Source organism: Agromyces sp. NPDC004153 (assembly GCF_053603635.1).
Map to the genome: position 1 here is coordinate 54,730 of NZ_JBSGFY010000002.1, position 228,467 is coordinate 283,196.

Annotated in this window: 201 protein-coding genes, 3 tRNA genes, 1 other RNA gene and 2 pseudogenes (2 of these 207 only partly in view); 139 read left to right on the plus strand and 68 right to left on the minus strand. The window is 71.3% G+C overall.

Translation table 11 applies throughout. The features are described 5' to 3' along the window. A protein-coding gene (locus tag ACWEOH_RS14240; RefSeq protein WP_452032073.1) for a LysR family transcriptional regulator crosses the window boundary here: on the minus strand, nt 1-734 show its 5' portion. The gene continues 184 nt to the left of window position 1, outside the view; only the first 734 of its 918 coding nucleotides appear in the window; it begins with the start codon at nt 732-734; the stop codon falls past the left edge of the window. Nucleotides 735-806: 72 nt separating this feature from the next. On the opposite strand from ACWEOH_RS14240, the gene ACWEOH_RS14245 reads away from it, so the two are divergent. From ACWEOH_RS14245 to ligD, 4 genes are all read left to right on the plus strand, one after another. Next, the gene (locus tag ACWEOH_RS14245; protein WP_452032075.1) at nt 807-1,793 is read left to right on the plus strand and encodes an EamA family transporter; all 987 of its coding nucleotides are present in this window, start codon (nt 807-809) and stop codon (nt 1,791-1,793) included. Nucleotides 1,794-1,803: 10 nt separating this feature from the next. After that, nucleotides 1,804-2,571 carry a DUF2306 domain-containing protein gene (locus ACWEOH_RS14250; RefSeq protein ID WP_452032077.1) on the plus strand — a complete coding sequence of 256 codons (768 nt, stop codon included), beginning with the start codon at nt 1,804-1,806 and terminating at the stop codon, nt 2,569-2,571. A 9-nt stretch (nt 2,572-2,580) separates the two neighbouring features. Further along, nucleotides 2,581-2,859 (plus strand): DUF2277 domain-containing protein, encoded by a 279-nt coding sequence (locus ACWEOH_RS14255; protein WP_148735215.1) that lies wholly within the window; start codon nt 2,581-2,583, stop codon nt 2,857-2,859. A gap of 91 nt (nt 2,860-2,950) precedes the next feature. Then, nucleotides 2,951-3,973: a non-homologous end-joining DNA ligase gene (gene ligD / locus ACWEOH_RS14260; protein WP_452032079.1), complete on the plus strand. Its 1,023-nt coding sequence runs from the start codon at nt 2,951-2,953 to the stop codon at nt 3,971-3,973. Between the two features lie 27 nt (nt 3,974-4,000). Here ligD and ACWEOH_RS14265 read toward each other — a convergent pair whose 3' ends face one another. Then, nucleotides 4,001-4,639, minus strand: a complete 639-nt coding sequence (locus ACWEOH_RS14265) for a GTP pyrophosphokinase (RefSeq protein ID WP_452033878.1) — start codon at nt 4,637-4,639, stop codon at nt 4,001-4,003. Nucleotides 4,640-4,870: 231 nt separating this feature from the next. Here ACWEOH_RS14265 and ACWEOH_RS14270 point away from each other — a divergent pair, with 231 nt between their 5' ends. Continuing rightward, on the plus strand, nt 4,871-5,746 hold the full coding sequence (locus ACWEOH_RS14270) for an MBL fold metallo-hydrolase (RefSeq protein WP_452032081.1): 876 nt from the start codon (nt 4,871-4,873) through the stop codon (nt 5,744-5,746). 82 nt (nt 5,747-5,828) lie between these two features. After that, nucleotides 5,829-6,305, plus strand: a complete 477-nt coding sequence (locus ACWEOH_RS14275) for a VOC family protein (RefSeq protein WP_452032083.1) — start codon at nt 5,829-5,831, stop codon at nt 6,303-6,305. Nucleotides 6,306-6,329: 24 nt separating this feature from the next. Here ACWEOH_RS14275 and ACWEOH_RS14280 read toward each other — a convergent pair whose 3' ends face one another. Beyond that, nucleotides 6,330-6,743, minus strand: a complete 414-nt coding sequence (locus tag ACWEOH_RS14280) for a YchJ family protein (RefSeq protein ID WP_452032084.1) — start codon at nt 6,741-6,743, stop codon at nt 6,330-6,332. A 155-nt stretch (nt 6,744-6,898) separates the two neighbouring features. Here ACWEOH_RS14280 and ACWEOH_RS14285 point away from each other — a divergent pair, with 155 nt between their 5' ends. Then, nucleotides 6,899-7,762: an aggregation-promoting factor C-terminal-like domain-containing protein gene (locus ACWEOH_RS14285; protein ID WP_452032086.1), complete on the plus strand. Its 864-nt coding sequence runs from the start codon at nt 6,899-6,901 to the stop codon at nt 7,760-7,762. A 55-nt stretch (nt 7,763-7,817) separates the two neighbouring features. Here the strand turns inward: ACWEOH_RS14285 and ACWEOH_RS14290 are convergent, their stop codons facing one another. Genes ACWEOH_RS14290 through ACWEOH_RS14300 form a run of 3 tightly spaced genes read right to left on the minus strand, consistent with a single transcriptional unit; the run spans nt 7,818 to nt 9,378 of the window. Then, entirely contained in the window at nt 7,818-8,501 is a 684-nt protein-coding gene (locus ACWEOH_RS14290; RefSeq protein ID WP_452032088.1) for an NAD(P)H-hydrate epimerase, read from the minus strand. Nucleotides 8,502-8,503: 2 nt separating this feature from the next. Then, complete coding sequence (locus tag ACWEOH_RS14295; protein WP_452032090.1) at nt 8,504-8,797, minus strand: GNAT family N-acetyltransferase; 294 nt, start codon at nt 8,795-8,797, stop codon at nt 8,504-8,506. Nucleotides 8,798-8,826: 29 nt separating this feature from the next. After that, complete coding sequence (locus tag ACWEOH_RS14300) at nt 8,827-9,378, minus strand: N-acetyltransferase family protein (RefSeq protein WP_452032092.1); 552 nt, start codon at nt 9,376-9,378, stop codon at nt 8,827-8,829. A gap of 102 nt (nt 9,379-9,480) precedes the next feature. Here ACWEOH_RS14300 and ACWEOH_RS14305 point away from each other — a divergent pair, with 102 nt between their 5' ends. Next, complete coding sequence (locus ACWEOH_RS14305) at nt 9,481-10,113, plus strand: PadR family transcriptional regulator (protein ID WP_452032094.1); 633 nt, start codon at nt 9,481-9,483, stop codon at nt 10,111-10,113. Nucleotides 10,114-10,125: 12 nt separating this feature from the next. Here ACWEOH_RS14305 and ACWEOH_RS14310 read toward each other — a convergent pair whose 3' ends face one another. From ACWEOH_RS14310 to idi, 8 genes are read right to left on the minus strand one after another with little or no spacing between them, the layout of a single operon-like run. Further along, the gene (locus tag ACWEOH_RS14310; RefSeq protein WP_452033880.1) at nt 10,126-10,488 is read right to left on the minus strand and encodes an RNA-binding S4 domain-containing protein; all 363 of its coding nucleotides are present in this window, start codon (nt 10,486-10,488) and stop codon (nt 10,126-10,128) included. A gap of 45 nt (nt 10,489-10,533) precedes the next feature. Next, nucleotides 10,534-11,442, minus strand: a complete 909-nt coding sequence (locus ACWEOH_RS14315) for a prenyltransferase (protein WP_452032095.1) — start codon at nt 11,440-11,442, stop codon at nt 10,534-10,536. Then, the gene (locus tag ACWEOH_RS14320; RefSeq protein ID WP_452032097.1) at nt 11,429-11,761 is read right to left on the minus strand and encodes a lycopene cyclase domain-containing protein; all 333 of its coding nucleotides are present in this window, start codon (nt 11,759-11,761) and stop codon (nt 11,429-11,431) included. The genes ACWEOH_RS14315 and ACWEOH_RS14320 overlap by 14 nt, the downstream gene beginning before the upstream one ends. Further along, entirely contained in the window at nt 11,758-12,198 is a 441-nt protein-coding gene (locus ACWEOH_RS14325) for a lycopene cyclase domain-containing protein (protein WP_452032099.1), read from the minus strand. Before ACWEOH_RS14325 ends, ACWEOH_RS14320 begins: the two co-directional genes overlap by 4 nt. Further along, entirely contained in the window at nt 12,195-13,862 is a 1,668-nt protein-coding gene (gene crtI / locus ACWEOH_RS14330) for a phytoene desaturase family protein (RefSeq protein ID WP_452032101.1), read from the minus strand. Before crtI ends, ACWEOH_RS14325 begins: the two co-directional genes overlap by 4 nt. Beyond that, entirely contained in the window at nt 13,859-14,737 is an 879-nt protein-coding gene (locus tag ACWEOH_RS14335) for a phytoene/squalene synthase family protein (RefSeq protein ID WP_452032103.1), read from the minus strand. The genes crtI and ACWEOH_RS14335 overlap by 4 nt, the downstream gene beginning before the upstream one ends. Then, nucleotides 14,734-15,780: a polyprenyl synthetase family protein gene (locus tag ACWEOH_RS14340; RefSeq protein WP_452032105.1), complete on the minus strand. Its 1,047-nt coding sequence runs from the start codon at nt 15,778-15,780 to the stop codon at nt 14,734-14,736. The genes ACWEOH_RS14335 and ACWEOH_RS14340 overlap by 4 nt, the downstream gene beginning before the upstream one ends. Beyond that, entirely contained in the window at nt 15,777-16,316 is a 540-nt protein-coding gene (gene idi / locus ACWEOH_RS14345; RefSeq protein ID WP_452032107.1) for an isopentenyl-diphosphate Delta-isomerase, read from the minus strand. The genes ACWEOH_RS14340 and idi overlap by 4 nt, the downstream gene beginning before the upstream one ends. A 65-nt stretch (nt 16,317-16,381) precedes the next feature. On the opposite strand from idi, the gene ACWEOH_RS14350 reads away from it, so the two are divergent. Both ACWEOH_RS14350 and ACWEOH_RS14355 read left to right on the plus strand, forming a co-directional pair. Next, nucleotides 16,382-16,894, plus strand: a complete 513-nt coding sequence (locus ACWEOH_RS14350) for a MarR family winged helix-turn-helix transcriptional regulator (protein ID WP_452032109.1) — start codon at nt 16,382-16,384, stop codon at nt 16,892-16,894. A 55-nt stretch (nt 16,895-16,949) separates the two neighbouring features. Then, on the plus strand, nt 16,950-17,399 hold the full coding sequence (locus ACWEOH_RS14355; RefSeq protein ID WP_452032111.1) for an NUDIX domain-containing protein: 450 nt from the start codon (nt 16,950-16,952) through the stop codon (nt 17,397-17,399). 6 nt (nt 17,400-17,405) lie between these two features. Here the strand turns inward: ACWEOH_RS14355 and ACWEOH_RS14360 are convergent, their stop codons facing one another. Beyond that, the gene (locus ACWEOH_RS14360; RefSeq protein WP_452032113.1) at nt 17,406-18,233 is read right to left on the minus strand and encodes a DUF1295 domain-containing protein; all 828 of its coding nucleotides are present in this window, start codon (nt 18,231-18,233) and stop codon (nt 17,406-17,408) included. Between the two features lie 32 nt (nt 18,234-18,265). On the opposite strand from ACWEOH_RS14360, the gene ACWEOH_RS14365 reads away from it, so the two are divergent. The 4 genes from ACWEOH_RS14365 to ACWEOH_RS14380 all read left to right on the plus strand — a co-directional run bounded on the left by ACWEOH_RS14365 (nt 18,266) and on the right by ACWEOH_RS14380 (nt 20,766). After that, on the plus strand, nt 18,266-18,889 hold the full coding sequence (locus tag ACWEOH_RS14365) for a CDP-alcohol phosphatidyltransferase family protein (RefSeq protein WP_452032115.1): 624 nt from the start codon (nt 18,266-18,268) through the stop codon (nt 18,887-18,889). Between the two features lie 2 nt (nt 18,890-18,891). After that, complete coding sequence (locus ACWEOH_RS14370; protein WP_452032117.1) at nt 18,892-19,416, plus strand: FHA domain-containing protein; 525 nt, start codon at nt 18,892-18,894, stop codon at nt 19,414-19,416. After that, nucleotides 19,416-20,108 (plus strand): transcriptional regulator FtsR, encoded by a 693-nt coding sequence (ftsR, locus tag ACWEOH_RS14375; protein WP_452032119.1) that lies wholly within the window; start codon nt 19,416-19,418, stop codon nt 20,106-20,108. The genes ACWEOH_RS14370 and ftsR overlap by 1 nt, the downstream gene beginning before the upstream one ends. Before the next feature lie 109 nt (nt 20,109-20,217). Continuing rightward, entirely contained in the window at nt 20,218-20,766 is a 549-nt protein-coding gene (locus ACWEOH_RS14380; RefSeq protein ID WP_452032121.1) for a MerR family transcriptional regulator, read from the plus strand. A 141-nt stretch (nt 20,767-20,907) separates the two neighbouring features. On the opposite strand, the gene ACWEOH_RS14385 is transcribed toward ACWEOH_RS14380, so the two are convergent. After that, a complete protein-coding gene (locus tag ACWEOH_RS14385; RefSeq protein WP_148735195.1) occupies nt 20,908-21,741 on the minus strand; it encodes a ParA family protein in 834 nt (277 codons plus the stop codon). A 74-nt stretch (nt 21,742-21,815) separates the two neighbouring features. On the opposite strand from ACWEOH_RS14385, the gene ACWEOH_RS14390 reads away from it, so the two are divergent. The 3 genes from ACWEOH_RS14390 to def (ACWEOH_RS14400) all read left to right on the plus strand — a co-directional run bounded on the left by ACWEOH_RS14390 (nt 21,816) and on the right by def (ACWEOH_RS14400) (nt 27,193). After that, nucleotides 21,816-25,220 (plus strand): pyruvate carboxylase, encoded by a 3,405-nt coding sequence (locus ACWEOH_RS14390; RefSeq protein WP_452032122.1) that lies wholly within the window; start codon nt 21,816-21,818, stop codon nt 25,218-25,220. Between the two features lie 81 nt (nt 25,221-25,301). Then, nucleotides 25,302-26,690 (plus strand): nucleotide-binding protein, encoded by a 1,389-nt coding sequence (locus ACWEOH_RS14395; protein ID WP_452032124.1) that lies wholly within the window; start codon nt 25,302-25,304, stop codon nt 26,688-26,690. An 11-nt stretch (nt 26,691-26,701) separates the two neighbouring features. Then, nucleotides 26,702-27,193 (plus strand): peptide deformylase, encoded by a 492-nt coding sequence (gene def / locus ACWEOH_RS14400; protein ID WP_148735193.1) that lies wholly within the window; start codon nt 26,702-26,704, stop codon nt 27,191-27,193. Between the two features lie 95 nt (nt 27,194-27,288). Here the strand turns inward: def (ACWEOH_RS14400) and ACWEOH_RS14405 are convergent, their stop codons facing one another. Further along, the gene (locus ACWEOH_RS14405) at nt 27,289-29,121 is read right to left on the minus strand and encodes an AMP-dependent synthetase/ligase (RefSeq protein WP_452032126.1); all 1,833 of its coding nucleotides are present in this window, start codon (nt 29,119-29,121) and stop codon (nt 27,289-27,291) included. Nucleotides 29,122-29,268: 147 nt separating this feature from the next. Here ACWEOH_RS14405 and ACWEOH_RS14410 point away from each other — a divergent pair, with 147 nt between their 5' ends. The 3 genes from ACWEOH_RS14410 to ACWEOH_RS14420 all read left to right on the plus strand — a co-directional run bounded on the left by ACWEOH_RS14410 (nt 29,269) and on the right by ACWEOH_RS14420 (nt 32,411). Next, on the plus strand, nt 29,269-30,219 hold the full coding sequence (locus ACWEOH_RS14410) for an ROK family glucokinase (protein WP_452032128.1): 951 nt from the start codon (nt 29,269-29,271) through the stop codon (nt 30,217-30,219). Between the two features lie 50 nt (nt 30,220-30,269). Beyond that, complete coding sequence (locus ACWEOH_RS14415) at nt 30,270-30,959, plus strand: lysophospholipid acyltransferase family protein (RefSeq protein ID WP_452032130.1); 690 nt, start codon at nt 30,270-30,272, stop codon at nt 30,957-30,959. An 81-nt stretch (nt 30,960-31,040) separates the two neighbouring features. Then, nucleotides 31,041-32,411: a class II 3-deoxy-7-phosphoheptulonate synthase gene (locus ACWEOH_RS14420; protein ID WP_452032132.1), complete on the plus strand. Its 1,371-nt coding sequence runs from the start codon at nt 31,041-31,043 to the stop codon at nt 32,409-32,411. A gap of 131 nt (nt 32,412-32,542) precedes the next feature. Here the strand turns inward: ACWEOH_RS14420 and pknB are convergent, their stop codons facing one another. After that, nucleotides 32,543-34,462 (minus strand): Stk1 family PASTA domain-containing Ser/Thr kinase, encoded by a 1,920-nt coding sequence (pknB, locus tag ACWEOH_RS14425; protein ID WP_452032134.1) that lies wholly within the window; start codon nt 34,460-34,462, stop codon nt 32,543-32,545. A 135-nt stretch (nt 34,463-34,597) separates the two neighbouring features. After that, nucleotides 34,598-35,881: a LysM peptidoglycan-binding domain-containing protein gene (locus ACWEOH_RS14430; RefSeq protein ID WP_452032136.1), complete on the minus strand. Its 1,284-nt coding sequence runs from the start codon at nt 35,879-35,881 to the stop codon at nt 34,598-34,600. 163 nt (nt 35,882-36,044) lie between these two features. On the opposite strand from ACWEOH_RS14430, the gene ACWEOH_RS14435 reads away from it, so the two are divergent. After that, nucleotides 36,045-36,383, plus strand: a complete 339-nt coding sequence (locus ACWEOH_RS14435) for an Rv2175c family DNA-binding protein (protein ID WP_452032138.1) — start codon at nt 36,045-36,047, stop codon at nt 36,381-36,383. Between the two features lie 36 nt (nt 36,384-36,419). On the opposite strand, the gene ACWEOH_RS14440 is transcribed toward ACWEOH_RS14435, so the two are convergent. Then, nucleotides 36,420-37,532 carry a polyprenyl synthetase family protein gene (locus tag ACWEOH_RS14440; protein ID WP_452032140.1) on the minus strand — a complete coding sequence of 371 codons (1,113 nt, stop codon included), beginning with the start codon at nt 37,530-37,532 and terminating at the stop codon, nt 36,420-36,422. A 74-nt stretch (nt 37,533-37,606) separates the two neighbouring features. Between ACWEOH_RS14440 and ACWEOH_RS14445 the strand changes: the two genes are divergently transcribed. The 24 genes from ACWEOH_RS14445 to ACWEOH_RS14560 all read left to right on the plus strand — a co-directional run bounded on the left by ACWEOH_RS14445 (nt 37,607) and on the right by ACWEOH_RS14560 (nt 64,800). Further along, the gene (locus tag ACWEOH_RS14445; protein ID WP_452032142.1) at nt 37,607-37,993 is read left to right on the plus strand and encodes a DUF3040 domain-containing protein; all 387 of its coding nucleotides are present in this window, start codon (nt 37,607-37,609) and stop codon (nt 37,991-37,993) included. Nucleotides 37,994-38,315: 322 nt separating this feature from the next. Beyond that, nucleotides 38,316-38,747 (plus strand): division/cell wall cluster transcriptional repressor MraZ, encoded by a 432-nt coding sequence (gene mraZ, locus ACWEOH_RS14450; protein ID WP_148735185.1) that lies wholly within the window; start codon nt 38,316-38,318, stop codon nt 38,745-38,747. A 99-nt stretch (nt 38,748-38,846) separates the two neighbouring features. Then, nucleotides 38,847-39,800: a 16S rRNA (cytosine(1402)-N(4))-methyltransferase RsmH gene (rsmH, locus tag ACWEOH_RS14455; protein ID WP_452032144.1), complete on the plus strand. Its 954-nt coding sequence runs from the start codon at nt 38,847-38,849 to the stop codon at nt 39,798-39,800. After that, nucleotides 39,797-40,372: a hypothetical protein gene (locus ACWEOH_RS14460; protein ID WP_452032146.1), complete on the plus strand. Its 576-nt coding sequence runs from the start codon at nt 39,797-39,799 to the stop codon at nt 40,370-40,372. Before rsmH ends, ACWEOH_RS14460 begins: the two co-directional genes overlap by 4 nt. Nucleotides 40,373-40,392: 20 nt before the next feature. Then, entirely contained in the window at nt 40,393-42,186 is a 1,794-nt protein-coding gene (locus tag ACWEOH_RS14465) for a peptidoglycan D,D-transpeptidase FtsI family protein (RefSeq protein ID WP_452032148.1), read from the plus strand. Nucleotides 42,187-42,199: 13 nt separating this feature from the next. After that, nucleotides 42,200-43,747, plus strand: coding sequence for a Mur ligase family protein (locus tag ACWEOH_RS14470; protein WP_452032150.1), 1,548 nt, complete (start codon nt 42,200-42,202; stop codon nt 43,745-43,747). Continuing rightward, entirely contained in the window at nt 43,744-45,156 is a 1,413-nt protein-coding gene (locus ACWEOH_RS14475; RefSeq protein ID WP_452032152.1) for a UDP-N-acetylmuramoyl-tripeptide--D-alanyl-D-alanine ligase, read from the plus strand. Before ACWEOH_RS14470 ends, ACWEOH_RS14475 begins: the two co-directional genes overlap by 4 nt. A 58-nt stretch (nt 45,157-45,214) precedes the next feature. After that, complete coding sequence (gene mraY, locus ACWEOH_RS14480; protein WP_452032154.1) at nt 45,215-46,312, plus strand: phospho-N-acetylmuramoyl-pentapeptide-transferase; 1,098 nt, start codon at nt 45,215-45,217, stop codon at nt 46,310-46,312. Then, complete coding sequence (murD, locus tag ACWEOH_RS14485; RefSeq protein ID WP_452032156.1) at nt 46,297-47,853, plus strand: UDP-N-acetylmuramoyl-L-alanine--D-glutamate ligase; 1,557 nt, start codon at nt 46,297-46,299, stop codon at nt 47,851-47,853. The genes mraY and murD overlap by 16 nt, the downstream gene beginning before the upstream one ends. Continuing rightward, nucleotides 47,813-49,066 (plus strand): putative lipid II flippase FtsW, encoded by a 1,254-nt coding sequence (ftsW, locus tag ACWEOH_RS14490; RefSeq protein WP_452032158.1) that lies wholly within the window; start codon nt 47,813-47,815, stop codon nt 49,064-49,066. The genes murD and ftsW overlap by 41 nt, the downstream gene beginning before the upstream one ends. Then, entirely contained in the window at nt 49,063-50,163 is a 1,101-nt protein-coding gene (locus ACWEOH_RS14495; RefSeq protein ID WP_452032160.1) for a UDP-N-acetylglucosamine--N-acetylmuramyl-(pentapeptide) pyrophosphoryl-undecaprenol N-acetylglucosamine transferase, read from the plus strand. The genes ftsW and ACWEOH_RS14495 overlap by 4 nt, the downstream gene beginning before the upstream one ends. 107 nt (nt 50,164-50,270) lie before the next feature. Beyond that, nucleotides 50,271-51,674 carry a UDP-N-acetylmuramate--L-alanine ligase gene (gene murC / locus ACWEOH_RS14500; RefSeq protein ID WP_452032162.1) on the plus strand — a complete coding sequence of 468 codons (1,404 nt, stop codon included), beginning with the start codon at nt 50,271-50,273 and terminating at the stop codon, nt 51,672-51,674. Nucleotides 51,675-51,687: 13 nt separating this feature from the next. Beyond that, nucleotides 51,688-52,851, plus strand: a complete 1,164-nt coding sequence (locus tag ACWEOH_RS14505) for an FtsQ-type POTRA domain-containing protein (RefSeq protein WP_452032163.1) — start codon at nt 51,688-51,690, stop codon at nt 52,849-52,851. Between the two features lie 187 nt (nt 52,852-53,038). Continuing rightward, entirely contained in the window at nt 53,039-54,250 is a 1,212-nt protein-coding gene (gene ftsZ, locus ACWEOH_RS14510; protein WP_452032165.1) for a cell division protein FtsZ, read from the plus strand. Between the two features lie 31 nt (nt 54,251-54,281). Beyond that, nucleotides 54,282-54,953, plus strand: coding sequence for a YggS family pyridoxal phosphate-dependent enzyme (locus tag ACWEOH_RS14515; protein WP_452032167.1), 672 nt, complete (start codon nt 54,282-54,284; stop codon nt 54,951-54,953). A gap of 34 nt (nt 54,954-54,987) precedes the next feature. Continuing rightward, nucleotides 54,988-55,470 carry a cell division protein SepF gene (locus tag ACWEOH_RS14520; protein ID WP_452032169.1) on the plus strand — a complete coding sequence of 161 codons (483 nt, stop codon included), beginning with the start codon at nt 54,988-54,990 and terminating at the stop codon, nt 55,468-55,470. 6 nt (nt 55,471-55,476) lie between these two features. After that, nucleotides 55,477-55,794, plus strand: a complete 318-nt coding sequence (locus ACWEOH_RS14525) for a YggT family protein (protein ID WP_148735172.1) — start codon at nt 55,477-55,479, stop codon at nt 55,792-55,794. Nucleotides 55,795-55,911: 117 nt separating this feature from the next. Then, entirely contained in the window at nt 55,912-56,595 is a 684-nt protein-coding gene (locus ACWEOH_RS14530) for a DivIVA domain-containing protein (protein ID WP_452032171.1), read from the plus strand. Further along, on the plus strand, nt 56,585-57,271 hold the full coding sequence (gene lspA / locus ACWEOH_RS14535) for a signal peptidase II (RefSeq protein ID WP_452032172.1): 687 nt from the start codon (nt 56,585-56,587) through the stop codon (nt 57,269-57,271). Before ACWEOH_RS14530 ends, lspA begins: the two co-directional genes overlap by 11 nt. A 2-nt stretch (nt 57,272-57,273) precedes the next feature. Beyond that, nucleotides 57,274-58,194, plus strand: a complete 921-nt coding sequence (locus tag ACWEOH_RS14540; protein ID WP_452032174.1) for an RluA family pseudouridine synthase — start codon at nt 57,274-57,276, stop codon at nt 58,192-58,194. Nucleotides 58,195-58,360: 166 nt separating this feature from the next. Then, nucleotides 58,361-61,831 carry a DNA polymerase III subunit alpha gene (gene dnaE / locus ACWEOH_RS14545; RefSeq protein ID WP_452033882.1) on the plus strand — a complete coding sequence of 1,157 codons (3,471 nt, stop codon included), beginning with the start codon at nt 58,361-58,363 and terminating at the stop codon, nt 61,829-61,831. Between the two features lie 46 nt (nt 61,832-61,877). Further along, entirely contained in the window at nt 61,878-63,191 is a 1,314-nt protein-coding gene (hisD, locus tag ACWEOH_RS14550; protein WP_452032176.1) for a histidinol dehydrogenase, read from the plus strand. A gap of 24 nt (nt 63,192-63,215) precedes the next feature. Beyond that, the gene (nrdR, locus tag ACWEOH_RS14555) at nt 63,216-63,689 is read left to right on the plus strand and encodes a transcriptional regulator NrdR (RefSeq protein WP_148735167.1); all 474 of its coding nucleotides are present in this window, start codon (nt 63,216-63,218) and stop codon (nt 63,687-63,689) included. A gap of 43 nt (nt 63,690-63,732) precedes the next feature. Continuing rightward, entirely contained in the window at nt 63,733-64,800 is a 1,068-nt protein-coding gene (locus ACWEOH_RS14560) for a quinone-dependent dihydroorotate dehydrogenase (protein WP_452032178.1), read from the plus strand. Between the two features lie 72 nt (nt 64,801-64,872). Here ACWEOH_RS14560 and ACWEOH_RS14565 read toward each other — a convergent pair whose 3' ends face one another. Then, complete coding sequence (locus tag ACWEOH_RS14565) at nt 64,873-65,931, minus strand: App1 family protein (RefSeq protein WP_452032180.1); 1,059 nt, start codon at nt 65,929-65,931, stop codon at nt 64,873-64,875. Between the two features lie 111 nt (nt 65,932-66,042). Here ACWEOH_RS14565 and ACWEOH_RS14570 point away from each other — a divergent pair, with 111 nt between their 5' ends. The 5 genes from ACWEOH_RS14570 (at nt 66,043) to ACWEOH_RS14590 (ending at nt 70,073) form a co-directional block, all read left to right on the plus strand. Next, nucleotides 66,043-66,705 carry a TetR family transcriptional regulator gene (locus tag ACWEOH_RS14570; RefSeq protein WP_452032182.1) on the plus strand — a complete coding sequence of 221 codons (663 nt, stop codon included), beginning with the start codon at nt 66,043-66,045 and terminating at the stop codon, nt 66,703-66,705. A gap of 209 nt (nt 66,706-66,914) precedes the next feature. Next, nucleotides 66,915-67,727: an ABC transporter ATP-binding protein gene (locus tag ACWEOH_RS14575; protein WP_452032183.1), complete on the plus strand. Its 813-nt coding sequence runs from the start codon at nt 66,915-66,917 to the stop codon at nt 67,725-67,727. After that, nucleotides 67,724-68,413, plus strand: a complete 690-nt coding sequence (locus ACWEOH_RS14580; protein WP_452032185.1) for an ABC transporter permease — start codon at nt 67,724-67,726, stop codon at nt 68,411-68,413. Before ACWEOH_RS14575 ends, ACWEOH_RS14580 begins: the two co-directional genes overlap by 4 nt. Continuing rightward, entirely contained in the window at nt 68,410-69,153 is a 744-nt protein-coding gene (locus ACWEOH_RS14585) for an ABC transporter permease (RefSeq protein WP_452032187.1), read from the plus strand. Before ACWEOH_RS14580 ends, ACWEOH_RS14585 begins: the two co-directional genes overlap by 4 nt. Continuing rightward, nucleotides 69,150-70,073: an ABC transporter substrate-binding protein gene (locus ACWEOH_RS14590; RefSeq protein WP_452032189.1), complete on the plus strand. Its 924-nt coding sequence runs from the start codon at nt 69,150-69,152 to the stop codon at nt 70,071-70,073. The genes ACWEOH_RS14585 and ACWEOH_RS14590 overlap by 4 nt, the downstream gene beginning before the upstream one ends. Before the next feature lie 19 nt (nt 70,074-70,092). Here ACWEOH_RS14590 and ACWEOH_RS14595 read toward each other — a convergent pair whose 3' ends face one another. Genes ACWEOH_RS14595 through ACWEOH_RS14605 form a run of 3 tightly spaced genes read right to left on the minus strand, consistent with a single transcriptional unit; the run spans nt 70,093 to nt 72,200 of the window. After that, entirely contained in the window at nt 70,093-70,842 is a 750-nt protein-coding gene (locus ACWEOH_RS14595) for a DedA family protein (protein WP_452032191.1), read from the minus strand. Nucleotides 70,843-70,881: 39 nt separating this feature from the next. Further along, nucleotides 70,882-71,826 carry a M56 family metallopeptidase gene (locus ACWEOH_RS14600; protein WP_452032193.1) on the minus strand — a complete coding sequence of 315 codons (945 nt, stop codon included), beginning with the start codon at nt 71,824-71,826 and terminating at the stop codon, nt 70,882-70,884. Between the two features lie 2 nt (nt 71,827-71,828). Next, on the minus strand, nt 71,829-72,200 hold the full coding sequence (locus ACWEOH_RS14605) for a BlaI/MecI/CopY family transcriptional regulator (protein WP_148735157.1): 372 nt from the start codon (nt 72,198-72,200) through the stop codon (nt 71,829-71,831). Between the two features lie 109 nt (nt 72,201-72,309). Here ACWEOH_RS14605 and ACWEOH_RS14610 point away from each other — a divergent pair, with 109 nt between their 5' ends. From ACWEOH_RS14610 to holA, 10 genes are all read left to right on the plus strand, one after another. Then, nucleotides 72,310-73,722, plus strand: a complete 1,413-nt coding sequence (locus ACWEOH_RS14610; protein WP_452032195.1) for a cytochrome ubiquinol oxidase subunit I — start codon at nt 72,310-72,312, stop codon at nt 73,720-73,722. Between the two features lie 12 nt (nt 73,723-73,734). Then, complete coding sequence (cydB, locus tag ACWEOH_RS14615; protein ID WP_452032197.1) at nt 73,735-74,739, plus strand: cytochrome d ubiquinol oxidase subunit II; 1,005 nt, start codon at nt 73,735-73,737, stop codon at nt 74,737-74,739. Between the two features lie 4 nt (nt 74,740-74,743). Further along, on the plus strand, nt 74,744-76,420 hold the full coding sequence (gene cydD, locus ACWEOH_RS14620) for a thiol reductant ABC exporter subunit CydD (RefSeq protein WP_452032199.1): 1,677 nt from the start codon (nt 74,744-74,746) through the stop codon (nt 76,418-76,420). After that, nucleotides 76,413-78,131, plus strand: coding sequence for a thiol reductant ABC exporter subunit CydC (cydC, locus tag ACWEOH_RS14625; RefSeq protein WP_452032201.1), 1,719 nt, complete (start codon nt 76,413-76,415; stop codon nt 78,129-78,131). Before cydD ends, cydC begins: the two co-directional genes overlap by 8 nt. A gap of 166 nt (nt 78,132-78,297) precedes the next feature. Beyond that, nucleotides 78,298-79,824, plus strand: coding sequence for a M20/M25/M40 family metallo-hydrolase (locus ACWEOH_RS14630; protein ID WP_452032203.1), 1,527 nt, complete (start codon nt 78,298-78,300; stop codon nt 79,822-79,824). 83 nt (nt 79,825-79,907) lie between these two features. After that, nucleotides 79,908-81,329, plus strand: a complete 1,422-nt coding sequence (gene pabB / locus ACWEOH_RS14635) for an aminodeoxychorismate synthase component I (protein ID WP_452032205.1) — start codon at nt 79,908-79,910, stop codon at nt 81,327-81,329. Nucleotides 81,330-81,476: 147 nt separating this feature from the next. After that, nucleotides 81,477-84,050 carry a leucine--tRNA ligase gene (gene leuS / locus ACWEOH_RS14640; RefSeq protein WP_452032207.1) on the plus strand — a complete coding sequence of 858 codons (2,574 nt, stop codon included), beginning with the start codon at nt 81,477-81,479 and terminating at the stop codon, nt 84,048-84,050. A 114-nt stretch (nt 84,051-84,164) separates the two neighbouring features. Continuing rightward, nucleotides 84,165-84,851, plus strand: a complete 687-nt coding sequence (locus tag ACWEOH_RS14645; RefSeq protein ID WP_452032209.1) for a ComEA family DNA-binding protein — start codon at nt 84,165-84,167, stop codon at nt 84,849-84,851. Continuing rightward, nucleotides 84,852-87,182, plus strand: a complete 2,331-nt coding sequence (locus tag ACWEOH_RS14650) for a ComEC/Rec2 family competence protein (protein ID WP_452032211.1) — start codon at nt 84,852-84,854, stop codon at nt 87,180-87,182. Between the two features lie 23 nt (nt 87,183-87,205). Then, nucleotides 87,206-88,264 carry a DNA polymerase III subunit delta gene (gene holA / locus ACWEOH_RS14655; RefSeq protein WP_452032213.1) on the plus strand — a complete coding sequence of 353 codons (1,059 nt, stop codon included), beginning with the start codon at nt 87,206-87,208 and terminating at the stop codon, nt 88,262-88,264. Between the two features lie 98 nt (nt 88,265-88,362). Here holA and rpsT read toward each other — a convergent pair whose 3' ends face one another. The 5 genes from rpsT to ACWEOH_RS14680 form a co-directional block, all read right to left on the minus strand. After that, nucleotides 88,363-88,623, minus strand: a complete 261-nt coding sequence (gene rpsT / locus ACWEOH_RS14660; RefSeq protein ID WP_129191694.1) for a 30S ribosomal protein S20 — start codon at nt 88,621-88,623, stop codon at nt 88,363-88,365. A 166-nt stretch (nt 88,624-88,789) separates the two neighbouring features. Beyond that, nucleotides 88,790-89,626: a VOC family protein gene (locus tag ACWEOH_RS14665; RefSeq protein ID WP_452032215.1), complete on the minus strand. Its 837-nt coding sequence runs from the start codon at nt 89,624-89,626 to the stop codon at nt 88,790-88,792. 70 nt (nt 89,627-89,696) lie between these two features. Then, entirely contained in the window at nt 89,697-90,527 is an 831-nt protein-coding gene (locus ACWEOH_RS14670) for an alpha/beta fold hydrolase (protein WP_452032217.1), read from the minus strand. Nucleotides 90,528-90,530: 3 nt separating this feature from the next. Beyond that, nucleotides 90,531-91,154, minus strand: coding sequence for a response regulator (locus ACWEOH_RS14675; protein WP_452032219.1), 624 nt, complete (start codon nt 91,152-91,154; stop codon nt 90,531-90,533). Beyond that, complete coding sequence (locus ACWEOH_RS14680; RefSeq protein ID WP_452032221.1) at nt 91,151-92,374, minus strand: sensor histidine kinase; 1,224 nt, start codon at nt 92,372-92,374, stop codon at nt 91,151-91,153. Before ACWEOH_RS14680 ends, ACWEOH_RS14675 begins: the two co-directional genes overlap by 4 nt. A gap of 150 nt (nt 92,375-92,524) precedes the next feature. On the opposite strand from ACWEOH_RS14680, the gene lepA reads away from it, so the two are divergent. The 4 genes from lepA to hemW all read left to right on the plus strand — a co-directional run bounded on the left by lepA (nt 92,525) and on the right by hemW (nt 97,122). Then, a complete protein-coding gene (gene lepA / locus ACWEOH_RS14685; protein ID WP_452032223.1) occupies nt 92,525-94,384 on the plus strand; it encodes a translation elongation factor 4 in 1,860 nt (619 codons plus the stop codon). A 193-nt stretch (nt 94,385-94,577) separates the two neighbouring features. Beyond that, a complete protein-coding gene (locus ACWEOH_RS14690; RefSeq protein ID WP_452032224.1) occupies nt 94,578-95,192 on the plus strand; it encodes a hypothetical protein in 615 nt (204 codons plus the stop codon). A 50-nt stretch (nt 95,193-95,242) separates the two neighbouring features. Then, nucleotides 95,243-95,893, plus strand: a complete 651-nt coding sequence (locus ACWEOH_RS14695) for a DUF1990 family protein (protein ID WP_452032226.1) — start codon at nt 95,243-95,245, stop codon at nt 95,891-95,893. Nucleotides 95,894-95,895: 2 nt separating this feature from the next. Then, complete coding sequence (gene hemW / locus ACWEOH_RS14700) at nt 95,896-97,122, plus strand: radical SAM family heme chaperone HemW (protein ID WP_452032227.1); 1,227 nt, start codon at nt 95,896-95,898, stop codon at nt 97,120-97,122. Between the two features lie 96 nt (nt 97,123-97,218). On the opposite strand, the gene ACWEOH_RS14705 is transcribed toward hemW, so the two are convergent. Beyond that, nucleotides 97,219-97,692 (minus strand): DUF4870 domain-containing protein, encoded by a 474-nt coding sequence (locus ACWEOH_RS14705; RefSeq protein WP_452032228.1) that lies wholly within the window; start codon nt 97,690-97,692, stop codon nt 97,219-97,221. Nucleotides 97,693-97,812: 120 nt separating this feature from the next. Continuing rightward, nucleotides 97,813-98,226 carry a DUF4870 domain-containing protein gene (locus tag ACWEOH_RS14710; RefSeq protein ID WP_148735127.1) on the minus strand — a complete coding sequence of 138 codons (414 nt, stop codon included), beginning with the start codon at nt 98,224-98,226 and terminating at the stop codon, nt 97,813-97,815. Between the two features lie 189 nt (nt 98,227-98,415). On the opposite strand from ACWEOH_RS14710, the gene hrcA reads away from it, so the two are divergent. The 8 genes from hrcA (at nt 98,416) to era (ending at nt 105,567) form a co-directional block, all read left to right on the plus strand. After that, nucleotides 98,416-99,438: a heat-inducible transcriptional repressor HrcA gene (hrcA, locus tag ACWEOH_RS14715; RefSeq protein ID WP_452032230.1), complete on the plus strand. Its 1,023-nt coding sequence runs from the start codon at nt 98,416-98,418 to the stop codon at nt 99,436-99,438. Between the two features lie 55 nt (nt 99,439-99,493). Further along, entirely contained in the window at nt 99,494-100,594 is a 1,101-nt protein-coding gene (gene dnaJ, locus ACWEOH_RS14720; RefSeq protein ID WP_148735125.1) for a molecular chaperone DnaJ, read from the plus strand. A 55-nt stretch (nt 100,595-100,649) separates the two neighbouring features. Beyond that, nucleotides 100,650-101,384 (plus strand): 16S rRNA (uracil(1498)-N(3))-methyltransferase, encoded by a 735-nt coding sequence (locus ACWEOH_RS14725; RefSeq protein WP_452032233.1) that lies wholly within the window; start codon nt 100,650-100,652, stop codon nt 101,382-101,384. Nucleotides 101,385-101,408: 24 nt separating this feature from the next. Next, nucleotides 101,409-101,768 carry an HIT domain-containing protein gene (locus ACWEOH_RS14730; protein ID WP_148735123.1) on the plus strand — a complete coding sequence of 120 codons (360 nt, stop codon included), beginning with the start codon at nt 101,409-101,411 and terminating at the stop codon, nt 101,766-101,768. Between the two features lie 76 nt (nt 101,769-101,844). Next, nucleotides 101,845-102,861 carry a PhoH family protein gene (locus tag ACWEOH_RS14735; protein WP_452033884.1) on the plus strand — a complete coding sequence of 339 codons (1,017 nt, stop codon included), beginning with the start codon at nt 101,845-101,847 and terminating at the stop codon, nt 102,859-102,861. A gap of 39 nt (nt 102,862-102,900) precedes the next feature. Next, nucleotides 102,901-103,362, plus strand: a complete 462-nt coding sequence (gene ybeY, locus ACWEOH_RS14740) for an rRNA maturation RNase YbeY (protein ID WP_452032235.1) — start codon at nt 102,901-102,903, stop codon at nt 103,360-103,362. A gap of 2 nt (nt 103,363-103,364) precedes the next feature. Continuing rightward, nucleotides 103,365-104,681, plus strand: a complete 1,317-nt coding sequence (locus tag ACWEOH_RS14745) for a hemolysin family protein (RefSeq protein WP_452032237.1) — start codon at nt 103,365-103,367, stop codon at nt 104,679-104,681. Then, a complete protein-coding gene (era, locus tag ACWEOH_RS14750; protein ID WP_452032239.1) occupies nt 104,674-105,567 on the plus strand; it encodes a GTPase Era in 894 nt (297 codons plus the stop codon). The genes ACWEOH_RS14745 and era overlap by 8 nt, the downstream gene beginning before the upstream one ends. Before the next feature lie 12 nt (nt 105,568-105,579). Here the strand turns inward: era and ACWEOH_RS14755 are convergent, their stop codons facing one another. Beyond that, the gene (locus tag ACWEOH_RS14755; RefSeq protein WP_452032241.1) at nt 105,580-106,215 is read right to left on the minus strand and encodes a hypothetical protein; all 636 of its coding nucleotides are present in this window, start codon (nt 106,213-106,215) and stop codon (nt 105,580-105,582) included. A 160-nt stretch (nt 106,216-106,375) separates the two neighbouring features. On the opposite strand from ACWEOH_RS14755, the gene ACWEOH_RS14760 reads away from it, so the two are divergent. The 5 genes from ACWEOH_RS14760 to leuA all read left to right on the plus strand — a co-directional run bounded on the left by ACWEOH_RS14760 (nt 106,376) and on the right by leuA (nt 112,479). After that, entirely contained in the window at nt 106,376-107,575 is a 1,200-nt protein-coding gene (locus ACWEOH_RS14760) for a sensor histidine kinase (RefSeq protein ID WP_452032243.1), read from the plus strand. Continuing rightward, on the plus strand, nt 107,572-108,267 hold the full coding sequence (locus ACWEOH_RS14765; RefSeq protein WP_452032245.1) for a response regulator: 696 nt from the start codon (nt 107,572-107,574) through the stop codon (nt 108,265-108,267). Before ACWEOH_RS14760 ends, ACWEOH_RS14765 begins: the two co-directional genes overlap by 4 nt. Before the next feature lie 59 nt (nt 108,268-108,326). Further along, nucleotides 108,327-109,088: an ABC transporter ATP-binding protein gene (locus ACWEOH_RS14770; RefSeq protein ID WP_452032247.1), complete on the plus strand. Its 762-nt coding sequence runs from the start codon at nt 108,327-108,329 to the stop codon at nt 109,086-109,088. Beyond that, the gene (locus tag ACWEOH_RS14775; protein WP_452032248.1) at nt 109,088-110,485 is read left to right on the plus strand and encodes an FtsX-like permease family protein; all 1,398 of its coding nucleotides are present in this window, start codon (nt 109,088-109,090) and stop codon (nt 110,483-110,485) included. The genes ACWEOH_RS14770 and ACWEOH_RS14775 overlap by 1 nt, the downstream gene beginning before the upstream one ends. A 218-nt stretch (nt 110,486-110,703) precedes the next feature. Further along, nucleotides 110,704-112,479 carry a 2-isopropylmalate synthase gene (leuA, locus tag ACWEOH_RS14780; RefSeq protein WP_452032250.1) on the plus strand — a complete coding sequence of 592 codons (1,776 nt, stop codon included), beginning with the start codon at nt 110,704-110,706 and terminating at the stop codon, nt 112,477-112,479. Between the two features lie 117 nt (nt 112,480-112,596). Here the strand turns inward: leuA and ACWEOH_RS14785 are convergent, their stop codons facing one another. Beyond that, entirely contained in the window at nt 112,597-113,256 is a 660-nt protein-coding gene (locus ACWEOH_RS14785) for a trimeric intracellular cation channel family protein (RefSeq protein WP_238476446.1), read from the minus strand. Nucleotides 113,257-113,358: 102 nt separating this feature from the next. Here ACWEOH_RS14785 and recO point away from each other — a divergent pair, with 102 nt between their 5' ends. The 4 genes from recO (at nt 113,359) to ACWEOH_RS14805 (ending at nt 115,921) form a co-directional block, all read left to right on the plus strand. Then, complete coding sequence (recO, locus tag ACWEOH_RS14790; RefSeq protein ID WP_452032253.1) at nt 113,359-114,126, plus strand: DNA repair protein RecO; 768 nt, start codon at nt 113,359-113,361, stop codon at nt 114,124-114,126. Beyond that, entirely contained in the window at nt 114,123-114,926 is an 804-nt protein-coding gene (locus tag ACWEOH_RS14795) for an isoprenyl transferase (RefSeq protein WP_452032255.1), read from the plus strand. The genes recO and ACWEOH_RS14795 overlap by 4 nt, the downstream gene beginning before the upstream one ends. A gap of 210 nt (nt 114,927-115,136) precedes the next feature. Then, complete coding sequence (locus ACWEOH_RS14800; protein WP_452032257.1) at nt 115,137-115,802, plus strand: DsbA family oxidoreductase; 666 nt, start codon at nt 115,137-115,139, stop codon at nt 115,800-115,802. Further along, nucleotides 115,799-115,921, plus strand: coding sequence for a hypothetical protein (locus ACWEOH_RS14805; RefSeq protein ID WP_452032259.1), 123 nt, complete (start codon nt 115,799-115,801; stop codon nt 115,919-115,921). Before ACWEOH_RS14800 ends, ACWEOH_RS14805 begins: the two co-directional genes overlap by 4 nt. Before the next feature lie 85 nt (nt 115,922-116,006). On the opposite strand, the gene ACWEOH_RS14810 is transcribed toward ACWEOH_RS14805, so the two are convergent. Next, on the minus strand, nt 116,007-116,507 hold the full coding sequence (locus ACWEOH_RS14810) for an aminoacyl-tRNA deacylase (protein WP_452033886.1): 501 nt from the start codon (nt 116,505-116,507) through the stop codon (nt 116,007-116,009). A gap of 93 nt (nt 116,508-116,600) precedes the next feature. Here ACWEOH_RS14810 and dusB point away from each other — a divergent pair, with 93 nt between their 5' ends. From dusB to ACWEOH_RS14870, 12 genes are all read left to right on the plus strand, one after another. Further along, complete coding sequence (dusB, locus tag ACWEOH_RS14815) at nt 116,601-117,758, plus strand: tRNA dihydrouridine synthase DusB (RefSeq protein WP_452032261.1); 1,158 nt, start codon at nt 116,601-116,603, stop codon at nt 117,756-117,758. Nucleotide 117,759: 1 nt separating this feature from the next. Continuing rightward, nucleotides 117,760-119,013: a deoxyguanosinetriphosphate triphosphohydrolase gene (locus tag ACWEOH_RS14820; protein WP_452032263.1), complete on the plus strand. Its 1,254-nt coding sequence runs from the start codon at nt 117,760-117,762 to the stop codon at nt 119,011-119,013. Between the two features lie 49 nt (nt 119,014-119,062). After that, nucleotides 119,063-121,045, plus strand: a complete 1,983-nt coding sequence (gene dnaG, locus ACWEOH_RS14825; RefSeq protein ID WP_452032265.1) for a DNA primase — start codon at nt 119,063-119,065, stop codon at nt 121,043-121,045. A gap of 224 nt (nt 121,046-121,269) precedes the next feature. Next, a complete protein-coding gene (locus ACWEOH_RS14830) occupies nt 121,270-122,901 on the plus strand; it encodes an ABC transporter substrate-binding protein (protein WP_452032266.1) in 1,632 nt (543 codons plus the stop codon). A gap of 86 nt (nt 122,902-122,987) precedes the next feature. Then, on the plus strand, nt 122,988-124,082 hold the full coding sequence (locus ACWEOH_RS14835) for an ABC transporter permease (RefSeq protein WP_452032268.1): 1,095 nt from the start codon (nt 122,988-122,990) through the stop codon (nt 124,080-124,082). Between the two features lies 1 nt (nt 124,083). Next, nucleotides 124,084-125,160: an ABC transporter permease gene (locus ACWEOH_RS14840; RefSeq protein WP_452032270.1), complete on the plus strand. Its 1,077-nt coding sequence runs from the start codon at nt 124,084-124,086 to the stop codon at nt 125,158-125,160. Next, nucleotides 125,157-126,845, plus strand: a complete 1,689-nt coding sequence (locus tag ACWEOH_RS14845) for a dipeptide ABC transporter ATP-binding protein (protein ID WP_452032272.1) — start codon at nt 125,157-125,159, stop codon at nt 126,843-126,845. The genes ACWEOH_RS14840 and ACWEOH_RS14845 overlap by 4 nt, the downstream gene beginning before the upstream one ends. Then, nucleotides 126,845-127,711: an ATP-binding cassette domain-containing protein gene (locus ACWEOH_RS14850; protein WP_452032273.1), complete on the plus strand. Its 867-nt coding sequence runs from the start codon at nt 126,845-126,847 to the stop codon at nt 127,709-127,711. Before ACWEOH_RS14845 ends, ACWEOH_RS14850 begins: the two co-directional genes overlap by 1 nt. Beyond that, nucleotides 127,708-128,718 carry a D-isomer specific 2-hydroxyacid dehydrogenase family protein gene (locus tag ACWEOH_RS14855; protein ID WP_452032275.1) on the plus strand — a complete coding sequence of 337 codons (1,011 nt, stop codon included), beginning with the start codon at nt 127,708-127,710 and terminating at the stop codon, nt 128,716-128,718. Before ACWEOH_RS14850 ends, ACWEOH_RS14855 begins: the two co-directional genes overlap by 4 nt. A 79-nt stretch (nt 128,719-128,797) precedes the next feature. Then, nucleotides 128,798-128,870 (plus strand) — tRNA-Asn (locus tag ACWEOH_RS14860). Between the two features lie 56 nt (nt 128,871-128,926). Next, on the plus strand, nt 128,927-129,631 hold the full coding sequence (locus ACWEOH_RS14865; RefSeq protein ID WP_452032277.1) for an AzlC family ABC transporter permease: 705 nt from the start codon (nt 128,927-128,929) through the stop codon (nt 129,629-129,631). Then, entirely contained in the window at nt 129,628-129,933 is a 306-nt protein-coding gene (locus tag ACWEOH_RS14870) for an AzlD domain-containing protein (RefSeq protein WP_148735100.1), read from the plus strand. The genes ACWEOH_RS14865 and ACWEOH_RS14870 overlap by 4 nt, the downstream gene beginning before the upstream one ends. 41 nt (nt 129,934-129,974) lie before the next feature. On the opposite strand, the gene def (ACWEOH_RS14875) is transcribed toward ACWEOH_RS14870, so the two are convergent. Then, nucleotides 129,975-130,541 (minus strand): peptide deformylase, encoded by a 567-nt coding sequence (gene def, locus ACWEOH_RS14875; RefSeq protein WP_452032279.1) that lies wholly within the window; start codon nt 130,539-130,541, stop codon nt 129,975-129,977. Nucleotides 130,542-130,582: 41 nt separating this feature from the next. On the opposite strand from def (ACWEOH_RS14875), the gene ACWEOH_RS14880 reads away from it, so the two are divergent. The 5 genes from ACWEOH_RS14880 to ACWEOH_RS14900 all read left to right on the plus strand — a co-directional run bounded on the left by ACWEOH_RS14880 (nt 130,583) and on the right by ACWEOH_RS14900 (nt 137,404). Next, complete coding sequence (locus ACWEOH_RS14880) at nt 130,583-131,500, plus strand: DMT family transporter (RefSeq protein ID WP_452032281.1); 918 nt, start codon at nt 130,583-130,585, stop codon at nt 131,498-131,500. A 168-nt stretch (nt 131,501-131,668) separates the two neighbouring features. Continuing rightward, on the plus strand, nt 131,669-132,925 hold the full coding sequence (locus ACWEOH_RS14885; RefSeq protein ID WP_452032283.1) for a glycosyltransferase: 1,257 nt from the start codon (nt 131,669-131,671) through the stop codon (nt 132,923-132,925). Between the two features lie 10 nt (nt 132,926-132,935). Next, a tRNA-Ile gene (locus ACWEOH_RS14890) sits at nt 132,936-133,009 on the plus strand. A gap of 601 nt (nt 133,010-133,610) precedes the next feature. Then, the gene (locus ACWEOH_RS14895; protein WP_452032285.1) at nt 133,611-136,031 is read left to right on the plus strand and encodes a CHAT domain-containing protein; all 2,421 of its coding nucleotides are present in this window, start codon (nt 133,611-133,613) and stop codon (nt 136,029-136,031) included. Between the two features lie 14 nt (nt 136,032-136,045). Further along, nucleotides 136,046-137,404 carry a hypothetical protein gene (locus ACWEOH_RS14900; protein WP_452032287.1) on the plus strand — a complete coding sequence of 453 codons (1,359 nt, stop codon included), beginning with the start codon at nt 136,046-136,048 and terminating at the stop codon, nt 137,402-137,404. 905 nt (nt 137,405-138,309) lie between these two features. Here ACWEOH_RS14900 and ACWEOH_RS14905 read toward each other — a convergent pair. Continuing rightward, on the minus strand, nt 138,310-139,080 hold the full coding sequence (locus ACWEOH_RS14905) for a M23 family metallopeptidase (protein ID WP_452032289.1): 771 nt from the start codon (nt 139,078-139,080) through the stop codon (nt 138,310-138,312). A 753-nt stretch (nt 139,081-139,833) separates the two neighbouring features. Here ACWEOH_RS14905 and ACWEOH_RS14910 point away from each other — a divergent pair. From ACWEOH_RS14910 to ACWEOH_RS14920, 3 genes and pseudogenes are all read left to right on the plus strand, one after another. Continuing rightward, a complete protein-coding gene (locus tag ACWEOH_RS14910) occupies nt 139,834-140,130 on the plus strand; it encodes a trypco2 family protein (RefSeq protein ID WP_452032291.1) in 297 nt (98 codons plus the stop codon). Next, the gene (locus tag ACWEOH_RS14915) at nt 140,130-143,828 is read left to right on the plus strand and encodes a trypsin-like peptidase domain-containing protein (RefSeq protein ID WP_452032293.1); all 3,699 of its coding nucleotides are present in this window, start codon (nt 140,130-140,132) and stop codon (nt 143,826-143,828) included. The genes ACWEOH_RS14910 and ACWEOH_RS14915 overlap by 1 nt, the downstream gene beginning before the upstream one ends. 289 nt (nt 143,829-144,117) lie before the next feature. Continuing rightward, nucleotides 144,118-145,364, plus strand: a pseudogene (locus tag ACWEOH_RS14920) (DDE-type integrase/transposase/recombinase). 512 nt (nt 145,365-145,876) lie between these two features. On the opposite strand, the gene ACWEOH_RS14925 reads toward ACWEOH_RS14920, so the two are convergent. Next, nucleotides 145,877-146,161, minus strand: a complete 285-nt coding sequence (locus ACWEOH_RS14925; protein WP_452032294.1) for a hypothetical protein — start codon at nt 146,159-146,161, stop codon at nt 145,877-145,879. Nucleotides 146,162-146,313: 152 nt separating this feature from the next. Here ACWEOH_RS14925 and ACWEOH_RS14930 point away from each other — a divergent pair, with 152 nt between their 5' ends. Continuing rightward, the gene (locus ACWEOH_RS14930) at nt 146,314-147,321 is read left to right on the plus strand and encodes a hypothetical protein (protein WP_452032296.1); all 1,008 of its coding nucleotides are present in this window, start codon (nt 146,314-146,316) and stop codon (nt 147,319-147,321) included. Between the two features lie 317 nt (nt 147,322-147,638). On the opposite strand, the gene ACWEOH_RS14935 is transcribed toward ACWEOH_RS14930, so the two are convergent. Continuing rightward, entirely contained in the window at nt 147,639-147,830 is a 192-nt protein-coding gene (locus tag ACWEOH_RS14935) for a dodecin family protein (RefSeq protein ID WP_452032298.1), read from the minus strand. A gap of 289 nt (nt 147,831-148,119) precedes the next feature. On the opposite strand from ACWEOH_RS14935, the gene ACWEOH_RS14940 reads away from it, so the two are divergent. The 4 genes from ACWEOH_RS14940 to ACWEOH_RS14955 all read left to right on the plus strand — a co-directional run bounded on the left by ACWEOH_RS14940 (nt 148,120) and on the right by ACWEOH_RS14955 (nt 151,458). Then, the gene (locus ACWEOH_RS14940) at nt 148,120-149,646 is read left to right on the plus strand and encodes a DUF2252 domain-containing protein (protein WP_452032300.1); all 1,527 of its coding nucleotides are present in this window, start codon (nt 148,120-148,122) and stop codon (nt 149,644-149,646) included. A gap of 197 nt (nt 149,647-149,843) precedes the next feature. Further along, nucleotides 149,844-150,230, plus strand: a complete 387-nt coding sequence (locus ACWEOH_RS14945) for a hypothetical protein (RefSeq protein ID WP_452032302.1) — start codon at nt 149,844-149,846, stop codon at nt 150,228-150,230. Nucleotides 150,231-150,290: 60 nt separating this feature from the next. Continuing rightward, nucleotides 150,291-150,650, plus strand: a complete 360-nt coding sequence (locus ACWEOH_RS14950; RefSeq protein ID WP_452032304.1) for an MmcQ/YjbR family DNA-binding protein — start codon at nt 150,291-150,293, stop codon at nt 150,648-150,650. Nucleotides 150,651-150,756: 106 nt separating this feature from the next. Further along, nucleotides 150,757-151,458: a hypothetical protein gene (locus ACWEOH_RS14955; RefSeq protein ID WP_452032306.1), complete on the plus strand. Its 702-nt coding sequence runs from the start codon at nt 150,757-150,759 to the stop codon at nt 151,456-151,458. Nucleotides 151,459-151,465: 7 nt separating this feature from the next. Here the strand turns inward: ACWEOH_RS14955 and ACWEOH_RS14960 are convergent, their stop codons facing one another. Further along, on the minus strand, nt 151,466-152,464 hold the full coding sequence (locus tag ACWEOH_RS14960) for an ATP-grasp domain-containing protein (protein ID WP_452032308.1): 999 nt from the start codon (nt 152,462-152,464) through the stop codon (nt 151,466-151,468). Beyond that, entirely contained in the window at nt 152,461-153,669 is a 1,209-nt protein-coding gene (locus ACWEOH_RS14965; RefSeq protein ID WP_452032310.1) for a flavohemoglobin expression-modulating QEGLA motif protein, read from the minus strand. Before ACWEOH_RS14965 ends, ACWEOH_RS14960 begins: the two co-directional genes overlap by 4 nt. 161 nt (nt 153,670-153,830) lie before the next feature. On the opposite strand from ACWEOH_RS14965, the gene ACWEOH_RS14970 reads away from it, so the two are divergent. The 5 genes from ACWEOH_RS14970 (at nt 153,831) to ACWEOH_RS14990 (ending at nt 160,038) form a co-directional block, all read left to right on the plus strand. Next, entirely contained in the window at nt 153,831-154,967 is a 1,137-nt protein-coding gene (locus ACWEOH_RS14970) for an aminopeptidase P family protein (protein ID WP_452032312.1), read from the plus strand. A gap of 118 nt (nt 154,968-155,085) precedes the next feature. Further along, on the plus strand, nt 155,086-156,501 hold the full coding sequence (locus ACWEOH_RS14975) for a threonine/serine ThrE exporter family protein (protein WP_452032314.1): 1,416 nt from the start codon (nt 155,086-155,088) through the stop codon (nt 156,499-156,501). 311 nt (nt 156,502-156,812) lie between these two features. Next, nucleotides 156,813-158,249 (plus strand): APC family permease, encoded by a 1,437-nt coding sequence (locus ACWEOH_RS14980; protein ID WP_452032316.1) that lies wholly within the window; start codon nt 156,813-156,815, stop codon nt 158,247-158,249. Between the two features lie 38 nt (nt 158,250-158,287). After that, on the plus strand, nt 158,288-158,689 hold the full coding sequence (locus ACWEOH_RS14985) for a hypothetical protein (protein WP_452032318.1): 402 nt from the start codon (nt 158,288-158,290) through the stop codon (nt 158,687-158,689). Further along, nucleotides 158,686-160,038 (plus strand): M20/M25/M40 family metallo-hydrolase, encoded by a 1,353-nt coding sequence (locus tag ACWEOH_RS14990; protein WP_452032320.1) that lies wholly within the window; start codon nt 158,686-158,688, stop codon nt 160,036-160,038. The genes ACWEOH_RS14985 and ACWEOH_RS14990 overlap by 4 nt, the downstream gene beginning before the upstream one ends. A 58-nt stretch (nt 160,039-160,096) precedes the next feature. Here the strand turns inward: ACWEOH_RS14990 and dinB are convergent, their stop codons facing one another. Then, nucleotides 160,097-161,293: a DNA polymerase IV gene (gene dinB, locus ACWEOH_RS14995; protein WP_452032322.1), complete on the minus strand. Its 1,197-nt coding sequence runs from the start codon at nt 161,291-161,293 to the stop codon at nt 160,097-160,099. Between the two features lie 156 nt (nt 161,294-161,449). On the opposite strand from dinB, the gene ACWEOH_RS15000 reads away from it, so the two are divergent. From ACWEOH_RS15000 to ACWEOH_RS15040, 9 genes and pseudogenes are all read left to right on the plus strand, one after another. Next, nucleotides 161,450-162,250: a universal stress protein gene (locus ACWEOH_RS15000; protein ID WP_452032323.1), complete on the plus strand. Its 801-nt coding sequence runs from the start codon at nt 161,450-161,452 to the stop codon at nt 162,248-162,250. Nucleotides 162,251-162,393: 143 nt separating this feature from the next. Then, nucleotides 162,394-162,678, plus strand: coding sequence for an NHLP leader peptide family RiPP precursor (locus ACWEOH_RS15005; protein WP_452032325.1), 285 nt, complete (start codon nt 162,394-162,396; stop codon nt 162,676-162,678). A gap of 15 nt (nt 162,679-162,693) precedes the next feature. Beyond that, nucleotides 162,694-165,036 (plus strand): TOMM precursor leader peptide-binding protein, encoded by a 2,343-nt coding sequence (locus tag ACWEOH_RS15010; protein WP_452032327.1) that lies wholly within the window; start codon nt 162,694-162,696, stop codon nt 165,034-165,036. Then, a complete protein-coding gene (locus ACWEOH_RS15015) occupies nt 165,033-166,448 on the plus strand; it encodes a SagB family peptide dehydrogenase (RefSeq protein WP_452032329.1) in 1,416 nt (471 codons plus the stop codon). Before ACWEOH_RS15010 ends, ACWEOH_RS15015 begins: the two co-directional genes overlap by 4 nt. Before the next feature lie 65 nt (nt 166,449-166,513). Continuing rightward, the gene (locus ACWEOH_RS15020) at nt 166,514-167,335 is read left to right on the plus strand and encodes an HlyD family efflux transporter periplasmic adaptor subunit (protein WP_452032331.1); all 822 of its coding nucleotides are present in this window, start codon (nt 166,514-166,516) and stop codon (nt 167,333-167,335) included. Further along, a complete protein-coding gene (locus ACWEOH_RS15025) occupies nt 167,332-169,539 on the plus strand; it encodes an NHLP family bacteriocin export ABC transporter peptidase/permease/ATPase subunit (RefSeq protein ID WP_452032333.1) in 2,208 nt (735 codons plus the stop codon). Before ACWEOH_RS15020 ends, ACWEOH_RS15025 begins: the two co-directional genes overlap by 4 nt. Nucleotides 169,540-170,264: 725 nt before the next feature. After that, nucleotides 170,265-172,141 (plus strand): annotated as a pseudogene (locus ACWEOH_RS15030) (NHLP bacteriocin export ABC transporter permease/ATPase subunit). Nucleotides 172,142-172,295: 154 nt separating this feature from the next. After that, entirely contained in the window at nt 172,296-173,663 is a 1,368-nt protein-coding gene (locus tag ACWEOH_RS15035) for a vanadium-dependent haloperoxidase (protein ID WP_452032335.1), read from the plus strand. Nucleotides 173,664-173,805: 142 nt separating this feature from the next. Continuing rightward, the gene (locus ACWEOH_RS15040) at nt 173,806-174,210 is read left to right on the plus strand and encodes an MmcQ/YjbR family DNA-binding protein (protein WP_452032337.1); all 405 of its coding nucleotides are present in this window, start codon (nt 173,806-173,808) and stop codon (nt 174,208-174,210) included. Nucleotides 174,211-174,236: 26 nt separating this feature from the next. On the opposite strand, the gene ACWEOH_RS15045 is transcribed toward ACWEOH_RS15040, so the two are convergent. Continuing rightward, nucleotides 174,237-176,726, minus strand: a complete 2,490-nt coding sequence (locus tag ACWEOH_RS15045) for a DUF4062 domain-containing protein (RefSeq protein ID WP_452032339.1) — start codon at nt 176,724-176,726, stop codon at nt 174,237-174,239. 187 nt (nt 176,727-176,913) lie between these two features. Between ACWEOH_RS15045 and ACWEOH_RS15050 the strand changes: the two genes are divergently transcribed. Then, a complete protein-coding gene (locus ACWEOH_RS15050) occupies nt 176,914-179,553 on the plus strand; it encodes an ATP-binding protein (RefSeq protein WP_452032341.1) in 2,640 nt (879 codons plus the stop codon). A 24-nt stretch (nt 179,554-179,577) separates the two neighbouring features. Here the strand turns inward: ACWEOH_RS15050 and ACWEOH_RS15055 are convergent, their stop codons facing one another. The 3 genes from ACWEOH_RS15055 to ACWEOH_RS15065 form a co-directional block, all read right to left on the minus strand. Next, nucleotides 179,578-181,035 (minus strand): flotillin family protein, encoded by a 1,458-nt coding sequence (locus ACWEOH_RS15055; protein ID WP_452032343.1) that lies wholly within the window; start codon nt 181,033-181,035, stop codon nt 179,578-179,580. 70 nt (nt 181,036-181,105) lie between these two features. Continuing rightward, nucleotides 181,106-181,576, minus strand: a complete 471-nt coding sequence (locus ACWEOH_RS15060; protein WP_452032345.1) for an NfeD family protein — start codon at nt 181,574-181,576, stop codon at nt 181,106-181,108. 116 nt (nt 181,577-181,692) lie between these two features. After that, nucleotides 181,693-182,454, minus strand: a complete 762-nt coding sequence (locus ACWEOH_RS15065) for a hypothetical protein (protein WP_452032347.1) — start codon at nt 182,452-182,454, stop codon at nt 181,693-181,695. 105 nt (nt 182,455-182,559) lie between these two features. Here ACWEOH_RS15065 and ACWEOH_RS15070 point away from each other — a divergent pair, with 105 nt between their 5' ends. After that, nucleotides 182,560-184,392: a bifunctional 3'-5' exonuclease/DNA polymerase gene (locus ACWEOH_RS15070; protein WP_452032349.1), complete on the plus strand. Its 1,833-nt coding sequence runs from the start codon at nt 182,560-182,562 to the stop codon at nt 184,390-184,392. Here the strand turns inward: ACWEOH_RS15070 and ACWEOH_RS15075 are convergent. Next, complete coding sequence (locus ACWEOH_RS15075) at nt 184,374-184,997, minus strand: PadR family transcriptional regulator (protein WP_452032350.1); 624 nt, start codon at nt 184,995-184,997, stop codon at nt 184,374-184,376. The genes ACWEOH_RS15070 and ACWEOH_RS15075 overlap by 19 nt on opposite strands. 236 nt (nt 184,998-185,233) lie before the next feature. On the opposite strand from ACWEOH_RS15075, the gene ACWEOH_RS15080 reads away from it, so the two are divergent. Next, a complete protein-coding gene (locus tag ACWEOH_RS15080) occupies nt 185,234-185,755 on the plus strand; it encodes a DUF3145 domain-containing protein (RefSeq protein WP_452032352.1) in 522 nt (173 codons plus the stop codon). A 136-nt stretch (nt 185,756-185,891) separates the two neighbouring features. Here the strand turns inward: ACWEOH_RS15080 and ACWEOH_RS15085 are convergent, their stop codons facing one another. From ACWEOH_RS15085 to aceE, 6 genes are all read right to left on the minus strand, one after another. Then, on the minus strand, nt 185,892-187,127 hold the full coding sequence (locus tag ACWEOH_RS15085; protein WP_452032354.1) for a beta-ketoacyl-[acyl-carrier-protein] synthase family protein: 1,236 nt from the start codon (nt 187,125-187,127) through the stop codon (nt 185,892-185,894). Between the two features lie 79 nt (nt 187,128-187,206). Beyond that, nucleotides 187,207-187,455: an acyl carrier protein gene (locus tag ACWEOH_RS15090; protein WP_056731598.1), complete on the minus strand. Its 249-nt coding sequence runs from the start codon at nt 187,453-187,455 to the stop codon at nt 187,207-187,209. A gap of 66 nt (nt 187,456-187,521) precedes the next feature. After that, on the minus strand, nt 187,522-188,526 hold the full coding sequence (locus ACWEOH_RS15095; RefSeq protein ID WP_452032356.1) for a beta-ketoacyl-ACP synthase III: 1,005 nt from the start codon (nt 188,524-188,526) through the stop codon (nt 187,522-187,524). Nucleotides 188,527-188,567: 41 nt separating this feature from the next. Beyond that, complete coding sequence (locus tag ACWEOH_RS15100) at nt 188,568-189,488, minus strand: ACP S-malonyltransferase (RefSeq protein WP_452032358.1); 921 nt, start codon at nt 189,486-189,488, stop codon at nt 188,568-188,570. A 124-nt stretch (nt 189,489-189,612) separates the two neighbouring features. Continuing rightward, nucleotides 189,613-190,827: a PucR family transcriptional regulator gene (locus ACWEOH_RS15105; protein ID WP_452032360.1), complete on the minus strand. Its 1,215-nt coding sequence runs from the start codon at nt 190,825-190,827 to the stop codon at nt 189,613-189,615. 11 nt (nt 190,828-190,838) lie between these two features. Further along, nucleotides 190,839-193,565 (minus strand): pyruvate dehydrogenase (acetyl-transferring), homodimeric type, encoded by a 2,727-nt coding sequence (aceE, locus tag ACWEOH_RS15110; RefSeq protein WP_452032362.1) that lies wholly within the window; start codon nt 193,563-193,565, stop codon nt 190,839-190,841. Nucleotides 193,566-193,737: 172 nt separating this feature from the next. Here aceE and ACWEOH_RS15115 point away from each other — a divergent pair, with 172 nt between their 5' ends. Further along, entirely contained in the window at nt 193,738-194,193 is a 456-nt protein-coding gene (locus tag ACWEOH_RS15115; RefSeq protein ID WP_452032364.1) for a peroxiredoxin, read from the plus strand. A 57-nt stretch (nt 194,194-194,250) separates the two neighbouring features. On the opposite strand, the gene ACWEOH_RS15120 is transcribed toward ACWEOH_RS15115, so the two are convergent. Beyond that, complete coding sequence (locus tag ACWEOH_RS15120; protein WP_452032366.1) at nt 194,251-194,949, minus strand: hypothetical protein; 699 nt, start codon at nt 194,947-194,949, stop codon at nt 194,251-194,253. A 76-nt stretch (nt 194,950-195,025) separates the two neighbouring features. Here ACWEOH_RS15120 and ACWEOH_RS15125 point away from each other — a divergent pair. The 4 genes from ACWEOH_RS15125 (at nt 195,026) to rnpB (ending at nt 197,181) form a co-directional block, all read left to right on the plus strand. Then, nucleotides 195,026-195,101, plus strand: a tRNA-Val gene (locus tag ACWEOH_RS15125). Between the two features lie 61 nt (nt 195,102-195,162). Next, entirely contained in the window at nt 195,163-195,981 is an 819-nt protein-coding gene (locus tag ACWEOH_RS15130; RefSeq protein ID WP_452032368.1) for a Nif3-like dinuclear metal center hexameric protein, read from the plus strand. 37 nt (nt 195,982-196,018) lie between these two features. Beyond that, complete coding sequence (locus tag ACWEOH_RS15135; protein WP_452032370.1) at nt 196,019-196,756, plus strand: zinc ribbon domain-containing protein; 738 nt, start codon at nt 196,019-196,021, stop codon at nt 196,754-196,756. A 49-nt stretch (nt 196,757-196,805) separates the two neighbouring features. Continuing rightward, nucleotides 196,806-197,181: RNase P RNA component class A (rnpB, locus tag ACWEOH_RS15140), an RNA gene on the plus strand. A gap of 22 nt (nt 197,182-197,203) precedes the next feature. Here the strand turns inward: rnpB and ppgK are convergent. Both ppgK and map read right to left on the minus strand, forming a co-directional pair. After that, nucleotides 197,204-197,962 (minus strand): polyphosphate--glucose phosphotransferase, encoded by a 759-nt coding sequence (ppgK, locus tag ACWEOH_RS15145; RefSeq protein ID WP_452032372.1) that lies wholly within the window; start codon nt 197,960-197,962, stop codon nt 197,204-197,206. A 55-nt stretch (nt 197,963-198,017) separates the two neighbouring features. Then, nucleotides 198,018-198,881, minus strand: coding sequence for a type I methionyl aminopeptidase (gene map / locus ACWEOH_RS15150; protein ID WP_452032374.1), 864 nt, complete (start codon nt 198,879-198,881; stop codon nt 198,018-198,020). An 11-nt stretch (nt 198,882-198,892) separates the two neighbouring features. Here map and ACWEOH_RS15155 point away from each other — a divergent pair, with 11 nt between their 5' ends. Next, a complete protein-coding gene (locus tag ACWEOH_RS15155; protein ID WP_148735062.1) occupies nt 198,893-199,078 on the plus strand; it encodes an SPOR domain-containing protein in 186 nt (61 codons plus the stop codon). A gap of 66 nt (nt 199,079-199,144) precedes the next feature. Here ACWEOH_RS15155 and panB read toward each other — a convergent pair whose 3' ends face one another. After that, complete coding sequence (gene panB, locus ACWEOH_RS15160) at nt 199,145-200,032, minus strand: 3-methyl-2-oxobutanoate hydroxymethyltransferase (RefSeq protein ID WP_452032377.1); 888 nt, start codon at nt 200,030-200,032, stop codon at nt 199,145-199,147. 87 nt (nt 200,033-200,119) lie between these two features. Between panB and ACWEOH_RS15165 the strand changes: the two genes are divergently transcribed. Beyond that, on the plus strand, nt 200,120-201,457 hold the full coding sequence (locus ACWEOH_RS15165) for a glutamine synthetase family protein (RefSeq protein WP_148735060.1): 1,338 nt from the start codon (nt 200,120-200,122) through the stop codon (nt 201,455-201,457). A gap of 10 nt (nt 201,458-201,467) precedes the next feature. After that, nucleotides 201,468-204,485 carry a bifunctional [glutamine synthetase] adenylyltransferase/[glutamine synthetase]-adenylyl-L-tyrosine phosphorylase gene (locus ACWEOH_RS15170; RefSeq protein WP_452032379.1) on the plus strand — a complete coding sequence of 1,006 codons (3,018 nt, stop codon included), beginning with the start codon at nt 201,468-201,470 and terminating at the stop codon, nt 204,483-204,485. 19 nt (nt 204,486-204,504) lie between these two features. Here ACWEOH_RS15170 and ACWEOH_RS15175 read toward each other — a convergent pair whose 3' ends face one another. Then, entirely contained in the window at nt 204,505-204,723 is a 219-nt protein-coding gene (locus tag ACWEOH_RS15175; protein WP_452032381.1) for a hypothetical protein, read from the minus strand. Nucleotides 204,724-204,906: 183 nt separating this feature from the next. Continuing rightward, the gene (gene glnA / locus ACWEOH_RS15180; protein WP_452032383.1) at nt 204,907-206,331 is read right to left on the minus strand and encodes a type I glutamate--ammonia ligase; all 1,425 of its coding nucleotides are present in this window, start codon (nt 206,329-206,331) and stop codon (nt 204,907-204,909) included. Between the two features lie 140 nt (nt 206,332-206,471). Here glnA and ACWEOH_RS15185 point away from each other — a divergent pair, with 140 nt between their 5' ends. Further along, complete coding sequence (locus ACWEOH_RS15185) at nt 206,472-206,906, plus strand: RDD family protein (protein WP_452032385.1); 435 nt, start codon at nt 206,472-206,474, stop codon at nt 206,904-206,906. 59 nt (nt 206,907-206,965) lie between these two features. On the opposite strand, the gene ACWEOH_RS15190 is transcribed toward ACWEOH_RS15185, so the two are convergent. The 3 genes from ACWEOH_RS15190 to lipB all read right to left on the minus strand — a co-directional run bounded on the left by ACWEOH_RS15190 (nt 206,966) and on the right by lipB (nt 209,380). Beyond that, entirely contained in the window at nt 206,966-207,679 is a 714-nt protein-coding gene (locus ACWEOH_RS15190; RefSeq protein WP_452032387.1) for a DUF4191 domain-containing protein, read from the minus strand. A 73-nt stretch (nt 207,680-207,752) separates the two neighbouring features. Next, nucleotides 207,753-208,742 carry a lipoyl synthase gene (lipA, locus tag ACWEOH_RS15195; RefSeq protein WP_452032389.1) on the minus strand — a complete coding sequence of 330 codons (990 nt, stop codon included), beginning with the start codon at nt 208,740-208,742 and terminating at the stop codon, nt 207,753-207,755. Then, a complete protein-coding gene (gene lipB, locus ACWEOH_RS15200) occupies nt 208,739-209,380 on the minus strand; it encodes a lipoyl(octanoyl) transferase LipB (RefSeq protein WP_452032391.1) in 642 nt (213 codons plus the stop codon). Before lipB ends, lipA begins: the two co-directional genes overlap by 4 nt. A gap of 122 nt (nt 209,381-209,502) precedes the next feature. On the opposite strand from lipB, the gene ACWEOH_RS15205 reads away from it, so the two are divergent. Further along, nucleotides 209,503-211,173 (plus strand): hypothetical protein, encoded by a 1,671-nt coding sequence (locus ACWEOH_RS15205; RefSeq protein WP_452032393.1) that lies wholly within the window; start codon nt 209,503-209,505, stop codon nt 211,171-211,173. Here the strand turns inward: ACWEOH_RS15205 and sucB are convergent. From sucB to ACWEOH_RS15220, 3 genes are all read right to left on the minus strand, one after another. Next, nucleotides 211,170-212,792: a 2-oxoglutarate dehydrogenase, E2 component, dihydrolipoamide succinyltransferase gene (gene sucB / locus ACWEOH_RS15210; protein WP_452032395.1), complete on the minus strand. Its 1,623-nt coding sequence runs from the start codon at nt 212,790-212,792 to the stop codon at nt 211,170-211,172. The genes ACWEOH_RS15205 and sucB overlap by 4 nt on opposite strands. 66 nt (nt 212,793-212,858) lie before the next feature. Beyond that, nucleotides 212,859-214,232: a dihydrolipoyl dehydrogenase gene (gene lpdA, locus ACWEOH_RS15215; protein WP_452032397.1), complete on the minus strand. Its 1,374-nt coding sequence runs from the start codon at nt 214,230-214,232 to the stop codon at nt 212,859-212,861. 97 nt (nt 214,233-214,329) lie between these two features. Then, entirely contained in the window at nt 214,330-215,802 is a 1,473-nt protein-coding gene (locus ACWEOH_RS15220) for a leucyl aminopeptidase (RefSeq protein WP_452032399.1), read from the minus strand. An 88-nt stretch (nt 215,803-215,890) separates the two neighbouring features. Here ACWEOH_RS15220 and ACWEOH_RS15225 point away from each other — a divergent pair, with 88 nt between their 5' ends. The 4 genes from ACWEOH_RS15225 to ACWEOH_RS15240 all read left to right on the plus strand — a co-directional run bounded on the left by ACWEOH_RS15225 (nt 215,891) and on the right by ACWEOH_RS15240 (nt 220,595). Continuing rightward, nucleotides 215,891-216,817 carry a proteasome assembly chaperone family protein gene (locus ACWEOH_RS15225; RefSeq protein WP_148735048.1) on the plus strand — a complete coding sequence of 309 codons (927 nt, stop codon included), beginning with the start codon at nt 215,891-215,893 and terminating at the stop codon, nt 216,815-216,817. Nucleotides 216,818-217,139: 322 nt separating this feature from the next. Further along, a complete protein-coding gene (locus ACWEOH_RS15230; RefSeq protein ID WP_452032402.1) occupies nt 217,140-218,588 on the plus strand; it encodes an RNA polymerase sigma factor in 1,449 nt (482 codons plus the stop codon). A gap of 7 nt (nt 218,589-218,595) precedes the next feature. Next, nucleotides 218,596-219,852 carry a Mur ligase family protein gene (locus tag ACWEOH_RS15235; protein WP_452032404.1) on the plus strand — a complete coding sequence of 419 codons (1,257 nt, stop codon included), beginning with the start codon at nt 218,596-218,598 and terminating at the stop codon, nt 219,850-219,852. After that, complete coding sequence (locus tag ACWEOH_RS15240) at nt 219,849-220,595, plus strand: type 1 glutamine amidotransferase (protein ID WP_452032406.1); 747 nt, start codon at nt 219,849-219,851, stop codon at nt 220,593-220,595. Before ACWEOH_RS15235 ends, ACWEOH_RS15240 begins: the two co-directional genes overlap by 4 nt. 79 nt (nt 220,596-220,674) lie before the next feature. Here the strand turns inward: ACWEOH_RS15240 and ACWEOH_RS15245 are convergent, their stop codons facing one another. After that, entirely contained in the window at nt 220,675-220,911 is a 237-nt protein-coding gene (locus ACWEOH_RS15245; RefSeq protein WP_148735044.1) for a DUF7455 domain-containing protein, read from the minus strand. A 145-nt stretch (nt 220,912-221,056) separates the two neighbouring features. Here ACWEOH_RS15245 and ACWEOH_RS15250 point away from each other — a divergent pair, with 145 nt between their 5' ends. Then, a complete protein-coding gene (locus ACWEOH_RS15250) occupies nt 221,057-223,135 on the plus strand; it encodes a DNA gyrase/topoisomerase IV subunit B (RefSeq protein ID WP_452032409.1) in 2,079 nt (692 codons plus the stop codon). A gap of 29 nt (nt 223,136-223,164) precedes the next feature. Here ACWEOH_RS15250 and ACWEOH_RS15255 read toward each other — a convergent pair whose 3' ends face one another. Beyond that, nucleotides 223,165-224,499, minus strand: coding sequence for an FAD-binding oxidoreductase (locus tag ACWEOH_RS15255; RefSeq protein WP_452032411.1), 1,335 nt, complete (start codon nt 224,497-224,499; stop codon nt 223,165-223,167). Nucleotides 224,500-224,618: 119 nt separating this feature from the next. Continuing rightward, nucleotides 224,619-227,093, minus strand: coding sequence for a DNA gyrase/topoisomerase IV subunit A (locus ACWEOH_RS15260; protein WP_452032413.1), 2,475 nt, complete (start codon nt 227,091-227,093; stop codon nt 224,619-224,621). Nucleotides 227,094-227,168: 75 nt separating this feature from the next. Between ACWEOH_RS15260 and ACWEOH_RS15265 the strand changes: the two genes are divergently transcribed. Continuing rightward, entirely contained in the window at nt 227,169-228,320 is a 1,152-nt protein-coding gene (locus ACWEOH_RS15265) for an alkaline phosphatase family protein (RefSeq protein WP_452032415.1), read from the plus strand. Nucleotides 228,321-228,401: 81 nt separating this feature from the next. Here the strand turns inward: ACWEOH_RS15265 and ACWEOH_RS15270 are convergent, their stop codons facing one another. Further along, nucleotides 228,402-228,467 carry the 3' end of a DUF3043 domain-containing protein gene (locus ACWEOH_RS15270; protein WP_452032417.1) on the minus strand. It continues 522 nt past the right edge of the window, so the window shows 66 of its 588 coding nt (coding positions 523-588); its start codon lies off the right edge, out of view; the stop codon is at nt 228,402-228,404.

Consider the following 228,467-nt stretch of genomic DNA (forward strand, 5'->3'; position numbering starts at 1 on the left):
ACGAGCGCGATCGCGACGCCCTGCCGCGCGAGCTCGATGAGCGAGGCGAAGTCGGGATCCTCGGCGACGACCCGGGGGACCGTGTCGAGGTCGGCGAAGATCCGCATGAGCGCCTCGTGGCAGATGGCACCCTTCGGCGTGCTCGCCCACGCCTCGTCGACGAGGTCGGCGCGCTCGAGTTCGTCGCGGCCGGCGAGCGGATGGTCGACGGACAGCACGACGTCGGCCTCGTCGTGGCACACGTGCTCGGTCGCCACGTGCGACGGCGCGATGAGCGGCACGGAGTTCCAGTTGTGCACGACGGCGAGGTCGGCGGAGCCCGAGGCGACCATGGCCATCGCCTCGACGGGGTCGACGCTCGTCACGGTCGCGAGCACCGCGGCATCCGCATCGCGCAGTTCGCCGAGCACCGGGCCGAGTAGCCCGCGCGTGGCGGTCGAGAACGATGCGATGCGCAAGGGAGCGGTCGGCCGGGTGCCGCTCGCGGCAACGGCCTCGAGCCGCTCGAGGCCGACGAGCAGTTCGCGCCCCTCACTCGCGAGCGTGCGGCCGCGCTCGGTGAGGAGCACGCCGCGGCCGCGGCGCTCGAGGAGGACCGCGTCGAGGTCGCGCTCGAGCTTCTTCACCTGCTGCGAGACCGCCGACGGGGTGTAGCCGAGCTGGTCGGCCGCCGCGACCACCGATCCGGCCCGATCGACGGCGACGAGCGCGCGCAGGCCCTGGAGATCGATCATGTAGTGATCGTACGTGATCAGGCGAAGAATTCGGAACTGGTGCTGAATCCATTTGCCTGCTTGGCTGGAGCCGTGACCCCGCGACACCTCCTGCTCGGCCTCCTCGTCGCCCTCATCTGGGGCGTCAACTTCGTGGCCATCGACCTCGGCCTGCGTGACACGCTCCCGCTCGTGCTGGTGGCGCTGCGCTTCGCCCTCGTCGCCGTGCCGCTCGTCTTCTTCGTGCCGCGACCGGATGCCCCGTGGCGGGTCATCGCGGGCATCGGCCTGTTCATGAGCGCCGGCCAGTTCGGCCTGCTCTTCACCGCGATGCACCTCGGCCTGCCCGCCGGCCTCGCCGCGGTCGTGCTGCAGTGCCAGATGATCTTCACGCTCGTGATCGGCGCCGTCGCGCTGCGCGAGCGCCCGACGCGGATGCAGCTCATCGGTGCGCTCCTCGGCGTCGCCGGCCTCGGGATCGTCGCGCTCGGCCGCCTCGAGGGCGCGCCGGGCCTCGCGGCGATCGTGCCGCTCCTCATCTGCGTCGCAGCCGGGCTCAGCTGGGGCATCGGCAACGTGATCTCCCGGTCGGCCGCCGGAGCCGACGGCTTCGGCATCGTCGTGTGGTCGGCGCTCGTTGTGCCGTTGCCCGTGCTGGCGCTCAGCCTGCTGCTCGACGGACCCGCGGCGGTCGGCGACGCGTTCTCCACCATCGGCTGGGAGACGATCGCGAGCGTCGGGTTCACGGCGGGCATGGCCTCGCTCGTGGGATACACGATCTGGAACATGCTGCTCGGGAAGTACCCGGCCGCGCTCGTGGCGCCGTTCGCGCTGCTCACGCCGCCGATCGGGCTCGCCGCCGCCGCCCTCGCGCTCGGACAGGTGCCGAACGCCCTCGAGCTCGCCGGCAGCGCGCTCCTCGTGGGCGGCGTGGCGGTCGGGCAGGTGCGCCGTCGGAGGCGGCCTCCTCCGGTCGCCGTCGAGGCGGATGCCGCGGCATCAGATGCCTCCGAGGACCGGGGGATCGCGGCATCCGATCGGGGGGTTGACCCGATACCGGCGGTGCAGCGGCGCTCCTAGCGTGAGCCGCATGACCACCGGAACCGCACGTTCGTCACAGCCGGCCGCCGCCGGAAGCCCGCGCGGGGCGTCGCCGCGTCTCGTCGCGACGCGGGCCGGCTGGGCCTGGGTCGTGCTCTCCTCGCTCGCCATCGCCGCCTTCGCGGTCGTGCCGTACCTCACGGCCTCGCTCGCGGAGCTGTCGGCCTCGGGCGCCGGCGTGGCCGACATCTACGCCGACCTCCCGGCGATCGTGCAGGCGGCGTTCTACGCCCACATCGTGGCCGGCGGCCTGGCCCTCGTCGCCGGCCCGTTGCAGTTCTGGCGCGGGTTGCGCGACCGGTACCGCGCGGTGCACCGCTGGATCGGCCGCAGCTACCTCGCCGCCGTGGCGATCGCCGGCGTCTCGGGCCTCGTCATCGCACCCTTCAGCGAAGCGGGCCTCGCCGGATTCGTCGGCTTCGGCACGCTCGCCGTGCTCTGGCTCGTCACGGCATGGCGCGCGTATCGGGCCATCCGGGCGCGTGATGTCGCGAACCACCGGGCCTGGATGATGCGCAACTTCGCGCTCACCTACGCCGCCGTCACGCTGCGGCTCTGGCTCGGCCTGCTCATCGGCCTGCAGGCGATCCCCGGCGGTTTCGAGTTCGACGCCGCGTTCGCGAACGCGTACGGCGTGGTGCCGTTCCTCGCCTGGCTGCCGAACCTCGTCGTCGCGGAATGGCTCATCCGTCGTCGCGGGCTCCCCTCGTACCGCATCGCGACGGGAGCCGAGGCGCCCGCAGGCGCCCGGGGTTAGGCTCGGGGCATGTGCAGGAACATCCACCCCCTCCACAACTTCGAGCCCGCCGCGACCGACGACGAGGTGCACGCGGCCGCACTGCAGTTCGTGCGCAAGGTGAGCGGATCGACGAAGCCGTCCAAGGCGAACGCCGAGGCGTTCGACCGGGCCGTGCACGAGATCGCGCACATCACCCGGCACCTCCTCGACGATCTCGTGACGAACGCGCCGCCAAAGGACCGCGAGGTCGAGGCCGCCAAGGCGCGGGCCCGCGCCGAGAAGCGGTACGCGACGCTCAGCGCGTGAGCGACCGCCGGCCCGGCCCGGGCAGGTGCCTGGCGTCGCCGCCGAACCGGCGCCCTGTCGCGGTGTCACCCCGGCACGATAGCGTCGCACCATGGCCGCCGAAGCTGTCACCCTCACCGTGCCCGGTCCCGACGGCGATCGCGAGGTGCGCATCTCGTCGCCGAACCGGGTGATCTGGCCCGAGCCGGGCATCACGAAGCTCGAGCTCGCCGAGTACCTCGTCGCCGTCGGCGGCCCGTTCATCGAGGCGAACGGCGACCGGCCCGTGTCGCTCCAGCGGTTCCCCGAGGGCATCGACGGCGAGCAGTTCTTCTCGAAGAACCCGCCGAAGGGCGCGCCCGCCTGGGTGCGATCGGTGACCGTGACGTACCCGAGCGGCCGCAAGCATCCGCAGGTCGTGCTCGACGAGCCCGCTGCTGCGGTCTGGGCCGCACAGATGAACACGATCGTGTTCCACCCTTGGGCCTCGAGCACGGCGAACACCGACAATCCCGACCAGCTGCGCATCGACCTCGACCCGCAGCCCGGCACCGGGTTCCGCGAGGCGGTGCCCGCGGCGCTGGCACTGCGCGACCTCATGGGCGAGGTCGGGCTCACGCCGTTCGTGAAGACGTCGGGCAATCGCGGCATCCACGTCTTCGCGCCCATCGAGCCCGAGCACGAGTTCCTCGACGTGCGGCACGCGGTCATCGCCCTCGCGCGCGAGCTCGAGCGGCGCATGCCCGACGAGCTCACCACCGCCTGGTGGAAGGAGGAGCGCGGCGACCGCATCTTCATCGACTTCAACCAGGCGAACCGCGATCGCACGATGGCCGGCGCCTACAGTCCGCGCCCCCTGCCGCACGCGCCCGTGTCCTGCCCCCTCGAATGGGACGAGGTCGAGTCCGCCGACCCGCGCGACTTCACGATCCGCTCGATGCCCGACCGCCTACGCGACGTCGGCGACCCGTGGGCGGGCATGCAGTCGCGGCTCGGGCGCATCGACACGCTGCTCGAGTGGTGGCAGCGCGACCTCGACGCGGGCCTCGGCGAGCTGCCGTTCCCGCCCGACTTCCCGAAGATGCCCGGCGAGCCGATGCGCGTGCAGCCGAGCCGGGCCCGCAACCCCGAGTGAGCGGATGCCGCGCGCCCCGGCGTGCGGTCAGATCGCGATCGTGCCGCGCCGGTGCGACGGCGCCCCATGCACCTCGCGGTGCAGGCGCTCCATGCGCGCGTCGAGCTCCGCGGCGGTGTGCGCGGCATCCGTCAGCCCGTCGACGAGCTCCTGCGGCACCTGGCGGTCGTACTTGTAGTAGATCTTGTGCTCGAGGCTGGCCCAGAAGTCCATCGCGATCGTGCGGATCTGCACCTCGACGGCGACGGGGTGCGCACCGGTCGACAGGAACACCGGCACCTCGACGATGAGGTGCAGGCTCTGGTAGCCGTTCTCCTTCGGCTCGGCGATGTAGTCCTTGACCTTGAGCACGCGGATGTCGGGCTGCTCGGTGAGGAGCTCGGCGAGCCGGTAGGCGTCGGAGACGAAGCTGCACGTCACCCGAACGCCCGCGATGTCGGTGATGGTGTCGCGGATCGTGTCGAACGTCGGCTCGATGCCCTTGCGCTGCATCTTGGCGATGACGCTGTCGAGGCTCTTCAACCGGCTCGAGATGTGCTCGATCGGGTTGTAGTCGTGGTTCTGGCTGAACTCCTCGCGCAGGATCGAGAGCTTCGTGATCACCTCGTCCATGCCGAACTTGTAGCGGAGCATGAAGCGCTCGGTCTCGTCCCGCAGGGCGCGCATCTCGTCGAGCGTGCCGCCGTCGATCGCCTCGAGGGTGCGTTGCGCCCGTGCCGTGAGCAGGTGCGGAGCGTCGGGGTGCCGTTGCGAGGGGATGCCGTCGAGCGGGGTCACCTGCCCGACGCTACGGGGCGAACCTCGGGATTCCCTTTGACCCGGCCATGAGTCGGCGGCCGGGCCGGGCCGTGCACCGCGATCGAGCCGTGGACCGCGCACCCGTCGTAGGCTCGGGGCATGGCCACCTGGACCACGGTCGCGCATGGCGTCCACCAGCGCCGCGGCGGCCCGTTCGACCTCTCTGTGGTCGTCGTGGAGGGCGACGACGGCCTCCTCGTCGTGGACTCGGGCGCCGACCCGGTCGAGGGCGCGGAGATCCTCGCCGACGTCACCGCCCGGTTCGCCCGACCCGTCGTCGCGCTCGTGAACACGCACGCCCACTTCGACCACACGTTCGGCAACCAGGTGTTCGGTCCGGGTTCCGCCACGGATGCCGCGATCCACGGTCATGCGGCGATCGCCCGGCACTTCGAGCACTACGAAGGGCCTCGGGTCGCGGCATGGCACGAGAATCCCGCCCTGGAGCCCGACCGGCCATGGGCTGACCTTCGCCTCGTGCCGCCGACGCATCCGATCGCGGACGCGACGACGCTCGACCTCGGCGGCCGGCTCGTGGAGCTGCGACCGCAGTCGCCGGCCCACACCGACACGGATCTCGTGCTGCTCCTGCCCGAGGAGCGGGTCTGGGTGCTCGGCGACCTGATCGAGGAGTCGGGGCCGCCGATCTACGGCTCGGGCTGCTACCCGCTCGACTGGCCCGGCGTGCTCGATGCGCTCGGCGCCGAGCTGGAGCCCGGCGACCTCGTGGTCCCCGGGCACGGCCGCGTGGTGCGGCGCGAGTTCGTGAGCCGGCAGGCCGATGAGCTCCGCGTGATCGCCGACCGGTTCGTCGACGCGCACGACGCGGGGCTCGGCGCAGCAGAGGCGCTCGCCGCCCATGCCGAGTGGCCCGTGCCGGTGCACGGGCTGGTCGGCGCGATCGAGCGCGCGTACGGCGCCCTCGACGGGCTGCGGCTCGACGACGGCGGCGAAGGCGACACCGCCGCCCCCTGAGCCGTCGCCGCGCCGTCGGGGTCCTGATCGGACCCGCTGATCAGCCCTCGCGGATGTCGGCCGCGGCTGGGAGGATTCGGGCATGACGGATGCCGCAACGCCCTCAGTCCTCCAGCTCCGCGTCGTCGTGGAGGCCGTCGACTACGACCAGGCGGTCGCGTTCTTCCGCGACACGCTCGGGCTGCCCGAGTACCTCGCCTTCGCCGAGGGCGGCGACGAGCGCGTCGTCATCCTCGATGCCGGCCGTGCCACGCTCGAGATCGCGAATCCCGTGCACAAGCAGGCGATCGACCGCATCGAGGCGGGGGGCGCCGAGAGCCCGCACATCCGGCTCGCGTTCGAGGTAACCGACACCGAGGGCGCCACGCGCCGGCTCGAGGCCGCCGGTGGCCGCGTCGTCGCCGAGCCGGTCGTCACGCCGTGGCAGTCGCTGAACTCCCGACTCGACGCGCCCGCCGGGGTCCAGGTCACGCTGTTCCAGGAGCTCCTCGAGTCGGGCGAGCGCGCGGTGCTCGACGGGTTCACGACGGATGACGAGCGGGCGTCCGCGGACGACTGACACGTCTCGCCGGGGCATCCGCCGTCAGCTGACGGGACCGACGTAGCTCCAGCGTCCGCCCTCGCGCACGAAGCCGCTCGCCTCGTGCTGCTCGCCCCGCTGCCCGTCGTGTCGGTAGTACGCCGTGAACTCGACGATCCCGTCGCGGTCGAGCGGCCCGCCGCGCTCGCGCCGCACGACGTCGAGTCGGAACCAGCGCATCGCCGGGTCGAGCTCGAGCTCCGAGGGTCGAGTCGACGGATACCACGTCGCGAGCAGGTAGGCGGAGTCGCCGACCACGAACGCCGAGTAACGCGACCGCATGAGCTGCTCGGCCGTCGGAGCATCCGCCGCGCCACCCAGGAATCGTCCGCAGCACGCGCCGAACACCTCGCCGCTGAGGCAGGGGCAGCGGTCGCTCGGCGACGGCTTCGGGAAGTCGGCTGAGGCATCGGACATGGCCCCAGTATGCCCACGCGCAAACCATGCATGGACATGGATTGCACAGGGAAAAGTGAGGGACTGCCCAGTTTCGTCATGCAGGGTAGGGGACTTGTGCCCACGCTCGGAGGCGCGCCCCCCGATGATTCCCCGTTCCGAGCATCTGTGAATCCATGCGAAACGACACTTCCTCCACGCACGCCCAGACCGACACGAACTCTGTTCCCACCGACACCGCCGCGACCACGCGTCGCGACCTCCGCCGCCGACGCACCGGCCGCAAACGCCTCATCGTCGCGGGCGCCATCGCCGCTGCCGGCCTCCTCGTCGGCACCGGCTTCTCCGTGCAGAGCGCAGTGGCCACGCAGGAGCGGATCAACGCCACCCAGGCGCTCAACGCGACCAGCGGCTTCCGCCACGAACAGCTCGGCGCCTACGCCGGCGTCGCAGCCGCGAAGGCCATCGACACCGCGAAGGACACCATCACGGCCGCGAACGAGACGCTCGCCGCCGCGGACGGCAAGGCCGACGCCTCGGGCCTCGCGGCCTCGGTCGCGTCGCTCAGCGACTACAAGACCATCTCGACCGAGAAGGTCGTCGACCTCACGAAGGTGACCCGCGCCGAGGCGGCCAAGACCGCTGCCGCGATCGCCGCGTACGACCAGGCGCAGGCCGAGTCCGCCGCCGCGGCCGCTGCGGCGGCCGCCCAGGCGCTTGCGAACGCCAACACGCCCGACGGCGCTCGCGCGTACGCCGCCGACCTCGCCGCCTCCCAGTACGGCTGGGGCGGCGACCAGTTCCAGTGCCTCGACAAGCTGTGGCAGAAGGAGTCGGGCTGGAACTACCAGGCCTACAACGCGTCGAGCGGCGCGACCGGCATCCCGCAGTCGCTGCCCGGCAGCAAGATGGCGACGGCCGGCGACAACTGGCAGACCAGCGCCGCCACGCAGATCCGCTGGGGTCTCGGCTACATCCAGAGCGCGTACGGCACGCCGTGCAGCGCGTGGTCGCACTCCCAGTCGGTGAACTGGTACTGATCCGGCGACGGAATCGTGAGCGGGCCGGGGTCGTGGACCCCGGCCCGCTTCGTCGTCAGCCGAGGGTGACGAGGGGCGTCATCGTCGCGAGCTCGGGTCCGAGGCCGAGGTCGACGAGCTCGATCCGCCCGGCGTAACCGGCGGCCGGTTCGCGCAGCAGGCCGGCCTTCACCGCGCCGAAGGTGACGGTGACGTCGGCGCGGAGCACCGTGGGATCTGGCACGGTGCCGTCGTCGGGGTGGATGCCGCTCGGCAGGTCGACCGCGACCACCCGGATGCCGCCCGCCTCGATGGTCGGGATCGCCGCGGCAACGAGGTCCCGGGCACGACCGCGCAGCGCCGGGGACGCGCTCGTGCCCGTGCCGAGGATGCCGTCGACGATCACGGCCGCGCCGCGGAAGGCCGCCTCGGCGGCACGGTCGTCGGATGCCCCGACGAATCGCGCGCCCGCAGCGCGAGCCGCGTCCGCTCCCTCGGCGTGCATCCGCTCGGACGTGGGGACCACCGTCACCACGACGCCGGCCTCGGCGAGCTCGGCACCGGCCCAGAGGGCGTCGCCGCCGTTGTCGCCGGAGCCGACGAGGAGCGCGATCGGCCCGTCCGGCGCCTGCGCCTCGGCCGACTCCCGCCGCAGCGTCGCCGCGAGGGCCGCCGCCGCCCGGCGCATGAGCGGCTCGCCCGCCGCGAGGTGCGGCGCCTCGGCGGCGCGCACCTGCGCGGCGGAGTAGCCGAGGATCATGGTCAGGCCGTCCGGGGATCCAGGAGCGCCCGGCGATCGGGGTGCCGGTCGAACCACTCGCCGACGTACCAGCAGCTCGGCACGATGCGGCGATCGGAGGTCGCCTCGACGTCGTCGACGGCGAACGCGACGAGCTCGCCGGCGAGACCGCTGCCGCGGTACGTCGGGTTGGTGAACGTGCGGGTGAACGCGACCGAGTCGCCGAGCACGCGGTAGTCGAGCACGCTCGCGATGTCGCCGTCGAGGCGCAGCACGTAGCGTCGGGCATCCGGTTCGTGGCTCAGTTCCTTCTGCACCGCTTCAGGCTACGCCCGGGCGGCAGACCTCACGGCGCACGGCGCGTCGGCGCCGACGCGCGGCGACGCATGAGCACCATGTCGACCGGGGGCGCGCCGGCGGGGAACGCCACGCCCATGCGCGCGGTGTAGTACGCGAGCCCGTCGACGACCCTCTCCACCTCGAGCCCGTGCCGCTCGTAGAACCGCACCGCCCCGTCGTTCCCGGCCACGACGAGCAGCATGTACGCGAGGTCGGCGGGCACTCTCGCGTGGAGTTCGCCCATCAGTCGCGCGCCGACTCCCGCGCCCCGATGGTGTCGGTCCACGTACAGGCGGTGCAGTTCCGGCTCGGGCCCGAAGACGTCGAAGTGCAGGAATCCCACGACGCGCCCCGACCGCTCGGCGACGAGGAAGCACGCAACGTCCGCTGAGCGACAGCGCTCGATGCAGTCGGCGACGGCACCGAGGGCGTACGTCTGCTCGACGGCGGCGGAGATGACGGCCGGATCGATGAGATCGACGTACTGCGCCGGCATGGCCTCCGTTCCGATCGCGGCGATGGCGGCCGCGTCCGCCGGGGATGCGTCGCGGAGGAGCACCGCTCGAGTCGATGGCACGACTGGGCCGCCGTCTTCGAGTGCGGAGCTCCTCGTTGGGATTATGCTCCACATAGGAGTAAATTTTCCTCCGTGGAGGAGCATATGTCAAGGACCCTGCCGGAGCTGACGACCACCTCGTACGCGATCCTCGGGCTGCTGGCGATCAAGCCGTGGTCGACCTACGAGCTCGCCAAGCAGATGCGGCGCGATCTCCGATTCATGTGGCCGCGCGCCGAGAGCAACCTCTATGCGGAACCCAAGAAGCTCATCGCGCACGGCTTCGCAACGGCGAGCCCCGAACCACGCGGCCGTCGTCGACGCACGGTCTACACGATCACCACGCTCGGTCGGCACGCCCTTCGCGAGTGGATCGGACAGCCGGCGGCCGGGTCGCGTTGGGAGTCCGAGGCGATCGTGAAGCTGCTCTTCGCCACCAACGGCACCCCCGGCGAGCTCCTCACGCACCTGCGCCGATTCCGCGAGGACGCGGTCGACCGATGGCGGGCGGCCGAAGCGATCTTCCGGCCCTACCTCGCCGGCGCTGAACCGTTCCCCGAACGGACCCACGTGAACGTGCTCGCGGCGACGCTCGTGCTCGAGACGGCTCACGCCGAGGCACAGTGGGCCGATCGCGCCATCGCCGAGGTGCGGACCTGGAGACAGGCAGCGGTCCCCGAACGCCTCGACGCCGCGTACGCCGCGCTGCGCTCCGCGCTCGATGCGGGCGCACCGTGACGCGCGGCGCCGTCAGCGCCCGCGCAGCCGATCGAGGTCGCGGCGCTCGCGCTTGGTGGGGCGTCCGGCTCCGCGGTCGCGCACGGGCACGGTCGGCACGGCCTGGCGGGGCGGTCGAGCCGGCGTGCGATCCTCGACCGCGGTGGCGGCGACGGTCGCCGACACGCGCTTCACGAGGGTCTGGCGCACTACCAGCATCCGGTCGAACCCGTCGACGCGCACCCGCACCTCGTCGCCCGGCCGCACCGGCTGGGCCGCCTTGGCGCGCTCGCCGTTGACGCGCACGTGTCCGGCGCGGCACGCGGCCGTCGCGGCCGAGCGCGTCTTGAACTGGCGCACCGCCCAGAGCCACGCGTCGATGCGCACGGGGTCCATGCGCACGGAATCCGCGCGCGCGGGGGAGTCGGCCATGCAGCCAGCCTACGACCGCGCGAACGACCACCAGATGAGCAGCATGGTCACGAGGAAGCCGACGGCGTAGTTGAGCGCGATGAACCGCCGCCATCCGCGGTTCGCCGTTCCCGACTCCGCATCGCTCACCGATCGGTACGGCCAGGCGGTGACGACGTAGGGCAGCACGAGCAGCGCCGCGAGCGGGCCGGGCCAGGCGGTCGCGAGCATGAGCACGCCGGCCGTGATCCAGAGGCCGAGCGCGATCCGCACGGTCGCGCGGGCCCCGAACGCGGTCGCGATCGACGCGATGCCGGCCTCGCGGTCGGGAACGACGTCCTGCACGGCGCCGAACGCGTGGCTCGCCATGCCCCAGCAGAAGAACGCCGCGACGACGGCGACGAGCTGCGGCGTCGGCACGGCGCCCGCCACCGCAAGGCCGTAGACGGCCGGGCTCACGAAGTGCGTGCTCGACGTGATCGAGTCGAGCACGGGCACCTCCTTGAACCGCAGCCCGGGCACCGAGTAGGCGAACACGGCGAACAGGCTCACCGCGAGCACGGCCCACGACCACGGATGCCCCGTGCCGCCGAACCACAGCATCGCGACGAGGAGCGGGGCCGCCGTGACGACGCCCGTCCAGACCACCGCGCGATGCAGGCGCGGCTCGAGGAGGGCGCCCTCCGAGCCGCCCTTGCGCGGATTGCGCAGGTCGGACTCGTAGTCGAACACGTCGTTCACGCCGTACATGAGCAGGTTGTACGGGACGAGGAAGAACAGCGTGCCCACGACGAGCAGCGCGTCGACCGCCCCGGTCGTGAGGAGGTAGGCGGCCGCGAACGGGAACGCGGTGTTGATCCAGCTGATCGGCCGCGACGAGAGCACGACCTGGCGGATCACGTGGCGGGCGCCCTGCTGCACGACGTCAGTCTTCATCATGGCCGCCCCTCGACCTGCGCAAACGCGCGAGCGTCCAGATCGCCGGCACGAGCAGCACCGTGACGATCGGGTACGCGAAGTCTTCGATCGGCGCGAGCCCGATCGTCGGCCCGAGGCGCGTGCCGTCGGCGTAGCCGAAGAGGCCCGCGGCGATCATGAGCGAGTCGAACACGCCGGTGAGCACGAGCACGAGCGCGCCGGCGAACCCGATCGCGAGCCACCGCCGGCGGCGTGCGGGAGGCGGCAGCCGCCGAGCCGCTGCGAGCGACAGCACGACCGCGACGGCGAGGAACGGCAGGCAGACGAGCGAGTAGGTCACGACGGCCTCCCGCCCGGGTGTGCCGCGGCGTCGGCCGGCCGCGTCGCGGCATCCGTCGCACCCGGTCGCGTCGCGGCATCCGTCGTCGCATCGGATGCCGCGCGCTCGCCGGGAGCAGTCGACCGGCGTTCGAGCATCCGCTCGATCCCGAGCACCGCGACGAGCGAGAGGTAGCAGAGGAACACGAGGAACACGGGCTCCTCGAGCGGGAGCTCGGGCGCCAGGAGCACGCCCGTGGCCCACGGCGAGTCCCCGCGGAAGAAGACGCCGAAACCGATGCCCGCGAGGTCCCAGGCGAGCAGCACGAGCGTGCCCGCGCCGACCGCGAGCGCCGACGCGGCGGGCGCACGCCGGAACGCGAGCCGCCAGCGGACGTCGAGGAGGGCCATCGCGGTGATCGAGAGGACGAGCGCTCCGAGGTAGGTGAATCCGGTCATCCGCGGTTCCGGTCGAATGCTCGGGCATCGAGGTCGAGTGCTGGGGCGTCGAGGAGGTCGGCGACCTCGGAGGGTGGGAACGGGCGCGCGAGGCGGGGTCCGGGCTCGGGCAGCGGCCCACTCGACCGGTCGCCGCGCACGCGCTTCAGCACGTTCTCGGCTCCGATGAGGCACATCGGCAGGCCGATCCCCGGCACGCTCGACCCGCCGGCGTAGTACAGCCCGCGCACGCGACGCGAGCGGTTGGAGCCGCGCAGGAACGCGCTCTGCCGCAGCGTGTGCGCAGGGCCGAGGGCGCCGCCCCGCCAGGAGTGCAGCTGCTCGGCGAAGTCCGCCGGCCCGACGGTGCGGCGCACGACGATGCGGCGCGCGAGATCCGCAGCGCCCGTCGCCGAGGCGATGCGGGCGACGGCGCGGTCGGTCGCGTCCTCGACGAGCCGGTCGCCGGCGCCGTCCTCGCCGCCCCGGCCGATCGACACGTCGGCGGGCACCGGGATGAGCACGAACAGGTTCGTGTCGCCGGCGGGCGCGACGGTCGGATCGGTGGCGCTCGGCATGCACGCATAGAACGACGCGGGCTCGGGGATGCCGGGGTGGTCGCCGAAGATGCGGTCGAAGTTCGCGTCCCAGTCCTCGGTGAAGAAGAGCGTGTGGTGGGCGAGCCCCGGCACCGGCCCGCGCACCCCGAGCATCGCGAGCACCGCGCCCGGGCCCGACGTACGCCGTTCCCACCACGCCTCGGGGTACGTCTGCGCGTGCCGGGGGAGCAGCTCGGTCTCGGTGTGGTGCAGGTCGGCGGCCGAGACGACCCGGTCGGCGGCGGCGCGATGCACCGACCCGGTGGCGTCGACATACCGCACGCCCGTGACCGACGGCGTCGCGTCGCCCGTCACCTCGATCGCCTCGACCCGCGCCTCGGTGACGAGTTCGACGCCCGCGGCCGCGGCGATCCCGGCGATCCTCGCCATGAGGTGCCCGAACCCGCCCTGCGGATAGAACACGCCCTCTTCGAGGTCCATGTGGCTCATGAGGTGGTACATCGCGGGCGTGGCCGAGGGCGACGAGCCGAGGAACACGGCGGGGTACCCGAGCACCTGGCGGAGCCGGCGGTCGCCCACCGCGTGGGCGGCGAACCGGTCGAGCGGCGTGGTGAGGAGTCGCGCCAGGCGGCCCGCCCGGCCGAGCACCTCGGGTGCGAGGAACCCCCGCGGGTCGTCGAAGTTCGTGTAGAGGAACCGTCGCACCGCCACGTCGTAGGTCGACGCGGCCGAGTCGAGGTAGCGCTCGAGCGCCACCCCGCCGCCGGGCTCGACCGACTCGAACAGCTCGACGTTCTCGTCGCGCGTCGCGCGCACGTCGAGCGGCGCGTCGTACCCGTCGGCGTACACGCGGTACCCGGGGTCGAGGCGCACGAGCTCGAGCTGCTCGCCCGCGCTCGTGCCGAACATCCGGAAGAAGTGGTCGAAGACCTCGGGCATCAGGTACCACGACGGGCCCGTGTCGAAGCGGAAGCCCCGCCGCTCCCACGTGCCGGCGCGTCCGCCCAGCTCGGGGCGGGCCTCGAGCAGCGTCACGCGGTGCCCGTCGCGTGCGAGGAGCGCCGCGGACGCGAGCCCGGCGATGCCGCCACCGACGACCACGATGCGCTCGGATGCCGCGGTCATCGCCCGACCCCGGGTGCGATCGCCGACCGCACGGCGATCGCGAGCTTCTCGGAATCGGGCACGCGGATGCGCGTCGCGATGAGGCGCTCGGCCGGCGTCTCCCGGCAGCGCTCGGCCAACCGCGAGAAGAGCCCGTGCGCCGCGGCGACCGCCGCTCGGGCTCGGCGCGGCAGCTCGCGGATGGTGCGACCCGAGATCTCGAGATCGCGGTCGATGTCCGCGAGGATGCCCGCCTTGTCGGACTCGGTGAACGCGTCGGGGTCGACCCACGGGAAGTAATTGCGGCCGAGCTCCTGCCAGTCCACCGCGAGGTCGCGGAGGAAGTTGATCTTCTGGAACGCGGCGCCGAGGTGGGCGGCGCCCTCGTCGAGGCGCGCTCGGCGCGCGGCATCCGCCGGCTCGTCCACGAGGAACACGGCGAGGCACATGAGCCCGACCACCTCGGCCGAGCCGTGGATGTACGGCGCGACCTCCTCGGCGCGGATCGGCGACGGGTCGAGGTCGCGCCGCATCGACGCGAAGAACGGCCGGGTGAGGTGCACGCCGATGCCCGCGTCGCGGGCGGTGACCGCGAACGCGTGCACGACGAGGTTGGCGGAGTAGCCGCGGCGCATCGCCGCCTCGGTCTCGGACTCGAGCTCGTCGAGCACGTCGAGCAGCTCGCCGTCGTCGAGCCCCGCCGCCCGGGCGGTGCCGTCGACGACCTCGTCGGCCACGCGCACGAGGGCGTAGATCGAGCGGATGCGGCGGCGCGAACCGGGATCGAGCAGGCGCGCCGCCGCGCCGAACGACGTGGAGTACCGGCCGATGACCACGGCCGCACTCGCCTCGGCCGCGTGGTCGTAGCGGTCGAGGGGCGTGGGCTCGCGGTTCATCGCGCCCGCTCCGCCGCTCGCTGCGCGAGGTCGCCCAGCTCGGCCCGCAGCGCGGCGGGCAGGTCCTCGGCGTCGAGCTCGTAGCGCGCGAGCGTCACGTACTCGTCGGCCAGCCGTCGCGCCGCCTCGAGCGCCCCGCACGCGCGCAGCGCCTCGCGCAGCACGTCGGCGCCCTGGTCGTCGAGGTCGGCGTCGCCGAGGCGGGACGCGATCGCGGGCCATGCCTCGGTGGTCGCCGCGTGCGCCGTGAGCGCCGTCTGCTTGCCCTCGCGCAGGTCGGATGCCGCGGACTTGCCGGTGATCGCCGGGTCGCCGAACACGCCGAGGATGTCATCGGTGATCTGGAACGCGACGCCCACCAGCCGACCGTAGCGGGCGAGCGCGCCGATCGCACCGTCGCCGGCCCCGGCCAGCACGGCTCCAGCCGTGAGCGGGCACTCGAACGAGTACACCGCGGTCTTCTGCTCGAGGGTGGCCACGACGCGTGCCACCTCGGGCGGATGGTGCGAGCCCGCGTGCACGACGTCGGCGAGCTCGCCGGCCGCCGACACGAACACGGCCCGGTCGAGGATGTCGAGGAGCGCTGTCCTGCGACCGGGATCCACGGGCAGCGTGGCGATCTCGCGGTGCGCGCGGCTCAGCGCGAGGTCGCCCGCCAGCACCGCCGCGGTCTCGCCCCACACCTCGCAGGCGCGGTCGTCGGCGCCGTGCGCACGAGCCCGCCCCGCGAAGCGCGCGGCGATGTTCGGCGCGCCACGGCGCACGGTGTCGCGGTCGATGACGTCGTCGTGGATGAGGAAGGCCGTGTGCAGCAGCTCGAACGCGATCGCGACCCGCGTCGCGACGTGCCGGTCGTCGCCGCCGAACCCCTGGTAGGCGGCGTAGACGAGCTTCGGGCGGATGCGCTTGCCGCCCGAGCTCTGCTGCTCGAGCGACTCCCAGAGCGCCGCGTAGTGCTGCCCGTACTCGCCGGCGCGCTCGCGGGCGTCGGCGAAGAACGCACGCAGCTCCTCGTCGACCGAGGGGGAGAGCAGGTCGGTCACCGGAACAGCTCCAGCTCCCGCGCCTGCAGCACGAGCCACGGGCTGAACGCCCACGGCGCGGACTCGACGGCGCGCACGAGGTCGTGCGGCTGGATCCACGCGAACTCGGCGACCTCGCGCGGGTTCGGATCGGGCTCGTCGTTCGTGGTCGCGACGTACACCGGGCACACCTCGTTCTCGACGATGCCGTTCGCGTCGGTCGCTCGGTACCGGAAGAGCGGGAGCGCGAGCTCGACGTCGCCGAGGTCGATGCCGAGTTCGTGGTCGGCGCGGCGGCGCACCGCGGCGGTGAGCGACTCGGCCGGCTTCGGGTGCCCGCAGAACGAGTTGGTCCAGACGCCGGGCCAGGCCTGCTTGGAGAGCGCGCGGCGCGTCACGAGGACCTCGCCGATCGCGTTCACGACGTGGCACGAGAACGCGAGGTGCAGCGCGGTGTCGGGACCGTGTGCCGCGCTCTTCGGCGCACGGCCGATGGGGGTCCCCGCCTCGTCGAGGAGCACGACCTCGTCCTCGATCGCATCGATGGTCTGGGACATGGCTCCTCCAGCGTGTCGACATTAATTCACTAACTTGGTTAGTGATTTGACGATAGCATCGCCGTATGCCGAAGGGAACAACCGAAAGTCGGAGTGACGACCACTACTGGTACGGTCGCGTCGACGAGTCGGCCCTCGAGGTGCTCGAGGCGGTCCGTCGGCACCGCGCCGCCGAGGCGCTCATGCGCCGGCGGATGCGCGACGACATGGACATGGGCGACACCGACCTGGCCGCGCTGCGCTGGCTCATCCGCGAGGAGCGCGACGGGCGCCCCGCCACGAGCGCCGGCCTCTCCCGGGCTCTCGGCATCACCACGGCCGCGACCGTGAAGGTGGTCGCGCGGTTGAGCGAGGGCGGCTACATCGAGCGCACGCGGCATCCGTCGGACCGCCGGGTGCTGCTGCTCGGCACGCTGCCCGGCGCCCACGAGCGCGTGCGCAAGGCGCTCGGCCCGATGCACGAGCGGATGATGCGACTGGCGTCGTCCTTCGACCGCGCCGAGCGCGAGGTGATCGTCCGCTTCCTCGACGGCCTCGTCGAGGTCGTCGACACCGCCCCCGACACCGACCCGGCATGACCCGGGATTGCGGTCCACGACCGCGCCGGCCGGGGGAGTGCGTCATGCTGGAGCAATGCACAGAGGAAGCGGCGACACCTGGGTCGAGGGCCCCGACGGCGCGAGGTACTGGGGCCGCTTCGGCGCCGCCGGCCTGCTCGTGGTGAGCCCGCGGTCCGAGGTGCTGCTACAGCACCGCGCCGCGTGGAGCCACTTCGGCGGCACGTGGGGCGTGCCAGGCGGGGCGCGCCACGAGGGCGAGAGCGCGGTGGACGCGGCCGTGCGCGAGGCGGGCGAGGAGGCGGGCGTGCCGGCCGACGCCCTGCACGTGCGCTTCACGTCGGTGCTCGACCTCGGCTACTGGTCGTACACGACCGTCGTGGCCGACGCCGCCGACCGCTTCACGCCCGTCGTGAGCGACCCCGAGAGCATCGAGCTGCGCTGGGTGCCGATCGCCGACGTCGGGGACCTCCCGCTGCACCCGCGCTTCGCCGAGGCCTGGCCCGGCCTTCGCGAGCGGCTCTGACGCCGCTCAGGCCGTGCGCTCGCCGGCGGTCGCCTGCGGGCGCGGGAACCACGGCACGATCGCCGAGGTGCGCGCCCGGTAGGCGTCGTAGTCGGGGTACTTCGCGCGCGAGATCGACTCCGTGAAGATCGTCGAGCCGATGAACAGCAGGGTGAGCAGGACCGCGCCCGCGATCGTCCAGTGCAGCCACACGCCCGTGGCGGCCACGGCGAACCCGTAGAAGGCCCACCACTGCGCCTGCTCGAAGAAGAAGTTCGGATGCCGCGAGCTCCGGAACATCCCCGTCTGCAGGAACCCCGGCTCGGGCGTGCGCCCGGCGGCGCGCTCGGCCACCTTCCACCGGTGGAACGCCCACTGCTGCTGGTCGGCGATCGTCTCGCCCGCGAGGAACGCGAGGAACACGACCGCGAGCAGGACGTCCCACGCGCCGAGCGGCGTGCCGGCCACCTCGTACGCGGTGTACGCCGGCAGGCAGAACAGCAGGATGAGCGCGTTCTGGTAGATCGAGATGAAGAACAGGTTGAACAGCTGGTACTGCCACGGCTCCATCCGACCGCGGAGCACCGCCCAGCGGTAGTCCTCGCCGCCGGGCCGGTAGCCGCCCTTGCGCGCGTAGTTGAAGGTCAATCGGATGCCCCAGAGCGTCACCAGCACGGCCATGAGCACGAGCCGCGCGTCGAACCCGCTCCAGCCCGCGAAGACCCAGACGTAGGCCACCGGCACGATCGACCAGATGCGGTCGACCCAGGAGTACTCGCGCGTCGCCACCGAGGCGATCCAGGTCGAGGCGGTGACCGCCGCGCAGATGACGAGACACACGCCGAGGGGACCCATGGCCGCATTCTAGGGCTCGATAGGATCGCAACGTGGCCGGGGACAGCGCGGGGGCGGTGGGGACCAGGATCTGGACGATCCCCAACGTCCTGAGCATGCTGCGGCTCGCGCTCGTGCCGGTCTTCCTCGTGTTCATCGTGATCGGCGACTACGTGTCGGCGCTCGTCGTGCTCGTCGTCGCGAGCCTGACCGACCTCCTCGACGGGTACCTCGCCCGCCGGCTCGGGCAGATCACCAGGCTGGGCCAGCTCCTCGACCCCGCGGCCGACCGCCTGTACATCTTCGCGGCGCTCGTGGGTCTCGCCGCGAACAGCCTCGTGCCGTGGTGGATCGTCGTGGTCATCGTGGCCCGCGACGTGTTCCTCCTCATCCTCGGGATCGTGCTCGCCAACCACGGCTACGGGCCGCTGCCCGTGCACCAGCTCGGCAAGGTCGCGACCTTCGCGCTGTTCTTCGGGCTGCCCGTCATCATGCTCGGCCTCGCCTTCCCGACGGTCCAGCCGGTGAGCGAGCCGGTGGGCTGGGCGATCACGCTCTGGGGCGCGTTCCTCTACTGGTGGGCGGGCATCATCTACGCGATCGAGACGGCCCGAGTCATCCGCCTGCCGCTTGCGGCGGACGAGTCCCGATCGGATACGCTGGAACAGGGAGGTTAGCCGTGGCGGATACCGACAACATTCAGGCTGGCGGGGAAGAAGAGCCCCACGACGACAGGACTCCTCAGACGAGCTCGAACAGCATCATCGGCGACAGCACGGCCGACACGACGATCGGCTTCAGCCGCGAGGCCGCCGCGCAGCTCTCGGCCGTCGACACCGACATCTCCGCCGAGGAGCAGGAGGCGATCGCCGCGCTGCCCTCGGGCTCCGCGCTGCTCATCGTGCGCCGCGGCCCGAACACCGGTGCGCGGTTCCTCCTCGACACCGACGTCACGACCGTCGGTCGTCATCCCGACGCCGACATCTTCCTTGACGACGTCACCGTGTCGCGCCGCCACGCGGAGTTCCTCCGCCACCGCACCGCCTTCGAGGTGAAGGACCTGTCGTCGCTGAACGGCACGTACTTCGACGGCGTGCGCATCGACACCGCGCTCCTCAGCGACGGCGCGGAGGTGCAGATCGGCAAGTACCGACTCACCTTCTACGCCTCCCGACGCGACCTGGCGCCGCTGGCGAGCGGCTAGTGCCGGGCACCGCCGCGTCCGCGAACGCGAGCGGCCAGGGTCGGCTCCACGGCATCGGCCAGGTCCTCGCGCTGCTGCAGCCCGAGTTCCCCGAGCTGACGCCGTCGAAGCTGCGGTTCCTCGAAGAGCAGGGGCTCGTGTCGCCGGCGCGCACGGCGGCCGGGTACCGCAAGTTCTCCGACGCCGACGTCGAGCGCATCACCGTCGTGCTCTCCATGCAGCGCGACCACTACCTGCCCCTCAAGGTCATCCGCGCGCACCTCGAGTCCATCGACGCCGGCGAGACGCCCGCGCTGCCGGGCGCCGCGAACGCCGCCTCCTTCCTGGCCGGCGCACGCCGGTACCGTCGCGCCGAGCTCATCGAGGCCGCGGGCGCGACGCGCGCCCTGCTCGACGAGGCCATCTCGGCATCGCTGCTGCCCGCAGCCGAGCAGTACGGCGACGACGCCCTCGGCGTGCTGACCGCGCTGGTCGCGCTGCGCGGCGTCGGCATCGAGGCGCGCCACCTGCGCGGACTCCGGGCCGCCGCCGAGCGCGAGGCCGCCCTCGTGGAGCGCGCGATCGCCCCCTCCCGTCGGTCGGATCCGGCCGACAAGGCGCGCGCCGCGGAGGCCGCGCTGGAGCTCGCCGGGCACCTCGAGACTGTGCGCACGTCGGTCGTGCGGAGCGCCCTCTCGACGCTCGGCCGTTGATCGCGACACGCCGTGACGTTCGGCCCGATGTGTTTGGCCGACGACCCCCGGATGGGTAGCGTGGGAGACGCGCCGTCGGGGTGCGGGCGTGAGAGTGAGGGGCGATCGGATGAGTGAGCTCGACCGGAGCGAACGCTACGACCTCGGCCTGCTCTTCACCGATGGGATGCCCGAGCACGACGACGGCACCGGCTACCGCGGAGCGGTCGCCGCACGTGCTGCCGGCATCAGCTACCGCCAGCTCGACTACTGGGCTCGCACGCAGCTCGTGGAGCCCACGGTGCGCGGCGCGGCCGGCTCCGGTTCGCAGCGCCTCTACGGCTTCCGCGACATCCTCGTCCTGAAGCTCGTGAAGCGCCTGCTCGACACGGGCATCTCGTTGCAGCAGATCCGCACGGCGGTCACGCAGCTGCGCGAGGCCGGCATCGAGGACCTGGCGCAGACGACCCTCATGAGCGACGGCGCGAGCGTCTACCTGTGCACGTCCGACGACGAGGTCATCGACCTCGTCAACCGCGGCCAGGGCGTCTTCGGCATCGCCGTCGGCAAGGTGCTGCGCGAGGTGGAGTCCACGCTCGTCGAGCTCGACACGCAGCCCGCCGACCCCATGGACGAGCTCGCCGCACGACGCGGCTCGCGGTCGCGCAGGATCTCCTGACGCGGCATCCGCTCGACGCACCCCGGTGCGTCCGTCCGTCTGCGTGTCGCCGGTCGACGGATGCCCCGCGCCCGGGTTCATGACGTCGTGTGACGCCGATCACGACGGCGTCATCGGCGCCGGCGCGCGGTCGGGCGTCGGTCAGATGACGGGCGACTGGAGCTCGAGCGGCGTGCCCGAGAACTCGCCGATGCGCGCCGTGCGCAGCACGCGTTCGAGCAGCTGGTCGAAGTGACGCGACATCTCCTCGGCGCTCTCGCCGGGCCACATGTGCAGCGGCTTCGCCGCGCCCTGCGCCTGCTGCAGCGAGGTGCGCTCGGGCAGCTGCGGCGACAGCACGAGCGGGCCGAACATGTCGCGCAGCTCCTTGATGCGGAACTGGTGCTCGAGCGACTGCACGCGGGCGCGGTTCACGATGATGCCGAGCGGCTGGAGTCGGGGGGAGAGGCCGCGGCGGATCTCCTCGATCGCGCGGAGGGCGCGGTCGGCGGCGGCGACCGAGAACAGGCCGGGCTCGGTGACCACGGCCACGCGGTCGCTGGCGGCCCATGCGGTGCGGGTCAGCGCGTTGAGCGACGGCGCGCAGTCGATGAGCACGAGCTCGTAGTCGGCCTCGACGTTGGCGAGCGCCTCCTCGAGCTTCCAGATGTCGCGGATCGACGGGTGCGGCCCGTCGTAGTTGATCGCCGAGGGGCTGCCGATCATCACGTCGATGGTCGAGCTCGGGTTGGAACGGGCCCACCCGCTCGGGGCGATCGCCGAGCGGACGATCTTCTCCTTCGGGGAGGCGAGCACGTCGGCGACGTTGAGGTGACCGGCCATCTGGATGTCCATGCCGGTGGAGACGTCGGACTGCGGGTCGAGGTCGACGACCAGCGTGCGGACGCCGCGGGCGAAGGCCGCCGATGCCAGTCCGAGGGTCACGGTGGTCTTGCCGACGCCGCCTTTCAGGGAGCTGACGGAGAGAACGTGCACGAACAGATACGTTACCTTTAGACCTCGGGCGATACCTAAATGTTCGCTGTGCGGAAACCCTCGGAAAGGCCTGCATGTTCACGAAGATCCTGGTAGCCAATCGCGGAGAGATCGCCATCCGGGCCTTCCGCGCAGCCGTCGAGCTCGGTGCGAAGACCGTCGCCGTGTACCCGTTCGAGGACCGCAACTCCCTGCACCGCCTGAAGGCGGACGAGGCCTACCAGATTGGCACCCCGGGGCATCCGGTGCGGGCCTACCTCGACGTGTCGGAGATCATCCGCGTCGCGAAGGAGTCGGGCGCCGACGCGATCTACCCGGGATACGGCTTCCTCTCCGAGAACCCCGAGCTGGCCCAGGCCGCCGCCGAGGCGGGCATCACCTTCATCGGCCCGCCCAAGCAGGTGCTCGAGATGGCCGGCAACAAGGTCACGGCGAAGGAGCACGCGATCGCGGCCGGCGTCCCGGTGCTGAAGTCGACGCCCCCGTCGCGCGACATCGAGGAGCTCGTCGCCCAGGCCGACGAGATCGGGTTCCCCATCTTCGCGAAGGCGGTCGCGGGCGGCGGCGGCCGCGGCATGCGTCGCGTGAACTCGAAGGACGACCTCCGCTCGTCGCTCGAGGAGGCCATGCGCGAGGCCGACAGCGCGTTCGGCGACCCCACGATGTTCCTCGAGCAGGCCGTGCTCCGCCCGCGCCACATCGAGGTCCAGGTGCTCGCGGATGCCGCGGGCGAGACGGTGCACCTCTTCGAGCGCGACTGCTCGGTGCAGCGCCGCCACCAGAAGGTCATCGAGATCGCGCCCGCGCCGAACCTCTCCGACGACGTCCGCCGGTCGCTGTACCGCGACGCCATCGCGTTCGCGAAGTCGATCGGCTACGTCAACGCGGGCACTGTCGAGTTCCTGCTCGACACCGCGGGCGAGCGCGCCGGCCAGCACGTGTTCATCGAGATGAACCCGCGCATCCAGGTCGAGCACACCGTGACCGAGGAGGTCACCGACGTCGACCTCGTCGTCTCGCAGATGCGCATCGCGGCGGGGGAGACGCTCGCCCAGCTCGGCCTCGAGCAGGAGCAGATCCGCCTCCGCGGCGCCGCCCTCCAGTGCCGCATCACGACCGAGGACCCGACCGCGGGATTCCGCCCCGACACGGGCAAGATCACGACCTACCGCTCGCCGGGCGGCGCGGGCATCCGCCTCGACGGCGGTACCGTGAACCCGGGCGCCCAGATCAGTCCGCACTTCGACTCGATGCTCGCGAAGCTCACGTGCCGCGGCCGCGATTACCCGGCTGCGGTGGCCCGCGCGAAGCGTGCGCTGGCCGAATTCCGCATCCGCGGCGTGTCCACGAACATCCCCTTCCTCCAGGCGGTGCTCGAGGACCCGGCGTTCATCGCCGGCGACCTCAGCACCTCGTTCATCGACGAGCGCCCGCAACTGCTGCGCGGCCGCGTCTCGAAGGACCGCGGCACGAAGATCCTGAACTGGCTCGCCGACGTCACGGTCAACCAGCCCAACGGCCCGGCGCCCACGACCGTGCACCCCGCCGAGAAGCTGCCCGAGATCGACCTGTCGCAGCCGGCGCCCGATGGCTCCCGCCAGCGGCTGCTCGAGCTCGGCCCGGCCGGGTTCGCGGCGGCGCTGCGCGCGCAGACGCCGCTCGCGGTCACCGAGACCACGTTCCGCGATGCCCACCAGTCGCTGCTCGCAACGCGCGTGCGCACCCGCGACCTCGTCGCCGTCGCGCCCTACGTCGCGCGCATGACCCCGCAGCTCCTCTCCGTCGAGGCCTGGGGCGGCGCCACCTACGACGTCGCGCTCCGCTTCCTCGGCGAGGACCCCTGGGAGCGCCTCGCCACGCTGCGCGAAGCGCTGCCGAACATCAACATCCAGATGCTGCTGCGCGGCCGCAACACGGTCGGCTACACGCCGTACCCGACCGAGGTCACCGACGCGTTCGTGCGCGAGGCCGCAGCGACCGGCGTCGACATCTTCCGCATCTTCGACGCGCTGAACGACGTCGACCAGATGCGCCCGGCGATCGACTCGGTGCTTGCCACGGGCCATGCCGTCGCCGAGGTCGCGCTCTGCTACACGGGCGACCTGCTCGATCCTGCCGAGAACCTCTACACGCTCGACTACTACCTGCGGCTGGCCGACGAGATCGTCGCCGCGGGCGCTCACATCATCGCGATCAAGGACATGGCTGGCCTCGTGCGCCCGGCGGCCGCCGAGAAGCTCGTCTCGGCGCTCCGCGAGCGGTTCGACCTGCCCGTGCACCTGCACACGCACGACACGGCGGGCGGGCAGCTCGCCACCCTCCTCGCGGCGAGCCGCGCGGGCGTCGATGCGGTCGACGTCGCGAGCGCCCCGATGGCGGGCACCACCAGCCAGCCGTCGGCGTCGTCCCTCGTCGCGGCGCTCGCGCACACCGAGCGCGACACGGGCATCTCGCTGCAGGCCGTCGCCGACCTCGAGCCCTACTGGGAGGCCGTGCGCCGCATCTACCGGCCGTTCGAGTCGGGCCTGCCCGGCCCCACCGGGCGCGTGTACCACCACGAGATCCCAGGTGGCCAGCTGTCGAACCTCCGCCAGCAGGCCATCGCGCTCGGCCTGGCCGACGACTTCGAGCTCATCGAGGACATGTACGCGGCCGCCAACGACATCCTCGGCCGCGTGCCGAAGGTCACCCCATCGTCGAAGGTCGTCGGCGACCTCGCCCTGCACCTCGCCGCGGTGAAGGCCGACCCGGCCGACTTCGCCGAGCACCCCGAGAAGTACGACGTGCCCGACTCGGTCATCGGATTCATGGCGGGCGAGCTCGGCGACCTGCCCGGCGGCTGGCCCGAGCCGTTCCGCTCGAAGGTGCTCGCCGGCAAGGACGTGCGCATCGGCGTGACGGAGCTCACCGACGACCAGCGCGGCGCGCTCGAGGCCGACAGCGCGACGCGTCGCTCGACCCTGAACACGCTGCTGTTCCCCGCGCCGACCCGCCAGTTCGAGCAGATCCGCGAGCTGTTCGGCGACCTCTCGGTCGTCGACACGTCCGACTACCTCTACGGCCTGCGCCCCGGCGCCGAGCACGTGATCGAGATCGACAAGGGCGTGCGCCTCTACGCGGGTCTCGAGGCGATCGGCGAGGCCGACGAGAAGGGCATGCGCACGGTCATGACCATCCTCAACGGCCAGCTGCGACCCGTGTTCGTGCGCGACCGCAGCATCGTCGTCGAGACCCGTGCGGCCGAGAAGGCGGATGCCTCGCAGCCCGGCCACGTCGCCGCGCCGTTCTCCGGCGTGGTGACGCTGCAGGTCGAGCCGGGCGCCGAGATCGCCGCCGGACAGGGCGTCGCGTCGATCGAGGCGATGAAGATGGAGGCCGCGATCACGTCCCCCGTCGCGGGTGTGGTGGAGCGCGTGGCGATCCCCAAGACCCAGCAGGTGGAGGCCGGCGATCTGCTCGTGGTGGTGCGCCCGCGGTAGTCGTCGTGCGCCCGCGATAGGCTGTCGGTGAGTTCGCGCTGAACTCCGCACTGCATTCCGCACTGATGAGGAGGGGTATCGGTGTCAGACGACAGGGGCGATGACCACGACACGACACGCCGGGCGTCCGGGGGACACGCCGCAGCCGTCGACCGCGGCCGGCTGGCGCCGACCAGCGGGGCGCACGCCGCGTCGGCATTGCCCGACAGCCTGAACATCCGCGTGGACCTCCCGCCGGCCCCACGCCCCGAGATGCCCGAAGACGAGGTGGCCGTCGCGATCGACGACATCGCGGTGAACCCGGGCGAGGCGGGCGGCGGCCCGGGCACGACCTCGGTCGAGGTCGTGACCCCCGCGCTGTCGGCGGCCGGCTACCGGCAGTCCTACCGCCGCGACACCTCGCCCTACGGCGCCCTGCTGGCCGCCGACGAGTCCCGGCTGCGCCGCGAGCGCGTCACCACCGACACGGGCAGCCACGTCGCGATCGTCGACGTGCCCGACGCCGACGTCGTCCCGGCCGAGCTGCCCGAGCCGTCGGAGTCGCTGACCGCCGACCGGCTCATTGACGTCAACCGCGCGCCGCGGCCGGCGCCGCACGGTGGGTTCAACCGCTTCCTCTACGAGGCGTCGCTGCACCTGGTCAACCTCGGCGACTCCGCGAAGGTGCGCGCCCACAAGGCGCTGAGCGGCCGCATCCAGAAGCGCTTCGAGGGCGGTGCGCGCTTCGTGCCCGTGCTCACGCGCAAGGGCGGCGTCGGCAAGACGACCGTGACGACGCTCCTCGGCATGGCCCTGGCCGACGCGCGCGATGACCGCATCATCGCCATCGACGCGAACCCCGATCGCGGCACGCTCGCGGAGCGCGTCGACCGGCAGACCCGCGAGACGGTGCGCGACGTCGTGAACAAGGCATCGTCGATCGGCGGCTACACCGACTTCTCGGGGTTCGTCTCCCGCGACGGGACGCGGCTCGACATCCTCGCGTCCGACACCGACCCGACGCTCTCCGAGGCGTTCGACGACGACGACTACAACGTCGTGGCCGGCCTCGCGGCGCGCTACTACTCGATCGTGCTGACCGACTGCGGCACCGGCATCGTGCACTCGGTGATGCGCGCGACGCTGCAGCGCGCCGATTCGATCGTGATCGTGTCGGGCGGCAGCGTCGACGAAGCCCGCCTCGCGTCCGAGACGCTGACGTGGCTGGAGGCCAACGGCTACGGCGAGCTCGTGCGCAACGCCGTCGTCGTGATCAACCTGGCGACGCAGGGCACGCATCTCGTCAAGGTCGACGAGATCGAGGCCCACTTCGCCTCGCGCGTGCGCGAGATCGTGCGGATCCCGTACGACCCGCAGCTCGCCGCCGGATCCGTCGTGCACTGGGACGACCTGCGTCCCGTGACGCAGCACGCGGCCCGCGAGCTCGCCGCGCTCGTGGTCGAAGGCCTGCCCGCTGACCGCGGGCACTGATCGGAGCGCAATTGCCGGAACGTCCCATTCGCCTGTTCGGCGACCCCGTCCTGAAGACCGTCTCCGCCCCCGTCGAACAGATCGACGATCGGGTGCGCTCGCTCGTCGCCGACCTCGTCGACAGCGTGCGGCTCCCGGGTCGCGCGGGCGTCGCCGCGTCGCAGATCGGCGTGAACCTCCGCGTGTTCAGCTACAACATCGACGGCGACGTCGGCTACGTCATCAACCCCGAGATCGTCGAGGTGACGGGCGACCGCGAGCTCATCGATGAGGGATGCCTCTCGGTGCCGGGCCTGTGGCACAAGACGCCGCGGCATCCGTTCGCCCGAGTTCGCGGCATCGACCTCGACGGCAACGAGATCGAGGTCTCGGGCACGGGACTCATGGCGCAGGCCCTGCAGCACGAGACCGACCACCTCGACGGCATCCTCTACCTCGACCGGCTGGAGAAGGACGAGCGGCGTGCCGCGATGAAGGAGGTGCGCGAGTCGGACTGGTTCTGACGGCGCACGCGACCCGGGCACCGCGGATGCCGCGGGCCCGACGTGCGAGAGGGCCCCGCGGCATCCGCGGGGCCCTCTCGTGTCGTCGGGACGGCTCAGTGCACGATCGAGTGTCCCTCGGTGGCCGGAGCGCCCGAGTACATCGTCTCGATCTCCACCGAGAAGTCCTCGAGGATCACGTTGCGCTTGATGCTGAGCTTCGGCGTCAGGTGCCCGCTCGCCTCGGTGAGCTCGGTCGAGAGGATCGTGAACTTGCGGATGGACTCGGCGCGCGAGACGTGCTCGTTCGCCGCGTCGATCGCCCGCTGCACCTCGGCGAGGACGGCCGCGTTGGTGGTGGCCTCCTCGAGGCTCATGCCCGCGTCCTCGTCGTTGTTGTTCAGCCAGACCGGGAGCATCTCGGGGTCGAGCGTCACGAGCGCCGAGATGAACGGCTTCTTGTCGCCGACCACGACGACCTGGCCGACGAGCGGGTTGGCGCGGATCGGGTCCTCGAGCGCCGCCGGGGCGACGTTCTTGCCGCCGGCGGTGACGATGATCTCCTTCTTGCGGCCGGTGATCGAGAGGAAGCCGTCGGCGTCGAAGCTGCCGAGGTCGCCCGTCTTGAACCACTCGCCGTCGAACGCCTCGGCGGTCGCCTCGGGGTTCTTCCAGTACTCCTTGAACACGTCGACGCCCTTGACCTGGATCTCGCCGTCGTCGGCGATGCGGACCGAGACACCCGGGAGGGCCGGGCCGACGGTTCCGATCTTCGACTTCGTCGCGAGGTTCACGGTGGCGGGCGCCGTGGTCTCGGTGAGGCCGTAGCCCTCGAGGATCGTGATACCGAGCGCGTGGTAGAAGTGGCCGAGCCGCGGACCGAGCGGGGCCGAACCCGAGACGGCGTACTTCACGTTGCCGCCCATCGCATGACGGAGCTTGCCGTACACGAGCCGGTCGAAGAGCGTGAACTTCAGCTTGAGGCCGAACGGGACCTTGCCCGCCTCCTTGGCCGTCGAGTACGCGACGGCGGTGTCGGCAGCGGCGCGGAAGATCTTGCCCTTGCCGCCGGCCTCGGCCTTCTGCTCCGAGACGTTGTAGACCTTCTCGAAGACCCGCGGCACCGCGAGGAGGAAGGTCGGCTTGAAGCTCCCGAGCGACGGGAGGAGCTGCTTCGTGTCGGGCTGGTGACCGACACGGACGCCGGCGTGCACCGACAGGACCGCGATGAAGCGGGCGAAGATGTGCGCGGTGGTGATGAAGAGCAGCGTCGAGGCGCCGTTGGGGTCGGCCACGACCTCCTTGAGCGCAACCGCGGCGTTGCGGCAGAGCTCGACGAAGTTGGAGTGGGTGAGCACGCAGCCCTTGGGCTTGCCGGTGGAGCCCGACGTGTAGATGAGCGTGGCGATGTCGGAGCCGACCGCGAGGTTGCGGCGACGCTCGATCTCCTCGTCGGACACCCCGGTGCCCGCTGCCGCGAGCTTGTCGAGGTCGCCGAGGTCGATCTGCCAGACGTTGCGGATGGCCGGCAGCTCGGGGTGCACCTCGTCGAAGCGAGCGAAGTGGTCGGGCGTCTCGACGATGACGGCGATGGCACCGGAGTCGCTGACGTTCCACTTGACCTGCGAGGGCGAGCTGGTCTCGTAGATCGGCACGAGCACGGCTCCGGCGAACCACGTCGCGAAGTCGATGAGGGTCCACTCGTAGCGCGTCTTGCACATGAGGCCGATCTTGTCGCCTGGCTGGATGCCGGCGGCGACGAGGCCCTTCGCGAGGGCGACGACCTGTTCGTGGAACTCCCTGGTCGTGACCGGGGACCAGCCACCGTCACCGGTGGGGAGGGAGAACAGCACCGAGTCGGGCGTGGCCGCGACGCGCTGCACGAGGAGGTCCGTGACATTCGCGTCGGGGTCGGCCGGGACGACGGCGGGGGTATCGAATTGGATCACGGTAGCTCCTTCGGCACCGGGGAAGCTCGGGCGGCACGGGGCGCGCGAACCTCGGCATTGGGGTCGACTACACTCTAGCCGTTGCGCGTGCGGCCACGAGGGCTCGGGCGTGCTCGATCCCAACCCCCTTCGAAAGGCGGCTCCCTCGTGCACGCGATCGGCATCGACATCGGCGGGACGAAGATCGCGGGGGCCGTCGTCGACGAGTTCGGCGCCATCGTGCGGTCGGAGCGCGTGCCCACGCCGGCCGGCGATCCGCAGCTCCTCGAGGACGCGGTCGTGGCGATGATCGAGTCGCTGTCCCACGACGGGCCTGCCGCCGCGGTCGGCGTGGCCGCCGCGGGCTTCATCGACGCCGCGCAGTCGACCGTCTACTACGCGCCGAACATCCACTGGCGCAACGAGCCGTTCCGCGAGAAGCTCGAGGCCCGCGTCGGCACGACCGTGGTCGTCGACAACGACGCCAACGCCGCCGGCTGGGCCGAGTTCCGATTCGGCGCCGGACGACTCGTCAGCGACATGGTCATGCTCACCATCGGCACGGGCGTCGGCGGCGCGATCGTCGCCGGCGACCGGCTCTTCCGGGGCGGCTTCGGCGCCGGCGCCGAGCTCGGCCACATGCGCCTCGTCCCCGGCGGCATCGCCTGCGGCTGCGGGCAGCACGGATGCCTCGAGCAGTACGGCTCGGGCCGGGCGCTGCTGCGCATGGCGAACGAGATCGCCGACGCCGGCGGCATCGGGCAGGCGCTCGCGCAGGCCCGCGAGGAGCGCGGTGCGCTGGACGGCACGATCGTGGGCGGCCTCATCGAGCAGGAGGACCCCGGAGCCGTCGCCGCGCTCCGCCAGCTCGGCCACTGGCTCGGCGAGGCGTCGGCGTCGCTGTCGGCCGTCCTCGACCCGCAGCGCTTCGTGTTCGGCGGCGGCGTGGCCGTCGCGGGGGAGCTGCTGCTCGGCCCGATCCGCGAGTCGTACCTCCAGCACCTCCCGGCGCGCGGCTACCACCCCGAGCCCGACTTCGTCATCGCGGAGCTCGTGAACGACGCCGGCGTGGTCGGCGCGGCCGACCTGGCGCGCGTGTGGGTCGAGGAGCACGCCTGAGCAGCTCGGCGCTAGGCTGAAGCGTTCGTTCGGCGACGAGGGGAGGTCCGGTGTTCTACTGGATCATGAAGCACATCGTCATCGGGCCGATCCTGCTGGCGATCTTCCGGCCCTGGGTCGTCGGGCTCCAGAACGTGCCGAAGGACGGCGCCGTCATCCTCGCGTCGAACCACCTCTCGTTCATCGACTCGATCTTCCTGCCGCTCATCGTCGACCGCCGCGTCATCTTCCTCGCGAAGAGCGAGTACTTCACCGGCAAGGGCCTCAAGGGCTGGGCGACGCGCACGTTCTTCCAGGCGGCTGGGCAGCTGCCCATCGACCGCTCGGGCGGCAAGGCGTCCGAGGCCTCGCTCGCGACCGGCCTCCGGGTCCTCGGCGAGGGCGGCATCCTCGGCATCTACCCCGAGGGCACGCGCAGCCCCGACGCCCGCCTCTACCGCGGCCGCACGGGCGTCGCCCGGATGGTGCTCGAGGCGGGCGTGCCCGTCATCCCGGTCGCCATGATCGGCACCGAGAAGGTCATGCCCATCGGCACGCGACTGCCCAAGGTGCGCCGCATCGGCATCATCATCGGCGAGCCGCTCGACTTCTCGCGCTTCGAGGGACTCGAGGGCGACCGGTTCGTGTTGCGCTCCGTGACGGACGAGCTCGTCTACGAGCTGCGCACCCTGAGCGGCCAGGAGTACGTCGACGTGTACGCCAGCTCCGTGCGGGAGCAGCGGGCCGCGCAATCGGGGTAGGCTCGAACGTGCGGCGGCGCGCGTGCGACGCCGCGTTTCCCGTTCCGGCGCGCCCGCGCCCCGACCCCTCAGGACAGTCCCGTGGTACAGCTCGTCGAGCCCGTCGTCAGTGCAGATCCCTCCGTGATCGACGGCCTCGACTATTGGCGCACGCTGCCGATCAAGCAGCAGCCCACCTGGCCCGACGCCGAGGCGGCGCACGCGGCATCCGCTGAGCTCGCGACCCTGCCCCCGCTCGTGTTCGCCGGCGAGGTCGACATGCTGCGCACCCGGCTGGCCGCCGCTTCGCGCGGCGAGTCGTTCCTGCTGCAGGGCGGCGACTGCGCCGAGACGTTCGCCGGGGCGACCGCCGACCAGATCCGCAACCGCGTGAAGACCGTGCTGCAGATGGCCGTCGTCCTCACCTACGGCGCGTCGATGCCGGTCGTGAAGATGGGCCGCATGGCGGGCCAGTTCGCCAAGCCGCGCTCGAGCGACACCGAGACGCGAGGCGGCGTCACGCTGCCCGCCTACCGCGGCGACATCGTGAACGGCTACGACTTCACGCCCGAGTCGCGCCAGGCCGACCCGTCGCGCCTCGTGCGCGGCTACCACATGGCCGCGTCGACGCTGAACCTGATCCGTGCGTTCACGCAGGGCGGCTTCGCCGACCTCCGCCAGGTGCACTCGTGGAACCAGGGCTTCTCGGCCAACCCGGCGAACGCCAGGTACGAGTCGCTCGCCCGCGAGATCGACCGCGCGATCAAGTTCATGGAGGCGTGCGGCGCCGACTTCGAGGCGCTGAAGCACACCGAGTTCTACACGGGCCACGAGGGCCTGCTCATGGACTACGAGCGCCCGATGACCCGCATCGACTCGCGCACGGGCACGCCCTACCTCACGTCGGGCCACTTCATCTGGATCGGGGAGCGCACGCGCGACCTCGACGGCGCGCACGTCGACTTCCTGTCGCGGGTGCGCAACCCGATCGGCGTGAAGCTCGGACCGTCCACCACGCCCGAGACGATGATCGAGCTCGTCGAGAAGCTCGACCCGCACCGCGAGCCGGGCCGCCTCACGTTCATCACGCGCATGGGCGCCGGCAAGATCCGCGACGCGCTGCCGCCGCTGCTCGAGGCCATCAAGCGCAGCGACGCGAACCCGCTGTGGGTCACCGACCCGATGCACGGCAACGGCATCACGACGCCGAACGGCTACAAGACCCGCCGGTTCGACGACGTGGTCGACGAGGTGCGCGGCTTCTTCGAAGCGCACCGGGCCGCGGGCACCTACCCCGGCGGCATCCACGTGGAGCTCACGGGCGACGACGTGACCGAGTGCCTCGGCGGCTCCGAGCACATCGACGAGGAGACCCTCGCGACGCGCTACGAGTCGCTCTGCGACCCGCGCCTCAACCACATGCAGTCGCTCGAGCTGGCCTTCCTCGTGGCCGAGGAGCTCACCGCGCGCTGACGGCCGACGGCGGGGCGTCCGACGGATGCCCCGCCGCGGTCGCGTGCGCGCGCTGGTTCCGTGCACGTCCGACGGATGCCCCGCGGCATCCGATGCCGGGTCGAGGGATGCCCCGCGGCATCCGCCCGGGCTCAGCCGAAGTTGACCGTGACCTCGGAGCCGCGCTTGAGCTTCTCGCCGGCGACGGGGCTCTGCACGGACGCGACGACCGCGCCCTCGAGGAAACCCGGCACGTTCGACGTCACGCTGAAGCCGAGCGCCTCGAGCTGCTCACGGGCCTGCGCGACGGTCTGGCCGTTGATGACGTTGGGCACCTCGACGAGGTCGGGGCCCTTCGACACCGTGATGACGATCGTGTCGCCGGGCCGCACGGGATCGGTCGCGGGGGCCCATGAGATCACGTGGTCGGCGGGCACATCGTCGTCGAACTCGGGCTCGGCGGTGCCCACCACGAGTCGGGCGCCCGTGATCGCGGCCTCGGCATCGGCGACGGGCAGGCCCGTGACGTCGGGGATCGGGCCGACCGAGACGACGATCGACACGTCGCCGAGCTCGGGATAGGGGTCACCCGCGGCGACGGCGTTGCCGTCGGCCCCGAGGACCGCGATGACGGAACCCGCGGCCACGTCGCCCGAGAACTGCTGCGCGGACTGCTCGGCCACCGTGAAGTCGCCGAGGGCGGTGCGCGCATCGGCCTCGGGCTGGCCGACCACGTCGGGCATCGGCAGCATGAGCGGCCCGAGCGAGACGAACATCGTCACGGTGGACCCGCGCCGGGCCTGCTCGCCCGCGGCCGGATCGGTGCCGGAGACCTGACCCGCTGGCACCCGTGGGTCGTTGCGCTCGGCGTCGACGACCTGGAAGCCCTCCTCGGCGAGCACCTGGCGTGCGTTGTCGGGCAGGAGTGTCGCCGTCTCGGGGACGGTCGTCATGGCGCCGGGGCCGGCGCCGAAGTACCACCCGGTGCCCGCGGCGAGCCCGGTGAGGAGCAGCACGAGCGCGAAGATCCAGTAGCCACGGCGGCGACGGCGGTCGGAGCTCGTCGCGAGGGCGGTCGCGGCCTCGTCGTCGGATGCCTCGGGCGGCGCCGGCGGCGCGACCACCGCGCCGCCGCCGATGACGGCGGTCGCGGCAGTGGCGACGCCGACGGGCATCGCCGCGTCGGGCAGCACGACCGTGGCCTGCGTGCGCGGCGCCTGCCGCGGCGCGCGGATCGCGGGCTCGACCTCGCGGAGCCGGTCGAGCATGTCGCGCGCGTCGTGCGGACGCTCCTCGGGGTCGCGCGCCGTGGCCCAGAGCACGAGCTCGTCGAGCTCGACGGGCACCGCCGGGTTCTTCGAGCTCGGCGTGGGCACGGTGTCGTTGGCGTGCTGGTACGCGATCTGCATCGGCGCCTCGCCCACGTAGGGCTGCTCGCCGGTGAGCATCTCGTACATCATGATGCCGACCGCGTAGATGTCGCTGCGCGCGTCGGCGACGCCGCGGGTGACGAGTTCGGGGGACAGGTAGGCGATGGTGCCGAGCAGCGCCTGGCCGGTCGCGGTGTTGGCGCTCGCGGCGCGCGCGAGCCCGAAGTCGCCGAGCTTGATGCGGCCGTCGTCGGCGAGCAGCACGTTCTCGGGCTTGAGGTCGCGGTGCACGATGCCGGCCTTGTGCGCGGCGGCGAGGCCGGCCAGCACGGCGTCCATGATGTCGACGGTCTGCTCGGGCGTGAGCTTCTTGTAGTCCTTCAGCAGCTCGCGCAGCGTGATGCCCGGCAGGTACTCCATGACCAGGTAGGCCATGTCGGAGTCCTGGCCCTGGTCGAACACGTTCACGACGTTCGGGTGCGCGAGCCGGGCGGCCGAACGCGCCTCCTGCACGAACCGGGTCTTGAAGGTGTTGTCGTCGGCGAGGTGACCGTGCATGATCTTGATCGCGACGCGGCGCTCGAGGCGCAGGTCGGTCGCGAGGTAGACCGTGGCCATGCCGCCACGGGCGATCCGCGAGCGCACCTGATAGCGGCCGTCGACGAGACGGCCGATCATCGGGTCGGCGGGCGCGGTGGTCACCGTTCGAGTCTACGAACCCCTGCATGCCCCGACCCGACTACACACCGTGGAACGGCGGAATCGCAACGGCTTCGTGACCCCGGATGACGCGGGCACGTCGGGGCGGCACGGCAGGTCGGGCCGACGCGACCGTCGTCAGCCGAGCTCCGACAGCCAGGCCCGCGCCGACACCTCCCACTTCGCGTAGTGGTCGGGATGCGCCGAGAGCTGCACCGCCTGGGCGGCCTGCGTGACGGACATCGCCTCCCACCCGACGATGTCGAGCAGGCCGCTCGTGCGGCCGCGGTTCGGGTCGGCCGCACCGCCGTAGAACGCCGTCGTCGCGCGCACCGGGTCGAGGACCTCCTCGGGCGTGCCCCAGCCCTCGCTGGGCCGCTGCTGGAAGAGGCCGAGCGAGTCCTGGTCGCCATGGTGCAGGTTCCGCAGGCCCGACTCCTGCGCCGCGGCCGCGAGCGCGATCACGATGCCCTGCTCGGGCACGCCGAGGGCGCGTCCGAGGTCGATGACGATCCGGGCGTTCGCCCGCATCTCGTCGGTGAGGGGCACGCTCACCGATGCGACGGCGACGACTGGCTCGGGCCGACGCACGACGAGCACCTGCCCCGGGACGATCAGCGTCGAGCCGCCGAGGGCGTTGGCCGCGTCGAGGTCGGCGACCGTCACGCCGTACGCCTCCGCCAGGCCGAAGAGCGTGTCGTCGGCCGCCACGACGTGCGTGTCGGGGGACACGGACGCGTCGGGTGGCGGTGCGGGGGCGGCGGGCGCCGGCTCCGCGGATGGAGCGGGCGCAGCCGGCGGCATCGGTTGCGTCGACGACGGATCGGCGAGCGGCAGCACGATGGCCTCGCCGGGGAAGATGAGGCTCGTCGGGCCGAGGCCGTTGGCGCTCAGCACGTCCGCGGCGTCGAGGCCGTACGCCGCGGCGATGCTGCTCACGGTGTCGCCCTCGACGACGACGTGGCGGGCGATCTCGGGCGCGGCCGGCGGAGGGGCGGGCGCCGACCCGTCCACGGTGCCGCCGGGGAGGGCGAGACGCTGGCCGGGGAAGATGAGGCTCGACCAGCCGAGCCCGTTCGCGGCGAGCACCTCGGCGGTGGCGAGCCCGAACCGCTCGGCGATGCCGCTGACGGTGTCGCCCTCGGCCACCACGTACTCGGGCGGCGCGGGCGCGGACGGCGGCGCGGCGATCGCTGTCGCACGGGGCGCCGAACCCAGCGCCTTCGGCTTCGCGTGCCGCTTCAGCGGCGGCGCGGGGGCCGCATCCGCGGGCTGGGCGATGCCGAGGGTCACGGCGAGGGTGCTCGCGATGGCGATCGGCACGGTGAGCACCGCACGGATGCCGCGACGGCCGCCCCGCTCGGCGGCGGCGCCGGTTCGGCGCAGTCGCCCCCAGCGAACCGCCTCCGTTCCGTCCGACATGATCCCCCCTCGGGCCGGACCCCCTCGTCCGTCGCCAACGTCCCACAGGGGATGGGGCGAGTCAACGACCTCGCCGCGAGTCCCCGGACTCCGGGTCGAACGGCTCCGCGCGTCGCGGCGGGGATGCTTCCGATGCGCTGCATCCGTCTGGCAGGCTGGTGACGTGACCGACGACGACCAGACCGAGTGGCTGACCGTTCCCGACCTCGTCGAGCGGCTCGGGCTGACCCCGAGCCGCATCCGCAAGCTCATCGACGACCGCCACCTGCTCGCGATGCGCGTCGACGGCGTGTTGAAGGTGCCCGCGTCGTTCCTGCGCGACGACGCGCCGCTGCCCGAGCTGCACGGCACGGCCGTCGTGCTCGCCGATGCCGGGTTCAGCGACGCCGAGGCGCTCGAGTGGCTGCTCGGCGAGGAGGATAGCCTCGGCACCAGTCCCATCGCCGCGCTCCGCGCGGGCCGCAAGTCCGAGGTGCGCCGGGTGGCGCAGGCCCTCGCCTGATCCTCGCCCGCCGAAGCACCGGGTGGGGCGGCCGCCTCAGCTCGCCCGGCGCGTCACGGCCTTCGCGAGCGAGCCGAGCTCGGCGCGTGCGTCGCGGCTGAGCGGAGCGTCCTCGAGGACCGCGGTGGCGCGGGCCAGGTTGTCGGCGATCATCGCCTCGACCTCCTCGACGGCACCGCAGTCGGCGATCGTGCGCTGCAGCATCCGCACCTGGTCGGCGCCGAGGTCGGGGTCGCCGAGGAGCTCGTCGAGGAGCCGGCGCTGCCCGGTCGAGAGCCGCTCCCGGGCGATCGCGACGAGCATGGTGCGCTTTCCCTCGCGCAGGTCGTCGCCGCTCGGCTTGCCGGTGACCTCGGGGTCGCCGAAGACGCCCAGCAGGTCGTCGCGCAGCTGGTAGGCGATGCCGAGCGGCAGCCCGAACCCGCGCAGCGCCGCGAGCTGCGCGGCGGACGCCCCCGCCAGCGCACCGCCGATGACGAGGGGCGACTCGATCGAGTACTTCGCCGACTTGTAGACGATCACGCGCTCGGCCCGGGTGCGTTGCTCGGCCTCGGGCTGCACGAGCCAGGCACGCTCCTCGAGGATGTCGAGGTACTGCCCCGACGTCACCTCCGTGCGCATGCGCATGAACTCGGCGCGGGCGACGCGGGCCGCCCGGCGGTCGGCCACGGCGTCGAGGCCCTCGTCGAGCAGCTCGTCGCTCCAGCCCAGGAGGAGGTCGCCGAGGAGGATCGCGGAGGCGCGCCCGAACTCGGCCGAACCGCCTGCCCACCCCGAGTCGGCGTGCAGCGACTCGAAGAGGCGGTGCGCAGAGGGCGCTCCGCGGCGGGTGTCGGAGTTGTCGATGATGTCGTCGTGCACGAGCGCCGCCGCGTGGAACAGCTCGAGCGCCGAGGCGGCGGAGACGACGGGGTAGTGGTCGCGCCCGCCGTCGGACTCGAACGGGTCGAACCCGCGCCCCGCGACCGACTCCCAGCCCCAGTAGCAGAACAGGGCCCGGAAGCGCTTGCCGCCGCTGAGAAAGCGCCTTGAGAACGCGTCGAGCGGGTCGAGGTCGGGGCTGATGGAGCGGAGAATGGAAGAGCGTTCAGCGAGGAAGTCCTCGATGCGCGCATGCACCAGATCGACCAGCCGGGAACCACGAGCCACCCGCCTAGCCTAGCGAGGCGGCGCGGCGCTAGAATGAGCTCGGATGCGTCGATCCCGAGCCTGAGGGGAATGAGATGCCGCTTTCAGAGCAGGAGCAACGTCTTCTCGAGGAGATGGAGCGCAACCTCTACCGCAACGACGCGGATTTCGTGCACGCGGTGGGTGGCGTTCGGGGTCGTCGGCCCAACTATCGTTCGATCGTGCTCGGCGTCCTGCTCGCGGTCGCGGGCATCGGCGCCCTCATCGCCGGCGTCGCGCTCCAGCTGCTGATCGTCGGCGTCATCGGCTTCGCGCTCATGTTCGGCGGCGTGCTCCTGGCCATCACCCCCGGCAAGCGCGGCGCGACCGCGCCGGCTCCGGCCGAGCCCGCGGCGGGCTCGCCGAAGGGCAAGCGCTCGGGCGGCGGTTTCATGGACCGGCTGAACGACCGCTGGGACCGTCGGCAGGACGGCCGCGACTAGCCGCCCTCCACTTCCCACCACCACGACGGGTCGATCCTCGGATCGGCCCGTTTTTCGTGCCCTGAGCAACGTCAGGATGCCCCGCTCAGCCCTGTCGGGCCCCTGAACGCCGTCCTGAACGGCCCGATTCCTCCCGAGGGGCGCCATTTCGCCTTGGATGGAGCGAAATCCCTCCACTCCGCTCCACGGGTCGATTCCCTTGGATTCACAGGGATCTCACACCGTAGCGAGCCCGGAAACGAGCGAATGTCGTTGATCCGTGGATGGGAGTGGAGTAAAGTGGGGCCACCTGGATCCTGGCCGGAGGAAAGGGGGTGGCGTGATGTTCCTCGGGACCTACGAACCGAAGCTCGATGAGAAGGGTCGCGTCATTCTTCCGGCGAAGTTCCGGGAGGAGCTCTCGACCGGCCTCGTGCTCACACGCGGGCAGGAGCGCTGCATCTACGTGTTCAGCGCACGCGAGTTCGAGCAGATGAGCGACAAGATCCGCCAGGCCCCCGTGACGAGCAAGCAGGCGCGCGACTACATGCGCGTCTTCCTCTCGGGGGCATCCGCGGAGACCCCCGACAAGCAGCATCGGGTCACCATCCCCGCCACGCTCCGCAGCTATGCGGGGCTCGACCGAGACCTCGCGGTCATCGGCGCCGGCAGCCGGGTGGAGATCTGGGATGCCGAGGCATGGCAGACATACCTCGCCGAGCAGGAGGCGGCCTTCGCGGAGACGGCGGAGGAGGTGATCCCCGGGCTGTTCTAGTCCCGGATTGCGACTCCCAGCCGTGCGCGCCTGGTGCACTTCCCCGCATCAGGACGAACGGATGGGGATCGGAGTCCGGGAACCCGTCCCGAAGGAATCATGGACATCGAACGCATCCACACCCCCGTCATGCTCGAGCGCACCGTCGAGCTGCTCGCACCCGCGATCCAGCAGGAGGGCGCGGTGCTCGTCGATGCCACGCTCGGCATGGGCGGCCACAGCCGCGCGTTCCTCGAGCGCTTCCCGAAGCTCACGGTCATCGGCCTCGACCGCGACACCGACGCCCTCGGCATCGCACGCGAGCGGCTCGCCGCGTTCGGCGACCGCGCCCGGTTCGTGCACACGGTCTACGACGGCATCGCGGAGGCGATCCGGTCGGAGGGCTTCGACGAGGTGCATGGCGTGCTCTTCGACCTCGGCGTCTCGTCGCTGCAGCTCGATCGCGCCGAGCGCGGGTTCGCCTACGCGAAGGATGCCCCGCTCGACATGCGCATGGACTCAACACGCGGCCGCACTGCCGCCGACGTGATCGCCGAGTCGAGCGAGCAGGAGCTGCGCCGGATCTTCCAGGAGTACGGCGAGGAGCGGCTCGCGCAGCGGTACGCCCGCGCGATCGTCCGGGCGCGGGCCGAGGAGCCCATCACCCGCTCGGGGCAGCTCGTCGCGATCCTGACGGATGCCACGCCCGTCGCCGTGCAGCGGCAGGGCCACCCGGCCAAGCGCGTCTTCCAGGCGCTGCGCATCGAGGTGAACGAGGAGCTGTCGGTGCTCCAGCGTGCGATGCCGGCGGCGCTCGACTCGATCGCCGTCGGCGGCCGGATCGTCGTGCTGGCGTACCAGTCGCTCGAGGACCGCATCGTGAAGCGCGTGCTCCAGGCGGCGTCGACCTCCTCGGCTCCTCCCGGGCTGCCCATGGAGCTGCCCGAGCACAAGCCGCAGTTCCGCCTCCTCGTCCGGGGCGCGGAGCTGGCGAGCGAATCCGAGCAGGCGGAGAACCCGCGTGCGAAGCCGGTGCGCCTGCGCGCCGCGGAACGAGTGAGGAGGCCGTCGTGACCGCACTGCCGGCCCAGTCCGCCCCCGCACCCCGGAGGAACCCCACCCCGAAGCCCGAGCGACGCCTGCGCCCGGCGCCCGAACCTGGTCGCCGCGCGAAGCCGCGGCTCGCCTACGCCGTGATCGCGCTCGGCGGGGTCGCGGTCATCGTCGTCGCCCAGCTCCTGCTCTCGATCGCCGTCGCACAGGGCGCCTACGAGATCGACGCCTACCAGGTACAGCAGGCGGAGCTCGCGCGCGAGCAGCAGAAGCTCACCGAGGACCTCGACCGCGTGGAGTCGCCCCAGTACCTCGCGAGCAACGCCGAGGCGCTCGGCATGGTGCCCAACGCCGACCCGGTGTACCTGCGGCTGTCGGACGGTGCGGTGCTCGGCCAGCCGACGCCCGCGACCGGCGGCGCCGCGGCATCCGCCCCGCTCGTGCCCAATGCGCTCATCGACGGCGTGCCGCTCGTGACCGAGCAGCAGCAGGGGCAGACTCCGAACGGGGGAGCCTCGGGGGAGGCGCCGGCGACCGCCGCCGACGCCCCGCCGCCGCCCGCCGAAGGCCTCCCGACGCCCGCCACGCACTGATCGCCCGAGGAAAGGCTCGAATGAACGGCACCAGCCGCCACCCGATGCGCCGGATCCTCCTCGCCGCGGTCGTGCTGGTCGCGCTCGTCGGCGTGTTCGTCGTGCGGCTCGTCGACCTCCAGGTCGTGCGCGCGGCCGAGCTCAGCGAGGAGGCCGAGGGCCGGCGCTCGACGTCGGTCACGGTGTACGGCTCGCGCGGCGACATCGTCGACCGGAACGGCATCGTGCTGGCCGACACCGTGATGCGGTACGACATCGCGGTGTCGCCCAAGAACGCGAACGCCGGCCCCATCACGCGTGAGGAGCCCGATCCGCAGGATCCGTCGAAGACCGTGCCGGTCGAGGTGCCGCTCGAGCAGTCCGCTGCCGAGCTCGGGGCGGTCATCGGCCTCACCGGCGAGCAGGTGCAGCAGGTCATCGCCGACTCGCTCGCCGAGAACGCGAACTCGGACTTCGCCTACGTGGCCAAGCTCGTCGACACCGAGACGTACGAGCGCGTGAAGGAGCTCGACATCCCCTGGGTCGTGCCGTGGGAGCACCCGAGCCGCTATTACCCGAACGGCGCGGTCGGAGGCAACCTGCTCGGCTTCGTCGACCCCGACGGCAACGCCGTGGCTGGCCTCGAGTACTCGGAGGACGAGTGCCTCGCCGGGCAGGACGGGGAATACAGCTACCTGCACAGCCTCGAGGACTGGGTGCAGATCCCGGGCACCGAGGTCGTGGACGAGCAGGCCCACGACGGCGGAACGCTGAAGCTGACCATCGACTCCGACCTGCAGTGGATGGTGCAGCGGATCGCGGAGGCGCAGGTGCAGGCCGTCGGTGCCGACTGGGCCACGGTGACCGTCATGGAGGCGAAGACCGGCCGGCTGCTCGCCGTCGCCGACGTCCCGACGGTCGACCCGAACGCGCCGTCGGCCACGGACTCCGGGAACCGCGGCTCTCGTGCGTTCACCGCGCCGTTCGAGCCCGGATCGACGTTCAAGGCGCTCACCGCGGCATCCGTCATCGACGCCGGCAAGGCCGACCCGGTCAGCCAGATCATCGCGCCCTACCGCTACCTCCCGCCGAACGGCGCGAACGTCAACGACAGCGGATTCCACGGCGACGAGCGACTCACGCTCACGGGCGTGCTCATCGAGTCGTCGAACACCGGCATGTCGCAGTTCGGCGAGCGGCTGAGCGACCAGGAGCGCTACGACGACATGCTCGCGTTCGGCCTGGGGGAGCGCACGGAGGTCGGGTTCCCCGGCGAGGAGCCCGGCGACCTGCACGGCGGGCCCGAGGGCTGGGACAACCAGACCAAGTACGCGACCATGTTCGGGCAGGGGCTCACGACCACGGCCGTGCAGATCGCGAGCGTCTACCAGACCATCGCCAACGGCGGCGTGCGGATGCCGGTGCGGCTCGTCGACGGATGCGGCGACGAGACCCCGGAGCAGTCGTCGGGCACGCCCGTGATCTCGGCGTCGGCGGCGCAGCAGACGAGCGCGATCCTCGAGCGCGTGTACCTCGAGGGCTGGCTCGCCGACAAGTGGGAGATCCCGGGCTACCGGGTCGCCGCGAAGACCGGCACGGCGCAGGTCCCCGACGGGAACGGCGGCTACCTGAGCGGCTACCTCGTGTCGGTCTCGGGGTTCGCGCCGGCCGACGATCCGCAGTTCGTCGTTTCGGTGAGCATCATGAATCCCGTTAAGATGAACTCGTCCGCCGCATCCGCTCCCGTCTTCCAACAGGTGATGAGCCAGGTGCTGAAGAAGTATCGGACCGTTCCATCCGGCGCCGCGGCGCCCGAGCTGCCAGCCACCTGGTGAGAAAGTTGGGTTCGTGACCGGATCGCCTCCAACGGCCCTCCGGCCGCAGCATCCGAGCCCTCGATCGCTGCACGGCCTCGCCGAGACGTTCGACCTCGACGTGCGCGGCGACATCGACGACCTCGAGGTCACCGGCGTGGTGCTCAACTCCGCGGCCGTCCGCCCCGGCGACCTGTACGTCGGGGTGCCCGGCCGCAACGCCCACGGCGCCTCGTTCGCCGCTGCCGCCCGCGACGGCGGCGCCGTCGCCGTGCTCACCGACCCGGCGGGCGCCGAGCTCGCGGTCGAGTCGGGACTGCCGATCCTCGTCACCCCCGACGCCCGCGCCGCGCTCGGCGAGGTGGCCGCGTGGATCCACCGCACCGCCGACAACCCGGCCACGCTCTTCGCCGTGACCGGCACGAACGGCAAGACCAGCGTCGTGTACCTGCTCTACGGCATCCTGCGCCAGCTCGGCGTGGTGGCCGGGCTCACGTCCACGGCCGAGCGCCGCATCGGCGACGAGGCGGTCACGAGCTCGCTGACGACCCCCGAGGCGAGCGAGCTGCACGCCCTGCTCGCGCGCATGCAGGAGGTCGACGTGCGCGCCGTCGGCATCGAGGTCTCCGCGCAGGCGCTGTCGCGCCACCGCGTCGACGGGCTCGTGTTCGACGTCGTCGGCTTCACGAACCTCAGCCACGACCACCTCGACGACTACGCGTCGATGGACCTGTACTTCGAGGCGAAGCGCGAGCTATTCCAGCCCGAGCGCTCGCGCCGGGGCGTCGTCACGATCGACTCCGAGTGGGGTCGCCGCCTCGTCGCCGAGTCGCGCATCCCGGTCACGACGCTCTCGACGAACCCCGAGGTCGACGCCGACTGGCGCCTCACGGTGCTCGAGGAGACCGCGACGCACACGTCGTTCGTGCTCGAGGGGCAGGGCGGTCGGCGACTCGAAACCCGCGTGCCGCTGCTCGGCTGGTACATGGCGGCGAACGCCGCCCTCGCGATCGTGATGCTCGTCGAGGCCGGGTGGGACCTCGAGCAGGTCGCGCACGTGCTCGAGCGCGACGGCGGCATCGACGCGTACATCCCCGGGCGCGCCGAGCGCATCTCGGGGGAGCGCGGTCCGATCGTCTACATCGACTACGGGCACAGCCCCGACGCGTTCCTGCAGACGCTCGGCGCCATCCGCCGGTTCACGACCGGCCGCGTCATCATGGTGTTCGGCGCCGACGGCGACCGCGACACCACGAAGCGCGCCGAGATGGGCGCCATCGCCGCGCGCGGCGCCGACGTGGTGGTCGTCACCGACTTCCATCCGCGATGGGAGGATCCGGCCGCCATCCGCGCCACGCTCATCGCCGGCGCCCGCGAGGCCGTGCCCGACCGCGAGATCCACGAGATCGCCGACCCGCGGGCGGCCTTCCGGGCCGCGGTCGCACTGGCCGGCGAGGGCGACGCGATCCTCTACGCCGGACCGGGCCATGAGGACTACCACGAGGTGAAGGGCGTGAAGATCCCGTACTCAGCCAGAGACGACGCGAAGCAGGCACTGCGCGAGGCGGGCTGGGACGCATGATCGCCCTGACCCTGGCCGAGATCGCCTCGGCGGTCGACGGCACGCTGCACCTCGAGGGCACGGATGCCACGGCCGACACGGTCGTCGACGGCGCCGTGACCACCGACTCCCGCGAGGTCGGCGCCGGCGACGTGTTCTTCGCCAAGCGCGGCGAGTTCGACGACGGACACCGGTTCGCGCCGGCCGCCGTCGAGCAGGGTGCGGCGCTGCTCGTCGTCGAGCGCGCCCTCGAGCTCCCGGTGCCGCAGGTCATCGTGGCCGACTCGGTCGACGCGCTCGGCGCGCTCGCGACCGAGGTCGTGCGACGGGTGCGGGCGCGCGGACGACTGCGGATCGTCGGCGTCACCGGCTCGAACGGCAAGACCACGACGAAGAACCTGCTCCGCGAGATCCTCACGGCGCAGGGCGACACCGTCGCCTCGCGCAAGTCGTTCAACAACGAGGTGGGCGGCCCGATCACCGCGCTCGAGCTCACCGACGACACCGAGTTCCTCGTCGCCGAGATGGGCGCGTCGGCCGTCGGCGAGATCGCGCGGCTCGTGCGGATGGCGCACCCCGACATCGGCATCGTGCTGAAGGTCGGCCTCGCGCACGCCGGTGAGTTCGGCGGCATCGAGCAGACCGTGCGGGCGAAGTCCGAGATGGTGACTGAGCTCACGGCCGACGAGGTCGCGGTGCTCAACGCCGACGACCCCCGGGTCGCCTCGATGGCCGGCGTCACCGCCGCGCGCGTCGTGTGGTTCGGGCTGGGTGAGCGCGCCGACGTGCGGGCGACCGAGCTCGTCGTGCACGCGCGCGGCACCGAGTTCACGGTCACGGCGCCCGGCGGGGCATCCGCTCGCGTGCGCTTCGGCGTGCTCGGCGAGCACCACGTGATGAACGCGCTCGCGGCCACCGCCGCCGCGCTCGAGCTCGGCGTGCCGCTGCCGGCGATCGTCGAGGCGCTCGAGTCGGTCACGCTGGCCGAGCGCTGGCGCATGGAGGTCATGGGCGGCCGCGACGACGTCACGATCATCAACGACGCCTACAACGCGAGCCCCGACTCGATGGCGGCCGCGCTCAAGACGCTGGCGCAGGTGCAGGAGCCGGGCACGCGCACCATCGCGGTGCTCGGCGAGATGAGCGAGCTCGGCGAGTTCTCGGGCGAGGAGCACGACCGCATCGGCCTGCTCGCCGTGCGGCTCGGCATCTCGCAGCTCGTCGTGGTGGGCGCGGGCGCGCGGCGCCTGCACATCACGGCCATCAACGAGGGATCGTGGGACGGCGAGTCCGCCTACGTCGAGAGCGCCGACGAGGCGTTCGACCTCGTGACCTCGATCGCCCGGCCGGGCGACACCGTGCTGGTGAAATCGTCGAACGCGGCGGGTCTCCGCCTCCTCGGCGACCGACTGGGAGAATGGTTCGCATGAGCGGCGGGGCAGCACTGATGATCCGCCAGCTCGGCGACCGAACGGGAGATTCGTTCGCATGAGAGCACTGCTGACCGCCGGGGCGTTGTCGCTCGCCTTCACGCTGTTCCTCACGCCGCTGTTCATCCGGCTGTTCACGCGCATCGGGTGGGGCCAGTTCATCCGCGACGACGGGCCGAAGAGCCACCACGTCAAGCGCGGCACGCCCACGATGGGCGGCATCATCTTCATCCTGGGCAGCCTGTTCGGGTACTTCGGCGCGACGTTCCTCGTGAGCGGCGAGCCGCCGACCGCGTCGGCGATGCTCATCCTGTTCATGATGGTCGGACTCGGCATCGTCGGGTTCATCGACGACTTCCTGAAGACGCGCAAGAAGCAGAGCCTCGGCCTGGGCGGCTGGGCGAAGATCCTCGGCCAGGTCGTGGTGGCCACGGCGTTCGCGCTGCTCGCGCTGCAGTTCCCGAACGAGCACGCGGTCACGCCGGCGAACACGAGCATCTCGTTCATCCGCGACCTGCCGCTCGACTTCATGGTGTTCGGCACGATCGTCGGCGTGATCCTCTACGTCATCTGGATCTGCCTCCTCACGGTCGCCGCGTCGAACGGCGTGAACGTCACCGACGGCCTCGACGGCCTGGCGGGCGGCGCGTCGATCCTCGCCATCGGCTCGTTCGTCATCATCGGCTTCTGGCAGTTCAACCAGTCGTGCTTCAGCGAGAACCTCAACCCGAGCGACGCGTACCGCTGCTACGAGGTGCGCGATCCGCTCGACATCGCGATCGTGGCCACCGCGATCGTCGGCGGCCTCATCGGCTTCCTCTGGTGGAACACCAACCCGGCGCACATCTACATGGGCGATACCGGCTCGCTCGCGCTCGGCGGCGCCCTGGCGGCGCTCGCGATCGTCAGCCACACCGAGCTGCTCCTGCTCCTCATCGGCGGCCTGTTCGTCATCGAGACCGGTTCGGTCATCGTGCAGCGCGCGTACTTCAAGCTCTCGGGCGGCAAGCGCGTGTTCCTCATGAGTCCCATCCACCATCACTTCGAGCTCAAGGGCTGGGCCGAGGTCACGATCGTCGTGCGGTTCTGGATCATCGCCGGCCTGTTCGTGGCGGCCGGCGTCGGCAGCTTCTATTTCGAATGGCTGCAGAGTTGACCGACTCGGATGCCGCGGGCGTCGCCGCCCGGCTCGAGACGCTCACGAGCTGGAACGCCGACTGGCGGGGCCTGCGCGTCGCCGTACTCGGGCTCGGCGTCACCGGGTTCGCGGTCGCGGACACGCTGACCGAGCTCGGCGCCGAGGTGCTGGTGCTCGCGCCCGCCGTCGACGACGACCGCGCCCGGATCCTCGAGGTCATCGGGGCGCGGCTGGTGCGGCATCCGCTCGACGCGGTGCCCGAGGAGCTCGTCGCGTTCGCGCCCGAGCTCGTCGTCGCATCGCCCGGCTTCCACCCCGACCACCCCGTGCTCGAGTGGGCGTCGGCGAACGGCCTCGCGGTGTGGGGCGACATCGAGCTCGCCTGGCGCGTGCGCGACAAGGTGAACGCCGCCGAGTGGATCCTCGTGACCGGCACGAACGGCAAGACCACGACCGTGCAGCTCACCGCGACCTTCCTCGCGGCCAACGGCCTCCGCGCGGCGCCGTGCGGCAACATCGGCGTTCCCGTGCTCGACGCCGTCCGCGACCCGGGCGGATTCGACGTGCTCGTGGTCGAGCTGTCGAGCTACCAGCTGCACCATCTCCAGAAGACCGGGCCCGGGGCGCTGCATCCGTGGGCGAGCGTCTGCCTCAACATCGCCGACGACCACCTCGACTGGCATGGGTCGGCCGAGGCGTACCGGGCGGCGAAGGCCATGGTCTACGAGAACACGAAGGTCGCGTGCGTGTACAACCGCGCCGACGAGGCGACCATGCACATGGTCGAGGAGGCCGACGTCGAGGAGGGAGCCCGCGCCATCGGGTTCGGCCTCGACGTGCCGGGGCCGAGCGACTTCGGCGTCGTCGAGGGCATCCTCTGCGACCGCGCGTTCCTCGATGAGCGGCGCACCGCCGCGCTCGAGATCGTCACCGTCGGCGAGCTCGAGCCGCGGGGGCTCTCGGCGCCGCACGTCGTGCAGAACATCCTCGCCGCGTCCGCGCTGGCGCGTTCCTACGGCGTGCCCGTGGGCGTCATCCACGACGCGCTCGGCGAGTTCCGGCTCGACGCGCACCGCATCGAGACGGTCGCGGTGGCCGGCGGCATCCGCTGGATCGACGACTCGAAGGCCACCAACCCGCACGCGGCAGAGGCGTCGCTGCGCGCGTTCGGCCGCGTCGTCTGGATCGTGGGCGGCCTGCTGAAGGGCGTCGACGCGGACGCGCTCGTCGCCGCGCACGCGAGCCGCCTTCGCGCCGCGATCGTGATCGGCGTCGACCGGGCCGCGCTCGTCGCGGCGTTCCGGCGACACGCGCCCGAGCTGCCCCTCTTCGAGGTGGTCACCGACGACACTGAGACGGTGATGCCCGAGGCGGTCGCACTGGCCGCCGCCGTGGCGGAGGACGGGGACACGGTGCTCCTCGCTCCCGCTGCGGCGTCCATGGATCAGTTCGCCGACTACGCCGACCGAGGCCGGCGCTTCCACGAGGCGGTCAGGGCGAGGCTGGGAGGTGAGGCGGATGGCGACTCCGCCCCGCACGGCCCGACCTCCGAAGGCTGAGGCCGCGGGCGTCTCCGCCGCCCGCATCCGGCTCGGACGCGTCTTCCGGGTCGAGTCGAAGGACTACTTCCTGCTGCTCGGCACGACGATCTTCCTCGTGGTGTTCGGCCTCGTGATGGTGCTGTCCTCGTCGTCGGTCGAGTCGAACCTCGAGGACGGCGGGTTCTTCGTGCAGGCCCAGCGGCAGGGCCTGTATGCGCTGTTCGGCGTGCCGATCATGCTCATCGCGAGCCGGATGCCCGAACGCGCGTGGATGGTGGCCGCCTGGCCGCTGCTGCTCGTGTCGTGCGCGCTGCAGCTGCTCGTCGTCGCGACGCCGCTCGGCATCACGGTCGGCGGCAACACGAACTGGCTCGCCATCGGCGGGGTGCAGTTCCAGCCGTCCGAGCTCATCAAGGTCGCGCTCGTGATCTGGCTGGGCCTCATCGTCACGAAGAAGCAGGGGCTGCTCGACGACTTCGGCCGGGGCATCCTGCCGATCCTCCTCGTCGGCGGCACCGCGATCGGGCTCGTGCTCATCGGCGGCGACCTCGGCACCGTCATGATCATGGGCGCGATGCTCATCGGGGCGCTCTTCCTCATCGGCGTGCGCCTGCGGCTCCTGCTGCCCGTCGTGCTCCTCGGCGCCACGGTCTTCGTGATCGTGGCCGTGTCGAGCGACAGCCGGATGCGTCGGATCACCGCGTTCCTGCAGGAGAACTGCACGCAGTTCGACAACGACGACTGCTGGCAGATCCAGCACGGCCGGTTCGCGCTCGCGAACGGCGGCGTGTTCGGCGTCGGGCTCGGCAATTCGACGGCGAAGTGGTCGTGGCTGCCCGCGGCCGACAACGACTTCATCTTCGCGATCATCGGCGAGGAGCTCGGGCTCATCGGCGCGGTCGTGGTGATCGGCCTGTTCGTGCTGCTCGCGATCGCGTTCGCACGCGTGCTGCGTGCGGCCCGCACTCCGTTCGCCAAGGCGGTCACCGCGGCCGTCCTCGTGTGGGTGGTCGGCCAGGCCTGTGTCAATATCGGTGTCGTGCTCGGAGTCTTCCCCGTCCTCGGCGTCCCCCTTCCACTCGTCTCGGCAGGCGGCACCGCCCTGCTCACGACGCTCTTCGCGATCGGCGTGGTGCTCTCGGTCGCGCGCGACCCCGAGGCATCCGTGCGTGCCGCCGCTCGTGCGCAGGCCCGCGCCGGGGCCCGATCGGCCGGACGGCCGGCGCGATGACCACGTACCTGCTGGCCGGCGGAGGGACCGCCGGCCACGTGAACCCGCTGCTCGCCGTCGCCGACCGGCTCCGCGAGCGGAACCCCGACGACGAGGTGCTCGTGCTCGGCACCGCCGAGGGCCTCGAGTCCCGGCTCGTGCCCCAGCGCGGCTACGAGCTGCTCACGATCGCGAAGGTCCCGTTCCCGCGTCGCCCGAACCGCGCGGCCGTCGCGTTCCCGTCGCGGTTCCGCCGGTCGATCGACGACGTTCGGTCGATCATCGAGGAGCGCGGCGTCGACGTCGTCGTCGGCTTCGGCGGCTACGTCGCGACGCCCGCCTACCTCGCCGCGCGCAACGCGCACGTGCCCGTCGCGATCCACGAGGCGAATGCGAAGCCCGGGCTCGCGAACCGGCTCGGGTCGCGCTGGGCCGCGGGCGTCGGGGTGGCGTTCGGCGGCACGCCACTGAAGCACGCCGAGGTCGTCGGCATGCCGCTCCGCCGCGAGATCGAGGTGCTCGACCGCGCCGGACTCCGCGAGGAGGCCGCACGGCTCTACCGGCTCGACCCGGCTCGCCCGGTCCTGCTCGCCACGGGCGGTTCGCTCGGAGCGCGGCGCATCAACCGCACCATGGTGGCGAGCGCGGCGGCGCTGGTCGCCACCGGATGGCAGGTGCTGCACATCACGGGCGCCTCGTCCGACGTCGAGGACCCCGGCCTGCCCGGCTACCGCATGGTCGAGTACGCCGACCGCATGGACCTCGCCCTCGCCCTGGCCGGCTTCGCCGTTTCGCGCGCGGGCGCCGCGACCGTGAGCGAGCTCGCCGCGCTCGGCATCCCGGCGGTGTACGTGCCGTACCCGGTCGGCAACGGCGAGCAGCGGTTCAACGCCGCCGATGTCGTCGGCGCGGGCGGCGGCATCCTCGTCGACGACGCCGACTTCACGTCCGAGTGGGTCGCGGCCGAGCTCGTGCCCCTGCTCGGCGATCGGACGCGCGTCGACGCCATGGCCGCCGCCGCGGCATCCGTCGGCCACCTCGACGGCACCGACCGCATGGTGGCGCTCGTCGACGCGGCGCTCGGCGGGGGTGCCGGCGACTCGGCCGGCAGCGCGTAACGTGGAGTGAGCGGATGCCGCGGCATCCGCCGCCCGCCGACCGGCACGCATCGAACGCACCGCACGCATCGCTTCGCATCCATCGCCCCGAGGAAGAACCGCCGCACGTGACCATCAAGCCCGACCTCACCGCCCAGATCCCCGCCGACCTCGGCGCCGTGCACTTCGTCGGCATCGGCGGCTCGGGCATGAGCGGCATCGCCCGACTCGTGCTCGGCGACGGGCACCGGGTCACCGGGTCCGACGTGCGCGACTCCGCGAACATCGCGGCGCTGCGCGAGCTCGGCGCCGTCGTCGCCATCGGGCACGACTCCGCGAACCTTCCCGAGGACGTCGACACCGTCGTCGTCACGGGCGCCCTCTGGCAGGACAATCCCGAGTACCAGCTCGCGCTGCAGCGCGGGCTGCCCGTGCTGCACCGGTCGCAGGCGCTCGCGGCGCTCATCGCCGGCCGGCGGCTCGTGTCCGTCGCGGGCGCGCACGGCAAGACCACCTCGACGGGCATGATCGTCACCGGCCTGCTCGAACTCGGCGAGGACCCCAGCTTCGTGAACGGCGGCGTCATCGCCGACCTCGGCGTGAGCTCGGCGGCGGGCGACGCCGAGCTGTTCGTGGTCGAGGCCGACGAGTCCGACGGCTCGTTCCTGCTCTACGACACCTCCATCGCGCTCATCACGAACGTCGACCCCGACCACCTCGACCACTACGGCTCGCGTGACGCCTTCGAGCAGGCGTTCGTCGACTTCGCCGACCGCGCGCGCGAGCTCGTGGTCATCTCCTCCGACGACCCCGGGGCGACGCGCGTCCACGAGCGGCTCTCGCACGGCAACGTCGTCACGTTCGGCGAGGCGGCGGATGCCACGGTGCGCGTGCACTCCGTCGAGACCGACGGCCCCGTGGCGTTCGCGATCGACTACGCCGGGGCGACCTACACCGCACGCCTGCGCGTCCCCGGACACCACAACGCGATCAACGCGGCGGGCGCGTTCGCCGTGCTCGTCGGCCTCGGCCACGACCCGGCCGCAGCGCTCGCGGGCATCGCGACGTTCGGTGGCACGGGCCGGCGCTTCGAGCTGCACGGCACGGTCGGCGGCGTGAGCGTCTACGATGACTACGCGCACCACCCGACCGAGGTCGCCGCCGCTCTCGCCGCGGCGCGCACGGTCGTCGGCGACGGCCGCATCATCGCAGTGCACCAGCCGCACACCTACAGCCGCACGCAGGCCTTCGCGAAGGAGTTCGCCGAGGTGCTCGAGCAGTACGCCGACGAGACCGTCGTGCTCGACGTCTACGGCGCACGCGAGGACCCGGTGCCCGGCGTGACCGGCGCGCTCGTGAGCGAGCGCTTCGCCGACCCGTCGAAGGTCGCGTTCATCGTCGACTGGCAGGAGGCCGCCGACCACACCGCGAAGATCGCGCACGACGGCGACTTCGTGATCACGCTCGGCTGCGGCGACGTCTACCGCATCGTGCCGCAGCTGCTCGGCTCCCTCGAGCGGGAGCGCGAGTGAGGACGCGCCGCGCGTGAAGCGCCCCCAGGGCTTCGACCGGCCTCCCGCGCCGCGGGCGGGCGACCGCGGGGCGGTGCGGGGCCCGGGTGCGTCGCCCCCTGATGCTCCGGCGTCGGCGGTCGTGTCGCCGGCCGGCCGCGCGCCCGTCGCACCCGACGCCGACCGGACGTCGACCGAGCCGATCGCGGTCGTCGTCGGGGCGCCGACGACGGCTGCGGGCCCTGGCGCGCCACGCGTGACGAGTGCCGAGCGCGCGGTGCCCCCGACGTCGGCGACGAACGCGACCGAGGTGCTGCCCGACCTGCGTGACCCCGCCGGTGCGCGCGACCCCGCCGACCCACGCGACCCGGCGGTCGACGGCACCGCCGCCTTCGCCGACGGCGCCGGGGGCGTCGCCGACGCGCCACGCACCCCCCGCGCCGCGAAGCGCGCCCTCGCCGCCGCGGCACGGGAGCGCCGCCGCTACGAACGCCAGGAGGTGCGCCGCTTCACCAAGCGCTCACGACGCCGCCGGATCACGTGGGCGGTCGGCGTCGGCGCGGTGCTCGCCGTCGTGGCCGTCGTCGGCGTCGGCGCGTACTCGCCGCTCATGGCGCTCCGGGAGGTGCGCGTCGAAGGCGCGCAGCGCATCCCCGCCGACGAGGTGCAGGGCGCGTTCGCGACGCTGCTCGGCACTCCGCTCCCGCTCATCGAGGGCGCAGAGGTGCACGCCGCCCTCGCGCGCTTCCCGCTGATCGAGACGTACGCGACCGAGACCATCCCACCCGGCACGCTCGTGGTGCGCATCGTCGAGCGCACGCCCGTCGGCGTGATCGACACCGGCTCGGGCCTCGAACTCGTCGACGGTGCGGGCGTCGTGATCGAGCGCCCCGACGAGCGGCCGCCCGGCCAGCCGCTCATCGAGGTCGAGGGCGGCGTCGCCGACGAGGGTTTCCGCGCCGTTGCCGGCGTGGTGCGGAGCCTCCCGAACGACGTGCGGTCGCAGCTCGTCCGCGCGACGGCGGACACCGCGGACGACGTGCGGCTCGAGCTCGAGGGCGGCGCGAGCGTGGTGTGGGGGAGCGCCGAGGACTCCTCGTTCAAGGCCGACGTTCTCGCGACGCTCATGCGCGCGGCCCCGCCCGACACCGTCTCGCAGTACGACGTCTCGGCGCCGACGAGCCCCGTGACCTCCTGACCGGGTCGGATCGGGGTCGCGCCGGCGACGATCGAGGCGTCCTGCGCCCGCGGTTCGCGACACGCGGGGCGTCATTGCCGAGCGGCGTGCGAGCGGCACCTACCTTCGAATCAGGAATTGCATACTCAGCAAAACTTTAACCTTCGACTAGAGGTTCAAGGTTCAGAGTTCGCACGGAGGGCCGGACATGTCGTCTAACCAGAACTACCTCGCCGTCATCAAGGTCGTCGGCATCGGCGGCGGCGGTGTCAACGCCGTCAACCGCATGATCGAGCTCGGCCTGCGCGGGGTCGAGTTCATCGCGATCAACACCGACGCGCAGGCCCTGCTCATGTCGGACGCGGACGTCAAGCTCGACGTCGGCCGGGACCTCACCCGGGGCCTCGGCGCCGGCGCCGATCCCGAGGTCGGACGACGCGCCGCCGAGGACCACGCGGAGGAGATCGAGGAGGCGCTCGCGGGCGCCGACATGGTCTTCGTCACCGCGGGCGAAGGCGGTGGCACCGGCACGGGCGGCGCGCCCGTGGTCGCGCGCATCGCGAAGTCGATCGGCGCCCTCACCATCGGCGTCGTGACGAAGCCGTTCGGCTTCGAGGGCAAGCGCCGCCAGACGCAGGCCGAGCAGGGCGTCGCCCGGCTGAAGGAGGAGGTCGACACCCTCATCGTCGTGCCGAACGACCGCCTGCTCGAGATCAGCGACCGCGGGATCTCGATGCTCGAGGCGTTCGCCACGGCCGACCAGGTGCTCCTCGCCGGTGTTCAGGGCATCACCGACCTCATCACCACCCCCGGCCTCATCAACCTCGACTTCGCCGACGTGAAGTCCGTCATGCAGGGCGCCGGCTCCGCCCTCATGGGCATCGGATCGTCGCGCGGCGCAGACCGGGCGATCAAGGCCGCGGAGCTCGCCGTCGCGAGTCCACTCCTCGAGGCATCGATCGACGGCGCCCACGGCGTGCTCCTCTCGATCCAGGGCGGGTCGAACCTCGGCATCTTCGAGATCAACGACGCCGCGCGCCTCGTCCAGGAGGCCGTGCACCCCGAGGCGAACATCATCTTCGGCGCCGTCATCGACGACACGCTCGGCGACGAGGTGCGCGTGACCGTCATCGCCGCCGGCTTCGACGGCGGCGAGCCGAACGCGAAGCAGCCGGTCGAGGCCAGGCGGACGAACTTCGTGCCCGCCGCGGTGGGCGCGGCGGTCGGCGGGTCGTCGCTCGGCGCGTCGTCGCTCGGCGGCGAGGCCGCCGACGTGATCGGCGAGATCGACATCGACGAGCTCGTCGAGACCGCCAATTGGGGCGAGGCGCCGACCGCGGCGGCCGACCAGATCGTCTCGGACCCCGTGTTCGAGGACGACGGCGACGACGAGCTCGACATCCCCGACTTCCTCAAGTGATGCCCGAGGGACCGGTCGTGCGGAGGCGTCGATGAGCGACCTCGCCGACCGGCTCGCCTCGGTGCAGGGCAGCATCGCGGATGCCGCGAGGGACGCCGGCCGGAACCCGCACGAGGTGACGACCATCGTCGTGACGAAGTTCCAGCCGGTGTCGTTGATCCGCGACCTCGTGCGCCTCGGCGTGCACGACATCGGGGAGAACCGGCACCAGGAGGCGCAGCGGAAGGCGGCGGAACTCGCCGACCTCGACGTGCGCTGGCACTTCGTCGGGCAGCTGCAGGGCAAGAAGGCGCGCCAGGTCCGCGCGTACGCGGCCGCGATCCACTCGGTCGACCGGGCATCGCTCGTGGACGCGCTGCGCTCGGACGAGGCATCCGTCGACTGCTTCGTGCAGGTCAACCTGACCGACGACCCGAAGCGGGGCGGCGTGCAGCCCGACGACCTCGACCCGCTGGTCGAGCATGTCCTCGCGACGCCGGGACTCCGGCTGCGCGGGCTCATGGCGGTCGCGCCGCTCGGCGACCCGCCTCGCCCGGCGTTCGCCCGCGTGCGCCTCCTGTCGGAGCGCGTGCAGCGGATCGCACCCGACGCGGGCGACCTGTCCATCGGGATGTCCCACGATTTCCGCGACGCCGTGCTGGAGGGTGCGACACACCTGAGGATCGGCACTGCAATCACCGGCAATCGGCCGGAAGCCGGTTAGCCTCGGAAGAGACGGATCGAAGACGGAGGCAGCGATGTCGAACCCGCTCAAGAAGACCATGGTCTACCTCGGACTCGCCGATGAGGAGCTCGAGCACGAGGCAGCCCAGGCCGCGCCGGCGCCCGCTGCCCCGATCGTGCACGCGGCGGCACCAGCCCCCGCCCCCAAGACCGGAGCGGCCGTCACGCCGCTTCGCAAGCACCACGTACCCCAGAGCACACCGCAGGCGGAGATGAACGAGATCCTCACCGTGCACCCGCGTCAGTACCGTGACGCGCAGGTCATCGCCGAGTCCTTCCGAGAGGGAGTCCCGGTCATCATCAACCTCTCGCAGATGTCCGACGGCGACGCGCGTCGCCTCATCGACTTCGCGAGTGGACTTTCGCAGGGCCTCTACGGCAAGATCGAGCGCGTGACGAGCAAGGTGTTCCTGCTGTCGCCCGCCCACGTCGTGGTGTCGGGCGAGGCGGGCGAGGCCGACGGCGACGTCGACGCGTCCTTCTTCACCCACGCGTAGGCGCCCGTGGGCGTACTGGCAGTCGTCTGGAACATCCTCTACACGCTGCTCCTCATCTACTTCTTCGTGATGTGGGCGCGGTTCGTCCTCGATCTCGTGCGCACGTTCAACCGCACCTGGCGTCCGCGCGGGTTCTGGCTCGTCGTCGTGGAGGCGATCTACAGCGTCACGGATCCGCCCGTGCGCTTCTTCCGGCGGCTCGTGCCGCCGATACGCATCGGCCAGGTCGCACTCGACCTCGGGTGGAGCCTGGCCATGCTGCTCGTCATCGTCGCCATGACCGTGGTGTCGTGGCTGGCGGCCGGAGCCGCGGCATCCGGCTGACGATCTCCTGCGAGGGTGGCACGCCGTGACGTTCGGCACTGCGGCCCTCCTGAGACCTTTGCTACCGTTAGCAGAACGTGATCGAAACGGTCCGACAGATTCGAGGGATGGGAAGCCATGGCGCTAACTCCGGAAGATGTGGTCAACAAGCGCTTCCAGGCGACGAAGTTCCGGGAGGGCTACGACCAGGACGAAGTCGATGACTTCCTCGACGAGGTGGTCGTCGAGCTCCGACGCCTGAACGGCGAGAACGAGGAGCTGCGCCAGCGCCTGGCCGCGGCCGAGGCCCGTGCCGCGGACGCGTCGAAGGGCGCCGCCGCCGCTGCGCCGGCCCCCGCCGCGGTCTACACCGAGCCGGCCGCCCCGCCGCCGACCGTCGCGGTTCCGACGCAGGCGCCCGCCGCGCCGCAGTCCGAGCTCGACGAGCAGACCTCGACCACGAACCTCCTGCAGCTCGCCCGCCGCCTCCACGAGGAGCACGTGCGCGAGGGCATCGAGAAGCGCGACGCGCTGATCGCCGAGGGCCACGCCACCGCCGCGCGCGTCGTCGCCGAGGCCGAGGCCAAGCAGCGTCAGCAGATGGGCATCCTCGACCAGGAGCGCCTGGCGCTCGAGAAGCGGGTCGACGAGCTCCGCGTGTTCGAGCGCGACTACCGCGCCAAGCTGAAGAGCTACATCGAGGGCCAGCTGCGCGAGCTCGACACTGCCGCGCCGGTGCAGGTCTCGGGCAACCAGGGCTTCTCCTCGGGCATCGCCGCCGAGCAGACCCCCGCTCCGACCTTCCAGGGCTTTGGCGGCTGAGCGGGCCGCGAAGGTCGGCACCACCGCAGCACTCCTCATCCTGGTCGGGGCCGCCCTCGCGGTGTACGGCCTCGACCAGTTGAGCAAGTACCTTGTCGTCACGAACCTCACCGAGGGCGAGGTCGTCCAGGTCCTGGGCCCGGTGCTGCAATGGCAGTTCGTGCGCAACCCCGGTGCGGCCTTCTCGCTCGCGAGCGGCATGACGTGGATCTTCACGATCCTCGCGGCCGGCGTCATCACGTTCATCGTGTGGTTCGCCCGCCGCATCCACTCCATCGCGTGGGCGCTCGTCTTCGGGCTCCTGCTCGGCGGCGTGCTGGGCAACCTCACCGATCGGCTCCTGCGTGAGCCGAGCTTCGGCCTGGGCCACGTGATCGACTTCATCTCGACCCCGTGGATGCTGCCGGCGATCTACAACGTCGCCGACATCGCCATCGTGTCGAGCATGGTGCTCTTCATGATCCTCACGATCCGCGGCGTCGGCCTCGACGGCATCCGCGAGTCGAAGCGATCGGATGCCGCGCGCGACGCCGAGGCCACGGGCGATGCCGAGGCGACCGGTGGTTCCGCCACCCCCGCGCCCGGAGCGGTGACGGCGGACGGCACCGACGGCGCGCCCGCCGCCGGCGAGGGGAAGACCCCGCTCGCCGGCACGCAGCTGGCCGCCGAGTCCTGAGCATGGAGCACCGCTCGTTCCCCGTGCCCGACGGGCTCGACGGCGTGCGCGTCGACCAGGGGCTCGCGAAGCTCCTCGGCTTCTCGCGCACGCAGGCCGCCGACATCGCGGCCGCCGGGGGAGCCGCGCTCGACGGCGCGGCGGTCGACAAGTCCGATCGCCTGCGCGCCGGCGCGTGGCTCGAGGTGAGCTGGGAGCCGCCGCGCACGCTCGAGGTCGTGCCGGTGGCGGTTCCCGACCTCGGCATCGTGCACGACGACGACGACCTCGTCGTGGTGGACAAGCCCGCGGGCGTCGCGGCGCATCCGTCGCTCGGCTGGGACGGGCCGACCGTCGTCGGCGCTCTCGCGGCGGCCGGCTTCCGCATCTCGACGTCGGGCGCGCCCGAGCGACAGGGCGTGGTGCACCGGCTCGACGCCGGCACGAGCGGGCTCATGGTCGTCGCGAAGTCCGAGCGCGCGTACACCGAGCTGAAGCGCCAGTTCCACGACCGCGAGGTCGAGAAGATCTACCACACGGTCGTGCAGGGGCATCCCGACCCGCTCGCGGGCACGATCGACGCGCCGGTCGGGCGGCATCCGAGGTCGGAGTGGAAGTTCGCCGTCACGTCCGACGGCAAGCACGCGGTGACGCATTACGAGACGATCGAGGCGTTCCCGTTCGCGTCGCTGCTCGAGGTGCATCTCGAGACGGGGCGCACGCACCAGATCCGCGTGCACATGGCGGCCCAGCGGCATCCGTGCGCCGGCGACGCCATGTACGGCGCCGACCCGACGCTCTCGGCCAGGCTCGGCCTGACCCGGCAGTGGCTGCACGCGAAGGAGCTGTCGCTCACGCATCCGGGCACCGGGCACTGGACGACGTTCGAGTCGGAGTACCCGGCCGACCTCGCGCACGCGCTCGACGTGCTGCGCGGCGACTGAGCCCATCCGTCGTCGCCGCCGGCGCGACTCGCGAGCCGCGCCGGCGGCGACGTGGGCGGGTCGCCGTAGACTCGGAGCACCCCCGAGATCCACCAGCAGTACTTCGATGAGGAGCCCCGTGGCCGCCGATTCCTTCGTCCACCTGCACGTCCACTCCGAGTACTCGATGCTCGACGGCGCCGCTCGGGTCGGGGAGCTCATCAAGGCGACGCAGGAGCAGGAGATGCCCGCCGTCGCGGTCACCGACCACGGCAACGTGTTCGGCGCCTACGACTTCTGGAGGCAGGCGACCGACGCCGGCATCAAGCCCATCATCGGTACCGAGGCGTACATCACGCCCGGCACGGCGCGCGGCGACCGCACCCGTGTGCGATGGGGCAACGGCGGCGAAGACGACGTCTCGGGCTCCGGTGCCTATACGCATATGACCCTCCTGTCCGAGACGACCGAGGGCATGCACAACCTGTTCCGCCTCTCGAGCCTCGCCTCGATCGAGGGCTACTACTTCAAGCCCCGCATGGACCGCGAGCTGCTCCAGCAGTACTCGTCGGGACTCATCGCCACGACCGGCTGCGCCAGCGGCGAGGTGCAGACGCGCCTCCGGCTCGGCCAGTACGACGAGGCCGTGAGGGCGGCATCCGAGTACCGCGACATCTTCGGCCCCGACAACTACTACGCCGAGATCATGGACCACGGGCTCGGCATCGAGCGGCGCGTCATGGACGACCTGCTGCGCCTCGCGAAGCAGCTCGACTTGCCGCTCGTCGCCACCAACGACCTGCACTACACGCACGCGCACGACGCGAAGAGCCACGCGGCGCTGCTCTGCGTGCAGTCGGGCTCGACGCTCGACGACCCGAACCGCTTCAAGTTCGACGCCGACGAGTTCTACCTCAAGACCGCGGCCGAGATGCGGCACCTGTTCCGCGACCATCCGGAGGCCTGCGACAACACGCTCCTCATCGCCGAGCGCGCGAACGTGCAGTTCAACACCAGCGCGAACTACATGCCCAGGTTCCCCGTGCCCGAGGGCGAGAGCGAAGAGAGCTGGTTCGTGAAGGAGGTCGAGCGCGGCCTGCACGTGCGCTACCCCAACGGCATCCCCGACGAGGTGCGCAAGCAGGCCGACTACGAGGTCGGCGTCATCTCGCAGATGGGCTTCCCGGGCTACTTCCTCGTCGTCGCCGACTTCATCAACTGGTCGAAGAACAACGGCATCCGAGTGGGCCCCGGCCGCGGCTCGGGCGCAGGCTCCATGGCCGCGTACGCGATGCGGATCACCGACCTCGACCCGCTGCGGCACGGGCTCATCTTCGAGCGGTTCCTCAACCCCGACCGCGTGTCCATGCCCGACTTCGACGTGGACTTCGACGAGCGCCGGCGCGGCGAGGTCATCCGCTACGTCACCGAGAAGTACGGCGACGAGCGCGTCGCGCAGATCGTCACCTACGGCACCATCAAGGCGAAGCAGGCCCTCAAGGACTCGAGCCGGGTGCTCGGCTTCCCGTTCGGCATGGGGGAGAAGCTCACCAAGGCGATGCCGCCCGCCATCATGGGCAAGGACATCCCGCTCTCGGGCATCGTCGACTCCGCCCACCCCCGCTACAAGGAGGCGGGCGACATCCGCGCGCTCATCGAGACGGACGCCGAGGCGAAGACGGTCTTCGACACGGCGCTCGGCCTCGAGAACCTCAAGCGCCAGTGGGGCGTGCACGCCGCGGGCGTCATCATGTCGAGCGACCCGCTCATCGACATCATCCCGATCATGAAGCGGGAGCAGGACGGCCAGATCGTCACCCAGTTCGACTACCCGGCGTGCGAGTCCCTCGGGCTCATCAAGATGGACTTCCTGGGGCTGCGCAACCTCACGATCATCGACGACGCCCTCGACAACATCGAGGCGAACCGCGGCTTCCGCCCGGTGCTCGAAGACCTCGCGCTCGACGATCCCGAGGCGTACGCGCTCCTCTCGCGGGGCGACACGCTCGGCGTGTTCCAGCTCGACGGCGGCCCCATGCGCTCGCTCCTGCGCCAGATGAAGCCCGACAACTTCGAGGACATCTCCGCCGTCATCGCGCTGTACCGCCCCGGCCCGATGGGCGCGAACTCGCACATCAACTACGCGCTCCGCAAGAACGGACTGCAGCCCATCACGCCCATCCACGCGCAGCTCGAGGAGCCGCTGAAGGACATCCTCGACACGAGCTACGGCCTCATCATCTACCAGGAGCAGGTCATGGCGATCGCCCAGCGCGTCGCCGGGTTCTCGCTCGGCCAGGCCGACATCCTCCGTCGCGCGATGGGCAAGAAGAAGAAGTCCGAGCTCGACAAGCAGTACGAGGGCTTCTCGAAGGGCATGCACGACAACGGCTACTCGGATGCCGCGGTGAAGACCCTGTGGGACATCCTGCTGCCGTTCTCCGACTACGCGTTCAACAAGGCCCACTCGGCCGCCTACGGCGTGCTCAGCTACTGGACCGCGTACCTCAAGGCGCACTACCCGGCGGAGTACATGGCGGCCCTGCTCACCAGCGTCGGCGACGCGCGCGACAAGCTCGCGCTCTACCTCAACGAGTGCCGCCGCATGGGCATCAAGGTGCTGCCGCCCGACGTGAACGAGTCCATCGGGTTCTTCGCGGCCGTCGGCGACGACATCCGGTTCGGGCTCGGTGCGGTGCGCAACGTCGGCTTCAACGTGGTCGACGCGATCCGGGCCGCCCGCGAGGAGAAGGGCCGGTTCGAGGCGTTCCACGACTTCCTGAAGAAGGTTCCGATCCAGGTCGCCAACAAGCGCACGGTCGAGTCGCTCGTGAAGGCGGGCGCGTTCGACTCGCTCGGGCACACGCGCCGCGCGCTCGTCGAGATCCACGAGGGCGCCGTCGAGTCGGCCGTGAAGGAGAAGCGCGCCGAGGAGGTCGGCGACGTCGGGTTCGACTTCGACAGCCTGTTCGAGGAGCACGAGCGCGAGGCCGCGCCCTCGCTCGTGCCCGACCGACCCGAGTGGGCCAAGCGCGACAAGCTCGCGTTCGAGCGCGAGATGCTCGGGCTCTACGTCTCCGACCACCCGCTCGCGGGGCTCGAGGCGCCGCTCGCGAAGCACGCGTCGACCACCATCACCGAGCTGGTGTCGTCGGATGCCACGCAGGACGGCGACACGGTCACGATCGCCGGCCTCGTCACGAGCGTGCAGCACCGGGTCGCCCGCCAGAGCGGCAACCAGTACGGCATGATCCAGGTCGAGGACTTCTCGGGCGAGATCACCGTGATGTTCATGGGCAAGGCGTACCAGGAGTTCGCGCCCGGGTTGCGCGGCGACTCGATCGTGGTCGTGCGGGGCCGCGTGAGCCTGCGCGACGACGGCATGAACCTGCACGCCTACAGCGTGTTCTCGCCCGAGCTCGGCCAGGGCGACGAGTCCGGCCCGGTGGTGATCTCGCTGCCCGACGTGCGGGCCACGACCGACACGATCACGGCCCTCGGCGATGTGCTCATCCGGCACGCCGGCGACACCGAGGTGCGGCTGAAGCTCGTGAAGGGCCGCACCGCGCGGGTCTTCGAGCTGCCGTACCCGGTGAAGGTCACCGCCGACTTCTACGGGGAGCTGAAGAGCCTGCTCGGCCCGAACTGCCTGGTGTGACGTCGGCCGCAAGCCGACGCCGCACACGTCGGTACGCTGGATGATCATGCTGCGCACGATCGACCTCCGCGGAACCCGCCCGTCCGTCTCCGAGCTCCTCGCGCTCGTGCCCCGCGCCGCGATGGACGTCTCGGCCGCGTACGACATCGCCCGGGGGCTCATCGAGGACGTGCGTCGCGACGGGTCCGTCGCCCTCCTCGACCAGGCCGACCGGTTCGACGGCGGGCGCCCGCCGACGGTGCGCGTCCCGGCCGACGAGCTCGCGGCCGCCCGCGACGAACTCGCGCCCGATGTGCGGCATGCGGTCGAGTCGACGATCGAGCGCGTCCGAGCCGCGAGCGCCGCGCAGGTGCCCGCGCCCGTCGTGACCCGGCTCGGCGACGGCGCCGTGGTCGAGCAGCGCTGGCAGCCCGTCGAGCGGGTCGGGCTCTACGTCCCGGGCGGCAAGCTCGTCTACCCGTCGAGCGTCATCATGAACGTCGTGCCGGCCCAGATCGCCGGCGTGCGCTCGATCGCGCTCGCATCGCCGCCGCAGGCCGCATTCGGCGGTCGCATCCACCCGACGATAGCGGGCGTGGCCGCCCTGCTCGGCATCGACGAGGTGTACGCCATGGGCGGCGCCGGCGCGATCGGCGCCTTCGCCTACGGCGTGCCCGACCTCGGGCTCGAGCCCGTGCAGCGCGTGACCGGCCCGGGCAACGTGTTCGTCGCCGCCGCCAAGCGCGCCGTCGCGGGCGTCACCGGCATCGACGCCGAGGCGGGGCCCACCGACATCCTCGTCATCGCCGACGACTCGGCGGATGCCGACTTCGTGGCATCCGACCTCGTGAGCCAGGCCGAGCACGACGAGCTCGCGGCCGCCGTGCTCGTGACCGACGACGCCGCGTTCGCCGAGCGCGTGCAGCAGCGCGTGGCGGCGCGCGCCGACGCGACCCGGCACGCCGAGCGCGTGCGCACGGCGCTCACGGGCCGGCAGTCGGCCGTCGTCCTCGTCGACGACCTCGAGCAGGCCGCGGCGTTCGCGAACGCGTTCGGTGCCGAGCACCTCGAGATCCAGGTCCGGGACGCCGACGCCACGCTCGCGCGCATCGAGAACGCCGGCGCGATCTTCGTCGGGCCGTACTCGCCCGTGAGCCTCGGCGATTACGCGGCCGGCTCGAACCATGTGCTGCCGACGGGCGGCATGGCGCGCTACGCGTCCGGGTTGTCGGCCGCCACCTTCCTGCGCCCGCAGCAGGTCGTGCGGTACGACGAGGCCGCCCTGCGCGAGGTGGCCCCAGTGATCGCCACCCTGTCCGACGAGGAGGGCCTCCCGGCGCACGGCGAGGCCGTGACCGCCCGGTTCGGCGAGCGCCCCTGACGGCGCCGCTAGGCTGGGAGCACCATGTACTGTCCGTTCTGCCGTCACCCGGATTCCCGCGTCATCGACTCGCGCACGAGCGACGACGGACTCTCCATCCGGCGCCGTCGGCAGTGCCCCGAGTGCGGCCGTCGCTTCTCCACCACCGAGACCGCGAGCCTCTCCGTGATCAAGCGCAGCGGCGTCATCGAGCCGTTCAGCCGCGAGAAGGTCGTGCTCGGCGTGAAGAAGGCGTGCCAGGGGCGTCCGGTCACCGACTCCGACCTCGCGGTGCTCGCGCAGAAGGTCGAGGAGACCATCCGGTCTACGGGCGCGTCGCAGATCGAGGCGAACGACATCGGCCTCGCCATCCTGCCGCCGCTCCGCGAGCTCGACGAGGTCGCCTACCTGCGCTTCGCGAGCGTGTACCAGGCGTTCGAGTCGCTCGACGACTTCGAGGCGGCCATCGGCCTGCTGCGCGAGGAGCACGGCCGCCTGCCCGCCCGTCCCGTCGAGTGACGCGCGTCGGCTACGTCGGCTCTCCGATAGCCTGAGTCCCGGCATGTACCGACTCCTCTTCTCCCTCGTCTTCTCCCGCATGGACCCCGAGGACGCCCACCACCTCGCATTCCGCGTCATTCGGGCACTGCCGACCCTCGGCTTCGGCCGGCTGGTCGAGCTGTTCACGCGGCCCGACCGCTCGCTCGAGGTGCGGGCGCTGGGTCGCACGTTCTCGTCGCCGTTCGGCATCGCGGCGGGCTTCGACAAGGATGGGCTCGCCGTGCGCGGCCTCGGCCAGCTCGGCTTCGGCCACGTCGAGATCGGCACGATCACCGCGGTCGCGCAGCCGGGCAACGACCGGCCGCGCCTGTTCCGGCTCATCGAGGACCGCGCGCTCGTGAATCGCATGGGCTTCAACAACGGCGGGGCGGATGCCGCGGTGGGCCGCGTCTCGCGGCTCGCACGCCGCACGCACCGACCGGTGCTCGGCGTCAACATCGGCAAGAGCCGGGTGACGCCCGTCGAGGACGCGATCGGCGACTACGAGCGCAGCGCGCGCGTGCTCGCCCCCTACGCCGACTACCTCGTCGTGAACGTGAGCTCGCCGAACACGCCGGGCCTCCGCGGGTTGCAGGAGCTCGACGCGCTCGCGCCGCTGCTCGAGGCCGTGCGGGGGACGGCGGGCGACACCCCGCTGCTCGTCAAGATCGCGCCCGACCTCGACGATGCCGAGGTGGTGCGCATCTGCGAGCTCGTGACCCGGCTCGGCCTCGACGGGATCATCGCCACGAACACCACGATCTCGCGCGAGGGACTGCGCGCCGCGGCATCCGTCGTCGAGGCCATCGGCGCCGGCGGCCTGTCGGGGGCGCCGCTCGCCGCCCGGTCGCTCGAGGTGCTGCGGCTCGTGCGCGCGAACGTGCCCGCCGGGCTCTGCGTCGTGTCGGTCGGCGGCGTCGACACGGCCGCCGACGTGCAAGACAGGCTGGACGCCGGCGCGACGCTCGTGCAGGGCTACTCGGCGTTCATCTACCGCGGGCCGCTGTGGGCGCGGCAGGTCAATCGCGGGCTCGCCCGCATCCGCCGGTCGCGGGCCGGCCGCGCCGCCGCCGTCGCCGCGCCGGCGTGAGCTGACGCGGCCGGACCGCCGCCTCAGCTGCGGGATCCAGCCCGGGCGGGATCGGCGGGTCGAACCGGCGGATCAGAGCAGGCCGATGTCGGCCAGCTGATCGGCCAGGGTCGCGCCGTCGCTCGCCGACACCCACGGCACGTCGGCGCCGTGCTGCTCGGCCTTCGTGCGGCCACCGGCGAGCACGGCCTCACCCGTCGAGAGGCGACGGATCGCGACCGCGGCGACGCGCTCGGGGTGCTCGGCGGCGAAGCGCGCGTAGAGCTCCTCGTCGTGCTGCCCGTCGTCCCCGATGAGCAGCCACCTGACGTGGGGGAACTCCTCGGCGAGCCGCCGGAGGTTCTCCTCCTTGTGGGCGCGCCCGCTGCGGAACAGCCGGTCGTGCGTCGGACCCCAGTCGGTGAGGAGGAGCGGCCCGGCGGGGTAGAGGTTGCGCGAGAGGAAGCGGGTGAGCGTGGGCGCGACGTTCCACGCCCCGGTCGAGAGGTAGATGACGGGCGACCCGGGGTGCGCGCGCACGAGGCGCTCGTACAGCACGGCCATGCCCGGCGTCGGGATGCGGGCGTGCTCGTCGAGCACGAACGTGTTCCACGCCGCGACGAGCGGGCGGGGGAGCGCCGTGACCATCACCGTGTCGTCGACGTCGGAGATGAGGCCGAAGTCCACGTCGGTGCCGACGATCCAGATCGGCGCCTCGACCGCCTCCGCACCCTCGGTGCGGAGCGTCGCCTGGTGCCACCCGGGTGAGAGCGCGACGGGGACGCGCGTGTCGACGACGCCGCCGCGGTCGGCGAGCACCTCGATCCGCTCACCGCCGACCTCGATGACCACGGGCACGTCGCCCACCGGCACGCTCGTGAAGCTGCGCCAGCCGCGGATGCCCTGCTCGCGCCGCCGCCGGCGCCGCTTCGACGGCTCGTCGGCCGCGATGGGCTTCGAGAGCAGCACGCGGCAGAACACGCGGACCCACTCGGTGGACCCGTAGCCCGTGTAGGGGACCACCGTCGGCACGTGGCCGCGACGGCGCGCCCATCGCTCGCGAACGTCGTGGATCCAGTCCTCGACGCGCGCGGCGCGATGCCGGACCTGGCGCTCCATGGATCCGGCCGGGGTCGGGGGGCTCGCCGGCATCCACTCAGTCTGTCATGCGCCCCCGGCGGGCCGGAAAACGGGCTCCCGCCCGTCGTGTCGGGGATCGGGTGGTGCGACAGGTAGAGTGGAGCCGCACAAGAGGGAGGATCCGTGCCGAATATCGACCTGCTCCTCGGGGCCGATCCGAGCCGGAAGCGCGTGGTTCGCACCGAGCCGACGCAGCGACGCAGCACGCAGCGGTTGGATGCGCTGCTCGACGCCGCGGCCGAGATCGTCGACGAGATCGGCTTCGAACGACTCACGACGCAGATGGTCGCCGAGCGCGCCGGCGCGTCGATCGGGACGGTCTACCGCTACTTCCCCGACCGCGTCGCCGTGCTGCACGCGCTCCGCGAGCGCTCGGTGCGACGGTTCCGCGAGCGAGTGGCCCTGGACATGGCGAACACCGAGCTGCGCACCTGGTGGGACGTCGTCGGCGTCGCCCTCGACGCCTCGATCGCCCTCTACGGCGACGAGCCGGGGTTCAGCGTGGTGCACGCCGCACAGCGGGAGCTCGCCGACGACGGCACCGAGCCCGAGTTCGCGCACCGCATGGCGAAGCTCATCGAAGCGGAGTTCGACTACCAGTCGTCCGATCCCGAGCTCCGGTTCCGCCTCGGCGTCGCCCTCGAGCTCGGCGACGCGCTCATCAACCGGGCCTACGAGCGCGAGGCCGGTGGCGACCGGCGCTACCTCGCCGAGGCGAAGCGCGTCGTGCACGACTACCTCGCCGAGCACCTCGGCGCGGTGCGCATGGCCGGCTCGGCCGCCTGACGCCGCACCGCACGTCCCGCTCGGACGGGCGTGATCCGTCGCGCCGTCGGACGGTCGGTTCGTCGTGCCGTCCGACGTGCGACGTCTCGGAACGACGCGGATCGCAGCGGGAAGATCCGCCGTGTCACCCGCGTTGCCTAGAGACATGAATGATGTTTGGCTTGAACCCCGATTCGGGGGCGTCCGCCCCGCGCGGGAGTGAGGCAGCCATGATCGAGTTCCGCCGTGTCACGAAGCAGTACCCCGACGGCACCCTCGCGGTGGAGGACGTCGACATCGTCATCCCGCCGCACACGACGACGGTGCTCGTCGGCTCATCCGGGTCGGGCAAGACGACCCTGCTGCGCATGATCAACCGCATGGTCGACCCCACCTCGGGCCAGGTGCTCATCGACGGCCGGGATGTCGCGACGGTCGACCCGGTGCAACTTCGGCGCGGCATCGGCTACGTCATGCAGAACTCGGGCCTCCTGCCGCACCGGAAGGTGATCGACAACGTCGCCACCGTTCCGCTGCTGCGGGGGACCCGCAAGAAGGAGGCGTACGAGCGGGCCCTCGAGCTGCTCGACACGGTCGGGCTCGACCGTTCGCTCGCCGACCGCTACCCGAGCCAACTCTCGGGCGGCCAGCAGCAGCGCGTCGGCGTGGCGCGCGGGCTCGCGGTCGATCCCAACATCCTCCTCATGGACGAGCCGTTCGGGGCCGTCGACCCCATCGTGCGCGCCGAGCTCCAGCAGGAGCTCCTGCGCCTGCAGGGCGAGCTCGGCAAGACCGTCGTGTTCGTGACCCACGACATCGACGAGGCGTTCCTCCTCGGCGACCAGGTCGTCATCATGCAGCAGGGCGGCCGGATCTCGCAGGCCGCCTCGCCCGCCGAGATCCTCGCGCACCCCGCCGACGCGTTCGTCGCCGACTTCGTGGGCGCGGACCGCGGCAAGCGGGCGCTGCATGTGACGGACGTGGACGGCCGGAGCGTGGTCGTGGACGCCGACGGCCGGCCGGCCGGGGTCCTGGCCTCGTGAACTGGCTCTGGTCGAACCTCGACCTCGTCGCCGAGCTCACGCTCGTGCACCTGGCATTGTCGGTGCCGGCGATCATACTGAGCTTCGTGATCTCCGTCCCGATCGGGTGGCTCGCGCACCGCTACCAGTGGTCGAGGGGCGTGCTGCTCTCGCTCTGCGCCCTGCTCTACGCCATCCCGTCGCTCGCGCTGTTCATCGCACTGCCGCCGATCACCGGCCTGAGCCTGCGATCGCCGCTGAACCTCGTGATCGCCCTCACGCTCTACGGCATCGCCGTGATCGTGCGCACCGCCGCCGACGCGTTCGACGCGGTCGCGCCCGACGTGCGCCAGTCGGCCACCGCCGTCGGGTACTCCGAGCGCGGCCGGTTCTGGGGCGTCGAACTGCCGCTGGCCGGACCGGTGCTCCTGTCGGGACTCCGCGTCGTGATCGTGAGCACGGTGAGCCTCGTCACCGTCGGCGCGGTCATCGGCGTGCCGAGCCTCGGCAGCCTCTTCACCGACGGCTTCCAGCGCGGCATCCAGGTCGAGATCGCCACCGGCATCGTGATGACCATCGTGCTCGCGCTCGCGCTCGACGGAGCCGCCGTGCTCCTCGGGCGCCTGCTCATGCCATGGACCAGGGCGGGCGAGGTGGTGCGTCGCTCGTCGGCGTCCGTGCCCATGGCGAGACAGGTCGACGCATGAACCTGTTCCTCGAGGGCATCGCCTGGATCCTCGATCCCGCGAACTGGACGGGGCCGGGCAGCATCCCCGTCCGCATCGGCCAGCACCTCGCGATCTCCGCGGTCGTGCTCGTCATCGCCGCCGCCATCGCCCTTCCGCTCGGCGGGGTGATCGGCCACACCGGCCGGGGCAAGAACCTGGCCGTGAGCGTCTCGGGCGGCCTGCGGGCGCTGCCCACGCTCGGCGCGCTGACCCTCTTCGGGCTCTGGCTGGGCATCGGCCTCGCCGCGCCGATCATCGCGCTCGTCATCCTCGCGATCCCGCCGCTCCTCGCGGGCGCCTACGCCGGGTTCGAGTCCGTCGACCGGCGCACGATCGACGCGGCGCGGGCGATGGGCATGCGCGAGGACCAGATCGTGGGCAAGGTCGAGCTGCCCCTCGGCATGCCGATCGTCGTGGGCGGCATCCGCTCGGCCACGCTGCAGATCATCGCGACCGCGACGCTGGCGGCCTACATCGCCGACGAGGGCCTCGGCCGCTTCATCTTCGAGGGGCTGAAGACCCGCGACTACGCCGAGATGCTCGGCGGCTCCATCCTCGTGATCATCCTCGCGCTCGTCGTCGACGGATGCTTCGCGATCACCCAGCGACTCGTGGTGCCCGCCGGGGTGCGGGCCGCGAGGTCCACCGAGCTCCGTTCGCGACCGACCCGGTCCCGAGCGGCACTGGGGCAACCCATCAATGAAGGGAATCGAACATGATCACCGCAGGAAAAGGCCGGCTCGTTGCGCTCGCAGCGGTCGCGGTCGGGGCGACAGTGGCCCTGGCAGGGTGTGCGTCGGGCGATCCGCTCGACGGCGGATCCACGGGCGAGGCGTCGTCCGAGACGCTCGTCGTCGGCTCGCAGGACTACTACTCCAACGAGATCATCGCCGAGATCTACGCGCAGGCGCTCGAGGAGAACGGCTACACGGTCGACCGGCAGTTCCGCATCGGCCAGCGCGAGGTGTACATCCCCGAGATCGAGGGCGGCTCGATCGACGTCTTCCCCGAGTACACGGGCAACCTGCTGCAGTACTACGTGCCCGACACCGAGGCGACCACGAGCGACGACGTCTACGCCGAGCTCGAGACGTCGCTGCCCGAGGGGCTGCGCGTGCTCGACCAGTCGCCGGCGACCGACCAGGACTCGTACAACGTGACGAAGACGTTCTCCGAGGAGAACGACGTCACGAGCCTCGCCGACCTGAAGAACGTCACCACGCCGATCACCCTCGGCGGCAACTCCGAGCTCGCGACGCGTCCCTACGGACCCGACGGGCTGAAGTCGGTCTACGGCGTCGAGGTCGGCTTCACGCCGATCGAGGACAGCGGCGGCCCGTTGACCCTGAAGGCGCTCGTCGACGACCAGGTGCAGATGGTGAACATCTACAGCGCCGACCCGAACATCGCCGCGAACGACCTCGTGACGCTCGAAGACCCCGAGGGCCTCTTCCTCGCGTCGCACGTCGTGCCCGTCGTGAGCGAGAAGGTCACCGACGAGATCGCCGACGTCATCAACACGGTGAGCGCGGCGCTGACCGCCGAGGACCTGGTGCAGCTGAACGCGCTGAGCGTCAACGAGCAGGAGTCCGCCGAGCAGATCGCGAGCGACTGGCTCTCGGAGCAGTCGCTGTTCTAGGGCGGTCGTCCGAGCGGTCCTATCCGCGAGGCGAGGGGTCGGATGCTTCGGCGTCCGGCCCTTCGTCGTCGCGGTCGGCACCGACGGGTACCGTCCCCTCGGCGGCGGCGGCGGCGGCGCGGTCGGCCGCGGGCGCCTCCATGTGCCGTGACTCCACGCGCATGATGAGCTTCTTCGCCGCCCAGACCGCGAGGAGGAACACCGCGATGACCGCGACGAAGATGTAGCCCGCCCAGTGCAGTTCCCGGCTCAGCTCGCGGTAGCTGCCTGCGGCGAGCCACCCGACCGTGACGTACGCGAACGCCCAGATGACGCACGCAGGCACCGTCCACGCCATGAATCGGCGGTAGCTCATGGTGCTCATGCCGACCGTGAGCGGCACGAGCGAGTGCAGCACAGGCAGGAAGCGCGAGAGGAAGACCGCGGGGCCGCCGCGGCGGTCGAGGTAGCGCTGCGCGCGCGCCCAGTTCTCGTCGCCGATGCGCCGTCCGAGTCGGGAGCGGTGGATGTGCGGCCCGAACCAGCGGCCGAGGGCGAACCCGATGCTCTCGCCGACGAGCGCGCCCACGATGACGGCGAACGCGAGGGCGAGGTACTCGCCGACGCCGTCGACCGCGGTCGACGCGACGAGCACGATGGTGTCGCCCGGCACCACGAGGCCGATGAGCACCGACGTCTCGAGCATGATGCCGAGCCCCGCGAGCAGCGTGCGCACGACCGGGTCCACGGCCTGCACCGTCTCGAGGATCCAGTCGAGGAGCTCGTTCACCGTTCGAGCGTATCCACGGCGGGCGTCCGGCGCGTCACCCTATGGGACGATTCCGAGGATCGCGGCATACCCCAGCAGGGGGACGGCGACGAGCACGACGGATGCCGCGAGGGCGGCGACACGCGCTCCGCGCGCGTCGCGCGACCCACCGGGCGCCGAGCCGAGCCGACCGAGGCGGGCGGCGAGCATCGCCGCGTCGGGATCGGCTCCCGTCGCGGCATCCGGGAACGACGCGGACTCGCCCGCGTTGCCGACGCGCTCGAGGGCGCGTCGCAGCGGCTCGTCGCCCTTGACTCGGCGCGCCCCGTCGTCGGCGAGCATCTCGGTGAGCGTCACGACGGAGCGCTCGGCGCGGTTCGCGATGGGGAACCACGGGATGGCGCTGTGCCAGGCGCGGAACGCGAGCCGCACGAGATGGTGCAGCTGCTCGAGGTGCGTGCGCTCGTGCACGATCACTGCGCCGAGCTCGTCGGGGGAGAGCGCGTCGATGAGGCCGTCGGTGAGCACGGTCGCGGTGCGGATGCCCGGCACGCAGTAGGCGAGGGGCACCGGTGTCGCGAGGACGCGCGTGCGAGGCTCGCCGGGCAGCGGGTCGCTGAGGAGGTCGATGAGCTGGTGCTGCCTCCGGCGCTCGCGCTCGGCGCGCACGGCGACGAGCCCGAGGTTGAGCAGGAGCAGCAGCGTGACAGCACCCGCGAGGGTGAGCGCCGCGATCTCGGCGACGCCGAATCCGGCCGGGAGCGGGCCGTCGAGGAGGTGGGGCGCGAGCGCGGCCACCGTGGCGGGCAGCGAGCCCTCGGGTGCCGAGCCGTACGCGAGGAGGCATCCGATCATCGAGAGGCCGCCGGCGAGTGCGATGGCCTGCCAGAGGGCCAGAGCCGCGGCGGGCGTTCGGGCGGGCCACTCGGCGCGCGAGAGCGCCACGGGCACGGGCCACGCGAGTGCGAGGGCGAGGATCCCGAGCACCGCCGAGACGGCGAGCATGGTCAGCGGCGGGCGAGCTCGTCGAGCAGGCGGCGCAGCGTGTCGGCCTCGCCCACGGTTGCGGTGCTCACGAACCGGGCGAGGGCCGCGTCGCGGTCGGAGGCCTTGTCGAGCACCTCGTGCATGAGCTCGGCGGTGTGCTCTTCACGGCTGAGCAGCGCGTGGTAGCGGTGCGGCCGCACGTCGCGCGTGCGGGCGACGAATCCCTTGCGCTCGAGGCGCGAGAGCACCGTGAGCACGGTCGTGGTGGCCACCGTGCGACCCGGCTCGTCGCGCACGGCGAGCGCGTCGCGCAGCTCGTTCGCGGTGAGCGCGCCGTCGGTGGTCCAGAGCACCTCCATCACGGAGCGCTCCAACTCGCCAAGACTCGCCATGCCACCAGACTACCGCCGACGGCCCGAATGTTCTACGCTTCGTAGAAGAAAGATCTACGACATGTAGAAATCACGTCCTGGGACCTCGGCGCTTCCGAAAGGGGCATCCGTGAACGAACTGCTCGACCCGTTGCTGCTCGCCAGGTGGCAGTTCGGCCTCACCACCGTCTACCACTTCCTCTTCGTCCCGATCACGATCGGACTCGCCACCACCACCGCGGTGTTCCAGACCGCGTGGTATCGCACCGGCAAGGCCGAGTACCTGCGCATCACGCGTTTCTTCGGCTCGATCTTCCTCATCAACTTCGCGATGGGCGTGGTCACGGGCATCGTGCAGGAGTTCCAGTTCGGCATGAACTGGTCGGAGTACTCGCGGTTCGTCGGCGACGTCTTCGGCGCCCCGCTCGCGCTCGAGGGGCTGCTCGCGTTCTTCTTCGAGGCGACGTTCATCGGCCTCTGGATCTTCGGGTGGGACAAGCTGCCACGCGGCCTCCACCTCGCCACGATCTGGGCGACCGCGATCGGGAGCATCATCTCGGCGTACTTCATCATCGCGGCGAACGCGTTCATGCAGAACCCGGTCGGCTACGAGATGAACGCCGAGAAGGGGCGCGCCGAGCTCGTCGACATCGGGGCGCTGCTCACCAATCCGGTCGCGCTGGCCGCGTTCCCGCACACCATCGCGGCGTCGTTCATGGTGTCGGCGGGCCTCGTGATCAGCGCGGCGGCGTGGCACCTCGCCCGCAACCAGCACCTCGACACCATGCGGCCCGCGCTGAAGTTCGGCCTCTGGACGATGGTGGGCGCCGGCATCCTCACGACGTTCTTCGGCGACCAGCTGAGCCTCGCGATGGTGGCGACGCAGCCGATGAAGATGGCCGCGGCCGAGGCCACGTACGACACGGTCTGCGGTGCGGATGCCTCGTTCTCGCTGTTCACCCTGGGCACGCCCGACGGCACGTCGGAGTTGTTCTCGATCCGGGTGCCGTACCTGCTCTCACTGCTGTCGACGCACAGCTTCGACGGATGCGTGGAGGGAATCAACGACCTGCAGGCCCAGTACACGGCGCTCTACGGTCCCGGCGACTACGCCCCGATCATCTGGGTCACCTACTGGTCGTTCCGCTGGATGATCGGCCTCGGCCTGCTGCACGTGCTCATCGCGCTCGTCGGACTGTGGGTGACCCGCAAGGGGCGCATGCCGAAGCAGGCGTGGGTCTGGAAGGTCGCGATCTGGAGCTTCCCGCTGTCGCTCGCTGCGATGATCGTCGGCTGGATCTTCACGGAGATGGGCCGGCAGCCGTGGATCGTGTTCAGCCTGCTCTGGACGGAATCGGCGGTGTCGCCCAACGTCACCGGGCTCGACGTGCTCATCTCGCTCGTCGCGTTCACGCTGATCTACGGCGCCCTCGCGGTGGTCGAGGTGCGCCTCGTGATCCGCGCCATCAAGAAGGGTCCGCCCGAGGTGGGCGAGCCCCACCCCGAGACCGGCCGGGTCGAGCCCGCGACCACGGTGTACTAGGAGAGGGCCGACATGGATCTCGCACAGCTCTGGTTCTGGATCGTCGCGTTCCTCTTCGTGGGCTACTTCGTGCTCGACGGGTTCGACTTCGGCGTCGGCATGTCGCTGCCGTTCCTCGGCAGGGACGACACCGATCGCCGCGTGCTCATCAACACGATCGGCCCCGTGTGGGACCTCAACGAGACCTGGGTCATCGTGGCGGGCGCGTCGCTGTTCGCGGCGTTCCCCGAGTGGTACGCGACGCTCTTCTCGGGGTTCTACCTCGCGCTCCTGCTCATCCTGCTCGCGCTCATCGCCCGCGGCGTGTCGTTCGAGTACCGGCACCAGCGGCCCGAGTCGAAGTGGAAGCGCTGGTTCGACGGCATGATCGTCGTCGGCTCCGCCGTGCCCGCGCTGCTCTGGGGCGTCGCGTTCGCGAACATCGTGCAGGGGGTGCCGCTCGACGCGGACCACAACTACACGGGCACGCTGCTCGACCTGCTCAACCCCTATGCCCTCCTCGGCGGGCTCACGACGCTCCTGCTGTTCTTCACCCACGGGGTCGTGTTCGTCTCCCTGAAGACGGAGGGCGAGATCCGCGAGCGGGCGCGCCGGCTCGCGACCCGCGCGGGCATCGTCACGATCGTCGTCGCCGCGTCCTTCCTGCTCTGGACCGGGCTCGCCTTCGGCACGACGTGGTTCTGGATCCTCGCGGGGGTCGCTGCGGTCGCGCTCATCGGCGGCTGGCTCGCCAACCTGCGCGGGGCCGAGGGCGTCGCGTTCACGCTGCTCGCCGTCACCGTCGCGACGGCCGTGTTCGCGCTCTTCGCCGCGCTGTTCCCCGACGTGATGCCCGCCTCGAACGACCCGGCGAACAGCCTCACCATCGAGAACGCCTCGAGCTCGGCGTACACGCTCACGGTCATGAGCTGGGTGGCGGTCGTGTTCCTGCCGCTCGTGCTCGCCTACCAGGGCTGGACGTACTGGGTGTTCCGCAAGCGCGTCACGCGCGCCTCGATCGAGGCCGCAGCGCACTGATCCCGTGAAGCCGCTCGATCCCCGACTCGTCCGCCGCTCGCACGCGGCGCGATGGTTCCTCGTCGCCGGCGCGGCCCTCGCGGTCGTGCAGGCCGGGGCGGTCATCGCGTTCGCGTGGTCCCTCGCGTCGCTCGTCGCCGGCCTCATCGACGGCATGCGGATGCCGCAGGCATGGCCGCTCATCGCCGTGCTGCTCGTCGCGGCATCCGCCCGTGCCGGTGCGGCATGGCTCTGGGACGTGGTGGGCTCGGCCGGCGCGACGCGCGTCAAGGCGGAGCTGCGGAGCGAACTGCTGCGCGCGGTCGAGGGTCGCCCCGGCGGCGTGCCGGGATTCCCGACCGCGCGCATCGCGACGCTGCTCGGCCCGGGGCTCGACGCGCTCGACGAGTACTTCGGGCGGTACCTGCCGCAGCTCGTGCTCACCGTGATCGCGACGCCGGCCTTCATCGTGGCGGCGTGGCTCGCCGACCCGCTCTCCGGGCTCATCCTCGTGATCGTGCTGCCACTCATCCCGCTCTTCATGGCGCTCATCGGCATGGCGACGGCCGCGGTGCAGCGGCGGCAGTGGGACAGCCTCGCGGCGCTCTCCCGCGGCTTCCTCGAGGTGGTCGGCGGACTGTCGACGCTCGTCGTGTTCGGGCGCGCCGAGCGCCAGACGACCCGCATCCGCCGCATCACCGACGAGTACCGCCGCGGCACCATGAAGGTGCTCCGGATCACGTTCCTCTCCGGCTTCACCCTCGAGCTCGCGGCGAGCCTCTCGGTCGCGCTCGTCGCCGTCTCGATCGGGCTGCGGCTCGTCGGGGGCGACATGACGCTGCTGCCCGGGCTCTTCGTGCTCGTGCTCGCGCCCGAGGTGTTCCTGCCGCTGCGGAACGTCGGCGCGGCCTTCCACTCGTCGGCGGCGGGCGTGACGGCGTCGGCCGACGCGTTCGACCTGCTCGCCGCGGCGGAGGGGCCGCGCGGGTCAGGCGCCGGTGCCGGTGCCGGTGCCGGTGCCCGATCGGTCTCGGCGGGTTCGGCGGCCGAGCGGGCGGGCGCGGGAACGGATGCCACGGGCGGCCTCGTCATCCGCGACCTGCGTGTACGGCGAGGCGACCGTGTCGTGCTCGACGGGTTCGACCTCCAGGCGCGGCCGGGCGACGTCGTCGCGATCACGGGGGAGAGCGGCTCGGGCAAGTCGAGCCTCTTCGCCGCGCTGCTCGGGTTCGCCGAGGCGGACGGCGCGGTGCGGCTCGACGGGCGGACGCTCGCACCAGGCGACCGGGCCTCGATCGCGTGGGCGGGCCAGGCCCCGGCGCTCGTGGCGGGCACGGTGGCCGACAACGTGCGGCTCGGCGACGAGCACGCCGATCCGGCGCTGCTCGCCCGCGCCCTCGACCTCGCCGGCGTCGACCTCCCGCCGGAGCTGCGCCTCGGCCCGAGCGGCGGCGGCCTGTCGGGCGGGCAGGCCCAGCGCGTCGCCACCGCGCGCGCCATCCACCGACTGCTCGCGCGGGACGCGCACCTCTTGCTCCTCGACGAGCCGGGCTCGGCGCAGGACCCCGAGCGCGAGGCGCGCCTCGCCGTCCGGCTGCGCGAGCTGGCGGCCGACGGACGCGTGGTGCTCGTCACCACCCACCGGTCGGCGCTCGCCGAGGCCGCGGACCGCACGATCGACCTGGCGGTGGTGCATGCCTGATCCCACCCGCTTCGTGCTCCGCAGCGCCGTGCCGCCCCCGCGGCGACTCGCCCTCGCCGTGCTCCTCGGCCTCGCCTCGGCCGCGTCGAGCGTCGCGCTCCTCGCGTGCTCCGCGTGGCTGATCGCCCGCGCCGCCGAGCAGCCACCCGTGCTCTACCTCTCGCTCGCCGTGGTGGGCGTGCGCGCGTTCGCCCTCGGCCGCGCCGTGTTCCGGTACCTCGAGCGGCTCGTCGGGCACGATGCATCCTTCAGACAGCTCGCCGCGATCCGCGCCGGCGTCTACGAGCGGATGCTGCCGCTCGCCCCTGACGGACTGGCCTCGAGTCGGCGCGGGGACCTGCTCGCCCGGTTCGTCGACGACGTCGACGAGCTGCAGAACGTCGCGCTCCGTGCGGTGCAGCCGCTCGTCAGCGCCGTGCTCGTGCTGGTGCTCGCCATCACGGGCGTCGCGCTGCTCGCCCCCCAGTCCGCCGTCGCCGTGCTCGCGTGCCTCGTGGCCGGCATCGGCCTGACGCTCCTCGTGCAGCGCCGCGCAGCCGTGCGCGCCGAGCGCACGCTCGCCCCACTGCGCGGCGAGCTCCAGGCGGCGATCGTCGAGCACGTGCAGGCGCTCGACGTGCTCGTCGCCTTCGACGCCGCCGAGGCCGGACGGCGCCGGATCGACGCGATCGGCGCCCGCCTCGCCCGGGCGACGAGGTCCCGCGCCGCCGCGACGGGCGCGGCAGCCGCCCTCACGTCGGCGATCGGCGGGTTCGCCGTGGCTGCGAGCCTGGCCGCGGCGGCGCCGCTGCTCGAGGGCGGCCGCATCGACGGACCCACGTTCGCGGTGCTCTGCCTGGTGCCGCTCGCGATCGCCGAGGTCGCCGGGGCGATCCCGCTGGCCACGAGCGCCCTCCGGCTCGCACGCACGAGCGCCGCACGCGTCGCGCACGCGGTGCCGGCCACGGTGCCCGTGGAGATCCCGGTGCCGCAAGAGGTGCCCGCCTCGCCGCCCGCGGTCGAGCCGGCGCCGGCGATCGAGCTCCGCGACATCCGCGCGCGGTGGCCCGAGGCGACCGACGGCGCCGCGGCATCCGTCGAACGCCCGGCGGCGCTCGATGGACTCGACCTCGCGATCGCACCCGGCGAACGCGTCCTCGTGCGCGGCGGGTCGGGGGCGGGCAAGACGACGCTGGCGCACGTGCTCGTGCGGTTCCTCGCCTACGAGGGTTCCTACCGGCTCGGCGGCGTCGAGGCATCCGAGCTCGAGCCCGCCGCGGTGCGACGCCTCGTCGGCCTCGTCGAGCAGCGGCCGTGGCTGTTCGACGAGGACGTGCGGCAGAACCTGCTGTTCGCCCGCGACACCGCGACCGACGCCGACCTCCTCGACGTGCTCGACCGCGTCGGCCTGCGTGAGTGGGTCGAGCGGCGCGGCGGCCTCGATGCGCGGGTGGGGGAGCGCGGGGCGCTCGTCTCGGGCGGCCAGGCCCAGCGCATCGCGCTCGCGCGGGCGATGCTCGCCGACTTCCCGGTGCTCGTGCTCGACGAGCCCACCGCGAGCGTCGACCCGGCGCGCGCCGACGCGTTGCTTCGTGACCTCACGGATGCCGCGGGCCGCACGGGTCGGACCGTCGTGCTCATCTCCCACACGGGTGCGCCCGAAGGGCTCGTCGACCGTACGATCACGCTCGCGGCCGGGGCGGCGATCGGCGCCATGCGAAGCGGAACCTGAGCTCCGGATCGCTCGGTACGCGCGGAATCGCGCGTCACGCGCACGCGTCGTGCGCGGTGGGCGGGAAAGCCTTCCCGTGCCCGAGGGCGGTGCGCTACGGTCGCCGTCAACGGCACGCGCCATTCGACGTGTGCCGTCTCACCGCCCTCCACCCGAAGGAGCACCAGTGAACCACCGAACCAAGACCGGAATCAGCGTCGGAGCCGTCGCGGCGACCGCCGTCTGCGGAGCCCTCATCGTCGCCGGCTCCGCGCAGGCGGCGCCCGTCGTCGACACCTCGGACCTGCGCGACGCGGTGACCGTGGACGGGATCATGGCACACCTCGATGAGTTCCAGGCGATCGCCGACGCCAACGGCGGTACCCGCGCTGCCGGCACCGGCGGACACGTCGCGTCGCTCGAATACATCGAGGAGCTGCTCGACGACGCCGGATACACGACGTGGCGGCAGCCGTTCTCGTACGAGAGCGTCACCGTGCTCAGCTCGTCGCTCGAGCAGACCGCCCCGACGCCGACGACGTACGTCGTGAACGAGGACTACATCCCGATGGACTTCACGGGTCCCGGCGACATCACCAAGCCCGTGACCGCGGTCGACATCAACCTCGTGGGTGATCGCGCCTCGACGAGCGGCTGCGAGGACGCCGACTTCGCCGGCTTCCCCGCAGGCAACATCGCGCTCATCCAGCGCGGCACGTGCACGTTCGGCGAGAAGGCCGACAACGCGGCCCAAGCGGGCGCGAGCGGCGTCGTGATCTTCAACCAGGGCAACGGCGGCGCCGATCGCACCGACCTGTTCGGCGGCACGCTCGGCGACTTCGCGCGCGACATCCCGGTTGTGAGCGCGTCGTTCCCGCAGGGCGAGGAGTGGGCGAACACGCCGGGTCTCGTGCTGCATCTCGTGATGGAGACCGAAGTCCACGAGGTGCAGACCGAGAACCTGCTGGCCGACACGAAGGCCGGCCGCGTCGACCGCACCGTGGTCGTCGGCGGTCACCTGGACTCGGTCCGAGAGGGCCCGGGCATCAACGACAACGGGTCGGGGACGGCGACGATCCTCGAGGTCGCGCTGCAGATGCACGAGCTCGGCATCCAGCCCGAGAACCGCGTGCGGTTCGCGTTCTGGAGCGGTGAGGAGGACGGCCTCATCGGCTCGAGCTACTACGTGTCCCAGCTCAGCGCCCGAGACGTCAAGAACCACGCGCTGAACCTGAACTTCGACATGGTCGGCTCGCCGAACTACGCCAACTTCGTCTACGACGGCGACGGCGACGCGTTCGGCACCGCCGGCCCGAACGGGTCGAACATCATCGAGGGCGTCTTCACCGAGTTCTTCGCGTCGCAGGGCCAGTTCACCGAGCCCACGGAGTTCGACGGCCGGAGCGACTACTTCGGCTTCATCGAGGCGGGAATCCCGGCGGGCGGCCTGTTCACCGGTGCGGAAGGCATCAAGACCGCCGAGGAGGCGGACCGCTACGGCGGCACCGCGGGGGTCGCGTACGACCCGTGCTACCACCAGGCCTGCGACGACATCGACAACCTGAGCGAGGACGCGCTCGACATCATGTCGGACGCGGTGGCGCACTCGACGCTCACGTTCGCCGAGACCGAGTCGGCGGTGAACGGCACGAGCAAGGGCAAGGCGAAGGGCAAGCTCGAGCTCGAGTTCAAGGGCGACAAGGCACTCCGCTAGAACCGATCGATCCAACGGCCGGAGGGGTGGTGCGGGCGACCGCACCGCCCCTTCCGCGTGCCGGCGCGCCGTAGGCTGGGAGGATGCCGCGTCGCATCCGCACCCGCCCGGTCGAGGCGTGGCGAGACCCCGAGCTCGTGTTCCGGGCCCGGTTCGCCGACGCGACGCACGCGGTGTGGCTCGACGGGGGCACGGATGCCGTAACGGGCATGAGCGTCCTCGCCGCCGCGCATCCGGGCAGCCGTTTCGTCACGGCCGACATCGTGCACGGCACCGTCACGACGAGCACGCCGGCCGGTCCAGCCGACGCACATGAGACGCTCGCGGCATCCGTGTTCGAGGTGCTCGCGGAGGGGTTGGCCGACCGTGTCGACGCACCCGGCGACGTCGACCCGCTCGGCTGGTTCGGGTGGTTCGGCTACGAGCTCGGCGCGAGCCTCGACGACGTGCCGATCGCGCCGGCCGAGACGCCGGACGCCGCCTTCCTGTTCGTCGACCGCGCGGTGGTGTTCGACCACGCCGCCCGCGAGGTGCGGCTCGCGTGGCTCGAGGACGACGCGGACGACCTCCGCGCCGACGGCGAGGCGTGGGCGGAGGGGTTCGCGGCCGCGCTGGCGGAGCTGGACGAGGAGCCCATGACGTCGGCCCCCCTCCTGTCGGGGCGACCGCCGGTCGTGCGCTGGCGACACGAGCCCGAGCACTACGCGCACCTCATCGCCGAGTGTCAGGCTGCGATCGTGCGCGGCGACGCCTACCAGCTCTGCCTCACGAACCGCGTCGACGTCGACGTGCGGCCCGACCCCGCGGCCGCGTACCTCGCACTGCGCGCCTCGAGCCCGACCCACCACGGCGGCTACGTCCGCTTCGGCGAGGTCGCGCTGCTGAGCGCATCGCCCGAGCAGTTCCTGCACGTCGACCGCGACGGCGTCGTGTCGACCAAGCCCATGAAGGGCACGCGCCCCCGGGGGACCGACCCCGACCTCGACGAGCGGTTGCGCCGGGAGCTCCTCGAGAGCGACAAGGAGCGCGCCGAGAACCTGATGATCGTGGATCTCATGCGCAACGACCTCGGGCGCATCGCGGAGCTCGGCACCGTCACCGTCCCGAGCCTGCTCGAGGTCGAGGAGTACGCCCACGTGCACCAGCTCGTGTCGACCGTGCGCGCTCGCATCCGGCATCCGCTCACCGTGCTCGACGTCGTGCAGTCGGCGTTCCCGGCCGGGTCGATGACCGGTGCGCCGAAGCGGAGTGCCATGACGATCCTGCACGAGCTCGAGGAGGGGCCTCGCGGCGTGTACTCGGGGGCGTTCGGCTACCTCGGCGTCGATGGCAGCGCCGACCTCGCGATGGTCATCCGGTCGATCGTGCTCACGCCGGCGGGCGCGAGCATCGGCACGGGCGGCGGCATCACCGCCCTGTCGGTGGCCGAGGAGGAGATCGAGGAGACGCGGGTCAAGGCGCGCGCCCTCCTCGCGGTGCTCGGCGCGGCATCCGTCACCGACTGAGCGGCTCGACCGCCGGTCGGCCCGTGGCGAACGCGGGCGGCGGCGCCCTCCGAGTGAGTAGGCTGGATTCCCGAGTGCGTGCCGGGTTCCGGCGCGCCCGGAGATGTGCGGATCCCCCCACCGCAGCGACACACGATTGAGAGTCACGTGGCACACGATCAGGACCAGGCCAACGCCGACGCCGGCGCGTACGACTTCGCAGCCCTGCAGGCGAAGTGGCTTCCCGTGTGGGACGAGCTCGCACCGTTCGTCGCCGGCCGTCCGGGTGAGACGAAGCCGCGCAAGTACATCCTCGACATGTTCCCGTACCCGTCGGGCGACCTGCACATGGGGCATGCCGAGGCGTTCGGCTACGGCGACACCGTGGCCCGCTACTGGCGCCACCAGGGCTTCGACGTGCTGCACCCCGTCGGCTGGGACTCGTTCGGCCTGCCCGCCGAGAACGCCGCCATCAAGCGCGGCATCGACCCGCGCGGCTGGACGTACGACAACATCGAGCAGCAGAAGCGCTCGTTCCGCCTCTATGCGCCGTCGTTCGACTGGACCCGCGAGCTGCACACGAGCGACCCCGAGTACTACCGCTGGAACCAGTGGCTGTTCCTGAAGCTCTACGAGAAGGGCATCGCCTACCGCAAGGCCGGCCTCGTGAACTGGTGCCCGGTCGACCAGACCGTCCTCGCGAACGAGCAGGTCGTCGACGGCCACTGCGAGCGCTGCGGCGCCGTGGTCACGAAGAAGTCCCTGACCCAGTGGTACTTCCGCGTCACCGATTACGCCGACCGCCTGCTCGACGACCTGAACCAGCTCGAGGGATCCTGGCCCTCGAAGGTCGTCACGATGCAGCGCAACTGGATCGGACGCTCCGCCGGCGCGGACGTCGAGTTCCGCATCGAGGGCCGCGAAGAGCCGGTCTCGGTGTTCACCACGCGTCCTGACACCCTCTACGGAGCGACCTTCATGGTCGTGGCGCCCGACTCCGAGATCGCGGCCGAGCTCGCGGCCGGGGCATCCGCCGAGGTGCAGACCCGATTCCAGGACTACCTCGACTCGGTGCGCGCCGAGAGCGACATCGACCGCCTCTCGACCGAGCGGCCGAAGACCGGCGTGTTCCTCGAGCGCTACGCCGAGAACCCCGTGAACGGCGAGCGGCTGCCGATCTGGGCCGCCGACTACGTGCTGGCCGACTACGGCCATGGCGCGATCATGGCCGTGCCCGCGCACGACCAGCGCGACCTCGATTTCGCGCGCGCGTTCGACCTGCCCGTCCGCGTCGTCGTCGACACGAACGCGCCCGTCACGGGCGTGATCCCGGTGATCCAGCTCGACGACGAGGGCGAGCCGATCCTGCCCGAGGACCTCCCCGAGCTCGACCCCGCCGCGACCGGCGTCGCGCTCCCGGGCGAGGGCCGCCTCATCAATTCGGGCCCGCTCGACGGACTCTCCAAGTCGAACGCGATCCGCCGCATCATCGAGGTGCTCGAGCAGCGCGGCACCGGGCGCGCCGCGAAGAACTTCCGCCTGCGCGACTGGCTCATCTCGCGGCAGCGCTACTGGGGCACGCCCATCCCGATCATCCACTGCGACGAGTGCGGCGAGGTGCCCGTGCCCGAGCAGGACCTGCCCGTGCGGCTGCCCGATGCCGCGGGGCTCGACCTGAAGCCGAAGGGCGCGAGCCCGCTCGGTGCGGCCGACGAATGGGCGAACGTCGCGTGCCCGAACTGCGGCGGCGCGGCGCGGCGCGACTCCGACACGATGGACACGTTCGTCGACAGCTCCTGGTACTACCTGCGCTACCTCAGCCCGAACGACGACGCCCAGGCGTTCGATGTCGCCCAGGCCGAGAAGTGGCTGCCCGTCGACCAGTACGTCGGCGGCGTCGAGCACGCCATCCTGCACCTGCTGTACTCGCGCTTCATCACCAAGGTGCTCTTCGACCTCGGCTACCTGAGCTTCACCGAGCCGTTCACCTCCCTGCTCAACCAGGGCATGGTGATCATGGACGGCGCGAAGATGTCGAAGTCGAAGGGCAACCTGGTCGAGTTCGCGAGCGAGCTGGGCAGGCACGGCGCCGACGCGCTGCGCGTGACGCTCGCGTTCGCCGGACCGCCTGAAGACGACATCGACTGGGCGGACGTCTCGCCCGTCGGCGCGGCGAAGTTCCTCGCGCGCGCCTGGCGCATCTCGGGCGAGGTCACCTCGAGCCCCGACATCGAGTGGAAGACGGGCGACCTCACGCTGCGTCGCATGACGCACCGGCTGCTGGCGGATGCCCCCGCGCTCGTCGAGGCGTTCAAGTTCAACGTCGTCGTGGCGCGCCTCATGGAGCTCGTCAACGCGACGCGCAAGGCGATCGACTCAGGCCCCGGAGCGGGCGACGCCGCCGTGCGAGAGGCCGCGGAGGTCACGGCGATGATCCTCGACCTCTTCGCCCCGTACACGGCGGAGGACATGTGGGAGCGGCTCGGGTACCAGCCGAGCGTCGCGCTCGTGCCGTGGCGCAAGGCCGACCCCGCGCTGCTCGTCGAGGAGTCGGTCACCGCGATCGTGCAGGTCGACGGCAAGGTGCGCGACCGCCTCGAGGTCTCGCCGAAGATCTCGGGCGAGGAGCTCGAGGCGCTCGCCCGCGGATCCGTGGGCGTGGCGCGTGCGATCGGCGAGAAGGAGATCGCGAACGTGATCGTGCGCGCCCCGCGTCTGGTGAACATCGCCACGCGTCGCTGAGACGTCCCTGACTCGTCGCTGACCCGTCCTCGACAGGCCGTGTGAGCCGCTGAGCTGTTCGCGTCGCCCGTTTCATCGACTCGCCGGTGCGTCGTCGCGGCCTAGCCTGCGGGCATGCCCGCGACTCCTGACGACGATCCGCTCGGCGCGCTCGATCCGCGGGCACGCCGAGCGGCGCCGCGCGTACGCGTCGCGGTGGGCGCGGCGGTGGTGCTGTTCGTGGCCGCCGTCGCGATCGCCGCGCTGCTGTCGGTCGCGTCGAGCGGCGGCGGCGCGCAGGGCTCGATCCTCCCGGAGTCGGAGGAACGTGGTGCTTCAGCCGGCGGCGCCGTGGTCGCGACCGGCGCCGACGCCGCGCCGCTGCTCGTGCACGTGCTGGGCGCCGTCGCCGCGCCGGGCCTCGTCGAGTTGGCGCCCGGCGCGCGCGTCGTCGACGCTGTGGCTGCGGCCGGCGGCTTCACGGCCGACGCGGATCCCGCGGGCGTGAACCTCGCGCGACCCGTGGTCGACGGCGAGCAGCTCGTCGTGCTCGCCGTGGGGCAGGCGCCGCCTCCGGGGTCGGGTGCCGCCGGCGTCGCCGCCGCCGGCGGCGTGCAGGGTGCCGGCGACGGCAAGGTGCACCTCAACACGGCCGACCTGGCCGCGCTCGACACGTTGCCGCGCATCGGCCCGGCGCTCGCGCAGCGCATCATCGACTGGCGCGAGGCGAACGGCCCATTCACGAGCGTCGACCAGCTGCTCGAGGTGGCCGGCATCGGCGACGCGGTCTACTCGGGGCTCGCCGACAAGGTCGCGCTCTGAGTGGGCGACCTCCGCCTGCTCCTGCCCGCGGTCGGGACGTGGGTCACCGCCTGGTGCGCCGTCGCGGCATCCGATGCCGGTCTCGACCCGGTGCTCGTCGCGGGATCGATCTGGGCCGCCGCCGCCGCGCTGCTCGCCATGGTCTTCGTCGGACGGTGGCGTCAGCCCATCACGCCGGTCGCGGCGATCGGGTTGGTCGTGCTCGCCGCAGCAGGGCTCACTGCCTCATCGGCAGCCGCCCAGCTCGATCGGCGGGCGGACTCCCCGCTCACGGCGATCGCCGCGGCGCACACGAGCGCGAACGTCGTGATCGAGGTGGTCGCGGCGCCTCGGCCGATGCGCGCGATGTGGGCGCAGGCCGGCCGAGCACCGTCGCTGCGGGTCGACGCGCAGGTGGTCGCGGTCGACGGACGGGCGGTGACGCCGGTCCCCGTCACGACCACGCTCGACCTGCCGGCGCGTGAGCTCTCCCTGGGGGTCCGCATCGCCATGACCGCTCGCGTCGCCGTACTCCCCGGCGCCGAGCAGAGCGCCTTCCGCCTCCGGCCCGAGGGCGAAGCCGTGATCCAGGGCGCGCCGCCGGCCTGGCTCGCGTGGGCAGTGGTCCCACGCGCCGATCTCGCGGATGCCGCGACTCGCCTCGACGGCGACGGCGCCGCCCTCGTCCCGGGCCTCGCCATCGGCGACACGACCTCCGTCGGCGCCGAGCTCGACGAGGCGATGCGCGCGAGCTCGTTGAGCCACCTGACGGCCGTGTCGGGCGCGAACTGCGCGGTCGTCACGGCAGCCGCGTTCGGGCTCGCGGCGCTCTGCGGTGCCTCGCGATCCGTCCGCGTGCTGGCGGCACTGTTCGCGCTGGCGGGGTTCATCGTGCTCGTCACGCCCCAGCCGAGCGTCGTCCGCGCGGGCGCGATGGCCGTGGCAGTGCTCGTCGCCATCGCATCCGGACGCCCGGGCGGGGGAGTCGCCGCCCTCTCCGTCGCCGTCATCGGCCTGCTCGCCTTCGATCCGTGGCTCGCCCGCGACTACGGGTTCGCCCTCTCGGCTGCGGCCACCGCCGGGCTGATCCTGCTGGCCGGCCCGCTCGCGGCTCGCCTCGCACGTGTGATGCCCGTGCCGCTCGCCGTCGGGCTCGCCGTGCCACTCGCCGCCCAGCTGGCCTGCCAGCCGATCCTCGTGCTGCTCGACCCGGCGATCGCACTCTACGGAGTGCCGGCGAACCTGCTCGCCGCGCCGGCCGCCCCCATCGGGACGGTGGTGGGCCTCATCGCCTGCCTCGTCCTCCCGGTGCTGCCCGCCGTGGGCACCGCCCTCGTGCAGGTGGCGTGGTTTCCGGCCACGTGGATCGCGCTCGTCGCCCACGGCACGTCCTCGCTCCCGGGCGGACGACTGTCGTGGCTCCCCGACGCGCCGGGCGCCGTGCTGCTCGCGGCGTGCACAGCCCTCGCCCTCGTCGTCGTCTTCGCGGCCCGACGACGCACCAGGGCCTGGGCCGGCGCGGTGCTCGCGGTCGGCCTCGCCGTGCCGGTCGGGATCTCCGTCGGCGGACCGCTCGTGGTCGGCGCGACGCGGCCCGGCGACTGGGACCTCGCGGCCTGCGACGTGGGGCAGGGCGATGCGATGCTCGTGCGCGTCGAGGAGGCGACCGCCCTCATCGACACGGGGCCTGATCCCGCCGCCCTCGACCGTTGCCTCGCCGTGCTCGGCGTCGGCCGGATCGACCTCCTCGTCATCACCCACTGGGACGCCGACCACGCCGGCGGTGCCCGGGCAGTGGTCGGCCGCGTCGACACCGTGCTGCACGGGCCGCTCGACGGCGACCGCTCCGACCGCGTCATCGGGCCGCTCGGCGACGCCGGTGCCGAATCCGTGGAGGTCGTCGCCGGCGATCGCGGCACGCTCGGCGACGCGTCGTGGCGGATCGCGTGGCCGAGACCCGGTGCCGCGCCGGGCAACGATGCCAGCGTCGTGCTGGACCTCGAGGCATCCGGCTACCGCGCCGTCTTCCTCGGCGACCTCGGCGAGGAAGCGCAGGCGGGCCTGCTGCGGTCGACCGAGTTGGGGCGCGCCGACGTCGTGAAGGTCGCGCATCACGGCTCCGCAGACCAGAGCGACCGCATCTACGAGGAGCTCGCCGCGACGGTCGGGCTCATCGGCGTCGGTGCCGACAACGGGTACGGGCATCCGACGGCGCAGGTGCTCGAGCTGCTCGCGGCGTCGCGGACGACCGTCGTGCGCACCGATCGCTCGGGGACCTGCACGCTCACCGCCGACGGCGACGGCGGGTTCGGCCTCTGGTGCGAGCGCGGGGACGTCGGTGCCCGCTCGTAGACTTGAGCGGAACGGGAGGTGCGGTGGCGGCACGATCAGGCACGGCGAGGTCGAGCTCGGCGCGATCCGGCGCGGCACCGCGCACCAGGGTCGCGATTCCGCAGCTCGCATGGAACGAGGTGCGTCCCGCTCCGGTGGTGCTCATCTCCGGGCCCGAGGGGGTGCTCGCCGAGCGCGCCAGCGGGATGCTCCGCGACTTCCTGCGCTCCGAGGACCCGTCGCTCGAGGTCAGCGACCTCGAGGCCGACGGCTACCGCCGCGGCGAACTCCTCACCCTCGCGAGCCCGTCGCTCTTCGGCGAGCCGCGCCTCATCCGCGTCGGCGCCGTCGAGCGCGCGAGCGACGACTTCCTCCTCGACGCGCTCGACTACCTCGAGCAGACCGCGGAGTCCACGACCCTCGTGCTCCGTCACGCGGGCGGGCAGCGCGGCAAGAAGCTCCTCGACGCCATCCGGGCGGGCACCGGCGGCGGCATCGAGATCGTGTGCGCCGAGCTGAAGCGCGAGACCGAGAAGCAGGACTTCGTCGTGGCCGAGTTCCGAGCGGCCGGGCGCAGCATCAACGCGCGGGCGCTCCGGTCGCTCGTCGCCGCCTTCAGCGACGACCTCGGCGAGCTCTCCGCGGCCTGCCGGCAGCTGATCGCGGATGCCCCCGGCGAGATCACCGAGCAGGTCGTCGCGCGCTACTACGGCGGGCGCGTCGAGACGAACGCGTTCGCCGTCGCCGACGCCGCCATCGCCGGCCGTCACGGCGAGGCGCTCACCGCCCTCCGACACGCGCTCGACAGCGGCGCCGACCCCGTGCCGATCGTGGCCGCGTTCGCGATGAAGGTGCGCACGATGGCGCGCGTCTCGGGCGTGCGCGGCGGCGGACCCCAGGTCGCATCGTCGCTCGGGCTGGCGCCGTGGCAGGTCGACCGTGCCCGTCGCGACCTCGCCGGCTGGACCGACGAGGGCCTCCAGCGCGCCATCAGCTCATTGGCGGCAGCGGATGCCGCGGTGAAGGGCGCCGAACGCGACCCCGTGTTCGCGCTCGAACGTCTCATCGGCGTCATCTCCGCGCGCGGTCGGGACCTCGCCTGAGCCGCCCCACCCCTCCGGCGATTGCGGTCCTGCGGCAACGCCCCGCGGAACGACGAAGGCCCCGCACGACGTGCGGGGCCTTCGTCAGTGCCTGTGCGTCAGAGCGCGGCGGCCTGCTTCGCGATCGCCGACTTGCGGTTCGCGGCCTGGTTCTGGTGGATCACGCCCTTGGAGACGGCCTTGTCGAGCTTGCGCGACGCGACGCGCACGGCGGCGGTCGCCTTCTCCTTGTCGCCGGCGGCGATCGCCTCGCGGGCGGCGCGGACGACGGTCTTCAGCTCGCTCTTGACGGCCTTGTTGCGCTCCTCGGCCTTGCGGTTGGTGCGGATGCGCTTGATCTGCGACTTGATGTTTGCCACGTGGTTCGTTCTTTCGTTCGTGTGCGGGTACCGGATGTGCCGCGCGCGGTAGAGGGGCCGACGCGGCGTCTCGTGCGGGGTGGGACCCACACGCAAGCCAACAGACAATGATACCAGTTCGCCCACGACGGCACCAAAGCGAGCGCTGCCGGATGCCTCGCGGCCGTCAGCGCTCGGGCGGGACGAACTGGCTGGCCGTGAACAGGCCGCCCTGCGGGTCGCGGATGACGGCGTCGTGCGTCCACTCGGTGTCGATCGACGACACCACCTGTCCGCCCAGGCGCTCGGCGATGGCGGCGGTGCCGTCGCGGTCGGCCACGGTGAAGCTCATGTGCCAGCGCGACGGCTCGTCGCCGGGCGGCGTGTCGAGCCACGCGATCGCGTCCTCGAACCCCTGCGGCGTCGCGACGCTCGCCTGTCGCTCGCGGATGCCGGGATCGACCGTCGCGGCGAGGTGGTCGCCGTATCCCGGCATCCGGATGAGCGTCGCGAAGCCCTGGGCGGCGAACTCCCAGCCGAACACGCGCGTGTAGAACGCGGGCTCCGCGGCATCCGTCGTCTGCAGGTAGGCGAAGTTCCACGCCCCGGGCTCGTTCACGGCCTGCACGCCGGCCCGGGTGCCGGCCTGCCAGAGCCGGAACGCGGCGCCGGCAGAATCAGTCGCCAGGGCCGCTCGGCCGGCCTTCCCCGCCTCGACCGGCCCCGTCGTGATCGCGCCGCCGGCCTCGACGATCCGCTGAGCGGCGGCCTCGACGTCGGCCACGGCGACGTACATGTTCCAGGCCGGCGGGGCTTCGGGCGACACGACGTGCGCCGCCAGCCCGGCGGCTTCCCGGCCGTCGTGCCGGGCCACCACGTAGGCCGTGTCGCCGTGCGGCCCTTCGGCGGACTCGAAGCTCCAGCCGAACAGCCCGCCGTAGAACGCCATGGCCGCCGGGAGGTCGGGCTGCTCGATATCGATCCACGAGGGCACGCCCTCGGGATACGTCCTCGTCTCGTGCATGGGATCACCTCGTCGTGCACGACCCTCGTCCAACCGCCCGCTCGCCGCAAGGGGTGGTGGCGTCCGCGCGTCATCCGGCCGTCGCCGCGGGACGCTCCCCGGCCGCCGCCGTCCGCCGGCGCGCCACCGACGCGCGCCGTTCGAGCTCGGCGACCGCGCCGAGCACCGCCGCGGTGAACTCCTCGGGCCGGGCGAGGCTCACCAGGTGGGTCGCGCCGGGCACGACGACGAGGCGGCCGTCGCGGGTGGCCCGCAGCATCCGCCGCTCCTCGATGCGGAAATGGTCGAAACGGCCGTTCACGAGCCACACGGGCACGTCGATGCGGGCGAGCGCGTCCTCGGGGTCGAGCGCGGCGACGGCGCCGAGCACGGGGGCCATGACGTCGAGCGCGACGCCGCCGGCGAGCACGTCGGCGACGCTCTCGCGCGGGAGGAAGACGCGCACCATGAGGTCGTTGAGGGCCCGCCCGCGGTCGGGCAGCCGGCCGATGGCGTCCGCGAGCCGCCGGTAGCCGGCGAGCCCGGCGCCGCGCGGCCGGGTGCCGCACGACGCGGCGACGAGGCCGTCGATCCGGCCCGGATGCGTCGCCGCGTACTCGATGCCGAGGTAGCCGCCGAGGCTGAGCCCCACGAGCAGCCGCGGCGTGCGGCCGGACCCAGGCGCGACGACGTCGGCGTCCGCGTCGGAGCTGGAGTCGGCCGCGGAATCCGCCGGGAACGCCTCGTCGATCACCCGCATCGCCGCCTCGACCGAGAACGGCTCGCGCATGCGCGTGCCGTGGCCGGGCAGGTCCACCGCGACCGCGTCGATGCCGTGGTGCGCGAGGGCCGCGACCTGGCGGCGCCACATCGTCGCCGAGGTGCGGAGTCCGTGCACGAGCACGACGTGGGCGCGCGGCATCCGTCACCCCGCCCTGATCGCTCCGAGCTCGCGAGCCCGCGCGACCGCGGCCGTGCGCGAGCCGACGCCCAGCTTCGTGAAGATGTGCACGAGGTGCGACTTCACGGTCGCCTCGCTGAGGAACAGTGTGCGGCCGATGTCGCGGTTGGAGCGGCCCTCCGCGACGAGCGTGAGCACCTCGGCCTCGCGTGCGGTCAGGCTGTCGGCCGCCTCGCGCGACGCACGGAGGCGCGACGAGACGGCGGGAGCGAGCGCCGACTCGCCGGTCGCCGCGGCGCGCACGGCGGCGACGAGCTCGCCGGGCGGGGCGTCCTTGAGCAGGTAACCGCTCGCCCCTGCCTCGATGGCGCCGAGGATGTCGGCGTCGGTGTCGTAGTTCGTGAGCACGAGCACGCGCGGGGCGCCCTCGTGCGAGCGGATGCGCCGGGTCGCCTCTGCGCCCTGCATCGCTCCCGGGAACTGCAGGTCCATGAGCACGAGGTCGACGTCGGATGCCGCGGCGAGCCGCACCGCGTCCTCGGCCGTCGACGCCTCGCCGACCACCTCGAGGTCGGCCTCCGACTCGAGCATCGCGCGGATGCCCGCCCGGACCACCGGATGGTCGTCGCCGAGCAGCAGCCGGATCATGCCGCCTCCACCGGGATGCGCACCGACACCGCGGTGCCCTCGCCGGGCGCCGACTCGAGCTCGATCGTTCCGCCCTGCCGTTCGGCCCGCTGGCGCATCGCGCGGAGGCCGAACGCGACGCCGTCGACCTCCTCGCGTTGCGCGGCCGCCGGGTCGAAGCCGACGCCGTCGTCGACGACGTCGAGCGCGACCTCGTCGCCGAGGTAGCTCAGCGTGAGCTCGGCGCGGCCCGCGTCCGCGTGGCGGAGCACGTTGGCGAGCGCGCCCTGCGCGATGCGCAGCAGCGTCGCGTCGACCGCCATGGGCAGTACGGTTGGCTCCCCGCTCGTGCGGAAGCTCACGCGCGTCGACGACCCCGACTGCTCGGCCTGCTCGTTCACCGCCTCCGTGAGGCGGCGGAGCGATGCCGGCAGGGTCTGCTCGTCGAGCGAGGGCGGCGTGAGCTCGCGGATGAACCGCCGCGTCTCGCCGAGGTTCTCGGCCGCGGTCTCGCGCGCGAGCCGCAGCTTCTCGCGCGTGGGCTCGTCGTCGACGTCGCGCTCGGCGGCGTGCAGCAGCATCTGGATGCTCGAGAGGCCCTGCGCGACGGTGTCGTGGATCTCGCGGGCGATGCGCTCGCGCTCGGCGAGCGTGCCGGCCTCGCGGCTCGCGGCAGCCAGCTCCTCGCGGGTGGCGAGCAGGTCGAGGATGAGGGCCTGCCGGTCGCGGGTCTCCTGCGACATGGCGCGGTAGCCGAGGCCGATCACGATCGCGACGCCCGCGCTGATGAGCGGGCCGAGGATCGTGCCGACCGCGAGTCCGAGGTGGGTCGCCGCGCCCCAGACGGAGATCCCGAACGTGACGACCACGAGCGGCACGGCGACGGCGGCGGGCAGCACGTGCAGCTCGATGAAGAAGAGGGGGAACGCGAGGAACGCGGCATCCGGCGTCAGGGCCGACATCGCGACCCACAGCGCGAGCAGGGCGACGAGCCAGGCGACCCGCGCCCACGTCGGGAAGTGCCGGTGTGCGGCGGCGACGCCCGCGGCGTACCACGCGAGGAAGGCGATCGCGAGGACGGTGACGGGGACTTCGGCGGGCGCGTCGTCGAGCAGCGCCCGGACGACCACGAACAGCGTGAGGCCCGCGACGAGCAGGTGGAGTCCGAGCCGGAGCGTCAGGAACACCGGGCGCAGGGCGGACGGCGCCACGCGCGCGTCGGGCACGTCGATCACGGTCATGGTGCTTCGAGCGTAATCCCGGCGCCTGCGGGCGGCATCCGCCGAAAGTGGGACCATGGCGTCGGGACTCGGCGTGCTCGCTCGACCGTGGGGAGCGCGAGCCGGGGAGCGCGGGAGATCGGCGCTCCGAGTCATGGGAGAATCGTCGGGATGTCTCCGAGAGCCTCCGACCCGCCGGTGCCCGCCGCCACCGATCCCGCGCTGATCCGCAACTTCTGCATCATCGCGCACATCGACCACGGCAAGTCAACGCTCGCCGACCGCATGCTGCAGATCACGGGCATCGTGTCCGACCGCGACATGCGCGCGCAGTACCTCGACCGCATGGACATCGAGCGCGAGCGCGGCATCACCATCAAGAGCCAGGCCGTGCGCATGCCCTGGCAGCTCGGCGACACGTCGTACGCGCTGAACATGATCGACACGCCCGGGCACGTCGACTTCAGCTACGAGGTGTCGCGGTCGCTCGCGGCGTGCGAGGGCGCCATCCTGCTCGTCGATGCCGCGCAGGGCATCGAGGCGCAGACGCTCGCGAACCTGTACCTCGCGCTCGAGAACGACCTCGAGATCATCCCCGTGCTGAACAAGATCGACCTCCCCGCGGCCGAGCCCGAGAAGTACGCGAAGGAGCTCGCCGACCTCATCGGCGGGTCGCCCGACGACGTGCTGCGCGTCTCGGGCAAGACCGGCATGGGCGTCGAGGACCTGCTCGACCGCGTCGTCGAGCGCATCCCGGCCCCGGTCGGCGATGCGGACGCACCCGCCCGCGCGATGATCTTCGACTCCGTCTACGACAGCTACCGCGGCGTCGTCACCTACGTGCGCATGGTCGACGGCAAGCTCAACCCGCGCGAGCGCATCCAGATGATGTCGACGAAGGCGACCCACGAGATCCTCGAGATCGGCGTGAGCGCGCCCGAGCCGACCCCCACGAAGGGCCTCGGCGTCGGCGAGGTCGGCTACCTCATCACGGGCGTGAAGGACGTGCGCCAGTCGAAGGTCGGCGACACGGTGACGACGGCGGTCAAGTCCGCCACCGAGCCGCTGTCGGGCTACACCGAGCCGCTGCCGATGGTGTTCTCGGGGCTCTACCCGATCGACGGCAGCGACTACCCCGAGCTCCGCGAGGCGCTCGACAAGCTCAAGCTGTCGGATGCCGCGCTCGTCTACGAGCCCGAGACGTCGGTGGCCCTCGGCTTCGGCTTCCGCGCCGGGTTCCTCGGACTCCTGCACCTCGAGATCGTGACGGAGCGCCTGCGTCGCGAGTTCGGGCTCGACATCATCAACACGGCGCCGTCGGTGGTCTACGAGGTGACCACTGAAGACAGGAAGACCGTCACCGTCACGAACCCGAGCGAGTTCCCGACCGGCGGCAAGATCGCCGAGGTCCGCGAGCCCATGGTGAAGGCGGCCATCCTCGCACCGAAGGACTACGTCGGCACCATCATGGAGCTCTGCCAGTCGCGTCGCGGCAGCCTCCTCGGCATGGAGTACCTCGGCGAGGACCGCGTCGAGATCCGCTACAACATCCCGCTCGGCGAGATCGTGTTCGACTTCTTCGACCAACTGAAGTCCAAGACGGCCGGCTACGCGAGCCTCGACTACGAGCCCTCTGGCGAGCAGGCCGCCGACCTCGTGAAGGTCGACATCCTGCTCCAGGGCGAGCAGGTCGACGCGTTCAGCGCCATCGTGCACCGCGACAAGGCCTACGCCTACGGCGTGCTCATGACCGGCCGCCTGCGCGAGCTCATCCCGCGCCAGCAGTTCGAGGTGCCGATCCAGGCCGCGATCGGCGCGCGGATCATCGCCCGCGAGTCGATCCGCGCGATGCGCAAGGACGTGCTCGCCAAGTGCTACGGCGGCGACATCACCCGCAAGCGCAAGCTGCTCGAGAAGCAGAAGGAGGGCAAGAAGCGCATGAAGATGGTCGGCCGCGTGGAGGTGCCCCAGGAGGCGTTCATCGCCGCGCTCTCGGGCGAGACCGAGTCCAAGGACGCCAAGAAGAAGTAGCGTTCAGAGCCGACTGTTCGGACGACCGTCGGCGCGGTTCGGGTTCGTCGAGCGGGCACGGCAACGGAGGTTTCCTCGGTGAATTGACACCGCGCCCGAACGCCCGCCATCCTGCTCTCCGCGTGCAGTCACCTGCAGGTGCGACGGTGCACGTTCGCCTCGTCGCGCCGGCCCCGAGAACGAGGAGTTCGCAGTGAGCAGTCCGGTCGACATCGCCCCCGAGCGCGACGACGAGGCGGCGACGCGTCCGGCGAGGCGCCGGGCCCGGCTCGTGTGGCTCGCCATCGTCGGCATCATCGCGTTCGTGGCGGCGTGGTGGGGGAGCCAGGCGCTCCTCGGCCTCCTCAGCCCGGGTGCGGGCGGATCCGGGCAGGCGGGCGGCGTCAGACACACGAGCGAAGCGGGGTACGAAGTCGTGTTTCCCGGCGAGCCGGAGGAGAGTCGGTCGACGAAGTCCTACCCCGGGTTCGAGTCCCAGGTGACGGTGGCGACGTGGTCCGACGACTCGGCGACCTATACCGTCCGGACACGCGAATTCCCCGCCGAGCTCGTGGAAGGTGCCGGCGACCGCATCCTCGAGGACCTGGTCTACGAGCTGCGCGAAAGCACTCCCGGCGAGCACCTCCGCGAGAAGCACGAGACGTCGCTCGACGGCGAGCCGGCGCTGAGCGGCACGATCTCCTCCGGCGACCGCGACATCCACTTCACGGTGGCGATGCACGGCACCGCCGACGTGCTCCTCACCCAGTCCGTTCCGGCCGGCGATCCTGCCTCACCCTTCGCCGAGACCCTTCGCTTCGTCGACTGACGCGACCGGGTGCGGCGCTCGGGCGCGGGCGCGTTCCGTAGAATCGACGGATGACCCGACGCAGCACCTTCACCGACCAGTCGGTCACGTACGGCGCGATCGGCGCGACCCTGGCGCCCGATCTCCTGCGCTACCCGCCGGCCGGCTATCGCCCCGCGGAGGACGCCGTGCGGCTCGGCAGCGGAGCCGAGCGCTTCGCGCGCGCCGCCGAGGCGCTCATGACCTGGGGCATCCAGCGCGGCGCCGGCTTCGAGGTCGTCGACATCTCCGAGGGCACGGGTGCGCAGTATCCGGGCATCGTCTACGACGCCGAGGGCGCCCCCCTCGCCGAACAGCCCGCCCCGCGCACCGAGGACCGGTTCGGCGCCGACGGCACTCCGTACATCACGGCCGGCATGACCGCCACGCTCCGGCGTCGCCGACGCATCGGGCACCGCGACACCCCCGTGCTCGTCGTCTACGTGATCGACGAGCCCCAGCGCATCGGCTTCGCCTACGGCACGACGGCCGCCGGCCCAGAGAGCGGAGAGGAGTCGTTCATCCTCGAGCACCGCGACGACGACGGCGTGTGGCTCACGATCCGGTCGCTCCTCGGCGGGCGCGGCGGCATGCGACGCCTGGGCTCCGGCCGGCGGCGTCGCAAGCGCCGGGAGCTCACCACGCGCGAGCTGCGCGCGCTGCATCCCGCCTTCCCGAGCTGATCGTGGGGTCGGCGCTTCCGCTCGGCGAGCCGGCCCCGCTCGACGGCCTGCTGCCCGCATCGGCCGCCGCGGGCGCCGCCGACCGGGCGTTCGGCGTGTACCTGCATGTGCCGTTCTGCCGGGTCCGTTGCGGGTACTGCGACTTCAACACCTACACGTCCGACGAGCTCCGCGGTGCGCGCCAGGCGGACTACGCCGACCACGCGATCGGCGAGGTCCGGATGTCGCGGCGCGTGCTCGAGGCATCCGGCGTGCCCGCTCGCGTCGCCTCGACGGTGTTCTTCGGCGGCGGCACCCCCACGCTGCTGCCCGCCGACGACCTCGTGCGCATGCTGGGCGAGGTGCGCGAGGAGTTCGGCTTCGTCGAGGACGCGGAGGTCACGACCGAGGCGAACCCCGACTCGGTGGGGCCCGACGACCTCCGCCGGCTCGCCGACGGCGGATTCACACGCGTGTCGTTCGGCATGCAGTCCGCGGTGCCGCACGTGCTCGCCGCGCTCGATCGCACGCACGATCCGGATCGCATCCCGCTCGTCGTGGGCTGGGCCCGCGACGCCGGGCTCGACGTGAGCCTCGACCTCATCTACGGCACGCCGGGGGAGTCGCTCGCCGACTGGCGGCGCAGTGTCGAGGCGGTCGTGGCCCAGCGTCCCGACCACGTCAGCGCCTACGCGCTCATCGTGGAACAGGGCACGAAGCTCGCGCGGCAGATCCGTCGCGGCGAGCTCGCCCAGCCCGACGACGACCTCGAGGCCGACATGTACGAGCTGGTCGACGACGTGCTCGGCGCCGCCGGGTACGAGTGGTACGAGGTGAGCAACTGGGCGACCACGCCCGAGCACCGCTCGCGCCACAACCTCGGGTACTGGCGCGGCGACGACTGGTGGGGCGTCGGCCCCGGCGCGCACAGCCACGTCGGCGGCGTGCGCTGGTGGAACGCGAAGCATCCGGCCGCCTACGCGGAGCGCGTCACGGCCGGGCTCTCGCCGGCGGTGGGGCGTGAGGTGCTGGACGAGCCGACGCGGGAGACCGAGCGCGTCCTGCTGCTCACGCGGATCCGGGAGGGCATCGACCTCCCGTCGCTGCACGCGGGCGGGCGCCACGCGGTCGCCGGGCTCATCGCCGACGACCTCGTGGACGCGAGAGCCGCCCTCGGCGGGCGGCTGACGCTCACCCGGCGAGGACGGCTGCTGGCGGACGCGGTGGTCCGGCGGCTGCTGGACGCCTGAGGAGGACCCCGGAAACGCGCAAGCCCGCCCGACGGTGCTGTGCGCACCGCGGGCGGGCTTCCGCGCGACGGGTCCGGCGGCCGGCGCCGGCTGCCGTCAGCTCACGAACTTGATCGAGAGCGGGTAGGTGTAGAGCTGGCCCTGGTTGGCCTTGATGGCCGCGATGATGCTGAAGACGATCTTCACGATCTCGATGGCGATCACGAGCAGGATGCCGATGAAGAGGAAGATCAGGATGTAGCTCACCACGAGGGCGATCGCGATCGTGATCTGGAAGTTCAGCGCGGTCGCGGTGTGGTGGCGCACGAACGGGCCCTTGTCCTTGAGGACGAGGTAGCCGATGAGCGCGGGAACGAAGTAGAAGAAGATGCCGCCCACGTTGATGAGCGTCGCCCACAGCTTCTCGTCGGCGGGGCTGAGCTGCTGCGGGGCCTGACCCCCGTACGGCTCCTGCGGCGGCGGCGGACCCTGCGGCGGCTGGCCCGGAGGCGGCGGCGGGGGCCCCTGCGAGGGCGGCGGCGGCGGCGGAGGGCTCTGGGGCGGCGGGGGAGGCTGGGGCGTGTCGGACATGCGCGGACTCCTTGTTCGGGGCCTCTGAGCGAGACTCGGTCGATTCTCATGCTGGCACAGCGACGCCCGCCGCGGGAGTAGGCACTCCTGCGGCGGGCGTAACGGTGCGACGCCTGCGCGCTACTTGATGAGGCGGATGGCGAAGGGGTAGCGGTAGTGCTTGCCGTCCTTCGCCTGCAGGAAGGCGATGATCGAGAACACCACGCCGAGGATCCACACCGCCCAGACGAGGATGGCGCCGATGAAGACGACGACGAGGATCCACGAGATCACGTAGCCGAAGAGCAGCGTGATCTGGAAGTTCAGCGCCTCCTTCGCCTCGGTGTTCGTGAACGAGCCGCGGTCCTTGAAGACCAGCCAGATGATGAGCGAGGGCAGGACGCCGAGGACGCCGCCCAGGTGGGCGAACGAGCCCCACTGCACGTCCTGCTCGGGCGTGAGCGGCACGACGCCGGTGGGGGACGACGAGGCCGGCTGCTGCGGCGGGGGCGGCGGGACGTTCGGGTCGGGGGTCTGCGAGTTGGGGTCGGTCATTGCGTGCCTTTCGGGGGTTCTGGGGTGAACCGCGGGCTGCGAGCAGGGTGGATCGCAGCCGGGGTGACTCGCGGGGTACGGCTACGGTATCGCCGCGGTCGTCGGGTGGCAACGGCCGGGTCGCGGCATGTCGCGATAGGATTGGCACTCAGGAAGAACGAGTGCTAAGCGGTGAGGGAAGCGAGGAACATGGTCTCCGAACGCGGTCTCGAGGTGCTCCGCGCCATCGTGCAGGACTACGTCGCTTCGCGCGAGCCGGTGGGCTCGAAGACCATCGTCGAGCGCCATGCGTTCGGCGTGTCCGCGGCGACGATCCGCAACGACATGGCCCTCCTCGAGGAGGAGGAGCTCATCGCGGCGCCGCACACGTCGTCGGGTCGCATCCCGACCGACAAGGGCTACCGCGTCTTCGTCGACCAGCTCACCGACGTCCGGCCGCTCACGCGGGCCCAGCGACAGGCGATCGAGACCTTCCTCGGCGAGTCGAGCGACCTCGACGAGCTCCTCGCGCGCACCGTGCGGCTCATCGCGTCGCTGACCAAGCAGCTCGCCGTCGTGCAGTACCCGAGCTTCGGCAGCGCCCGCGTGCGCCACGTCGAGCTCGTCTCGCTGGCGCCCGCGCGCGTGCTGTGCATCCTCATCGCGGACTCGGGCCAGGTCGAACAGCGGCTCGTCGAGCTCGAGCAGCCCGTCGACGAGGAGACGCTCGCCGGGCTGCGCGTGCGACTCAACGAGATCGCCGGCGGTCGCACGATGGCGGATGCCGCGGTGGCGCTGTCGGGCGAGATCCCCGGCACCGACCGCCGTCATGCGCTCGTCCTGCACACCCTCGCCCTGACCCTCGCCGAGCAGGCGCGGGCGCAGCGCAGCGACCGGCTCGTCGTGGCCGGCGCCGCGAACCTCGTGCGCACCGAGCAGGACTTCGCCGGGTCGATCCTCGAGGTGATCGAGGCGATCGAGGAGCAGGTCGTGCTGCTGAAGCTCTTCGGCGAGATGTCGGGCGACGAGCACGCCGTGGCCGTGCGCATCGGTCGCGAGAACGCCTCGTTCGGCCTCGGCGAGACCTCCATCGTCTCGAGCGCGTTCGAGATCCCCGGCCGCGACGTGTCGCGCCTCGGCGTCGTGGGCCCCACGCGCATGGACTACACCACCAGCATGGCGGCCGTGCGAGCCGTCGCCCGCTACCTCTCCCGCACCCTCGGCGAGAGCTGACTCCCGCTGCCGACCCACCCGCTCGGCATCCGGCAATCGAAAGGACACGCCCTCCGTGGCAGACCACTACGAGGTCCTCGGCGTCGCTCGCGACGCCACCCCCGACGAGATCAAGAAGGCCTATCGACGCCTCGCACGCGAACTCCACCCCGACGTCAACCCGGGCGCCGAGGCATCCGAGCGCTTCAAGCAGGTCACGCACGCGTACGACGTGCTCTCCGACCCGAAGCAGCGCCAGCAGTACGACCTGGGCGGCCGCGGCGGCGGGTTCGGCGACCAGGGGTTCGGCGGGTTCGGCGACATCTTCGAGACGTTCTTCGGGGCCGGGCAGCAGACCCGCGGACCCCGCTCCCGGCGCGAGCGCGGCCAGGACGCGCTCATCCGCGTCGAGGTCGGCCTCGACGAGGTGATCTTCGGCACGCACCGCGACATCGAGGTGGACACGGCCGTCACCTGCGAGACGTGCCACGGCTCGTGCTGCCAGCCCGGCACGGCGCCGGTCACCTGCGACATCTGCCACGGCACCGGCTCGATCCAGCGCTCGGTTCGCTCGCTGCTCGGCAACGTCATGACCTCGAGCCCCTGCGGCACGTGCCGCGGCTACGGCACGATCATCGCGACGCCGTGCGTCACCTGCCAGGGCCAGGGGCGCGTGCGCGCACGTCGCACGGTGCCGGTCGACATCCCCGCGGGCGTCGACACGGGCGTGCGGCTGCAGATGCCGGGCTCGGGCGAGGCCGGGCCGGCGGGCGGCCCGAACGGCGACCTCTACCTCGAGATCAAGGTGAAGAACCACGACGTGTTCAGCCGCAACGGCGACGACCTGCTGTGCACGCTCGAGGTGGCGATGACCGACGCGATCCTCGGCACGACGACCACGATTCCCGCGCTCGACGGCGACGTGCACGTCGAACTGCGGTCGGGCCTCCAGAGCGGCGAGGTGATCACCGTCAAGGATCGCGGCGTCACGAAGCTCCGCGGCACGGGCCGCGGCGACCTCCGCATCGGCGTGCAGGTGCTCACGCCGTCGAAGCTCTCGTCGAAGGAGCGCGACCTCATCCAGCAGTTCGCTGCGTCGAAGAAGGCGCCGAAGCCCGAGCTCACGCACTTCCAGCAGGGCCTGTTCGCGCGACTGCGCGACCGGTTCCTGGGTTGATCCCTCGACGAACCTTCGACGAGCTCAGGAACCGAGAAGAAGGCCGGATGCCGCGATGAGCCACCTCTACCTCGACGAGTCGCTCGACCTCGCCGCCGTCGCGCCCGGCGCGGTGGTCGAGCTCGCGGGCGACGAGGCGCGCCACGCGGTGACGGTGTCGCGGGTGCGCCCGGGCGAGCGCATCGCGATCGGCGACGGCCGCGGCACGCTCGTGCACGGCGTGGTCGCGTCGACCGGCCCGCGCGAGCTCGCCCTCGAGGTCGACGAGGTCGTCGTCGAGCCCGCCGCGTCGCCGCGCCTCATCCTCGTGCAGGCCCTCGCGAAGGGCGACCGCGACGAGCTGGCCGTGCAGGCCGCGACGGAGCTCGGCGTGGATGCGGTCGTGCCGTGGCAGGCGGGCCGGTCGGTGTCCCGCTGGGAGGGCCCGAAGGCCGAGAAGGGGCGTCAGCGCTGGGCGTCGATCGTGCGCGAGGCCGTGAAGCAGTCCATCCGCGCGTGGCTGCCCCCCGTGGCATCCGTGACCGCGACCGCCGGCCTGCCGGCCGCGCTCGTCGGCAGCCGGATGCTGCTGCTCGAGCCGACCGCGACGACCGCGCTCACCGAGCTCCGGCCCGACGACCGCGACCTCGCGCTGGTCGTCGGCCCCGAGGGCGGATTCGCGCCGGCCGAGCTGGAGCGCCTCGTGGCGGCCGGGGCGGAACCCGTGCGGCTCGGGGCATCCGTGCTGCGCACCTCGACCGCGGGGCCCGCCGCGATCGCCGTGCTGAACGCAACCCTCGGGCGGTGGTGAGTCATCCGTCGCTACGATGGTGAGATGACCGAACACGCTGAGCCGACCCTCTTCGAGCGGATCGCCGCGCGTGAGATCCCCGCGCAGATCGTGGCCGAGACCGACCGCGTGATCGCGTTCCACGACATCGCGCCCAAGGCGCCCGTGCACGTCGTCGTGACCACGAAGGAGCAGGGCGGCTACCGCGACGTCGTCGAGCTCGCCGCGGGCGACCCGGCGCTGCTCGCCGAGCTCGTGGCCGTGGCGCGCGGCGTCGCCGACGAGCTCGCCGACGGCGACTTCCGGCTCGTCTTCAACACGGGCGGCAACGCCGGGCAGACCGTCTTCCACGTGCACGCCCACGTCCTCGCGGGCGGCCTCGAGGAGGGATCGCTTGCCGGCTGACCTTGAGGGTCCCGACGGTGCTGCCCCGCGGCCCGCTCGCGACGACGAGGAACGTCTCCGCATCGATGGCATCGCCATGGTGCGGCTGCTCGGCCCGCAGGATCGGCTGCTCACGTCGATCCAGCGCGAGTACCCCGGCGTCGAGGTGCACGTGCGCGGCAACGAGATCGCCATCCGCGGCGATGCCGACGAGCGCACCCGCGTGCGCCGCCTGATCGAGGAACTCCTGGAGCTCGTGCGAGCCGGCCAGGATCCGACACCCACCGAAGTGAGGAGCTCGGCCCGAATGCTCGATGCCGATCCCAACTCCCGGCCGTCCGAGCTGCTCGGACAGGTCATCGTGTCCGCGCGCGGACGCACCATCCGGCCCAAGACCGAGGGCCAGCGCGAGTACGTCGACGCGATCGACGAGAACACCATCGTGTTCGGCATCGGCCCCGCCGGCACCGGCAAGACCTACCTCGCCATGGCGAAGGCCGTGCAGGCGCTGCAGCGCAAGGAGGTCAGCCGCATCATCCTGACCCGGCCCGCCGTCGAAGCGGGGGAGCGGCTCGGCTTCCTGCCCGGCACGCTCACCGACAAGATCGACCCCTACCTGCGCCCGCTCTACGACGCGCTCAACGAGATGATGGACCCCGAGGTCGTGCCGAAGCTGCTCGCCTCGGGCACCGTCGAGGTCGCCCCGCTCGCGTACATGCGCGGCCGCACGCTGAACGACTCGTTCGTCGTGCTCGATGAGGCGCAGAACACGACGCCCGAGCAGATGAAGATGTTCCTCACGCGACTCGGGTTCGGCTCGAAGATGGTCGTCACCGGCGACGTCACGCAGATCGACCTGCCGGGCGGCGCCAGCGGCCTGCGGCTCGTGACCCGCATCCTCGACCACGTCGACGACATCCACTTCTCCCGGCTGACGAGCGACGACGTCGTGCGGCACAGCCTCGTCGGGCGCATCGTCGACGCGTACACCGAGTTCGACCAGCGCCAACAGGCGCAGCGGTTCGAGCGCGAGCAGGCCCGCGAGTTCGCGAACCGGGCGGAGCGCCGCGGCCACACGCCGCGCGACCACCTGCCGCGGAAGGGCAAGGCGTGAGCCGGTGGGACGAGGCGTGAGCGAGCGGAGGGGAAGCCGGTGAGCATCGAGGTCAACAACGAGTCGGCGATCGAGGTCGACGAGGCCGCGCTGCAGCGGCTCGCGGTCTACGCGCTCGACGCCATGCACGTGCACCCCGACGCCGAGCTCGCGATCGTGCTCGTCGACGAGGGCGCGATGGAGCAGCTCCACGTCCAATGGATGGACGAGCCCGGGCCCACCGACGTGCTGAGCTTCCCCATGGACGAGCTCCGCCCGGGCACCGAGGACCAGCCCGCGCCGCCCGGCCTCCTCGGCGACGTCGTGCTGTGCCCGCAGGTCGCCGAGACCCAGGCGAAGTCGGCGGGGCATCCGCTCATCGACGAGCTGCTGCTGCTCACGACGCACGGCATCCTGCACCTGCTCGGCTTCGACCACGCCGAGCCTGCAGAGGAGAAGGAGATGTTCGGCATCCAGCGCGACATCCTCGTGGGCTTCGCGATGCAGGAGCGACGCCGCTGACCATGCAGCCCTGGCTCTTCCTCGGCGCCGCCTTCGTGCTCGTCGCCTTCGGCGGCCTCATGGCCGCGGTCGACTCCGCCCTCGGCGTCTCGAGCCGAGCGGATGTCACGGACCTCGCCTTGGGCTCCCGTGTCCGTCGCTCGCTCCTCGCGATCGCCGACGACCCGGGCGCGCACGTCAACGCCGTCAACTTCGTGCGCATCATCTCGGAGACGACGGCCGCAGTGCTCGTGACGCTCGCGTTCACGTCGTTCCTCGACAACGTCTGGCTCGTGCTGCTCTACTCGGCGCTCATCATGACTGCCGTCTCGTTCGTGCTCGTGGGCGCGAGCCCTCGCAGCGTCGGACGCGCGCACGCCGTGACCGTGCTGCGACTCACCGCGCCCGTCGTGCACTTCCTGCGCGTGCTGCTGGGTCCCCTGGCGAACGCGCTCGTGTCGCTCGGCAACCGGGTGACGCCCGGGCGCCTGCGGTTCGCGGGCGTCTCGAGCGAGGAGCAGCTGCTCAGCATGGTCGACGAGGCCGCCGAGCTCGAGGTGCTCGAGCCGGGCGACCGAGAGCTCATCCACTCGATCTTCGAGTTCAACGACACCGTTGTGCGCGAGGTCATGGTGCCACGCACCGACATGGTCACGATCGACTCGACCGCGCACCTGCCGCAGGCGATGGCGCTGTTCCTGCGGGCCGGCTACTCGCGCATCCCGGTGATCGCGCGCGACGCCGACGACGTCACGGGCATCCTGTACCTCCGCGATCTCGCACGGCTCGGGTTCGAGCGGCCCCTCGACGCCGAGGGCCTCACCGTCGGCGAGCTGGTGCGACCCGCGGTGTTCGTGCCCGACTCGATGAAGGCCGACGCGCTGCTGCGCAAGATGCAGCTCGAGTCCAACCACCTCGCGATGGTGGTCGACGAGTACGGCGGCATCGCCGGCCTGGTGACCCTCGAAGACCTGATCGAGGAGCTCGTCGGCGACATCTCCGACGAGTACGACCGGGAGGCGGCGCAGGTCGAGGACCTCGGCGACGGCCGGTACCGCGTGAACGCGCGCCTGCCGATCGACGAGCTCGGTGAGCTGTTCGGCCTCGACCTCGAGGACGAGGACGTCGACAGCGCGGGCGGCCTGCTCGCGAAGGAGCTCGGCCGGCTCCCGCAGACTGGCGAACGGGTGACCGTCTCGGGGCTCGTGCTCGAGGCCGAGCGCACCGAAGGCCGGCGCAAGCGCATCGCGACGATCCTCGTCGAGCGCGACCAGGCGCTCATCGACGCGCAGGCCGCGTTCGAGACCGGAGAGTTCGAAGGAAGGAATCACCGTGGCTGAGTACCGGGCCGGATTCGTCTCGATCGTCGGGCGCCCCAACGTGGGCAAGTCGACGCTCACCAACGCGCTCGTCGGCGAGAAGGTGGCGATCACGAGCTCGAAGCCGCAGACCACCCGGCGGGCCATCCGCGGCATCGTGCACCGTCCGCACGGCCAGCTCATCCTCGTCGACACCCCGGGACTGCACCGTCCGCGCACCCTGCTCGGCGAACGCCTCAACTCGCTCGTGCAGTCGACGCTCGGCGACGTCGACGTCATCGCGTTCTGCGTGCCCGCGAACGAGCCGATCGGCCCCGGCGACCGCTTCATCAACGAGCAGCTCGACCAGTACCCGAACGCGAAGAAGGTGGCGATCGTCACGAAGACGGATGCCACGTCGAAGGCCAAGGTGGCCGAGCAGTTGCTCGCCGTGTCCGACCTGCGCGACTGGGCGGCCATCGTGCCGGTCTCGGCGCCCAAGGGGGAGCAGCTCGAGGTGCTCGTCGACGAGCTGCTCGCGCTGATGCCCGAGGCGGAGCATCCGCTGTACCCGGCCGAGACCCTCACCGACGAGGACGTCACCGAACGCATCGCGGAGTACGTGCGCGAGGCCGCGCTCGAGGGCGTGTCCGACGAGCTGCCGCACTCGATCGCGGTGACGGTCGACGACCTCATCGAGCGCGAGGACAAGGACCTCGTCGAGGTGTACGCGAACCTCTACGTCGAGCGCGACAGCCAGAAGGGCATCATCATCGGCAAGGGCGGTGCCCGCCTGAAGGAGGTCGGCGCGACTGCGCGCGCCCAGATCGAGCGGCTCCTGGGACGCAAGGTGTTCCTCGCGCTGCACGTGAAGGTCGCCAAGGACTGGCAGCGCGACCCCAAGCAGCTCGGCCGCCTGGGGTTCTGAGACGGTTCGCGCCTATTCGTCCGCGCGCGCGAACGTCGACGTGATCTTCAGCGAGCCCCTGCCGAAGCGTTCGTCGACGGCTGCCTGCAACGTGCCGTCGTCGTAGAGGACCTGGACGGTCACGCACTCGTCGGCGAGGTCGAACATGACGGAGACGATGTCGGGCACGGCGTCGCGCAGGTGCGGTACCGTCGCCTCGGATGCGCACGCCGGATCGGGCGACCGTGTCGGCACGGGCGCGTTCGGTTCGTAGGTCGCCTGCGCGACGGACTGCTGCACCGGCGGCCGGTCGAGGGTGAACGCGTCGCCGTCCCACGTCCCCTGCATCCGGTACTCGCCCCAGGTCGTATCCGCGGCAGCGTTCTCGCCCTCGACGGCGTCCCAGTCCCAGCCGACGATCGCCGGACCCGTGCACTGCGGCGGGAGCGAGTCCGCGATCATGCCGGCGCACAATCGAGGACCGTCCGCATCCTCCAGCACCATCCCGGAGGCGGTCACCGCCGCGGGCACGCTCGCGCGTGCCGGCGTCCACCCGTCCTTCGCATCGGTGCTCGTGACGCCGCTGCCGGCGTCGGCCGCCCCGGCGCAGGCCGCGAGCAGGAGCAAGACGGAGACCGCGAGCACCGTGCCGACCGTCCGAGGTCCCATGTGTCCCCCCAACGACATCATGTCGACCGAACGCGCGATTCCGCGACCCAACGTTTCGGGCGCGTCGTTCGTCGGGACGCCTCGGGTCGCGCGTACGACTCGAGGATGATTCCGCACTCGGGCGCCGGTGGGGCTCCGGGCGAGCGCGTACGGTGGTTCGGTGCACACCTCCCTGAGCCGCGGCAGGCTGACGACCGACATCGTCCTCGCCGTCGTGTTCGGGCTGCTCTGCCTGCCGTTCGCGCTGCTCGGCAACACCGTCGACCTCATCGTCCTCGTCGGATTCGTCGGGGCGCTCGCGGTGCGCCGACTCTCGCCGGCCTGGTCGCTCGGCGTCGCCTGGGCGGCGGCCATCGTGCAGATGGTCGCGCTGCGCGACCTGCAGCTCTACGACGCGGCCGTGCTCGGCGTGCTCTACTCGACGGCCGCGCACGGCGGCCGCGTCGTGAAGTGGGCGGGGCTCGCGAGCGCCGGCGCCGGCGCGGTCATCGCGACGGTCTACCTCGGTGTCCTGAAGCCGCTGTTCGGTGGTGCCGCGGTCCTCGGCACGCCGGGCGACGCGTTCGGTGCGACCTTCATGCTCGGCTTCCTCTTCGTCGCCTCGATCGCCGTGCTCGTCCTGGCATGGACGGCCGGCCTCCTCGCGCGATCGGTGCGCGACTCCCGCGAGGTGCGACGCCGCGAGGACCTCGCGAACCGCGAGCGGGCGCTCGTCGAGTACCGCTACGCGGTCGAGCAGGAGCGGAACCGCATCGCACGCGACATGCACGACGTCGTCGCCCACTCGCTCGCGGTTGTCATCGCCCAGGCCGACGGGGCGCGCTTCGCCGCGCGCACCCGGCCCGAGGCGGCGGTCGGCGCGCTCGACACCATCGCCGGCGTCGCGCGGGGCGCCCTCGGCGACGTGCGCGTGCTGCTCGCCGAGCTCCGCCACGACGAGGCGGACACCCCGCAGCCCGTGCTCGACGACCTCGACGGCCTGCTCGAACGCGTCCGCGACGCCGGGCTCGACGTGCGCTTCACCGAGACGGGCGACCGCCTCCCGCTCGGCACCGGACACCAGATCGCCGTCTACCGCATCGTCCAGGAGGGGCTCACGAACGCCCTGCGGCACGGCGACGTCACGGCTCCGGTCGACCTCGGCCTGCGCTGGGACGAGGGGGGCGTCGACCTCGAGGTCGTCAACGCGATGCGGGCGGATGCCGCGACCGCCGTCGAGTCGCACGGCATCCGCCACGGCATCCCGGGCATGCGCGAGCGCGCACAGCTCGCCGGCGGCTCCCTCACCGCCGATGCCGGTGCGGACGGGATGTTCCGCGTGCGCGCGCGCATCCCCGCCGTGACGGGGAGGGTGGCGTGAGCGGCATCCGGGTGGCCCTCGTCGACGACCAGGCGCTGTTCCGCGCCGGCGTGCGCATGCTCGTCGAATCGCAGCCCGACCTCGCCGTCGCGGGGGAGGCCGGCGACGGGGCCGCGGCGGTCGAGCTCGCCGCACGTGCACAGCCCGACGTCATCCTCATGGACGTGCGGATGCCGCTGCTCGACGGCATCGCGGCCACCGAGCGGATCCTCGCCGATGCCGACCGCGACGGGCGCACGCCGCCGCGCATCCTCGTGCTCACGACGTTCGACCTCGACGAGAACGCCGCACGGGCGATCCGCGCCGGCGCGAGCGGGTTCGTGCTGAAGGACGCCGATCCCGAGTTCCTGCTCGCCGCGATCCGCACGGTGCATCGGGGCAACCAGGTGATCGCGGCGAGTGCCACGCGCGAGCTGTTCGCCCACGTCGGCCGGGGGAACGGACGGCGTCCGGCGCCCGCCGCATGGGCGGAGCTCACCCCCCGGGAGCGGGAGATCTTCGCGCTCGCAGCCCGCGGGCTGTCGAACTCCGAGATCGCGGCATCCGAGTACCTGTCGGAGGCGACGGTCAAGACGCACGTGAGCCGCATCCTCGCGAAGCTCGGCCTGCGCGACCGCGTGCAGCTCGTGGTGTTCGCCTACGAGCACGACCTCCCGGTGGTCGAGGAGCGCCGGGGTCATCCTGGAGGATGACCCCGGACCATCCGGCCGCCCGATGACCCACCGGCACCTCGGTCCGTAGCGTCGGAGGCATGCAGATCCAACCCTCCGACCTCGGTCTCATCGCCCGCGTGACGGGCCTCGGCAAGCGCTACGGACACGGCGCCGGAACCGTCACCGCCCTCGACGACGTCTCGCTCGGACTCCGCCGCGGCGAGTTCACCGCGATCATGGGCCCGTCGGGCTCGGGCAAGTCCACGCTCATGCACATCATGGCGGGCCTGGACTCGCCGACCGCCGGACGCGTCTGGCTCGGCGACACCGACATCACCGAGCTCTCGGACTCGGCGCTCACCGTGCTGCGCCGGCGGCGCATCGGCTTCGTGTTCCAGTCGTTCAACCTCGTGCCGACGCTCGACGTGCGGGGCAACGTGCTGCTGCCGTTCGAGCTCGACGGTCGCCGCCCGAGCCGCGACGAGCAGGCGTGGATCGACGAGCTCATCGGCACCCTCGGGCTCGGCGCCCGCCTGCGCCATCGTCCGCACGAGCTCTCGGGCGGACAGCAGCAGCGCGTCGCCATCGCGCGCGCCCTCGCGACGCGTCCCGACCTCGTCTTCGCCGACGAGCCGACGGGCAACCTCGACTCGCGCACGGGGCGCGAGGTGCTCGGCCTGCTCGCGACGGCGAGCGCGAAGTACGGACAGTCGATCGCCATGGTCACGCACGACCCGGTCGCCGCCAGCCACGCCGATCGCATCCTGTTCCTCGCCGACGGTCGCATCGTGCGCGATGCCACGCGATCGTCGGCCGAGGAGATCTCGGCGTTCATGCTGTCGATGGAGGTCGCGGCCTGATGCGCACGCGGATCAGGGACCAATGGCCGACGCTGCTCGTCGCGGCGCTCGCGGGCACGTTCGGCGTGATGCTCCTGCACGTGACGGGACTGCTCGGCGCGGCGATCGCGGCCGACGACGTGACCGGCGAGAGCGGCACGGTCCGGATCATCCTGGGCATCGTCGCGACCGTGTTCATCGTCATCGCGGTCTACGTGAGCGCGATCGTGACGGCGAACACCGTCGCCACGGTCGTGGCGGGACGCACGCGGCTCATCGCGCTGCTCCGGCTCATCGGGTCGAGCGCCCGCGCCCAGCGCGCGCAGATCGCGAAGGAGGGCCTGCTCGTCGGGCTCGTCGGCGCCGTCATCGGCGTCGGCGCGGGCACCGGAGCAGCGATGCTGCTCGAGCAGGTCGCGGTGGCGACCGACCTCATGCCCGCGACCGACTACGACGTCCTCAATCCGGTCGTCGTGCTCCCCGCCGTCGCCGTCGTGATCACGACGTGGCTCTCGGCATGGGTGGGTTCGCGACGCGTGCTGCGCGTGCGGCCGATCCAGGCGATCGGGGACTCCCACGAGCAGGACCGCGAGGAGCTCGCCCGGCATCGGGTCCGCAACATCGCCGCGATCGTGCTCGTCGTGCTCGGCCTCGGGCTCCTCGTGGCGGGCATCCTGTGGGGCCTCACCGAGCCCTACGGCGTGCTCGTGGCGATGGCCGGCGGCATCCTCTCGTTCACCGGCATCGTGCTCGGCGCGCATGTGGTCATGCCGCCCGTGCTGCGGCTCGTCGGCCGCGCGTTCGGCAGCTCGCCCGCGGCGCGGCTCGCAGCCGAGAACGCCGTGCGACACCCCGAGCGCAGCTCGCGCATGACGATCGGCCTCGTCATCGGCGTGACCCTCGTCACGACGTTCGCCGTGACCATGGAGTCGTACCGCGAGCTCATCCGCGCCGCGCAGCGCGCCCAGCCCGAGGTGTACGAGGGCGTCGACCAGATGCTCGACGTGACGGTGGCGGTCTTCACGGTGCTCATCGGCTTCAGTGCGCTCATCGCCGCGATCGGCATGGTGAACACGCTGTCGCTGAGCGTCATGCAGCGCACGCGAGAGCTCGGCCTGCTCCGAGCGCTCGGCTTCGAGCGCCGTCAGCTGCGCTGGATGATCGTCGCCGAGAGCGCGGCGCTCACCCTCGCGGCCACGGTCACCGGCATCGTGCTCGGATTCGGCTACGGCTGGGCCGGCGCTCAGTCGCTGCTCGGCGGCGCGCAGGGGGAGGGGACCATCGTGCTCCCGGGCATCCCGTGGGCGATGTTCGGCGTGCTCCTCGTCGCAGCGGGACTCCTCACGCTGGCCGCCTCGATCGCACCCGCCCGCCGCGCGATGCGCGTCGCGCCGGTCGTCGCGCTCGCGGTCGAGTAGGGCCCGAACCGACGACGTGAACGGGCGGATGCCGCTGCCACGCGGCATCCGCCCGTTTTCGTCATGGTTGCGCACGTGCATGACGCAGGTGTTAGCCTGAGGTCGTGCTTCGCGGCCTGCTTCTCCTTAGCTGCCGCAGCGAGTCCTAGTTCACAGGCCTCCCTCGCTGCGGAGTTCGTCGTCGGCTGAAACCCCCGAGTAGCGAGAAGAGCACCCCAATGCAGAACCACCAGAAGCCGTCGCCGATGCCCGTGCATCGGTATCGTCCGTTCCACGAGCAGATCCGCGTCGAGTTGCCCGACCGCACGTGGCCGTCACAGCGCATCGCGAAGGCGCCGCGCTGGTGCGCCGTCGACCTGCGCGACGGCAACCAGGCCCTCATCGACCCGATGAGCCCCGAGCGCAAGCGCATCATGTTCGACCTGCTCGTGCGCATGGGCTACAAGGAGATCGAGGTCGGGTTCCCGAGTGCGAGCCAGACCGACTTCGACTTCGTGCGCAGCCTCATCGAGGAGGGCGCGATCCCCGAGGACGTCACGATCCAGGTCCTCACGCAGGCCCGCGACCACCTCATCGAGCGCACGTACGAGTCGATCCACGGTGCCAAGCAGGCGATCGTGCACCTCTACAACTCGACGAGCGTGCTGCAGCGCGAGGTCGTCTTCCGCACCGACAAGCAGGGCATCATCGACATCGCCCTGCACGGTGCCCGCACCTGTCGCGAGATGGAGTCGACCGTGCCCGGCACCACGGTGTACTACGAGTACTCGCCCGAGAGCTACACGGGCACCGAGCTCGAGTTCGCCGTCGACGTCTGCAACCAGGTGTTGGAGGTCTTCGAGCCGACGCCCGAGCGGAAGGTCATCATCAACCTGCCCGCGACGGTCGAGATGGCGACGCCCAACGTCTACGCCGACTCGATCGAGTGGATGAGCCGGCACCTCGCGTACCGCGAGAACGTCATCCTGTCGCTGCACCCGCACAACGACCGGGGCACCGCGATCGCGGCCGCCGAGCTCGGGTACATGGCCGGCGCCGACCGCATCGAGGGATGCCTCTTCGGCAACGGCGAGCGCACCGGCAACGTCGACCTGGTCGCGCTCGGCATCAACCTGTTCACGCAGGGCATCGACCCGCAGATCGACTTCTCCGACGTCGACGACGTCAAGCGCACCGCCGAGTACTGCAACCAGCTGGCGGTGCACGAGCGCAGCCCGTGGGCGGGCGACCTGGTCTACACGGCGTTCAGCGGCTCGCACCAGGACGCCATCAAGAAGGGCTTCGAGGCCATGGACGCCGAGGCCGAGCGCCGCGGCATCCCGGTCGACCAGATGCACTGGGCGGTGCCGTACCTGCCGGTCGACCCGAAGGACCTGGGCCGCAGCTACGAGGCGGTCATCCGCGTCAACTCGCAGTCGGGCAAGGGCGGCGTGGCCTACCTGCTGAAGACCGACCACGCGCTCGACCTGCCGCGCCGGCTGCAGATCGAGTTCTCGGGCGTCGTCCAGGCGAAGACCGACGCCGAGGGCGGCGAGGTCACCAGCGAGGAGATCTGGCGCGTATTCAACGACGAATACCTGCCCGCTCCGGCCGAACGGCCCGAGGAGAAATGGGGCCGGTTCGAGCTGCTGTCGCTGCGCACCGAGAGCGACCTCGATGGCGTCGTCAACGTGCGGGTCGGCCTGCGCGACGGCGACGAGCGCGTCGAGGCCGACGCGAGCGGCAACGGCCCGATCTCCGCGTTCCTCGCGGTGCTCGGCGCCGAGGGCGTCGAGGTGAAGCTGCGCGACTACGTCGAGCACACGCTCGCGGCGAGCGGCGACTCGCTGGCGGCCGCCTACGTCGAGCTCGAGGTCGAGGGCCGCGTGCTCTGGGGCGTGGGCATCGACGCCGACATCTCGACCGCGTCGCTGAAGGCCGTGGTCTCCGCGGTGAACCGCGCGCTGCGCGTCACGGCGCACGCCGAGGCCGAGCGCGAGGTCGTCGGGGTCTGACCATCCGGCCGATCCGGTGGTCGAGTAGCTCGCGAAGCGTGGTATCGAGACCCTCCCACGGGTCTCGATACGCGTCGCGCTCCGCGCGGCGCTACTCGACCACCGGGACCTGCGTCGTCACGCCCGACGCCACACCCGCCAGCTGCCGAGTGCGCGCTGCTCGGGGAGGCTCCAGCCGAAGCGCACCGAGCCGAGCCGGATGAGCGTCGTCACGATCACGCACGCCGTGCCGGCGATCACGATGTTCACGCCGAACGCGACGAGCACGACGAGCAGGACCGTGCCGGCCGTCGCCGCGATCGCGTAAAGCGAGCCCACGTGCATGAGCGCGATGGGGAGGTTCAGCGTCACATCGCGCAGGATCGAGCCGCCGACCGCCGAGAGCACGCCGACGAACACGGCGGGCACGACGGGGACGCCGTAGGCGAGCGCCTTCGAGGTGCCGATCGCGCCGAACAGGCCGATCGTCACGGCGTCGAGGGCGATGATGAGCCCGTTCAGCCGCGTGAAGAGGCGCAGCAGCAGCATCCCGAGCAGGGCCGCCGCGGTCGCGACGGGCAGGTACCAGTTGTCGGAGATCGCGGCCGGCAGCTGGTTCAGCAGGATGTCGCGCATGAGGCCGCCGCCGAGGCCCACGATGACGCCGATCAGCGCGATGCCGAGCAGGTCGATGCGGCGCTCGGTGAGCCGGGCCGAGAACATGGCGCCCTGGATGGCGCCGATCGCGACGGCGGTGAGGTCGAGCCACAGGGGGATGGTGAAGAGCGCGGAGGACACGGCACCAGTGAACCATCTGCGGCGCGTCCGTGACGCCGAGCGGGGCGTCGCGGCATCCGCGGGGCTCGGCCGTCGGGTCTGCAGGCCGTGGGATGATGAAGGGTGCCCGTCTACCGAGATGAAGCCGTCGTGCTGCGCACCCACAAGCTGGGCGAGGCCGACCGCATCCTCACGCTGCTGACGAGGCGCCACGGCAAGGTGCGCGCGGTCGCCAAGGGCGTCCGGCGCACGGGCTCGAAGTTCGGCGCGAGGCTCGAGCCGTTCATGGTCGCCGACCTGCAGCTCTACGAGGGCCGCACGCTCGACGTGGTGACGCAGGCCGAGTCGCTCGGCTCCTACGGCGCCGAGATCACGCAGGACTACGCGGCGTACACGGCCGCGAACGCCATGGTCGAAGCGGCCGACAAGCTCACGGAGGCCGAGGGCTCGCTGCAGCAGTACCTGCTGCTCGTGGGCGCGCTGCGCTCGCTCGCACGTGCCGAGCACGGCCCCAGCCTCACGCTCGACTCCTACCTGCTGCGGGCGCTCGCCCTCGCAGGGTGGGCGCCGAGCTTCCAGGACTGCGCGCGCTGCGGTCGCACCGGCGAGCACACGGCCGTCGTCGTGCAGCTCGGCGGCGTGGTCTGCGACGACTGCGCGCCCCCGGGCACGCCCCGCATCGCGCGGTCGACGGTCGCGCTCCTCGGCTCGCTGCTGGCGGGCGATTGGGAGCACGCCGAGTCGGCCGCGGCATCCGATCGCAACCAGGCGAGCGGCATCGTCGCCGCCTACACCCAGTGGCACCTCGAGCGCGGCCTGCGTTCGCTGCCGCACGTCTCACGGGAGACGACCCCCACCGCAACGATCCCCAGGGAAGCGACCCCCACGTGACGCCCAAGCCCTACACCCACAAGGACGCCGTTCCCTACCGGCCGCTCGACTGGACGGGCCTGTACCCGCCCGCCCTGCCGAAGGGCGCCGTGCCGAACCACGTCGCCATCGTGATGGACGGCAACGGACGCTGGGCGAACAAGCAGGGGCTCACCCGCATCGAGGGGCACAAGGCCGGCGAGGAGGTGCTGCTCGACGTCGTCGCGGGCGCCGTCCAGATCGGCGTGAAGCACCTCTCGGTCTACGCCTTCTCGACCGAGAACTGGAAGCGGTCGCCCGACGAGGTGCGCTTCCTCATGGGCTACAACCGCGACGTGCTGCATCGGCGCCGCGACCAGCTCAACGAGTGGAACGTGCGGATCCGCTGGGCGGGGCGCAAGCCGCGGCTCTGGAAGTCGGTCATCGACGAGCTGCAGTACGCCGAGCGGCTCACCGCCGGCAACACGGGACTGCAGTTCACGATGTGCGTGAACTACGGCGGGCGCAACGAGCTCGTCGACGCGGTGCAGTCGATCGCCGACGACGTCGCCGCGGGCCGCCTCCGCGCCTCGGCCGTCTCCGAGAAGCTCATCGCCAAGCGCCTCTACGTGCCCGGAATGCCCGACGTCGACCTGTTCGTGCGCAGCTCGGGGGAGCAGCGCACCTCGAACTTCCTGCTCTGGCAGTCGGCGTATGCCGAGATGGTCTTCCTCGACACGCTCTGGCCCGACTTCTCGCGCGTCGACCTGTGGCAGGCGATCGAGCTCTATGCGGGCCGCAACCGCCGCTTCGGCGGCGCGATCGACGCGCCGACGGCGTAACGGCGGGCGCGACGGTCGAGCGGATGTCGCGACGGCGTCTGCTTCGTCGCGGACTCCTGAGTCGAAGGACAACCTGACGCGACACGCCGAGCCAAGCCGGCGTGTCGATGCATTCGTCCTTCGACTCGCGGATCGGGGACGAACGTGGACTCGACTCCGCGAGTTGCATGCGCGGGAATACGGATGCCGCGGCATCCGTTCGCATTGGACGTGACGTCCCCCATCAAGATCGACATCTGGTCCGACATCGCCTGCCCGTGGTGCTACATCGGCAAGCGACACCTCGAGGGCGGCCTGGCCGCGCTCGGCGACGACGCGCCGGAGGTGGAGATCGAGTACCACTCGTTCGAGCTCGCCCCCGACACGCCCGTCGACTTCGAGGGGTCGGAGGTGGACTTCCTCGCGGGGCACAAGGGCATCCCGATGGAGCAGGCCCGCATGATGATCGACCGCGTCACCGGCGTCGCCGCCCAGGCCGGCCTCGACTACGACTACGACGCGCTGCAGCACACCAAGACTCTGAAGGCGCATGAGCTACTGCACTTCGCGAAGGAGCAGGGGAAGCAGCTCGAGCTGTCGGAGCGACTGTTCCGCGCCTACTTCACGGAGGGTCGACACGTCGGCCGCACCGACGAGCTCGTCGAACTCGCCGCCGAGGTCGGGCTCGACGCGGATGCCACGCGCGAGGCGCTCGAGTCGGGCCGCTACGGTGCCGCGGTGCAGGCCGACATCGCACAGGCGGGCGCCTACGGGATCCGCGGCGTGCCGTTCTTCGTGTTCGAGGGCAAGTACGGCGTGTCGGGTGCTCAGCCCGCCGAGGTGTTCTCGCAGGTGCTCACGCAGGTGGCCGGCGAGCGCGATGGGGCTGCAGCGTGAGCGAGCAGCCGACGACGGATGCCGCAGGCCCGGTGCCGTTCACGATGGTCGCTGGAGAGGCGTCAGCGATGGTCTGCGAGGGCGACGTCTGCTACATCCCCGCGCCGGTGATCGAGTAGCGCCGGGCGCAGCTCGACGCGTATCGAGATCAGGCATCTCGATACGCGTCCGCCTTCGGCGCGCGCTACCCGATCACCGGGATGGCTATTCCGGCTCGCTGATGTCGGCGACGGTCGCGTCGAGGGCCTCGACGAGCCGATCGGCGTCGACGAACAGGCTGCGGCCGTGCTCGCCGGCGCCCATCGACACGCGTCGTCCGGGGATCGTCTCGTCGACGACGACGGGCCAGGCGATGGTCGAGCCGAGCGGCGTGATGGTGCCGCGCTCGTAGCCGGTCGCCGCGAGTGCGAGCGAGGCATCCGGCAGCTGGAGCTTGTTCACGCCGAGGAGCGCTCGCAGCTTCGGCCACGAGATCTTGCGACCGCCGGGCACGAGCGCGAACACGTAGGTGTCGTCGCTGCGCTTCACGACGAGCGACTTCACGATGTCGGCGGGCGTGATGCCCATGAGCTCCGCGGCCTCCTCGAGGCTGCGTGCCGCGGGCCGCTCGATGATCTCGACGTCGAGGCCGCGCGCCGCGGCATCCGCTCGCACGCGATCTGCGCCCGTCGGCCCGTCGCCCGTCGCCTGCCCGCCGTCGCCCATCTCGTCCTCCACACGTGGTCCTGCAGGTGCATCCTAGGCGCGCTGCCGGGGCACCGGGCGACTGGCCCCTGTTCTCTGGGAGAATCGAGGGTGATGTCCGCTTCCACCACGCTCCCGGCCGGTCCGCTCGCGATCGGCGACCTCGCCCTCGACGTGCCCGTCGTGCTCGCCCCCATGGCGGGCATCACGAACACCGCCTTCCGGCGACTCTGCCGCGAGTTCGGCGCGGGGCTCTACGTCAGCGAGATGATCACGTCGCGCGCGCTCGTCGAGCGCACGCCCGAATCGATGCGGCTCATCACGCACCACGAGTCCGAGACCCCGCGCTCGATCCAGCTCTACGGCGTCGACCCCGAGACCGTGTCCGAGGCGGTCACCATGCTCGTCGCCGAAGACCGGGCCGACCACATCGACCTGAACTTCGGATGCCCCGTGCCGAAGGTCACCCGCAAGGGCGGGGGAGCCGCCCTGCCGTGGAAGAGCGGGCTCTTCCGCGACATCGTCGAGGGTGCCGTGCGCGCCGCGGGCGACGTCCCGCTCACCGTCAAGATGCGCAAGGGCATCGACGCCGACCACCTCACCTTCCTCGAGGCCGGCCGCATCGCCGAGGGCGCGGGCGTGGCGTCGATCGCGCTGCACGCGCGCACCGCGGCCGAGTTCTACTCCGGCCAGGCCGACTGGTCCGCCATCGCCGAGCTCAAGCAGGCCGTCACGAGCGTTCCGGTGCTCGGCAACGGCGACATCTGGTCGGCCGAAGATGCACTGCGCATGGTCGCCGAGACCGGATGCGACGGCGTCGTGGTCGGGCGCGGCTGCCTGGGGCGTCCATGGCTGTTCGGTGACCTCGCGGCGGCGTTCCGCGGTGAAGACCGCAAGGCGGAGCCGAGCCTCGGTGACGTCGCGCGCACGTTCCGCCGTCACGCCGAGCTGCTCACCGAGTTCTTCGACAGCGAGGAGCGCGGCTGCCGCGACATCCGCAAGCACGTCGCCTGGTACTTCAAGGGGTACCCGGTGGGCGGCGAGCTGCGCGCGAAGCTCGCCACGGTCGAGTCGCTCGCCCAGCTCGACGACCTGCTCGGCACCCTCGACTGGACGATGCCGTACCCGGGCGAGGGCGCCGAAGGCCCGCGTGGCCGCGCCGGTACGCCGAAGAACCCGTCGCTGCCCGACGGCTGGCTCACGTCGCAGGAGCTCGCCGGGCACGACCGGGTCACGCTCGTCGGCGCCGAGCTCGACACGAGCGGCGGCTGACATGCGCGAGCGACTCTTCGGCGGCTACGACGACGCCGACACCGAGCGCTGGCTGCCCGAGGAGCACACGAGCCGCCGCAGCGACTTCGCGCGTGACCGAGCCCGCCTGCTTCACTCGAGCTCGCTGCGCCGCCTCGCGGCGAAGACGCAGGTCTTGAGCCCCACCGCCGGCCTCGACTTCGCCCGCAACCGCCTCACGCACTCGCTCGAGGTCGCCCAGGTCGGGCGCGAGCTGGCCGCGAGCCTCGGGCTCGACCCCGATGTCGTCGACACCGCGTGCCTCGCCCACGACCTCGGCCACCCGCCGTTCGGGCACAACGGCGAGCGCGCCCTCAACACCTGGGCGGCCGACGTCGGCGGGTTCGAGGGCAACGCGCAGACCCTGCGCATCCTGACCCGCCTCGAGCCCAAGGTCTTCGGCGACGACGGCCGCAGCTACGGACTCAACCTCACTCGTGCGAGCCTCGACGCGAGCTGCAAGTACCCGTGGCCCGAGGCGACCTCGGTGGCCGATCCGAGCGGGCGCGCGAAGTTCGGGTTCTACCGCGACGACCTCGAGGTGTTCCAGTGGATGCGCGCCGGCGCCCCCGAGCGCCGGCTCTGCATCGAGGCGCAGGTCATGGACCTCTCCGACGACATCGCGTACTCGGTGCACGACTTCGAGGACGCGATCGTGAACGGCTACGTCGACGTCGAAGCGCTCGGCGCCCGAGTCGACCACGACGCACTCGTGTCCTCGATGCACGACTGGATCGGCGGCGCCATCCCGCACGACGAGCTGATCGCCGCGTTCGACCGGCTCGACTCGCTCGACGGCTGGCTCGAGTCGTGGAGCGGCAGCCGGCACGAGCAAGGCCGCCTGAAGAACCTCACGAGCCAGCTCATCGGCCGCTTCGCGCACGCCGCCACCGAAGCGACGCGGTCGGCGTTCCCGCTCGCGAGCCTGATCCGGTTCGACGCCGACGTGGTCGTGCCGCGCGAGATCCAGGCCGAGATCGCGGTGCTGAAGGGCATCGTCGCCGCCTTCGTCATGTCGAAGAACACGCGGCAGCCCATCTACACGCAGCAGCGACAGGTGCTCACGTCGCTCGCCGACGTGCTCTTCGTCTCGGGCGACGAGCACTTGGATCCGGGCTTCGCCGCCGACTGGAACGCCGCGTCCGACGATGTCGCGCGCAAACGGGCTGTCGTCGACCAGGTCGCGAGCCTCACCGACCAGTCCGCACTCGCGTGGTACGAGCGGCTGTGCCAGTAGCCATCGGCGACCGGCCGCGGCATCCGTTGCGCGGAATAGGATGAGAGCCATGGCGGGCCGCATTCGACAGAGCGATGTCGATGAGGTGAAGGCCCGCACGAACATCGCCGACATCGTCGGCGAGCACGTGAGCCTCAAGTCGGCGGGTGTCGGCTCGCTGAAGGGCCTCTGCCCGTTCCACGACGAGCGCAGCCCGAGCTTCCACGTGCGGCCGCAACTCGGCTACTACCACTGCTTCGGATGCGGCGAATCGGGCGACGTGTACACGTTCCTGCAGCGCATGGACCACGTCACGTTCGCCGAGGCCGTCGAACGGCTCGCCGGACGGATCGGCTACGAGCTCCACTACGAAGACGGCGGACCCGCGACCGACCACGGCAACCGGGCGCGACTGCTCGCCGCGAACCAGGCGGCGTGGGAGTTCTTCGTCGAGCGCCTCTCGTCGCCCGAGGCCGAGCCCGGACGCCGCTTCCTCGGCGAGCGCGGCTTCGACGCCGAGGCGGCCCGCCACTTCGGTGTCGGCTTCGCGCCGAAGAGCTGGGACGCGCTCACGAACCACCTGAGGGGCCGCGGATTCAGCACCGAGGAGCTCGCCGCCGCCGGGCTCGTCTCCCAGGGCGACCGGGGCGTGTACGACCGGTTCCGCGGACGCCTGGTCTGGCCGATCCGAGACGTGACGGGCCAGACGGTCGGCTTCGGCGCGCGACGCCTGCTCGACGACGACCAGGGCCCGAAGTACCTGAACACCCCCGAGACCGCGATCTACCACAAGGCGCAGGTGCTCTACGGACTCGACCTCGCGAAGCGCGACATCGCGAAGACCCGACGCGTGGTGCTCGTCGAGGGCTACACCGACGTCATGGCGTGCCACCTCGCGGGCGTCACCACGGCCATCGCCACCTCGGGCACGTCGTTCGGCGTCGACCACATCAAGGTGCTGCGCCGCGTGCTCGGCGACGACTCGGGCGTCGGCGAGGTCGTGTTCACGTTCGACGGCGATGCCGCAGGTCAGCAGGCCGCCATGCGTGCGTTCGCCGAGGAGCAGCGGTTCGCCGCCCAGACCTACGTGGCCGTCGCGCCCGACGGGCTCGACCCGTGTGACCTGCGTCTCGCGCGCGGCGACGCGGCGGTCCGCGCGCTCGTCGAGACGAAGACGCCCATGTTCGAGTTCGTGCTCCGGCACACGCTCTCGCGCTACGACCTCGAGACCGTCGAGGGCCGAGTTTCGGCGCTGCGAGCGGCCGCGCCGGTCGTCGCGGAGATCCGCGACCCGGCGCTCCGTCCGGGGTACACGCGCGAGCTCGCGCGCATGCTCGGCATGGAGCTCGCCGAGGTCACGCGGGCGGTCCGCGCGGCACCCAGCGGCGGCCGGGCCGGCGGTGGCGACCGGAACAGGGGAGCGTCCGGCAGCACCGGCGGCGAGCGCTCGACCTCGGGTGCCTCCGGGCGGCCGGGCGGACCCGGCAGCCAGCGCGGAGAGCCCGGCGCCTCGAGCCCATCCGGCGCTCCGGGCGTCCCGGGCACCGGCGAGGGCGTCCCTCCGGATGCCGCGACGCGCCCCTTCTCGATCGCCGACCTGCCGAACGACCCGTCCACACGCCTCGAGCGCGACGCGCTGCAGGCGATGCTCCAGTACCCCGACTCGGTCGGCGACGACCTGCTCCGGCACGCCGTCGACAGCCGGTTCGGCAACGCCAACCTCGCCGTCGTCCGCGACGGCATCGCCTCGGTGCTGGCCTCACCCGACGCCGCCGTGCGGGTCGACCGGGTCGTCGACGAGGTGCCGGCCCCGTTCGCGGGCATCGTGCGCCAGCTCGCCGTCGCACCCGTGCCACAGCGCAGCGAGGCCGAGCTCGCGGCCTACGTCAGCGGCGTCGTGAGCGCGCTCGTCGACCGCGAACTCCTCCGCCAGAAGTCCGAGCTGCTGGGCCGGCTCCAGCGCACGGACCGGAACGACACGGCGACCTACGCCAGCCTGCAGCGGGCCCTGGTCGAGCTCGAGGCCGAGCGTCGAGCACTCAGGGGCGACTGAGCCGAGCGTCCCGTGCTGAAGCGCCTGAGCGGGACATCCGGCGCGGGAACCCCGTGTCGACGCGCATCGGTTGCGTCCAAGGTTGCACTTCCATAAACATTCCGCCGTCCGCCCCGGCCACCATGCAACATCCCCGGGCTCGTGTGCTACCTGTGGGGGATACGACAACGTGCCGCGAGGCTTCGCTGCGCGTTTCAGTTCCTGACAGGAAGAGGTAGACGGATATGACATCCGCATCCACGAACCGGCGCGTGCTCGTCGCGGCAGCCGGTGTCTCGGTGGCAGCCCTCGCCCTCGCCGGTTGCACGGCGGGCGGCGGCGACAGCACCGAGGCGGCCGGCGGCACCCTGACGATCGGCACGACCGAGCAGATCACCGCGCTCGACCCGGCCGGCTCGTACGACAACGGCTCGTTCGCCGTCATGAATCAGGTGTACCCGTTCCTGATGAACACCCCCTACGGCAGCCCCGACGTCGAGCCCGACATCGCGGAGTCCGCGGAGTTCACGAGCCCGAGCCAGTACACGGTCACGCTGAAGCCCGGCCTGAAGTTCGCGAACGGCAACGACCTCACGTCGTCCGACGTGAAGTTCACGTTCGACCGCCAGCTCGCGATCGCCGATGAGAACGGCCCCTCGTCGCTGCTCTACAACCTCGACTCGGTCGACGCGACAGACGACACCACGGTGGTCTTCAACCTGAAGTCGGAGAACGACCAGATCTTCCCGCAGATCCTGTCGAGCCCGGCCGGTCCGATCGTCGACGAGGACGTGTTCTCGGCCGACTCGCTCACCTCCGATGACGACATCGTCGCGGGCAACGCGTTCGCCGGTCAGTACGTCATCACGGCCTACGACTTCAACAACCTGGTCTCGTACGAGGCGAACCCCGACTACCAGGGCCTCCTCGGCGAAGCGAAGACCGAAACGGTCAACGTGCAGTACTACACGGATGCCTCGAACCTGAAGCTCGACGTGCAGGAGGGCAACATCGACGTGGCCCACCGCACGCTCAGCGCGACGGACATCGAGGACCTCCGCGGCAACGACAACGTCAAGGTCGTCGACGGCCCCGGCGGTGAGATCCGGTACCTCGTGTTCAACTTCAACACGATGCCGTTCGGCGCCACGACGCCCGAGGCCGACCCGGCCAAGGCGCTCGCGGTGCGGCAGGCGATCGCCAACCTCATCGACCGCGACGCGATCTCCGAGGACGTCTACAAGGGCACCTTCACTCCGCTGTACTCGTACGTGCCCGAGGGCCTCACGGGTGCGAACGAGTCCCTGAAGGAGCTCTACGGCGACGGCAACGGCGCACCCGACGCCGACAAGGCGGCCGAGGTGCTCTCTGCGGCCGGCGTCGAGACGCCGCTCGACATCTCGATCCAGTACGTGGCCGAGCGCTACGGACCGTCGTCGAGCGACGAGTACGCGATCATCAAGGACAACCTCGAGGCGAGCGGCCTGTTCACCGTGAACCTGCAGTCGACCGAGTGGGTCCAGTACTCCGAGGACCGCGTCGCGGACCTGTACCCGGCCTACCAGCTGGGCTGGTTCCCCGACTATTCGGACGCCGACAACTACCTCACGCCGTTCTTCCTCGCGGAGAACTTCCTGGCGAACCACTACGACAACCCCGAGGTGAACGACCTGATCCTCGAGCAGGCTGTCACGGCGGACCCCGACGCCCGCGCCGCCCTCATCGGCGAGATCCAGGACAAGGTCGCCGCCGACCTGTCCACGATCCCGTACATGCAGGGTGCGCAGGTGGCGGTCGTCGGTTCCGACGTCGAGGGTGCGGAGGACACGCTCGACGCGTCGTTCAAGTTCCGCTACGCGGCACTCTCGAAGGGCTGACGACGGACTAGAGTCGTTGAAGCTCGACGACGGGGGCGACCTGCTACCGCGGGTCGCCCCCGTTCCCCTGTACCCCTGAGGAATCCATGAGCACACTAGACACCACGGCCCCGACGGAGGATCTTCCCGCCGCCGCACGGCCGAAGCCGAAGTCGCAAGGAGGCGGGTTCGGGCGATACCTGCTCGTCCGCTTCCTGCTGATCTTCCCGACCATCTTCATCCTCGTCACCCTGGTCTTCTTCCTGATGCGCACCACGGGCGACCCGATCACCGCCCAGCAGGGCGGACGGCTCGGACCCGAGGCGCTCGCGGAGCTGCGAGCCGCCGCCGGCTTCGACCGGCCGCTGTTCATCCAGTACGTCGAGTACCTCGGCCAGATCGCGACCTTCAACTTCGGCGAGACGCTGACCACGAACCGCCCGGTCCTCGAGGTGCTCGCCACCTACGGCCCGGCCACGTTCGAGCTCGTGTTCTACTCGCTCATCGTCGCCTTCGCGGTCGGCATCCCGCTCGGCCTGCTCACCGCCTACTACCGCGACAAGCCGCAGGACGCCGTGTTCCGCGTGCTCGCGATCTACTGGTACGCCGTGCCGGTCTTCTTCGCCGGCCTCATCCTGAAGCTGATCTTCTCGGTCTGGCTGGGGTGGTTCCCGGTCGCCGGGCGGGCGAGCGTGAGCGCCCAGCTGCAATTGCAGACGCTGCCGAACAAGACCGGCTTCTACACGATCGACGCGCTCATGACCGGCAACCCCGAGGTGCTCGGCGACGTCCTCTCGCACGCGGTCCTGCCCGCCATCGCGCTCGGCCTGCTCACGGCGGGCATCTTCCTGCGGCTGGTCCGCACGAACGTGATCGGCACGCTCGCGACCGACTACGTCGACGCGGCCCGTTCCCGCGGCGTCGGCGAGCTCCGGCTGCTCCGGAAGCACGCCTACCGGCCGGCCCTGATCCCGATCATCACCGTCATCGGCCTGCAGATCGCGCTCCTGCTCTCGGGAGCCGTGCTCACCGAGACGACCTTCGAGTGGAAGGGGCTCGGGTTCATCCTCGTCGAGTTCATCGAATCCCGGGACTACGTGGCCGTGCAGGGCATCGTCGTGATGCTCGCGATCATCGTGGCGATCACGAACTTCGTCGTCGACATCATCGCGGCGTTCATCGACCCGAGGGTGAGGTACTGACATGACCGCGGCATCCGTCACCCCCGCCGCTCCGAAGCGGCGGCTCCGCGACCGCCTTCCGGTCGTGCACCACCTGCGGCAGAGCGTCGGCCTCCAGCGGGGCATGCTCGTCGCCGGTCTCGTCCTGCTGGCACTCTTCCTCGTCTGCGCGATCTTCGCGCCGCTGCTCGCGCCCTACGGCTTCGCGCAGCGGGCCGATGCCGAGGGGAGCTTCGGCACGCAGCAGCCGCCGTCGGCCGAGCACTGGTTCGGCACGACGGTCGGCGGCTACGACGTGCTCTCCCGCGTCATCTTCGGTGCGCAGACCGCGATCCTCGTGGTCATCGTCGCGGTCGTGCTGTCGCTGTTCATCGGCGTCGCCCTCGGCCTGTATGCGGGGTACTTCGGCGGCTGGCTCGACAAGACGATGGTCGTCGTGTTCGACGCCATCTACGCGTTCCCGTCGCTGCTGCTCGCCATCGTGCTGTCGATCGTCATCTCGGGCGGGCAGTCGAGCCTGCTGGGCGGCGTCCTCGCGGCCGGCGGCTCGATCATCGTGGTGTTCATCCCGCAGTACTTCCGCGTGATCCGCGCCGAGACCGTGCGCATCAAGGCGGAGCCGTTCGTCGAGTCGGCGAAGGTGCTCGGCGCATCCAACTCGCGCATCGTCTTCAAGCACGTGTTCCGCAACGCGACGCGCACCCTGCCGCTGATCATCACGCTGAACTCGGCCGAGGCGATCCTCACCCTGGCGGCGCTCGGGTTCATCGGGTTCGGCATCGAGCCGACGGCCGCGGCCGACTGGGGTTACGACCTCAACAAGGCGCAGTCGGATGTCACGAGCGGCATCTGGTGGACGGCGACGTTCCCCGGCGTGGCCATCGTGCTGGCGGTGCTCGGCATCATGCTCGTGGGCGAGAGCCTCAACGACCTCGCCGACCCGCGCCTGCGCAGCCGCCGACGCGTCGCGCAGTCGGCCGGGCAGGTCGCCGAGACCTCGGTGGTCCCCGGCGGCACGCTGTCCGCCGGCCCCGGCGGACTGACCGGCCTCGAAGACGGGGAGACATTCGACGAGCACGGAATCGAGGTCAAGCGATGAGCACGGTGGTCGACATCAAGAACCTCGGCGTCTCGTTCTCCACCGACGCTGGAGCCGTGAAGGCGGTCGACGACGTCTCGCTCTCGGTCGAGCGCGGCGAGGTGCTCGCCATCGTCGGCGAGTCCGGCAGCGGCAAGACCGTGACGGCCAAGACGATCCTCGGGCTCCTGCCCGAGACGGCCACGACGCGCGGCGCCGTGCTGCTCTCCGACCGCGACGGCGGCCGAGCGCAGGACGTCATCAGCCTGTCGAAGCAGAAGCTGCGCGAGGTGCGCGGCGAGGACGTGGCGATGGTCTTCCAGGAGCCGTCGACGGCGCTGAACCCCGTCTACACGGTCGGCTGGCAGATCATGGAGGGCCTACGCGCCCACGGCGAGATCTCGAAGAAGGACGCACGCGCGAAGGCGATCGACATCCTCCGTCGCGTCGGCATCCCCGACCCCGAGCACCGCGTCGACCACTACCCGCACCAGTTCTCGGGCGGGCAGAAGCAGCGCGTCGTCATCGCGATGGCGCTCGTGCTCGACCCGGGACTCATCGTCGCCGACGAGCCCACGACCGCGCTCGACGTGACCGTGCAGGCCGAGATCCTCGACCTGCTGCGGCGCTGCCGCGACGAGTTCGGCACCGCGATCGTGCTCATCACCCACAACATGGGCGTCGTCGCCGACCTCGCCGACCGGGTGGCGGTCATGTACCAGGGCCGGGTCGTCGAGGAGGCCGACGTCAAGACGCTGTTCGCGGCGCCGAGGGCCGACTACACGAAGGCGCTGCTCGCCGCTGTGCCGTACGTCGGTCACGGCACCGTGCGTGCGGCCGAGCGGGCTGCGGAGCGTCCGGCAGGCTGGGCCGAGCAGACGCCGGTCGTCGAGGCGCGCGGGCTCGAGATCGTCTACCCGGGCCGCTTCGGCCGTGAGGGCTTCCGTGCGGTCGACGGCGTCGACCTCGTCATCCGGCCCGGCGAGGTGCTCGGGCTGGTCGGCGAGTCGGGCTCGGGCAAGACGACCATCGGCCGCGCGATCGCGGGACTCACGAAGGTCACCGGCGGCTCGCTGAAGGTGCTCGGCGCCGAGATGAACGGCATCCGCGAACGGCAGTTCCGTCCGCTCCGGAGCCGTATCGGGTTCGTGTTCCAGGACCCGGCGTCGAGCTTCAACCCGCTGCTCACGATCGCCGAGTGCGTGGCCGAGCCGCTCGTCATCCACGGCCGGGCGAAGGATCCCGGTTCCGCTCGCAAGCGGGTCGACGAGCTCCTCGAGGCGGTGCAGCTGCCGAAGGCGTACGGCGACCGGTACCCGCACGAGCTCAGCGGCGGCCAGCGCCAGCGCGCGAGCCTTGCGCGGGCCCTCGCCCTCGGGCCCGAGCTGCTCATCGCCGACGAGCCCACCTCGGCGCTCGACGTGTCGGTGCAGGCGCGCGTGCTCGAGCTGTTCGGCGAGCTGCAGCTCGAATTCGGCTTCGCCTCGCTGTTCATCAGCCACGACCTGGCCGTCGTCGACCTGCTCGCCGACCGCATCGCGGTGCTCTACCGCGGTCGGCTCGTCGAGGAGGGCACCGGCGTCGAGGTCCTCGGCGCACCCGAGGACGAGTACACCCAGCGGCTCCTCGCGTCGCTGCCCGTGCCCGACCCGATCGCCCAGGCCGAACGACGAGAGGAACTCCGCCGGCTCCGGGAGGCGATGTGATGCGCGGAGCGGCACACGGCTTCCCGATCGTGCTGAGCGACCTCACGCTCGAGTACCCCGCCCATGGCGCGAGCCCGGCCCACGTGGCCCTGCACGGGCTCACGCTGACGGTGGAGCCGGGGGAGGTGCTCGGTCTCCTCGGCAGCGCCGGCAGCGGAAAGTCGACGCTCGCGAAGGTGCTCTCGGGCGCCGCGCTCGAGCAGGTGCGCGGCGGGGACGTGCGGCCGGTGATCACCGGCGGCGAGGCGAACGTGCTCGGCCATCGCCTGCGCACGCTGCCGAAGCGGAAGCTCCACGAGTTCCGGTTCCACGTCGGCTACCTGCCGCAGGATGCCGCGGCGACGCTCCCGCCCGACCGCACGGTGGCGGAGATCGTGGGCGAGCCCATCCTCGAGCGGGACCGGCGCTACAACCGGCGCGCGCTGGCGACCCGGGTCGCGACGATGATCGACGCAGTGCGGCTTCCGCTCAGCATGCTCGAGAAGTTCCCCTACGAGCTGAGCGGCGGGCAGCGCCAGCGGGTCGCCCTGGCTCGCTCGCTTGTGCTCGGGCCGGCGCTGCTCGTGGCCGATGAGCCCACGGCGGGCATCGACCTCACGGTGCGCGACGCGGTGGCCCAGCTCATCAGCGAGCTGCGCGACCGCGAGCACGGCACGTTCTCGGCGCTCATCATCAGCCACGACCTCCCGGTGCTGCGGCGCACGGCAGACCGCATCGCGGTGCTCGATCGCGGCGAGCTCGCGGCGATCGGCACGATCGACGAGGTGTTCCACGACCCGGGCCACCCGTACGTCATGGCCCTCGCGGGTGCGCTCGACGGCGGGCACGCGGTGATCGACGAGCTCGACGAGGGTCCCGCGGTATGACGGATGCCGCGGCGGCGCGTCCTCGGCATCGAGCCGTCGCGGGATCCGAGCCGCCACCCTCGGCGAACGCCGTCGCGGCGCCCGAGTCGGGTCCGATCGCGGTGCTGCCCGCGGACGACGTGGTCGAGGCGGCGGTGCGCGGTGGCGGTGGCACGGTCGCGCCGCCCGACGACGCCACGCGCGGGCTCGTGTGGACCGCGGCATCCGGTGCCGGCGACCTCGACGCCGTGCTCGCGGCGCACCCCGGCATCGCCTGGGTGCAACTGCCGTGGGCGGGGGTCGACGCCTTCGCCGACGTGCTGCGGCGCCACCGCGACGACGGCCGCGCCTGGACGAGCGCGAAGGGCGCGTACGCGCAGCCCGTCGCGGAGCACGCGCTCATGCTCGCCCTCGCCGTGCTCCGCGAGGTGCCGCACCGCGTGCGGGCGAACCGCTGGGAGGTCGACGAGCGGGGCCGGACGCTGTTCGGCGCCGAGGTCGTCATCGTGGGCGCCGGCGGGATCGCGACGGAGCTGCTGCGGCTGCTCGCCCCGTTCGGCGTCCGCACGACCGTCGTGCGCCGCCGCGACGAGCCCGTCGCCGGCGCGACGCGCACCGTGACCGAGGCGGGCCTCGGCGAGGCGCTCGCACGGGCCGACGTCGTGTTCGTCGCCGCGGCCCTCACCGACGCCTCGCGCGGCCTGATCGGCGCCGAGGCACTCGAGCGGATGCCGCGTGGCGCCGTGCTCGTCAACGTCGCGCGCGGCGCCGTGGTCGACACCGACACGCTCGTCGCCGCGCTCGCGTCCGGACGGCTCGGCGGTGCGGGCCTCGACGTGACGGATCCCGAGCCGCTCCCGGCGGGGCATCCGCTCTGGTCGGCGCCGAACTGCGTCATCACGCCGCACGTCGCGGACACGGAGGAGATGGTCGTGCCGCTCTTCGCGGAGCGGGTGGCGCAGAACGTGCGCGCATTCCTCGACGGGGCGCCGCTCGAGGGCCGGATCGACCTCCACGCGGGGTACTGACCGGACGTCGGAGGCGAGGGGCGCTCGGATTGGGAGTCCGCGCCTCCCTTTGCTAGAGTGACTCTGCTGAAACACGCGATCCTCCATAGCTCAATTGGCAGAGCAATCGGCTGTTAACCGATAGGTTCTTGGTTCGAGTCCAAGTGGGGGAGCAGCAAGGGCCGTCCGGGTGCACCGGGCGGCCCTTTCGTCGATTCGGGAGGGGTGCGTGGACGAGCACGAGACGTCGACCGGGCGCACCGCGGTCGTGCGCGACAGCGTCGGCGTGGGCCTCGCAACGGCCGCCTACGGCATCTCGTTCGGAGCGCTGTCGGTGGCCGCGGGCCTCGACGTGTGGCAGACCTGCTTCCTCAGCCTCGTGATGTTCACGGGCGGGTCGCAGTTCGCGCTCGTGGGCGTGCTCGCGTCGGGCGGCGTGGCGGCCGGCGGCTCGGCGATCGCCACGGCGGCGCTCCTCGGCATCCGCAACGTCGTCTACGGCATGCGCATGAAGCCGCTCGTCGACCGCGGCGGGCTCGCGCAGCGCATCGCGGCGGCGTGGATCACGATCGACGAGTCGACCGCAGTGGCGCTCGCGCAGTCGGATGATCGAGCGGCCCGCCGGGGCTTCTGGCTCACCGGGGTCGTCATCTTCGTCGGCTGGAACCTGACGACGCTCGCGGGGGCGCTCATCGGCGATGCGCTGGGCGACACGCGGGCGTGGGGGCTGGATGCCGCGGCCGCCGCCGCGTTCCTCGGGCTCCTCTGGCCGCGGCTGAAGCGCTTCCAGGCGGGCGCGGTGGCGGTCGCCGCCGCGCTCGTGGCGACCCTGACGACGCCCGTGCTCATGCCCGGACTTCCCGTGCTCGTCGCGGCGCTCGTCGCCGTCGTGGTCGGCTGGTTCGACCTGTTCTCGCGGCGGAGCGCGTCGTGACCACGTGGCACGTCATCCTCATCGCCTCGGCGGCGACGCTCGCCCTGAAGCTCGGCGGCTACTTCGTGCCCGCCGGCCTCCTCGAACGGGAGCGTCCAGCGCGGATCGCCGACCTGCTCACCGTGGCGCTGCTCGCGGCGCTCATCGCCGTGCAGACGCTCGGCGCGGGGCAGGCGATCGTGTTCGATGCCCGGGTCCCGGCGGTCATCGTCGCCGCCGCGCTGTTCGCATTGCGGGTGCCGTTCCTCGTCGTCGTGATCGTCGCGGCGCTCGTCGCCGCCGGGATCCGCGCGTTCGTCTGAGGCGGCCGGCCGTTCAGCCTGCCGGGAGTGCGCCGCCCCGCTCAGTCCTCGAGGTGGTCGACGCCCGGCAGCCACGAGACGCCGGGCTTGCCCCAGCCGAGCTTGCGGGAGATCTTCGCGACGATGCGCTGGTCCTTCTCGCCGAGGCGGTCGACGTACAGCGTGCCGTCGAGGTGGTCGTACTCGTGCTGGAAGATGCGCGCGAGCCAGCCCTCGGCGTCGATCTCGAACGGCTGCCCCTCGAGGTCGGTCGCCCGGAGGATCGCCCGTTCGGCGCGACGAAGGCCGAACCGCTCGCCCGGGAACGACAGGCAGCCCTCGGACTCCACGTCGAGGTCGGGATCACCGGCGGGCGGGGGTGAGATCCACAGCTCGGGGTTGATGGCGACGCCGCGCCACTTCGTGCCCGCCTCGTCGACCCAGCCGTACGTGAACAACCGCAGCGGCACCCCGACCTGCGGTCCTGCGAGCCCGACCCCCGGCGCGGCATCCATCGTCTCGAACATGTCCCGGACGAGCGCCCGCAGCTCGTCGTCGATCGTCTCGACCGGAAGGGCGGGGGAGTGCAGCACCGGATCGCCGGTGATGCGTATGGGGAGCACGGCCATTCGCCAAGGATATCGGCGGCGCAACGGGTAGGGTCGTCACCGTGGATCCGGACCTGAGCGACCTCTCCGAGCAGATCGCGCTCGACCCGACTTCGTTCATCGGCATCCCGCTCGCGCTGATCGGAGCGGTCTTCCTGTCGCTCGGCGCGCAGTTCCAGCACCGCGGCGTCGTGAAGGTCGAGGCGCGCACGGTCGACACGCTCGGCAAGGGACTCAACGGCAAGCAGCTCGCCCTGCTGCTGGCCCGGCCGTCGTGGGTGATCGGCACGCTCATGCTCGGCCTCGCCATCGTCTTCCAGCTCGGCAGCCTCTACTTCGCGCCCATCATCGTGGTGCAGCCGCTCGGCGCGATCGCGCTCGTGATCACGTCCGTCATCAACTCCCGCGTCAATCACGTGAAGCTGAACCGCAAGTCGATCATCGCCATCGTGATGTGCGTCGGCGGCGTGTTCCTGTTCGTCGGCGTCGCGGCGTTCACGGCCGTCGACAAGCCGGTGACCGACCGGCAGCTGATCACGATCCTGATCATCCTGGCGGTGGTCCTCGCCGTCGCCGGCGTCACGTTCGCCCTGTTCCGTCGACGCATCCGCGCGGTCTTCTACGTGGTCATGGCCGGCGTGCTCTACGGCTTCGTCGTCACCCTCGCGAAGGTCGTCATCGGCCGGCTGCAGCAGGGTGAGTTCGAGTGGCTCACCTTCACGTGCGTCATCGGACTGCTGCTCGCCATGGCGCTCGGGGCGTACTTCGTGCAGAACGCCTACGCGACCGGGCCGCCCGACCTCGTCATCGCGGGCCTCACCGTCGTCGACCCGCTCGTCGCGGTGGTCATCGGCATCGTGGTGCTCGGCGAGGCATCGCAGGCGCCGCTGTGGGCGAACCTCGTGTTCGTCGTGGCGGGCGCGATCGCGGTGTGGGGCGTGTTCATGCTCGCGCGGAACCACCCGCAGACGCGCCTCTGATCGGCGCGCGAGCGCGCATCCGAGCGCACCTCACGACATGCGACCCGGGCAACGCGCAGGCGGCGATGCGTAGACTATGGTCGGATCCAAACCCCGCGCCTGACCCCTGCGCCGTGATCCCCGAGGCCGATCGCCTCCATCCCGACGAACTGTGAGGAACAACACCACGTGTCTGACACACCCGGTGCGACTACCCCCGCCGGCACCGACGGCGCAGAGACGGAACGCCCGCTCAAGATCCTGATCGGCGCCGACACGTTCGCCCCCGACGTGAACGGCGCCGCCCGCTTCGCCGAGCGCCTCGCGGCCGGGCTCGTCGAGCGCGGCCACGACGTGCACATCATGGCGCCGGCCGCCAGCCGCAAGCACGGCACGTGGAAGGAGGTGCACGAGGGCCAGGAGGTCACCGCGCACCGTCTGCGCAGCTGGCGCTGGTACCCGCACGACTGGCTGCGATTCGCGCTGCCCTGGCGCATCAAGCAGAACAGCGCGCGGGTCATCGACGCGGTCAAGCCCGACGTCGTGCACTTCCAGTCGCACATCGTGGTCGGCCGCGGCCTCTCCGTCGAAGCGCAGAAGCGCGGCATCCGGATCATCGGCACCAACCACTTCATGCCCGAGAACATGCTCGAGTTCACGCTGCTGCCGAAGTCGGTGCAGGACTTCGCCGTCGGGCTGGCCTGGAAGGCCGCGGGCCGCACGTTCGGCCGCGCCGAGGCCGTCACCACGCCGACCCGAAAGGCAGCGCAGTTCCTCGAGAAGCACACCGGCCTCGAGAACGTGCACGCCATCTCGTGCGGCATCGACGCGCACAAGTACTCGCCCGACTGGGAGCCGCGCACCGAGAACCGCATCCTCTTCGTGGGCCGGGTCACCGGCGAGAAGCACATCGACGTCCTGCTGCGCGCGCTCACGCTGCTGCCGGCCGAGCTCGACGCCAAGGTCGAGATCGTCGGCGGGGGCGACCAGCTGCGCAACCTGCAGCACCTCGCATCCGAGCTCGGCATCGCCGACCGGGTCACGTTCACGGGCTACGTGACCGACGACGAGTTGCGCGAGGCCTACCACCGGGCATCCGTGCTCGCGATGCCGTCGATCGCCGAGCTGCAGTCGATCGTGACCATGGAGGCCATGGCCTCGGCGCTGCCGGTCGTTGCCGCGAACGCGATGGCGCTGCCGCACCTCGTGCACGACGGCGAGAACGGCTACCTCTTCGAGCCCGGCAGCCACGCGGACCTCGCGGCGAAGCTCCGCACGGTGCTCGAGGCGTCACCCGACGAGTACCGTGCGATGAAGGAGGAGTCGATCCGACTCATCGCGGCGCACGACATCCAGCGCACGCTGTCGACGTTCGAGAGCCTGTATCGTGGGAAGCCGGTGACCGATCCGGTCACCGATGTCGCGCCGGTCGCCCTTCCCGAGTGACGCGCCGCGAGGGGCGGTAGCTCAGCCGGTCAGAGCAGTGGACTCATAATCCATCGGTCACGGGTTCAAGTCCCGTCCGCCCTACCTCAAAATCCCTGATCAGGGCGATTTACTCACCCGCCGAATGCGCGAATGACTTGATCTCCGGTCTCGGGTTCGAGTGCGGCGACCCGCTGCGCGATTCGCCCACTGGTCAGGCAATTTCGGTGCATGGCGACGGCAACGAGCTGAGGACGAGAATCGTCCGCGACGAACGTTTCTCGCTGTCGTTGAGTCCATGCGCGGGTTGGGTCGTCGACGCGGCACCGACTTCGGATCGCATTGGCGACGAGCCAGACGCGACAGAAGACTGCGTCGCAGAGGCGGCGGCATCTGGAGTGTCCGGCCGTTCGTCAACCCACTGGAGGAACGTCCAGCCGGGCGGGGGGGGCGGCCAAGATGGGTCCGGCGTCCAGCCCGTTTCCGGCAGCCAACCTGCTGGGGCGTAGGCCACCCAGGAGGCGCACTGATATAGCCCCGGCGTTACCCACCTAACGCTTGTGACCATTGGATTGTCCCACTTCGAATACCTGAGCGCCACATGGTGGGCGTGGCCCGACACCTCCCCCGTATGGGGGCTAGACGGCGCGTCCCGCGTCGGGCGAGTGTCATCCCTGAACCATGGTTCCGGGGGATGGGGGATGCCATGGATGCCTCGAAGCTTCCGTGGATCACGCTGGTGCTGGCTCGGACGTTCGATCGGCCCAATGCCCGCGCCTTCTTGATCGAGTTCGAGTTTCCGGACTCGGTGCTGCGAGTCTACGACCAGGCCACCATGGACCCCGGTTGGGCTTCCGCTCCGGGCGCGGCCGATCGGGCGTACATCGTGCTCAGGGTGCTCGAGACGGACGCAGCGATCCGTGCCGCGTTCGAAGCCGATCACGACGCCGGTCGACTTGGCCTCGGAGCAGGCGACGATGAGGAGTTCGACCGCGAGCTCGACCGGCTCAGCGAGATCGTGCATTCGGAGCAGGGCGGCGCCTGGATCGAGCCGCCGCTTCGCAGGACCGACCCGCCTCTTCTCGATACGGAGCCGCCGCTTCTTGAGGTCGGGGTGCCGCCCACCGATGCGGAAGGGCCCTACGAGCCTGAGTCGGAGATGCCGACGCGTGGCCGCGATATCGGCCTCCCCATCCCTGAGTCGGAGATGGGCTCGAACGGCGCCAGCCCCGGCGGTGGGGTGATCAGCGGAGAAGGGCTCGGCCCCGATGTTCGCGTGGTGGTCGGTGGTGGGAGGTGGCCCGACGACGGCCTGCTCGGCGGTACCGAAGTCGGCGGCGACAGCGGTAACGGCCTGCTCGGCGGCGACGAACTCCTCGACGGTGACGGAGTGCGCGACGGGGACAATGACGGACTCGTTGGCGATGACGACCTTCTCGGCGGCGAGGAATGGCCGCCGACGAACGGTCATGCGACTAACGGAGAGGCCGGAACAACCGGGACTTCATTACCATCCTCGCCAGAACCAGAGGCAGAGCGGGCCAGCCCGGAGGTCGTTGAGACCTGGCTCAAAGCCGAGCTCGACGACGTCGACACCTCCAAGCCGCTCCAGGTCGGAGAGGAATACGTGCTCGCGCTTTCCTTCGGAGCGAAGGTAAGCGGCGCGGTCGGGTCCGCTGTTGCCACGCTGACATTCCCTGTCGAGGCCGACCATCTCGACCTGACGATACGGCTGCTCAGCGCCGAGTTCGACACACCCCCGCTTCCGCAGTCCATCCGAGTCCGTCGGAACGGGACCTCCGTGGGCCGATCGCTCTTCGCGATCACGCCGAAGAAGGCCGGGCCCGCCGTCCTGACCGCGATGGTGGACTTCGAGGGAAATTTCGTGCAGCAGCTCGTGTTGCGCTTCGACGTGGGGGGCGCTCCGGCCGCTGACGTGGAGGTGACGAACCTCGGCCGCCCCGCCGCCGCGGCGACGGTGCTCGAGCCGCGCGAAGCATCCCTGCGCTTCACCCCCGAGGTCGGCGGCTACAAGCTCTTCGTGCCGGGGGTCACCGAGAACGAGGTGTTCGTGCAGATCACCGCCGACCAGCTCGCTGCGGCGATCGAGCAGGTACGGTCCGCGCTGCTGACAATGGTCAAGAACGAGATGTTCGCGCTCGGCATGGACATTCCGCCCGACCTCGGTGCACGGGCGCTCAATCAGCTCGCGTTCGCCGGATTCCGCCTCTACCAGCAGATCTTCGAGGGCCCGTTCGCGTCTTCCGATCTCCGTGCCGTCGGCACCTGGCTGCGAGACACACTGTCGAACGACGTCACGACCCTGCAAGTCGTCTCGAGCGGATTCCCAGTGCCGTGGGCGCTCATCTACCTCGCCGAGCGGTGGGACGAGACGCAGCTCGACTGGGAGAACTTCATCGGCATGCGCCACGTCGTCGAGCAGGTACCGATGCGCGAGATCACCGTCGCGCCGCCGTCCGCCACGATCGACTCGACCCCGGCGCTGGCGGTGCGCGTGCTCTACAACGACGGCATCGACGCGCAGATGCCGTCGCATCCGGTCGCGGCGCAGCGCGCCTTCTGGGAAGGCCACGGCGGGCTCGAGCTCGCCGAGGGCACCTCCGCGGCGGACTTGCTCGGCGCCGCCCTCGCCCCGGCCAGCGTCGACAAGGTGCTGTACCTCTACTGCCACGCGGTGGCGTCGAACACGAACCCCGATGATTCGCACCTCGTGCTTTCCGGCGACGAGAAGGTCACCCTCGGCCGCCTATCGGCCAAGGCCCCGACCAAGGACCTCCTCGCGAGTCATCCGCTCGTCTTCATCAACGCGTGCGAATCGGGTGACCTGTCGCCTAACTTCTACGACGGCTTCGTGCCCTACTTCCTCGGGAAGGGCGCACGCGGAGTGATCGGCACGGAGTGCAAGACTCCCGGCTTCTTCGCGAGCGAGTGGGCGAAGGCGTTCTTCGACCGCTTCTTTGCCGGCGAAAGGCTCGGCGACACCGTGCTCGCCCTGCGGCGACAGTTCCTCGCCGACCACGGCAACCCGCTCGGGCTGCTCTACGGCGTGTATTGCGACCCCGACACCCGCGTCGACCCCGCCCTCATTCCGGGCGCCGTCGGCTAACGAAAGGATGACCCATGGCGCTCCGACACATCCCGGGCGGGGATCGGTCGTACCACCTCATCGCGTTCGACAAGCGCGGCGTCGAACAGCGGGATCCCGACGGCACACTCGGCAGCGAGACCGCCATCGAGGCGCTCACCTCACCGCCGAGCGACGTGACCGACGTGTTTATCCTGAGCCATGGATGGCTCGGCGACTACCAGGACGCGATCAGCCAGTACGACTGGTGGCTCAGCGCGACCAACCCCGACCGGCCCGACGACGACATCCGTCCGTTCGTCATCGGACTGCACTGGCCAAGCAAGGCATGGAGCGACCGCGCGCTCAAGGGCCGGCCGAGCGGGCTGCTCGGCGACGTGACGTCCGGCGGCGATCACGCGATCACCGTCGGGGAGGCGGTTGACGAGTTCGCCGCGCACCTCGCAGGGACCGATGCGGCGCGGGCAGCGCTCGCGACGATCCTCGACTACGCGGCATCCATCGACCCCGACGCCGACGCGACGAGTGCGGACGCGCTCCCGGCCGAGGTCGCCGAAGCGTACCGCGTGCTCGCTGCCGAGGCCGCCGCCCGCTCCGACGACGATCCGCTACTCGGGGGCGGGTGGGATCCCGACCTCGCGTTCGCCGAAGCCGCCGAGCACGGGGCGGACGGCGAAGACGGCCTGCTCGGCGAGGGCTTCTGGGGCAAGCTTCGCGAGGCGGTGCTCACGCCGCTGCGGCAACTGACCTTCTGGAGTATGAAGGATCGCGCCCGGGTCATCGGTGAGAGCGGCGGATCACAGTTGCTGCGGAAGATCCAGGAGGCGGCCCCGCACGCCCGGGTGCACCTCATGGGGCACAGCTTCGGCACGATCGTCGTCTCCGCGACGGTGCGCGGCCCCGGCAAGACGCCGACACCGCCGCTCAGGCCGGTCGAGTCGATGTTCCTCGTGCAGGGCGCGGTGTCGCTCTGGGCATTCTCCGCGGACGTCCCCGAGTCGGTCGGCGGCGGACGCGGGTACTTCGCGGATGTCGCGCGGCCCGAGTTCGTCGCGGGGCCGATCATCGCGACCCGCTCGAAATGGGACTACGCCGTCGGCAAGTTCTATCCCCTCGCTGTCCGGGTCACGAGGCAATACCTCCTTGGCGAGCCGCCGAAGTTTGGCGGGATCGGCGCATTCGGCATCCAGGGCGCCGGGGCGAAGGAACTCACCGCGCTCGCGACCGGGGCGCGTCCGGAGCCCGCATTCGCGGCGAGCGAGATCTACAACCTCGACGCGAGCGACGTGATTGCCAAGCTCGACGGTCCCGCCGGCGCGCACAGCGACATCGCGCACAGTGAGCTCACCTGGCTCGCGTGGAACGCAGCGCGGTCGCGCATCCCCGCCGGCTGAGCCGCGCGGGACGGGTACCAGCATTCGAGGTGACGACGCCGTTTCGGCGTTGCTTGCGTTGTCCGGCGACGGCTCGTGATGGTGGTCGAGCCTGCGCGCCGTGCTGGTTGCCTCGATCGGAGGGCTTTGGTAGGGCAACTTAGGCAGGCCTTGCCGCGTCGCGCCGGCCCGATCCACGCCTGGCAGCGACCAGCTGCTCACCGCGCTGTACCCGAGGCCCACATAGACGCCGACCACGATCGCACCCGCAAGTGCCACTCCACCGGCGGTGTTCAGCGCAAGGAACATGAGGCCTTGGCCGAACGCCCGAGTCCGACGCCCTGAGAAGGCAAGCCATGCCCACCGCAGCCGCCACTCAGTGCCCTCTCAGATTGAGCTTTGAGCAGTCCATACTTTGACGGACATTTGGTTCGGAACTCGAACGAGTAGACGCTATTGGGTGTTGAACCTGGAGCCTCCGCTCGCTCACGGAGCGCGGGATCGATCTTCTTCGGCAAAGCTGCCATCCTTCCAACTCGAAAAGATGCGGTATCAAGCCTGTGGCGGTTCAAGGCGAGGCGCCATTCAACCTCGCGTCGCGATCGAGCACTCCATCTTCACCGCTGCTTGGCACATGCTCGCCACCGGCAGCGCCTACGCCGATCCCTGCCCCGAGCCAGCCGCCAGCACCGAACGCGCGAAGAACCGAGCCATCAGACAGCTACACGAACTCGGCTACGACGTCGCTATCACACCAGCAGCCGCGTAGGTCACCACGAATCTCGTGTCAGATGTCACCCGTCCGTGCAGCAGACCCACGTCTAGCGCAAAGCGTGGCTCCTTGGCAGGTCACCCGGGTCGTCTCTGTGGGACGCGCGCGTACGCCGGCCGGCGGGCCTCGGTGCGCTCCACGCCAAAGTTGCGGCTCACCGCCACTGGGCCGGCCAAACCTGCCGCGCGATCACGCGACCGTCACGGAGGAGGGTCTCGCCGGGCTTGAGCCCCGCGACCGCGTTGTAGTCCCACCCGGAAGCCTGCACCAGGATGCGGAAGTCGTCTCTTCCATACCACTCGTTGCGACCGGAAACCTTGTCCGCTCCGATCGAGTAGCGGAGTGCTACGAACTCGCTGCCATGCGAGAAGTGGTGCACGGATTGGGGGGTGAGGTAGTACCCGTTTCCATTGTCCTCACGGCGTGCGATGAGCGCCATTTCGTCATCTCCCTGATCTTGTCGGCCTTGGCCGCTGAGTGGATCGCCCCCGAAGAACGGAGCGGGGTCGATGACGCCGACGGAGCCGGGATCGCCGTTCTGACGGGAGGCGGTGAGGTGCAGATGCGCGGCGGTGGACGATGATCCGGAGTTTCCGAGCAGCGCTACGGCTTCGCCGGGGTTAACCGTCGATCCGACCGGGAGGCCGGGGTCCTGGAGGAGATGACAATAACCGAGGTAGACATCGTCCGAGGGGTAGAACACGACGATGCGATGGCCGAGCCCGGTATCCTCGGCAGCCCCGTCAGACATGTGGGTGCGCCAAGCGACCTGCCCCTCGCCCGATGAGCGGATCGAGGTCCCCGCCAACAACCCGTTCGTATCGAGGCCGCGATGGGGTCCGAGGCCCATGTCCTTGCGCCACGGAGGCCAGTCCCCGAACGGGTCGCTCCAGTTCGTCGACGGAAACGGCGGAGCGAGCGTCATGACGACTCCTTTCCGATCGATCGGCACGCGTGGCGCCGGCAGCGCACCTGTGCGACTCGGCAGGAACGGGCGGAGCGGTCTCCGCCTCCAGGTCAACTCCGCATGAACATTGCTCACGTAGGTACGTGATGCCAGATGCCGAGACGAGGTGCACATCAGGCGGGTGACCCCATTTCGCGGGTAGGCGCCATGTCGTATGAGTGGCAGCGACGACACCCTGCGCGACAGCGGTCGCCGTCGCCGTCGCCGTCGCCGTCGCCGAGACATTCACGCCTCGAAGTACAAGCTTCCAGTCAAGTCGGCAGCGCGGGTTGAACGCGGATGAGCAGCTCGGGCAGGCGATCGAGGCGCGTAACTCCTCAATCATCGACTCACGCCCGCACGCGCCGCGGAGGATCGCCTCCTCGCGCCACTCGCCCAGCGGCCACACCCGTGCCGGGTGTGCCTCCGCCTCGGCGTCGCAGCGGGGCGTCTGGTCGTCAACCGTCCGGCTGTGCACGCGAGGCCTGGGGTCACTCATTCGGAGCAGATTACGGAGTTTGGTTCCAGCACATCGTGAACGGGTGTCCCCGGGGACATCGTGAACGCCGGGATGGCACTTCGCCCTTCAGCAGATCAGGGCCGTGTCCCCGAAGCAACGTCCATGGACACCACACCTAGCTAGTGCGACGCTCGCGTCTATTCGCGCGGTCTGGTGCGTTGACGCGGCAAATCCCCGTCGGCCATACTGACCCCGACGGGGAGGGGTGCCCGATGGGGGACGACCAGATCGGGGTAGGCGTCGCGGAGGCCATCCGCGTGCTCCGCGCCGAACTCGACGAAGCGTTGGACGCGGGAGAGGGCGAGCGGGTTCGGTTCAGATCCGACGCGATCGAATTGACGCTCGACGTGGCGGTCACGAAGGACGTGAACGGGAAGATCGGCTGGCAGATCGTCGGCGTCGGAGGCTCGTACGAGCAAAGGCGGTCGCAGACGCTGAAGCTCACCCTCATGCCCCTCGTGCGCGGTCAGGAAGGCGTCTTCGGCGAAGCGCTGCTCGGCGGGGAATGATGTCGAGCGAGACGCCGATGCTCCCCGATCCGGACGACGTGCTCGCCGGGATTCCGCGGCGACGCGTGGTGAAGATCCGCCGGACCGCGCCGAATGACGATACCCTGATCGGAACCGGCTACCTGGTGGATGCGACCACCGTGATCACCGCCGCGCACTGCACCCACGTCAAAGGCACCGGTGAGGCGGCGAAGCGGCTCGAGGCATTCTCCGCGTCGGACGGGTCCGGCATCGAGGTGGTCGACCTCGTGGAGGACCGGGAACTCGACGTCGCCGTCATCACCGTCGCCACCGCCTCGGACGACGACCCGCCGTTTCGCTCCACGGTCTTCGCGCGCGTCGACCGCGACCACGTCGGCACACTCGAGAACTGCTCGTGTGTCGGGTACCCGAACTTCGCGAAGGACCCGCGCGCCGGTGTTCGAGACCTCGCGGAGGTCCACGCGACCATCAACCAAACGGACGGCGCGGAGGCCGGCTACCTCACGGCGGTCGATCTCCGGCTGCCGTCAGGGAAGCCGGCGGACGGCGGCGCCCTTCCGTACGGTGGGTTCTCCGGGGCGCTGGTCTTCCACCAGCACCGTGCAGTCGGGTTGGTCGTCGACTACCGGCCCGCCCTCGGGGAGAACGCCATGCGGCTGGTTCCCTTCGACCGCATCGCCCGATCCGCGGTCGCGGAACGCCTCGGCATCGCTGGGCCGGACGAACTGCCGACCGCGAGTCAATCCGACACCGAAGAAGCTGCGCGGCAGGCGATCCGGGACGCGTTGTCACCGGCCGATATCGCGAGGATCTGCCGATTGCAGGTCGAGGACGCGATCACGGCGTTGAGCCGCCGACGGGGTGTCGACCTCGAGCACCGGATCGATCGGCCGAGCCTCGACGCCGTCCGCGAGTCCGTCGTCGACCCTCGGCACCGAATGTCCGTCGTCATCGGTCAGGCTGGATTTGGCAAGTCCACCGAGCTCGCTAAATGGGCTCAGGACTCGGCGAGTCCCGCGCTCTTGGTCCGCGCGAGCGAGGTCGGGCCCGAGGCGGGCGACCTGTCGACCGCTGCGGAGGCGGTGCTCCGACGGTTCACAGCGGCAGCCGCGGAATTGGATGCCTCGGACGAGGAAGCGCGCCGCGCCGGCGCCATCCTCGCCCGGTTCGATCGGCGACTCGACATGCTCGTCCGGCTCGGCGGACCGCTCACGATCCTGCTCGACGGCTTCAACGAGTTCCGTTGGCGGGACATGACGCGAACACCGTCCGATTGGGTGTCGGATTCGCTCCGGTGGCTCGAGTCCCGCGGCGCCCGCGCGATTATCACCACTCGACCCGAGCGCTGGTCGCAGGTCGGGTCCGCTGCCGACCCGAAGGACGTGAACGAACAGCGGATCGATGTGTTCACCGCCGATGAGGGCGAGACGGCGCGCGAGCGCCTCGGCATCCAAGTTCCGTCGCCGCTTTTCCGCCTTCCGCTTGCCGCGGGACTGCTCAGCGGCCTCGGAGCCGACCTCACTGTGTCCTCCCTCGACGACGTCGTTCGCGTCTTCGTCCACAACAAATGCGAGAAGATCGCGGTCTCCCTCGACGTCGACCGCTCCGAGTTCTGGCAGCGGCTCCGGCGGATGGCTCACACGATGTACCAGAACGAGCAGGACACCGTGACGCACGACGAGGCCATGGCATCCTTCTCGGATGTCGAACGCAGACGACTCCTCGAGGAGCAACTGCTCATCCGAGTCGAGAGCGGCGACCTGCACGGTGCCGACCGCTATCGCTTCGTCTATGACGACGTCGGCGAATGGGTGCAAGGCACGACGATCGACCTCGAGTCGGTGTTCGGCACCGCAGAGTTGCCGCCGGGTACCAGAGCGGGCCCGTTGGCCGCCGCCCTGCGGACCCTGGCCGCTCGACCCGACACGGGGGTGGACGCGGTCGTTCCGTACCTTGACTCGCTCGTGCAACGGGCGCTGTCGCATGACCGGATGGCGCCACTCGTGCTCCGCGCGGTATTCAGCAAGGTGCCGGATACCCGCCCTTATCTCGACCTCCTGCCGAGTGTCGACGACGTCGAGGCGGAAGAGAGCATCTGGCGCTACTCGCTGAGCGCCGACTTCTGGGCGACCCTCGCGATGCCGTACGAGCATCGGCTGGAGTACCTTCGCGCGATGGCCGGCGGCGAGGGCGGAGGCGAGTGGTCCGCCTTGGTCTTCCCGTTCGATCCCGCCTCGTGGCTGATGGCCGAGCGACTCGATCAGGATCCAACCGCACGCGCCATCATCGGATGGATCGAGGACGACCACCAGTCGGCACGTCGCGCACTGGTCCGCTTCCTGGACGATGAGAAGCCGCTCGGCCGGACGCCCTGGATCGTCGGACCTGCTCGGTTCGGTGAGCTCATCACGGCATGTCTCTGGCGGACACGGATGGACCACCCCGACGATCTGCTCGACCGGCTCGCAGAACGCGGTGAGACGGGCCCGGATTGGCTCGACCTGTGCCGACGCCTCTTCGCGGCGGCCCCGATCGAGACGCTCGAGGACGCCGTGGACCGTTGGCTGGCCGACGAGCCGATGGCGCAGGCCGCAGTCATGGTCGCCATCGACGTCCGGGGCCTGTCCGCGTTCGGACCCCGTGTGCGTTCCCGGCTGGTCGAGTTCCTCGAGGCCGCGTGTCAGGGGCGGAACGACATCCGTCCGAGCGTGGCCCTCTCAGCCCTGCTCGCGGATGCGGACACCGCGGACGACTGGGCAGGCGCGTTTGTCGAATCCGTTCGCGCCCAGGCGGATGCGCCCTTGGACCCGCTCGCCGGACTCCTCGCGGGCTCGCCGCACGCCGAGTCGATCGAGATCGTTCATCTCGCGATGCGGAGCCCCGACCACGACCGCCTCTCCACGCTGATCTGGACGCTCGCGCGCGCTCCGTTGAGCCTGCCCGATGCCGTGTACGCCGAAGTCGCGAATGCGGCGACGGATCGTGTTGCGGCGGACGTGGACGCGCTCGAACCCAAGACCGTCCTGACGAGGAAGGTCGCTTCGACGAACGGCGAATCGACCCAGGAGAGATATGTGCGCGCACCGATCGGGGTGGACGGCACATCGGCCGTGCAGACGACCTTCGCCACCGGTGAATCGGAGTCGTCGAGGGTCACCGCTGACACGATCCGAGTCGAACCGCTCGCTTGGGCACTCGGCGTGCTCGTCTCCGAGCTGCTCCGGGACCGTGCCTCGCTCGAAGCAGAACTCCTGGACGCGGTCGAGCGTGTCCTCCGTGCAGGCGGGTTCGATGAGGCCGGGCTCGTCGATGCGCTCACCCAACCCGAAGCGCTGCGCGACGAACCGGCGTCGGGCCGACGGCTGCTGCTTGCCCTGACGGCGAGGGGAACCGGCGCCGAGGTCGTCCTCCGGCACCTCGTCGCGAACGGGGCGACGCATCGGCTCGACGCCGAGTTGGCAGCGGCGATCGCCGGACGCCTCCGGCCGTCCGCTATGGACATCGTGATCGTGCAGTCGGCCGCTGCGACGGCGGAGTCCGAGGCGACGATCCGGCAATTCGTCGACCTGACGCGCGCGCCGGGCCGGCGGACGAAGGAACTCCTCGCCGCACCGCCGGCCGAGTGGAGCGCGGCGGTCGAACGCGTCGGGAAGAAGTACGAAAACGACGAACCTGAGGCGAACGCGCTGGCCAATTGGTTCAATCGCCGCTTCTAAATAATCAGCTCGACTGGAACCTTGGGTGGGGTGCTCCACCATGCAAACGGATTGATCCAACTAATCGTGCGTTCGAGGTGCACGGCGGCAATGCTGGCACTTGAGTCCTCCCGGCGTGCTCGGAGCCGCGATCCCATGGAGGGCCCCGCCGCCGAGAACGGCCATAGTGTCGAGCGGGCGGGCCCGGTCGATGACTGTCATGTCGCAGGACATCGGTGACGGTTATGCATCTTTGCATCGGTGATGGTTCGGAGCGGTTTGGTGGTGACAGTTCCTCGACGTTTGGGGGATGAGCCGCAACTCGCCTGTCGATCCTCGTGTCCGTCTCGCGATCGCGCAGTGGCGGCCGGATGCGCCACGCGGGGCGGTGTCGACGTTCTGTTTCGAGCACGGGATCTCGCGGAAGACGTTCTACGAGATCCGTCGCCGCGTCGCGGCTGATGGGCCGGCTGCGGCGCGCAAGCAGCGCAGCCGGCGACCTAAGACGAGCCCGAACACGATCGGTGACGACATCAAGCAGCAGGCGATCGGGGTGCGGGCCGCGTTGGAGCGCTCGGGTTTGGATCACGGGCCGATCAGCGTGCACGAGATGCGCTCGCTCAGGATGACCGCGCCGTCACCGGCGTCGCTGGCGCGGATCTTCCGCGACGCCGGGGTCGCCAAGTTCGAACCGCTGAAGAAGCCGCGGGCCGCGTTTCGCCGGTTCGTGTACCCGGCGCCGAACGCGTGCTGGCAGCTGGACGCGACCGAGTACGTCCTCGCCGATGGGCGCAAGTGCGTGATCTTCCAGCTCATCGACGACCACTCCCGGTACGCGGTCGCGTCCCTGGTCGCGGACGCGGAAACCTTGGACGCGGCGATCGCGGTCGTGGACAAGGGCATCGCCGCGCACGGGTGCCGCAGCGGCTGCTCACCGACAACGGGTCGGCGTTGAACCCGTCCCGGCGCGGCTACGACGGTCAGCTCGTCGCGCACGTGAAAGCGCTCGGCGTGCAGCCGATCACCGGGAAGCCGTACCGGCCCACGACGCAGAGGAAGAACGAGCGGTTCCACCAGACCCTGTTCCGGTTCCTCGACAAGCAGCCCATCGCCGAGACCATCGTCGAACTACAGGAGCCGGTCGACCGATTCGACGCGATCTACAACACCGAGCGCCCGCACCAGGCGCTGCCCGGCCGGATCACCCCGCAACAAGCCTGGGACGCGACTCCGAAGGCCGACCCACCGAAGCCTGGCCCGCCGCCGCCGCGCACGCTGATCGCGTTCCGGACAGATGGCCGCGACGACCAGGTGCGGGTCGTGAAGGTCGCGGGCAACGGCACCACGTACGCCCGCGGGATCAGCTTCCAGACCGGCCGCGACACCATCGGCCCGCATGTATTCGTGGTCTACGAGCCCGAGGGCGTCATGATCTTCGATGACCGCGGCACCCTCATCGTCGAGCTCCCCTGGCCGGCACCCGGAACCCGATACGTCGGCAACGGCAAACCCCGCGGCCGACGGCCCAAGACCCTCCCACCGTCACCGATGTCCTGAGACATCAACTGTCACCGATGTCCTGAGGCAGAACTGTCACCGATGTCCTGAGACATCACAGCTCGGTCGATGACTTGATCCGCGCACGTTTATCCAACACTCGTGACCCGAGACGGCTCGAGAACGGTCGAGGTCAACGGGTAGCATCGACACTCGACAGATTCGATCTGTGGCAAGGAATTCCTGATCATGTCGAGATTCTTCGAGGTATTCCATCGCACGCCGAGACGGCGGGTCCAGACCGGGTAGTTCCATCGGTCACGGGTTCAAGTCCCGTCCGCCCTACGGTGAAATCGATCTGATCAGCGGTTCTTGCCTTCACTGAAAGGCAGAGACGTGTTGGGCTCTCCGCCTGTTCACCGTCTATCGCGGCGATGCCGCGCTGTGCCGTCCGTCTCCGCGAAGGTGCGCGCTCGTGTTCGGCGAACCTCGGCTGGTCTCGGCTTCGTGGTTCGCAGATCTCGATTCGTCTGAGCGGGCCTGGCGCTGACCGAACCCAACGCGCCCATCAGCTAATGGCAGCTGGTGGCCGGGTCCCCGTCGATGTCGCCGAGGAAGCTGCCGAACTCGCCGACGTGGGCGTCTTCGCCCAGGATTTCTCGGGTGACGTTCCCGAGTCCGAGGCGTGGCTCCTCCTGGGACGATGCGTGCTCGCCGATGTCGTGGTGGGCTATCGCTCGCTGCTGGGTCACCACGCCCAGGCAGTTGGCGGAGTCGGGCGTGTCTGCCGCGACCGGTCCGGCGGCTCCGAGTACGAGGAGCGACGCCGCCACCGCTATCGCCAGTGTCCTGTTCATGCTGTCTCCTGATCGGGGTCTGGGCTCGAAGGAGTGTCCTCGAACCGGCGCCAATCTAATTCAGCGCTGCCGAGCGCCGCAATCGTTTCGGGCCCAGCCGAAACGTGGCGGCCGTCGTTGGCATGATCCGGCCTCGGGCCGACAATGAATTCATGCTGCGTCTTCACTTCGGGGTCGACGACCTTGCCCGGACGACGTTCGAGATGCCGTCGGTGATCGATGACATCGCCGGCAGCGCGCAGTCCGTGCAGCAACCTCACAGCCGGGTGCGAATGCAATTCCAGGGCGCCAGGATGCCGCTGCCCCCCGCGGCCCGGCCGCTGCTTGAGCTGGCCCCTGCCCACGGTGATGTGCCCGGCTTCCTCATCCCCGAGGCCACCGGCACGGTCGAGGAGCTGTTGGACCTGGTGATGGCCACCCCTCCAGCGCAGGTTCGGGCCGACTTGGAAGCTGCGACGGCCAGGTCGCCGCGAGCAGCCTGGACGAGCGAACTCGCCACCGGGAGAGGGCGCGCGATGGATCTGCTCGGCGCGGCGTTGGACGCCTTCCACCGGGAAGTAGTGGCACCGATGCGGCCCGGGTTCCGCAGGATCGTGACCGCCGAGCTCGGCCGCCTGGCCTGGCATTCCGCCACACTCGGGATGGAGTCGGTCCTGAACAGCATGCATCCCGCGATCAAGTGGCGCGAAGGGCGGCTCGATGTCGATCTCCCGGTCGACGCCGACGTTCATCTGGAAGGGCGTGGCCTGATCATCAGCCCGTCCGCCGCCTGGTCCCGTCCGGGATTCACGTTCCACTGGCGCGACCAGCTGGGCCTGATCTACCCGGTCCAGACCGACTGGGCAGCACCGGCTGCGGTCGCCGACGACCCGAATGTCCGACTGGGCACCGTGCTCGGGGCGACCCGGGCGAGGGTGCTCATTGCTCTCGCCGAAGGGCCGGCCGAGGGGCACACCACGAGCAGCCTGGCGACCGACCTCGGCATCGCCCTGGCATCGGCCTCCTCCCATGCGGCGGCACTGCGCGGCGTGGGCCTCGTCACGACCAGGCGCGCCGGGCGGGCCGTGCGACACACCCTCTCAGACCTGGGCCGCAGGATGGTCACCGCCGAGCCGAGCGCCGAACCCGGCAATGCCGACCTGCGCCTGCTCGGCTCGTGACAGCCACGTCTCGACAGTGGGGGGCCCTGCCCCGCACGCCCTGTGCTGTGGGGAGGCTCCACCGACCCGTTCGACCACGGGGTCGAGCGCTTCTGGCGCCAACTGGGTCGCGCGCGTCGTCGTCGTAGCGCGCCGCATCGTCGGCGGTCCACTGGGTGCCGCTCGCCATGGGTGCACGCCACAGCCCGGTGCCGCGCACGCGGAAACGTCGCGACCACTCGAAGGCTCAGACAGCCGCTGGAAGGTCCAGACGACAGCCGATCCGTGTATCAGCCCCTGGGCGATGTGGACCGCGTGGCCGCGTTGCGGAGATCGGCCTACTCTGGCGCGTACTTGAACGAAAGCTGGATCCGGGATCGGAACAACAGCGTCCCGTCGTCGTGGACGACGACGTCCTGCTTCGTCACCTCGGCGATGCGGAGATCGTGCAGCGATCCTGCGGCGGTGCTGATGGCTTCTCGGGCAGCGTCCTCCCAGGACGAAGCACTCGTGCCGACGACGTCGATCACTCGGTAAACGCTCATCATTGCCCCTCTTCGCTCGATGCCGGTAGGTCCATACTGATCGCGCTCGCGCTCGAAGGGAAGGGCTGCTTCCGAGCGCCGCGAGGCGTGATTCCCCGTCTCGGCTCCGGGTGCTGTGCCCCGCGGTGCGATTTGGCCACTGGTCAGGCAGTTCCCGTGCTGCGACCGGGTGAGCCACGGCAGGTCGCCCTCAGCGCCGACCACAAGGGGCCAAAGACCCATCCATCGGCCCTCCTCTGGGTGATGCTGGGAGCGCGAACAGGAGAAGGCTGAGATGGCTGACACGTCGATCACAACGCCGCGGGCTGGCGACCAGGCACCCCGGGACGAACGTCCGGGCGCCGATGCGACGCCTGGACGGATGTCCGATCGGGATCGTGCCGCCCGCGGCAAGGCCGCCCGGGCCACGACACCGCTGGGAGCACACGCCGATTTCCGGCGGTCCGATGAGGTGGACCCGATCGCACTTCTCCTCGGGCAGGCTGAGACACGGGTGCAAGAACTGGTGCCGATCCGGCATGGCCGGATGCTGGTGTCTCCGTTCACCTTCTACCGCGGCGCCGCGCTGGTGATGGCCGCGGATCTGGCCGGCACGTCGACCTCCGGGCTCGAGACCCAACTCTGCGGGGATGCGCACCTGTCGAACTTCGGCGGGTACGCGTCCCCCGAGCGGAGACTGGTGTTCGACATCAACGACTTCGACGAAACCTTCCCGGGACCGTTCGAGTGGGACGTCAAGCGGTTGGCCGCCAGCTTCGTCGTGGCCGGCCGCGACAACGGATTCACCGCCAAGCAGTCGCGCACCGTGACGAGGGCTGCGGTCGAGAGCTACCGGATCGCGATCCGCACCTTCGCCACCCAACCCATACTCACCGTCTGGTACGCCCACCTCGAGATCGAGGACGCGATCGACCGGTTCGCCGCTTCCCTGTCCGACCGGGAACGAAAGGGGCACAAGGCGGCCGTGAAAGACGCCCAGAAGGCGCTGGCCAAGGCGCACACCCGCGACAGCCTGCAAGCGCTCGACAAGCTGACCACCGTCATCGACGGTCAGCCGCGGATCGTCAGCACCCCACCGCTGATCACCCGGCTGGACGACATGACCGGCCTCGACACCGATGACCTGCTCCAGCGGCTCACCACGCTCATCGCCGACTATCGCGACACCCTGACCGCGGACCGCCGACGGCTGTTCGACCACTTCGAGCTGGTCGACGTCGCGCACAAGGTCGTCGGGGTCGGCAGCGTCGGCACCCGCGCCTGGGTGCTGCTCTTCCAGGGCGGCGTCGAAGGCGAAGTCCTCCTCCTGCAGGCCAAACAGGCGCAACGCTCGGTCCTGGCTGACTTCGTGCCCGACCTCGGCGCGGCATCCCCAGCACCAATGGACCCCGCCGACCCGCGCGGCCACGCGCACGAAGGACGGCGAGTGGTGATCGGGCAGCGGTTGATGCAGGCGAGCAGCGACATCTTTCTCGGCTGGCTACGCGCCACGCCGACCGGTCAAGGCGAGCAGGACTACTACCTACGGCAACTGCGGGACTGGAAGGTCTCGGCCGAGATCGAACAGCTCACACCGAGCAGCATGGAAACGTATGCCCGGCTGTGCGGGTGGACGCTCGCCCGGGCACACGCCCGGGCGGGGGACCGGGTCGCCATCGCGGCCTACCTCGGCAAGTCGGACAGGTTCGACCGGGCCATCGGTGACTTCGCCGAGACCTACGCCGACCAGAACGAACGCGACCACGCATCCCTGGTCGCGGCCGTCGATTCCGGACGAGTCCAAGCGCAGTCCGGGTTGTGACCGGAGCGGAGGATCCCTGATCCGGGCGCGAAACCTGGAGGCTCTCTGACCGCGTGCTGGTCGTCGAGGCCGACTCGCCCGCAGACGTGTCGTGGGATCGACGACTTCACGACCCGGATCCGATGTCACAGCATGGTCGCCCGAGGGGTCGTATGTACAGGGTCCTCGATATTGGGCCGAGGCTCGAAGGGAAGACCATGAGCATGCTCGACTGGTTGCACCGCCCGCTGCACCACAGGGCGGTGCATGTATTTCGCCGCGCGGCCGAACGCGGTGACGGCGAACGACTGGCCGCGCTGTTGGATCCCAGCGTCGCCGTGGTCGTCGATGCCGGTGATCAAAATCACCCCAGGGTCAGAGTCGTATACGGCGTCTACGAGGCGATCGCGCTGCTCATGCACGGCATGGCGGCCAAGCCGGGCCTCATCATCGACGAGCGCTCGGTCAACGCCCAGGCCGGGCTCTTGCTCAGCCGAGGCGGGGAGACGATCGCTGCGATGACGGTCGACTTCACGCGAGGGCTCATCAGCATGGTGTGGATCCGATTGCGTCCGGAGAAGCTGCGGCACTGGAACGAGGTCTGATGAATGTCCACTCCGGCACGAGTTCGTCGCCGAGCGAGTTCCGGGAAGTAGGGTTCACACATGGCGCGACTCGAAGACGTACGTCGTCTGGGCACCGAGCTCGAGCGGTCGTACGAGGTGTATGTGCGCGGCAGGTTGAAGTTCCGCGTCGGACAGCTGGTCTACGTCGCGTTCTCCCTCGATGAGACGGTGATGGGCTTCGCGTTTCCACGGGAAGAGCGGGGAGCACTCGTCGGGGGCCAGCCACACAAGTTCCAGATGCCGAGCCCGGCCGACATGCGCTTCAACTGGGTTCACGCCGACCTCGCGGCGCTGGAGCCGAGCGAGGCGCGCGAGTTCGTCGTCGACGCCTGGCGCATGGTCGTCCCCCAGAAGGTCTCCCGCGCCTACGATCTCGCGAATCCCAACGGCCCGGGATGAGTCCGGGGCATGCGACAGCCGGAGGAAGCGTTCCGCGAGATGCTCGTACATCGGCGGCCGCGGCCGATGCCGTCCTGGGGGAGCCGGCCGTGGCATACTCGCCATCGTGACCCGGAACGCACTCACCGTCGTTCTCGTCGGCGTGCTGACCTTCGGCGGACTCATGGTCATGGTCGAGCTCACCACACCCGGGGGGCTCATCATCGATCGGCCCGACGCGGAGATCGCGGCGCTCGCCGATGAGGCGTTCCTCACGGTGGAGGGGCGCGAGATCTTCTTCGATGCCCGGCCGCGATTGCGCGACGAAGACGAGTTGTTGCGGGCTTGCGACCGGCGTGCGTTCGAGCCCGATGACTCCGGCGGCAGCACGACGGTCGGGTGCTACAGCGGGTACGACGTCATTTCGATCTTCAAACCCGACGATGCGCGACTGCGGCCGATGATGGTGACGACGGCCGCGCACGAGCTGCTGCACGCCGTGTACGCCCGACTGGATCCCGCAGAGCGCGATGAGGTCGACGCGCTCGTCGAGGCGGAGCTCGTGCGGGTGCCCGCCGACGACGTGGTGCACGAGCAGATCGCGGCGTCGGTCGGCGACCGGTCCGAGAACCGCGCCAGCGAGCTGTTCGCCTATCTCGGTTCCCAGGTCGCGCTCGACGGCGGGTTCGACCCCGAGCTGGAGGCCTACTACGCGCGGTACTTCACCGACCGGGATGCACTCGTCGACGTGTTCCTCGCGTTCGAGTCGACGCTCGACGGAAGCGGCGTGGAGCTCGAGAACGACTGGGCGGATACGGGTCGCTGGTGACGTCGGCTCAGAACCCCGGGCTCACGCGGCGCTCCAGGGCTTCGATGACGGTCTCGGCGATGTCGATGCCGTAGAGCCGCTCGACGCTCTGGAACCCGCCGGGACTCTCCGCGTTGATCTCCACCACCTGGTTGCCGATCACGTCGATGCCCACGAGGAACATGCCATCGGCGACGAGCTTGTCGCCGATCGCCTCGACGATGCCGAGCTCGGCGTCGCCGATCTCGAGGGGCACGGACCGGCCACCCTTGCTGATGTTGGCGCGCAGGTCGTTGCCGTTGGGCACGCGGCGGAAGGCGGCCGGTCTGCCGTCGCGCTCGAGGATGCGGCCCTCCAGCAGGAAGATCCGGGCATCGCCGTCTTCGGCTCCGTCGATGAACTCCTGGATGATGGCGTAGCCGTCCTGCAGGACCGCCTCCGTCATCTGGGCGAGGTTGGTGGCTCCCGGGCCCTCGATCATGAAGACGTTCCGACCCTTCGCCCCGTACAGCGGTTTGACGACGCAGCGGCCGACTTCGTCGACGAACCGCTCGATCGCCTCCGGATTCCGTGTCACCAGCGACCGTGGTCGGACCTTCTCGGGGAACTCCTCCAGGTAGAGCTTGCTGGTCGCTCGATGGAGGGTGTTCGGGTCGTTCACCACCGCCACGCCTCGGTCCGCCAGCATCTGTCCGAACACCACGCCCATCGGGCTGGCCCACGGGCGCGCCTGCAGGTCGTCGATCGACTCGTTGCGCAGGACGAGCGCATCCAGGTCGTCCATGACGATCCGCTCGGCGTCGCGCGCCTTGATGCCCTCCATGAAGCTCGCGAGGGTGTCGTCGCTCTTCCACCTCGCGGCGCGAGCCATGGCCGCGAACAGCCCGTCGCTGCTCCCGAACTCGAGGTCCCCGACGCCGACGTACCAGGTCTCGTGCCCGCCCCTGGCTGCGGCCCTGGCCAGTCGGGTGGTCGCGTACTCGTCCACTTCGGTGTCGACGTCGTTGACGAGGAATGCGAGCCTCATGCCGCCACGTCTCCCTCGTAGAGGTCGGTGACCGTCGCGCCCGCGCGCAGTCGCTCCAGACGCTCTGGTGCACCTGGCACGTCCAGCCAGCGTGGCCGAACCCACGGCGCGTGGAGCACCTCGCGGTCGAGCAGGTCCTGCACCAGGGGGATGTGGTCCAACGCGAGCTTGCCGACGAGCAGGACGTCGAGGCGGCTGCCCTCGGCGAGGGCGTCGAGGATGCGCGTGATTCCACGCAGGTAGATCGCGTCCTTCACCGAACCGCCCCCGACGACGACCCGGATGGCGATGGACCACGCGGTCCGTGCCGGTATGCGGTGGTCGGCCCGCAGCGACTCGAAGATGTCCAGGAAGCCGGCGCCGTCGAGCATCCTGCCGACTGCGACCACTCGCGCCGCGAGTACGCGCAGCCGCCGCGGATCCAACCCGCCGGTCAGGTACTCGGCGAGCACGGCGAGGCCCTCCTGCGTCTCGTCGTAGCCGGGCAGGCCGATGGTCAGCAGCGTCAGTGGCTGCCGGGCACCGTTCTGGTAGGTGACCACGTGGGTGCCGACCTCGTGGTGCAGCAACGGCTCGACCCGGTCGGCCCGGAAGGCGGCCGACTCCGGGATGAGCAGGCGCCCGAACGACACCATCAGCTCGGAGATGTCGTCCCGTACCTCGACGCGGACCGGGAAGTCCGGGTACGCGGCGCGGTACCGCTCGAACTCCGCACGAGCCGCGTCGGCGAACGCCCCGGCCGTGACGGTCTGGGTGCTGGGCGCCTGCGGGGGAATGGTCTCGAGCAGCTCCTCCGCCGTCGCCGCCAGCGGCGGAGCCACCGTTCCGTAGAGCTGGAGCGACCCGTAGAGGAACCGTGACGTGTCGCGGTCCTCCAACGCGGTGATCTGCCGGGCGATCTCGTCCCGTTTCGCACGGAAGAGCGTGTGCAGCGCCGGGTCGTCCACGTTCTCGACCGCGAGGTCGTACAGGTCGCGCTGCACCAGGTCGGGGTCGAAGTCCAACGGCCGCAGCCGCAGCGTGGGGGCCGTGCTGAAGTCACTGCGTTCGAAGTCCGCCCACGCCTCCGCCGCGTTGAGTGGCGTGACGTTGACGAGCAGGTTCACGCGGCGCTCGATCGCGGTGAGCCGGGCGTCGATGTCGAGTGCGGGCGCCAGCCGCTCGGTCGGTGATGACACGTCCCGGTCGTTGTCGTTGCCGGCCATCGGAGACCCCCTTCTCGTGCTCACACGGTACTTCTCGAGCGAAACGGCAAGGAACCCCTTGCGGATCGACGTGATCCGCGCATCGCATTCCTCGACCGGAGTAGATTCCAGATCACCCGCGCCGTTCCGGAACGGAAGCGGCCTCAGGCGAGGAGGCTTCGATGACCGATCCAACGACGCAGGACGGACCTGCCCCGTTCACCGCCGCGGACTTCGCCGCGAGGCTGGAGCGCGCGGCGCGTTCCGCGGACTCGGCTGGACTGTCCGGGCTGCTGCTCACCCCGGGACCCGATCTGCTCTACCTCACCGGGTACGCGCCGGTGGCGATCACCGAACGCATCACCATGCTGGTCGTCCCGGTCGACGCCGAGCCGACGATGATCGTCCCGAGACTCGAACGGCCCGACGCGGAGGAGGCGGTCGGGGCATCCGTCTTCCGGCTCGCCGACTGGTCCGACGGCAGCGACCCGTACGAGGCCACCGCGCGACTCCTCGGGCCGGGGCGCTACGCGCTGTCCGACTCGGCATGGGCGATGCACCTGCTCGGGCTGCAGGGCCGGCTCCCCGACACGTCGTACGTGTCGATGACGACGGCACTCCCGATGCTGCGGGCGATCAAGGACGACGACGAGCTCGAGCGGCTGGCCGCGGCCGGCGCTGCGGCCGACGCCGCATACGGGGAGATCCTCGAGGTCCGCTTCGCAGGTCGGAGTGAAACCGACGTCGGCACCGAGCTGGCGGCGCTCCTGCGTCGGTTCGGACACTCGCAGGTCGACTTCACCGTGGTCGGCTCGGGTCCGAACGGGGCGAATCCGCATCACGAGATGGGCGACCGCGTGATCGAGCACGGCGACATGGTGGTGCTCGACTTCGGCGGCCTCAAGCACGGCTACGGATCGGACACCACGCGCACGGTCCACGTCGGCGAGCCCACCGAGGAGGAGCGCGAGGTGCACGAGATCGTGCGCCGAGCCCAGCAGGCGGGGTTCGAGGCAGTCCGGCCGGGCGTCGAGTGCCAGGAGGTCGACCGAGCCGCGCGCGCCGTGATCACCGAGGCCGGCTACGCGGAGTACTTCATCCACCGCGTCGGGCACGGGATCGGGCTCACCACGCACGAACCGCCGTACATGGTCGAGGGGGAACGTCAGCCCATGCAGCCGGGCATGTGCTTCTCGATCGAACCGGGCATCTACCTTCCGGGGCGGTTCGGCGTGCGCATCGAGGACATCGTCACGGTCACGGAGGAGGGCGGGCGCCGGCTCAACCGCACGCCCCACGACATGGCGATCGTGGAGTAGCGCCGCGTCGCGGCATCCGCCCGGGAAATGACGAACGCCACGTCCGTGGCATTCGCGCGGTCCCTGCTGCGCTCGACACCCATGGACCGTGGGGATAGCGTGTGCCTCGGGGGGTGAGATGGCCGACGCCAGTGACCGCGCGATCCTCCGCCGATTCCTCCTGGGACTCGCCGAGGGGATGAACGCGGCCGCCGAGACGGTCGACGGGATCCGCGACACGATGCTGGCCGTGTCGCGCGCCTATGGGCGTGACGACACCGACATCCTGGTGCTGCCCACGGCGATCATCGTGCAGACCGGGACGGCGGAGGAGGGCCGGGTCGCGCTGCGGTCGACGCTGACCCCGTCGTTCCGATTCGACCAGATCGCCGCGCTGTACGCACTCTTGGAACAGGCGAAGCGGGCGGCGATCGAACCGCTCGAGGGCATCAGGCGCCTGAACGAGATCGGCGCCATGCGGCCGAAGTACGGGTGGTTCGTGCGCACCATCGGGCACGCGCTCCTCGTGACGGGCCTGGCGCTCCTGTTGACGCCGACCTGGCAGGGAGCGGTCGTGGCCTTCGTGCTCGGCGCCTTCATCGGTCTGGCGAAGCTGGTGCGATCGCAGACGCTGCAGCTGGTGTTCCCGGTCTTCGCCGCGTTCGCATGCGCGCTCGCCGTGTTCCTGATCGCGCCCTATGTCGAGATCGGTGATCCGATCCGGCTGCTCATCGCCCCGCTCGCGACGTTCCTCCCCGGTGGGGTGCTCACGACGGGCACCGTCGAGCTCGCTGCGGGAGAGATGGTCGCCGGCGCGTCGCGTCTCGTGTTCGGGCTCGTCCAGCTCGCGTTGCTCTCGTTCGGCATCATCGCTGCGGGCACGGTGGTGGGCGTCGAGAGCTCGAGGTACCTGTCACTTGCAGCATCCGACCCATTCCCCTGGTGGGCCGCGATCGGCGGCGTGCTCCTCTTCGCCGTGGGAAACTTCCTGCACTTCTCGGCGCCGTCGTCGACGTTCGGGTGGGTGCTGCTCGTGCTGTTCGTCGCCTATGCGGGACAGCAGGTCGGCCAGGTGCTGGTCGGCTCGACCGTGAGCGGGTTCATCGGCGCCCTCGCGATGACCCCCGTCGTGTTGTGGATCGCGAGCCTCCGCCACGGCGTCCCCTCGCAGCTGACCTTCCTCCCGGGCTTCTGGCTGCTGGTGCCCGGAGCCGCGGGGCTGGTCGGGCTCACCGAGGCCGTCGGCACGAGCGAGGGCCTCCAGGACTTCGCCACCGCGCTCACGTCGGTGATGTCGATCGCGCTCGGCGTGCTCATCGGCACGGCGCTCTATCGCGTGGTGCACCGCGGCGCCGAGGAGATCGCGGCGTTCCACATCGACGTCCCCGCGGCGCTGGCGGAAGAGGAGGAGCCGCCGTTCTGGGCCCGGATGGTCCCGGGCACCCCGAGGTCGATCTGGGGGGCGCGTCGGCGTGCACCGCAGGCGTCCGCTTCGGATGGCGGGACCGGGGGAAGCGCGGCATCCGACCCTCGTTCCCAGTCGCCGAACGCGTGACTCGAGCTCGACGGCCGACGCCGAGCAGGAGCCGGCCCGGCGGCTTCGACAGTCGCTCGGCGCGTATTGACGAGAAATGAAGTTGGGAGCATCCTGAGTACCAGATCCGCATTCGATGCGTACGGCGATCTTGGGCCGGTCCCCATGTGGGCAGCGCGGAGATGCGCCGTATTGGGGGAGGCGGTCGTCATGGTCGAGCGATCGAGGTCGAATGTCGAGGGGCGCCGTCGCCTGCACCCGGTGACGCACCGATCGGGGTGGGCACGATGAGCGCCGCAGATGCCTCCGCCGGTCGCGACGATGCGTCGGGCATGACGCGCCCGAAAGCGCCTGCCGTGGCGTACATCTCGTGGGTCGCGCTCGCACTCATGACCACGGCGTCGGTCGCGAGCCTGCGGCCGGCGCCGACGATGGCGGTGTACGGACTTGCGTGCATCTTCCTGTACGTCGTGCCCGCGATCGTCTTCCTCATCCCGACGTCTCTGGTGTCGGCGGAACTCGCCTCGGGGTGGAAGGGCGGCGTCTACAACTGGGTGGCCCTCGGCATCTCGAAGCCGATGGGCTTCCTCGCGGTGTGGTGCCAATTCGCGATGACGATCTTCTACTACCCGACCCTGCTCGGGTTCGTGGCATCGACGCTCGCCTACGTGATCAATCCCGAGCTCGCGAGCAACGGCGTCTGGACGGCGCTCGTGATCGTGGTCTGCTATTGGTCGGGCGTGTTCATCTCGTCACGCGGCACCAAGGGTGTCGCGGGCCTGGCGAGCGCCGGACTCATCATCGGCACGCTGATCCCCGGCGCCCTGCTGATCGTGCTCGGCGCCGTCTACCTCGGCCAGGGCAACCCGTCGGCTGCACCGATGACCGCGGAGAACCTCCTTCCTCAGTGGGCGGGCCTCGCGAGCCTGGTCCTCATCGTGAACAACTTCCTGTCGTACAGCGGCATGGAGATGAACGCGGTGCACGTCTCGTCGCTGCGGGACCCCGCCAAGCAGTTCCCGCGTGCGATCTTCCTCGCGATGGGCCTGGTGCTGCTGATCTTCATCCTGCCGGCGCTCGCGATCAGCTGGATCGTTCCCGCGGATCAGCTCTCGCTCACCGCCGGCGTGATGCAGGCGTTCGACGCGGTGCTCGCGGTGTTCGACTGGCAGTGGCTCACCCCGATCATCGGCCTCGCGCTCGTGGCGGCCTCCCTCGGTGGCATGCTGACCTGGCTCGCCGGGCCGTCGAAGGGCCTGCTGCTGATCTCGCGCCAGGAGGGCTACCTGCCGCCGTTCCTGCAGAAGCTGAACAAGCACGGCGTGCAGCAGAACCTGCTCGTGACGCAGGGGATCATCACCACGGTGATCGCCCTCGGCTACGCGCTCATCCCGGATGTCTCGAGCGCGTACTGGATCTTCTCGGTGATCACGACGCAGGTGTACCTGATCATGTACCTGCTGATGTTCGTCGCGGCAGTGCGCCTGAGGCGGAACCACCCCGACCACCCACGCGGATACCGCGCGCCGATGCTCATCGGCCTGTGCGGCGTGGGCTTCGCCGCCTCGCTCGCGGCGCTCCTCGTCGGGTTCATCCCGCCGTCGCAGTTCGGCGGCGGAAACCCGTGGGTCTACTTCCTGATCGTCGCCGGCGGAGCCCTCGGGCTCGGCCTGCTCGTGCCGTGGCTGTTCTACCGGTTCCGGAAGCCGTCGTGGAAGCTGCCGGACGCCGCTGCGACAGCCGGTGAGTCGGAGGAGGTGGCGAAATGAGCACCGGGAACGAGCAGTCGACTCCGCGCCAGCGCTCCGTGCTCTACGTCGTCGTGTCGGTCGTCCTCGTGATCGTCGGCGTGTGGGCGGTGATCGCGTTCAGTTCCGCACGAGGCGCGCAGCGTGCCGAGGAGATGGCCGATGAGCTCGTCCAGCAGCTCGAAGCCGCCGGCGCGACTGCGCCGCCGCCCGAAGTCATCGCCCGGGTCCTCGGCGACGACGGCGGTGCGGTGTGCGCCGATCCGAACGCGGCGCTGAGCCGGGCGACGCTGTACGGAATGCTGACGACCGGCTCCGGCGGCCCGGGTGAGCGCCCGGTCATCACCGACAACAGGGTCCTCCAGGGTCAATTGGCGATCATCGAGGTGTACTGCCCCGACGAGTTGGAGGATTTCCAGCAGTTCGTCGACAGCCTCCAGACCACCTCGGCGAACGGATGACGGTGGACCTGCGCGCTCGCATCGGCGAGCTGATGGGTGGCGTGCGACCCGAGCTCGCCGAGCTCGTGGCGATGCGGTCCGTGGCCGACCCGCACCAGTTCCCGCCCGAAGAGTGCACGAAGGCCGCGGAATGGGTCCGCGACCGGTTCGCCGAGTTGGGCTTCGCCGACGTTCGACTCGAGCCCACCCCCGACGGCAGCCGAGCGGTCGTCGGGTCTCGTCCCGCGAGCGATCCGGACGCCCCGACGGTACTGCTCTACGCGCACTACGACGTGCAGCCGCCGCTCGACGAGGCGGCGTGGCGCACTCCACCGTTCGAGCTCACCGAGGTCGACGGGCGCTGGTACGGACGGGGAGCCGCGGACTGCAAGGGCAACATCGTCATGCACCTCCTCGCGCTGCGCGCGCTCGGCGACGACATCCCGGTGCACCTGAAGCTCGTCGTCGAGGGCTCCGAGGAGCAGGGCACGGGTGGGCTCGAGGCCTACGTCGCCGCCAACCCCGACGTGCTGCGAGCGAACACGATCCTGGTGTGCGACACCGGGAACGCCGCGGTCGGACGACCCGCTGCCACCGTCAGCCTGCGGGGCTTGGCCAACGTGGTCGTGACCGTGGAAGCGCTCGCCTCCGAGGTGCACTCGGGCATGTTCGGAGGCCCGGCGCCCGACGCCCTCGCCGCCCTCATCGAGATGCTCGCGAACCTCCGCGACGAGCGCGGCAACACGACGATAGAGGGGATCGATGCGACTCGGACCTGGCACGGCGAGCCGTACCCCGCCGAGCAGTTCAGGGTGGACGCGGGTGTGCCAGACGGCGTCGAACTCCTCGGCGACGGTGCCGTCTCCGACATGCTCTGGGCGCGACCGGCGGTGACCGTGCTCGGCATCGACTGCCCACCGGTGACGGGCTCGTCGGCGGCGATCGTGCCACGCGCCGCGGCACGACTCAATCTCCGGATACCGCCGGGCACCGACGCGGCGGCCGCTCACGACGCGTTGGTCGCCCAGCTGCGAGACGACGCCCCGTGGGGCGTGAAGGTCGACGTGCGCACGGAAGCGGTCGGCTCGCCGTTCGAGGCCTCCGTCGACGGTTCGGGATTCCGGGCGATGGGCGTGGCGATGCAGGAGGCGTACGGCACGCCGATGACGACGCTCGGGCAGGGCGGATCGATCCCCCTCTGCAACGTGCTCGCCGACACGTTTCCCGACGCGGAGATCATCCTCATGGGCGTGGAGGAACCCCTCGCGCTCATCCACGCGCCGAACGAGAGCGTCGACCCGTCCGAGATCGAGCGCCTCGCGCTGAGCCTGGCCCTGTTCCTGCGCAGTTACGGCACCGCACGCGACTGAGGAGGGGGAAGCTGCGACGGATGCCGAAACCGACCTGATCGCGATGGCGGTCGGTGCCCTATTCGTGTTCGGGCAGCATCGGCGGCGACCAGCCCGGGTCCCGCCCGAGTTGCGCTGCGCGTGAGACGGATGCTGCGCCGAAGCGATCGCGTACGGCGTCGAGCATCGTATCGAGGCGCTCCCCGTCGTCCCAGTCGATCGGCAGCTCGGGCTGGACGCTGTCGGCGCGCGCCAGCTGCGAGAACGAGACGCCGATCAGGGTGATGCCGCGCTCGGCGATCCGGGGCTGCGCGGCGGCGAGCAACCCCTCCGCGATGGCGAGCAGCACCGAGGTGCGGTCGGTCGGGGAGCGGAGGGTGCGCGATCGGGTCGCCTTCGCGAAGTCGCCGTAGCGCAGGCGCAGGACGACCGTGCGGCAGACCCGGTCCCGATCGCGGAGGCGACGGGCGAGCCGATCAATGAGCTGGGTGAGGATGACGTCGAGTTCGTCGGGCGAGCGCGGGCGGGTGCCGAGCGCGCGTTGAGATCCGATCGAGCCGCGGCGGTGCGTGCTGTCGACCGGGCGCGGATCGCGCAGCCGGGCCAGCGCGTGCAGGTGGGCGCCGGTCGCCGTGCCGAGCAGCCGTTCCGCGGCCGCCGCTTCGAGCTCGGCCAGTTGCCCCACCGTGCGGATGCCAAGCCGGTGCAGCTTCTCGGCGGTCACGGCACCGACGCCCCACAACCGTTCGACCGGCAGCGGGAGCAGGAACTCCTGTTCCCGCTCGGGCTCGACCAGCAGCAGCCCGTCGGGCTTGCTGACCGCGCTGGCGACCTTGGCGAGGAACTTGGTGCGCGCGATCCCGACCGAGATGGGCAGCCCGACCTCCGCACGAACCCGTTCACGCAATCGCATCGCGATCTGCTCGGGCGTGCCCGCGATGCGACGCAGACCCCCGACCTCCAGGAACGCCTCGTCGATGGAGAGCCCCTCCACGAGCGGCGTCGTGTCGCGGAAGATCGCGAACACGGCTTTGCTGGCCTCCGAATACGCGTCCATCCGAGGAGAGACGACGACGGCATCGGGGCACAGGTCGCGCGCCTGCCGGCCGCCCATCGCGGTGCGCACCCCACGGGCCTTCGCCTCGTAACTCGCCGCCAGCACGACGCCGCCGCCGACGATGACGGGCCGGCCGCGCAGCTCGGGCGCGTCACGCTGCTCGACCGAGGCGTAGAACGCGTCGAGATCCGCGTGCAACACGGTCGCCTCGCCCCGCATCCCGCCCTCCCGTCGAACATCTGTTGTACGGATCGTCGCACGCACCGGGGACACCGGGTGGAAGGCCCGAGGGACCTTCTACCCGTCGTCCGAGCATCCGTTGCGGCAGACTCGGCCCGACGGAGCGGAGGTGCGGTCATGCACGAGGCGACGGTAGTGGGATGGGATGGAGGCAGGACCGCCGAGGCGGCCCTGGCATGGGCGATCGCGCGAGCCGAGCGGCAGCCCGCCGAAGCACGGAAGCTCAGGATCGTGCGCGTGTTCGACGAGGCCGCGATCACCGGGGAGGACCGCGCGATCGAGGACCTCGTGCGCGTCGCCGAGTCCGCCGCCGATGCGGCGGGCGACCGGGTCCGAACGGAGCATCCGACGTTGGAGGTCGAGGTCGAATTCGTGCGCGACGAGCCGGGCGAGGCGTTGCGGGACCGGACGGGCGATGACGTCGTCGTCGTCGTCGGTGCGGAGAACGGGCGCACGGACGAGTACTGGCACAGCTCGAGGCTCGGCGCGAGGCTCTGCGGCATGGCCGATGGGCCGGTGGCGGTGATCCCCGAAGGCGATCTGGCGACGCGGACGGGTGTGCTCGTCGCCGTCGATCACGGGCTCGCGGCTCAGGGCCTGTGCCGGTTCGCCGCAGCCTTCGCGGCATCCGCCGGCGAGCCTCTGCACGCCATGCACATCGGTTCGCGATCGCACACGGTCGGCGCCGACGTGGAGGAGCTCGAGGACGCGCTCGGTCCGGCCCGGCGAGAGTTCCCCGATCTCGAGATCGTGACGCACGTCGAGTCGGGCCCGACGGCGACGACGCTGCTGCGACGCGCGGAGGATCACGACACGGTCGTGGTCGGTTCGCGCGGGCTGGGCGCAGTCGGGAGGATGTTCCTCGGATCCGTGAGCCATGCGATGGTCACGAACGCCCGCTGCCCGACGATCGTCGTGCCGCCGGCGCGCCGTTGACGAGGTTCAGGGATCGGAGCAGCGTCGGAGTCGATCCTCAGCACGAAAAGTCACCTTCAACCCATGGCGTCGCGCGCTGATTTGCGGAATCGTGTGTGGCACAGAGGGGGAGCTGCCCCTCCGCTATCGACAGGGGGAATGCAATGTCCGACGCATCGAACGCTTTCGCCAGGGTGATCGCACGTGCTTGGGGCGACGACGCCTTCCGCGCCCAGCTGCTCGCCGACCCGAACGCGGTGCTGGCAGGCGAGGGCATCAACGCACCCGAGGGCAAGCGGTTCGCCATCGTCGAAGACACCGACGATGTGGTGCACGTCGTGCTGCCGGCTCGTCCGACCGAGCTGTCAGACGACGAGCTCGACTCGGTCGCCGGCGGCATGAGCTACATCCCGCCGTGCGGCACCCGGGACGGCGGCTTCTCGCTGTAGCCCGAAGAACCGAGCGTGCGCCCCGTCGCCGACACCACGACGCGGCCCGACGTCTCCGCCGCGGCATCCGTCGCCGCAGGCGCCGAGCCGCGCTGGGCCGTCGACCCTCGCGTCGTGCTGCGTGCGCTCGACGGGAATGGACTCGTGGTGCTCCGTGGGGACGAATCCACCCTGCTGCGCGGGGAGGTCTTCGCGGCGATCGTCGAACTAATCGACGGTGCCCGCACCTCCGATCAGATCGTGGACGAGATCGGCGATCGAGTGCCGGCCGCCCATGTCTACTACGCCATCCAGCAGATGCAACGGCGCGGCCTCATCGTGCCGACCGCGGAGCCCGGCGCGATCGAGGAGCGCGCCCTGTGGTCCGCCATCGGCGCTGACGCCGAGGATGCCGAGATCGGTCGCAAGGCCGTCGCGGTGTTCGCCACGGCCGGCGTACCCGGTGACGTGCTGGCCGCCACCCTCGATGGCCTGCAGGCGGATGCCACGACCGCGCGGCTCTCGCCGGGCGCGCCGACGTTCGACGACGACCCGCCCGACCTGCTCCTCGTGCTCTCGAGCGACTACACCGATCCGGTCCTGGAGGGGATCAACCACGCCTGCCTCGCCGCCGGCGTGCCCTGGCTCCTCGTGCGGCCCGACGGGAGCGAGCCGTGGATCGGCCCGCTCATCCAGCCCGGGACGACCGCCTGCTGGGAATGCCTGATGAACCGCCGCCGCATGCATCGGCGCATCCACGCCGTGCTCGGTCACCCCGACGGGTACTCCGTACAGGTGCCGATCGTCTCGACCGCGCAGTCGGCGGCGCTCATCGGGCGAATGGCCGCCCTCGAGGCGTCGAAGGCGCTGCGCGGCATCCGTCCCACGGTCGTCGAGGGGGCGCCCGACGGGTCTGCGATCATCACGGAGCTGTCCGTGGCCGACTGGACGACGCAGCAGCACGTCGTCGTGCGCCGACCGCAGTGCCCGGCGTGCGGCGACCCGACGCCGCCCGAGAGCGCACGGGTGGAGCCGCGCGCCGAGCGGGCTCACGGACACGACGACGGCGGCCTGCGCACGGTGCGCGCCGAAGAGACCCACCGGCGTTACCGCCACCACGTCAGCCGCATCTCGGGTGCGGTCGTCGAGCTCGCCGAGCAGCCCACCCCGTACGAGGGCGTGCACGTGTGGTACTCCGGATCCAATCTCGGCCTTGCGCCGAAGGACCTGCTGACGATCGGGCGAAGCCTCAGGGCCGTCACCGCGGGCAAGGGCACCACGGCCGAGCAGGCGCGCACGGGCGCCCTCGCCGAGGCCCTGGAGCGCTACTCGTCGACCCGCCACGGCGAGGAGCGCACCGTCCGCGGGTCATTGCGGGAACTGCGGCCCCGAGCGCTCCACCCGAACGTCGCCATGCTGTTCAGCGAGGAGCAGCTCGACGACGCAGCATCCCTGGGGTCCACGCGTACCTCGTGGTTCAACTCCGTTCCGGCGCGGTTCGACGAGGATGCCGTCATCGACTGGACTCCGGTCTGGTCGCTGACCGACGAGCGTGAGGTGCTGCTGCCGACCGCGTACTGCTTCTACGGCACCCCCGGCGACCGCGAGCTGGGCATCGTCGCCGACTCGAACGGCTGCGCGGCCGGCAACACCGTGACGGAGGCGCTGCTGCAGGCGTTCTTCGAGCTCGTCGAGCGCGACGCGGTCGCGGTGTGGTGGTACAACCGCCTGCGCCGACCGGCCGTCGACCTCGCCGGCCTCGGCGACCCGTGGATCGACGACATGATCGAGGAGTACCGGTCGAAGGGCCGGGAGGTGTGGGCGCTCGACGTCACGACCGACCTCGAGATCCCGGCCTTCGCGGCGATCTCGCGGCGCACGGATGCCCCGTTCGAAGCCCCGCTGCTCGGCTTCGGCGCTCATCTCGATCCGCGGATCGCAGTGCTGCGCGCGCTGGGCGAGATCAACCAGATGTCGCCGGTCGACGTGGACCTCGACGACGCGAATCCGCGGGACGCCGACCACGAGCTGATGACGTGGCTGCGCACCGCGACCACCGAGAACCAGCCGTACCTCGTCCCCGACCCCGACGCGCCCGCGTGGCGATGGGCCGACCACCCCGCCGAGACCGGGGCAGACCTCGCCGAGGACGTGCGCATCTGCCGCGAACGGGTCGAGCGGTCGGGAATGTCGATGTACGTGCTGGACCAGACCCGACCCGATATCGGGCTGCCGGTCGTGCGGGTCGTCGTCCCCGGATTGCGTCCCTTCTGGTCGCGCTACGCACCCGGCCGCTTGTACGACGTGCCAGTGCAACTCGGATGGCTGGGGAAGCCGAACACCCGCGCCGACCTCAACCCGATCCCGTTCTTCCTGTGAATGCACCACTGCTCCTCGCCGTGCGCGGCGAAGTCCACGACGCGACGATCGACGGAGTGGCGGCATCCGTGCTCGCGTGGACGGGAACGACGATCGCGGTGCCCCTCGTCGACTCGCCCGAGGGGCGAGCATTCGAGCGGCTGCGCGAGGCGCCGGCGACCGCCGAAGAGCTCGACGACATCGCCGCCCGTGCGGGTGCCACCGGGCTCGCCAGATGGTTGCTGTGGAGCGGGCGCGCCCTGGCGCGCGGACTGCTCGTGTACCGGGTGGTGGATTCTGATGGCGCAACCTTCGCCGAGGTCGTCCTCGTGCACGATGACGTGCCGGATGTCGCGCGCGGCCTGCCGTCCTCGATGACGACGACCGCTCGCCTGCAGCTGTCCCGGTTCGCCATGCTGCACCGGCGCGACGGCGCGCTCGTGCTCGAGTCGCCACTCGCCCCCGTGCGCGTCGAGCTCTCCCCGCCCGCGGCCGCCCTGGTCGCGACCTTCGCCGCTGCGCGAACGCTCGACGACCTCGCCCCGGGGGAGACCGACCGCGAAGCCGCGCGGAGCCTGATCGCCGTGCTCGTCACCACCGGCATCCTCGTCGCGCTCGGCGACGACGGTCGGGCCGACGAGGACCGCGACCCCGTGCTGTCGCAGTGGGAACCTCACGACCTCGTCCTGCACACCCGTACGCGCACGTCCGGGGTCGACGCGCCTCGGGGCGGCACGTTCCGGTTCGCCGACCAGCGGCCCGCGCCGCCGGCGCTGCGGCATCCGGTCGGCGCTCCCGCCATCATGCTCCATCGCCCCGACCTCGACCGCCTCATCGCCGAGGACGTACCGTTCGCACGGGTCATGGAGGAGCGGGCGTCCCGCCGACGACTCGGGACGCTGGACGCCGCCCGGCTCGGCGAGTTCCTCTACCGCACGGTGCGGGTGCGGCGGCAGATCCCGGCGGGCGATGACCCGACGGCGTATCCGCGCACCGATCGACCGCACCCCGCCGCCGGCGGGATGCACGAACTGATCACCTACCTCGCGATCGCGGACTGCGACGGCATCCCGGCCGGGCTGCACCGCTACGATCCCGTCGGTCACGGGCTCGACCCCGTCGCGGCATCCTCGCCCTCGATCGACCGCCTCCTCGATGACGCGCGGGCCGCCGCGGCGGCGGAGCGCACGCCACCCGTGCTCGTGATCCTCGCCGCCGACTTCGCGCGACTGTCCTGGAAGTACGAGGGGATCGCGTACGAGCTGCTACTCAAGGACGTCGGGGTCGTCCTCTTCAGCATGCAACTCGTTGCGACGGCGATGGGGCTGGGCAGCTGTCCGCTCGGCGGCGGCGACTCCCGGGTGTTCTCGATCGCCTCCGGACTCCCGTTCCTCGATGAGACCTCGGTCGGCGAGCTGATGCTGGGATCATGAGGATAGTCTGCAGACAGGGGGAGTCATGCCGTCGATGACGATGAGCGAGCGACCGGGGAGCTGACGTGAGTTCGCCGATGTACCGAGCCGGTGCCCTGAAGCACCTGTCGAGCCCCGAGCAGCTCGACACGGAGGTGCGGCTGGTGCGCCCGGCCGGATGGATCGCACTCGGAGCCGTGGGACTCGCGCTCATCACCTTCATCGTGTGGTGCTTCGTCGGCACGGTGAAGACCACGTTCCCGGCCGCGGGGGTCCTTGCCACGCAGTACGGCACGGTGAACAGCGTGACACCGGATGCCGGACAGCTCTCCGAGGTGTTCGTCGCAGCAGGCGACGAGGTGTCCGCCGGGGACCGCGTGGCGACGGTCGAGACCGCCGAGGGCAGCGTCACGGTCGAGGCGGCGGCCGGCGGAACGATCGTCGAGCTGCTCGCGCACCCGAGCGACGCCGTCGAGGCCGGTGCCACGATCGTCAGCATCCAACCCGATGACGAGGACCTGCGCGTGTACGCGTTCATCGCCGTCGCCGCGAACCAACCGATCAAGCCGGGCATGCCGGTGCAGATCTCGGTGACGACCGTCCCCTCGGAGGAGTACGGCCTGCTCCTCGGCACGGTGACCCGTGTGGGGACGCACCCTGTCACCCGAGCCGGCGTCGGGGCGCTCCTGAACAACGACGAGATCACGAACATCGTGGTCTCGGGCCCACCCGTGATCCAGATCGAGGTGGCCCTCACCCCTGCCGACACGCCCACGCGGTACGCCTGGACGTCCGGAGACGGTCCGCCTGAGCCGCTGGCGGCGGGAACCCTGGTGAACTCCACCGTCATCACTGCCGTGCAGGCACCGATCACGCTGCTGTTCCCGGCGAATCGGACGGAAGGATGACGCGGACTGCGGAACGGACGGCCGCGACCGGGGTGGGGAGGTCCGATCCGCCCCGATCCCGTCGAGAGCACACGCCGACCGTCATCCAGATGGAGGCGGCCGAGTGCGGCGTCGCGTCGCTGCGCATGGTGCTCGCGCACTACGGACGGTGGGTGCCGCTGGACGAACTGCGGGAGGCCAGCGGCGTCTCGCGCGACGGTGTCAAGGCCAGCAGCATCCTCAAGACGGCCCGCGCCTACGGCATGACCGCCAAGGGACTCCGCCAGGATCCCGACGAGATCCGCGGCGGGCTCCTCCCGACGATCGTGTTCTGGAACTTCAACCACTTCGTCGTCGTCGAGGGCTACGCGCCCGGGCGTTGGTTCCTGAAGGACCCCGGCGTGGGTTCCCGCATGGTGACCGACGACGAGTTCGACGCGTCGTTCACGGGCGTCGTGCTGCGACTGGAGCCCGGCCCCGAGTTCGAGCGCGGGGGCTCGCCGCCACGCGTGCTGACCGGCCTGGCACAGCGACTCCGTCATTCGATCGCGGGACTGCTGTACGTCGTGCTCGCGGGGCTCGCGCTCGTCATTCCCGGGCTCGCCGCCGCCGTCCTGACCAAGGCGTTCATCGACCAGGTGCTCGTGGCGGATCAACCCGAGGCGATCGGGCCGATCCTGGCGCTGCTATTCGGCGCGGCCCTCGCGATCGGCGTGCTCACCGCCCTTCGGCAGCGATACCTGATGGCTCTCGAGACCAAACTCTCGATGCACAGCTCGGGTGTGTTCCTCTGGCACGTGCTGCGACTTCCGATCTCGTTCTACGCCGGCCGATCGGCAGGCGAGATCTCGGGACGCGTACCGAGCAACGACCGCGTGGCCGTGCTGCTGTCGAGCGAGGTCGCGGCGGCCCTCATCGACTCGGTCGTGGTGGTCTTCTACTTCGTCGTCATGTTCGGGTACAGCCCCGCGCTGGCGCTCGTCGGGGTCGCCGGCGTGGTGATCAACGTGCTCGTGCTGCGCGCGGTGGGCCGTCGGCGCCGTGACGAGAACCTGCGCATGCTGCAGGACACCGGGCTCCTGCTCGGCAGCTCGATGAGCGGCATCAAGTCGATCGAGTCCATCAAGGCGTCGGGTCGCGAGTCCGACCTGTTCACGCGGATCACGGGCTTGCACGCACGCACGGTGTCGGCGGCGCAGCGCCTGGGGCGGGTGTCGCTGCCGCTGCTCGTCGTGCCCCCGTTCCTCGCGGCGCTCACGACGGCCGCCGTCCTCGGCTGGGGCGGTCTCAACGTCATCACGGGAGCGATGAGCCTCGGCACCCTCATCGCCTTCCAGGTGCTGATGAACCGCGCGATCGAGCCGGTCGGGCGCTTCGTGCAGCTGGGCGGGACGCTCCAGGAGATCGGCGGCGACCTGGAGCGGCTCGACGACGTGCTCGCCAATCCCGTCGACGTGGACGATGACGGCTCCCATGCTCCGGTGACGCGGCTGGCGGGAATGCTGGAGCTGCGCGACGTGACGTTCGGCTACAGCATCCTGGATCCGCCCCTCCTCGACGGCGTGAACCTGACCCTGCGGCCGGGCAGCCGAGTGGCCCTGGTCGGCGGATCCGGGAGCGGCAAGTCGACCATCAGTCGGCTCGTCGCAGGACTCTACGAGCCGTGGAGCGGCGAGATCCTCTTCGACGGCCGCCCGCGCAGGGACTGGCCGCGCGACACCATCACCTCCTCGCTCGCGCTCGTGGACCAGGACATCCGCCTGTTCAGCGGCACGGTGCGCGACAATCTCACGATGTGGGACGGCACGATCCCGACCGCCCGGGTCGTGCAGGCCGCGCACGACGCGGCCATCCACGACCAGATCGCCCGGCGCCCCGACGGCTACGGCACCGAGGTGCGGGAGGGTGGTGCCAACTTCAGCGGTGGCGAGGCGCAGCGGCTCGAGATCGCCCGGGCGCTCGTCGCCGAGCCCCGCATCCTCGTGCTGGACGAGGCCACCAGCGCCCTCGATCCCAGCACCGAGCAGCTCATCGACGGGAACATCCGGCGCCGCGGTTGCACCGCGCTGATCGTCGCACATCGACTCTCGACGATCCGCGACTGCGACGAGATCATCGTGCTCGACCGGGGCAGGATCGTGGAGCGCGGCACGCACGATGAGATGATCGGCAGCGGGGGTCCGTACAGCGCGCTCTTCGCCGCAGACGGGGGCGCCGCCGAATGACCGACGACGAGACGGATGTCGCGGGCGACCTCGCGCTCGGCGCAAACCGACCGCTCCTGCTGACGGATGCCGCGCGCTCCTGGCTCGTCGTCCGCGGTGTCGTCGAGGTCTTCGCGATCGGCGTCGACTCCGGTTCGCCCATCGCGCGGCTGCACCTCGGCACGACGGTCCCAGGAGGACGGCTCTTCGGCATCGAGGACGACGCAGGCCGCGGCATCCGGCTGCTCGCGGTGGGCGGCGTCGACACCGTCGTGCGTCCCGCCCCGGCGGAGGGGTCGGACGGAGGCGACCGACTCGCCTGGATCGGCTCGCTCGCGGATGCCGCGTCGGGGGACGAGCAGCCGGATCCGGCCGCTCCGGCCGCCGACACGGATCCCGTCGAGCGCCTGCGGACGGCCGTAGAGCGCCGACGCGCGGAGATCGAATCCGACGGCCTGGCACGCGTGCGCGCGCAGCGCGGCGGTCGCACGAGCGCGATGGCGAACGGACTCGAGCGACTGCGTGCCCTGGTGGACCGTCAGGCGCCCCTTCCGGTCGCAGCCGAGGGCGACGACCCCATCGACGCGGCGTTCGCCGTCGTCGCCAAGGTGCACGGCGTGACCGTGGCAGCGCTTCCGCCCGGGCGGGGATCCGCCGACCGGATCACACTGCTCGCGCGATCGGCGCGCGTGCGGACGCGCCGTGTGCGCCTGACGGACGGCTGGTGGCGGCAGGACTCGGGCCCCATGATCGGCTACCTCGCCGAGGACCACCGCCCGGTCGCGCTCGTGCCGCGCGGTGCCACCCGCTACGAGCTGATCGATCCGCAGCAGCGCTCTCGCGTCGTCCTCGACGCGAAGACCGCGGCCGCCGTCGAGCCCGACGCCGTCGTGGTCTACCGCCCGCTTCCGGACGGTCCGCTCACCGTCGGCGCCCTGCTGCGCTCGGCACTCGTGCACGCGCGGTCGGACATCTTCTGGCTGGTCGCGTTCGCGATCGGGTCTGCGCTGGTCGCCCTTGCCGTGCCGATCGTGACGGGTCGCATCGTCGGGATCGTCATCCCCGAGGCGGACGTCCCGCAACTGGTGCAGCTGATCCTGGCCCTAGTGGTCGCGGCGATCGCGGGCGCCCTGTTCCAGCTGGCCACGGCGATCGCGGTCCTGCGCATCCAGGGTCGGCTGGGCGGCTACCTGGTTCCCGCGATCTGGGGTCGCCTGCTCTCGCTCCCGGCCGCGTTCTTCCGGCGCTATGCGGCCGGCGACCTCGCGGTGCGGGTGCAGTCCGTCGAGACGATGGTGCGAGTGGTCGGAAGCGGGGCGGTCGTGGCGCTCCTGGGTGTGGCGACGGCCGTCGTGAGCCTTGGGCTCATCTGGTTCTACAGCATCGCCTTCGGCATCGTCGCCACGCTCCTGCTGTTGGCCCTCGTGGCCGTCGTCGTGTTCTCCAGCCGGGTGCAGTATCGCCGGGCCCGGGCCGTCGAGCAGACGGCCGGGCAGCTGAGCGGACTGGTGCTCGAGTTCGTCTCCGGCATCAGCAAGCTGCGGGTGGCGGGCGCCCACGAGAAGGCGTTCGGGCGCTGGGCGGAGCGCTTCAGCACGCGGCGTGCGGCGCAGAACGACGTGCGCCGCGCGCAGAACGTCGTCACGACCGCCATCGCCGTCTTCCCGGTGCTCTCATCGCTCGTCCTGTTCGCCGTGGTCGGGGTGAGCGACCCGCAGGCGATCCCAGCGGGAACCTTCCTCGCGATCAACGCTGCCTTCGGTCAGGTCGTGGCCGCGGTCGTGTCGATCACCCTCGTCGCGACGCAACTCGTGCAGGCTGCTCCCGCCATGCGACGCGTGCTCCCGGTGATCGCCGAGGTCCCGGAGGATGACGCGTCGAAGTCGGACCCGGGCGTGCTCCGCGGCGATGTCCAGTTCAGCGGCATCACCTTCCGCTACCAGGAGGACGGACCGCTCGTGCTCGACGACGTCTCCCTCCGGATCCCTGCGGGCAGCTCGGTCGCCCTGGTGGGGCCGTCGGGCTCGGGCAAGTCCACGCTCGGGCGGCTGCTGCTCGGCTTCGAGGTGCCCGAGGAGGGCGGCGTCTACCTCGACGACCAGGACCTCGCGGGACTCACCTGCGCGCGGTGCGCCGCCAGCTGGGGGTGGTGCTCCAGTCGGTCGAGCCGCTGCCGGGCTCGATCATGTCGAACATCCTCGGCGACGCCGTGGACCTGACGATCGATGACGCGTGGCGTGCCGCCGAGCACGCGGGACTCGCCGACGACGTCCGAGCGATGCCGATGGGCATGCACACCGCGATCACGGAGGGTGGCTCGACCCTGTCCGGCGGACAGCGCCAACGACTCCTCATCGCACGTGCCCTCGCCGGCGACCCGCGCGTCCTGCTGTTCGACGAAGCCACGAGCGCCCTCGACAACGTGACGCAGGCCATCGTGGCTGAGAGCCTCGACCAGCTCTCGGTGACGCGCATCGTCATCGCGCACCGGCTCAGCACGGTGAGGAACGCCGACCGCATCTATTACCTCGAGCGCGGACGCATTCTCGAGTCGGGCACGTTCGACGAGCTCATGGCGCTGCGCGGCCGCTTCGCCGCTCAGGCGAGTCGCCAGTTGGCGTGATCCCCGCGCCGTGCCCCAGAACTGCCGTGCCCCAGAACTGGGGTCAAAGTCGAGGATCTCTCGAGCCCTGAAGCTGTGGACACGCTCTCGGATTGGTGGGACAGTCGGAGGTATTCGGGGGGCCCTGTTTGCTCGCACCCACTTGGGGGGCATCATGACCCATCAACGATTCGTCAGTCTGGTTGCCGGCACGATCGTCGCATCGGCCGCGTTCGGCGCGTACGGCGTATCGGTCGTACCGCTCGTCGCATCCGCCGCACCGCCTGTTGCAGCGGACGCCACCGCCGTCCTCCACTGGAACCAGGTCGCAGCGACCACGCTCGCCGCCGTTCCGGGACCGAACGGCGGCGCGCCACCCGCGTTCCAGATCAACATGGGCATGACCCAGGGCGCCGTGTACGACGCGGTCAATGCGATCGGGCCCAAGCAGCATCAGCCCTATCTCCTCGACAAGCGTTTCGGGGCGAAGGCGTCAGTGGAAGCCGCCGTGGCGACCGCCGCCTACGACGTGCTCGCGGAGCTCGTCTCGAGCGCACCGGAGCGCGCGCCGTTCCCGGGCCGGGCGGGCCTCCTGGCGACGCTCGCCACCGAGTACGCGACCTCGCTCGATGCGGTCGCCGATGGCCCCTTCGAGAAGCAGGGCGTCGCCGCCGGACACGCAGCGGCCGCCGCCATGCTCGAGGCACGAATGGACGACGGACGGTTCGGCGAGTCCCAGTGGGTTCCCGACACCTCGCCCGGGCACTGGTGGCCGCTCCTGAACGCGCAGGGGCAGCCGATCCTCGACCCGACCCCATGGGCGGGCGGCGTCGAGCCGTTCCTGATCGAGAGCCCCTCGCAGTTCCGCACCGAACCGCCGCCCCCGCTCGACAGCGAAGCCTACGCGGCGGAGGTCAACGAGGTCCAGGCGCTCGGACGAGCCACGGGGTCCACTCGGACGGAGCACCAGACGTACGTCGCCAAGTGGTGGCAGAGCGCGCCCATCCTCAGCTGGAACGAGGTTTCCCGACAGCTCATCGATCGGAACGAGCTCACCGCCGCCGACAGCGCGAGGCTCCTGGCGCTGCAGAACCTGAGCGGGGCGGATGCCGCGATCAACTGCTGGAACGACAAGTACTTCTACGACCTCTGGCGACCGTGGAACGCGATCCCTCGGGCCGACGAGGACGACAACCCCGCGACCATCGCCGAGCCCGGATGGGCGGCCCTGATCACCGCGCCGTACCCCGACACGCCGTCGGGACACAACTGCCTCGACGCCGCCCACGTGACCATCATGCGGATGTTCTTCGGCGACGTGATCGAAGGCGGCTTCCAGATCACGAGTTTCTCCGCCCTCCTCACGGCCGCCGAGCCGAAGGTGCGTAGCTTCGACTCGTTCTCGCAGCCGCTCGCCGAGCTGATCGAGGCGCGGATCTGGGCGGGCCTGCACTACCGCTTCGCAGACGTCCAAGGCCAGCTGCTCGGCGCGAACGTGGCGAACTACGGAGCCGCGAACTACTTCCAGGCGGTGGGCCGCTGAGCGCTTCCGGATGGAAGGATCCCACCTCACGTTCGGGTCGGAGGCCGCCGACACGGCCCCGGCCCCGGCGTACGTGATGACCTGGCTGCGCGACGGCGGCTGACCGGCGTTCCGTGTCGGGGGTGCGGCATACGCTCGGTCCGTGGCCACCCTCGACGACGTCCGCCGCACCGCCATTGGGCTGCCCGGCAGCGAGGAGCGCGCGACCACCGGGGGCGCAGCGTGGTTCGTGCGCGGCAGGCTCTACGCGTGGGAGTGCCACCCGTGGCCGAGCATCCCCGAGGACATGCGCGCGATCATCGCGGGCGAGCTCGTCGTCGGGGTCAAGGTCGCCGACCGCATCGACGCGTTCGCCCTCGTCAAGATGGCACCCGACGTGTTCCTGCGCACGACGACGAGGTGGGGCGAGCCGAAGGTCGCGTTCCGCATGGCCGCCATCGACGACGACCACCTCGTCGAGCTCGTGACCGAGGCGTGGCGCATCCAGGCACCGAAGTACCTCCGGCGCGAGTTCGACGACGCGGGCGGCAGCTCGGGCGCCGGGTGAGGTGCAGCGCTGCGTGCCCCACCCGCTCAGTCGCCGAGCGCGTACGCCGCGGCGGCCGCCGTCCCGAGGTCCGCACCCGCCGCCACCCATGCGGCGAACCCGGGTTCGTGCCCGTGCTCGGCCTCGAGCCGGCGCGCCGTCTGCGCGAAGGCGGCGAGCGGTGGGCTGTTGTAGACGCCGCTGATGGCGCGTGCCGCGCGCGCCGCACCGAGCAGCGTCGCCGCACGCTCGACGTCGCCGCGATCGGCCGCGACGGCGCACAGTGCCTCGAGCGCGTGCGCGATGCCCTCGACGTAGAAGAGCCGGAGCGAACGCCGGAGGCTGTTCTTGAACCGCGGCTCGGCGGTGACCGGGTCACCCGCGAGCACCTCGGCGACGCCGACGTGATGCTCGCTCATCGCTCGGCTGAACTCGTCGCGGCCGGCCGCGGCGATCTCGTCGCCGCGCAGGAACGCGCGATGCGCGCCCGCGACGTCGTCGGCCGCCAGCCGCAGCAGGCCGTGTATGACGTGCGCCAGGCTCTCCCCGAGCGGATGGCGCCGCTGCGCGAAGAGGGCGAATCCGCGCGCGATCTCGCGGTCCGCGCCCGGCAGGTCACCAACGCTCCGGTCGGCGAGCGCCAGGGCGAGCGAGTTGCGCGCGAACGCCTCGCCGAGCACGTCGCCGACGGCCGCGAAGCCGTCGGCGCTCTCGCGCAGGTCGCGCACCGCGTCGGTGCGATCCGCGTCGCCGAAGGTGATCGAGCCGGTGAAGTAGAGCGCCGACGCACGTGCTCGTCCTTCGAGCGGATGCCGCGCGAGGAGCTCGCGCATCCAGGCCGTCACCTCGCCCTGGCGGCCGCTCGCCCACCAGAACGGGAAGAGGCGCCACGCGAGCACCTCGAGCTCCTCGGCGCGACCCTGCTCGAGGAGCGTCCGCCCGGCCGCGCGGAGGTTCTCGTGGTCGGCGCGCAGGGCCCAGAGCGTGTCCACCCCGCCGGGTCCGTACAGCTTCGGGCCCTCCTGCCGGGCGACCGCGATGAAGTGCGCCGCGTGGCGGTCGGCGAGCTGCGCCGCCGCGCCGCGCTCCGCCGCGCGCTCGAGGGACGCGGTCCGCACGGTCGTCAGCATCGTGAACCGGCTCGACCGGCCCGTCGTCTCGTGCACGACGAGGCTCGCGTCGACGAGCCGGGCCAAGGGTTCGAGGGCGTCGTGACCGATGACTGCGGATGCCGCGTCGAGGTCGAATCCCCCCGAGAACACGCCGACCGCGTCGAACGCGTCCCGTGCCTCGTCATCGAGGAGCTCGACGCTCCAGTCGATCGTGCGAGCGAGGGTGCGCTGCCGTTCGGGCCGGTCGGGGCCCGCTTCGGGGAGTACGTCCATGCCGCGGTCGAGTCGTTCACGGAGTTCCGCGGGCGTCAGGAGCCTGGTGCGTGCGGCGGCCAGCTCGATGGCGAGCGGCAGCCCGTCCAACGCCCGGCACACGGCGCGGATGTCGTCGAGGTCGCCGTCGCCGAGGCCGACCGCGCCAGCGGCCTTCGCGCGGTCGAGGAACAGCTGCTCCGCCGGGCCGGGCGACGCGGCATCCGCCCGGTCGTCGCGGATCGCGAGTGGGCGCACCTCGTAGCGGTGCTCGCCCGCGATGCCCAGCGCGACGCGACTCGTCGCCAGCACCACGGCGCCGGGCGCGGCCGCGAGCAGTCGCGCGAGCTGCGGTGCCGCCTCGAGCAGGTGCTCGAGGTTGTCGACGACGAGGAGCGTCGGGCGATCGCCGATCGCCGTGGCCACCCGCTCCTCGAGGCGGCCGTCGCCGACGTCGATGACCCCGAGGGCCGACGCCATCGCCGGGGTCACGAGCGCGGCGTTGCGCACCGGGGTGAGGTCGACGAAGTGCACGCCGGCGGCGAACGCCCCCGAGGCATCCGCCGCCGAGGCGATCGCGAGCCGGGTCTTGCCGACTCCGCCCGGTCCGATCAGCGTCACGAGACGATCGTGCTGCGACCGGAGCAGGTCGCCGACGGCCGCCACATCGACCTGCCGTCCGACGAAGGAGTCGACCGGGGCGGGGAGGGCCTCGCCCTGCCGCGACGGATCCATCGCGTGCGCCCGGTCGAACCGCTCGCCGATGAGCAGCGCCAGGTCGCGGGCCACGAGCTCCTCGAGCTCCGCGGCGTCGCGGAACGTGGAGTACGACACGTCGTCGCGGTTTCGGATCCGGTCCACGAGCGCCTCGAGTCGTTCGTCGCGGGGACCGTGCCCGTTCGTCAGGTAGACGAGTCGCGGCATCCCTTCGGCGAGGGCGTACTCGTCCTCGAGGCCCGAGATGTCCTCGCCGGGCGCGATCCACCCGGAGCTCGCACCGAAGATGCCGACGAAGATGTCGCTCTGCGCGAGGTAGGCGCGGTAGAGGTCGCGGGGCGGGTGCGGACGCGAGCCGAGCTCGAACATGACCGGCGTCAGCATCAGTCGCTCGATGGCGGCGCGTGCGGCGGTGCGCTCGGCCGCGAGCTCCCGGAGCGTGGAGCTGACGAACACGCGGAGTCGCTGGTCAGGTGTCCGGATCGCCGTCGAGTCCACCGCCATGACCTCCCCAGGGCGCCGACTGGCAGCAGTCTAGCCCTCGGGCCCGCCGGCCCGGCTCGGGTCCGGCGTCACGGCCATCGGCGCGTCGCGATCCCCACGCGCTGGACGCGTCGCCGCCGTGGGGTGAGAATGACCACATGTGGCGCCGGTCCTGGTGCGCGCAGCGGTCGAGGGCCTCGTCGTGAACGACGCGACCGACGAGCCGAGCATCCGGACGCCAGACCGGCTCCTGCGGATCTTCGTCAGCTCGACCCTTCGGGAGCTCGGACCCGAGAGGAAGGTCGCTCGGCGCGCGATCGAGCGCCTGCACCTCGCCCCGGTGATGTTCGAGCTCGGGGCGCGCCCGCATCCTCCGCGGGAGCTCTACCGTTCCTACCTCGCGCAGAGCGACGTGTTCGTCGGCGTCTACTGGCAGGAGTACGGCTGGATCGCGCCGGGGGAGGACATCTCAGGCCTCGAGGACGAGTATCGGCTCGCACCGCGTGCGATGCCGAAGCTCATCTACGTGAAGCAGCCCGCCGAGCGGCAGGCGCGGCTCGCGGCGCTCATCGAGCGGATCCGCGAGGACGACACCGCCTCCTACGTCTCGTTCGGCACCCCGGGCGACCTCGAGCGGCTCATCGAAGCCGACCTGGCGGGCCTCCTGGCCGAGCGCTTCGACGCATCGCGGATCCCAGGGGCGGGCGACGTCGAGGCGATCCCGGCAGGGCCGCTGCCGGTCTCGTCCACCGACGTCGTCGGGCGCGACGCGGACGTCGCGTCGCTGCGCGCGTGGATCGGCGCCGCCGACGGTCCACGCCTCGTCACGCTCGTGGGAGCCGGCGGCATCGGCAAGACCCGGCTGGCGATCGAGGTCGCGCGAGGACTCGACGACCGATTCGACCGGATCACGTTCGTCGCCCTCGAGCACGTGCGCGAGGATCGCGACATCCTGCCCGCGGTGGCGCGGGCGTTCGGGGTCCGCGACGTGGGGGAGCAACCCCTGCTCGACCGGCTCGCTGCGGCGCGCTCGGATCGGCGCGACCTCATCGTGCTCGACAACTTCGAGCAGATCGTGTCGTCGGCACCGCTGGTGGCGAGGCTGCTGACCGCGTTGCCGGACGCGACCGTGCTGGTGACGAGCCGCATGCGGCTCCGGCTGCGCGATGAGCAGGTCTTTGACGTCGACCCACTGGGCCTGCCGGCAGAAGCCGATGGCACGGCGCTGCAGGAGATCGTGGCTGCGCCGGCCGTCCGACTGTTCCGGGACCGCGCACGAGCCGCGGATCCCCGGTTCGACGTCACCGAGCAGAACGCCGCGGCCGTGACCCGCATCTGCCGGGTGCTCGGCGGCGTGCCGCTCGCGATCGAGCTCGCGGCGACCCGCATCCGCGTCCTCACGCCCGAGGCGCTGGTGGCGCGCCTCGACCGGGTGCTCCCGGTCCTGGCGACGGGTGCCCGCGACGTGCCCGAGCGCCAGCAGACCATCCGAGCGACGGTGGAGTGGAGCATCGACCTGTTGAGCGCGGATGCGCAGGCATTGTTCACCCGCCTCGGCGTGTTCTCCGGCGACTTCAGCCTCGACGCGATCGAGGCGGTCGTGGGCGGCACGGCGCTGGCCGACGGGGCGTTCGACGCGGTGGTGGAGCTCGTCGACTGCAGCCTGCTCCGCCAGCACGACCACGCCGGGATCCCGTTCTTCTCGATGCTCGTGCCGGTGCGCGAGATCGCGACCGCGAGGCTCGAGCACGAACCGGATGCCGCGGCGGCGCGACAGGCGCACGCCGACCATTACGTGCGCCTCGCCGCCGAGATCGAGCCGAAGCTGCGGGGAGGCACGCAGCTCGCGGCGCTCGACCGGCTCGAGGCCGAGCGGGACAACATCCGATCGGGCTATCGCCATCTCATCGACCTCGGGGAGACGGAGGCCGTGGTCGATGCCGTGTGGCGCCTGCTGCTGTACTGGTGGATCCGGAACCTGCTGCCCGAGGCGAAGGCATGGATGGGAGACGTGCTCAGGGCTGGCGTGCCGCTCGCCGACCGCACCCGCGCGATCGCGAACGCGATCTCGGCCTGGGTCTCGCTGCTGCAGCCGACTGCGGAGATCGACCTCGCCCCCATCGAGGAGAGCGTCGAGCTGTTCCACGACCTCGACGACGCATTCGGGGAGGGGTGCTCGCTGACGGTGCTGAGCATCGCGTGCACCTATCGTTGGCCGCCCGACCTGGACCGTGCGGAGGCGTTGCAGCGACGAGCGGTCGAGCTGGTCGGACCGGAGCTGGATCCCACGTTCAACGCCTTCTTCAGGTCCAGCCTCGGCACGATCGAGCTCTACCGGGGGAATGCCCGCGGCTCGCTCGAGGTCGCGGAGACCGTGATCGCGGAGGCCGCCGCGTTCGGCGATCGCTTCGTGGAGTCGATCGCGCTCACGAACGCCGGGTGGGGACGGCTCGGCCTGGGCGAGGCGCGCCCTGAGCTCTTCATGCGAGGGCTGGAGCTCTCACTGCAGCTCGGTTTCGAGGACGGCAACGGCTATGCGCTGGAGGGACTGGCGGCGTGCGCCGCGCTGCGCGGGGACATCGCGCGCAGTGGCTTGCTGCTGGGAGCGGCCGAGGCCTCGCGTACCCGCACGGGGATGGCTGACCAGCGGGCACGGATGACCCACGCACCGTTCGTGCAGCAGATCCTCGCTTCCGAGGCGGCCGAGCCGTTCGAGGCCGCGCGGGCCGACGGACGCGTCCTTTCACGAGCCGAGGCGCTCGACCTGGCGTTGGACGAGCGGGCCGAAGCGGATCGATGAGTCCGGCCGGCCCGCCCGAGCGCGTCAGTCCTTCGCGAGGTCGGCCTTCACGAGCTGACCGCCGGCGAGACCGGCGAGGATCGCGCCCACGTCGAGCCCGGTCAGCGACTTGACGACCTCGGTGCCCTCGCCGAGCACCTGGCCGACCGTCTTCGTAATGGCGCTCGCACCGTCGGTCGAGACGACCGTGAGCGAGTCGATGTTGCCGATCGGTTCCGCGGCGGCGCGCACGATCTCGGGCAGACGGGAGATGATCTCCTGCGCCAGGGCGGCCTCGCCGTACTTCTTCAGCGCGATCGCCTTCGCGTCGGTCGCGGCGGCATCCGCGATGCCCTCGGCCTGGATCGCCGCGGCGCGCGCCTCGCCCTCGGCGCGGACACCGGCGGCGAGGGCCACCTGGCGGTCGCGCTCGGCCTCGCCCGACACGCGGACCGACGTCGCGGCCGCCTCGGCGTCCTGCACCGCGGCGACCTTGTTCGCCTCGGCGATCTTGGTGCGCTTGTACGCGTCGGCCTCGGTTGCGGCGTTCGCGGCATCGCGCTGCGCGTTCGCGCGCTGGACCTCGGCGTATGCGTGCGCCTCGGCGGGCTTGCGCACGTCGATGTCGAGCTTCTCCTGCGTCACGAGCGCCTGCTCGGCGAGGGCCTCGCGCTCCTGCGTGGCGACGAGCTTGTCCTGCTCGGCCTTCGCGAGCATGCCGGATGCCTCGGCCTCGGCGTTGGCGCGATCGGTCTCGGCCTTGATCACCGCCTGCTTGAGGCTCAGCGCCTTCTGCCGCTCGGCGATCTGCTCGGCGGCCTCGATGCGGGCGAACTCGCTGGCGCGGGCCGCCTCGGCCTCGCTGACCTCGGCGACCTGGCGGGCCCGAGCCGCCTCGGCGCGGCCGAGGTTGGCGAGGTAGTCGCTGCCGGGCGTCGAGATGTCGGAGATGTTGAGCAGGTCGACCTGCAGGCCCTGCTCGACGAGGTCGGCCTTCGTCTCGGCGACGACGCGGTCGGAGAGGCTCTTGCGGTCGGAGATGATCTGCTCGATGGTCATGTCGCCGACGATCGAGCGCAGCGAGCCCTCGAGCGACTCCTTGATGATCTCGGTGAGCAGCTCCTGCTGCGAGAGGAAGCGCTGGGCGGCGCGCCGCACGCCCTCTTCCGTGCCGCTCACCTTGAAGTTGATGGAGGCCTTGATGGCGATCTTGATGCGGTTCTTGTCGACGCCCTCGACGGTGATCCCGATCTGGCGCTGCTCGAGCGAGATCGCGAAGCCCTGCTGGAGGACCGGCCAGACGAACGTGCGGCCGCCGATGACGACCCGCTGACCGACCGGCGCCTCGCCGGGAGCGGGGCGCCCGGCGCCGCGACCGACGATGACGAGGGCCTCGTTCGGCGGGACGCGCCGGATGCGGCGGCCGATGAAGACGAGCAGTGCGATGAGCGCGATCGCGATGGCGATGATCGAGATCACCTGCACGAGGAAGGGGTCGAGCACGGGCGGTCCTTTCGGGAACGGGAGCGATCAGGAGGGGATGAGCAGGTCGTTCGTGGAATCCGAGGAGCGGTCAGTCGGCGACGACCTTGACGCGCGTGCCGGCGTGCTCGATCACGCGGATCCGCACGCCCTCGGCGATCGGGGCATCCGACCAGGCGAGCCGTCGTTCGATCTCGCCGGGGCCGTCGAGGCTCACCTCGCCGCCCGCCGAGGACACGTCGGACTTCGCGACGCCGGTGAGCCCGAGCGCCGAGGCGGGCACCCCGTCGGAGCTGCGGGTCAGGCTGCGGACGGCGACGGCGCTGAGCAGGTAGGCGATCACCGCGAGGACGGCCGCCAGCACGTACGCCCAGAGGAGGTCGAGGCCCCAGGTCACGGTCAATGCGCCGGCCGCGCCGAAGACCACGAGCCCTACGGCGAGTGCCGTGCCCGAGATGGCGCCGTCGCCGATGTCGAAGTGGTCGAAGATGTCGCCGAGCACGAGCGAGATGACGAGCAGGACGAGGCCGAGGCCTCCGACGATCAGGAAGGGCAGGAGCAACGTCGGAAAGCCTCTCTCGCGCACGAATCCCGCGGGCGACCACCCGCGGGTGGACTCACCCTATCGGCGGCGGGGCCCTCCGCGCATCAATCGTGCGAACCTTGCTCGGCGAGGCGTCACGGCAGCGCCGGATGCACGATCGAGATGGCATCGACGGCTGCGTCGCCGCGGATCCGGCGCATGCAGGCGACGACCTCGTCGGCCACCGCCGGGGAGAGCGCCGTGCAGACGATGCTGTTCCGCCCCAGGGCATCGAGACCGCCCGCACGGATGCGCACGACCTCCCAGCCCACCTCGCGCAGCGCCTCGTCCTTCTCGAGGTCGGAGCCTTCCTTGAGCCCACGGTGGGCTCGCCGGGACCGACCCGGATCGTCGTACTCGATCGCGATGCGCAGCTGCGGCACGAGGATGTCGGGCCAGACCTCTTGACGGCCGTAGAACGTGCGGGCGATGCGCACCGCGTTGACGCCGTGGTGCAGCCGGATGCGCTCGCCCAGCAGGATCTTCAGCCGCTGCTCGGTCTGCGACGTGCGGGTGCGCAGGCCGGGGTTCATGTACGCGACTCCCGCCTCGCGCGCCGCCGTCGGACCAGCCGCGTTGACCCGGCACTTGGGGCAGCCGGGGCCGGTGAGCACGTCGCTGATCGTGGCGGCGTATCGATCGTGTCCGCGCTCGCAGCGCCAGTCGTAAGTCGCGCCGATCCGCGTCTCTCGGGCCAGCGCCGATCGTTGGGCGGGCGCGACCCGACCGAGGAGCTCGCCACGGCTGCGGTGCGTCTCGTCGATGAGCATGCACAGCGGGCAGACCCGACGGAGCGCGACGACCCCGTCTGCACCCGCGGCGGCGCCGTGACCGCACCGGAAGCTCACGGCGACCACGATCGGACCCTTCGCTGCACCATGCGATCCATGGTGCGGCATCCCGCCGACACTCGCGCAGCCGGAGTCCGCCGCGGTGTCACCGGCGACCACGAGAATGGAGCCATGCACGTGGTGGTCGGCGCAGGAGCGCAGGGTCGGATCGTCCTCGTCGACCCCGACGACCCGGCCCGACCCCTCGCCGAGGTCTCGCTCGACGGGTTCGCCGAGGCCGTGCGCACGCTGGAGGCGCGCGATCACCCCCGCTGGGTGTGGACCGAGACGCGACGCTGGTATCCGCGCCTCCTCGACGCGGGCGTCCGCGTCGAGCGGTGCCACGACCTCCGGCTCTGCGGCGCGATCCTCGACCGCTCGACGTTCACCGAAGCGGCCCGGGCCGGCGGGCGGAACCTCCGACCCGCCTGGCTGCCGCCCGGACCGGCGGAGGCCGGCGGCGCGGCCGCCGAGGGCACGACGCAGTCGCCGGTCGCGCACAGCGCGCTCTTCGACCTCGACGACTTCGGCGACGACCGGGCGACCGACCCCGAGCGCACCGCGCCGCCGGGCTCCGAGGTCCTCGCACCATCGACGGATGCCGCGGCACGCACCTCCGGGGCATCCGTCGCCGTCGACGCGGTCGCGGCCGAGCTCGCGCGCCAGCTCGCCCTCGTCGCCGAGGGCGCCGACCCCGGCCGGCTGCGGCTCCTGCTCGCCGCGGAATCCGCGGGCGCGCTCATCGGCGCGGAGCTGCACGCCGCGGGCCTCCCGTGGGACCGCGCCGTGCATGAGGCCGTCCTCGAGTCCGAGCTCGGCCCCCGCCCATCGCCGGGATGGAAGCCGGCGCGGATGGAGGCGCTCGCGACGCAGGTGCGCGAGGAGCTCGGCGCGGCATCCGTGAACCTCGACTCGCAGGCCGACCTGCTGCGGGCGTTGCGCGGGTCGGGCATCCCGGTCGAGTCCACCGCCAGATGGGAGCTTCGCGAACACGACCACCCCGCGATCGAGCCGCTCATCGCCTACAAGAAGCTCTCGCGGCTCCTCAGCGCCAACGGCTGGACCTGGCTCGACGAGTGGATCGTCGACGGACGCTTCCGGCCCGAATACGTGCCGGGGGGCACGGCGACGGGCCGATGGGCGACCTCGGGCGGGGGAGCGCTGCAGCTGCCCAAGAACGTCCGCAGCGCCGTCGTCGCGGATCCGGGATGGACGCTCGTCGTGGCCGACGCCGCGCAGCTCGAGCCGCGCGTGCTCGCCGCGATCGCCCGCGACGAGGCCATGGCCGAGGCGGCACGCGGCCGCGACATCTACCGCGGACTCGTCGACGGCGGCGTCGTGGGCACGCGCGACGAGGCGAAGGTCGCGATCCTCGGCGCGATGTACGGGGCGACCACGGGCGACAGCGGCCGCCTCGTCCCGCGACTGGCCCGGGCGTTCCCCCGGGCCATGGCCCTCGTCGACCGGGCCGCGACCGACGGCGAGCGCGGGCTTCCGGTCACGACGCTCCTCGGCCGCTCCTCACCCCTCCCGTCGGCGGAGTGGCGTGCGGTGCAGGCCCGCGCGAGCGAGCCCGACGCGACGGCGACCGATGAACGGCGCGCACGGTCGCGCGCCCGCGACTGGGGCCGGTTCACCCGCAACTTCGTCGTCCAGGGGAGCGCGGCCGAGTGGTCGCTGTGCTGGATGGCCGCGCTGCGCGGCCGGCTCGCCGAGATCGGGTCGACGGTGACGGATGCCGCGCCGGCCGCGTCCAAGTCGGGACCGGTGTTCGGCCGAGCGCCCCACCTCGTGTACTTCCTGCACGACGAGCTCATCGTGCACGCGCCGCGCGAGACCGCCGACGCGGTCGCCGTCGCCGTCGTGGAGACCGCCGCTGCCGCGGGGCGCCTGCTCTTCGGCGACTTCCCGGTCGACTTCCCGCTCGACCTCGCGATCGTCGAGAGCTACGCGTCGGCCGGCTGAGCCGCCGCGGCCGGGCGTCGCCCGCGCTTGGGGCGCTCCGCGCGGGGCGCGAAGGGGATCCGCTCCTGCGACGACACTGCGTCGAGCCAGCCGAGCACCGCCTCCGCGCGCAAGCGCTCGGCGGCCGTGACGAGCGCGGCGAGCCGCCGTTCACCTTCGCGCGCGGCGTCCTCCTCATCGAGCGAGCCGGCCGCCGCCGGGCTCTCCACGGCGCCGGCAGCGGATGCCGCGTCCCGCCGCCGCTCCCACCGATTCCGCTCGGCGGCGAGCACCGCCTCGGCGTCGACCCCGGGCAGCGATCGGGCGATGAGCACGCGATCGACGGTCTCGTCCCACGGGTCGGCGCCCGCGGCATCCGTGCCCTCGAGCCACGACCGCGCCGCGGCGTCACCTGCGGTCGTGAGGCCGTAGAGGGGGAGCCCGTCGTCGGTGGTGCCCGCGGGCTCGACGAGCCCCTGCTTCCGGAGTCGCTCGAGCGTGGCGTACGTCTGGCCGACGTTGATGCTGCGACGGCCGCCGGTTCGCGCCGCGAGACCGCCGTGCAGCTGGAACCCGTACGCCGGACCGACGGTGAGCAGCGCGAGCAGCGCGTCGCGCACGGCCATGTGCACCTCCGGAGGGGGATCGGGAACGCTTCACCGAGCATACTGTTCCGCGCAAGTGGTCGTCATCGGGCAGCGTCGGCGGTCCCGGAATGCGTCGCCGACCCGCGCGGATCCTTGTCAGGGCCCGGATTCCGCGGCATACTCGTCCCTGACGGCTCGCCGTCCACAATCGAACACCCGCTGTCCGGCGGTTCCGAGGTCGTAGGGGAAGACGCACCTCGAGAACGGAGACGGAGATGGCGGAGAAGGTCACGCGGGCCGTGCGCGCCGCGCGAGGCGTGCTGTTCGTGCACTCCTCGCCGCGGGCGCTGTGCCCGCATGTGGAGTGGGCTGCCGGGCGTGCGCTCGGCACGGCCGTGAACTTCGACTGGTCCGAGCAGCCGGTCTCTCGCGGCCTGCTGCGCGCCGAGTTCTACTGGGAGGGCGAGGCCGGCACCGGTGCGAAGCTCGCTTCTGCGCTGCGCGGCTGGGACCAGCTGCGCTTCGAGGTGAGCGAGGACCCGACGCCCGGGTCCGACGGCGCGCGATGGATGCACACGCCCGACCTCGGCGTGTACTTCGCGCAGACCGACACGGCAGGCAACACCGTCATCCCCGAGGACCGCATCCGTTACGCGATGGAGATCGCCGGCCACGACGCGGTCGAGCTGCATCGCGAGCTGCGCCTCGCGCTCGGGCAGGCGTGGGACGACGAGCTCGAGCCGTTCCGCCACGCGAGCGACTTCGCCCCGGTCGTCTGGTTGCACCAGGTGGGTTGAGCGGCGACGCCGCCCGAGCGGCGCGACGCGGACGTCGGATGACCCTTCCCGGCGACCGCACGAGCGAAGCAGCAGGCGGCGACGAAACGGGCCCCGCGCCGTGAGGCGTCGGGGCCCGTTCCATGAGCCGTACGGATCAGACGGTGCGGAAGCCGACCACCGCGTTGTGCCCGCCGAAGCCGAACGAGTTCGAGATCGCCACGAGCTCGCCGTCGCCGAGCGCGCGCGGCTCGCGCACGACGTCGAGGTCGATCTCGGGGTCGAGCTCGGTGACGTTGATCGTCGGGGGAGCCGTGCGGTGATGCAGCGCGAGCACCGTGAAGATCGCCTCGATCGCGCCGGCGCCGCCGAGCAGGTGCCCGGTCGAGGCCTTGGTCGCGCTCACGGCGATGTTCGGGAGGTGCTCGCCGAACACGGCCGCCAGGGCGGTGTACTCGGCGATGTCGCCGACGGGCGTGCTCGTGGCGTGTACGTTGATGTGGGCGACCTCGTCGATGCCGACGCCGGCCTGCTCGAGGGTCGCCACCATCGCACGGGCGGCGCCGGTGCCCTCGGGGTCGGGCGCCGTGATGTGGTAGGCGTCGCTCGTGACCGCGCCGCCGATGAGCTCGGCGTAGATGCGCGCACCGCGGGCCTTCGCGTGCTCCTCGGTCTCGACGACGAGCGCCGCTGCGCCCTCGCCCATGACGAAGCCGTCGCGTGCGACGTCGTACGGCCGCGACGCGTGCGCCGGGTCGTCGTTGTTGCGGGAGAGCGCCTGCATCGAGTTGAAGGAGGCGATGGTGATCGGGTGGATGGCGGACTCCGAGCCGCCCGCGATGACCACGTCCGCGAGCCCCGCCTGGAGGTGGTCGTACGCGTTCACGAGCGCCTCGGTGCTCGAGGCGCACGCGGAGACGACGGTGCGGATGCCGGCACGCGCGTGCAGGTCCATGCCCACCGCCGCGCCCGGGCCGTTCGGCATGAGCATCGGCACGGTCATCGGCAGGACGCGTCGGGGGCCGCGCTCGCGCAGCGTGTCCCACGCGTCGAGCAGCGTCCATACGCCGCCGATGCCGGTCGCCCAGTCGATCGCGAGGCGATCGGAGGGCACGTCGGGTGCGCCGGCGTCGGCCCAGGCCTCGCGGCCCGCGATGAGCGCGAACTGGCTCGACGGGTCGAGGCGCTTGATCTCGTGGCGCTCGAGCACGTCGGCCGGCGACACCTTGGCGTTGGCGGCGAAGGTCACGGGCAGCTCGTACTTCGCCACCCAGTCCTGCTCGATGGTGCGGGCGCCGGACTCGCCGGCGAGCAGGTTCGTCCAGCTGTCACGGGCGGTACCCCCGAGCGGGGAGGTCGCACCGATGCCCGTGATGACGATCTTCTTGGTCATTCGAGAATCACTCCAGGAGGGAAGAGGGCAACGTGATCGAGCGGGCCGGACCGATCGGCCGGCCCGCTCGGGTCAGCGACTAGGCCTGGGCCTTGACGATGAAGTCGACGGCGTCGCCGACGGTCTTGAGGTTCTTGACCTCCTCGTCGGGGATCTTGACGTCGAACTTCTCCTCGGCGTTGACGACGATCGTCATCATCGAGATGGAGTCGATGTCGAGGTCATCCGTGAACGACTTGTCCAGCTCAACCGTGTCGGTCGCGATGCCGGTCTCGTCGTTGATGAGCTCGGCCAGGCCGGCAAGCACTTCTTCGGTGGACAATGCCATGGTTCTTCTCCTTGGGGGGTGTCTCGTTTGACCGAGACTCAGTCTAGATGGACGATGAACGGCGGTTCAGGGAAGAACCACCACTTGGGCGCCGAACACGAGGCCTGCGCCGAAGCCGATCTGGAGGGCGAGCCCTCCGGAGAGTTCCGGGTGCTCCTCGAGCAGCCGGTGGGTCGCGAGCGGGATCGACGCCGCCGACGTGTTGCCGGTGGTCGCGATGTCGCGGGCGATGACGACGGACTCGGGCAGCTTCAGCTGCTTCGCGAACTCGTCGATGATGCGCATGTTGGCCTGATGCGGGATGAAGGCCGACAGGTCGGCGCTCGTCACGCCTGCGGCATCCAGCGCCTGCTTCGCGACCTTGGCCATGTCCCACACGGCCCAGCGGAAGACGGTCTGCCCCTCCTGGCGGAGGGTTGGCCACTCGGATGCCCCGTCGCGGAACTCCACGAGCGTGTGGTTCATGCCCACCGCGGCGGCCTTCGAGCCGTCGGAGCCCCACACCGTGCGCGCGATGCCGGGGAAGTCGCTCGGGCCGATGACGATGGCGCCCGCGCCGTCGCCGAGCAGGAACGAGATCGACCGGTCGGTCGGGTCGACGACGTCGGAGAGCTTCTCGGCGCCGATCACGAGGGCGTAGTGCGCGACGCCGGTGCGGATGAGCGCGTCGGCCTGGGCGACGGCGTAGGCGTAGCCGGCGCACGCGGCGTTGGCGTCGTACGCGGCGGCGGGGTTCGCACCGACCCGGTCGGCGACGACGGCCGCCATCGACGGGGTCTGCTGCACGTTGGAGATGGTGGCGACGATGACGAGGTCGATGAGCTCGGGGGCGACGCCCGACTTCGCGATGGCCTCCTTCGCGGCTTCCGTCGCGAGGTCGAGCGCGGACACGTCGGCGCCGGCGCGGGCGCGCGTCACGATGCCGGTGCGCTGCTGGATCCACTCGTCGGACGAGTTGATGGGGCCGATGAGGTCGTCGTTCGGCACCGCGTTCTCGCCGCGGGCGGCCCCGATCGCGTAGATGCGCGTGTAGGCGGGTCCGTGCGACTGCTGCAGGGTGGGTTTCGTCATGCTCGGCTTTCTCTGTGCGCCCGTTGGCGGTTCGTGCCCGGTCAGGCGGCCTGCTCGATGAGCTCGATGGCCGCGGGCAGGTCGTCGGGGGTCTTCACGGCCACGGTCGGCACGCCCTTCAGGGCACGCTTCGCGAGGCCGACGAGCGCGCCGGCGGGGGCCACCTCGATGAGGCCCGTGATTCCGGCGGCGGCGAACGATTCCATGTCCTTGTCCCAGCGCACCGGCGACGAGACCTGTCCGACGAGCAGGTCGACGAACGCCGTGCCCGAGGTCACGACGCTGCCGTCGCGGTTGGTCCAGAGGGTGACGCCGGGGTCCGACACGTCGAGGCCGGAGGCGACGGCGCCGAGGCGGTCGACCGCGGGGCGCATGTAGCGCGTGTGGAAGGCGCCGGCGACCTGCAGCGGGATGACCCGCGCGCCGGCCGGCGGCTCGGCCCGGAGGCGCTCGAGCGCGTCGAGGGCACCGGCGACCACGATCTGGCCGCCGCCGTTGAAGTTCGCGGGCTCGAGTCCGAGTTCGTCGAGGCGGGTGGTGAGCTCGGCCTCGTCGGCGCCGATGACGGCGCTCATGCCGGTGGCCTCGAGCGCCGCGGCATCCGCCATCGCTCGGCCGCGCTCGGCGACGAAGCGCATCGCGTCGGCCTCGGCGAGCACGGCGGCGCCGGCCGCGGCGGTGATCTCGCCGACCGAGTGGCCGGCGATACCGCCGATGCGGTCGCGGCGGCCGTCGGCGAGGAGCCGGGACAGCGCGAGCAGGCCCGCGGCGACGATGAGCGGCTGGGCGATCGCGGTGTCGCGGATGGTGTCGGCGTCGCTCTCGGTGCCGTGCGCCGCGAGGTCGACGTCAGCGGCCGCCGAGTACGCGGCGAGCTGCTCCGCTGCGGCGGGGTCGGCCAGCCAGGGGGCGAGGAATCCGGGGGTCTGCGAGCCCTGTCCAGGGCAGACGACGACGATCACCCTCCCTATCCTGCCAATGACCGCCACCTCGGGTGTGTGTCATTGCGACAAGCTCTCGCGAGAACCCTTGTGCGCGCCCGACATGCGGGGCCTCGCGGATGCCGCGGAGCCGCTCGGATCGGCGTCAGCTCGGGCGTCGGCGCGGCTGGTGCTCGTGGTCGCTCATCGAGCCGATGATGAGCGCGGACTGCAGGATGAGCGCCTCACGGGCACCCGTGGCATCCCACCCGATGACGTCGGAGACGCGCTTCAGGCGGTAGCGCACGGTGTTCGGGTGCACGAACAGCTCGCGGGCGGTGGCCTCGAGGGAGCGACCGTTGTCGAGGTAGCTCCACAGCGTGGTGAGGAGCTCGGTGGAGTGCGCCTGCAGTGGCCGGTAGATGCGGTGCACGAGCGTCGCGCGGGCGAGCGGATCGCCCGCGAGCGCGCGCTCGGGCAGCAGGTCGTCGGCGTGCACGGGTCGCGGCGCGTGCCGCCACGACCGGGCGACCGCGAAGCCCGCGAGCGCGGCCTTCGCGCTCTTCGACGCGTCGACGAGGTTGGGGACCTCGTGCCCGAGCACCAGGTGCCCCTGGCCGAAGTGCGGTTCGAGTTGGGTCGCGATCTCCATGAACGTGAGCGCGGGGGACGTGCCGATGGCGTCCTCGGGCTCGCGTCCGAGCGGGTCGGATCGACCGATCACGAGCACGAGCCGGTTGCCCTGCACGCCGATCAGCACGTCGGCGTGCATGTGCCGCGCCGCCCGACGCACGTGGTCGACGTCGAGCTGCTTCGGCGCGGTGCCCACGAGCACCGCGACCTCGCCGTGACCGTGCCAGCCCAGTGCCGCGATGCGACTCGGGAGCTCGTCGTCGTACTCGCCCGAGAGGATCGAGTCCACGACGAGCGCCTCGAGGCGGGCGTCCCAGAGGCCCCGCGCCTCGGCGGCGCGTGCGTACACGTCGGCCGCGGCGAAGGCGATCTCGCGGGAGTAGAGCAGGATCGCCTCGCGCAGCTCCTCGCCGCCGCCGTTCTTGACGCGCTCCTCGACGACCTCCACCGTGACCCGGATGAGCTGCAGCGTCTGCTGCAGGCTCACCGAGCGGAGAAGCTCACGCGGCGCAGCGCCGAAGACGTCGGCCGCGATCCACGGCGTCGACCGCGGATCGTCGTACCAGGCGATGAACGAGGAGATGCCGGCCTGGGCGACGAGGCCCACGGCCGAGCGGCGGCTCGGCGGCATGTCGCCGTACCACGGCAGCGTGTCCTCCAGACGCTTCAACGTCTGGGTCGACAGCTCGCCCGCGATGGTGCGCAACCATGCGAGCGTCTCCGCCTTCGTCCTGGGCTTCGTCGCCACCGGGTCGCCTGCTAGCTCTCGCCGCCGGCCGTTCCGGTGGTGCCGGCGTTCACGTCGCGGAGTCGGTACTTCTCGATGGCCTGCGCCGGAAGCGACCGGTCGACCTCGCCGCGCTGGGCGAGGAGCTCGAGCGTGCGCACCACCACCGACGGACCGTCGATCTTGAAGAAGCGACGTGCGGCCGGACGCGTGTCCGAGAAGCCGAAGTTGTCGGCGCCGAGCGTGGCGTAGTCGCCGGGCACGTAGGCGCGGATCTGGTCGGGCACGGCATGCATGTAGTCCGACACGGCGACGAACGGCCCGCCGGAGCCCGAGAGCTTCTGCGTCACGTAGGCGGTGCGGCGCTCCGCGTCGGGGTTCAGGAAGTTGTGCTCGTCGGCGGCGACGCCGTCGCGACGCAGCTCGGTCCAGCTCGTCACCGACCAGACATCCGCCGACACGCCCCAGTCGTTCGCCAGGAGCTCCTGCGCCTCGATGATCCACGGCACGGCGACGCCCGAGGCGAGCAGCTGGGCCTTCGGGCCCTGCGCGGTCGACTCCGAGAGGCGGTGGATGCCGCGGACGATGCCCTCGACGTCGACGCCCTCGGGCTCGGCCGGCTGCACGAGCGGCTCGTTGTAGACCGTGAGGTAGTACATGACGTTCGGGTCGGGGTGGGTGCCGCCGTACATGCGGTCGAGGCCCGAGCGCACGATGTGCCCGATCTCGTAGCCGTAGGCGGGGTCGTACGATACGACCGCCGGGTTCGTCGAGGCGAGGAGGATCGAGTGGCCGTCGGCGTGCTGCAGGCCCTCGCCCGTCAGCGTCGTGCGGCCCGCCGTGGCGCCGATCATGAACCCGCGCGCCATCTGGTCGCCGGCCGCCCAGATCGCGTCGCCCGTGCGCTGGAACCCGAACATCGAGTAGAACACGTAGATCGGGATGAGCGGCTCGCCCTCGGTGGAGTACGAGGTGCCGACGGCGGTGAACGCGGCGAGCGCGCCCGCCTCGTTGATGCCGACGTGCACGATCTGGCCCTGCGGGCTCTCCTTGTAGGCCAGGAGCAGCTCGCGGTCGACCGACGTGTAGTGCTGGCCGTTCGGGTTGTAGATCTTCGCGTTCGGGAAGAACGCGTCCATGCCGAACGTGCGCGCCTCGTCGGGGATGATCGGCACGATGCGGTTGCCGAAGTCCTTCGCCCGCATCAGGTCCTTCAGGAGCCGGACGAACGCCATGGTGGTGGCGATCTCCTGCGTGCCCGAGCCCTTCTTCGCGATCGCGTACGCCGAGTCGTCGGGCAGCGAGATCGCGGTGTGGTTCGTGCGGCGCTCGGGCAGGTACCCGCCGAGCTCCTTGCGGCGCTCGTGCAGGTAGCGGATCGCCTCGTCGTCGTTGCCCGGGTGGTAGTACGGGGGCAGGTAGGGGTTCTCCTCGAGCTGCGCGTCGCTGATCGGGATGCGCATCGCGTCGCGGAAGGTCTTGAGGTTGTCGAGCGTCATCTTCTTCATCTGGTGGGTCGCGTTGCGACCCTCGAAGGACGGACCGAGGCCGTAGCCCTTGATCGTCTTCGCCAGGATGACCGTCGGCTGGCCCTTGTGCTCCGTCGCCGCCTTGAACGCGGCGTACACCTTGCGGTAGTCGTGACCGCCGCGCTTGAGGTTCCAGATCTGCTCGTCGCTGAGGTCCTTGACGAGCTCGAGCGCGCGCGGGTCGCGGCCGAAGAAGTTCTCGCGCACGTACGCGCCCGACTCCGCCTTGTAGGTCTGGTAGTCGCCGTCGGGGGTGACGTTCATGAGGTTGCGCAGCGCGCCGTCGTGGTCGCGGGCGAGCAGGTCGTCCCACTCGCGGCCCCACACGACCTTGATGACGTTCCAGCCGGCGCCGCGGAAGAAGCTCTCGAGCTCCTGGATGATCTTGCCGTTTCCGCGCACGGGGCCGTCGAGGCGCTGGAGGTTGCAGTTGATCACGAACGTGAGGTTGTCGAGGCCCTCGTTCGCGGCGACCTGCAGCTGGCCGCGGCTCTCGACCTCGTCCATCTCGCCGTCGCCGAGGAACGCCCAGACGTGCTGGTCGGACGCGTCCTTGATGCCGCGATTGGTGAGGTACTTGTTGAGCTGCGCCTGGTAGATCGCGTTGATCGGGCCGAGGCCCATCGAGACGGTCGGGAACTGCCAGAAGTCGGGCATGAGCCGCGGGTGCGGGTACGACGACAGGCCGTTCGGCGCGTGCGACTTCTCCTGGCGGAAGCCGTCGAGCTGGTCGGCGCTGAGCCGGCCCTCGAGGAAGGCGCGGGCGTACGTGCCGGGGGAGGCGTGGCCCTGGACGAAGATCTGGTCACCGCCGCCGGGGTGGTCCTGGCCGCGGAAGAAGTGGTTGAAGCCGACCTCGTAGAGTGCGGCGCTCGAGGCGTAGGTCGAGATGTGGCCGCCCACGGCGATGCCGGGGCGCTGCGCCCGGTGCACGAGCATGGCGGCGTTCCAGCGGATCCACGCGCGGTAGCGGCGCTCGATCTCCTCGTCGCCGGGGAACTCGGGCTCGTTCTCAGGAGCGATGGTGTTGAGGTAGTCCGTCGTGGGGACCATCGGCACGCCGAGGTGCAGCTCCTTCGAGCGCTTCAGCAGGCTGAGCATGATCTCCCGGCCGCGCTGATGCCCCTTCTCGGTGACGAGCGCATCGAGCGACTCGGCCCATTCCGACGTCTCCTCGGGATCGGAGTCCATCGCCTCGACCGAGTAGGGATCCTGGTCGTTGACAGTCACACTCGACCTCTCTCTTCAGCAGGTCTTGCCTGCGGCTGGGGGCGTGCGCACGACGAAGCGACCGGTTCACGGTCGGGTGGGCACCACGCCATCCTAGTGATTCTATGCCCGGTGCGTCGGGGCTAGGCTGGGCGCCGTCCCCGCCCCGAGTCCACTGGGAGGAACGGCCCCGATGATCCTCGGCCCCGGCGCGATCGCCCCCGATTTCACGCTCGCCAACCAGTTCGGCCAGCCCGTGTCGCTCGCGGACTTCCGCGGCGTGAAGCCGGTGACGCTCGTGTTCTTCCCGCTCGCGTTCTCGCGCACGTGCCAGGGCGAGCTGTGCGAGCTCCGCGACCACCTCGCGATGTTCGAGGCGTCGGGAACCGAGCTCCTCGGCGTCTCGGTCGACTCGAAGCACGCGCTGCGGGCGTGGGCGGAGGAGCAGGGCTACGGCTTCCCGCTGCTGGCGGACTTCTGGCCGCACGGCGAGGTCGCCCGCGCCTACGGCGCATTCCTCGAAGAGCGCGGCTACGCCAACCGGGCGACCTTCGTGATCGGCATCGACGGCGTCATCCGATCGAGCTTCGCGACCGCGCCCGGCGAGGCGCGCACGCTCGAGCAGTACCGGGCGGCCCTCGCGGGCTGACGGATGCCGCGGCATCCGCTCGCGACGATGCGCGGATGCCGCGGCATCCGCTCGCCCTCAGTCGAGGATGCCGACCGACCGGGCGATCACGAGCGCGAGGATCACGAACCCGCCGAACGCCTGCAGCCCCATGAGGAGCTTCGTGCGCTGCCGCAGCGGCATCGAGTCGCTCGCGCTGAACGCCATCGAGTTCGACAGCGACGTGTAGAGGTAGTCGACGAACCGCGGCGTCCAGTCGACGCGTGCCGACGAGCCCTTGGCCACCTCCTCGATGGTCTGCTCGTCCTCGTCCTGCGAGAAGCGGAAGTCGGCGGGCGGGATCTCGGTGCGGGCCCAGGCGGTGCGCACGACCGGGCCGCCGCGGTCGAGCTCCCAGTACAGCAGCGCGAACCCGATCACGTTCGCGACCCAGACCTGCAGCGCGGCGAGCAGCAGCCCGGGAGCGTTGTGGTGGCCGGCGACGAGCTTGTACACGAGGATCACGAGCGCGATCTGGTTGATCAGCACCAGCAGGGCCACGAAGGCGACCGAGACCATGCGGTACCACCGCGTCTGCCGGCGCAGCCGGTGGGGGTTCAGAAAGCTCAGCGTCACGAGGAAGGCGACGCCCGCCCCGACGAGCACGAACCGCTGGCCGCCGAAGATCTCGTTCGGCAGGAACGCGTAGAGCGCCATCGCCACGAGCAGCGCCACGACCGCGGGCCAGCGATACTCGGGCTGAGCCGTGCGACTCGGATGCTGCTCGACCACCTCCATGGGCGTGAGTCTATGGACGCTCCGATAACATGGGCGTGCGCCGCGCGGCGCGGGCGCGAGCCCGTCGTGCAGCGATGGGCCTTTAGCTCAGTTGGTAGAGCGCCACGTTTACACCGTGGATGTCGTCGGTTCGAGCCCGGCAGGGCCCACCATCGGATGCCGCGCGGCTCCGCTCCGGCCGTGCCGCCGAACCGCGCCGCTAGGCTGGGGCGCGTGCCAGTCGTTCTCGCCGAGGTCTTGACCACGATCGATCGGCTGTGGCCGCTCGAGGGCGCGGAGCCGTGGGATGCCCCGGGGCTCGTGACGGGCGATCCCGACGCCGCGATCGAGCGCGTGCTCTTCACCGTGGATGCCGTCGGCAGCACCGTCGACGAGGCCGTCGGGCTCGGCGCCGACCTGCTCATCGCGCACCACCCGCTGCTCCTGCGCGGCGTCACGTCCATCGCCGAGGACCGCTACAAGGGCGCGCTGCTCGCGCGGCTCATCCGCGCCGGGTGCGCGCTCGTCGCCGCACACACCAACGCCGACGTCGTCGACCAGGGGACCTCCGCCGTGCTCGCCGCGCGGCTCGGGCTCGTCGAGGTGCGGCCCATCGTGCCCGGCGCCGACCCCGCGCTCGGGCTCGGCCGGGTCGGACGGCTTCCCGAGCCCACGACGCTCGGCCGCCTCGCACGCGTCCTCGCCGAGGTGCTGCCGCCCACGGCCACGGGCGTGCGCGCCGCAGGCGGGTTCGACGACCCGGTCGAGACCGTTGCGCTCTGCGGCGGCGCCGGCGACTCGCTCCTCGGCGACCCGCTCGTGCGCGGCGCCGACGTCTACATCACGGCCGACCTCCGGCACCACCCGGCCTCCGAGGCACGCGAGCAGGCACTCGTCGGGGGTGGGCCGGCCCTCATCGACGTCTCCCACTGGGCGAGCGAATGGCTCTGGCTCGACGCCGCCGCCGCGGAGCTGCGCGCCGCCCACCCCGAGCTCGACGTCCGCGTGAGCGAGCTCCGCACCGACCCCTGGGACTTCCAGGTCGTGCAATGATGACCACTCCCGCACCGTCCCCCACGAGGAGCACCACGTGAAGGCCAGCCCCGCCGACCAGCAGGAACTGCTCAGGCTGCAGTCCCTCGACACCCGACTCCAGCAGCTCGCGCACCGCCTCGGCTCGCTGCCGCAGGCCGCCCCGCTCGCCGAGCTCGCCACGCGCGACACCGCCGTGCGCGGCACCCGCGCGGAGGCGGTCGGCGGACTCGAGGACGCCCGCGCCGAGCTGAAGCGGCTGGAGTCCGACGTCGCCATGGTCGAGGCGCGCATCGCCCGCGACGGCGACCGGCTGCAGCACACGTCGTCGACGAAGGACGTCGCCGCGCTCGAGTCCGAGCTCGCCTCGCTCGCCCGACGGCTCTCCGACCTCGAGGACCAGGAGCTCGCCGTCATGGAGAAGGTCGAGGCGGCCGAGGCGGCCGTCGCCGGTATCGACGCCGAGCGCGCGACCATCGCCGCCGAGGCCGCCGCCCTCGAGGCCGAGCGCGACGAGGCGGCATCCGGACTCGGCACCGAGCGCGACGCGGCCGAGCGCGACCGGGCCGTCGTCGCCGGCGGCGTGCCCGCGGAGCTCCTCACGTTCTACGAGCAGCGTCGCCTCCGCGGCGGGGGAGTCGGCGCGGCGCTCCTGCGCCAGCGCACCTGCGGCGGCTGCACGATCACGCTCACCGGCTCCGACCTCGAGCAGGTGCGCCGTGCGGCGCCCGACGACGTCCTGCAGTGCCCCGAGTGCGATCGCATCCTCGTGCGGACCGACGAATCCGGGCTGTGACAGGCGTCGAGCCGGAGCCCAGCTGCGACCTGTAGCCTTGGAGGGCGAGCGGGTCGGCAAGACGGTCGCGTCATCCGAGTGATCGGATGCCGAGGAACGTCCGGGCTCCGCAGGGCAGGACGGTGGGTAACACCCACCCGGGGCAACCCGCGAGACAGTGCCACAGAAAGCAGACCGCCACGGACGCGAGTCCGGGGTAAGGGTGAAACGGTGGGGTAAGAGCCCACCAGCGGCCGCGGTGACGCGGTCGGCTCGGCAAACCTCGTCCGGAGCAAGGCCAGACAGGGAACCATGGGGCGGCCCGTCCCGTTCCCGGGTAGGCCGCTGGAGGGCTGCGGCGACGCAGCTCCGAGAGAGATGGCCGTCCAGCCGGTGTCGCGCAAGCGCCCGGTGAACAGAACCCGGCGTATCAGCCGGCCCGCTCGCCCCGAGTCGGCGCGGCGCCCGTCAGCGGTTGGCGAGGGCCGCGGCGCCCAGGATGCCGGCGTTGTTGCGGTGCACGGCGGGCACGATCTTCGTCTTCAGGTCGAGCAGCGGCAGAAACTCCTCGCTGTGCTTCGACACCCCGCCGCCGACGATGAACAGGTCGGGCGTGAACAGGAACTCCACGAACGAGTAGTAGCGCTGCAGCCGCTTCGCCCACTTCTCCCAGCTCAGCGACTCGCGCTCCATCGCGGCGTACGCGGCCTTCTTCTCGGCGTCGTGCCCGTCGATCTCGAGGTGCCCGAGCTCGGTGTTCGGCACGAGCACGCCGTCGTAGATGAGCGCCGAGCCGATGCCGGTGCCGAGCGTGGTGAGGATCACGAGCCCGTCGACCCCGGCGGCCGCGCCGTAGCGGAGCTCCGCGAAGCCCGCGGCATCCGCGTCGTTGATGAAGTGGATCTCGCGCCCGAGCGCCTGCTCGAAGAGCTCCTCGGCCTGGAGGCCGATCCATTCGTCGGAGATGTTCGCGGCCGACAGCGTGTAGCCGCGCTTCACGATCGCGGGGAAGCACACGCCGAGCGGGAGCTTGTCGCCGGCGGGGAGCTGCGCGTCGATCTGGTCGACGAGCTCCTCGGTGGCCCGCAGCATGTCCTTCGGGCGGCCGCCCTCGGGGGTCTTCACCTTGAACCGCTCGGTGACGAGCTCGCCGGTGCCGAGGTCGACGACCGCCCCCTTGATGCCCGTGCCGCCGATGTCGATGCCGATCGCGTGGTCAGTCGCCATGGCGCCACACTATCGCGCGGCAGCTGGGCGATTCCGTCGCCTGCCCGGCGGTGCCTCAGGGCAGGGTGAGGATCTCCGCGCCGCGTTCGGTCACCACGAGCGTGTGCTCGAACTGCGCGGTGAGCGCCCGATCGCGCGTGACGACCGTCCAGTCGTCGTCCCACACGTCCCACTCGATGGTGCCGAGCGTGAGCATGGGCTCGATCGTGAACACCATCCCGGGTTCCATGACCGTGTCGAACTCGGGGGCGTCGTAGTGGGGGATGACGAGGCCCGTGTGGAACGCGCGCCCGACGCCGTGTCCGGTGTAGTCGCGCACGACCCCGTACCCGAACCGCTTCGCGTACGTCTCGATCGCGCGGCCGATCACGTTCACCTGCCGTCCGGGGGCCACCGCACGGATGCCGCGGGCGAGCGCCTGCTCGGTCCGTTCCACGAGCAGCGCCGCCTCCTCACTCGCCTCGCCGACGAGGAAGGTGCGGTTGAGGTCGCCGTGGTAGCCGTCGAGGTACGCCGTGACGTCGAGGTTCACAAGGTCGCCGTCCTCGAGCACGGTGTCGTCGGGGATGCCGTGGCAGATCACCTCGTTGACCGACGTGCACGACGACTTCGGGTACCCGCGGTAGCCGAGGGTCGACGGGTAGGCGCCGTGCCCGACGACGACCTCGTGCGCGATGCGGTCGAGCTCGTCGGTCGTGACACCGGGTGCGATGGCGGATGCCGCGGCGTCGATCGCCTGCGCCGCGATCCGCCCCGCGGCGCGGATGCGCTCCACCTCGTCGGGCGTGTAGCGGTCGCCGGCCGTGTTGGCGGCGGGCGCACGGCGCCCCACGTACTCGGGACGGCGGATGCCGGCGGGGACCTGGCGCGTCGGCGACAGGCGTCCGGGGATGAGGTGGCCGGCGGCATCCTTGGGCATAGGATCACCCTATGGCGCAGGATGTCGAGCACCAGTTCTGGTACAACATGAAGACCGGCGAGGTGGAGCAGGGCTACGTGTCGCCGGCTCCCGATCGTGTCGGACCGTTCGAGACGCGCGCCGAGGCCGAGCGGGCCCTCGAGATCCTGCGCGCGAACAGCGCGAAGTGGGCCGAGGAGGAGGCCGCCGAGGACTAGGAGGCGTCATCGTCCCCGCGCACCTCGCCGGCGACGCGCACTGCGCCCGCCGGGCGAGCCGACCCGTCACTCGTAACTGTGCTCGGCGTTCGGGTAGCTTCCCGCCTCGACGTCGGCGCGCCACTCGCGGGCGGCCTTGGCGAGGATGCCCGACAGGTCGGCGTACTGCTTCACGAACTTCGGCACGCGCCCGACCGTGAGCCCGGCCCAGTCGGTCCAGACGAGCAGCTGCCCGTCGGTGTACGGTCCGGCGCCGACGCTGATGGTGGGGATCTCGAGGATCTCGGTCACCTGGCGCGCCGCATCGGCCGGCACCATCTCGAGCACGACCGCGAACGCCCCGGCGTCCTGCACCGCCTTCGCATCGGCGAGCAGCTGCTGCACGCCCTCGCCGCGGCCCTGGATGACATGGCCGCCGAGGCCGTGCTCGCTCTGCGGCGTGTAGCCGATGTGCGCCATGACCGGGATGCCCGCCTGCACGATGCGGCGGATCTGCTTGTGGCTGCGTTCGCCGCCCTCGAGCTTCACCGCGTGCGCGCCGGTCTCCTTCATGAACCGCACCGCGGTGTGCAGCGCGTCCTCTGGGCCGTTCTCGTAGGAGCCGAAGGGCATGTCGGCGATGACGAACGCGCGCTTCACGGCGCCGGCGACCGCGCGCGTGAGCGGGATGAGGTCGTCGATCGTGACGCGCAGCGTCGTGTCGTAGCCGAGCACGTTGTTGCCGGCCGAGTCGCCGACGAGCAGGAAGTCGATGCCCGCCTCGTCGAAGATGCGCGCCGTGAGCATGTCGTAGCTCGTGAGGCCGGTGATCTTGATGCCCTCGCGCTTCGCGTTCTGGAAGTGGCGGGTGCGCACCCGCTTCGGTCCTCCGGATGCCGCGGCGCCCCCGTACGGGTTCGTCTCCGCCACGGGCTGGGTCGCGGATGCTGCGTCGTCGACGGGCTGCTCTGACATGTCGCCAGTCTGGCACACGCGGCATCCGTGCCCGGCGTCTCGCCCGGCCCCGAGCCGCTACCCTGAGAGGTGCGAGAGAGGGTGTGGATGGATAAGCAGCGCGACTTCGTTCTCCGGACCATCGAGGAACGAGGAGTCAAGTTCGTACGACTCTGGTTCACCGACGTGGTCGGCACCCTGAAATCGGTGGCGATCGCACCCGCGGAGGTCGAAGGGGCGTTCACCGAGGGCATCGGGTTCGACGGCTCCGCGATCGAGGGCCTCAGCCGCACCTTCGAGTCCGACCTGCTGGCCTTCCCCGACCCGACGACGTTCCAGACGCTCCCGTGGCGCGGCGACATCGACCCCACCGCGCGCATGTTCTGCGACATCACGACGCCCGACGGCGAGCCCGCCGTGGCCGATCCCCGCAACGTGCTCAAGCGCACCCTCGCACGCGCCGCCGACCGCGGGTTCACCTTCTACACGCACCCCGAGATCGAGTTCTACCTGCTGCGCTCGTCGAAGTACGGCGAGGAGGGCCCCGTGCCCGTCGACTCGGCCGGCTACTTCGACAACGTCCCGGGCGGCACCGCGCACGACTTCCGTCGTCGCAGCGTGCGGATGCTCGAGGACCTCGGCATCTCGGTCGAGTTCAGCCACCACGAGGCCGGCCCCGGCCAGAACGAGATCGACCTGCGCTACGCCGACGCGCTCACCACGGCCGACAACATCATGACCTTCCGCACGGTCGTGAAGGAGGTCGCCATCGAGCAGGGCGTGTACGCCACCTTCATGCCGAAGCCGTTCTCGCAGTATCCCGGCAGCGGCATGCACACCCACCTCTCGCTGTTCGAGGGCGACACCAACGCCTTCTACGAGCCCGGCGCCCAGTACCAGCTCTCGAAGATCGGCCGCCAGTTCATCGCCGGTCTCCTTCGCCACGCCAACGAGATCTCGGCGGTCACCAACCAGTTCGTGAACTCGTACAAGCGCCTCTGGGGCGGCGACGAGGCGCCGAGCTTCATCTGCTGGGGCCACAACAACCGCTCCGCGCTCGTGCGGGTGCCGCTGTACAAGCCCAACAAGGGCCAGAGCGCGCGCGTCGAGTACCGCGCGATCGACTCCGCGGCCAACCCGTACCTCGCGTTCTCGCTGCTGCTCGCGGCGGGCATGAAGGGCATCGAGGAGGGCTACGACCTGCCGCAGGAGGCGGAGGACGACGTGTGGGCCCTCACCGACAGCGAGCGCCGCGCGCTGGGCTACCACCCGCTGCCCGCGAGCCTCGACCACGCGATCGAGTACATGGAGGAGTCGGAGCTCGTCGCCGAGACCCTCGGCGAGCAGGTCTTCAATTACGTGCTCGCGAACAAGCGCTCCGAGTGGCGCGACTACCGTTCGCAGGTCACGACGTTCGAGCTGCAGCGCAACCTCGAGATCCTCTGACCAGCACCCGATGTCCCGCCAGGCGCAGACCCTCGGCCGGCTCGCACGCGCGGGCTTCGACGACCTCGACCGTGCCGCGACCGGCCTCGAGGCGCTCGCCTCGGCGACGGGCCTCGACGATACGGCGCTGCTCGAGGCGTTCGCGCACGCGGGCGACCCCGACGAGGCGCTGAGCGCGACCCTGCGCCTGCAGGAGCGTGCGCCGCATGACGTCGCCGCCGTGCTCGTGCACGACGCCTCAGCCGAGCGCATGGCGCGGCTCCTCGGCGCATCGCGGGGCTTCGCCGACGTGCTGGCGCGGCATCCGCGCGAGCTCGCCGTGCTGCAGCAGGTGCCCATGGCGCCGTTCGGCACCGACGAGGCCCGCGCCGTGCTGCTGCAGGCCCTCGACGAGGTCGACGTGCCCGCCGCCCGGTACCTCGAGGCGGCCGCGGCCGCGATCCGCGTGCGGTACCGGCGGCTCCTCGCGGCCATCGCCGTGTACGACCTGACCCGCCCCGACGCGATCGAGGCCGTCGACACCGTCGCGTCGGGCCTCGCCGACCTGGCCGGCGCCGCGCTCGACGTCGCGATCGTCGCAGCCCGGCGCGCGACCGCGCGGGCGGAGGGCGAGGCGGCCGGGCCCGGCAGGTATCCGGCCACCGAGGTGGAGGCGACCCGGCTCGCGGTCATCGGCATGGGCAAGGCGGGGGCGCGCGAGCTCAACTACGTGAGCGACGTCGACGTGATCTTCGTCGCGGAATCCGCCGACGAGGACGTCGTCGCGACGCCCCGCGCCCTCGACATCGCCACGCGACTCGCCATGATCGCGATGCGCGTCATCTCGGAGCCGGGCATCGAGCCGCCGCTCTGGGAGGTCGACCCGAACCTCCGTCCTGAGGGCAAGGACGGCGCGCTCGTGCGCACCCTCGAGTCGCACCTGCAGTACTACGATCGCTGGGCGAAGAGCTGGGAGTTCCAGGCGCTCCTGAAGGCCCGCCCACTCGCCGGCGACCATGAGCTGGGGGAGCGGTACGCCGCGGGTGTGGCCCCCAAGGTCTGGGCGAGCTCGGGCCGCGAGGGCTTCGTCGAGTCGGTGCAGCGCATGCGCGAGCGCGTCACCGAGCACATCCCGGCCGACGAGGTCGACGTGCAGCTGAAGCTCGGTCCGGGCGGACTGCGCGACATCGAGTTCACCGTGCAGCTGCTCCAGCTCGTGCACGGGGCGACGGATGCCGCGATCCGCCAACCCGGCACGCTGCCCGCCCTGGCGGCCCTCGCCGAGCACGGCTACGTCGGACGCGAGGAGGCGGCAGAGTTCGCGCGCGACTACCGGATCCTTCGCGTGCTCGAGCACCGCCTGCAGCTCGCACGCCTGCGGCGCACGCACCTCATGCCGCGCGGTGCGGCGGAGCTTCGCACGCTCGCCCGGTCGTCGGGCCTCGGGCGGAGCGCCGACGACCTCACGTCCAAATGGCAGGCGACCCGCCAGCGCGTGCGCGGCCTGCACGAACGGCTCTTCTACCGCCCGCTGCTCTCGGCGGTGGCCGCGCTGCCGGCCGCGGGCCTCGAGCTCACGAGCGAGCAGGCGGAGGCGCGCCTGCGCGCCATCGGGTTCCGCGACCCGCGCGGCGCGCTCGCGCACATCGGTGCGCTCACCGCCGGCGTCTCGCGCCGCGCGACCATCCAGCGGCACCTCATGCCCGTGCTCATCTCGTGGTTCGCCGACGGCGCCGACCCCGACTACGGCCTGCTCGCGTTCCGGCGCCTGAGCGACACGCTCGGCACCACGCACTGGTACCTGCGGTTGCTGCGCGACTCGTCGGATGCCGCGCTGCGCCTCACGCGAGTGCTCTCGGGGTCTCGGTTCGCGGGCGAGCTGCTCGAGCGCATCCCCGAGGCGGTGGCGTGGCTCGAGGACGTCGACGAGCTGCGCCCGCGCCCGCTCGCCGCGCTCGACGACGAGAAGCGCGCGGTGCTCGGCCGCCACGGCGACGCGGATGCCGCGGTGAAGGTGTTCCGCGCCATCCGCCGCCGCGAGGTGCTGCGCCTCGCGCTGTCGGCGATCCTCGACGTCTGCACGGTCGAGGAGCTGGGGCACGGCCTCTCCGATGTGACGCAAAGCCACATCGCCGCGATCGTCGAAGCGATCCGCGGCGAGGAGCCCGACGGCGTCGAGTTCGCGGTCATCGGCATGGGCCGGTTCGGCGGACGCGAGCTCGGCATCGGGTCGGACGCCGACATCGTCTACGTGTTCCGGCCGGCGGGAGCGGAGCCCGAGGCGGCGCAGTCCCGGGCGCTGCGGATCGTGGCGGAGCTCGTGCGACACACCGAGGACGCACGCCTGCCGTTCGAGCTCGACGCCGACCTGCGACCCGAGGGCCGGAACGGCGTCGTCGTCCGGTCGCTCGACGCCTACCGCGCCTACTACGCCCGCTGGTCGCTCACGTGGGAGGCGCAGGCGCTGCTGCGCGCCCGCGGCGTCGCCGGCGACGCGGCGCTCATCCGCGACTTCATGGAACTCGCCGACTCGGTGCGCTATCCCGAGAAGATCTCGGAGCGCGACGTCCGCGAGGTCAAGCGCATCAAGGCCCGCGTCGAGAACGAGCGGCTGCCCCAGGGCGCCGATCCCACGCGTCACCTGAAGCTGGGCCGCGGGTCGCTCTCGGACGTCGAGTGGTTCGTGCAGCTCGTGCAGCTCCAGCACGGCGCGGAGGAGCCCTCCCTCCGCACGCCGTCGACGCTCGACGCCCTGTCCGCGGCCGTCGCGCACCGGCACATCTCGGCACGCGACGCCGAGACGCTTCGCGCCGCCTGGATGTTCGCGTCGCGAGCCCGCTCGGCGCTCACGCTCTGGCTCGACCGCACGACGGACGTGCTGCCCGTCGAGCGTTCGCAGCTCGAGGGCGTCGCCCGCATCATGGGCTATCCGCCGGGCTCGGCGTCGCGCCTGGAGAGCGACTACCTCGCCCTCACCCGGCGGGCGCGCACGGTGTTCGAGCGCGGGTTCTACGGCGTCGAGCCGCGTCGCGAGCCGACGACGGGCTGAGCGTCGAGCGGACGGGTGCCTACGGACCTTTCGGCCTGCGGTCGCCCGGACGACCGATGCCGTTCCATTCGGTCTGGTCGCGCTGCGAGCGGGCGTACGCGTCGGCGCCCTCCTTCCGCATCGCGTCGTCATCCGCGTCGTGAGGAGCACTCCGATCCCGCACGAGCCGCATCACGAGGACCGCGATTCCCGCGAGCAGGATGACGACGACGATCGCGAGCGGCAGCCAGGTGTCCATGCCGCTCACGATACTCGCCGGAGACCGCGAAACCGAGGATTCCTCGTAGTCGACGTCAGACCGCTCGCTCCCGCACGACGAAGCCCCTCCCGGTGGACCGGGAGGGGCTTCGTGTTCGGGTCTCACGCGGTTCCGGATCCTGGGGAGGGGGACCGGAACCGCCGATCAGGGTGTGATTGCGGACTAGACGCCGTAGTAGAGCTCGTACTCGAACGGGTGGGGACGCTGGGCCAGCGGCTTCAGCTCCTTCTCGCGCTTGTAGTCGATCCAGGTCTCGATGAGCTCCTTGGTGAACACGCCGCCCTCGAGGAGGAAGTCGTGGTCGGCCTCGAGCGCGTCGAGCACGGCGTCGAGCGAACCCGGCACCTGGGGGATCGACTTGGCCTCCTCGGGCGGGAGCTCGTAGAGGTCCTTGTCGACCGGCTCGTGCGGCTCGATGCGGTTCTTGATGCCGTCGAGGCCGGCCATGAGCTGCGCGGCGAAGGCGAGGTAGGGGTTGCCCGAGGCATCCGGCGCGCGGAACTCGATGCGCTTGGCCTTGGGGTTGGTGCCCGTGATCGGGATGCGGATGGCCGCCGAGCGGTTGCCCGCCGAGTAGACGAGGTTCACGGGAGCCTCGAAGCCCGGCACGAGGCGGTGGTAGGAGTTCACCGTCGGGTTCGTGAAGGCGAGCAGCGCCGGGGCGTGACGCAGGATGCCGCCGATGTACCAGCGCGCGATGTCGGAGAGGCCGCCGTAGCCCGCCTCGTCGTAGAACAGGGGCTTGCCCTCGTTCCAGAGCGACTGGTGGGTGTGCATGCCCGAGCCGTTGTCGCCGAAGAGCGGCTTCGGCATGAACGTGGCCGTCTTGCCCCACTCGTTGGCGGTGTTCTTGACGATGTACTTGAACTTCAGGATGTCGTCGGCGGCGTGCACCATCGTGTCGAACTTGTAGTTGATCTCGCCCTGGCCGGCCGTGCCGACCTCGTGGTGCGAGCGCTCGACCTCGAGGCCCGCGTCGATGAGCTTGAGCACGATGTCGTCGCGAAGGTCGGAGTGCTGGTCGACGGGCGAGACGGGGAAGTAGCCGCCCTTGTACGCCGTCTTGTTGGCGAGGTTGCCGCCCTCCTCCTCACGGCCCGAGTTCCAGGCGCCCTCGCTGGAGTCGACCGAGTAGAAGCTCGCGTTCTGCTTCACCTCGTAGCGCACATCGTCGAAGATGTAGAACTCGGCCTCGGGCGCGAAGAACGCCGTGTCGGCGATGCCCGTGGATGCGAGGTACTTCTCGGCCTTCTTGGCGACCTGGCGCGGGTCCTTGCCGTAGATCTCGCCGTTGCGCGGGTTGTAGATGTCGAAGACCATCACGAGCGTGCGCTCGGCGCGGAAGGGGTCCACGTAGGCGGTGGAGACATCCGGGATCAGCTGCATGTCCGACTCGTGGATCGAGGCGAAGCCGCGGATCGACGATCCGTCGAAGAGCTGGCCGACCGTGAAGAACTCCTCGTCGACAGTCGACGCCGGGATGTTGAAGTGCTGCTGCACGCCCGGAAGGTCGGTGAAGCGGATGTCGAGGAACTTGACATCCGTCTCCTTGATGAACTTGAGCACTTCAGACGAATCACTGAACATGTGTCGGAATCTCCAAGAGGGGCGAGTGGGACCGGACGGACGTCGACAGCCGTACCCGACGCTAGCGAGTCGCCGTTTCCCGACCGTGACGCGAATGTTTCCGCCATGTTACGCGCAGGCGGGCTCGGTAGACTCGTCGGGTGCCTGACGCGAAACCCCGAACCTCCGGCGGCCTCGAACCCAGCCGCTGGCCGGGGGAGCGGCTCGGCCTCCCCGATTCCGGGCCCGGATCGGTCGGTCGCGTCGGCCGCCGCATCGCCGCCATCGCCATCGACTGGGCCGCGGCGATGCTCATCGCGCTGCTGTTCGCGCCGTACGACTCGGCGGTGTTCTCGTGGATCACGCTCGGCATCTTCGCCCTCATGCAGGTGCTCTTCATCCCCACCATCGGCGGCAGTGTCGGCCACCGCATCGTCGGCCTGCGGGTCGTGCCCATCGCCGGCGGCTGGATCGGTCCATGGCGCCCCGTCGTCCGCACGCTCCTGCTCGTCCTCGTGATCCCGGCGGTCGTCTGGGACTCCGACCAGCGCGGCGTCCACGACAAGCTCGCCGGCACGGTGCTGATCCGGGCGTAGCCCCGAACATGCAGAAGCGGCATCCGCCGGTGACGGATGCCGCTCGCTGGTCGTCGGGGTCAGCGCATCTTGCCGCGCTGGGGCCGGACCTTCATCGGGTCGATGCCCTTCGGGATGGGCAGCGCGGTCTGGAGCGAGTTCAGGCGGTTCGAGACCGCGAGCACCTCGGGCTTGGTGAGCGTGCGCTTCGTCTTGCGCAGGGTGGCGGCGAGGCGGTGCAGCTCGACGGCGCCCTCCTCGTGGCCGACGGCGATGAGCGTGACGGGGACGTTGGGCAGCACGCGCGCGATCTTGCGCTTCTCGTCGTCGAGCATGCGCTGGGTCCGCGACACCGGGCCCTCGCTGATGAGCACCACACCGCCGCGGCCGACCGCGCGATAGACCGCGTCCTGCGTCTTGCCGTTCACGGCGACGGGCATCTCGTTGCCGACCCAGCCGCGGCGCAGGCCGCTGCGGAGCACGGCGCCAACGGCGCCCGGCTGCCCGTCGATCTGCGAGTACGCGGCGCGCTCAGCGCGGCGGCCGAGGATGACCAGGGCGAGCAGGAAGCCCGCGAGCACGCCGGCAACGATCCAGAGTGCGATCGTGAAGCCGTTGCCGTCGCCGAGCCAGAGCGCGAGCGCGAGGCCCACGAGGACGGGCGCGAGGAAGCCGAGGAGCATGAGCCACTGCGCGCTCGGGTCGTAGCGGCGGGTCATCTGGAAGACCTGCCACATCTGCTTCATGCGGCCGGGCTCCTTCGGAGCGGACGGCTTGTCCTTGGTGCGTGCCATGGTCTCAAGGATAGCGGCGGCGGACGCCGCCTCCGACCGCGTTCACCGACGGCGGAGGCGGCATCCCGATGCCTCAGCCGACGGCCTGCGCGAAGCCGAGCGACGCGTCGGCGAGGTGGCTGAGCTCGGGCGGCAGCTCGCGGCCCTTCGCGTGCATCGACTGCGCCCAGAGTCGGCCGGCACGGTACGACGAGCGCACCAGCGGACCGGCGAGCACGCCGAGGAAGCCGATCTCCTCGGCCTCCTGCTTGAGCTCGACGAATTCCTCGGGTCGCACCCAGCGGTCGACCGGCAGGTGGCGCGGGCTCGGGCGCAGGTACTGGGTGATCGTGATGATGTCGGTGCCGGCGTCGTGCAGGTCCTGCAGGGCCTGCGTGACCTCGGCGCGCTCCTCGCCCATGCCGAGGATGAGGTTCGACTTCGTGATCAGGCCCGCGTCGCGGCCCTGCGTGATCACATCGAGCGACCGCTCGTAGCGGAAGGCCGGACGGATGCGCTTGAAGATGCGCGGCACCGTCTCGACGTTGTGGGCGAACACCTCGGGTCGGGCCGAGAAGACCTCGCCGAGCAGCTCGGGGTTGCCCGAGAAGTCGGGGACGAGGATCTCGACGCCCGTGCCGGGTGACTGGCGGTGGATCTCGCGGATCGTCTCCGCGTAGAGCCAGGCGCCCTCGTCGGGCAGGTCGTCGCGGGCGACGCCGGTCACGGTGGAGTAGCGCAGCTGCATCCGCACGACGGACTCGGCCACGCGGCGCGGCTCGTCGACGTCGTAGTCGGCCGGCTTGCCCGTGTCGATCTGGCAGAAGTCGCAGCGACGCGTGCACTGGGAACCGCCGATGAGGAAGGTGGCCTCCCGATCCTCCCAGCACTCGTAGATGTTCGGGCAGCCGGCCTCCTGGCAGACCGTGTGCAACTCCTCGCCCTTCACGAGCTGCTGCAGCTGGCGGTACTCGGGTCCCATCTTCGCCCGCGTCTTGATCCACTCGGGCTTGCGCTCGATGGGGGTCTGGGCGTTGCGGACTTCGAGGCGCAGCATCCGGCGCCCCTCTGGTGCGGTGCTCATGCGGCGACCGCCGCCTCGGCCTCGGCGCGGAACCGCCGGGTGATCGGGTCGACCAGGTCCTCGGGGGTCACGTCGTATCCGAGCTCGCGCGTGATGGTGGTCACGCCGGCGTCGCGGATGCCGCAAGCCACGATCTTCTCGTAGGGGTCGAGCGAGTTCGAGCAGTTGAGTGCGAACCCGTGCATCGTCACGCCGTCGGCGACGCGGATGCCGATGGCGGCGATCTTGTTCTCGTGGCCCGGCTCGCCGACCCAGACGCCCGAGCGTCCCTCGACGCGGCGTCCGTCGACGCCGAGTTCGGCGAGCACGTCGATGAGGATGCCCTCGACACGGCGCACGTAGCCGACCACGTCGACCGGCTCGGCGAGCCGGAGGATCGGGTAGCCGACGAGCTGCCCCGGTCCGTGCCAGGTGATCTTGCCGCCGCGGTCGACGTCGATGACGGGGGTTCCGTCGGTCGGCCGCTCATCGGGCGCAGTCCGCTTGCCGGCGGTGTAGACGGAGGGGTGTTCCAGGAGGATGACGGTGTCGGGGCGTTCGCCCCTGACGACCGCGCGATGGACGGCGCGCTGAAGGTCGAGACCCTCGATGTACGGCACGGAGTTGGCGCTTAGCCCCGCGACGACGAAGTCGAGCATGCCGTCCAGTCTATGCGGGCGGATGCCGCGACTCGTCCTCCACACGGCGGGCGGCCGTGTGGCTGCCCTCGCGCGGTCGTCTTCCGACCGTCTGCGCCCAGCCGGCGCGACATCCTTCCACCATGAGCCGCCGATCGCGACGCGAGCACCCGACCGAGCGCCGTCCCGATCCGGTCGCGCGCGGCGTCGCGGCGGCACCCCTCGACGGCCGGCTCGTGGGCTACCGGCTGATCCGCCGCATCGCGTCGGGCGACCGGGCCGACGTCTACCTCGCTGCGGTCGGTCGGCCCGCACCGCCCGGCTCCGACGGCGTCGGGCCTGCGGGCCGGTCGACCGCTGTCGCGAGTGGTTCGACCGGTGTCGCAAGTGGAGCGCACGGCGTGCCGGCGCTCGTGGTGCTCCGCGTCTACGACGCCGAGGCCGACGACGCCGCGATCGCGTGCGAGCTCGAGGCGATGTCGACGGATGCCGCGGGCGCCCTCCCGCGGCTCCACGACGTGGCGACCCTGCCCGACGGGCGCTGCTGCGTGGTGGTGGAGCGGCTCGGCGGCGGCTCGCTCGCGCGGACACTCTCGAGTCGCACGATCACCGCCGGCGAAGCCGTCACGATCCTCGCGCCGATCGTGGTCGCCGTGGGCGACCTCGCGTCGAGGGGATACGCGCACACGCGGCTCGCGGTGAGCGACATCGTCTTCGACGACGGCGGTCGTCCGCGCATCCTGGGGCTCGGCGCCCTGCAGCGCATGCCCGACCGCGGCGCCGACCGCACGGCGCTTCGACGCGTCGCCCACGAGCGCCTCGCCGATCTCGTGGAGGACGTGGCGGCCGCAGTGATGCCAGTGGGCGCGCTCGTGGAGGCCGTCGACCTCATCCGCTCGCGCCTTGCCGCCCGTCCGTTCGCGCCGTGCGAGGCAGAGCTCGAGCGTCGCCTGTTCGAGCTCGCGACGCCCGAGCCCGTGCGGGAGATCGCCACGGCGGTGAGCCCGCGCCGGCTGCCCGCTCGGGTCGCGCCGCCGACCCCGTCCCCTGTGGAGGCGGACATGGACGCGGAGGGGGCCGTCGTGGCGCCCAAGCCGCATGGTGCCGTCCCCGGCGGATGGCGGCGATGGCTCGCGCTCGTCCAGGCGCCCGAGGGCGTCGTCGAGCAGCTCGCCGCGGCGGCCGACGTCGACCGGGTCGCCAACGGCCGCACGCGGCTCGCGGACCTCATCCGAGCCCGCGGCCGGGCGGTCACGGTGGGCGCGCTCCTCGGCGGAGCTGCGCTCGTGTCGATGCTCACGCTCGTGCCGCCGGCGGGTGCCGAGGGCGGCCGTGTGGCCGGAGCGTCGGGCGGCGCAGCGGGGGAGCCCGACGTGGGCGAGGTCCAACCGATCGAGGAACCGACGGCCGACACTCAGGCCACGAACCCGCCGGTGTCGCCGGAGGCCGATACCGCGGCGCCGCCCTCGTCGGTGGACGATCTCGGCGGGAGCACTCCCGACGACGTCGTGGCGGCCGCGCGCGACCTGCTCGGTCGACGAGCGGAGTGCTTCGCGGCGCTCGACCTCGGCTGCCTGGGCACGGTCGTGCAGCCGGGCTCGGCGATCGAGGCGTCGGATCGAGCCGCGTTGGTCGCCGCACGCGACGGCGAGGCGCTGCCGCCGACGGATTTCGACCCGGCCACCCTCGAGGTCGTGGCCGAGATGGGCGGCGCCGTGCTGGTGCGCGCCCGAGCGACCCCCGAACGCGAACCGGCCTCGCTCCTCATGGTGAGGGGCGAGGCCGGTTGGCGCTTGCGCGAGGTGTTCGACTAGATGCCGAGCGACGACTGGAAGTCGCCCTCCTCGAGGCGCTCCTTGACCGCGGTCAGGAAGCGGGCGGCGTCGGCACCGTCGATGATGCGGTGGTCGTACGACAGGGCCAGGTAGACCATCGAGCGGATCGCGATCGCGTCCTCGCCGTCCTGCTTCACGACGACGGGGCGCTTCACCACGATGCCGGTGCCCAGGATGGCCGACTGCGGCAGGAACACGACCGGCGTGTCGAACAGCGCGCCGCGCGAGCCGGTGTTCGTCAGCGTGAACGTGCCGCCCGAGAGCTCGTCGGGCTTCAGCTGGTTGTTGCGCGTGCGGTCGGCCAGGTCGGCGATCTGCGCGGCGAGCTGGGCGATGTTGAGCTCGCCCGCGTCGCGGATGACCGGCGTCAGCAGGCCGCGCTCGGTGTCGACCGCGATGCTGATGTTCTCCGTCGACGGGTAGACGATACTCTCGCCGTCGACCGTCGAGTTGACGATCGGGTAGGCCTTGAGCGCCTCGGCGGCGGCCATCGCGAAGAACGGCAGGAAGGAGAGCTTGTTGCCCGTCTTCTCGAGGAACTCGCCCTTGACGCGGTCGCGGAGGCGCGCCACGCGCGTCACGTCGACCTCGACGACGGTGGTCAGCTGCGCGGTCGACGTCATCGAGACGACGGCGCGCTCGGCGACCACCTTGCGCAGGCGGGTCATCGGCACCGTGGTGCCGCGCAGCGGCGACGTCTCGAGCGGCGTGCGGGCGGGTGCTGCGGCAGGAGCCTCGGCAGCCGGCGCCTGGCCGGCGGTCAGCACGTCCTGCTTGCGGATGCGGCCGCCGACGCCCGTGCCGGTCACGCTCGCGAGGTCGACGCCCTGCTCGTTGGCGAGCTTGCGCACGATCGGCGTCACGTAGCCGCTGGGGCCTGCGTGCGCACCGGCGGGCGCCGCTTCGGCAGCGGGGGCCGCAGGAGCGGGAGCGGGAGCCGGCGCGGCAGCGGGGGCCGCCTGCGGAGCGGGCGCGGGTGCCGTCGGAGCGGCCTCGGGGGCCGGTGCGGCGGGCGCCGGAGCAGCGGCTGGCGCCGCAGGTGCCGCCTGCGGGGCGGGTGCCGGAGCAGCCTCGGGAGCCGGCGCGGGAGCGGCGGCCGGTGCGGGTGCGGGCGCAGGCGCCGGAGCTGCCTCGGTGGCCGGCGCCGGCGCTGCCTCGGGTGCGGGGGCGGGCGCGGCAGCCGGCTCGGCTGCGGGCGCCGGAGCGGCGGGCGCCGCCTCGGCGGCAGGAGCCGGAGCGGCCGGCGCAGCCTCGGGAGCGGGTGCGGCCTCGGCGGCAGGAGCCGGAGCGGCCGGGGCCGCTTCGGGAGCGGGCGCGGCCTCGGCAGCAGGTGCCGCCTCGGCGGGCGCCGCAGCGCCGGATCCGTCGCCGATCGTGACGAGGGGCGTGCCGACCTCGACGGTCTCGTCCTCCTGGACGAGGATCGCCTCGATCACGCCGGCCACGGGCGACGGGATCTCGGTGTCGACCTTGTCGGTCGACACCTCGAGCAGCGGTTCGTCGACCTCCACACGGTCGCCGACGTTCTTCAGCCATCGGGTGACCGTGCCCTCCGTGACACTCTCACCGAGTGCCGGGAGGCTGACGGATTCGCTCATGCGCTTGTCTCCTTCACAGCGTGTGACGCTTTCTAGCTTATTGCAGTCGTGTTCGCGGGCGCGGGCTCAGAGCGCGTGCAGCGGCTTGCCGGCGAGCTTGAGGAACGCCTCGCCCAGCGCCTCGTTCTGGGTCGGGTGGGCGTGGATGAACGGGGCGATGTCCTCGGGGTACGCCTCCCAGTTCACGGCCAGCTGGGCCTCGCCGATCAGCTCGCCGACGCGGGCGCCGATCATGTGCACGCCGACCACGGGTCCGTCGTTCACGCGGACGACCTTGATCGAGCCGCTCGTCTCGAGGATGTGGCTCTTGCCGTTGCCGGCGAGGTTGTACTCGTACGAGGAGACCTGGTCGGCGCCGAACTTCTCGGCGGCACGGGCCTCGGTGTAGCCGATGGAGGCGACCTCGGGCTCGCAGTAGGTGACCTTGGGGATGTTGACGTCCTCGACGACGATCGGGTTGAGGCCCGCGATCTCCTCGGCGACGAAGATGCCCTGCTGGAAGCCGCGGTGCGCGAGCTGGAGGCCCGGGACGATGTCGCCGACGGCGTAGACGCCCGGCAGGTTGGTGGCGAGTCGCTCGTCGGTGATGACGAAGCCGCGGTCCATGGTGACGCCGACCTCTTCGTAGCCGAGGCCCTGCGTCGCCGGGCCGCGGCCGACGGCGACGAGCAGCAGCTCGGCCTCGACGGTCTCGCCGTTCTCGAGCGTCACGACGACGCCCTGGTCGTTCTGGGTGACGCCCTGGAAGCGCACGCCGAGCTTGTAGTCGATGCCGCGCTTGCGGAACGCGCGCTCGAGCTGCTTCGAGACCGACTCCTCCTCGTTGGGCACGAGGTGGGGGAGCGCCTCGATGATGGTGACCTCGGCGCCGAACGACTTCCAGACGCTCGCGAACTCGACGCCGATGACGCCGCCGCCGAGCACGGCGACCTTGTTGGGCACGAAGTCGAGCTCGAGCGCCTGCTCGCTGGTGATCACGCGGCCGCCGATCTCGAGGCCGGGGAGCGAACGCGAGTACGAGCCGGTCGCGAGGATGACGTTCTTGCCGACGATGCGGTCGTCGCCGACCTGCACCGCGTTGGCGGCGACGAGACGGCCCTCGCCCTCGATCACGGTGATGCCGCGGGCCTTGACGAGGCCCTGCAGGCCCTTGAACTTGCTGGTGACGATGCTCTGGCGGTACTGCGTCACCGCGGGGACGTCGATGCCCTCGAAGGTCGAGCGGACGCCGAAGCGGGCCGACTCACGCGAGTTGTCGGCGATCTCGGCGGCGTGCAGCAGCGCCTTCGTCGGGATGCAGCCGCGGTGGAGACACGTGCCTCCGAGCTTGTCCTTCTCGATGAGGCCGACGGTGAAGCCCAGCTCGACGGCCCGCAGCGCCGCTGCGTACCCTCCGCTGCCGCCTCCGAGGATGACAATGTCGAAGTTCTGCTCGGACAACCGCAATCTCCCTTGCGCATCGATCTGCGACACGGTCTGACCCCGGTAGGTGATCGGGGGCAGGGTGCTGGGCGACGATCTCGCCCATAGCACCCTACTACCCTTCGGCGAGCTGCTCGCCCAGCTTGACGAGCGTGCGGACGGCGACTCCGGTGGCCCCGCTTCCCGTGAATCCCCAGGGTCCGCCGGCGTTGTTCGACGGCCCCGCGATGTCGAGGTGCGCCCACGGGATCCGCTCCTCGGAGCCCGCTCGCGTGCCCACGAACTCGCGAAGGAAGACGCCCGCCAGGAGCATCCCCGGGACGGTCTGCCCGAGCTTCGTGTTCGCGAGGTCGGCGACGTCGGACTTGAGGAGCGCGAGCAGGTCGGCGGGGAGCGGCATGGGCCAGGTGGGCTCGGCGACCGCGTCGGCTGCGGCGCGGACCCTCGCGACGAGCTCGTCGTCGCCCATCAGCCCGGCGATGCGGTGACCGAGCGCCACGACCTGCGCGCCCGTCAGGGTCGCGACGTCGACGATCGCGTCGGGCTGCTCCTCGCTTGCCGCGACGAGTCCGTCGGCGAGCACGAGGCGCCCTTCCGCATCGGTGTTCAGCACCTCGACCGTCGTGCCGCCGTGGATCCGCAGCACGTCGTTGGGCCGCACGGCGGTGCCGGACGGCAGGTTCTCGGCGAGGCAGAGCCATCCGGTGACGCGCACGGGCACCTGCAGCTCGGCGAGCGCGACGATCGCCGAGAGCACCGCGGCCGCGCCGGCCATGTCGGTCTTCATGCCCACCATCGACGCCATCGGCTTGATCGAGAGCCCGCCCGAATCGAACGTGATGCCCTTGCCCACGAGCGCGAGGTGCACGGATGCCCCGGCCGGCGCGTAGTCGAGGCGCACGAGCCTCGGCCCGCGGCTCGAGCCCTGCCCGACGGCGAGGATCCCGCCGAAGCCGTCGGCGGCGAGGGCCTCCTCGTCCCAGACCTTCGCCGCGACGCCGGCGCCGCTCGCCGCCTCGACGGCGAGTTCGGCCAAGCGCGCTGGGAAGAGCTCCGCGGGCGACGTGTTGACGAGGTCCTTCGTGCGCGCGACCGCGGCGGCCACGGCGCGGACACGGTCGAGCCCGAAGGTGTCGACGTCGAGCGAGGAGTGCAGCGTGATCTCCTCCACGGGCGACTTCGGCTTCGCCTTGTAGGCGGTGTAGGCGTAGGCGCCGAGCGCCGCACCCTCGAGGACCGCCGCAGCGTCCTCGGGGTCGTCGACCGGGATCGCGACGGCGAGCGTCGCCACGCCGGTGAGCTGTCGCACCGCGCTGCCGGCCGCGAGGCGGAGCGCCGCGGCATCCGCTGCCTCGCCCGTGCCGACCACGACGACCAGGCGCGGCCCGCCCTCGGGGCCGGGGACCTTCACGACCTCCTCGGCCGTGCCCTTCGCGCCGAGCGCCACCAAGGCCGCGGGCACCCATTCGAAGCCGTCGACCGCGAGCAGCTCGGCGCCGTCGGCGCCGCTCCTCGCGGCGAGCAGCACGGCGTCGGCGCCGGACTCGGCGGCGGGGGCGGGGGAGACGGAGAGCAGGGGGACGGTCATGCAGCCGATCGTACGTGTTCGCTCTCGGCATCATCCGACGCGCGCGGCGACCGCCGGGCGCCCTCCGGGCCGTCGTTAGGCTGGAGGCATGCGCGATCCACGCTCCCTCTACGAGCGCAATCCCGACGTCCAGGTGCCGCCCGGACTCCCGCTCATCGCGGGGCTGACCGGCTTCGCCGACGCGGGCTCGGCCGTCGCGCAGACGACGGAGTACCTCCTCACGACCCTCGACACCACGGTCGTCGCCACCTTCGACGCCGACGAGCTGCTCGACTACCGGGCACGGCGTCCGATCATCCTGTTCGAGGGCGACCACCTCGCCGACTACCGTCCGCCGCGGCTGAGCCTCGACCTCGCACGCGACGAGATCGGCCAGCAGTTCCTCATGCTCACGGGCTACGAGCCCGACTTCCAGTGGGAGCGGTTCGGGGCCGCCGTGCTCGGACTCATCGACGAGTTCCAGGTCTCGTCGACGACCTGGATCAACTCCATTCCCATGCCCGTGCCGCACACCCGCCCGATCGGCATGACCGTGAGCGGCAACCGCACCGACCTCATCGAGGCGATGTCGATCTGGCGGCCGACGACCGAGGTGCCCTCGAACGCGCTCCACCTCGTCGAGTACCGCCTGCAGCAGGAGGAGCACCCCACGACGGGCTTCGTGCTCCTCGTGCCGCACTACCTCTCCGACGCGGAGTACCCGACGGCGGCGATCGCCGCGCTCGAGGCCATCAGCGCATCGACCGGCCGCATCTTCCCGACCGACGCGCTGCGCGAGCAGGGCCGGGAGTTCGTCGCCCGCATCGACGAGCAGGTCGCCGAGAACGCCGAGCTCGCGAAGCTCGTCGGCACGCTCGAGGAGCGTCACGACTCGTACATGGAGGGCACGACGCTGCGCTCGCCCCTCACCGACGAGGACGGCGAGCTGCCCTCGGCCGACGAGATCGCGGCCGAGCTCGAGAAGTTCCTCGCCTATCGCCGCACGCGCGACGACGACACGCCGCTCGGCGGCTGAGCCTCCGATCCAGCCGCGTCGCCGCGCGGGCGCCCGCGCGATGGCCGGAGTTCCGCGGAATCCCGGGCCCGAGGGGAATGCACAGGGCAGGCCGGGCGTTGCAACCAGCGGGGAGAAGAGCGCGGGCGTCCGCGAGTCCGACGGGCTGTCAGGCTGTATAATAGAGGCAGGACCCGTTCTGGTCTGCGGGTGCGAGATCGTCGCACCGGTTCACGCGGACTTGACATGGGTCCTCATAGTGTCCGAAATCGACCGGACCGACAGCACGAGCCGAACGTCCGAGAGGGCAAGCGCCGCGCGACGGTAGGAGAGGTTCAAACGAATGGCAACGACGAAGGCTGCGACGTCGGCGAAGGGCGAGGCGGAGAAGCCCGCCGCAGCGCGCACGACGGCCGCGAAGTCGACCGCCGCCAAGACGGCCACGAAGGCCACCGCCGCGACGTCAGCGGCGAAGACGAAGGCATCCGCTGCGAAGACCGGCGGCACGAAGGCGGCCGCGTCCAAGAGCGCGACGACGCCGGCGACCAAGAAGCCGCGCACCAGCACGGCGAAGTCCGCCGCGAAGCCCAAGGGCAAGGCCAAGGCCGGCGCCGTGGGTGACGACGAGGACGAGCTCGACCCCGAGGACCTCGAGGAGGTCGACGTCGAGGCCGAGGTCGCCGCCGAGGGCGACGAGGCCGCCGAAACCGCCGACGCGGCATCCGAGGGCGCAGCCGACGCCGAGGGCGCGGCAGAGGCCGACGAGGAGGACGCGAAGCCCGAGGTCGCGGTCGAGCCGCACCCCACCGGTGCGCTCGTGCTGCGCGCGGTCGACGACGAGGACGAGGTGCCCGTCTACTCGAGCGCGATCACCGGCGCGACGGCCGACCCGGTCAAGGACTACCTGAAGCAGATCGGCAAGGTGGCGCTCCTGAACGCGGCCGAGGAGGTCGAGCTCGCGATGCGCATCGAGGCCGGCCTGTTCGCCGAGGAGAAGCTGTCGCACATGAGCGACGCCGAGAAGCGCTCGCAGCTCGGTCGTGAGCTGCAGTGGGTCGCGAAGGACGGCCAGCGCGCGAAGAGCCACCTGCTCGGCGCGAACCTGCGCCTCGTGGTCTCGCTCGCGAAGCGCTACACCGGCCGCGGCATGCAGTTCCTCGACCTCATCCAGGAGGGCAACCTCGGCCTCATCCGTGCGGTCGAGAAGTTCGACTACACCAAGGGCTTCAAGTTCTCGACCTACGCGACGTGGTGGATCCGCCAGGCGATCACCCGCGCGATGGCCGACCAGGCCCGCACCATCCGCATCCCGGTGCACATGGTCGAGGTCATCAACAAGCTCGCCCGCGTGCAGCGCCAGATGCTGCAGGACCTGGGCCGCGAGCCCACGCCCGAGGAGCTGTCGAAGGAACTCGACATGACCCCCGAGAAGGTCATCGAGGTGCAGAAGTACGGCCGCGAGCCGATCTCGCTGCACACCCCGCTCGGCGAGGACGGCGACAGCGAGTTCGGCGACCTCATCGAGGACACCGAGGCGGTCGTGCCGGCCGACGCGGTGGGCTTCACGATGCTGCAGAAGCAGCTCGAGTCGCTGCTCGACTCCCTGAGCGAGCGCGAGGCGGGCGTGATCCGCATGCGCTTCGGCCTCGGCGACGGCATGCCGAAGACCCTCGACCAGATCGGCGACACGTTCGGCGTCACGCGCGAGCGCATCCGCCAGATCGAGTCGAAGACGATGGCGAAGCTGCGCCACCCGTCCCGCTCGCAGTCGCTGCGCGACTACCTCGAGTAGGCCGGCGGTGCGCTACGCGCCGGCGATCCTCGTCGGCAGGCTCACCCGATTCGCCGCCCGGCTGCGCAAGCCCGGCGGCGGATCGGCTGTTCCCGGCCTCGTCGTCAACCGCATCGCGCCCGGGTACCTGAAGCGCACGCTCTCGGGCTTCCCGCAGGGCCTCGTGGTGGTCTCGGGTTCGAGCGGCAAGTCGACGACCACGAAGATGCTGGTCGCGATCCTGCGTGCGCACGGCGTCGACGTGTTCACGAACCCCTCCACCGCGAACATCAGCCAGGGCCTCACGTCCGCGCTCCTCGAGCGCGCCGACTGGCAGGGCCGTGTACCCGGCGACGTGGCCGTCCTGGAGATGGACGAGGGGCACGGCGCGCTCGTCATGCAGGGCGTCGACGCGCGCATCGTCGCGCTGACCAACGTCATGGTCGACCAGATCGACCGCTTCCACGACTCCGACATGGTCGCCGGCATGCTCGAGCGCATCGCCGCTCGCGCGCACGAGGCCGTCGTCCTGAACGCGGACGATGCCTACCTCGAGCGCCTCGCCTGGGCGACCGGACCCGCCGTGGCGGTGCATCGCTACGGCGTCTCCGCCGAGGTGCTCACGCGTTCGCCGCGCGGCCTCGGCTACACGGAGACGGCGCCCGAGCGGCTCGCGCCCGGGGCCGGCGTCGTGGTCGAGTCGGTGAGCGGCGCGTCGGCCGTGCTGCGCGACGGCGCGGCATCCGTCGACGTCAGGCTGCCGGCCCGCGGCACGCACTACGCTGTCGACGCGGCCGCCGCCTACGCAACCGCGAAGGCGGTGCTGGGGGAGCGGTTCTCGCCGACGACCGCCGCCGACGCGCTGAGCGCCATCCCGGCCGTCTTCGGTCGCGGCGAGCGCGTGCGCGTGCGCGACCAGGACGTCGAGTTCGTCCTCGTGCAGAACCCCGCCAGCTACCAGCTCAACGTCGACAGCATCGAGCCGGGCACCGAGCAGATCCTCTTCGCGATCGGCTCCGACGTGCGCGACCCGTCCTATTTCTGGCCCACGGATGCCTCGTCGCTCGGCCGTGTCGCGATCGTGAGCGGCTCGAAGGCCCATGAGGCCGCCCTCATGCTCGCGTACGACGGCGTGGAGATCGACCGGGTCGAGCCCGACCTCGGCCGCGCGCTCGACGACTTCCTCGCGGCGCCGGCGCCGGCGACCGGCGTGAAGACCATCGTGTTCTCCGCCGACGCGATGCGCCGCACGCGCGCCCACCTCGGACTCTCGGGAGCGGAATGACGAGCCTCACGATCGCGGCGCTCCTGCCCCGACTGCAGAACACGAACGGCGACGCCGAGAACGCGCACGTGCTCGCTCGTCGCGCTGGCTGGGCCGGGCTCGACGCGCGCGTGGTCGCGGTCGAGTCGCGCGACGACCTCCCCGACCGCGTCGACGCCGTGGTGCTCGGGTCGGGCAGCGATTCGTCGCTCGCGGCGAGCCGCACGGCGTTGCTGGGCCTGCACGACGAGCTGCGCACCTGGGGCACCGAGGGCGTCCCGATCCTCGCGATCGGCACCGGGTGGGAGCTCCTGAGCTGGGGCGTCGAGCGCCCCGGCGGATCGAGCCTCGAGGGTCTCGGCATCCTTCCGGGGCGTGCGGTCCCGCGCACCGGGCGGGTCACGGACGACCTCGTGGTCGCGTCGCCGCGGTTCGGCCTGCTCGTCGGGTTCGAGAACCACGCCCGCGACTACGTGGGCGCCGAGGGATCGCCGCTCGGGCGCGTGCGCGCCGGCACCGGAAACGGACGAGACTCCGGCCAGGAGGGCGTCGTCATGGGCGCCGTGATCGGCACGCACCTGCACGGTCCGGTGCTCGCCAAGAACCCCGCCTTCGCGGACCACCTGCTTCGGGTCATGGCCGAGCGCGCCGGCGTCGCGTACGCGCCGGGCGAACAGGCCGCCGTCGTCGACGGCTACGCGACCGCCGCGCGAGAGGCGCAGCTCGCCGCGGCGCGGGTCGCGGCATCCGCCGCCGACGCCTGAGCTCGCCCCCACTCGACCGGCGACGCCCGGAAACGACGAACGCCCCGGCCGAAGCCGGGGCGTTCACGTCGTTCGGGCGTCAGTCGCGGTCGTCGACGAGGAGTCGGCTCGACTCGTCGTGCCAGCTGTGCGCGATCTGCGAGAGCTTCTCCTGGTGCTTGCGTCCGTGGTGGGCGCAGAAGAGCAGCTCGCCGCTCGCGACGACGACTCGGATGTAGGCCTGCGCGCCGCAGGCGTCGCAGCGGTCGAGCGCGGTGAGCTCGTAGGGGGTGTCGAGTTCGTCGACCGCACCGGGGCTGTCGGTGTACTGCGTCATGGCTCCTCCTCCTGGCTCACGATCGATGTTCCGTTCATCAATGAAAACACGCGGAGGAGCCGGTTCCTTCCGTTGGTCGCCGCATTTCGCTGTGCGCGTAGCGCCTGCGCGGCGGTGTCCTCGGGCGACAGTAGAGTGATCCGACGTGAGCTCCGACTATTCCGCACGCCACCTCTCCGTCCTCGAGGGCCTCGAGGCGGTTCGCAAGCGACCCGGCATGTACATCGGGTCGACCGACTCGCGCGGGCTCATGCACTGCCTCTGGGAGATCATCGACAACTCGGTCGACGAGGCGCTCGCGGGGCACGGCAGCGAGATCGGCGTGCTGCTGCATCCCGACGGCAGCGTCGAGGTGCGCGACCGGGCGCGCGGCATCCCCGTCGACATCGAGCCGAAGACCGGGCTCTCGGGCGTCGAGGTCGTGTTCACGAAGCTCCACGCGGGCGGCAAGTTCGGCTCTGGCTCCTACGCGGCCTCGGGTGGCCTGCACGGCGTGGGCGCGTCGGTCGTCAACGCCCTGTCCGAGCGCCTCGACGTCGAGGTCGATCGCGACGGCAAGACCTGGGCGATGTCGTTCCACCGCGGCGAGCCGGGCGTGTTCGCCGACACGGGCGCACCGACGCCCGACGCCCCGTTCACCCCGTTCGAGGAACGCAGCGAGCTGCGCGTCGTCGGCAAGGTGGCCAAGGGCGTCACGGGCACGCGCATCCGTTACTGGGCCGACCGGCAGATCTTCACGAAGGGCGCCGAGTTCCAGACCGACGAGCTGCTCGGGCGCGCGCGACAGACCGCGTTCCTCGTGCCGGGCCTCGCGATCGACGTGACCGACGAGCGCGGCGCCGAGCCGCACACGACCTCGTTCCAGTTCGAGGGCGGCATCTCCGAGTTCGTCGAGCACCTGGCGACGGATGCCCCGCTCACCGACATCTGGCGCATCACCGGGTCGGGCGGCTTCGCCGAGACCGTCCCCGTGCTCACGGACGGCGGTGCGATGGTGCCGACCGAGCTCCAGCGCGAGTGCCACGTCGACATCGCCCTGCGCTGGGGCACCGGCTACGAGACGATCGTGAAGTCGTTCGTCAACATCATCGCCACGCCCAAGGGCGGCACCCACCAGACGGGATTCGACCAGGGGTTGTTGCGATTCCTGCGCCAGCAGGTCGAGCAGAACGCCCGGCGCCTCAAGGCCGGCAACGACAAGCTCGAGAAGGACGACGTGCTCGCCGGCCTCACGGCCGTGATCACCGTGCGACTGCCCGAGCCGCAGTTCGAGGGGCAGACGAAGGAGGTGCTCGGCACCCCCGCCGTGCGCGCCATCGTGGCCAACGTGCTCACGAAGGAGCTCGGGGCGCGCTTCGCCTCGACGAAGCGCGACGACAAGGCGCAGTCCGCCCTGCTGCTCGACAAGGTCGTCGCCGAGATGAAGTCGCGCATCTCCGCCCGCGCGCACAAGGAGACCCAGCGCCGCAAGAACGCGCTCGAGAGCTCGTCGCTCCCCGCGAAGCTGGTGGACTGCCGCTCGAGCGACGTCGCGCACAGCGAGCTGTTCATCGTCGAGGGCGACTCGGCGCTCGGCACGGCCAAGCTCGCCCGCGACAGCGAGCACCAGGCGCTCCTGCCGATCCGCGGCAAGATCCTCAACGTGCAGAAGGCGAGCGTCTCCGACATGCTCGGCAACGCCGAGTGCGCCTCGATCATCCAGGTGATCGGCGCGGGATCGGGCCGGAGCTTCGACCTCGCGTCCGCGCGCTACGGCAAGGTCATCATCATGAGCGACGCCGACGTCGACGGCGCGCACATCCGCACGCTGCTGCTCACGCTGTTCTTCCGGTACATGCGGCCGATGATCGAGGAGGGCCGCGTCTTCGCCGCGGTCCCGCCGCTGCACCGCGTGGTCGTGATGAACCCGGGCTCGAAGCCCAACGACACCATCTACACGTACTCCGAGGCGGAGCTCCAGGGCGTGCTCGCCCAGCTGAAGAAGCAGGGCCGCCGCTACCAGGACCCGATCCAGCGTTACAAGGGCCTCGGCGAGATGGACGCCGACCAGCTCGCGACGACGACGATGGACAAGCGGCACCGCACGCTGCGCCGCGTCGGCCTCGGCGACGCCGAGAACGCCGGTCGGGTGTTCGAGCTGCTCATGGGCAACGACGTGGCACCGCGCAAAGAGTTCATCATCGACAGCTCCGACGCGCTCGAGCGCGACCGCATCGACGCCTGACGCCGACGCAGCCGACGTGTCGACCCGCTTCAGCGAGTCGACGGGCGGATGTTCTGGTTCAGGTGGAAGACGTTGCCGGGGTCGTACGCGTCCTTCACCGCGGTCAGCCGGGTGAGCTTCTCGTCGGAGTACGCGCGGCGGAGGCCCGCGGCGCCGTCGTCGCCGAGCACGTTGACGTAGGCGCCGCTCGCGAAGCGGTCCATGGCGCCGGCATAGCGTCGCGCCGCCGACATCCGGGCCTCGTCCTCCGACGGATCGCCCCACCGCGCGGCGGCGACGAACTCGAACGCGGTGTCGCGCCGTGAGAAGGCGGCGTCGTCGTCGACGACGTCGGCGATCGCGCCACCGTAGGCCTGCAGGCTCACGTCGGGAAGGTAGGGTTCGTCGCGCTCGAGCACGAGGTCGATGAGCTCGTCGTCCAGGGTGCGGAAGTAGTGGCCCTTCCAGTACCGCCGCCAGGTGTGGCCCTCGACGTCGTCCTCGCGGGTCTGCAGCTGCAGGTAGGACATCGGCTCGATGACGCGGGCGGTCGGCTCGGCCGCCGCCGACAGCTCGCGGTCGAGCTCCGCGATCGCGGCGCCTCCCGCCTCGGGGTCGCCGACCCAGACGAGCCCGAGGGCCACGTCCTGCCCAGAGATCGTTGCCGTGAAGGTCGCCTGCCGCGCCGCGATCGTGCTCAGGTCGCGCCATCGTCGCATCGGCAGCGCCGCCACCGCCGCGGGGTAGTGGAACTCCGCCGCGATCGTGCGCCCCGGTTCGGGGTGGAGGACGAACTCGAACTCCGTCACGACACCGAAGTTGCCGCCGCCGCCGCGCAGCGCCCAGAACACCTCGGGGTGCTCCTCGGCGCTCGCGCGCACGATCGAGCCGTCGCCGGTGACGACCTCGAACGAGACGACGTTGTCGCAGGTCAGGCCGTGCCGTCGCGCCAGCCAGCCCATCCCGCCGCCGAGCGTCAGCCCGCCGACTCCGGTGTGCGAGACGTTTCCCGCGGTCGTCGCGAGGCCGTGCTCCTGCGCCCCCACGTCGAGCGCCGCGAGGAGCGCGCCGCCCTGCACGCGAGCCCGACGCGTCGCAGGATCGACCACGACCGCGCCCATCGGGCGGAGATCGATCATGAGGCCGCCGTCGGGCACCGCGTGTCCGACGATGCCGTGCCCGCCGCAGCGGATCCCGACCTCGAGGTCGTGCTCGCGCGCGTACCGCAGGGCCGAGACGACATCAGCGGCGTCGGAGCACCGCACGACGAACCTCGGATACCGGTCGACCATGGCGTTCCACACCGTCCGCGCCTCGTCGTAGCCGTCGTCGCCGGGCGCGAGCACGCCTCCGCCGATCGCCTGCTCCAGCACCGCACGCGTCATCGCAGCCCCCAGCCGTCACGGGCCGGATGCCGCGGGCGGTTCCGCTCGCGCCGGCCACGGCCGAATATGCCGGTCGTGGCTGCCGACGTCAAGCGTGCGGAGTAGCCGTCGAGCGGCGCTCAGCCGATGCGCCGCCCCACGGCGGCGACCACGGCCTCGAGCGCCTGGCCCGAACCGTCGCGCTTCGCGCCGCCGTCGGGCAGCTGGCGCGCGGATCCGTCAGCGCCCACCGCGAGCGCGGGAGACGGGCCGACCCAGGCGAGGTGCAGGGCATCCTCGCCCTTCAGGAATCGCTGCGCCCGTACGCCACCGGTCGCACGGCCCTTCGCCGGGAACTCCGTGAACGAGCTCACCTTCGCGCTGCCGGGGTCGGTGCCGAGCAGCGTCTCGTTGCTCGCGGCGACCGTGACGACCACCGCGTCGGCCGCGGAATCGGCCGGCACGCTCGTGAAGTGCACGACGTGCGCACCCGAGGCCAGGTTGATTCCGGCCATGCCGCCCGCCGGGCAGCCCTGCGGGCGCACGGATGCCGCGGGGAACCGCAGCAGCTGCGCGTCGGAGGCGACGAACACCAGCTCGTCGGTCTCGTCGCCCTGCACCGCGCCGACGACCTCGTCGCCGGCCTTCAGGCCGATGACCTCGAACTCGGGCTTGTTGGGATAGGCGTTCGCGGCGACGCGCTTCACCACGCCCTGCTTCGTGCCGAGAGCGATCGAGCGGTCGCCGTCGAGCGCCACGATCGCGAGCACCTTCTCGTCTCGGTTCGGCAGCGCGAGGTAGTCGCCGACGCGGACGCCGGCGCCGAGCTGCACCGAGGTCGGCGGCAGCATCGGCAGGTCGACGGGCGTGAACCGGATGAGGCGGCCCAGGCTCGTGACGGCGCCGATCTCGGCGCGGCTCGTCGTGTCGAGCGTCGAGCGGATGGCGTCGTGCTTGCTCCGGCGAGCCGGCTGCGTGATCGCTGGCCGGCCGTCAGGACCGTCGGGGAGGTCGACGCGGGCGATGCGACCCGTCGCGCTGAGGAACACGCGGCACGCGACATCCGCCACCTCGAGGTCGGCCGCGGCGTGCTTCGCACGCGTGCCCGCGATGCTCGGTCGGGCATCGGTGAGCAGCGTGCGCCGCGGCGTGCCGTAGCGCTCGGCGATCTCGGCGAGCTCGTCGGACACGAGCGCCTCGATGCGGTGGCGGCTCGCCAGCAGGGCCTCGAGCTCCTCGATCTCGGCGCGGAGCTTGTCGCGCTCGGCCTCGAGCTCGAGGCGCGAGAACTTCGTGAGCCGGCGCAGGCGGAGCTCGAGGATGTACTCGGCCTGCAGCTGGCTGAGGTCGAACACGTCCATGAGGCGGGTGCGCGCCTGCTCGGCCTCGTCGCTCGTGCGGATGACCTGGATGACCTCGTCGATGTCGAGGATCGCGATGAGCAGGCCTTCGACGAGGTGCAGCCGCTCCTTGCGGCGCGCCAGGCGGAACTGCGACCGTCGCGTCACCACCGAGATGCGGTGCGCGACGTACACCTGCAGGAGCTCGCGCAGCCCGAGCGTCTGCGGGCCGCCGTCGACGAGGGCGACGTTGTTGATGTTGAACGAGTCCTCGAGGGGCGTCAGCCGGTAGAGCTGCTCAAGCACCGCCTCGGGGCTGAACCCCGTCTTGATGCCGATGACGAGGCGCAGGCCGTTGGTGCGGTCGGTGAGGTCGGTGACGTCGGAGATGCCGCTGATCTTCTTGGCGTTGACGCCGTCCTTGATCTTCTCGATGACCTTCTCGGGGCCCACGAGGTAGGGGAGCTCGGTCACCACGAGCCCGGTCTTGCGTGCGGTGATGCTCTCGACGCTCACCTTCGCGCGGGTCTTGAAGCTGCCGCGGCCGGTCGCGTACGCGTCCTTGATGCCGGCGAGGCCGACGATCGTGCCGCCGGTCGGCAGGTCGGGGCCGGGCACGTACTCCATGAGCTCGTCGAGCGTCGCGTTCGGGTGGGCGATGAGGTGCCGCGCGGCCGCGACCACCTCGATGAGGTTGTGCGGCGCCATGTTCGTGGCCATGCCCACGGCGATGCCGCTCGCGCCGTTGACGAGCAGGTTCGGGTAGGCCGCCGGCAGGACCTCGGGCTGGGTGAGCTGGTTGTCGTAGTTCGGGACGAAGTCGACGACGTCCTCGTCGAGCCCCTCGGTCATCGCGAGCGCGGGGGAGGCCAGGCGGGCCTCGGTGTAGCGCGGTGCGGCCGGACCGTCGTCGAGCGAGCCGAAGTTGCCGTGCCCGTCGACGAGCGGCACGCGCAGCGTGAACGGCTGCGCCATGCGCACGAGGGCGTCGTAGATGGCCGTGTCGCCGTGCGGATGCAGCTTGCCCATGACCTCGCCGACGACGCGCGCCGACTTCACGTGGCCGCGGTCGGGCCGCAGGCCCATCTCGACCATCTGGTAGAGGATGCGTCGCTGCACGGGCTTCAGTCCGTCGCGCGCGTCGGGCAGGGCCCGCGAGTAGATGACCGAGTAGGCGTACTCGAGGAACGAGCCCTGCATCTCGGTGGCGACGTCGACGTCCTGGATGCGTTCGACGATCGGCTCGTCGGCGGGCGGGTTCTTGGCTCGGGTCATCCGTGGTCTCTGCTGCTGGCGTGCGGTGCACGCGGGGGAACGGGCGCGCGCCCGGCCTGTGCCAGACTGGGCGCGATGCCTGCCATGCTACCGGTGCCCGCCGTCACCGTTCCGCGGCTTGCCGGGGTCCTCGCGAGTTCGCTGGCGAGCCTGCGGGGCGTGCAGAACGGGTTCGAGCTGCCCGCGGCATCCGGTGTGGTGGTCGTGCTCGTCGACGGCCTCGGCGCCAGCAACCTGCAGGCGCGCGCGGGACACGCCCGGTTCCTCAGCTCGCGGATGACGCGGCGCGACGTGATCCGCACGGTGCTGCCGTCGACGACGGCCGCCGCCCTCGCGAGCTTCACGACGGGACGGATGCCGGGGGAGCACGGCCTCGTCGGCTACCGGGTCCTCGACGCGGCGCGCGACCGCCTCGTGAACCAGCTCAACGGCTGGGACGCCGGCATGGTGCCCGAGACGTGGCAGCGCTCGGAGACGCTGTTCGAGTCGGCGAGCGCCGACGGCGTCCCGACCTTCGCGATCGGCGCCGCGCGTTACGCCGACTCGGGCTACACCCGGGCGGTGCTGCGCGGGGCGGAGTTCCGCGCAGCCGCCTCGGTCCCCGACCGCTTCGCCATGGCGCAGTCCGTGCTCGAGCAGCACTCGGGTGCCCTCGTGTACCTCTACGTGCCCGAGCTCGACCAGGCCGCGCACGCGCACGGCTGGGAGTCCGACCGCTGGCTCGGGCTCCTCGAGCAGCTCGACGCCGAGGTCGGCGCATTCGAGCGACGGATGCCACGTGGCACGGGCCTGCTCGTCACGGCCGACCACGGCGTGGTCGACGTGCCCGCCCAGAAGCACGTGTTCGTCGACGCCCGCCCCGACCTCCTCGACGGCATCCGTCACGTCGGCGGCGAGCCGCGGTTCCTCTCCCTCTACGCCGAACCCGAGCTCGACGAGGCCGCCCGCGCGCGGCTCGTCGAGGGCTGGCGGGCCGCGGAGGGCCACCGGGCATGGGTGCTCGGGCGCGACGAGGCGATCGAATCCGGGCTCTACGGGCCGACGGTCGACGAGGAAGTGCTGGGCCGGATCGGCGACGTGCTCATCGCCGCCCGGTCGGGCATCGCCTACTACGACCGGCGCGAGCCGAACCGTCAGGCCGAGCTCATGGTCGGGCAGCACGGCTCGCTCACCGGCGAGGAGACCCGGGTGCCGCTCATCCGGGCAGGGGCGTACGCGCGGGCGTGACCTCGCGCGGCATGTTCGGACGCGCGGACATCGCGATGCGGCATCCGTCGCCGTTCGACCCGACCGCGGGCCGGGCTCGGATCAGGACGGGTACTGGCCGCGCTTGACCTGCGGCTTCGGCAGCCGGAGCGGACGCAGCTGCAGCGC

Excerpts from the sequence above, each read along its gene's own strand:
- ACWEOH_RS14250 (WP_452032077.1), top strand. The coding sequence starts at position 1,804 with ATGACCACCGGAACCGCACGTTCGTCACAGCCGGCCGCCGCCGGAAGC.
- ACWEOH_RS14255 (WP_148735215.1), top strand. The coding sequence starts at position 2,581 with ATGTGCAGGAACATCCACCCCCTCCACAACTTCGAGCCCGCCGCGACC.
- ligD (WP_452032079.1), top strand. The coding sequence starts at position 2,951 with ATGGCCGCCGAAGCTGTCACCCTCACCGTGCCCGGTCCCGACGGCGAT.
- ACWEOH_RS14265 (WP_452033878.1), bottom strand. The coding sequence starts at position 4,639 with ATGCGCGCCCTGCGGGACGAGACCGAGCGCTTCATGCTCCGCTACAAG.
- ACWEOH_RS14270 (WP_452032081.1), top strand. The coding sequence starts at position 4,871 with ATGGCCACCTGGACCACGGTCGCGCATGGCGTCCACCAGCGCCGCGGC.
- ACWEOH_RS14275 (WP_452032083.1), top strand. The coding sequence starts at position 5,829 with ATGACGGATGCCGCAACGCCCTCAGTCCTCCAGCTCCGCGTCGTCGTG.
- ACWEOH_RS14280 (WP_452032084.1), bottom strand. The coding sequence starts at position 6,743 with ATGTCCGATGCCTCAGCCGACTTCCCGAAGCCGTCGCCGAGCGACCGC.
- ACWEOH_RS14285 (WP_452032086.1), top strand. The coding sequence starts at position 6,899 with ATGCGAAACGACACTTCCTCCACGCACGCCCAGACCGACACGAACTCT.
- ACWEOH_RS14290 (WP_452032088.1), bottom strand. The coding sequence starts at position 8,501 with ATGATCCTCGGCTACTCCGCCGCGCAGGTGCGCGCCGCCGAGGCGCCG.
- ACWEOH_RS14305 (WP_452032094.1), top strand. The coding sequence starts at position 9,481 with ATGTCAAGGACCCTGCCGGAGCTGACGACCACCTCGTACGCGATCCTC.
- ACWEOH_RS14310 (WP_452033880.1), bottom strand. The coding sequence starts at position 10,488 with ATGGACCCCGTGCGCATCGACGCGTGGCTCTGGGCGGTGCGCCAGTTC.
- ACWEOH_RS14315 (WP_452032095.1), bottom strand. The coding sequence starts at position 11,442 with ATGATGAAGACTGACGTCGTGCAGCAGGGCGCCCGCCACGTGATCCGC.
- ACWEOH_RS14325 (WP_452032099.1), bottom strand. The coding sequence starts at position 12,198 with ATGACCGGATTCACCTACCTCGGAGCGCTCGTCCTCTCGATCACCGCG.
- crtI (WP_452032101.1), bottom strand. The coding sequence starts at position 13,862 with ATGACCGCGGCATCCGAGCGCATCGTGGTCGTCGGTGGCGGCATCGCC.
- ACWEOH_RS14335 (WP_452032103.1), bottom strand. The coding sequence starts at position 14,737 with ATGAACCGCGAGCCCACGCCCCTCGACCGCTACGACCACGCGGCCGAG.
- idi (WP_452032107.1), bottom strand. The coding sequence starts at position 16,316 with ATGTCCCAGACCATCGATGCGATCGAGGACGAGGTCGTGCTCCTCGAC.
- ACWEOH_RS14350 (WP_452032109.1), top strand. The coding sequence starts at position 16,382 with ATGCCGAAGGGAACAACCGAAAGTCGGAGTGACGACCACTACTGGTAC.
- ACWEOH_RS14355 (WP_452032111.1), top strand. The coding sequence starts at position 16,950 with ATGCACAGAGGAAGCGGCGACACCTGGGTCGAGGGCCCCGACGGCGCG.
- ACWEOH_RS14360 (WP_452032113.1), bottom strand. The coding sequence starts at position 18,233 with ATGGGTCCCCTCGGCGTGTGTCTCGTCATCTGCGCGGCGGTCACCGCC.
- ACWEOH_RS14380 (WP_452032121.1), top strand. The coding sequence starts at position 20,218 with ATGAGTGAGCTCGACCGGAGCGAACGCTACGACCTCGGCCTGCTCTTC.
- ACWEOH_RS14390 (WP_452032122.1), top strand. The coding sequence starts at position 21,816 with ATGTTCACGAAGATCCTGGTAGCCAATCGCGGAGAGATCGCCATCCGG.
- ACWEOH_RS14430 (WP_452032136.1), bottom strand. The coding sequence starts at position 35,881 with ATGTCGGACGGAACGGAGGCGGTTCGCTGGGGGCGACTGCGCCGAACC.
- ACWEOH_RS14445 (WP_452032142.1), top strand. The coding sequence starts at position 37,607 with ATGCCGCTTTCAGAGCAGGAGCAACGTCTTCTCGAGGAGATGGAGCGC.
- mraZ (WP_148735185.1), top strand. The coding sequence starts at position 38,316 with ATGTTCCTCGGGACCTACGAACCGAAGCTCGATGAGAAGGGTCGCGTC.
- rsmH (WP_452032144.1), top strand. The coding sequence starts at position 38,847 with ATGGACATCGAACGCATCCACACCCCCGTCATGCTCGAGCGCACCGTC.
- ACWEOH_RS14465 (WP_452032148.1), top strand. The coding sequence starts at position 40,393 with ATGAACGGCACCAGCCGCCACCCGATGCGCCGGATCCTCCTCGCCGCG.
- ACWEOH_RS14475 (WP_452032152.1), top strand. The coding sequence starts at position 43,744 with ATGATCGCCCTGACCCTGGCCGAGATCGCCTCGGCGGTCGACGGCACG.
- mraY (WP_452032154.1), top strand. The coding sequence starts at position 45,215 with ATGAGAGCACTGCTGACCGCCGGGGCGTTGTCGCTCGCCTTCACGCTG.
- murD (WP_452032156.1), top strand. The coding sequence starts at position 46,297 with ATGGCTGCAGAGTTGACCGACTCGGATGCCGCGGGCGTCGCCGCCCGG.
- ftsW (WP_452032158.1), top strand. The coding sequence starts at position 47,813 with ATGGCGACTCCGCCCCGCACGGCCCGACCTCCGAAGGCTGAGGCCGCG.
- ACWEOH_RS14495 (WP_452032160.1), top strand. The coding sequence starts at position 49,063 with ATGACCACGTACCTGCTGGCCGGCGGAGGGACCGCCGGCCACGTGAAC.
- ftsZ (WP_452032165.1), top strand. The coding sequence starts at position 53,039 with ATGTCGTCTAACCAGAACTACCTCGCCGTCATCAAGGTCGTCGGCATC.
- ACWEOH_RS14515 (WP_452032167.1), top strand. The coding sequence starts at position 54,282 with ATGAGCGACCTCGCCGACCGGCTCGCCTCGGTGCAGGGCAGCATCGCG.
- ACWEOH_RS14520 (WP_452032169.1), top strand. The coding sequence starts at position 54,988 with ATGTCGAACCCGCTCAAGAAGACCATGGTCTACCTCGGACTCGCCGAT.
- ACWEOH_RS14530 (WP_452032171.1), top strand. The coding sequence starts at position 55,912 with ATGGCGCTAACTCCGGAAGATGTGGTCAACAAGCGCTTCCAGGCGACG.
- ACWEOH_RS14540 (WP_452032174.1), top strand. The coding sequence starts at position 57,274 with ATGGAGCACCGCTCGTTCCCCGTGCCCGACGGGCTCGACGGCGTGCGC.
- dnaE (WP_452033882.1), top strand. The coding sequence starts at position 58,361 with ATGCTCGACGGCGCCGCTCGGGTCGGGGAGCTCATCAAGGCGACGCAG.
- hisD (WP_452032176.1), top strand. The coding sequence starts at position 61,878 with ATGCTGCGCACGATCGACCTCCGCGGAACCCGCCCGTCCGTCTCCGAG.
- nrdR (WP_148735167.1), top strand. The coding sequence starts at position 63,216 with ATGTACTGTCCGTTCTGCCGTCACCCGGATTCCCGCGTCATCGACTCG.
- ACWEOH_RS14560 (WP_452032178.1), top strand. The coding sequence starts at position 63,733 with ATGTACCGACTCCTCTTCTCCCTCGTCTTCTCCCGCATGGACCCCGAG.
- ACWEOH_RS14565 (WP_452032180.1), bottom strand. The coding sequence starts at position 65,931 with ATGCCGGCGAGCCCCCCGACCCCGGCCGGATCCATGGAGCGCCAGGTC.
- ACWEOH_RS14575 (WP_452032183.1), top strand. The coding sequence starts at position 66,915 with ATGATCGAGTTCCGCCGTGTCACGAAGCAGTACCCCGACGGCACCCTC.
- ACWEOH_RS14585 (WP_452032187.1), top strand. The coding sequence starts at position 68,410 with ATGAACCTGTTCCTCGAGGGCATCGCCTGGATCCTCGATCCCGCGAAC.
- ACWEOH_RS14590 (WP_452032189.1), top strand. The coding sequence starts at position 69,150 with ATGATCACCGCAGGAAAAGGCCGGCTCGTTGCGCTCGCAGCGGTCGCG.
- ACWEOH_RS14600 (WP_452032193.1), bottom strand. The coding sequence starts at position 71,826 with ATGCTCGCCGTCTCGGCGGTGCTCGGGATCCTCGCCCTCGCACTCGCG.
- ACWEOH_RS14605 (WP_148735157.1), bottom strand. The coding sequence starts at position 72,200 with ATGGCGAGTCTTGGCGAGTTGGAGCGCTCCGTGATGGAGGTGCTCTGG.
- cydB (WP_452032197.1), top strand. The coding sequence starts at position 73,735 with ATGGATCTCGCACAGCTCTGGTTCTGGATCGTCGCGTTCCTCTTCGTG.
- cydC (WP_452032201.1), top strand. The coding sequence starts at position 76,413 with ATGCCTGATCCCACCCGCTTCGTGCTCCGCAGCGCCGTGCCGCCCCCG.
- pabB (WP_452032205.1), top strand. The coding sequence starts at position 79,908 with ATGCCGCGTCGCATCCGCACCCGCCCGGTCGAGGCGTGGCGAGACCCC.
- ACWEOH_RS14645 (WP_452032209.1), top strand. The coding sequence starts at position 84,165 with ATGCCCGCGACTCCTGACGACGATCCGCTCGGCGCGCTCGATCCGCGG.
- ACWEOH_RS14665 (WP_452032215.1), bottom strand. The coding sequence starts at position 89,626 with ATGCACGAGACGAGGACGTATCCCGAGGGCGTGCCCTCGTGGATCGAT.
- ACWEOH_RS14670 (WP_452032217.1), bottom strand. The coding sequence starts at position 90,527 with ATGCCGCGCGCCCACGTCGTGCTCGTGCACGGACTCCGCACCTCGGCG.
- ACWEOH_RS14675 (WP_452032219.1), bottom strand. The coding sequence starts at position 91,154 with ATGATCCGGCTGCTGCTCGGCGACGACCATCCGGTGGTCCGGGCGGGC.
- ACWEOH_RS14680 (WP_452032221.1), bottom strand. The coding sequence starts at position 92,374 with ATGACCGTGATCGACGTGCCCGACGCGCGCGTGGCGCCGTCCGCCCTG.
- lepA (WP_452032223.1), top strand. The coding sequence starts at position 92,525 with ATGTCTCCGAGAGCCTCCGACCCGCCGGTGCCCGCCGCCACCGATCCC.
- ACWEOH_RS14695 (WP_452032226.1), top strand. The coding sequence starts at position 95,243 with ATGACCCGACGCAGCACCTTCACCGACCAGTCGGTCACGTACGGCGCG.
- ACWEOH_RS14705 (WP_452032228.1), bottom strand. The coding sequence starts at position 97,692 with ATGTCCGACACGCCCCAGCCTCCCCCGCCGCCCCAGAGCCCTCCGCCG.
- ACWEOH_RS14710 (WP_148735127.1), bottom strand. The coding sequence starts at position 98,226 with ATGACCGACCCCAACTCGCAGACCCCCGACCCGAACGTCCCGCCGCCC.
- hrcA (WP_452032230.1), top strand. The coding sequence starts at position 98,416 with ATGGTCTCCGAACGCGGTCTCGAGGTGCTCCGCGCCATCGTGCAGGAC.
- ACWEOH_RS14725 (WP_452032233.1), top strand. The coding sequence starts at position 100,650 with ATGAGCCACCTCTACCTCGACGAGTCGCTCGACCTCGCCGCCGTCGCG.
- ACWEOH_RS14730 (WP_148735123.1), top strand. The coding sequence starts at position 101,409 with ATGACCGAACACGCTGAGCCGACCCTCTTCGAGCGGATCGCCGCGCGT.
- ACWEOH_RS14735 (WP_452033884.1), top strand. The coding sequence starts at position 101,845 with ATGGTGCGGCTGCTCGGCCCGCAGGATCGGCTGCTCACGTCGATCCAG.
- ACWEOH_RS14745 (WP_452032237.1), top strand. The coding sequence starts at position 103,365 with ATGCAGCCCTGGCTCTTCCTCGGCGCCGCCTTCGTGCTCGTCGCCTTC.
- ACWEOH_RS14755 (WP_452032241.1), bottom strand. The coding sequence starts at position 106,215 with ATGGGACCTCGGACGGTCGGCACGGTGCTCGCGGTCTCCGTCTTGCTC.
- ACWEOH_RS14770 (WP_452032247.1), top strand. The coding sequence starts at position 108,327 with ATGCAGATCCAACCCTCCGACCTCGGTCTCATCGCCCGCGTGACGGGC.
- ACWEOH_RS14775 (WP_452032248.1), top strand. The coding sequence starts at position 109,088 with ATGCGCACGCGGATCAGGGACCAATGGCCGACGCTGCTCGTCGCGGCG.
- leuA (WP_452032250.1), top strand. The coding sequence starts at position 110,704 with ATGCAGAACCACCAGAAGCCGTCGCCGATGCCCGTGCATCGGTATCGT.
- ACWEOH_RS14810 (WP_452033886.1), bottom strand. The coding sequence starts at position 116,507 with ATGGGCGACGGCGGGCAGGCGACGGGCGACGGGCCGACGGGCGCAGAT.
- dusB (WP_452032261.1), top strand. The coding sequence starts at position 116,601 with ATGTCCGCTTCCACCACGCTCCCGGCCGGTCCGCTCGCGATCGGCGAC.
- ACWEOH_RS14820 (WP_452032263.1), top strand. The coding sequence starts at position 117,760 with ATGCGCGAGCGACTCTTCGGCGGCTACGACGACGCCGACACCGAGCGC.
- dnaG (WP_452032265.1), top strand. The coding sequence starts at position 119,063 with ATGGCGGGCCGCATTCGACAGAGCGATGTCGATGAGGTGAAGGCCCGC.
- ACWEOH_RS14830 (WP_452032266.1), top strand. The coding sequence starts at position 121,270 with ATGACATCCGCATCCACGAACCGGCGCGTGCTCGTCGCGGCAGCCGGT.
- ACWEOH_RS14835 (WP_452032268.1), top strand. The coding sequence starts at position 122,988 with ATGAGCACACTAGACACCACGGCCCCGACGGAGGATCTTCCCGCCGCC.
- ACWEOH_RS14840 (WP_452032270.1), top strand. The coding sequence starts at position 124,084 with ATGACCGCGGCATCCGTCACCCCCGCCGCTCCGAAGCGGCGGCTCCGC.
- ACWEOH_RS14845 (WP_452032272.1), top strand. The coding sequence starts at position 125,157 with ATGAGCACGGTGGTCGACATCAAGAACCTCGGCGTCTCGTTCTCCACC.
- ACWEOH_RS14850 (WP_452032273.1), top strand. The coding sequence starts at position 126,845 with ATGCGCGGAGCGGCACACGGCTTCCCGATCGTGCTGAGCGACCTCACG.
- ACWEOH_RS14855 (WP_452032275.1), top strand. The coding sequence starts at position 127,708 with ATGACGGATGCCGCGGCGGCGCGTCCTCGGCATCGAGCCGTCGCGGGA.
- def (WP_452032279.1), bottom strand. The coding sequence starts at position 130,541 with ATGGCCGTGCTCCCCATACGCATCACCGGCGATCCGGTGCTGCACTCC.
- ACWEOH_RS14895 (WP_452032285.1), top strand. The coding sequence starts at position 133,611 with ATGGATGCCTCGAAGCTTCCGTGGATCACGCTGGTGCTGGCTCGGACG.
- ACWEOH_RS14900 (WP_452032287.1), top strand. The coding sequence starts at position 136,046 with ATGGCGCTCCGACACATCCCGGGCGGGGATCGGTCGTACCACCTCATC.
- ACWEOH_RS14905 (WP_452032289.1), bottom strand. The coding sequence starts at position 139,080 with ATGACGCTCGCTCCGCCGTTTCCGTCGACGAACTGGAGCGACCCGTTC.
- ACWEOH_RS14910 (WP_452032291.1), top strand. The coding sequence starts at position 139,834 with ATGGGGGACGACCAGATCGGGGTAGGCGTCGCGGAGGCCATCCGCGTG.
- ACWEOH_RS14915 (WP_452032293.1), top strand. The coding sequence starts at position 140,130 with ATGTCGAGCGAGACGCCGATGCTCCCCGATCCGGACGACGTGCTCGCC.
- ACWEOH_RS14925 (WP_452032294.1), bottom strand. The coding sequence starts at position 146,161 with ATGAACAGGACACTGGCGATAGCGGTGGCGGCGTCGCTCCTCGTACTC.
- ACWEOH_RS14930 (WP_452032296.1), top strand. The coding sequence starts at position 146,314 with ATGCTGCGTCTTCACTTCGGGGTCGACGACCTTGCCCGGACGACGTTC.
- ACWEOH_RS14940 (WP_452032300.1), top strand. The coding sequence starts at position 148,120 with ATGGCTGACACGTCGATCACAACGCCGCGGGCTGGCGACCAGGCACCC.
- ACWEOH_RS14945 (WP_452032302.1), top strand. The coding sequence starts at position 149,844 with ATGAGCATGCTCGACTGGTTGCACCGCCCGCTGCACCACAGGGCGGTG.
- ACWEOH_RS14950 (WP_452032304.1), top strand. The coding sequence starts at position 150,291 with ATGGCGCGACTCGAAGACGTACGTCGTCTGGGCACCGAGCTCGAGCGG.
- ACWEOH_RS14960 (WP_452032308.1), bottom strand. The coding sequence starts at position 152,464 with ATGAGGCTCGCATTCCTCGTCAACGACGTCGACACCGAAGTGGACGAG.
- ACWEOH_RS14965 (WP_452032310.1), bottom strand. The coding sequence starts at position 153,669 with ATGGCCGGCAACGACAACGACCGGGACGTGTCATCACCGACCGAGCGG.
- ACWEOH_RS14970 (WP_452032312.1), top strand. The coding sequence starts at position 153,831 with ATGACCGATCCAACGACGCAGGACGGACCTGCCCCGTTCACCGCCGCG.
- ACWEOH_RS14975 (WP_452032314.1), top strand. The coding sequence starts at position 155,086 with ATGGCCGACGCCAGTGACCGCGCGATCCTCCGCCGATTCCTCCTGGGA.
- ACWEOH_RS14980 (WP_452032316.1), top strand. The coding sequence starts at position 156,813 with ATGACGCGCCCGAAAGCGCCTGCCGTGGCGTACATCTCGTGGGTCGCG.
- ACWEOH_RS14990 (WP_452032320.1), top strand. The coding sequence starts at position 158,686 with ATGACGGTGGACCTGCGCGCTCGCATCGGCGAGCTGATGGGTGGCGTG.
- dinB (WP_452032322.1), bottom strand. The coding sequence starts at position 161,293 with ATGCGGGGCGAGGCGACCGTGTTGCACGCGGATCTCGACGCGTTCTAC.
- ACWEOH_RS15005 (WP_452032325.1), top strand. The coding sequence starts at position 162,394 with ATGTCCGACGCATCGAACGCTTTCGCCAGGGTGATCGCACGTGCTTGG.
- ACWEOH_RS15025 (WP_452032333.1), top strand. The coding sequence starts at position 167,332 with ATGACGCGGACTGCGGAACGGACGGCCGCGACCGGGGTGGGGAGGTCC.
- ACWEOH_RS15035 (WP_452032335.1), top strand. The coding sequence starts at position 172,296 with ATGACCCATCAACGATTCGTCAGTCTGGTTGCCGGCACGATCGTCGCA.
- ACWEOH_RS15070 (WP_452032349.1), top strand. The coding sequence starts at position 182,560 with ATGCACGTGGTGGTCGGCGCAGGAGCGCAGGGTCGGATCGTCCTCGTC.
- ACWEOH_RS15075 (WP_452032350.1), bottom strand. The coding sequence starts at position 184,997 with ATGGCCGTGCGCGACGCGCTGCTCGCGCTGCTCACCGTCGGTCCGGCG.
- ACWEOH_RS15080 (WP_452032352.1), top strand. The coding sequence starts at position 185,234 with ATGGCGGAGAAGGTCACGCGGGCCGTGCGCGCCGCGCGAGGCGTGCTG.
- ACWEOH_RS15085 (WP_452032354.1), bottom strand. The coding sequence starts at position 187,127 with ATGACCAAGAAGATCGTCATCACGGGCATCGGTGCGACCTCCCCGCTC.
- ACWEOH_RS15090 (WP_056731598.1), bottom strand. The coding sequence starts at position 187,455 with ATGGCATTGTCCACCGAAGAAGTGCTTGCCGGCCTGGCCGAGCTCATC.
- ACWEOH_RS15095 (WP_452032356.1), bottom strand. The coding sequence starts at position 188,526 with ATGACGAAACCCACCCTGCAGCAGTCGCACGGACCCGCCTACACGCGC.
- ACWEOH_RS15115 (WP_452032364.1), top strand. The coding sequence starts at position 193,738 with ATGATCCTCGGCCCCGGCGCGATCGCCCCCGATTTCACGCTCGCCAAC.
- ACWEOH_RS15120 (WP_452032366.1), bottom strand. The coding sequence starts at position 194,949 with ATGGAGGTGGTCGAGCAGCATCCGAGTCGCACGGCTCAGCCCGAGTAT.
- ppgK (WP_452032372.1), bottom strand. The coding sequence starts at position 197,962 with ATGGCGACTGACCACGCGATCGGCATCGACATCGGCGGCACGGGCATC.
- map (WP_452032374.1), bottom strand. The coding sequence starts at position 198,881 with ATGCCCAAGGATGCCGCCGGCCACCTCATCCCCGGACGCCTGTCGCCG.
- ACWEOH_RS15155 (WP_148735062.1), top strand. The coding sequence starts at position 198,893 with ATGGCGCAGGATGTCGAGCACCAGTTCTGGTACAACATGAAGACCGGC.
- panB (WP_452032377.1), bottom strand. The coding sequence starts at position 200,032 with ATGTCAGAGCAGCCCGTCGACGACGCAGCATCCGCGACCCAGCCCGTG.
- ACWEOH_RS15165 (WP_148735060.1), top strand. The coding sequence starts at position 200,120 with ATGGATAAGCAGCGCGACTTCGTTCTCCGGACCATCGAGGAACGAGGA.
- ACWEOH_RS15170 (WP_452032379.1), top strand. The coding sequence starts at position 201,468 with ATGTCCCGCCAGGCGCAGACCCTCGGCCGGCTCGCACGCGCGGGCTTC.
- ACWEOH_RS15175 (WP_452032381.1), bottom strand. The coding sequence starts at position 204,723 with ATGGACACCTGGCTGCCGCTCGCGATCGTCGTCGTCATCCTGCTCGCG.
- glnA (WP_452032383.1), bottom strand. The coding sequence starts at position 206,331 with ATGTTCAGTGATTCGTCTGAAGTGCTCAAGTTCATCAAGGAGACGGAT.
- ACWEOH_RS15190 (WP_452032387.1), bottom strand. The coding sequence starts at position 207,679 with ATGGCACGCACCAAGGACAAGCCGTCCGCTCCGAAGGAGCCCGGCCGC.
- lipA (WP_452032389.1), bottom strand. The coding sequence starts at position 208,742 with ATGAGCACCGCACCAGAGGGGCGCCGGATGCTGCGCCTCGAAGTCCGC.
- lipB (WP_452032391.1), bottom strand. The coding sequence starts at position 209,380 with ATGCTCGACTTCGTCGTCGCGGGGCTAAGCGCCAACTCCGTGCCGTAC.
- ACWEOH_RS15205 (WP_452032393.1), top strand. The coding sequence starts at position 209,503 with ATGAGCCGCCGATCGCGACGCGAGCACCCGACCGAGCGCCGTCCCGAT.
- sucB (WP_452032395.1), bottom strand. The coding sequence starts at position 212,792 with ATGAGCGAATCCGTCAGCCTCCCGGCACTCGGTGAGAGTGTCACGGAG.
- ACWEOH_RS15220 (WP_452032399.1), bottom strand. The coding sequence starts at position 215,802 with ATGACCGTCCCCCTGCTCTCCGTCTCCCCCGCCCCCGCCGCCGAGTCC.
- ACWEOH_RS15225 (WP_148735048.1), top strand. The coding sequence starts at position 215,891 with ATGCGCGATCCACGCTCCCTCTACGAGCGCAATCCCGACGTCCAGGTG.
- ACWEOH_RS15230 (WP_452032402.1), top strand. The coding sequence starts at position 217,140 with ATGGCAACGACGAAGGCTGCGACGTCGGCGAAGGGCGAGGCGGAGAAG.
- ACWEOH_RS15240 (WP_452032406.1), top strand. The coding sequence starts at position 219,849 with ATGACGAGCCTCACGATCGCGGCGCTCCTGCCCCGACTGCAGAACACG.
- ACWEOH_RS15245 (WP_148735044.1), bottom strand. The coding sequence starts at position 220,911 with ATGACGCAGTACACCGACAGCCCCGGTGCGGTCGACGAACTCGACACC.
- ACWEOH_RS15255 (WP_452032411.1), bottom strand. The coding sequence starts at position 224,499 with ATGACGCGTGCGGTGCTGGAGCAGGCGATCGGCGGAGGCGTGCTCGCG.
- ACWEOH_RS15260 (WP_452032413.1), bottom strand. The coding sequence starts at position 227,093 with ATGACCCGAGCCAAGAACCCGCCCGCCGACGAGCCGATCGTCGAACGC.
- ACWEOH_RS15265 (WP_452032415.1), top strand. The coding sequence starts at position 227,169 with ATGCCTGCCATGCTACCGGTGCCCGCCGTCACCGTTCCGCGGCTTGCC.